At 71.4% G+C, this 230,686-nt stretch carries 194 protein-coding genes, 5 tRNA genes, 3 rRNA genes, 1 other RNA gene and 2 riboswitches (2 of these 205 only partly in view); of the genes, 69 read left to right on the top strand and 134 right to left on the bottom strand.

Translation table 11 applies throughout. The features are described from left to right. The 3 genes from N5875_RS24740 to N5875_RS24730 all read left to right on the top strand — a co-directional run. Positions 1-36 carry the end of a hypothetical protein gene (locus N5875_RS24740; RefSeq protein WP_030324811.1) on the top strand. The gene continues 321 nt to the left of window position 1, outside the view, so 36 of the gene's 357 nt are visible here — the last part of the coding sequence; its start codon lies off the left edge, out of view; its stop codon occupies positions 34-36. Between the two features lie 246 nt (positions 37-282). Then, positions 283-909: a bifunctional DNA primase/polymerase gene (locus tag N5875_RS24735; RefSeq protein ID WP_318209965.1), complete on the top strand. Its 627-nt coding sequence runs from the start codon at positions 283-285 to the stop codon at positions 907-909. Further along, positions 900-973: transfer RNA gene (locus N5875_RS24730), tRNA-Lys, on the top strand. Before N5875_RS24735 ends, N5875_RS24730 begins: the two co-directional genes overlap by 10 nt. A gap of 61 nt (positions 974-1,034) precedes the next feature. On the opposite strand, the gene N5875_RS24725 is transcribed toward N5875_RS24730, so the two are convergent. Continuing rightward, a complete protein-coding gene (locus N5875_RS24725) occupies positions 1,035-2,285 on the bottom strand; it encodes a M6 family metalloprotease domain-containing protein (RefSeq protein WP_338499256.1) in 1,251 nt (416 codons plus the stop codon). 356 nt (positions 2,286-2,641) lie between these two features. Here N5875_RS24725 and N5875_RS24720 point away from each other — a divergent pair, with 356 nt between their 5' ends. Beyond that, the gene (locus N5875_RS24720) at positions 2,642-4,588 is read left to right on the top strand and encodes an EAL domain-containing protein (RefSeq protein WP_318209966.1); all 1,947 of its coding nucleotides are present in this window, start codon (positions 2,642-2,644) and stop codon (positions 4,586-4,588) included. Between the two features lie 184 nt (positions 4,589-4,772). Here the strand turns inward: N5875_RS24720 and N5875_RS24715 are convergent, their stop codons facing one another. After that, positions 4,773-6,455: a glycosyl hydrolase family 18 protein gene (locus N5875_RS24715; protein ID WP_338496045.1), complete on the bottom strand. Its 1,683-nt coding sequence runs from the start codon at positions 6,453-6,455 to the stop codon at positions 4,773-4,775. Positions 6,456-6,751: 296 nt separating this feature from the next. Next, entirely contained in the window at positions 6,752-7,825 is a 1,074-nt protein-coding gene (locus N5875_RS24710) for an LLM class flavin-dependent oxidoreductase (RefSeq protein WP_318209968.1), read from the bottom strand. 443 nt (positions 7,826-8,268) lie between these two features. On the opposite strand from N5875_RS24710, the gene N5875_RS24705 reads away from it, so the two are divergent. Together N5875_RS24705 and N5875_RS24700 are read left to right on the top strand one after the other, a co-directional pair. Continuing rightward, on the top strand, positions 8,269-9,027 hold the full coding sequence (locus N5875_RS24705) for an IclR family transcriptional regulator C-terminal domain-containing protein (protein WP_306327246.1): 759 nt from the start codon (positions 8,269-8,271) through the stop codon (positions 9,025-9,027). 138 nt (positions 9,028-9,165) lie between these two features. After that, positions 9,166-9,239: transfer RNA gene (locus N5875_RS24700), tRNA-Lys, on the top strand. Between the two features lie 94 nt (positions 9,240-9,333). Here N5875_RS24700 and N5875_RS24695 read toward each other — a convergent pair. The 7 genes from N5875_RS24695 to N5875_RS24665 form a co-directional block, all read right to left on the bottom strand. Further along, complete coding sequence (locus N5875_RS24695) at positions 9,334-9,996, bottom strand: response regulator transcription factor (RefSeq protein ID WP_318209969.1); 663 nt, start codon at positions 9,994-9,996, stop codon at positions 9,334-9,336. Then, positions 9,927-11,231: a sensor domain-containing protein gene (locus N5875_RS24690; protein ID WP_338496038.1), complete on the bottom strand. Its 1,305-nt coding sequence runs from the start codon at positions 11,229-11,231 to the stop codon at positions 9,927-9,929. The genes N5875_RS24695 and N5875_RS24690 overlap by 70 nt, the downstream gene beginning before the upstream one ends. A gap of 80 nt (positions 11,232-11,311) precedes the next feature. Next, on the bottom strand, positions 11,312-12,868 hold the full coding sequence (locus N5875_RS24685) for a serine/threonine-protein kinase (protein WP_318209970.1): 1,557 nt from the start codon (positions 12,866-12,868) through the stop codon (positions 11,312-11,314). Positions 12,869-12,970: 102 nt separating this feature from the next. Further along, positions 12,971-14,734 carry an AMP-binding protein gene (locus N5875_RS24680; RefSeq protein ID WP_318209971.1) on the bottom strand — a complete coding sequence of 588 codons (1,764 nt, stop codon included), beginning with the start codon at positions 14,732-14,734 and terminating at the stop codon, positions 12,971-12,973. Between the two features lie 75 nt (positions 14,735-14,809). After that, positions 14,810-15,403: a lytic polysaccharide monooxygenase gene (locus N5875_RS24675; RefSeq protein ID WP_055602575.1), complete on the bottom strand. Its 594-nt coding sequence runs from the start codon at positions 15,401-15,403 to the stop codon at positions 14,810-14,812. Between the two features lie 128 nt (positions 15,404-15,531). Continuing rightward, a complete protein-coding gene (locus N5875_RS24670) occupies positions 15,532-17,289 on the bottom strand; it encodes an SPFH domain-containing protein (protein ID WP_338496035.1) in 1,758 nt (585 codons plus the stop codon). Positions 17,290-18,064: 775 nt separating this feature from the next. Continuing rightward, positions 18,065-19,540 carry a peptidoglycan-binding protein gene (locus tag N5875_RS24665; protein ID WP_338496033.1) on the bottom strand — a complete coding sequence of 492 codons (1,476 nt, stop codon included), beginning with the start codon at positions 19,538-19,540 and terminating at the stop codon, positions 18,065-18,067. 184 nt (positions 19,541-19,724) lie between these two features. On the opposite strand from N5875_RS24665, the gene N5875_RS24660 reads away from it, so the two are divergent. Continuing rightward, positions 19,725-19,798, top strand: a tRNA-Lys gene (locus tag N5875_RS24660). 71 nt (positions 19,799-19,869) lie between these two features. Here the strand turns inward: N5875_RS24660 and N5875_RS24655 are convergent. The 14 genes from N5875_RS24655 to N5875_RS24590 all read right to left on the bottom strand — a co-directional run bounded on the left by N5875_RS24655 (position 19,870) and on the right by N5875_RS24590 (position 34,309). Then, entirely contained in the window at positions 19,870-20,565 is a 696-nt protein-coding gene (locus N5875_RS24655; protein WP_338496031.1) for a glycoside hydrolase family 6 protein, read from the bottom strand. Positions 20,566-21,174: 609 nt separating this feature from the next. After that, positions 21,175-21,843, bottom strand: a complete 669-nt coding sequence (locus tag N5875_RS24650) for a class F sortase (protein ID WP_338499254.1) — start codon at positions 21,841-21,843, stop codon at positions 21,175-21,177. A gap of 2 nt (positions 21,844-21,845) precedes the next feature. After that, positions 21,846-22,484 (bottom strand): hypothetical protein, encoded by a 639-nt coding sequence (locus N5875_RS24645; protein ID WP_338496029.1) that lies wholly within the window; start codon positions 22,482-22,484, stop codon positions 21,846-21,848. Between the two features lie 86 nt (positions 22,485-22,570). Next, positions 22,571-23,350, bottom strand: a complete 780-nt coding sequence (locus N5875_RS24640; RefSeq protein WP_318209977.1) for an HAD-IIA family hydrolase — start codon at positions 23,348-23,350, stop codon at positions 22,571-22,573. Positions 23,351-23,429: 79 nt separating this feature from the next. Continuing rightward, positions 23,430-24,974 (bottom strand): alkaline phosphatase family protein, encoded by a 1,545-nt coding sequence (locus N5875_RS24635; protein WP_338496027.1) that lies wholly within the window; start codon positions 24,972-24,974, stop codon positions 23,430-23,432. A 188-nt stretch (positions 24,975-25,162) separates the two neighbouring features. Continuing rightward, positions 25,163-26,221, bottom strand: coding sequence for a 2-aminoethylphosphonate ABC transporter substrate-binding protein (locus N5875_RS24630; protein ID WP_338496026.1), 1,059 nt, complete (start codon positions 26,219-26,221; stop codon positions 25,163-25,165). Positions 26,222-26,297: 76 nt separating this feature from the next. Continuing rightward, entirely contained in the window at positions 26,298-27,095 is a 798-nt protein-coding gene (locus N5875_RS24625; RefSeq protein WP_338496025.1) for an ABC transporter permease subunit, read from the bottom strand. Next, the gene (locus tag N5875_RS24620) at positions 27,082-27,897 is read right to left on the bottom strand and encodes a 2-aminoethylphosphonate ABC transporter permease subunit (protein WP_338496023.1); all 816 of its coding nucleotides are present in this window, start codon (positions 27,895-27,897) and stop codon (positions 27,082-27,084) included. The genes N5875_RS24625 and N5875_RS24620 overlap by 14 nt, the downstream gene beginning before the upstream one ends. A gap of 73 nt (positions 27,898-27,970) precedes the next feature. Continuing rightward, complete coding sequence (locus N5875_RS24615; RefSeq protein ID WP_318209982.1) at positions 27,971-29,023, bottom strand: ABC transporter ATP-binding protein; 1,053 nt, start codon at positions 29,021-29,023, stop codon at positions 27,971-27,973. Continuing rightward, positions 29,020-29,718 carry a phosphonatase-like hydrolase gene (locus tag N5875_RS24610; RefSeq protein ID WP_338496021.1) on the bottom strand — a complete coding sequence of 233 codons (699 nt, stop codon included), beginning with the start codon at positions 29,716-29,718 and terminating at the stop codon, positions 29,020-29,022. Before N5875_RS24610 ends, N5875_RS24615 begins: the two co-directional genes overlap by 4 nt. A 5-nt stretch (positions 29,719-29,723) precedes the next feature. Further along, positions 29,724-30,860 carry a TIGR03364 family FAD-dependent oxidoreductase gene (locus N5875_RS24605; RefSeq protein WP_338496019.1) on the bottom strand — a complete coding sequence of 379 codons (1,137 nt, stop codon included), beginning with the start codon at positions 30,858-30,860 and terminating at the stop codon, positions 29,724-29,726. A 248-nt stretch (positions 30,861-31,108) separates the two neighbouring features. Then, positions 31,109-31,876, bottom strand: coding sequence for a GntR family transcriptional regulator (locus tag N5875_RS24600; protein ID WP_338496018.1), 768 nt, complete (start codon positions 31,874-31,876; stop codon positions 31,109-31,111). A gap of 50 nt (positions 31,877-31,926) precedes the next feature. Beyond that, positions 31,927-33,027: a hypothetical protein gene (locus N5875_RS24595; protein WP_338496016.1), complete on the bottom strand. Its 1,101-nt coding sequence runs from the start codon at positions 33,025-33,027 to the stop codon at positions 31,927-31,929. Between the two features lie 157 nt (positions 33,028-33,184). Beyond that, a complete protein-coding gene (locus N5875_RS24590; protein ID WP_338496015.1) occupies positions 33,185-34,309 on the bottom strand; it encodes an ROK family transcriptional regulator in 1,125 nt (374 codons plus the stop codon). 85 nt (positions 34,310-34,394) lie between these two features. On the opposite strand from N5875_RS24590, the gene N5875_RS24585 reads away from it, so the two are divergent. Both N5875_RS24585 and N5875_RS24580 read left to right on the top strand, forming a co-directional pair. Continuing rightward, positions 34,395-35,483 carry a Gfo/Idh/MocA family oxidoreductase gene (locus N5875_RS24585; RefSeq protein ID WP_338496013.1) on the top strand — a complete coding sequence of 363 codons (1,089 nt, stop codon included), beginning with the start codon at positions 34,395-34,397 and terminating at the stop codon, positions 35,481-35,483. After that, on the top strand, positions 35,480-35,953 hold the full coding sequence (locus N5875_RS24580) for a heme-degrading domain-containing protein (protein WP_318209989.1): 474 nt from the start codon (positions 35,480-35,482) through the stop codon (positions 35,951-35,953). The genes N5875_RS24585 and N5875_RS24580 overlap by 4 nt, the downstream gene beginning before the upstream one ends. Positions 35,954-36,030: 77 nt before the next feature. Here N5875_RS24580 and N5875_RS24575 read toward each other — a convergent pair whose 3' ends face one another. From N5875_RS24575 to N5875_RS24555, 5 genes are all read right to left on the bottom strand, one after another. Then, positions 36,031-37,512, bottom strand: a complete 1,482-nt coding sequence (locus tag N5875_RS24575) for a choice-of-anchor A family protein (protein ID WP_338496011.1) — start codon at positions 37,510-37,512, stop codon at positions 36,031-36,033. Positions 37,513-37,616: 104 nt separating this feature from the next. Further along, complete coding sequence (locus N5875_RS24570; RefSeq protein WP_030324860.1) at positions 37,617-38,474, bottom strand: fumarylacetoacetate hydrolase family protein; 858 nt, start codon at positions 38,472-38,474, stop codon at positions 37,617-37,619. A gap of 138 nt (positions 38,475-38,612) precedes the next feature. Beyond that, positions 38,613-39,362 carry a YidC/Oxa1 family membrane protein insertase gene (locus N5875_RS24565; RefSeq protein WP_338496007.1) on the bottom strand — a complete coding sequence of 250 codons (750 nt, stop codon included), beginning with the start codon at positions 39,360-39,362 and terminating at the stop codon, positions 38,613-38,615. 231 nt (positions 39,363-39,593) lie between these two features. After that, on the bottom strand, positions 39,594-39,890 hold the full coding sequence (locus tag N5875_RS24560) for a DUF6412 domain-containing protein (RefSeq protein WP_318209992.1): 297 nt from the start codon (positions 39,888-39,890) through the stop codon (positions 39,594-39,596). Positions 39,891-39,935: 45 nt separating this feature from the next. Next, positions 39,936-40,490: a helix-turn-helix domain-containing protein gene (locus N5875_RS24555; RefSeq protein ID WP_338496005.1), complete on the bottom strand. Its 555-nt coding sequence runs from the start codon at positions 40,488-40,490 to the stop codon at positions 39,936-39,938. Between the two features lie 104 nt (positions 40,491-40,594). Between N5875_RS24555 and N5875_RS24550 the strand changes: the two genes are divergently transcribed. Next, complete coding sequence (locus N5875_RS24550; protein ID WP_338496003.1) at positions 40,595-42,052, top strand: MFS transporter; 1,458 nt, start codon at positions 40,595-40,597, stop codon at positions 42,050-42,052. Here the strand turns inward: N5875_RS24550 and N5875_RS24545 are convergent. From N5875_RS24545 to N5875_RS24535, 3 genes are read right to left on the bottom strand one after another with little or no spacing between them, the layout of a single operon-like run. Beyond that, entirely contained in the window at positions 42,018-43,526 is a 1,509-nt protein-coding gene (locus N5875_RS24545) for a sodium:solute symporter family protein (protein ID WP_338496001.1), read from the bottom strand. The two genes, N5875_RS24550 and N5875_RS24545, sit on opposite strands and share 35 nt — an antisense overlap. Continuing rightward, on the bottom strand, positions 43,523-43,690 hold the full coding sequence (locus N5875_RS24540) for a hypothetical protein (protein WP_338496000.1): 168 nt from the start codon (positions 43,688-43,690) through the stop codon (positions 43,523-43,525). The genes N5875_RS24545 and N5875_RS24540 overlap by 4 nt, the downstream gene beginning before the upstream one ends. A 13-nt stretch (positions 43,691-43,703) precedes the next feature. Beyond that, positions 43,704-44,516, bottom strand: coding sequence for a class E sortase (locus N5875_RS24535; RefSeq protein WP_338495998.1), 813 nt, complete (start codon positions 44,514-44,516; stop codon positions 43,704-43,706). Between the two features lie 63 nt (positions 44,517-44,579). Here N5875_RS24535 and N5875_RS24530 point away from each other — a divergent pair, with 63 nt between their 5' ends. Continuing rightward, positions 44,580-45,581, top strand: a complete 1,002-nt coding sequence (locus tag N5875_RS24530) for an SEC-C domain-containing protein (RefSeq protein WP_338495996.1) — start codon at positions 44,580-44,582, stop codon at positions 45,579-45,581. Positions 45,582-45,588: 7 nt separating this feature from the next. Here the strand turns inward: N5875_RS24530 and N5875_RS24525 are convergent, their stop codons facing one another. From N5875_RS24525 to N5875_RS24515, 3 genes are all read right to left on the bottom strand, one after another. Further along, positions 45,589-46,719, bottom strand: a complete 1,131-nt coding sequence (locus N5875_RS24525) for a DUF3578 domain-containing protein (RefSeq protein WP_338495994.1) — start codon at positions 46,717-46,719, stop codon at positions 45,589-45,591. Positions 46,720-46,791: 72 nt separating this feature from the next. Beyond that, a complete protein-coding gene (locus N5875_RS24520) occupies positions 46,792-47,433 on the bottom strand; it encodes an ATP-binding protein (protein WP_338495993.1) in 642 nt (213 codons plus the stop codon). Between the two features lie 37 nt (positions 47,434-47,470). Beyond that, the gene (locus N5875_RS24515) at positions 47,471-47,737 is read right to left on the bottom strand and encodes an ATP-binding protein (RefSeq protein ID WP_338495991.1); all 267 of its coding nucleotides are present in this window, start codon (positions 47,735-47,737) and stop codon (positions 47,471-47,473) included. 434 nt (positions 47,738-48,171) lie between these two features. Here N5875_RS24515 and N5875_RS24510 point away from each other — a divergent pair, with 434 nt between their 5' ends. Together N5875_RS24510 and N5875_RS24505 are read left to right on the top strand one after the other, a co-directional pair. Beyond that, a complete protein-coding gene (locus tag N5875_RS24510; protein ID WP_338495989.1) occupies positions 48,172-49,557 on the top strand; it encodes a Tat pathway signal protein in 1,386 nt (461 codons plus the stop codon). A 60-nt stretch (positions 49,558-49,617) separates the two neighbouring features. Beyond that, on the top strand, positions 49,618-50,103 hold the full coding sequence (locus N5875_RS24505; RefSeq protein WP_338495988.1) for a TrmO family methyltransferase: 486 nt from the start codon (positions 49,618-49,620) through the stop codon (positions 50,101-50,103). A 1,086-nt stretch (positions 50,104-51,189) separates the two neighbouring features. On the opposite strand, the gene N5875_RS24500 is transcribed toward N5875_RS24505, so the two are convergent. Together N5875_RS24500 and N5875_RS24495 are read right to left on the bottom strand one after the other, a co-directional pair. Continuing rightward, entirely contained in the window at positions 51,190-51,642 is a 453-nt protein-coding gene (locus tag N5875_RS24500) for a nucleoside deaminase (protein WP_338495987.1), read from the bottom strand. Beyond that, a complete protein-coding gene (locus N5875_RS24495) occupies positions 51,639-52,451 on the bottom strand; it encodes an LLM class flavin-dependent oxidoreductase (RefSeq protein ID WP_338495986.1) in 813 nt (270 codons plus the stop codon). The genes N5875_RS24500 and N5875_RS24495 overlap by 4 nt, the downstream gene beginning before the upstream one ends. 93 nt (positions 52,452-52,544) lie before the next feature. Here N5875_RS24495 and N5875_RS24490 point away from each other — a divergent pair, with 93 nt between their 5' ends. Beyond that, the gene (locus N5875_RS24490; protein ID WP_338495985.1) at positions 52,545-52,991 is read left to right on the top strand and encodes an Lrp/AsnC family transcriptional regulator; all 447 of its coding nucleotides are present in this window, start codon (positions 52,545-52,547) and stop codon (positions 52,989-52,991) included. Between the two features lie 414 nt (positions 52,992-53,405). Here the strand turns inward: N5875_RS24490 and N5875_RS24485 are convergent, their stop codons facing one another. Then, positions 53,406-54,104, bottom strand: a complete 699-nt coding sequence (locus tag N5875_RS24485; protein WP_338499253.1) for an aspartate/glutamate racemase family protein — start codon at positions 54,102-54,104, stop codon at positions 53,406-53,408. Positions 54,105-54,403: 299 nt separating this feature from the next. Here N5875_RS24485 and N5875_RS24480 point away from each other — a divergent pair, with 299 nt between their 5' ends. Together N5875_RS24480 and N5875_RS24475 are read left to right on the top strand one after the other, a co-directional pair. Beyond that, positions 54,404-55,435, top strand: a complete 1,032-nt coding sequence (locus N5875_RS24480) for a hypothetical protein (protein WP_338495984.1) — start codon at positions 54,404-54,406, stop codon at positions 55,433-55,435. A 38-nt stretch (positions 55,436-55,473) separates the two neighbouring features. Beyond that, positions 55,474-55,773, top strand: coding sequence for a hypothetical protein (locus tag N5875_RS24475; RefSeq protein ID WP_318210007.1), 300 nt, complete (start codon positions 55,474-55,476; stop codon positions 55,771-55,773). 50 nt (positions 55,774-55,823) lie between these two features. Here N5875_RS24475 and N5875_RS24470 read toward each other — a convergent pair whose 3' ends face one another. The 4 genes from N5875_RS24470 to N5875_RS24455 all read right to left on the bottom strand — a co-directional run bounded on the left by N5875_RS24470 (position 55,824) and on the right by N5875_RS24455 (position 59,776). Next, a complete protein-coding gene (locus N5875_RS24470; protein ID WP_338495982.1) occupies positions 55,824-57,092 on the bottom strand; it encodes a DUF445 domain-containing protein in 1,269 nt (422 codons plus the stop codon). Between the two features lie 12 nt (positions 57,093-57,104). After that, on the bottom strand, positions 57,105-58,085 hold the full coding sequence (locus tag N5875_RS24465; protein ID WP_338495981.1) for an ATP-binding cassette domain-containing protein: 981 nt from the start codon (positions 58,083-58,085) through the stop codon (positions 57,105-57,107). Positions 58,086-58,092: 7 nt separating this feature from the next. Continuing rightward, entirely contained in the window at positions 58,093-58,869 is a 777-nt protein-coding gene (locus N5875_RS24460) for an ABC transporter permease (protein WP_318210010.1), read from the bottom strand. Positions 58,870-58,975: 106 nt separating this feature from the next. Then, on the bottom strand, positions 58,976-59,776 hold the full coding sequence (locus N5875_RS24455; RefSeq protein WP_318210197.1) for an ABC-2 family transporter protein: 801 nt from the start codon (positions 59,774-59,776) through the stop codon (positions 58,976-58,978). A 155-nt stretch (positions 59,777-59,931) separates the two neighbouring features. Between N5875_RS24455 and N5875_RS24450 the strand changes: the two genes are divergently transcribed. Continuing rightward, positions 59,932-62,097 (top strand): transglycosylase domain-containing protein, encoded by a 2,166-nt coding sequence (locus N5875_RS24450; RefSeq protein WP_318210011.1) that lies wholly within the window; start codon positions 59,932-59,934, stop codon positions 62,095-62,097. On the opposite strand, the gene N5875_RS24445 is transcribed toward N5875_RS24450, so the two are convergent. The 3 genes from N5875_RS24445 to N5875_RS24435 form a co-directional block, all read right to left on the bottom strand. Next, positions 62,091-62,411 (bottom strand): multidrug efflux SMR transporter, encoded by a 321-nt coding sequence (locus N5875_RS24445; protein ID WP_028811654.1) that lies wholly within the window; start codon positions 62,409-62,411, stop codon positions 62,091-62,093. The genes N5875_RS24450 and N5875_RS24445 overlap by 7 nt on opposite strands. Before the next feature lie 33 nt (positions 62,412-62,444). Then, positions 62,445-62,514: riboswitch (guanidine-III (ykkC-III) riboswitch) on the bottom strand. 59 nt (positions 62,515-62,573) lie between these two features. Continuing rightward, positions 62,574-62,912: a co-chaperone GroES gene (locus N5875_RS24440; RefSeq protein ID WP_015033852.1), complete on the bottom strand. Its 339-nt coding sequence runs from the start codon at positions 62,910-62,912 to the stop codon at positions 62,574-62,576. 61 nt (positions 62,913-62,973) lie between these two features. Further along, complete coding sequence (locus tag N5875_RS24435; protein ID WP_318210012.1) at positions 62,974-63,294, bottom strand: DUF3618 domain-containing protein; 321 nt, start codon at positions 63,292-63,294, stop codon at positions 62,974-62,976. 127 nt (positions 63,295-63,421) lie between these two features. Here N5875_RS24435 and bcp point away from each other — a divergent pair, with 127 nt between their 5' ends. From bcp to N5875_RS24415, 4 genes are all read left to right on the top strand, one after another. Next, complete coding sequence (gene bcp, locus N5875_RS24430) at positions 63,422-63,889, top strand: thioredoxin-dependent thiol peroxidase (protein WP_318210013.1); 468 nt, start codon at positions 63,422-63,424, stop codon at positions 63,887-63,889. A gap of 281 nt (positions 63,890-64,170) precedes the next feature. Beyond that, positions 64,171-64,473, top strand: a complete 303-nt coding sequence (locus tag N5875_RS24425) for a hypothetical protein (RefSeq protein ID WP_338499395.1) — start codon at positions 64,171-64,173, stop codon at positions 64,471-64,473. 2 nt (positions 64,474-64,475) lie between these two features. Next, positions 64,476-64,661: an HNH endonuclease signature motif containing protein gene (locus tag N5875_RS24420; RefSeq protein ID WP_338499252.1), complete on the top strand. Its 186-nt coding sequence runs from the start codon at positions 64,476-64,478 to the stop codon at positions 64,659-64,661. Positions 64,662-64,712: 51 nt separating this feature from the next. Beyond that, positions 64,713-64,795: transfer RNA gene (locus N5875_RS24415), tRNA-Leu, on the top strand. 59 nt (positions 64,796-64,854) lie between these two features. Here the strand turns inward: N5875_RS24415 and rdgB are convergent. The 4 genes from rdgB to N5875_RS24395 all read right to left on the bottom strand — a co-directional run bounded on the left by rdgB (position 64,855) and on the right by N5875_RS24395 (position 67,140). After that, a complete protein-coding gene (rdgB, locus tag N5875_RS24410) occupies positions 64,855-65,457 on the bottom strand; it encodes an RdgB/HAM1 family non-canonical purine NTP pyrophosphatase (protein ID WP_318210014.1) in 603 nt (200 codons plus the stop codon). A gap of 8 nt (positions 65,458-65,465) precedes the next feature. Further along, positions 65,466-65,873 carry a hypothetical protein gene (locus tag N5875_RS24405; protein WP_338495969.1) on the bottom strand — a complete coding sequence of 136 codons (408 nt, stop codon included), beginning with the start codon at positions 65,871-65,873 and terminating at the stop codon, positions 65,466-65,468. Between the two features lie 63 nt (positions 65,874-65,936). Next, a complete protein-coding gene (gene rph / locus N5875_RS24400; RefSeq protein WP_015033860.1) occupies positions 65,937-66,668 on the bottom strand; it encodes a ribonuclease PH in 732 nt (243 codons plus the stop codon). Between the two features lie 130 nt (positions 66,669-66,798). Then, the gene (locus N5875_RS24395) at positions 66,799-67,140 is read right to left on the bottom strand and encodes a PTS glucose/sucrose transporter subunit IIB (RefSeq protein ID WP_318210016.1); all 342 of its coding nucleotides are present in this window, start codon (positions 67,138-67,140) and stop codon (positions 66,799-66,801) included. Positions 67,141-67,268: 128 nt separating this feature from the next. Here N5875_RS24395 and N5875_RS24390 point away from each other — a divergent pair, with 128 nt between their 5' ends. Beyond that, on the top strand, positions 67,269-68,567 hold the full coding sequence (locus tag N5875_RS24390; protein WP_338495966.1) for a PTS transporter subunit EIIC: 1,299 nt from the start codon (positions 67,269-67,271) through the stop codon (positions 68,565-68,567). Positions 68,568-68,856: 289 nt separating this feature from the next. After that, positions 68,857-70,122 carry a PTS transporter subunit EIIC gene (locus N5875_RS24385; RefSeq protein WP_318210018.1) on the top strand — a complete coding sequence of 422 codons (1,266 nt, stop codon included), beginning with the start codon at positions 68,857-68,859 and terminating at the stop codon, positions 70,120-70,122. A gap of 81 nt (positions 70,123-70,203) precedes the next feature. Here N5875_RS24385 and N5875_RS24380 read toward each other — a convergent pair whose 3' ends face one another. Next, the gene (locus tag N5875_RS24380; RefSeq protein ID WP_318210019.1) at positions 70,204-70,956 is read right to left on the bottom strand and encodes an MBL fold metallo-hydrolase; all 753 of its coding nucleotides are present in this window, start codon (positions 70,954-70,956) and stop codon (positions 70,204-70,206) included. A 204-nt stretch (positions 70,957-71,160) separates the two neighbouring features. Between N5875_RS24380 and N5875_RS24375 the strand changes: the two genes are divergently transcribed. Next, positions 71,161-71,655 (top strand): type II toxin-antitoxin system PemK/MazF family toxin, encoded by a 495-nt coding sequence (locus N5875_RS24375; protein WP_318210020.1) that lies wholly within the window; start codon positions 71,161-71,163, stop codon positions 71,653-71,655. Positions 71,656-71,710: 55 nt separating this feature from the next. Here N5875_RS24375 and N5875_RS24370 read toward each other — a convergent pair whose 3' ends face one another. The 10 genes from N5875_RS24370 to clpS form a co-directional block, all read right to left on the bottom strand. Then, a complete protein-coding gene (locus N5875_RS24370) occupies positions 71,711-72,661 on the bottom strand; it encodes a cysteine synthase (protein WP_209495054.1) in 951 nt (316 codons plus the stop codon). 5 nt (positions 72,662-72,666) lie between these two features. Further along, positions 72,667-72,945 (bottom strand): MoaD/ThiS family protein, encoded by a 279-nt coding sequence (locus N5875_RS24365; RefSeq protein WP_318210021.1) that lies wholly within the window; start codon positions 72,943-72,945, stop codon positions 72,667-72,669. A 92-nt stretch (positions 72,946-73,037) separates the two neighbouring features. Continuing rightward, complete coding sequence (locus N5875_RS24360) at positions 73,038-73,154, bottom strand: putative leader peptide (RefSeq protein ID WP_315986240.1); 117 nt, start codon at positions 73,152-73,154, stop codon at positions 73,038-73,040. A gap of 44 nt (positions 73,155-73,198) precedes the next feature. After that, positions 73,199-73,984: an ABC transporter ATP-binding protein gene (locus tag N5875_RS24355; protein ID WP_318210022.1), complete on the bottom strand. Its 786-nt coding sequence runs from the start codon at positions 73,982-73,984 to the stop codon at positions 73,199-73,201. Between the two features lie 46 nt (positions 73,985-74,030). Beyond that, the gene (locus N5875_RS24350) at positions 74,031-75,122 is read right to left on the bottom strand and encodes an iron ABC transporter permease (RefSeq protein ID WP_338495961.1); all 1,092 of its coding nucleotides are present in this window, start codon (positions 75,120-75,122) and stop codon (positions 74,031-74,033) included. Then, positions 75,119-76,132 (bottom strand): ABC transporter substrate-binding protein, encoded by a 1,014-nt coding sequence (locus tag N5875_RS24345; protein WP_338495960.1) that lies wholly within the window; start codon positions 76,130-76,132, stop codon positions 75,119-75,121. The genes N5875_RS24350 and N5875_RS24345 overlap by 4 nt, the downstream gene beginning before the upstream one ends. Before the next feature lie 61 nt (positions 76,133-76,193). Then, positions 76,194-76,267: riboswitch (cobalamin riboswitch) on the bottom strand. A gap of 32 nt (positions 76,268-76,299) precedes the next feature. Next, complete coding sequence (locus tag N5875_RS24340; RefSeq protein WP_338495959.1) at positions 76,300-76,728, bottom strand: M67 family metallopeptidase; 429 nt, start codon at positions 76,726-76,728, stop codon at positions 76,300-76,302. Between the two features lie 123 nt (positions 76,729-76,851). Next, positions 76,852-78,279 carry an amino acid permease gene (locus N5875_RS24335; protein ID WP_338495956.1) on the bottom strand — a complete coding sequence of 476 codons (1,428 nt, stop codon included), beginning with the start codon at positions 78,277-78,279 and terminating at the stop codon, positions 76,852-76,854. 333 nt (positions 78,280-78,612) lie between these two features. Continuing rightward, positions 78,613-79,194 carry a DUF2017 domain-containing protein gene (locus tag N5875_RS24330; RefSeq protein ID WP_318210027.1) on the bottom strand — a complete coding sequence of 194 codons (582 nt, stop codon included), beginning with the start codon at positions 79,192-79,194 and terminating at the stop codon, positions 78,613-78,615. Next, positions 79,194-79,499 (bottom strand): ATP-dependent Clp protease adapter ClpS, encoded by a 306-nt coding sequence (gene clpS, locus N5875_RS24325; RefSeq protein WP_030222252.1) that lies wholly within the window; start codon positions 79,497-79,499, stop codon positions 79,194-79,196. Before clpS ends, N5875_RS24330 begins: the two co-directional genes overlap by 1 nt. 111 nt (positions 79,500-79,610) lie before the next feature. Here clpS and N5875_RS24320 point away from each other — a divergent pair, with 111 nt between their 5' ends. Both N5875_RS24320 and N5875_RS24315 read left to right on the top strand, forming a co-directional pair. Continuing rightward, complete coding sequence (locus N5875_RS24320) at positions 79,611-80,939, top strand: nicotinate phosphoribosyltransferase (RefSeq protein WP_318210028.1); 1,329 nt, start codon at positions 79,611-79,613, stop codon at positions 80,937-80,939. 138 nt (positions 80,940-81,077) lie between these two features. Then, positions 81,078-81,677, top strand: coding sequence for a nicotinamidase (locus tag N5875_RS24315; protein ID WP_338495947.1), 600 nt, complete (start codon positions 81,078-81,080; stop codon positions 81,675-81,677). A 23-nt stretch (positions 81,678-81,700) separates the two neighbouring features. Here the strand turns inward: N5875_RS24315 and N5875_RS24310 are convergent, their stop codons facing one another. Both N5875_RS24310 and N5875_RS24305 read right to left on the bottom strand, forming a co-directional pair. After that, the gene (locus tag N5875_RS24310) at positions 81,701-82,012 is read right to left on the bottom strand and encodes a hypothetical protein (protein ID WP_209495058.1); all 312 of its coding nucleotides are present in this window, start codon (positions 82,010-82,012) and stop codon (positions 81,701-81,703) included. Positions 82,013-82,145: 133 nt separating this feature from the next. After that, positions 82,146-84,608, bottom strand: coding sequence for an immune inhibitor A domain-containing protein (locus N5875_RS24305; protein ID WP_318210030.1), 2,463 nt, complete (start codon positions 84,606-84,608; stop codon positions 82,146-82,148). 333 nt (positions 84,609-84,941) lie between these two features. Here N5875_RS24305 and N5875_RS24300 point away from each other — a divergent pair, with 333 nt between their 5' ends. Then, a complete protein-coding gene (locus N5875_RS24300; RefSeq protein WP_318210031.1) occupies positions 84,942-85,220 on the top strand; it encodes a hypothetical protein in 279 nt (92 codons plus the stop codon). 60 nt (positions 85,221-85,280) lie between these two features. On the opposite strand, the gene N5875_RS24295 is transcribed toward N5875_RS24300, so the two are convergent. Further along, positions 85,281-86,078: an RDD family protein gene (locus N5875_RS24295; protein ID WP_318210032.1), complete on the bottom strand. Its 798-nt coding sequence runs from the start codon at positions 86,076-86,078 to the stop codon at positions 85,281-85,283. 79 nt (positions 86,079-86,157) lie between these two features. Next, on the bottom strand, positions 86,158-87,816 hold the full coding sequence (locus tag N5875_RS24290; protein ID WP_338495941.1) for an RDD family protein: 1,659 nt from the start codon (positions 87,814-87,816) through the stop codon (positions 86,158-86,160). Positions 87,817-88,126: 310 nt separating this feature from the next. Here N5875_RS24290 and N5875_RS24285 point away from each other — a divergent pair, with 310 nt between their 5' ends. Then, entirely contained in the window at positions 88,127-88,618 is a 492-nt protein-coding gene (locus N5875_RS24285; RefSeq protein WP_318210034.1) for an SsgA family sporulation/cell division regulator, read from the top strand. A gap of 86 nt (positions 88,619-88,704) precedes the next feature. Here the strand turns inward: N5875_RS24285 and N5875_RS24280 are convergent, their stop codons facing one another. After that, positions 88,705-90,072, bottom strand: coding sequence for an FAD-linked oxidase C-terminal domain-containing protein (locus tag N5875_RS24280; protein WP_338495938.1), 1,368 nt, complete (start codon positions 90,070-90,072; stop codon positions 88,705-88,707). A gap of 98 nt (positions 90,073-90,170) precedes the next feature. On the opposite strand from N5875_RS24280, the gene N5875_RS24275 reads away from it, so the two are divergent. Continuing rightward, positions 90,171-91,616, top strand: a complete 1,446-nt coding sequence (locus tag N5875_RS24275) for a tetratricopeptide repeat protein (protein ID WP_338495935.1) — start codon at positions 90,171-90,173, stop codon at positions 91,614-91,616. A gap of 226 nt (positions 91,617-91,842) precedes the next feature. Here N5875_RS24275 and hppD read toward each other — a convergent pair whose 3' ends face one another. Continuing rightward, on the bottom strand, positions 91,843-92,988 hold the full coding sequence (gene hppD, locus N5875_RS24270; RefSeq protein ID WP_338495934.1) for a 4-hydroxyphenylpyruvate dioxygenase: 1,146 nt from the start codon (positions 92,986-92,988) through the stop codon (positions 91,843-91,845). 121 nt (positions 92,989-93,109) lie between these two features. Here hppD and N5875_RS24265 point away from each other — a divergent pair, with 121 nt between their 5' ends. The 4 genes from N5875_RS24265 (at position 93,110) to N5875_RS24250 (ending at position 95,884) form a co-directional block, all read left to right on the top strand. After that, the gene (locus N5875_RS24265) at positions 93,110-93,577 is read left to right on the top strand and encodes an Lrp/AsnC family transcriptional regulator (RefSeq protein WP_338495931.1); all 468 of its coding nucleotides are present in this window, start codon (positions 93,110-93,112) and stop codon (positions 93,575-93,577) included. An 85-nt stretch (positions 93,578-93,662) separates the two neighbouring features. Beyond that, positions 93,663-94,244 (top strand): winged helix-turn-helix domain-containing protein, encoded by a 582-nt coding sequence (locus N5875_RS24260; RefSeq protein WP_338495928.1) that lies wholly within the window; start codon positions 93,663-93,665, stop codon positions 94,242-94,244. 19 nt (positions 94,245-94,263) lie between these two features. Further along, positions 94,264-94,473 (top strand): hypothetical protein, encoded by a 210-nt coding sequence (locus N5875_RS24255; RefSeq protein WP_338495926.1) that lies wholly within the window; start codon positions 94,264-94,266, stop codon positions 94,471-94,473. A 25-nt stretch (positions 94,474-94,498) separates the two neighbouring features. Next, positions 94,499-95,884 carry an MFS transporter gene (locus N5875_RS24250; protein WP_318210040.1) on the top strand — a complete coding sequence of 462 codons (1,386 nt, stop codon included), beginning with the start codon at positions 94,499-94,501 and terminating at the stop codon, positions 95,882-95,884. On the opposite strand, the gene N5875_RS24245 is transcribed toward N5875_RS24250, so the two are convergent. Then, entirely contained in the window at positions 95,817-96,611 is a 795-nt protein-coding gene (locus tag N5875_RS24245) for a S16 family serine protease (RefSeq protein ID WP_318210041.1), read from the bottom strand. The genes N5875_RS24250 and N5875_RS24245 overlap by 68 nt on opposite strands. 9 nt (positions 96,612-96,620) lie before the next feature. Further along, positions 96,621-97,925, bottom strand: a complete 1,305-nt coding sequence (locus tag N5875_RS24240) for an alpha/beta fold hydrolase (RefSeq protein WP_318210042.1) — start codon at positions 97,923-97,925, stop codon at positions 96,621-96,623. Positions 97,926-98,010: 85 nt separating this feature from the next. Here N5875_RS24240 and N5875_RS24235 point away from each other — a divergent pair, with 85 nt between their 5' ends. Beyond that, complete coding sequence (locus N5875_RS24235) at positions 98,011-99,033, top strand: winged helix-turn-helix domain-containing protein (protein ID WP_318210043.1); 1,023 nt, start codon at positions 98,011-98,013, stop codon at positions 99,031-99,033. 39 nt (positions 99,034-99,072) lie between these two features. On the opposite strand, the gene N5875_RS24230 is transcribed toward N5875_RS24235, so the two are convergent. From N5875_RS24230 to N5875_RS24210, 5 genes are all read right to left on the bottom strand, one after another. After that, the gene (locus N5875_RS24230) at positions 99,073-99,714 is read right to left on the bottom strand and encodes a helix-turn-helix domain-containing protein (RefSeq protein ID WP_015033894.1); all 642 of its coding nucleotides are present in this window, start codon (positions 99,712-99,714) and stop codon (positions 99,073-99,075) included. A 471-nt stretch (positions 99,715-100,185) separates the two neighbouring features. Then, positions 100,186-101,979: a DEAD/DEAH box helicase gene (locus N5875_RS24225; RefSeq protein WP_318210199.1), complete on the bottom strand. Its 1,794-nt coding sequence runs from the start codon at positions 101,977-101,979 to the stop codon at positions 100,186-100,188. Positions 101,980-102,080: 101 nt separating this feature from the next. Continuing rightward, positions 102,081-102,473, bottom strand: a complete 393-nt coding sequence (locus N5875_RS24220) for a type II toxin-antitoxin system death-on-curing family toxin (protein WP_318210044.1) — start codon at positions 102,471-102,473, stop codon at positions 102,081-102,083. Further along, positions 102,470-102,670, bottom strand: coding sequence for a ribbon-helix-helix protein, CopG family (locus N5875_RS24215; RefSeq protein WP_318210045.1), 201 nt, complete (start codon positions 102,668-102,670; stop codon positions 102,470-102,472). Before N5875_RS24215 ends, N5875_RS24220 begins: the two co-directional genes overlap by 4 nt. A gap of 46 nt (positions 102,671-102,716) precedes the next feature. After that, positions 102,717-104,198: an MFS transporter gene (locus N5875_RS24210; RefSeq protein WP_318210046.1), complete on the bottom strand. Its 1,482-nt coding sequence runs from the start codon at positions 104,196-104,198 to the stop codon at positions 102,717-102,719. 180 nt (positions 104,199-104,378) lie between these two features. Between N5875_RS24210 and N5875_RS24205 the strand changes: the two genes are divergently transcribed. The 4 genes from N5875_RS24205 to N5875_RS24190 all read left to right on the top strand — a co-directional run bounded on the left by N5875_RS24205 (position 104,379) and on the right by N5875_RS24190 (position 110,320). Beyond that, a tRNA-Cys gene (locus tag N5875_RS24205) sits at positions 104,379-104,453 on the top strand. Between the two features lie 406 nt (positions 104,454-104,859). After that, the gene (locus tag N5875_RS24200; RefSeq protein WP_338495920.1) at positions 104,860-105,780 is read left to right on the top strand and encodes a serine/threonine protein kinase; all 921 of its coding nucleotides are present in this window, start codon (positions 104,860-104,862) and stop codon (positions 105,778-105,780) included. 145 nt (positions 105,781-105,925) lie between these two features. Next, positions 105,926-108,106, top strand: a complete 2,181-nt coding sequence (locus N5875_RS24195; RefSeq protein ID WP_318210048.1) for a PQQ-binding-like beta-propeller repeat protein — start codon at positions 105,926-105,928, stop codon at positions 108,104-108,106. A 114-nt stretch (positions 108,107-108,220) separates the two neighbouring features. Next, positions 108,221-110,320 (top strand): serine/threonine-protein kinase, encoded by a 2,100-nt coding sequence (locus tag N5875_RS24190; protein WP_338495918.1) that lies wholly within the window; start codon positions 108,221-108,223, stop codon positions 110,318-110,320. Positions 110,321-110,339: 19 nt separating this feature from the next. On the opposite strand, the gene mycP is transcribed toward N5875_RS24190, so the two are convergent. The 12 genes from mycP to N5875_RS24130 form a co-directional block, all read right to left on the bottom strand. After that, the gene (mycP, locus tag N5875_RS24185) at positions 110,340-111,455 is read right to left on the bottom strand and encodes a type VII secretion-associated serine protease mycosin (protein ID WP_318210050.1); all 1,116 of its coding nucleotides are present in this window, start codon (positions 111,453-111,455) and stop codon (positions 110,340-110,342) included. Between the two features lie 152 nt (positions 111,456-111,607). Beyond that, positions 111,608-113,086 (bottom strand): hypothetical protein, encoded by a 1,479-nt coding sequence (locus N5875_RS24180; protein WP_318210051.1) that lies wholly within the window; start codon positions 113,084-113,086, stop codon positions 111,608-111,610. A 71-nt stretch (positions 113,087-113,157) separates the two neighbouring features. After that, the gene (locus N5875_RS24175; RefSeq protein ID WP_318210052.1) at positions 113,158-113,628 is read right to left on the bottom strand and encodes a hypothetical protein; all 471 of its coding nucleotides are present in this window, start codon (positions 113,626-113,628) and stop codon (positions 113,158-113,160) included. Between the two features lie 129 nt (positions 113,629-113,757). After that, complete coding sequence (locus N5875_RS24170) at positions 113,758-116,055, bottom strand: molybdopterin cofactor-binding domain-containing protein (protein ID WP_318210200.1); 2,298 nt, start codon at positions 116,053-116,055, stop codon at positions 113,758-113,760. 26 nt (positions 116,056-116,081) lie between these two features. Then, entirely contained in the window at positions 116,082-117,770 is a 1,689-nt protein-coding gene (locus N5875_RS24165) for a (2Fe-2S)-binding protein (RefSeq protein ID WP_338495915.1), read from the bottom strand. Continuing rightward, positions 117,767-118,642, bottom strand: a complete 876-nt coding sequence (locus N5875_RS24160; protein WP_030324484.1) for an FAD binding domain-containing protein — start codon at positions 118,640-118,642, stop codon at positions 117,767-117,769. The genes N5875_RS24165 and N5875_RS24160 overlap by 4 nt, the downstream gene beginning before the upstream one ends. Before the next feature lie 225 nt (positions 118,643-118,867). After that, positions 118,868-120,523: a beta-N-acetylhexosaminidase gene (locus N5875_RS24155; protein ID WP_338495913.1), complete on the bottom strand. Its 1,656-nt coding sequence runs from the start codon at positions 120,521-120,523 to the stop codon at positions 118,868-118,870. 4 nt (positions 120,524-120,527) lie between these two features. Next, entirely contained in the window at positions 120,528-121,376 is an 849-nt protein-coding gene (locus tag N5875_RS24150) for a carbohydrate ABC transporter permease (RefSeq protein WP_338495911.1), read from the bottom strand. Then, entirely contained in the window at positions 121,373-122,335 is a 963-nt protein-coding gene (locus N5875_RS24145; protein WP_338495908.1) for a sugar ABC transporter permease, read from the bottom strand. Before N5875_RS24145 ends, N5875_RS24150 begins: the two co-directional genes overlap by 4 nt. A gap of 5 nt (positions 122,336-122,340) precedes the next feature. Next, a complete protein-coding gene (locus N5875_RS24140; RefSeq protein ID WP_338495905.1) occupies positions 122,341-123,657 on the bottom strand; it encodes an extracellular solute-binding protein in 1,317 nt (438 codons plus the stop codon). Between the two features lie 213 nt (positions 123,658-123,870). Further along, a complete protein-coding gene (locus tag N5875_RS24135; RefSeq protein ID WP_318106551.1) occupies positions 123,871-124,161 on the bottom strand; it encodes a DUF3039 domain-containing protein in 291 nt (96 codons plus the stop codon). Between the two features lie 30 nt (positions 124,162-124,191). Beyond that, a complete protein-coding gene (locus N5875_RS24130; RefSeq protein WP_030324470.1) occupies positions 124,192-124,752 on the bottom strand; it encodes a YqgE/AlgH family protein in 561 nt (186 codons plus the stop codon). A gap of 314 nt (positions 124,753-125,066) precedes the next feature. On the opposite strand from N5875_RS24130, the gene murA reads away from it, so the two are divergent. After that, a complete protein-coding gene (gene murA, locus N5875_RS24125) occupies positions 125,067-126,413 on the top strand; it encodes a UDP-N-acetylglucosamine 1-carboxyvinyltransferase (RefSeq protein WP_318210058.1) in 1,347 nt (448 codons plus the stop codon). A gap of 131 nt (positions 126,414-126,544) precedes the next feature. On the opposite strand, the gene N5875_RS24120 is transcribed toward murA, so the two are convergent. The 6 genes from N5875_RS24120 to N5875_RS24095 form a co-directional block, all read right to left on the bottom strand. After that, a complete protein-coding gene (locus N5875_RS24120; protein ID WP_015033921.1) occupies positions 126,545-126,826 on the bottom strand; it encodes an HU family DNA-binding protein in 282 nt (93 codons plus the stop codon). Between the two features lie 312 nt (positions 126,827-127,138). Continuing rightward, complete coding sequence (locus tag N5875_RS24115; protein ID WP_318210059.1) at positions 127,139-128,569, bottom strand: NAD-dependent malic enzyme; 1,431 nt, start codon at positions 128,567-128,569, stop codon at positions 127,139-127,141. 401 nt (positions 128,570-128,970) lie between these two features. After that, positions 128,971-131,310 carry a UvrD-helicase domain-containing protein gene (locus N5875_RS24110; protein ID WP_338495896.1) on the bottom strand — a complete coding sequence of 780 codons (2,340 nt, stop codon included), beginning with the start codon at positions 131,308-131,310 and terminating at the stop codon, positions 128,971-128,973. 458 nt (positions 131,311-131,768) lie between these two features. Then, on the bottom strand, positions 131,769-132,920 hold the full coding sequence (locus tag N5875_RS24105) for a uroporphyrinogen-III synthase (protein WP_318210061.1): 1,152 nt from the start codon (positions 132,918-132,920) through the stop codon (positions 131,769-131,771). Between the two features lie 84 nt (positions 132,921-133,004). Beyond that, positions 133,005-134,372: a nitrate/nitrite transporter gene (locus N5875_RS24100; protein WP_318210062.1), complete on the bottom strand. Its 1,368-nt coding sequence runs from the start codon at positions 134,370-134,372 to the stop codon at positions 133,005-133,007. 263 nt (positions 134,373-134,635) lie between these two features. Then, positions 134,636-135,610 carry a LysR family transcriptional regulator gene (locus tag N5875_RS24095; RefSeq protein ID WP_318210063.1) on the bottom strand — a complete coding sequence of 325 codons (975 nt, stop codon included), beginning with the start codon at positions 135,608-135,610 and terminating at the stop codon, positions 134,636-134,638. Positions 135,611-135,717: 107 nt separating this feature from the next. Between N5875_RS24095 and N5875_RS24090 the strand changes: the two genes are divergently transcribed. Beyond that, positions 135,718-136,986 carry an MFS transporter gene (locus N5875_RS24090; RefSeq protein WP_338495894.1) on the top strand — a complete coding sequence of 423 codons (1,269 nt, stop codon included), beginning with the start codon at positions 135,718-135,720 and terminating at the stop codon, positions 136,984-136,986. Between the two features lie 81 nt (positions 136,987-137,067). On the opposite strand, the gene ssrA is transcribed toward N5875_RS24090, so the two are convergent. The 5 genes from ssrA to ftsE form a co-directional block, all read right to left on the bottom strand. Further along, positions 137,068-137,460, bottom strand: a transfer-messenger RNA (tmRNA) gene (ssrA, locus tag N5875_RS24085). Positions 137,461-137,584: 124 nt separating this feature from the next. Continuing rightward, positions 137,585-138,124 (bottom strand): SsrA-binding protein SmpB, encoded by a 540-nt coding sequence (smpB, locus tag N5875_RS24080; protein ID WP_318210065.1) that lies wholly within the window; start codon positions 138,122-138,124, stop codon positions 137,585-137,587. An 18-nt stretch (positions 138,125-138,142) separates the two neighbouring features. Beyond that, positions 138,143-139,330 (bottom strand): S41 family peptidase, encoded by a 1,188-nt coding sequence (locus tag N5875_RS24075; protein ID WP_338495893.1) that lies wholly within the window; start codon positions 139,328-139,330, stop codon positions 138,143-138,145. A 78-nt stretch (positions 139,331-139,408) separates the two neighbouring features. Then, positions 139,409-140,326, bottom strand: coding sequence for a permease-like cell division protein FtsX (gene ftsX / locus N5875_RS24070; protein WP_318210067.1), 918 nt, complete (start codon positions 140,324-140,326; stop codon positions 139,409-139,411). A gap of 23 nt (positions 140,327-140,349) precedes the next feature. Further along, positions 140,350-141,039 carry a cell division ATP-binding protein FtsE gene (ftsE, locus tag N5875_RS24065; RefSeq protein ID WP_030223113.1) on the bottom strand — a complete coding sequence of 230 codons (690 nt, stop codon included), beginning with the start codon at positions 141,037-141,039 and terminating at the stop codon, positions 140,350-140,352. A 235-nt stretch (positions 141,040-141,274) separates the two neighbouring features. Between ftsE and N5875_RS24060 the strand changes: the two genes are divergently transcribed. Further along, entirely contained in the window at positions 141,275-141,460 is a 186-nt protein-coding gene (locus N5875_RS24060; protein WP_318210068.1) for a hypothetical protein, read from the top strand. Positions 141,461-141,605: 145 nt separating this feature from the next. On the opposite strand, the gene N5875_RS24055 is transcribed toward N5875_RS24060, so the two are convergent. The 4 genes from N5875_RS24055 to N5875_RS24040 all read right to left on the bottom strand — a co-directional run bounded on the left by N5875_RS24055 (position 141,606) and on the right by N5875_RS24040 (position 146,988). Next, on the bottom strand, positions 141,606-142,352 hold the full coding sequence (locus N5875_RS24055) for a hypothetical protein (RefSeq protein WP_338495888.1): 747 nt from the start codon (positions 142,350-142,352) through the stop codon (positions 141,606-141,608). A gap of 392 nt (positions 142,353-142,744) precedes the next feature. Then, the gene (gene prfB, locus N5875_RS24050; protein WP_229314006.1) at positions 142,745-143,848 is read right to left on the bottom strand and encodes a peptide chain release factor 2; all 1,104 of its coding nucleotides are present in this window, start codon (positions 143,846-143,848) and stop codon (positions 142,745-142,747) included. Positions 143,849-143,877: 29 nt separating this feature from the next. Then, positions 143,878-145,116, bottom strand: a complete 1,239-nt coding sequence (locus tag N5875_RS24045) for a serine/threonine-protein kinase (protein ID WP_338495883.1) — start codon at positions 145,114-145,116, stop codon at positions 143,878-143,880. Positions 145,117-145,242: 126 nt separating this feature from the next. Then, positions 145,243-146,988, bottom strand: coding sequence for a serine/threonine-protein kinase (locus N5875_RS24040; RefSeq protein ID WP_338495882.1), 1,746 nt, complete (start codon positions 146,986-146,988; stop codon positions 145,243-145,245). Between the two features lie 546 nt (positions 146,989-147,534). On the opposite strand from N5875_RS24040, the gene N5875_RS24035 reads away from it, so the two are divergent. From N5875_RS24035 to N5875_RS24020, 4 genes are all read left to right on the top strand, one after another. Further along, complete coding sequence (locus tag N5875_RS24035) at positions 147,535-151,644, top strand: FtsK/SpoIIIE domain-containing protein (protein WP_338495881.1); 4,110 nt, start codon at positions 147,535-147,537, stop codon at positions 151,642-151,644. Between the two features lie 165 nt (positions 151,645-151,809). Then, entirely contained in the window at positions 151,810-153,135 is a 1,326-nt protein-coding gene (locus N5875_RS24030; RefSeq protein WP_318210073.1) for an ABC transporter substrate-binding protein, read from the top strand. 10 nt (positions 153,136-153,145) lie between these two features. Beyond that, positions 153,146-154,471, top strand: a complete 1,326-nt coding sequence (locus N5875_RS24025; RefSeq protein WP_338495878.1) for a sugar ABC transporter permease — start codon at positions 153,146-153,148, stop codon at positions 154,469-154,471. Next, a complete protein-coding gene (locus tag N5875_RS24020) occupies positions 154,468-155,388 on the top strand; it encodes a carbohydrate ABC transporter permease (RefSeq protein WP_318210075.1) in 921 nt (306 codons plus the stop codon). Before N5875_RS24025 ends, N5875_RS24020 begins: the two co-directional genes overlap by 4 nt. An 84-nt stretch (positions 155,389-155,472) precedes the next feature. Here N5875_RS24020 and N5875_RS24015 read toward each other — a convergent pair whose 3' ends face one another. Continuing rightward, positions 155,473-156,072, bottom strand: a complete 600-nt coding sequence (locus tag N5875_RS24015; RefSeq protein WP_338495875.1) for a TetR/AcrR family transcriptional regulator — start codon at positions 156,070-156,072, stop codon at positions 155,473-155,475. Between the two features lie 271 nt (positions 156,073-156,343). Between N5875_RS24015 and N5875_RS24010 the strand changes: the two genes are divergently transcribed. The 3 genes from N5875_RS24010 (at position 156,344) to N5875_RS24000 (ending at position 159,415) form a co-directional block, all read left to right on the top strand. Beyond that, entirely contained in the window at positions 156,344-157,204 is an 861-nt protein-coding gene (locus tag N5875_RS24010) for an ABC transporter permease (RefSeq protein ID WP_338499250.1), read from the top strand. A gap of 100 nt (positions 157,205-157,304) precedes the next feature. Continuing rightward, complete coding sequence (locus N5875_RS24005; protein WP_338499248.1) at positions 157,305-158,072, top strand: ABC transporter ATP-binding protein; 768 nt, start codon at positions 157,305-157,307, stop codon at positions 158,070-158,072. Positions 158,073-158,110: 38 nt separating this feature from the next. Beyond that, positions 158,111-159,415, top strand: coding sequence for a glycosyltransferase 87 family protein (locus N5875_RS24000; protein WP_318210078.1), 1,305 nt, complete (start codon positions 158,111-158,113; stop codon positions 159,413-159,415). Between the two features lie 124 nt (positions 159,416-159,539). On the opposite strand, the gene N5875_RS23995 is transcribed toward N5875_RS24000, so the two are convergent. Continuing rightward, the gene (locus N5875_RS23995) at positions 159,540-164,546 is read right to left on the bottom strand and encodes an NAD-glutamate dehydrogenase (protein ID WP_318210079.1); all 5,007 of its coding nucleotides are present in this window, start codon (positions 164,544-164,546) and stop codon (positions 159,540-159,542) included. Between the two features lie 433 nt (positions 164,547-164,979). Here N5875_RS23995 and N5875_RS23990 point away from each other — a divergent pair, with 433 nt between their 5' ends. Then, positions 164,980-165,534, top strand: a complete 555-nt coding sequence (locus tag N5875_RS23990; protein WP_055599899.1) for a DJ-1/PfpI family protein — start codon at positions 164,980-164,982, stop codon at positions 165,532-165,534. Between the two features lie 127 nt (positions 165,535-165,661). On the opposite strand, the gene N5875_RS23985 is transcribed toward N5875_RS23990, so the two are convergent. Both N5875_RS23985 and N5875_RS23980 read right to left on the bottom strand, forming a co-directional pair. Next, positions 165,662-166,333 carry an HAD family hydrolase gene (locus N5875_RS23985; RefSeq protein WP_338495872.1) on the bottom strand — a complete coding sequence of 224 codons (672 nt, stop codon included), beginning with the start codon at positions 166,331-166,333 and terminating at the stop codon, positions 165,662-165,664. A gap of 56 nt (positions 166,334-166,389) precedes the next feature. Further along, a complete protein-coding gene (locus N5875_RS23980) occupies positions 166,390-166,896 on the bottom strand; it encodes a hypothetical protein (RefSeq protein ID WP_318210081.1) in 507 nt (168 codons plus the stop codon). Between the two features lie 279 nt (positions 166,897-167,175). Here N5875_RS23980 and N5875_RS23975 point away from each other — a divergent pair, with 279 nt between their 5' ends. Continuing rightward, positions 167,176-167,637: an Rv3235 family protein gene (locus tag N5875_RS23975; RefSeq protein WP_338495870.1), complete on the top strand. Its 462-nt coding sequence runs from the start codon at positions 167,176-167,178 to the stop codon at positions 167,635-167,637. Between the two features lie 138 nt (positions 167,638-167,775). Here the strand turns inward: N5875_RS23975 and secA are convergent, their stop codons facing one another. Then, a complete protein-coding gene (gene secA, locus N5875_RS23970) occupies positions 167,776-170,589 on the bottom strand; it encodes a preprotein translocase subunit SecA (protein WP_318210083.1) in 2,814 nt (937 codons plus the stop codon). Between the two features lie 239 nt (positions 170,590-170,828). On the opposite strand from secA, the gene N5875_RS23965 reads away from it, so the two are divergent. Next, on the top strand, positions 170,829-171,416 hold the full coding sequence (locus N5875_RS23965) for a GNAT family N-acetyltransferase (RefSeq protein ID WP_338495868.1): 588 nt from the start codon (positions 170,829-170,831) through the stop codon (positions 171,414-171,416). An 84-nt stretch (positions 171,417-171,500) separates the two neighbouring features. After that, positions 171,501-172,664, top strand: a complete 1,164-nt coding sequence (locus N5875_RS23960) for a crosslink repair DNA glycosylase YcaQ family protein (RefSeq protein ID WP_338495865.1) — start codon at positions 171,501-171,503, stop codon at positions 172,662-172,664. 35 nt (positions 172,665-172,699) lie between these two features. On the opposite strand, the gene N5875_RS23955 is transcribed toward N5875_RS23960, so the two are convergent. From N5875_RS23955 to mtrA, 6 genes are all read right to left on the bottom strand, one after another. Continuing rightward, complete coding sequence (locus N5875_RS23955) at positions 172,700-173,452, bottom strand: response regulator transcription factor (RefSeq protein WP_318210086.1); 753 nt, start codon at positions 173,450-173,452, stop codon at positions 172,700-172,702. A 209-nt stretch (positions 173,453-173,661) separates the two neighbouring features. Then, complete coding sequence (gene raiA / locus N5875_RS23950; RefSeq protein WP_318210087.1) at positions 173,662-174,342, bottom strand: ribosome-associated translation inhibitor RaiA; 681 nt, start codon at positions 174,340-174,342, stop codon at positions 173,662-173,664. A 295-nt stretch (positions 174,343-174,637) separates the two neighbouring features. Beyond that, positions 174,638-175,447: a ComF family protein gene (locus N5875_RS23945; protein WP_338495862.1), complete on the bottom strand. Its 810-nt coding sequence runs from the start codon at positions 175,445-175,447 to the stop codon at positions 174,638-174,640. A 194-nt stretch (positions 175,448-175,641) separates the two neighbouring features. Next, entirely contained in the window at positions 175,642-177,408 is a 1,767-nt protein-coding gene (locus N5875_RS23940; protein ID WP_338499246.1) for an LpqB family beta-propeller domain-containing protein, read from the bottom strand. 172 nt (positions 177,409-177,580) lie between these two features. After that, positions 177,581-179,587 carry an MtrAB system histidine kinase MtrB gene (gene mtrB / locus N5875_RS23935; RefSeq protein WP_318210089.1) on the bottom strand — a complete coding sequence of 669 codons (2,007 nt, stop codon included), beginning with the start codon at positions 179,585-179,587 and terminating at the stop codon, positions 177,581-177,583. 1 nt (position 179,588) lies between these two features. Next, positions 179,589-180,266, bottom strand: coding sequence for a two-component system response regulator MtrA (gene mtrA, locus N5875_RS23930; protein WP_010356958.1), 678 nt, complete (start codon positions 180,264-180,266; stop codon positions 179,589-179,591). Positions 180,267-181,513: 1,247 nt separating this feature from the next. Between mtrA and N5875_RS23925 the strand changes: the two genes are divergently transcribed. After that, complete coding sequence (locus tag N5875_RS23925) at positions 181,514-181,987, top strand: hypothetical protein (protein ID WP_338495845.1); 474 nt, start codon at positions 181,514-181,516, stop codon at positions 181,985-181,987. 4 nt (positions 181,988-181,991) lie between these two features. On the opposite strand, the gene N5875_RS23920 is transcribed toward N5875_RS23925, so the two are convergent. Together N5875_RS23920 and N5875_RS23915 are read right to left on the bottom strand one after the other, a co-directional pair. After that, a complete protein-coding gene (locus N5875_RS23920) occupies positions 181,992-182,684 on the bottom strand; it encodes an HAD family hydrolase (RefSeq protein ID WP_338495842.1) in 693 nt (230 codons plus the stop codon). Further along, positions 182,671-182,964 (bottom strand): hypothetical protein, encoded by a 294-nt coding sequence (locus tag N5875_RS23915; protein WP_338495840.1) that lies wholly within the window; start codon positions 182,962-182,964, stop codon positions 182,671-182,673. The genes N5875_RS23920 and N5875_RS23915 overlap by 14 nt, the downstream gene beginning before the upstream one ends. Positions 182,965-183,182: 218 nt before the next feature. On the opposite strand from N5875_RS23915, the gene N5875_RS23910 reads away from it, so the two are divergent. The 5 genes from N5875_RS23910 to N5875_RS23890 are packed head-to-tail and all read left to right on the top strand — an operon-like array spanning position 183,183 to position 188,596. Continuing rightward, positions 183,183-184,397 (top strand): hypothetical protein, encoded by a 1,215-nt coding sequence (locus tag N5875_RS23910; protein WP_338495838.1) that lies wholly within the window; start codon positions 183,183-183,185, stop codon positions 184,395-184,397. A gap of 4 nt (positions 184,398-184,401) precedes the next feature. Then, on the top strand, positions 184,402-185,094 hold the full coding sequence (locus N5875_RS23905; protein ID WP_338495835.1) for a DUF4129 domain-containing protein: 693 nt from the start codon (positions 184,402-184,404) through the stop codon (positions 185,092-185,094). Continuing rightward, positions 185,091-186,293, top strand: coding sequence for a DUF4350 domain-containing protein (locus N5875_RS23900; protein ID WP_338495833.1), 1,203 nt, complete (start codon positions 185,091-185,093; stop codon positions 186,291-186,293). The genes N5875_RS23905 and N5875_RS23900 overlap by 4 nt, the downstream gene beginning before the upstream one ends. Then, on the top strand, positions 186,290-187,273 hold the full coding sequence (locus tag N5875_RS23895; protein ID WP_318210096.1) for a MoxR family ATPase: 984 nt from the start codon (positions 186,290-186,292) through the stop codon (positions 187,271-187,273). Before N5875_RS23900 ends, N5875_RS23895 begins: the two co-directional genes overlap by 4 nt. Before the next feature lie 12 nt (positions 187,274-187,285). Beyond that, on the top strand, positions 187,286-188,596 hold the full coding sequence (locus N5875_RS23890; RefSeq protein WP_338495831.1) for a DUF58 domain-containing protein: 1,311 nt from the start codon (positions 187,286-187,288) through the stop codon (positions 188,594-188,596). A gap of 70 nt (positions 188,597-188,666) precedes the next feature. Here the strand turns inward: N5875_RS23890 and N5875_RS23885 are convergent, their stop codons facing one another. From N5875_RS23885 to N5875_RS23865, 5 genes are all read right to left on the bottom strand, one after another. Next, positions 188,667-189,170 carry a hypothetical protein gene (locus tag N5875_RS23885; protein WP_318210098.1) on the bottom strand — a complete coding sequence of 168 codons (504 nt, stop codon included), beginning with the start codon at positions 189,168-189,170 and terminating at the stop codon, positions 188,667-188,669. Positions 189,171-189,365: 195 nt separating this feature from the next. Then, positions 189,366-189,482 (bottom strand): 5S ribosomal RNA (gene rrf, locus N5875_RS23880). A 73-nt stretch (positions 189,483-189,555) separates the two neighbouring features. After that, positions 189,556-192,674: ribosomal RNA gene (locus N5875_RS23875) — 23S ribosomal RNA — on the bottom strand. A 287-nt stretch (positions 192,675-192,961) separates the two neighbouring features. Then, a 16S ribosomal RNA gene (locus N5875_RS23870) occupies positions 192,962-194,487 on the bottom strand. Together the 16S, 23S and 5S rRNA genes form the textbook arrangement of a ribosomal RNA operon. A gap of 591 nt (positions 194,488-195,078) precedes the next feature. Next, positions 195,079-196,086, bottom strand: coding sequence for a stage II sporulation protein M (locus tag N5875_RS23865; protein ID WP_338495828.1), 1,008 nt, complete (start codon positions 196,084-196,086; stop codon positions 195,079-195,081). A gap of 119 nt (positions 196,087-196,205) precedes the next feature. Between N5875_RS23865 and N5875_RS23860 the strand changes: the two genes are divergently transcribed. Then, complete coding sequence (locus tag N5875_RS23860) at positions 196,206-197,168, top strand: RDD family protein (RefSeq protein ID WP_318210100.1); 963 nt, start codon at positions 196,206-196,208, stop codon at positions 197,166-197,168. Between the two features lie 3 nt (positions 197,169-197,171). On the opposite strand, the gene N5875_RS23855 is transcribed toward N5875_RS23860, so the two are convergent. The 8 genes from N5875_RS23855 to N5875_RS23820 all read right to left on the bottom strand — a co-directional run bounded on the left by N5875_RS23855 (position 197,172) and on the right by N5875_RS23820 (position 206,688). Further along, positions 197,172-197,786 carry a hypothetical protein gene (locus N5875_RS23855; RefSeq protein WP_318210101.1) on the bottom strand — a complete coding sequence of 205 codons (615 nt, stop codon included), beginning with the start codon at positions 197,784-197,786 and terminating at the stop codon, positions 197,172-197,174. A 186-nt stretch (positions 197,787-197,972) separates the two neighbouring features. After that, positions 197,973-199,427, bottom strand: coding sequence for an adenosylhomocysteinase (gene ahcY / locus N5875_RS23850; protein ID WP_318210102.1), 1,455 nt, complete (start codon positions 199,425-199,427; stop codon positions 197,973-197,975). Positions 199,428-199,754: 327 nt separating this feature from the next. Then, complete coding sequence (locus tag N5875_RS23845) at positions 199,755-200,720, bottom strand: cation diffusion facilitator family transporter (protein ID WP_318210103.1); 966 nt, start codon at positions 200,718-200,720, stop codon at positions 199,755-199,757. 66 nt (positions 200,721-200,786) lie between these two features. Next, positions 200,787-201,938 carry a mannose-6-phosphate isomerase, class I gene (gene manA, locus N5875_RS23840; RefSeq protein WP_318210104.1) on the bottom strand — a complete coding sequence of 384 codons (1,152 nt, stop codon included), beginning with the start codon at positions 201,936-201,938 and terminating at the stop codon, positions 200,787-200,789. Positions 201,939-202,135: 197 nt separating this feature from the next. Next, positions 202,136-203,284 (bottom strand): SIS domain-containing protein, encoded by a 1,149-nt coding sequence (locus tag N5875_RS23835; protein WP_318210105.1) that lies wholly within the window; start codon positions 203,282-203,284, stop codon positions 202,136-202,138. Between the two features lie 1,225 nt (positions 203,285-204,509). After that, complete coding sequence (locus N5875_RS23830; RefSeq protein WP_073915537.1) at positions 204,510-204,689, bottom strand: Trm112 family protein; 180 nt, start codon at positions 204,687-204,689, stop codon at positions 204,510-204,512. A 96-nt stretch (positions 204,690-204,785) separates the two neighbouring features. Then, positions 204,786-206,150, bottom strand: coding sequence for a phosphomannomutase/phosphoglucomutase (locus tag N5875_RS23825; RefSeq protein ID WP_318210106.1), 1,365 nt, complete (start codon positions 206,148-206,150; stop codon positions 204,786-204,788). Positions 206,151-206,253: 103 nt separating this feature from the next. Further along, entirely contained in the window at positions 206,254-206,688 is a 435-nt protein-coding gene (locus N5875_RS23820) for a DUF3499 domain-containing protein (protein WP_318210203.1), read from the bottom strand. Between the two features lie 299 nt (positions 206,689-206,987). Here N5875_RS23820 and N5875_RS23815 point away from each other — a divergent pair, with 299 nt between their 5' ends. Continuing rightward, positions 206,988-207,443, top strand: coding sequence for a metallopeptidase family protein (locus N5875_RS23815; protein ID WP_318210107.1), 456 nt, complete (start codon positions 206,988-206,990; stop codon positions 207,441-207,443). A gap of 12 nt (positions 207,444-207,455) precedes the next feature. Here the strand turns inward: N5875_RS23815 and N5875_RS23810 are convergent, their stop codons facing one another. From N5875_RS23810 to N5875_RS23800, 3 genes are all read right to left on the bottom strand, one after another. Then, positions 207,456-209,033, bottom strand: a complete 1,578-nt coding sequence (locus N5875_RS23810) for a DUF5719 family protein (RefSeq protein WP_338495819.1) — start codon at positions 209,031-209,033, stop codon at positions 207,456-207,458. Further along, positions 209,030-212,815, bottom strand: a complete 3,786-nt coding sequence (locus N5875_RS23805; protein WP_338495817.1) for a glycosyltransferase family 2 protein — start codon at positions 212,813-212,815, stop codon at positions 209,030-209,032. Before N5875_RS23805 ends, N5875_RS23810 begins: the two co-directional genes overlap by 4 nt. 364 nt (positions 212,816-213,179) lie before the next feature. After that, positions 213,180-213,443, bottom strand: coding sequence for a WhiB family transcriptional regulator (locus tag N5875_RS23800; protein WP_015033978.1), 264 nt, complete (start codon positions 213,441-213,443; stop codon positions 213,180-213,182). A gap of 703 nt (positions 213,444-214,146) precedes the next feature. Between N5875_RS23800 and N5875_RS23795 the strand changes: the two genes are divergently transcribed. From N5875_RS23795 to N5875_RS23785, 3 genes are read left to right on the top strand one after another with little or no spacing between them, the layout of a single operon-like run. Continuing rightward, entirely contained in the window at positions 214,147-214,683 is a 537-nt protein-coding gene (locus tag N5875_RS23795) for a cysteine dioxygenase family protein (protein WP_318210110.1), read from the top strand. 13 nt (positions 214,684-214,696) lie between these two features. Then, positions 214,697-215,653 carry a 2-phospho-L-lactate transferase gene (gene cofD / locus N5875_RS23790; RefSeq protein ID WP_338495784.1) on the top strand — a complete coding sequence of 319 codons (957 nt, stop codon included), beginning with the start codon at positions 214,697-214,699 and terminating at the stop codon, positions 215,651-215,653. Next, entirely contained in the window at positions 215,650-216,957 is a 1,308-nt protein-coding gene (locus tag N5875_RS23785) for a coenzyme F420-0:L-glutamate ligase (protein ID WP_338495782.1), read from the top strand. The genes cofD and N5875_RS23785 overlap by 4 nt, the downstream gene beginning before the upstream one ends. Positions 216,958-217,006: 49 nt before the next feature. Here N5875_RS23785 and N5875_RS23780 read toward each other — a convergent pair whose 3' ends face one another. The 3 genes from N5875_RS23780 to N5875_RS23770 all read right to left on the bottom strand — a co-directional run bounded on the left by N5875_RS23780 (position 217,007) and on the right by N5875_RS23770 (position 220,936). After that, positions 217,007-217,975: a DNA-3-methyladenine glycosylase 2 family protein gene (locus N5875_RS23780; protein WP_318210113.1), complete on the bottom strand. Its 969-nt coding sequence runs from the start codon at positions 217,973-217,975 to the stop codon at positions 217,007-217,009. A 175-nt stretch (positions 217,976-218,150) separates the two neighbouring features. Beyond that, a complete protein-coding gene (locus N5875_RS23775) occupies positions 218,151-219,233 on the bottom strand; it encodes an NDP-sugar synthase (RefSeq protein ID WP_318210114.1) in 1,083 nt (360 codons plus the stop codon). Positions 219,234-219,337: 104 nt separating this feature from the next. Then, positions 219,338-220,936, bottom strand: coding sequence for a peptidoglycan recognition protein (locus N5875_RS23770; RefSeq protein ID WP_338495779.1), 1,599 nt, complete (start codon positions 220,934-220,936; stop codon positions 219,338-219,340). A 137-nt stretch (positions 220,937-221,073) separates the two neighbouring features. Between N5875_RS23770 and N5875_RS23765 the strand changes: the two genes are divergently transcribed. From N5875_RS23765 to N5875_RS23750, 4 genes are all read left to right on the top strand, one after another. Beyond that, the gene (locus N5875_RS23765; protein ID WP_338495777.1) at positions 221,074-221,826 is read left to right on the top strand and encodes a TIGR03089 family protein; all 753 of its coding nucleotides are present in this window, start codon (positions 221,074-221,076) and stop codon (positions 221,824-221,826) included. A 276-nt stretch (positions 221,827-222,102) separates the two neighbouring features. Beyond that, complete coding sequence (locus N5875_RS23760) at positions 222,103-223,347, top strand: LCP family protein (RefSeq protein ID WP_338495776.1); 1,245 nt, start codon at positions 222,103-222,105, stop codon at positions 223,345-223,347. A gap of 268 nt (positions 223,348-223,615) precedes the next feature. Then, complete coding sequence (locus N5875_RS23755) at positions 223,616-225,370, top strand: LCP family protein (protein ID WP_318210118.1); 1,755 nt, start codon at positions 223,616-223,618, stop codon at positions 225,368-225,370. 50 nt (positions 225,371-225,420) lie between these two features. Continuing rightward, entirely contained in the window at positions 225,421-227,196 is a 1,776-nt protein-coding gene (locus N5875_RS23750) for an LCP family protein (protein ID WP_338495775.1), read from the top strand. Between the two features lie 76 nt (positions 227,197-227,272). On the opposite strand, the gene N5875_RS23745 is transcribed toward N5875_RS23750, so the two are convergent. Further along, positions 227,273-228,307, bottom strand: coding sequence for a glycosyltransferase family 2 protein (locus tag N5875_RS23745; protein ID WP_318210120.1), 1,035 nt, complete (start codon positions 228,305-228,307; stop codon positions 227,273-227,275). Between the two features lie 257 nt (positions 228,308-228,564). On the opposite strand from N5875_RS23745, the gene N5875_RS23740 reads away from it, so the two are divergent. After that, the gene (locus N5875_RS23740) at positions 228,565-229,950 is read left to right on the top strand and encodes an LCP family protein (protein ID WP_338495774.1); all 1,386 of its coding nucleotides are present in this window, start codon (positions 228,565-228,567) and stop codon (positions 229,948-229,950) included. Positions 229,951-229,971: 21 nt separating this feature from the next. Here the strand turns inward: N5875_RS23740 and N5875_RS23735 are convergent, their stop codons facing one another. Next, entirely contained in the window at positions 229,972-230,505 is a 534-nt protein-coding gene (locus N5875_RS23735) for an acyl-CoA thioesterase (protein WP_318210121.1), read from the bottom strand. Between the two features lie 130 nt (positions 230,506-230,635). On the opposite strand from N5875_RS23735, the gene N5875_RS23730 reads away from it, so the two are divergent. Beyond that, positions 230,636-230,686, top strand: the start of a protein-coding gene (locus N5875_RS23730) for an LCP family protein (RefSeq protein WP_338495773.1). Its footprint extends 1,224 nt past the window's final position; the window shows 51 of its 1,275 coding nt (coding positions 1-51); the start codon lies at positions 230,636-230,638; the stop codon falls past the right edge of the window.

Raw genomic sequence — 230,686 nt, 5'->3', positions numbered from 1 at the left:
CTGATCAGGACGAACGGACGCCCGGCGGAGGACTGAGCCCCGGACGGGCCCTCGGCCGGGGCTCAGTCGGCAGGGCTCCTCGGCAGGGCTCTCCGACAGAGCTCCCCGGCAGAGCTCCTCGGCCGGACTCCTCGGCCGGACTCCTCGGCGGGGCCCTCCTGGTGGCCGAAAAAGCACCCCTGGCATATGCCGGGGGTGCACGATACTCCTCACCCTCCCCCGCTGTCCGGAATTCCATGAACTCTCGGCGACCGAACTGTGACAGCCGGTAGATCTGGAGGCATGACGACGTGGACGCGCGACGAGGCCCCGCACGACATCTTCCGGTTCCTCCGGGAGGGCGACGAGGGACGGCACCAGACCGCCCGGGTGACCGCCGACGGCGCCTCCTGGCTCGCCTCCGCCACCGGGAGCCGTGAGGCCGCGCTCACCCGCTGGGAGTCCCGGCCGGCCTCCCCGGCGGCGCTGCCCTGCGGATCCGTCTTCGACGTCGTCAACGTGGACCCGGTCTTCGGCCGCCGGATGCTGGACCGGCTGTGGGAGGAGGGCCCGGGTTCGGGCCCGGTCGCGGTGCACCGGGGCCGGATGATGCTGTTCGCCGCGCCGGGTACGGCCCAGCGGCTGCCGGCCCTGCTCGAATGGGAGGAATGGAGCGACGCCGTCTCCCGGCCGCTCTGTCACGGGATCGGGGACGCCGTGACCGTGCCGCCGCTGGTGCCGTCCGGCTCCACCGGGCCCCGCTGGCTGGTGGCGCCCGACACCCGGAACCCCTGGCTGCCCGGCCCCGAGGTCATGCTCTGGGCCTGTGTGCGGGCCGTCCGGGCGGCTTCCGCCGCCGACGTGCGGGTATCGATTTTTCCTCCCGCCGATCCGGGTGCTAATGTCTACGACGTCAGCAGGCGCCGCTAGCTCAGTTGGTTAGAGCAGCTGACTCTTAATCAGCGGGTCCGGGGTTCGAGTCCCTGGCGGCGCACAGACGGAAGAAGCCCCTCGCGGAAGCGAGGGGCTTCTTCGTGTTCGAGGACGGTGCGCGCTCAGTCGACGGCGGGCGGGGTGATCCTGACCGTCCAGGCACCCGTCCCGGTGCGTTCCGTGACCTCCACCCGTACCCCCGCCCCGGGCACGGTGAGCGTCTCACCCTCCTCCAGCGGGGCGTCCGCGAGCGGCGGGTAGACGGAGCGGTCCCAGCAGGCGTCGGTGCGCGGGTGCGCGTCGACGACCTCGACGGGGCCGTCGCCGGAGGCCGTGCCGCCCCGGACCCGGTAGACGAGGACGCCCTCGGTGCAGGTCTCGGCGTTGTTCCCGGCGCTGCCCCGGGCCTCGACCGCGAGGACGCTGTCGGGGCCCGTGCGGACCACGGCGAGCCGGGTGCCGAGGCTGGCTCCGGCCGCCGGCTGGGCGTCGGTCGGCTCCAGGCTCACCATCCGGGGACCCGTCCCCTGGACGCAGGCGATCTGGGCCTGGGAGAGCCAGCCGAGCTTCCACTTGTGCCAGCCGAAGAGGTCCGGGGAGAGACCGAACTGGCTGCCCATGACGTCCCAGTCACCCACATGGGTGTCCCAGTCGCCCTTGCCGTCCGCCGGGCGGTGGTAGAGGTCGGGCAGGTCGAAGACGTGCCCGGTCTCGTGGGCCAGGACGTTCCGGTCGGGTGGATGCCGCTCGAAGACCGTGACGACCCGCTTGATCTCGGTGCCGTCGACCTCCATCGGCTTCTCGAGGTTGACGACCTTGGTCGCGTCGGAGTCCACGCCGGGCGCGTCCGGGTCGGCGACCAGGTAGACGATGTCGTACCGGGAGAAGTCGACGCTCGCGTCGGCGGCGCCGATCGCGTCCCGGAGGTAGGCGGCGCGCTGTCCGGCGTCCCAGTCACGCCGTATGTCGTACGCGCTCGACTCCTTCGGCATCGGGGTCCAGGCGGGCTGGATGTGCGGGCGCAGGCTGAAGCGCCCGTAGGAGGCGCGGGCGAAGTACTCGCTGGTGGCGGGGAAGTGGTCGGCGGCGAGTTCGGCCGGACCGGTGAGCGGCTCGGCGTCCGGGAACGACAGGAAGACCATGACCGCGTCGAGGGGGCGGTCGGGGCGCGGATACGACCTGTTCCAGGTGTCGAGGCCGAGCGAGTGATGGGCTGCGGTACGGGGCAGGGCGCAGGGGCCCGCGGAGGGAGCGCCGACGGCGGGGCCGGCGACGAGCCCGGTGGCGGCCAGGGCGGCGAACGAGGTGAGGGCCGCCGCGCCGGCGCGCAGCCGCGAGCGTTCCACTCCCCCGGGTGGCTGCTGACCCCTCACGTGGACCTCCGGATCGGGAATGCGGGACACCCCACCCACCTTGTGATGGTTTGCGACGTTTCGCACGTTTCCGCTGCCCCGGTCGGGTGAGGGCGCGCCACGGGGTCGACGCGACACGAGCGCGCTTCAGCTCACAGAAAGTCACATTCGGTCACATCGTCGTCGACCCGTGTCAGACCCGCGCAGAAACGATCGGGCGGGGTGCTTCCGTGGGCGGTCTCACAGGGGCGGGCGCTCCCCGGAGACCCCTCGGAGCTGGAAGGCTCCCCCGCACGGGCTCTATGATCGGCACACTCTTCCTTGGCCGACCGTCCCGACCACATGTGACCGGCCCGACTGCACTACGGGAGCGAGCGGTGAGCGGAACCCCCGAAGGACCGGTGCACCCAGAGCCGCCGGAGACGCGCGCGGCGGAAGTCGCACTCACGGAGCGTCACCCCCCGTACGGCACGGAGCACCGCGTCGGCTGCTCCCCCTCCGAACTCCGGGACTACCGCGCCGCGTTCCGTGTCGCCCAGCTCGCGATGGCCGTCGTCGACCAGGAGGGCGTGGTGGTCGTGGCCAACGACTCCTTCGGCACCCTCCTCGGCGCCGAGCCGGAGGCCCTCCGGGAACAGGCCGCCGCCGATCTCGTCGACCTCGCCTCCGACGGGCGCACCTGGCACGCGTACCGCGAGGTGCTGCGCGGCCGGCGCTCCCGCTTCCGCTGCACCCGCCGCCTCAAGCACGCCGACGGGCGCTCGCTGTGGGCCGAGGTCACCGTCGCCCCGGTCCCCGACAGCCGGCGCGTCCTGCTGTCGATCGCGGACATCAGCGACCGGCGCGAGCTCCAGGCACGGCTGCGGCACCTCCAGATGCACGACCCGGTGACCCGACTGCCCAACCGCGCCCTGTTCTTCGAGCGGCTCTCCGCCGCCCTGGAGGCCTCGGCGCAGGACGCGGCGGACCTCGCGAGCGCCGCGGCCATCGCGGGCACCGCGAGCGCCCCGGTCACCGCGGGCATCACGAGCCCAGGCGAAACGATCAGCTCGTCCTACGAGTCGTACGGGTATGGCAGAACAGGGCGGATCGGTCTCTGCTATCTCGATCTCGACGGCTTCAAGGCCGTCAACGACACCCTCGGCCACCGCGTCGGCGACCGGCTCCTCGCCGCCGTCGCCGCCCGCCTGACGGAGTGCGCGGACAGCGACGGCTACACCCGCAGCGGCGGCCTTCTCGTGGCGCGGCTCGGCGGGGACGAGTTCGCGATCCTGGTCGAGGACTCCACCGGCACGGAGCAACTCGCCGACCTGGCCCGCTCGGTGCTGTGCGCGCTCCAGCAGCCCTTCGACCTGGGCGGCCAGCGGCTCTCGGTCTCCGCCTCGATCGGTGTGGTCGAGCGCTCCGGGTCCGGCACGACGGCGACGGCCCTGATGCAGGACGCCGACACCACGCTGTACTGGGCGAAGGCCGACGGCAAGGCCCGCTGGACCCTCTTCGACCCGGAGCGCAACGCGCACCGGATGACCCGGCAGGCGCTCTCCTCCACCCTGCGCCCGGCCGTGGAGCGCGGGGAGTTCGCCCTGGAGTACCAGCCGCTGGTGGATCTGGTGGACGGCGCGGTGCGCGGGGTGGAGGCCCTGGTGCGCTGGAACCACCCGCAGTTCGGCGTCCTTCCGCCGAATCGGTTCGTCGGGATCGCCGAGGAGGACGGCTCCATCGTGGAGCTCGGCCGCTGGGTGCTGCGGACGGCCTGCCGGCAGGCCCGGCAGTGGCAGAAGGACCATCCGCGCGAGCGCCCGATCTTCGTCAGCGTCAACGTGGCCGTCCGTCAGGTCTGGGACTCCGACCTGGTCGCCGACGTGGCCGGGATCCTCGCGGAGACGGGTCTCGCGCCGCACCTGCTCCAGCTGGAGCTCACCGAGTCCGCCGTGATGGGCTCCGCCGGGCGCCCGCTCCAGGCGCTCCAGGCGCTGAGCGACATGGGGGTGCGGATCGCGATCGACGACTTCGGCACCGGCTACTCGAACCTGGCCTATCTGAGCCGGCTGCCGGTCTCCGTGCTCAAGCTGGACGGCTCCTTCGTCCGCGGCTTCCAGGACGAGGAGCACGCCAACCCGGCCGACGAGCTGATCGTCGAGGCGCTGGTGCAGCTGGCGCACCGGCTGGGGCTGACGGTCACCGCCGAGTGCGTCGAGACCTCGGGGCAGGCGAGCCGGCTGCGCAGGATCGGCTGCGACACGGGGCAGGGCTGGCTGTACTCGCGGGCGGTGGCGCCGGACCGCATCGCGGAGCTGATCGGCACGGAGCCCCTGCCGGTCTGAGGCCCGTACGTCGCGGGTACGGGCCCGGGGCACGGAACCGTCTCCGGCCGGAGGCATGGAACTGCCCCCGGCCGGAGGGACATTCCGGGCGGGGGCAGTGGTTCATGCGGGGTTCAGCGGGTCACGTGGGGCCAGTGGCTCACATGGGGTCAGTGGCTCGCGTGGGGCTCCGCGGGTCGGGGCCTCAGCAGGCGCCCTGGTCCTTCCAGACACCCCACTCGCCGGTGGTGCCGGGGGTCTCGTTCTGGGTCCACCACTGGGCCAGCCACTTGCGGCCGTTGTGGGAGACGACCGTGCCGCCGTTGTAGACCGTGCCGGCCACGTACGCCGGGACCGAGCCGCAGCCCGTGGGCGGGGTCGTCGGCGGGGTGGTCGGGGGCGTGGTGGGCGGGGTGGTGGGAGGCGTCGTCGGCGGGGTGGTGGTGGAGCCGAGCGCCGTGTTGATCTGCTTCAGCAGGGTCGCGTTCTCGTCCAGGCCGAGGAGCGAGTACATCATCGCGCCGGCCAGGCCGCGCTGCTTGGCGTAGTCCACCCGGGCCTGGATGGAGCGCTGGTTGAGACCGGTGAAGAACTCGCCGTCCTTGTAGAAGTACGAGGCCTTGGCCTGGTCGTCCCAGAAGGTCGTCGACGCGTTGTCGACGATGCCGCCGAGCTCCTTGTAGTGCGCGATGCCGGCCTGCTGGCTGAGCGGGCGGGCGTTGGAGCCGCCGGTCGCGGTGCCCGCGAGGCCGTTGGCCGACCCGGCCGGGACGCCCTTCCAGCCGCGGTAGTAGAACTCGTAGCCCAGGGTCAGCTTGTTGGCGGGGAAGCCGCCGGCGATGCCGTAGGCGGGCTTGCCGTCGATCCAGGAGTCGATCGCGTTGTCGATCGAGTACTTCTCGGTGCCCGGGGCGATCACGTCGGTCGGGTCGTTCGAGCCGGAGTGGAGCGGGGACTGGTGGTACGTCGGCCCGTCGCCGTCCCAGGCGCCGTGCATGTCGTACGTCATGATGTTCGCGTAGTCGAGGTACGCGCCGATCTTGTCCGTCTCGATGTACTTGATCTTGTCCTGGCCGGCCGGGAGGGCCGCGGTCAGCAGGTACTTCTTGCCGCCGTTGGCCGCGCCGTACTCGTCGAGCTGCTTGCGGAACTCGGCGAGGAGCAGCGTGAAGTTCTGCTTGTCCTCGGGGCCGTAGTGGTTGCCCAGGTGGCCGCCGGAGGAGCCGGGGTACTCCCAGTCGATGTCGATGCCGTCGAAGATGCCGGCCGCCGTGCCCGCGCCGCCGAAGCCGCCCTCGACCGGCAGGTTGCCCTTGAGGTACTGGTCGATGCAGGAGGAGACGAGCTTCTTGCGGCTCGCGTCCGTCTTCGCCGCGTCGTGGAAGTACTTGGAGTACGTCCAGCCGCCGAGCGAGATGTTGATCTTCAGGTGGGGGTACTTCGCCTTCAGTTCCTTGAACTGGTTGAAGACGCCCACGATCGGCTGGTCCCACTTGTCGGCGACGCCGTCGACGCTGTCCGCCGCGCTGAAGGACTTCTGGTAGTCGGCGTAGGAGTCGCCCGCACCGTCACCCGCGTTGGGGTTGTTGTCGTCACCGGCGGCCTTGTTGGCCATGAAGCAGGTGAGGTTGGTGGGGTGGATGTTGCCGAACGAGTAGTTGATGACGTCCAGCTGGCCCGCGATGCCCCGGGTGTCGAGGTGCTTGGGGTAGAACGCGTTGCCGTAGACGCTCCACTGGTCGTAGTACGCGATGCGCACACCGCCCGCAGCGGCAGTGGTCGTCGTGTCGGCCGCCTGGGCGGAGCCGAGGCCGACGGTCGCCGCGAGGGCGCCGGCGGCGAGGGCCGTGCTGAGGAGCGCGGCGATCAAGGGCTTACGGGGGTGCACGTGCGGCCTCCATCGGGGGGAGTGCGGGGGTGGTGCCGTACAGGAGCTGGAGCAGTGATAACCGGCGCGTGAACAGTGCGTCAATGGTCTGAACCAGATTGAGGACTAGACCAATTGGAGAGAGAAAGGCCTTGTCAGAGCCGCGCAGCACAAAACGGAACCGCCCGCCACCATCGGTGACGAGCGGTTTAAGGTTCACTTAGGGGTGGACGGGGCCGGATCCGTGCAGGAACCAACCGGCCTCGGGAACCAGGGTTTTTACCCGACCGTCCCCGGCCCGGAACAGCCCTCGCGCCCTACTCCTCCGGGAGCTCGGGGAGTTCGTACGCGTCCGCGATGAGCTCGTAGCTCCGCAGCCGCGCCTCCCCGCCGTGCGCGTTGGCCGTGATCATCAGCTCGTCCGCGCCCGTCCGCTTCCTGAGGTCGTCCAGGCCGGTACGGACCTCGTCCGGGGTGCCGTACACGATGTTCGCCAGCCAGTCGTTCACGAACTCGCGCTCGGCGGGGCTGAATCCGTACGCCTCCGCCTCCTCCGGCGTCGGGACGAGACCGGGCCGGCCGGTGCGCAGCCGGAGCATCGCGAGGGCGCCGGAGAGGACCTGGCGGTGGGCCTGCGCCGCTTCGTCGGCGGCGAGCGCGGAGACGCCGATCATCGCGTACGGCGCGTCGAGGACCTCGGAGGGCCGGAAGGACTCCCGGTAGAGGTCGAGCGCCGGGATCGTGTTCCTGGCCGAGAAGTGGTGGGCGAAGGCGAAGGGCAGCCCGAGCAGGCCGGCGAGACGCGCGCTGAAGCCGGACGAGCCGAGCAGCCAGATCGGCGGCCGGCCCTTCGGGCCCTGCACCGGGCCGGGCACGGCGTGGATCCGGGCGTACCGGTGACCGTCCGGGAAGTCGTCGTCCAGGAACCGGGTCAGCTCGGCGAGCTGCTCCGGGAAATCGTCGGCGCCCTCGTTCAGGGTGGCGGTGCGGCGCAGGGCGGCGGCGGTGGCTCCGTCGGTGCCGGGCGCGCGCCCGAGGCCGAGGTCGATCCGGCCCGGGGCGAAGGCCTCCAGGGTGCCGAACTGTTCGGCGATGACCAGCGGGGCGTGGTTGGGCAGCATGACGCCGCCCGAGCCGAGGCGGATGCGCCGGGTGTGGGCGGCGAGGTGGGCCAGGATCACCGCCGGGGACGAGGAGGCGACGCCGGGCATGGAGTGGTGCTCGGCCACCCAGTGCCGGTGGAAACCGCGCCGCTCGGCGAGCCTGCTCAGCTCGACGCTGGTGGCGAGCGCCTGGGTGGCGGTCCTGCCGCTGCCGACGGTCACCAGGTCCAGCACGGACAGCGGCACGGGCGCGGAGCCCCGCGCCTCTCCTCGAATAGCGTCGGTCACCTTCGGGACCCTCCTCGGCACACGTACGGACTCATGAGCGACCCATGGTCCGGCTGAACGACTTCATGGCTCGACCGAACGACCCATGGATCGGCTTGGACTCGGTGACAACAGGAGGGTGTCTCCGTTTATTCCGCGGGCCTCCCGACGCTTCTCGGCCACCGACAGGGCCGGAAGGTGACCGGAAGGACCGCTACCGCGTCCGTTTCCCCATAAAAAATCTCGCGTTCCCCCAGGGCCGAACGCACGCGCGAGCCCCCTCGCGCACAGCCCTGACCTGAGACTCTGTGGGGCACCCATGACCAGGGCATATGCCAGCGGGGTGCACCCCAGCCCAGGGCCCGGATGCTCCGCATCATTCTCGCCAACAGCCGCCCCGTAAACGGTGCTTGGCGGCTATCGTGGTACGAAAGCTTGCGGTCACAACCTGGTAGGGGGAAACCGTGGCGCTGAAGCCCGAGCCCACCGCGCCGTTCCACTCGGTGCAATACGCCTTGCGCGTCCTCGAGACGATTTCGCGGCACGGTGGCGGAGTGACAGACGTCCAGATCGCGCGCGAAGCCGGCCTGCCCGTAGCCCATCTCTCCTCACTGCTCCTCATGCTCCGTCGTGAGGGGTACGTCGAGCAGGTCGCCGACGGCGCGTACGTGATCGGGGACTCCCTCGTCCTCCTCGGCTCCGGCATGACCCGCCGCGAAGCCCTGGAGGCGAAGCTCCAGGAGACCCTGACCGAGCTGCGCGACTCCGTCGGCGCGGCGGTCTACATCAGCCGGTACATCGACGGCGAGGTGAAGATCACCCAGTTCGCCGACGGTCCGCGCACACCCAAGGTCAACGAGTGGGTCGACTTCCGCTCGGCCGCGCACGCCAGCGCGGTCGGCAAGTGCCTGCTCACCCAGCTCGACCAGAACGGACGGCGGGACCACCTGTCCCGGCACAAGATCGCCCGGCTGACCTCCCGGACGATCACCAGCGAGCGGATCCTCTTCTCGAAGCTGGACAGCCAGCCGCCGACCGTCCCGGTGCTCGACCTCCAGGAGTACGCGGTGGGCACGGTCTGCGCCGCCGTTCCCCTGACGGCGGGCTCCGCCGTGGGCTGCCTCGCCCTCTCCCTGCCGATCGAGCACGCCCACCGGCTGCGCTCGGCGGCGGACACGCTGAACCGGCGGGCGGCGCCGGTGGTCATGGCGCTGGCGATCTGAGAGATCCGGGAAGCCCCAGGGAGCAGGAAAGCCACTGACGGCCCCGGCATCCGGGGCATTCGGGGGTCCCGACGGCGCGGCCTCGCCGGGTGGTCATGAGCACCCCGCGGGACCGGGTAGTATTTTCTCTGTCAGCAGGCGCCGCTAGCTCAGTTGGTTAGAGCAGCTGACTCTTAATCAGCGGGTCCGGGGTTCGAGTCCCTGGCGGCGCACAGACGGAAGAAGCCCCTCGCGGAAGCGGGGGGCTTCTTCGTGTGCCCGCCCGCGCCCGCTCGCCCCCACTCACCCCCGCCCCCCGCTCCCTCCTCAGGCCCTGAGGTAGGTGAGGACGGCGAGGACCCGGCGGTGGGTGTCCTCGGCCGGCGGCAGGTCCAGCTTCGCCAGGATGTTGCCGATGTGCTTGCCGACGGCGGCCTCGGTCACGACCAGGCGGCGGGCGATCGCGCCGTTCGAACGGCCCTCGGCGACCAGGCCCAGGACCTCGCGCTCGCGCGGGGTCAGCGCCTCCAGCGGATCGCGGTGCCGGCGGATCAGCTGCCGTACGACCTCGGGGTCGACGACCGTCCCGCCGTCCGCGACCCGGGCGAGCGCGTCCAGGAACTCCTCCACCTGACCGACCCGGTCCTTGAGCAGATAGCCGACGCCGGTGCCGTCGCCCGCGTCGAGGAGATCGGCGGCGTAGCTGCGCTGCACGTACTGGCTGAGGACGAGGACCGGCAGGGCGGGGCGCTCGGCGCGGAGCGCGACCGCGGCGCGCAGCCCCTCGTCCTGGAAACCGGGCGGCATCCGGACGTCGGTCACGACGATGTCCGGGTCGTGGGCGGCGACCGCCCCGCGCAGGGCGTCGGCGTCCCCGACGGCGGCGACGACCTCGTGGCCGAACCGGGCCAGGAGCCCGATCAGTCCCTCCCTGAGGAGGACGCTGTCCTCGGCGAGGACGACGCGGAGCGTTCGCTCGGTGCGGGGCATGGGATCTCCACTCGGAGGAGGGTCGGCCCGCCCGGCGGGCTCATGATCGTCAGTGTGCCATCGAGGACGGCGATCCGGTCGGCGAGGCCGGTGAGACCGGTGCCCCCGGCCGGGTCGGCGGCGCCACGCCCGTCGTCCTCGACGTCGATCCGGAGGACACCGTCCGTGTGCCGGGCGGTGATGCGGGCCCGGGCGGCGCCACTGTGCTTGCCGATGTTGGCGAGGGCCTCGCAGCCCGCGAAGTAGCCGGCGCTCTCGACGGACTCCGGCAGCCGGGGCAGCTCGATGTCCGTGACGACGGGCACGGCGGACCGGTCGGCGGCGTCGGCGAGGGCCGGGCCGAGGCCGTAGTCGGCGAGGACCTGCGGGTGGATGCCGTGGATCAGCTCGCGCAGCTCGGTCAGGACCTGCCCGGCCTCCGCGTGCGCCTTCGCCAGCTGGCCGGCGAGCGGGCCGCCCGGCGGGGCGTCGAGGCGGGCGAGCCCGAGGGTCATCGTGAGGGCGACCAGGCGCTGCTGGGCGCCGTCGTGCAGATCGCGCTCGATCCGGCGCCGCTCGGCCTCGAAGGCGTCGACGAGCCGGGCGCGGGAGGCGATGACCTCGCCGATCGCGCCCTGCTGCGCGGATTCGCGGGGGGTGAGGAGGGCGCGGGCGAGGGCGGCGCGGGCGCCGGCGACGGCGGCGAGCGGGTAGGCGAGGGCGACGAGGAGCAGGGCGCCGAGCAGGGCGGCGGCGAAGGCCTCCGGGTAGGAGGTCACCAGGTACGCCTTGACGACCTTGGCCTCGTGGCCGTCCACGGCCAGCTGGACGGGGGCGCCGAGGAGCAGGACGGGCAGGCCGATGCCGACGGCGACGGCGAGGAGGTCGAGCGGCCACAGGACGGTGGCGAGGAGCAGGGCGTACGCGAACTCCCGCCAGGTCGCCTGCTCCCCCGCCCGGACCCGGAGCCAGGCGGCGAGGCCGGGGGCGGTGGGGGCGCGATGCGGGTCGGGGGCGGGGTCGAGGTCGACGAGGCGGAGTCGGCGGCGCTCGACGCGGCCGAGGGCGAGGCCGGAGAGCAGGAGCGGGGGCAGGCCGACGAGGAACAGCGAGAACACCCCGAGCACCAGGAAGACGGCACCGACGGCGGCCCCGAGCAGCCCACCGGTGACCAGGTACCCGACGGCCCTCCACGGCCAGGAACCGAGCGGGAACCGGGTCCGGGTGAGCGCCTGCCAGGGCGTACGGGGGTCCATGGGGGCCACGCTAGGCGGCGGGACCGGGGGCGGGCCATGGGGGCGGGGGGTGCCCCTTTCAAGGGTGGGGCCGCTCTCCCTCAGGACGCCCGCCAGACCGTCAGGTCCCCGGTCAGGAAGTTGATCCCGCTCTGCGGCATGGCGGTCGACTTCACCGTGAGGACGAAGAGCGCGATGTCACCGGAGGGGTGTTTGAGGCAGATCTCGCTGCCGGCCGCCGCCCAGTCCAGCCTGAGACTTCGCTTCGCCTCCCTGGCGAGGGCGGCGCGACACGTGTCGAGGGTGGCCCCCGGCTTGCCGGCGAGCAGATGCATCAGGCTGGCGCGGCTCTCCAGGCCGCAGCTCTCCCCACAGACGAGGCGGACGTCCCCTTTGCGGTCCCGGCGTTCGATCGGCTCCTTGAGGCTCATGGAGTTCTCCTCGTCCAGGAGCCGGAAGGGGTACGGGAGGGGTTGAGGTGCCGTGGGCGCCGTCGTGGAGGGGCGCGAGCCCCTTCCCCGTGTCCGGCTGCCGTCCTTCGACGCGGAGGACGACGCCGTCGGACCGGGAGGCGTCGTGGTCGCGGACGGCGCACGGTCGCGGATCCGGTCCGCGGCCTCCATGACCGTCCAGGTCAGGCCCGTCAGGAGGAGGGCTCCCGCCGTGACGGCGGCGGCCGTGACGAGCGCGGTACGCCGCCTCCGGGCTCGTCGCTCGTACGGCACCGTCGGCTGCGGCCGCGGGACCAGCGGCAGCGTGTGTACCGGGGTGGGGTCGGGGACCGGATCCGGCACCGTGGGCTCGGGCCCCGTGACCTCCCGCCAGACGGCCGGACCCGCGCCCGCGTCCCCGCCGAGTCGTCCCCGGCACCACTCGACGACCTCCGCCGGGGTGGCGCGCTCCGCCGGATCGGCGGCCAGGCACCGGGCGATCAGGGGACGGAGCTGCGGGGGAAGGCGGGACAGGTCGGGTGCGGAGTGCACGATGCGGTACAGCACGCCGACCGAGGGGCCGTCGCCGTACAGCGGTTCTCCCAGCGCCGCGAAGGCCGCCGTCTGCCCCAGCGCGAAGACATCCGTCGCCGCGGTGAGTTCGCCGGCGGACGCCTGCTCGGGGGCCATGTACGAGGGGGTGCCCAGGGCGGTGCCCGTCTCCGTCTGCCGGGTGATGTCGGAGGCGAGCGAGATGCCGAAGTCGATCACCCGCGGCCCGTCGGCGGCCAGCAGCACGTTCGACGGTTTCAGGTCACGGTGCACGATTCCCGCACCGTGGATGGCCTGCAGCGCCTCGGCGACGCCCGCCATCAGCCACAGCACCGCCGGCACCGGCAGCGGCCCGCGCCGGGCGACGGCCTCGGACAGGGACGGGCCGGGCACGTACAGCGTCGCCAGCCAGGGCGGTACGCCGTCCGCGTCGGCGTCGATCAGTTCGGCGGTGTACGCGCCCCGGACCCGTCGGGCCGCCTTGATCTCCCGGCGGAACCGGTGCCGGAAGGCCGGGGAGTCGGTCAGCTCCGGCCGTACGACCTTGATCGCCACCGGTCGGCCGCCCGGTGTGTGCGACAGGTAGACCCGCCCCATGCCACCCGCACCGAGCCGGGCGGCGAGGCGGTAACCCGCCACCGCGGGCGGGTCGTCCGCCTGCAGTGGCTGAAACACCTCGGTCGCGTGGTCCCTCTGCACTCATCCCCCCGGATTCCTGATCAGCGGCTGCGCCGGCCGATGGCAGCAGCGTAAGCGGGAGGGCGTCGGGGCCTGCCGTCAGGGTTCGCGATCCTGGTCGGGCGCGGGGTCGGACACCGCCGGTGCGCCGGGCGGTCGGACGTGGTGGTCCGGGGTGGGGGTGCGGTCGTGGCGCGCGTACGCCGCCCTGAGGCCGGCCGTGGCCGCGGGGGTCAGCCGTACGTACGGCGCGTCCGGCGTCGGGCGCCACCAGACCGGGTCCGCGCAGAGGAAGGACGCGCGGCGGAGGGCCACTCGGTGGATCTTGTTCGTCGCCGTGAGGGGGAGTTCGGGCATCACCCGGACGAAGCGGGGCGGCATCTTCGTCCCCAGGTCCTGCTGCGCGGCGAGGAACGTCGCGAACTCCGCCGGATCGAAGACCGCCCCCTCCCGCAGCGCCAGCGCCGCCATCACCTGGTCCCCCGCCACCGGGTCCGGTATCGCGTACACCGCGACCCCCGCGGCCCGGTCCCAGCGGGCCAGGATGTGCTCGATCATCGCCGCTGCCAGGTTCTCGCTGTCGACCCGCAGCCGGTCGTCCGTACGGCCCGCGAAGTAGAGGTAGCCGTCCGCGTCCCGGTAGAAGAGGTCGCCCGTCCAGAAGCAGCCTCCCCCAGAGCCTTCGGCCTGGGGGCGCCCCCAGCCCAGCCTCGCCGCGTCCGCCTCCGGGTTGCGCCAGTAGCCCTCGAAGGCGCTGCGGCCCCGGTTGACGAGTTCTCCGACCGCCTCGGAGGCGTTGAGGAGCCGGCCGGTGGGTGAGAAGCGGGCCGGCGGGCATACGAGACCCGTGTCCGCGTCGACCACGACCAGGTCGTCGTCCGGTGCCGCCCGGCCCACCGCGCCCGTCGGTGTGTCCGGCGTCCGCTGGATCGACGCGCCGCCCTCGGAGGAGCCGTACCCCTCCACGAGCGGCACCCCGAACCGCTTCCGGAAGCGCGCCGCGTCCACCGCCCCCGCCTCCGTGCCGAAGCCGAGGCGGAGCCGGTGGGCGTGGTCGTCGGGGGTGGGCGGGGTCGCCAGGAGGTACTGCACGGCCCTGCCGACGTAGGTGAAGTAGGTGGCTTCGAAGCCGCGTACGTCGGAGAGGAAGCGGGACGCCGAGAAGCGGGCCCGCAGCGCCACCCCCGCCCCGGCGGACAGCGCCGGCGCCCAGTCCGCGATCACCGCGTTCCCGTGGAACATCGGCATGCAGATGTAGTGGACGTCGTCCTGACCGACGGAGAAGTGGGCCGCCAGCGAGGCGCCGGCCGCCGCGAGCCGGCCCTGGCTGCAGAGCGCCGCCTTCGGCGCGCCCGTCGAACCGGAGGTGAAGGAGAGCAGGAAGCGGCTGTCGGGGCGTACGGGGCCGAGGCGCGCGTCGCCCGGCCGGGCGGACCCGTACGGCGCGAGGAGTTCCCGGTACGCGTCGGTGTCCGTGACCAGGATCCGTACGCCGGGCAGCGGGAGGCCGTCGAGGAGCGGCAGATGGGCGCGCTGGGTGACAAGGACCCGGCAGGCGGTGTGCCGGATGTCCCGGGCGAGTTCGGCGCCGCGCCGGGTGGGGTTGATCCCTGCGACGGCGGCCCCCGCGAGGGCCGCCGCGCTGAGCCAGAGCGGGTACTCCGGCGTGTTGTCGAGCAGGATGCCGAGGTGCGGCTCGCCCCCCGGCCGGGGTGGCATCAGGTCCACGAGCAGTGCGGCCCGCGCGGCGGCGCCGGCGGCGACCTGGTGGTGGGTGAGGGTGTGGTGCTCGTCCCTCAGCCCGATCCGGTGGTCGCCCCATTGGCGCCGTACGAGTTCCGCGACGGTGTCCGCACCCCTCATGGGCCGGACTGTAACTGACGTGTCGTCAGAACTGAACGGCCGGGATCCGCCGGCCGTTCAGAACGTGGCGCGCTTTCAGAACTTGACGTCCGAGCACGCGTAGAACGCGTTCGCCGTGTCCGCGATCGTCCACACCGCCAGGATCAGGTGGCGGCCCGTCTTGCCCGCCGGGATCGTCCCGGAGTGCGAGAGGGTCGCCGGCGGCTGCTGGTTGTTGTAGGGGACGGTCAGGAACGGCTGGGGGTCCAGCATGGCCCGGGTGAGCTTCTGGGTCCCGGTCCAGCCGTTCTTGGTGATGTAGTACTTGAAGTCGGTGGTGCGGTGCCGGGCCGTGAACTGCCAGCGGAAGCTGTAGCTCTGGCCCGCCGAGAGCTGCGTCGTGGGCCACGCACCGCCCCGCGGGTCGTCCAGCTGGGCGAACTGCGTGAGCCCGGCGGAACAGATCTTGCCGTCGGCGGGACCGGCGGCGGGGAAGCCCTTGAGGCCCTCGACCGACTGGGGCTCCCACTGTATGGAGCCGCAGTTGGTCACGGTGCCGTTGGCGCAGAGCTTCTGGCGGCTGATCGGCGAGTCGGTGTAGCCGTGACTGCCGGCGCTACCGGTGGCGAAGAGGGTGACGCCGGCGACGCCGAGCGCCACCGCCGCCGCCCCGACTGACTTTTTGCGCATGCTTCGCTCCAGGAGAACGTGGGGGAGTTCCGTTGGGCCGTGCGCGCACGCGTGCGGTAGTACGTCGTACCGATTTTGGTCTGGACCAAGTACCAAGGTATGGACGGACGTTGAACATGTCCATCCCTTCACGCCCCCTCTACAGGACCCGTCCGACCCGTGTAGAACGCCACCGTCAGGTCCTTGACCAGCGCCTTGCGCTCGTAGTCGTCGAGCTCCACCAGACCACGACTGGTCAGCCGGTGGACCACGTCGTCCACCGCGTCCACCACCGAGGTGAGCACGCTGTCCCGGTGCTTCGCGTCGATCGCCGCGATCCGGCGCCGGCGCATCGCCGCCGCCACGTCCGGCGCGTACTCGATCCGCGTCGGCTGCGCCGAGAACACGTCCACGCCGACCGGGGCGCACTCCGCCGACAGCATCCGCGTCAGCGCCTCGCCGACGGCCTCCGCGTCCCGGAGCGTCGGGGCGTCCTCGTGGAAGGCGTCGGCCGGAAGCTGCGACAGCACCCGGGCCATGGCCGCCTCCACCTGCTCGCGCAGGTAGTCCTCGTGCCCGTCGACGCCGAGCGCCGCCCGGACCGTGTCCCGCACCCGCCACACCACGAGCACGGTGACATCGAGCGCGGTTCCCTTGGCGTCCACCGCCGACAGCGGCTCACTGCGCCAGTGCCGGAGCCGTACGTCGACGCGGCGGCGCAGCAGGAGCGGGCTGACCCAGACCAGACCGGTACGGCGGACCGTGCCGCGGTAGTCGCCGAACAGGGACAGCACCCAGGCGTAGCCGACCCGACCCCGGCCCAGCCCGCCGAGAGCGAACAGGGCGAGGACGACGCCGAGCGCGAGGAGCGCCCACTGGCCGAGATGGATGCCGTTGTACGGGCGTTCGGGCAGCCGCAGCATCCGGGCCGCCTCCTGGGGCACGGCCCCGGCCCACCACACGACCGCCGCGCACCCGGCGAGCGCGAGGGCCCCGCCGGCCACGCCGACCCATCCGGGCAGCACCGGCCCGGGACGCTCGACGAGGGCGGGGTCGGCGGTGGGGGCGGGCCGGGAGGTCGAGGCGGACGCGGAGGCGGAGGCCTTGGCGGCGTGCGCCCTTCGTTGCGCCTTGGGCTGTGCGTTGGGCTGTGCGTTGGGCTGCTGCCCCTTGGGCTGTGCGTTCGGCGGGGACTTCGGCTTCTGCTTGGACTTGGCCCTGCTCGCGGGCTTGGTCCCCGCGGCGTCCGCCTGGGCCTGGACCTTCGACGGGACGGGGATGGCGGGACCCGTGCCCGTCCAGGACGAGGTGGGCGCGGCCATGGCGACGGTGTCGGGACCGCCGTCGTCCTCGCCGGTCACGAAGGGCACGGCGTTCGCAGGCTCGTCGCGGAAGAGGAGGTGCACCGGGATGGAGCCGGTGGTCTCGGCCCCGATCACGTTCTTCCGCCGCGCGACCCGCACGACGGCGGCGACGGGCACGGCGACGGCGCCGACACCGGCCCCGGCGATCCGCCCGAAGTCGGGCGCGACGGCACGGTCGGCGGGACGGTCGGGCGTGACGGCGCGATCGGCGGGACGGTCGGGCCTGGGCTCGGCTGCGGGCGGGGCGGTCGGCGCGGCGGAGACCGCGACGGGGACCGGCGCGGGACCACCGGACCGCACCGTGATGGTGGCCTTCAGGGGGGAGGAGGAACCGGGGCGGGCGTGCCTACCCGCCCCGGAGGGCCCGGAGGAGGCTGCCTCGGGCCGCACGGCCGGGGCGGTTCCCGGGGTGGCGGGCGCCGCCGTCGCCGTACCGGAAGCGGACCCCACCGGGCGGACCGGCAGCACGCCGGAACGGCCCGCCGGATCGCCCGACCGCGTGCCCGGGTAGGCGGGTACGACGGGTTGGACCCGGGTGACCACGGGGGCGGTTCCCGGCGCGGCCGGCGCCCCCGCCGAGGAACCGGAAGGAGACACGACCGGGGGCGTGGAACCGACCGGGGACGCCGAACCGACCGGGGGTGCGGACCCGACCGGGCGGGTCGGCAAGGTGACGGAAGGTCTCGCCGGGTCAACGGGCTCCGCGCCCGTCGCACGGTCTCCTGTGGTGGCCGACTGCCCCGGCCCCGTACCGACCGGCCCCGTCCCGTGACCCGGTGACGTGCCGACGGGGCCCGTCGGGTCGTCCCGTCTCGTTGCCGCGTCCGCCGCGCCGCCGCCTCGCGCGCCCGGCTCGGGCCATACCGGGACCCGGCCTCGCGGTGTCCCCGGCTCCCCGGCCGGGGACACCGCGGTACCCGTCGGGGCCGGAGCCGATCCACCGGGCTCTCCGCCCGACGTGACGACATCCGCGGGTACGGGCACGGACGCGGGCGCGGGCGCTCCGTCCGGGGCCGACGCGGGCGCGTCACCCCCGGTCGGCGTCGGCGCGGCGGCTGCCACCGCGGCCTCACCCGCCCCCGCGCCGCCCGCCACCGGTGCGCCCTCCCCCGGCTCGCCCGGCTCACCCGGCCCCGCCGGCCCGTCCCGCCGGGTCGGCGGGGTGCCCGGGGGCGCGCCCTGGGGAGGAGACGTGCGCGGGAGGGTGCCGTCCGTCAGGCGGCGGGCCGTGCGGGCCGCGTCACGTGAGGCCGCCGCACCGGAATCCGCGGGGTTCGGGGTCGATGCCGTCATTCGGGTCCACCTCATGCTCTCGGGGTCATCGGAACAAGCGCCGCCAGGTCTCCGGGCCCGGGTAGCCGTCGGCCGCTGCGCCGCGCCAGCCCTGTGCCCGCTGGAACGCCTCGACGTTGCGGCGGTCCGCCTCCGTCCAGCGCGGACCGGGTCCCGACAGGTAGTGCTTGCCGAAGCCCCGCTTCACCAGTTGTTTGCCCAGCTTCTCCACATATGCGTTGGATTGGCCCGGACGGAAGGAGCCACGCCCGGGAAAGCCCGTCGCATTCGCGCTCGACCCGCTCGAACCACTCGAACCGCCGATGTTCTTGCCCTTGCCGGTCACGAGGAGCTTCCACGTCGCGGGGCCGGGCAGGCCGTCCGCCTCCTTGCCCTTCCAGCCCTGCGCCAGCTGGAACGCCTGGGTCGCGCGCCGGTCCGCGTCACCCCACTTCGGGCCGGGTCCCTTGCTGTAGTACTTCTTGCCGCCGCGGTCGACGAGGAGCCGTCCGAGCTGGGTGACGTGGGCATTGTTTGCGCCCGGACCGAACATCGCGATCCCCGGGTACGGCGTCGTCGTCGGGGTCGCCCCGCCGGTGCTGCCGCTGCCGCCGCCGCTGACCACGCCCTTGTAGCGGTAGGCCACGTACCGGTTGGAGTTCTCCCAGTACGCCATCGGCGTCGCCTGCTTCCGCGTGCGCGGCTTGGTCTGCTCGTACGCGACGTAGGACGTGTGGGTGTAGTCGGTCCAGCCGCCGAAGATCGTGACATGGGAGCCGCGCGTCGGGTCGGCCGGGTTGTGGAAGAGCAGGATGTCGCCGGGCTGGAGCTCGGTGCGGTCGACGCGCTCGGCGAAGCGGTCGAGGCTGCCGGTCCACTCGTTGCTGCGGAGGTTCCAGGCCATCGAGATGTAGCCGGAGCAGTCCTGGCGGTAGCCGTCCGACCAGTACTTCTCCATGGAGTACGGGACCTGGGCGGTCACCCACAGCTTGGCACGGTTGATGATCTCGGCCCGGGTCGTCTTCCGCAGGGTGCCGGTCGAGATCTGACTGGTCGTCGGAGTCGCGTTCGGGGAGGGCTGCCCGCCGGGGCCCGGCGTTCCGTGCAGGGGTTCCCGGCCGCCCTGCGGGGTGTCGGGCCCGGGGTACACGGCCCGCACGGACCCCTCGGCCGCCCCTGCCGACTCCGCCGGCTCCGTCGCCCCCGTCACGTCCGTCGCCCCCGTCACGTCCGTCGCCCCCGTCACGTCCGTCGCCTCCGCGAGGTCCGCCGCCTCCGTGAGGTCCGCCGGGGTGAACGGGACCGACGGCGGCGGGAGCGCCGTCGCCACGGCGGCCCCGCCGCCGCCGAGGACCACGCCCGCGGCCGTCACCAGGACCAGGGCCCGGCGCGCGCCGTGCGCCGCCGGATGCCCGCCCGCGCGGACCGGCAGGCCAAGCGCGAGGTCACGCCGCTGCCGGGCGCACCCCGGGCAGCCGCAGTCGGCCGCGGGTTCGAACTCCTCGAAGACCGGCACGCTCATGCGAATCCCCTCCACACTCGTCAAGATCTTTTGACCCTTGGTTTCGGGCGTCAGTGTCTCAACTGTCTGGACAAATCGCATTTTGACGGATCGAAGGCCTGATAAGACCATCCGACAGGCCGGAGGTGACCGATATTGGTCAGGAGCACACCCGGACGTCGGGTAGAGTTCTCTCTGTCAGCAGGCGCCGCTAGCTCAGTTGGTTAGAGCAGCTGACTCTTAATCAGCGGGTCCGGGGTTCGAGTCCCTGGCGGCGCACGCAGAGTCAAGACCCCCTCACCGACGGTGAGGGGGTCTTGGTCATTCTCCGGCCGCCCTGGTGGCGTGAACTACCGGGCGTTGCGGGCCAGTTCCTGGGCGTACGGGTCGAACCACTCCCCCGCCTTCGGGCCGCCCCGGCACGTGCCGTCCGACTCGCCCGGCCGCTTGATCCAGAGGTACGCCGCCACCAGCGGGTCCCCGGTGGCGCGGGTCGGCGGCTCGCCGAGCGCGCGTCCCGGCGGATTGCACCAGCTGTCGGCCGGGTCGCCCTGCGTCCAGGGGCCGTTTTCGTTCCGGCTCGTGTCGATCACGAAGGGCTTGCCGCCCGCCGAGTGCCGGCCGCAGTCGCGGTTGGGGACGTCGTAGAGCACGAGGAGCGCCTCGCGGCCGGCGCGGGTGGCGGCCTCGGTGAGGGCCCGGGTCTCCTCCTCGGGGCGGTCGGGGCCGATCCACTCGGCCGCCGGCCGGTCGGAGATCTTCCGCAGCAGCTCGGCCTCGGGGGTGCGGCCGGCGGCGAGGTGCGCGGCGACGGCGCGGGCGGCCCTGCCGTCGGGGTTCACCCAGTAGGGGGTGGGGCTGGGGGTGGGCGGCTCGGTGCTCGGGCCGCCGGGGCCTCCGGGGCCCGGGGCGGCGGGGGCGTCACGGGCGGGCCCGGGGGGCGGGGCCGTACACGCCGCGAGGCCGGGGAGGGCGGCGAGGAGGAGCAGGGACGCGACGGCCGGTAGTGGGAACCCTGCTCGGCACGCGGTCGGACGTGCGGACATGCGGGCCCCTCGGGCACGTGCGGAGCGGTCGTGAGCATCGTGACACGACCGCCCTCTGGGCCGGGCGAGGCAGGGCCTTTACAGTGTCCGGAACCTCGACCTCCCGCGGTGGCACCGGGCTCCTCCCGCGCCCGTGAGCCGCGCGGTGGAGGACCGGCCCGGTCGGCGGCGGCCGCGGGACGCGAGCCGCCGACCGGACCCAGGTCCCGTGCGGGGCGGGTTGCCCCCGCCGCCGCCACCCTCGTGCAGGCCCGCACGCCAGGCGGGACCCTCGCCACCTCCGTATGGGCCCGCACGCCATGCGAAACCCTCGCCACCTCCGCATGGGCCCGCACGCCATGCGGGACCCTCGCCACCGCCGTGTGGGCAGTTGTCCCGCAGGGCGGGACGGGTGGGCACACGGGACGGCGCCCTCTGGCGGCGCCTCCGCCCCTGTGCCTGACCCGCACGCGTGCGGCGCGCACGGGGGTGCGGGTTCAGGCGCGGAAGCCTGGGCCCGGCAAGGGGCGCCGCCCGTTGTGCCCACCCGTTCCGCCCCTGGGGGTCCCCCCTGGACGAAGTCCTTGGGGGAGGAACAGTTGCCCACAACGAGGTGGGCGGCGGGTGCCTCTACGGGGCTTCCGATGCTGTCAGGTAGGCCGAGACCACGACGTTTGCCGTGTATGTGTTCGAGCTTCGGTCGAACGTGCCGCCGCAGGTGATCAGGCGGAGTTCCGCGCGGTGCGGGTCCCGCGCGCCGTAGACCTTGCTCGCGTCGAAGTGTTCCCGGGGGTAGACCTGGACGTCGTCCACCGTGAACTCGGCCACCGATCCGTCCGTACGGGTGATGCGGACCTTGGCTCCGGGGCGGGCCGCGCTCAGTCCGTAGAAGACCGCCGGCCGGCTCTCGGTGTCGACGTGGCCGACGAGGAGGGCCGGGCCCGCCGCGCCCGGCCGGGTGCCGGAGCCGAACCAGCCGACCGTGTGCGGCATCTCGTACGGCGGCGGGTCGATCGCCCCCGTGTTGTCCAGCCCCCGCGCCACGACGGGCGCGTTGATGCCGAGGGACGGGATCTCGACCCGCCGGGGGTCGACGGGAGCGAGCGGGTCCCTGGCCGGGGGCAGGGCGGCGCCGAGCGGGCGGCCGACCGCGGCGATGTCTCCGGTGGTCGGCGCGGAGCTGCCCCCGGGCCCCTCGGTGACCTCGCGGCCCCAGAGCCAGAGCCCGAGCAGCAGCAGCGCCCAGGCCACGCCGGTGACGAGTCGCCCGGTGCCCGCCGGGCGGGAGCCGGACGACACCGTCACTCCGAGCCGGTGCCGGAGCCCGTACCCGGACCCGTACCCGTACCGGAGCCGGCGGCCCGACGGCGGGAGCTGCGGAAGGCGACCGCCACGGCGGCGACGGCCGCCAGACCGAGGCCCAGCAGCGTGTACGGGGTGCCGAGGCCGCTCTCGCTGGTGGTCTGGGCGACGCCGGGGGCGGCCGGGGCGGCGAAGGCCGCGGTGCCGCCACCGCCCGCGCGGACCGGGGCGACCGGGCTCGCGTGGTGGGTGGGCTTGTTCGTCGGCTCGTGCGTCGGCTTCTGGCGCTCGATGCGCACCGTGCCGACGTCCGGGTGGTCGTGGCCGTCGCAGGTCACGCCGACCTTGTACGTGCCGTTCTCGAGCCGGGTCTTGATCGTGGTGTCGCCGAACAGCGGGGCGCCACCGCCGTCCCGGCCGGTGAGTTCGGCGTCGGCGACGAACGCCGGGGACTTCGCGGCACCCGTGGTGCCCTTGCAGCCCTGGACGCGGACGTCGACGTCGGCGCCGGGCGAGGCGGTGGACGGGGTGACGGTGACCTTCACCCCGTCGTGGGCGTACGCGCCACCGGCCGTGGGTGCCAGTACGAGTACGAGGGCCGCTCCCGCGGCACGGAGAGCAATGGGACCTGAACGCATCGTGACCTCCTGATACTGGCAGGGTCACCCGGATCGGGCCGGTTCGCATCCGCAGGGGCGCATCCGCGGGGCGGTTCGAGTGCGCTCTACACGCGGTCGACGATGTCCGCGATCGACTTGACGATCTTGGACGGGCGGAACGGGAAGCGGTCGATCTCCGCCTCCGACGTCAGCCCGGTCAGGACCAGGAAGGTCTGCATGCCCGCCTCCAGGCCGGCCAGGATGTCGGTGTCCATCCGGTCGCCGATCATGGCGCTCGTCTCGGAGTGGGCGCCGATGGCGTTCAGACCGGTACGCATCATGAGCGGGTTCGGCTTGCCGGCGAAGTACGGCTCCTTGCCGGTGGCCTTCGTGATGAGCGCGGCGACGGAGCCGGTGGCCGGCAGCGGGCCTTCGAGGGAGGGCCCCGTCTCGTCGGGGTTGGTGCAGATGAAGCGGGCGCCGGCGTTGATGAGCCGGACGGCCTTGGTCATCGCCTCGAAGGAGTACGTACGGGTCTCGCCGAGCACCACGTAGTCCGGGTCGTGGTCGGTGAGGACGTAGCCGATGTCGTGCAGCGCGGTGGTCAGGCCGGCCTCGCCGATGACGTAGGCGGTGCCGCCGGGGCGCTGGTCGTCGAGGAACTTGGCGGTGGCGAGCGCCGAGGTCCAGATGTTCTCGACGGGGACTTCGAGGCCCATCCGGGCGAGGCGGGCGTGCAGGTCACGAGCCGTGTAGATCGAGTTGTTGGTGAGGACCAGGAAGGGCTTCCCGGTCTCCCGCAGCTTCCTGATGAACGCGTCGGCGCCGGGGATCGGCACGCCCTCGTGGATGAGGACGCCGTCCATGTCGGTCAGCCAGGATTCGATCGGCTTGCGCTCTGCCATGGGTGCGGGACTCCTGCCGTACAGACGTGCGGTGTGCTGGGGGCGTCGGCACAGCGCTGTGGCGACGCCCCCAGCCTAATCAGGAAGCCGTGACCTTGACCCCGTCGATCACCCAGTACCAGTTGTTGGACCCGGTGTAGCGGAAGCGGAAGCTCACGCCGGCCGCCCCGGCGGGGACGGCGACCGTGAGCGACTGGGGCTGCGAGACGACGTCCGAGGTGTAGCTCTTCACCACGGTCGGGGTGCCGCCGTTGAAGACCGCCTGGACCTGCGCGGTCTGGCTGCCCTCCTGGCGGTAGAAGGTGGTGAAGTCCAGGGTGACCCGGGTCGCGCCCGAGACGCCGTACGCCGGGGTGACAAGCGTCGAGTCGTACGTACCGGAGAAGGTTTTGTCGGCCCACTCGTCGGAGTCGGCGACGGCGAAGACGCCTCGGGCGCGGACGTTCAGCTCGCGGGACTGGTCGCGCTGGGTGCGGGACCAGAACTCGTCGGTGGCGAAGGACCAGCCGCGCCACTCGGTCATGCCGCCGGTGCCCATGGCGTTGTTGATGACGGACCAGCCGCTGGGCGCGGTACGGGTGAAGCCGAGGACCCCGGCGGGGATGCCGGTCTCGTCGACGCGGCCGGTGAGCGACCCGTACAGCGCGTCGAAGGGGTCGGTGGAGCGGTCCTGGATCGGCTTGCCGTCGAGGCCCCAGGCGGGGTCCGGGGTGATGCCGAGCTGGCGGAAGACGGTGGCGGCGACGTCGACGAGCCGGGTGTCGATGGGGCGGGCGCCTGCGGCGATGCCGGGGCCTTGGGCGAGGACGAAGGTGCGGCGCTCCTCGATGGAGGAGCCGCCGTGGCCGCCGGCGTCGGCGTGGCCGTGGTCGGTGGTGACGATGACGGTCCAGCGCTCTTCGGCGTAGGTGGGGCGGGCCTTGATGGCGGCCCAGAGGCGGCCGACGTACGTGTCCTGGACGGCGATGACGTCGAGGTAGGCCTGGCTCCTGGCACCGGAGTTGTGGCCGACGATGTCGGACTGGCCGAAGTAGACGAAGAGGACGTCCGGGTTCTGGTTCCGCAGGACGGACTCGGCCTCGGAGGCGATCGTGGCGTCGTGGCCCACGTACCCGTCCGCGTCGCCGTCGAGGACGAGCTTGGCGTCGGCGCCGGTGGTGACCGTGCCCTGGGTGTCGAGCGGCTTCCAGTCGACGGCGGCGTACGTCGAGAGCTCGGGCCGGATCTGGGCCAGGCGGGCGAGGAAGCCGGGGTACTGGCCGTAGTTCCTGCCGGTGAAGGAGTTGTCCTTCACGCCGTGCTTGTCGGGCCAGACGCCGGTGGAGATCGTGGACCAGCCGGGACCGGAGGAGGTCGCGGCCATCGGGTTGGCGTACAGCAGGGACAGGCCGTAGGTGCCGTTCGCCATCATCGCCTTGAGGTGCGGCGCCTTGGCCGCGTCGATCCGGTCGTGGCGCAGGCCGTCCATGCCGACGACGAGGACCTTGTCCTTGCTGGTGCCGTTGGGGAGCGTGGGGGCGGCGGCCTGGGCGGCGGGGGCGGTGGCGAGGCCGGTGGCGGCGACGGCCGCGGTGGCACCGGCGGCGGCGAGCACGGTGCGGCGGGAGATGCCGGGGATCGGCATGTCGGAGTCCTCCGTGGATGTCCGTGGAAAGGGGTTCGGGCATGGCAACGCCCCTGATTTCTCAGGGGCGTTGGTCCGTACCCGTTATCCTTCCGCGATGTGCGGAGGCGTTCCAGAGTCGTACGGTGAACTCTTGGTGCCTATCAGCTTCGGTCAGCTGCCGGTGTCAGCTGCCGATCAGCTGCCGATCAGCTGCCGGTCGCGGACTTCCACGCGTCGACGTACGTCTTGAGGTTCTTGTCGATGTCGGCCCAGTCCGGCTCGAAGACCTCGACGCCCTCCATCTGCTTGGCGAGTTCGATGGCGTTGGCGTCGCTCGCCTTGACGTCCTTACGGGCGGGGAAGCCGCCGCCGACCGCACTGACCTCGCGCTGGGCGCCCTCGGTCAGCATGAAGTCGAGGAGCTTCTTGCCGTTCTCGGTGTGCGGGGCCTTGTCCACCAGGCCGGCCGCGTACGGCAGGGCGAAGGTGGTCGGCCTGCCCGCGCCCTTGGCCGGGAACCAGATGCCGAGGTTCGGCATGGACTTGGACTGGGCGAAGTTCATCTGCACGTCGCCGTTGGCGACGAGGAGTTCGCCCTTGTCGACCTTGGGGGCGAGCTTGGAGGTGGAGGAGGACGGGCCGACGTTGTTGGCCTGGAGCTTCTCGAGGTACTCCATGGCCGGCTCCTGGCCACCGAAGTCGTGCATCGCCTTGATGAGGACGGCGGTTCCGTCGCCCGCGACGCCCGGGGTGGAGTACTGCAGCTTGTTCTTGAACCTGCCGTCGAGCAGCTCCTCCCAGGACTTGGGGGCCGCGGGGAGCTCCTTCTTGTTGTGGATGAAGCCGAAGTAGTTGTTGACGACCGAGGTCCAGGTGCCGTCGCTCGCCTTGTCGCCGCCGCCGACCTGGTCGGCGCCCTGCGGGGTGTACTTCTGCAGCAGGCCCTTGGCGCCGGCCTGCTGGATGAAGGGCGGCAGGGTCACGATGACGTCGGCCTGGGTGTTGCTCTTCTCGCGGAGAGCGCGCTGCACCATCTCCCCGGAGCCGCCCTCGACGTACTTGACCTCGATGCCGGTCTTCTTCTCGAAGTCGGCGAAGACCTTGTCGTACCAGCCGTCCCCCGCCTCGCCCTTGAGGCCGTCGGCGCTGTAGACGGTGACGATCTTCTCGTCGGACGCTTCGGTGGAGCCACCGCAGGCGGTGAGGCCCGCGGCGAGGACGAGGGAGCCGGTGACGGCGGCGATCGGCTTGGCGTACGTACGCATAACGTCGTTTTCTCCTGAGGAACTGAGGAGCTGGGGAGCTGGGGATCTGGGGATCTGGGGATCTCTGGCGGAAGCGCTAGCGGAAGGAAGCCTTGGTACGGATGCGGGAGACGGCGAGCAGCGCCAGCAGGGTCGTGGCCATGAGGACCACGGCCAGCGCCGATCCGGTGAAGAGGGAACCGCGGTCGGTGGCGGTGAAGATGAGCACCGGGAGCGGCATCCAGTCCGGCGGGTAGAGCATCATCGTGGCGCTCAACTCGCCCATGGACAGGGCGAAGCAGAGTCCGGCGGCCGCGTTCAGGGACGGCAGCAGGAGCGGCAGCTTCACCCGGAGCAGGACGTACGAGGGACGGGCGCCGAGACTGGCCGCCGCCTGCTCGTACATGGGGTCGAGCCGCTGGATCGCGGCCGACACCGACTGGTGGGCGAACGCCGTGACGAGCACGGTGTGCGCGAGGATCACGATCCAGCGGGTGCCGTTGAGGAGCACCGGGGGCTGCGAGAACGCGACGAGGACGGCGAGGCCGACGACCACGGACGGCACGGCGACCGGCAGCATGAACAGCGCGTCGAGGACCCTCTTGCCCTTCTTGCCGAGGGCGGCCCCGGCGAGCGCGGCCCAGGTGCCGACGGTCAGCGCGATCAGGCCGGCGGTGACGGCGGTGACCAGGCTGGTGGTGAGGGCCTGGAGGGACTCGCCGCGGACGGCGGCCGCGTAGTGCTCGGTGGTCGGCCCGGAGGGGAAGGCGCCGGACCAGTTCGTGGAGAGCGAGGCGGCGACGATCACCAGGAGGGGGAGGGCGAAGAGCGGGACGAACAGGACGGCGAACGTGACCCAGGCCGTCCACCTGCCCGTACGGCTATGCACCAGCACGGCGGCTCACCCCCCGGTAGAGGACGTAGAGGCCCACGGAGAGGGCGACGTTGACGACGGCGACGACACAGGCGGCGGCGTAGTCGGATTCGAGGATCGCCTTGCTGTAGACGAGCATCGGGAGGGTCGTGACGCCCTTGGCCCCGGTGAAGAGCACGATCCCGAACTCGTTCAGGCACATGACGAGGACGAGGCTGCCTCCTGCCGCGAGCGCCGGGAGGGCCTCGGGCAGGATCACCTGCCGGACGATCCGCAGGGGCCGGGCGCCGAGCGAGGACGCGACCTCCAGCTGGGCCGTCTCCATCTGCGAGAAGGCGGCGAGCAGCGGCCGCATCACGAACGGGGTGAAGTACGTGATCTCGGCGAGGAGGACACCCCACGGGGTGGTCAGGAACTGGAAGGGGCCCGAGGGGGCCCCGGTGACGTCCGTCCAGACGCCGTTGGCCATGCCGACCGTGCCGTAGAGGAACAGCAGGGCGAGCGTGATCAGGAAGGACGGGAAGGAGAGGAAGACGTCGATGAACTTCGACACCGCCTTCCCGCCGGGGAACGGCACGAACGCGATCACGACCGCGAGCACGAAGCCGAGGACGAGACACCCGACGGTGGCGGCGACGGCGAGCCACACCGTGGTGACGAGGGCGTCGCGGAACGACGCGGAGGCGAAGACGTCACCGTACGCACCGGGGGCCAGGGACTCCTGGACGACGAGGGCGAGCGGATAGAGGAAGACGACGGCGAGCACGGCGACGGGGGGCAGGGCCCAGATCCAGGTGGGGGTCTTCCGCCCCGTTGTGGGCATGCGTTCCGCAAGGGCGGAACTGGTGGGCACAGCCCCCGGTGCCGGGTGCCGTTCCTTGACCCCGCTCCCGGCGCTACCCATCGTTCACCCCCGCTGCCAGCAGCACCGCGTCCTCGGGCGCGAAGTGCAGCGTCACCTCGGCCCCGAGCAGCGGCGTCTCCCGCAGCTCCCGTACGTCCGCCTTCACCCGGTGGCCGCCCACCTCCACGTACAGCCGGTGCGTGGACCCCCGCCACTGGACCTCGCTGATCCGGCCACGGAGGGCGTTGGGGCCCTCGCCGAGGCCGACCAGGTGCGGCCGGACGCAGAGGGTGGCGTCGGAGCCGACCGCCGCGTCGGGGGCGGGGACCTTCAGGGCGACGCCCTCGAAGGCGACCCCCTCGGCGCCGACCCGTACCGGCAGCAGGTTCGCGTTCCCGACGAACGACGCCGTGAACTCCGTACGCGGCCTGCGGTACAGGTCCTGCGGGGTGCCGCAGTCCTGGAGCCGGGCCCTGTCCATGACGGCGATCCGGTCCGCGAGCGTCAGCGCCTCGACCTGGTCGTGGGTGACGTACAGGATCGACACGTCCGGCAACTCGCGGTGGAGGCGGGCCAGTTCGGCCAGCATCCCGGAGCGCAGCTGCGCGTCGAGCGCGGAGAGCGGCTCGTCGAGGAGGAGGACCTTGGGCCGGATGGCGAGCGCGCGGGCGATGGCGACGCGCTGCTGCTGGCCGCCGGAGAGCTCCCGGGGGTACCGGTGGGCGTAGGCCGCCATGCCGGTCATCTCCAGGGCCTCGGCGACCCGGCCGGGGATCTCGCCCTTCGGGACCTTCCGGGCCTTCAGGCCGAAGGCGACGTTGGCCTCGACCCGGAGGTGCGGGAAGAGGGCGTACTGCTGGACGACCATGCCGATCCCCCGCTTGTACGGCGGGAGGCCGGTCACGTCACGGTCGCCGATGAGCACCCGCCCGGAGGCCGGCCGCACGAACCCGGCGACGGCCCGCAGCGCGGTGGTCTTGCCGGAGCCCGAGGGCCCGAGGAGGGCCATGACCTCACCGGGCTCGACGGTCAGGTCGAGCCGGTCGAGGACGGTGGTGCCGCCGTACGCGACGGACACGGCGTCGAAGCGGATGCCGCTGGTCATGCTTCCGACTCCCCGATCAGTGCGGGAAGTTCGGCGATCGAGGCCAGGACGTGCGTCGCGCCGTGCTCCTTGAGCGCCGCCTCGTCGTGCGCGCCGGTCAGGACGCCCGCGACGATCCCGGCGCCGGAGCGGACCCCGCTGAGCATGTCGTACGAGGTGTCGCCCGCGACCACGAGCCGGCGGACGTCGTCCACGGCTCCCGTACGGAGGAAGGCCGCGAGGACCATGTCCGGGTACGGGCGTCCGCGACCGCCGGCGTCGGCCGGGCAGAGGGTCAGCTCGGCCAGGTCCCGCCAGCCGAGCGCGTCGAGGATCGCGTCCTGGGTGACCCGGGCGAATCCGGTGGTGAGGACCACCGTCCGGCCCTGCGCCTTCAGCTCGGCGATCGCCTCGGCCGCGCCGGGTATCGGGGCGATCCGGCCGCCGGAGACCAGCTCTCCGTACGCCGCCTCGAAGGCGAGGTTGGCCTCCTCGGCGCGGGTCTCGTCGCCGCCGAAGAGGTGGCGGAAGACGGAGATCTTGGACTCGCCCATGGTGGCGCGGACGTAGTCGATCATCGTGGCCGGGTCTTCGCCGAGGCGCTCGGCGGCGGCGGTGAAGGCCTGCTCGACGAGGCCGCCGTCGGCGACGGTGGTGCCTGCCATGTCGAGGACGACGAGGTCGTGCTTGCGCTTGTGCGTGTCTGCGGAGGTCATGTGGTTCACCAGCCCAGTTCGTCGGCGGTCGTCTCGGCGATGGCGGGCGAGCAGGTCATGCCGCGCCCACCGGGTCCGGTCACCAGCCACACGCCGTCGCGGACCTTCTGGCGGTGGACGACCCGGCTGGTGTCGACGCACTGCGCGTACACCCCGGCCCAGCGCCGCCTGATCTTCGGCAGCGGGCGGCCGAGGAAGGACTCGACGACGCGGGTGAGGTGCTCGTAGGGGTCTTCGAGGGTGTCGAAGGCGAAGGGGTGCTCGTACTCGTGGGTGTCGCCGATGGTCAGTCCGCCGTCGAGGCGCTGCACCATGAGGAGCTGCATCCTGTGGGCGGCGGCGGTCGGGTCCTGCGGCTGCCCGGCCTGGAGGGCGTCCAGGGCCTCGGAGGCGTAGGCCGGGTAGTAGCGGAAGGAGTCGGCGTCGGCGACGGAGGTGGTGAGCGCCTCGCCGAGGGGCTCGGTCTGCATCATCTGGAGCCGGACCCGGCGGACGGGTATCTCGCCGGCGACCTCGCGGACGAGGCCGGAGAGCCAGGCGCCGGTGCACAGGACGACAGCGTCGCCGCTGTGGACCTCGCCCCGGTCGTCACGGACCGCGCTGGTTCCGTTTCCGTTGGCGCCGACGACATCCCGGACCTCGCGGTTCGGCAGGAAGGTGTACTTCCCGGTGGCGAGGAGGGCCTCGCGGAGGGCGAGCTGCGCGAGGCGCGGCTCGACGGCCGCGTCCCGCTCGCACCAGAGCGCGGCTTCGAACTCACCCCGCAGGGCCGGGTTGATCGCGCGGGCCTCGTCGGCCGCCAGCAGCTTGTAGCCGCGGGCGGCGGCGTCGGGGCGGGCCACGGCGGCCTCGGCGACGGCGAGCTCCAGCTCGTTGCGTACGGGGGTGAGCGAGCCGATGGCCCGGAAGCCCAGGCCGGGGACCCGGGCGCCGATGCCCTCCCAGAGTTCCCGGGCGCGCAGGGCGGTGTCCAGCTCCTCTCCGCCCGCCCGTCCGCTCACCCAGATCTGGCCGAAGTTGCGGAGGGACGCTCCGCGCGCCTCGGCCTCGCGCTCGATGTGTACGACCTCATGGCCGCGTTCCACTGCGTGCCAGGCGTGCATGGTTCCCACCACGCCGGCTCCTACGACGATCACCTTCATGCCGTCGACGGTCCTGGGGACGGGTGACCCGGACGGGGCCGGTGGGCGACGGGACGGTGAACGGACCGACAAGCTTGGACCAGACCCGTTATCTTCTCGTGATCTGAGTGGTGGCGGGTTGCGAGGGTTTCGGCGTTCGGCCCGCCGCTCGGCCCCTCGGTCAGCCCTGCCGCCTCACCCGGTCAGCCCTGCGACCTCACTCGGCCAGCTCTGCCACCTCACCCGGTCAGCCCTGCGACCTCACTCCGTCAGCCCTGCTGCCCCAGGTGGGCGGTGAAGCTGAACCGGTCACCCCGGTAGAGGGTGCGGACCCGCTCCAGGGGGCGGCCCGAGGTGTCCCGGGAGATGCGGTGGAGCAGCAGCATCGGCAGCGCCGGCGGGGTGCCGACGAGGAGGGCCTCGCGGGGGGTCGCGAGCACCGTCTCGATGCGCTCGTCGGCGTCGCCGAACGAGATGCCGAGGCGGTCGTGGAGGTAGGAGTAGAAGGAGGAGTCCGGGTCGAACTCGGTGTCCAGGTGCGGGACGCGCGCCTCGGAGACGTACGTGCTCTCCAGGCCGACCCGCTCGTCGTCGGCGAGGAGCACGCGCTCCATGTGCCAGACGGGCTCGCCCCGTTCGGCGCCGACCTCGGGAGCGAGCGCCTCCGGGCAGGGGAACCGGTCGAGCGAGATGAGGCTGCGGCCGGGGCGGCGACCCTGCCGGCGGACGCCTTCCGTGTAGCTCGCGAGCGAGAGGGGCTGTTCGAGCTTGGGGCCCGCGACGACCGTGCCCCGGCCCTGGCGGCGCAGCCGCCCCTCCAGGAGGAGTTCGCGCAGCGCCTGCCGCACGGTCTCGCGGGACACCTCGTACCGGACGGCGAGGTCGCGCTCGGTGGGCAGCAGCCCACCCTCCCCCAGCTCATCGACCATCAGGGAGAGTTTGGCCTTGACGGCGTAGTACTTGGGCACGCGCCCGTGCTCCGGAATGCCGGAGTTCACGGGGGCGCCCGGGGTGCTGGGGGTGTTCTGGTAGTTCACCGGGGGATGGTCGCAGACGGGGATGAACGGGAAGGTGTACGCAGCATGACTCACCGGTGCCGGGGGCGGCGGGCCGTGCGGACCAGGACGGCGCCGAGGAGGACGAGGGCGGCCGCGAGGGGGGCGAGGAGCTTGGCGTACTCCTCCGACTCCCGCCCCGTGTGGGCGAGTTCGCGATCCGAACCGGCCAGCAGGAGGTCTTCCGGGTCCTCGGTGGCGGAGCCCGGCGGGCGGGGCGTGGCCCCGGGGGGTCGCGAGGGGGCGGGCGGGTCGGACGTGCCGGATGTGTCAGGTGCGGGCTCGTCGGCTCCGGTGGAGCGGTCCGGGTCGGCAGGACTCACGGTCAGGCGGTAGTCGCCGGACTCGCCGACCCAGTCGCCGTCGGCGCCCCGGCGCTGGACGACGGCGGCGTTCACGACGACCTCGTCGGGGGCGGCCTCCGCGCGGAAGCCGAGGCGCACGGGGACGGTGAGGGTCCGGCCGGCGGGCACGACGAAGCCGTCGAAGCGGTCGGAGCCGTCGGGGCGGACGGGGCTGTCGGGGCGGACGGGGCTGTCGGGGCGGACGGGGCTGTCGGGGCGGGCGGGGCTGTCGGGGCTGGCAGGACTGGCGGGGCTGTCGGGGCCGGCCGAGCCGTCGGTGTCGCCCGAGCCGCCCGATTCGTCGGGACCGGTGAACGCGCCGACGTTCTCGGCCTGTTCGGTCGCCTCGAAGGTCACGGGCCGCCAGCGCCCGGCCCCGTCGTCGTAGAACTCGAACCGGATCTGCTCGGGCCGCAGCACCCGCCGCTCGTCGGTGAGGACGAGCACGGGATGGATGCCGGAGCAGGTGGCGTCGGTGGTGTTGGTGAGATCGAGCTTCCACTCCTGGAGGGGACCACCGGCGGGGTAGTCCACCGGACCGCCGTGGATCCGGGTGTCGACGGGGAAGACGGAACCGGAAGGGGTGCCGCAGGCGGGGGCGGGGGGATCGGGGGCGGGGATGTCGGGGGCGGCCTGCGCCGGGGCGGGGGCCGTGGTGGGGGGCGCCGAGGGGCCCGGCGCGGTCAGGGCGGGTGGCGCCAGGGCCAGGTGGGCCGTCGCGGCGGTCGCCAGCGCGGCTGCCGTGGTCAGGGCGCGGGCGGTGCGCGGTCGCAGGGGGGCGGATGCCATGGGGCCGGGCCTTTGCTGCTCGCGGGCGTACGGGTCGGCCGCGACGCTGCCATGCCGCAGGGGCGGGGGCCGGGCAGCGACACCGCGTCCGCCCCCGGACGGCCCGGCCGATCCGCCCGATCGGTCTACTTTCGTATGTACTGCTCTTCTCCTCTGCCTACTTCCCGAAGATCGGGGCGAGGATCAGCCAGGCGGCTCCTGCCGCCACGGCGTCCCGCTCCCCCGCCACGCGCACCGGGGCCGTCAGGCCGAGCCCGGCGAGGACCTCCCGCACCCCGCCCGCGAACACCTCCGGCGCGGCGAGGACCAGCCGGCCGCCGAGCAGGACCTGGTCGATGTCGAGGAGCCGTACGACGTTGGCCGCGCCCGCGCCGAGGATGCGCGCGGCCTCGGCGTCGTCGCCGCGCGCGACCGCCGCGAGGCACAGGACCTCCAGGCAGCCGCGCCCGCCGCAGCCGCACGGGGGCCCGTCGAGCTGGACGGTCTGGTGGCCGAGTTCGCCGGCGCCCGTCCTGTCCCCCCGGAGCGGCGCCCCGCCGAGGACGAGGCCGGCGCCGAGCCCCGTACCGAGGTGGACGTACGCGAAGGAGCCGGGGGCGGCGGGGCGGACGGCGAGGCCGAGGGCGGCGGCGTTGGTGTCCTTGTCGAGGACGACGGGCAGCCCGAGGCGTCCGGCCAGCTCCTCGCGGACCGGGTGACCGTCCCACTCGGGGAATCCGGTCACGCGGCCCGGGACTCCCGCACGGTGGTCGAGCGGTCCGGGCATGGCGACCCCCACACCCAGGACGGGGAAGCCGGGAACGGCGGAGGCCCGGTCGGGTCCGGCTCCGGCGGCGGATTCGGGTCCGGCTCCGGGTCCGGCGGCGGATTCGGGTCCGGGGGTGCCGGCCGACAGCTCCCGTACCTCCTCCGTCACCGCGTCCAGGACGGGCCCCGCCCCCTCGCCCAGATCCACGGCGCGGGTGCGCCGGGCGACGACCGTGCCCGCGAGGTCGGCGAGGAGGGTGGTCAGCTCGTCGCGGTCGAGGTGGACGCCGACGGCGTACCCGGCGGTGGGGACGAGCCGCAGCACCGTACGGGGTTTGCCGCCCGTCGAGGCGCGGTGGCCTGCCTCCGCGGCGAGGCCCTCGGACCGGAGCCGTGCGGTGATCTTGCTGACGGCCTGCGGGGTGAGGCCGGTCCGCTCGGCGAGTTCGAGGCGGCTGATCCCGGCCTCTCCCGCCGTGCGCAGCAGGTCGAGCACGAGCGCCGCGTTGGGGCTGCGCAGGGCCGGCACGTTCACTGCACCACTCCGATCAGGTCCGTCTCCACCTGCCCATTGTCGCTGCCGCTTGCACTTTGGCAACACCGTTGCTTAAGTGAGGAGCATGACTGGCACCCCCCGCACTCCCCTCCGCGTCGGCCTCGTCGGCTACGGCCTCGCGGGCTCCGTCTTCCACGCCCCGCTGATCGCCGCGTCCGAGGACCTCGTCCTCGCCGCCGTCACCACCGGCAACCCCGAGCGGGCCGCCGAGGCCCGCGCCGCCCACCCGGACGTACGGGTCGTCGCCACCGCCGAGGAGCTGTGGGCGGACGGGGCGGCGGACGAGCTCGACCTGGTCGTCGTCGCCTCCCCCAACAAGACGCACGTCGCGATCGCCACGGCCGCCCTGGAGGCGGGCCTTCCGGTCGTCGTCGACAAGCCGCTGGCCGGGACCGCCGCCGAGGCCCGCGCCCTCGCGGCCCTCGCCGAGGAGCGGGGCCTGCTGCTCTCCGTCTTCCAGAACCGCCGCTGGGACAACGACTTCCTGACCCTCCGCCGCCTCCTCGACGAGAAGGCGCTCGGCGAGGTCCAGCGCTTCGAGTCCCGCTTCGAGCGCTGGCGCCCGCTGCCCAAGGGCGGCTGGCGCGAGTCCGGCGCGCCGTCGGAGATCGGCGGCCTGCTCTACGACCTCGGCAGCCATGTCGTCGACCAGGCCCTCGTCCTCTTCGGCCCGGTGGTCTCCGTGTACGCCGAGTCGGACGTCCGCCGTCCTGGCGCCGAGGCCGACGACGACACCTTCCTCGCGCTCACCCATGCGAACGGCGTCCGCTCGCACCTGTACGTGAGCGCCACCACCGCCCAGCTCGGCCCCCGCTTCCGGGTGCTCGGGCAGCGCGCGGGCTTCGTGAAGTACGGCCTCGACCCGCAGGAGGCGGCCCTCCGCGAGGGCCTGCGACCGGTGCCGGGTGCGGTGTGGGGCCTGGAGCCGGAGGAGCTGTGGGGCCGGCTCGGCGCCGGTGAGTCGCCGCTGACCGGCGGCGGGATCCCGGTCGAGTCGCTGCCGGGCGACTACCCGGCGTACTACGCGGCCGTCGCCGCCGCCCTGCGCGGGGCCGGCCAGAACCCGGTGACGGCACACGAGGCCGCGGCCGCGCTCGATGTCCTGGAGGCGGCGAAGAGGTCCGCCCGCGAGGGAATCACGGTGGCGCTGTGAGCTCCCGGGAAGTGAGTGAGCTGGAGGCGCAGGAGGCCCGTCTGGTCCTCCCCCGCTTCACGTACGAGGACGCCTGGACGCTCGGCGGCCTGCTCGTCGGCATGGCGCGCGAGCGCGGGGCGCCGGTGGCGATCGACATCCGGCGCGGGCCGCAGCAGCTCTTCCACTGCGCGCTGCCGGGGTCGAGCGCGGACAACGACGCCTGGATCGACCGCAAGCGACGGGTCGTCGAGCGGTACGGCGTGAGTTCGTTCCTGGTCGGCGCCCGGTTCCGGGAGAAGGGGACGACCTTCGAGGAGTCCTCGCGCCTCGACCCCGACCGGTACGCCGCGCACGGCGGTTCGTTCCCGGTCGCGGTCGAGGGGGCGGGCGTGATCGGCTCGGTCACGGTCTCCGGACTGCCGCAGGCCGAGGATCACGCCATGGTCGTCGAGGCGTTGGAGCGACTGCTCGGCTCGTACGCCTCGTAAGACTCGTAAAACTCATACGGCTCGTACGGCTCGTACGGCTCCGGGGCGTCGGCCGGCTGGGGACGCCACCACGCCACTCAGCCCATCCGCCTCCGCCTCCGGCTGACGAGGACGAGCGCGCCGCCGCCGAGGGCGAGGCCGACGGCGGTGGCGCCCATCACGATCTTCCCGGTGCCGGCGCCGGTCTCCGAGAGTTCGCCGTTGGGGCCGTGGTGGCCGCCGCCGGAGTCTCCGTACCCGCCGTCGCTCCCGTTGTCGCCGTAGCCGCCGTCGCTGCCGCCGTTCGCCGACCCGCCGACCGTGTGATCGGTGGGGGTGGGTGTGGGCGTGGGATCGGTGGGTGTGGGCGTCGGGTCCGTGGGCGTCGGGGTCGGGTCCGTCGGCGTGGGCGTCGGATCCGTGGGAGTCGGGGTCGGGTCGGTCGGGGTCGGCGTCGGGTCCGTGGGCGTCGGCGTCGGGTCCGTCGGTGTGGGGGTGGGCGTGGTGTTCCCACAGGACGGCAGGTCGCCGTTGAACGGATAGGCGTGGATCTCCTGGCCGCCACCGCCGGTCGTCTCCGAGGCGTGCGTCAGGTTCCCGGTGGTGAAGAAGCGGCCGTTCATGCCCGGCATCGTGATCGTCGTCGTGCTGGCCTGGTTGCCGATCAGCACGCTGCCCGCGAACTGGGCCGTGCCCTCGAACTTCACGGTGGTGGCGTCGGGGAAGTTCCACAGGACCCGCTCACGCAGCCCGTCCGGCAGCTGGTTGATGTACGAGTCGACGGTGCGGGCGGCGCCGAGGACGTTGACGAGGACGGTCGCGTCGGCCGGGATCCCGTCGAAGCGGATGCCCTGCTGGCCGCCGCCGACGGACTCCAGGTCGAAGTCGACGTTGAAGACCTGGAGCTTGGACGTGCCGTCACCCGTGAAGAGAGTCTCGGTGTTGTTGTTGGAGGCGGTGCCGGTGGGGGTGCGGGAGGCGCCGTTCACGTACGCGTAGCAGTGGCTGGCGTCGGTGAGCTGGTCGCGGAGCGCGGTGTACGGGGCGGCGGCGTCGGCCTTGTGCACGGCGGGCGGGGCCACCGTGCCGGAGAGCGTGCCCCCGTACCGTACGACGCCGCTGACCTTGCCCTCCTCGGCGAGCAGCCGCTGGTCGGTGGCGACCGTCAGGTTCTTGCCGACGGTGAGGAAGTCGGTGCCGTTGTCCGGCGGGACGCGCGAGCCGACGCCCGCGACGCCGACGTTGTAGACGCTGGAGGCGCCCGCGCGCTTGTTCATGTCGAAGCCGCCCAGGACGACGACCTTGCCCTCGGCCTCGGCGGCGGCCTCGCGGACGAGCATGTCGCCGCCGACGTAGATGTTGATGTTGTTGTCGCGGTACTTGACCTCGCCGCTGCCGATGTCGGGGTACGTGCTCGGGGGACAGTTGCCCGGCAGGCAGGGGCCGAGGCCGCCCGGCAGCGGGTCGGCCCAGCCGTTGACGGCGAGCACGCCGACGAGGGCGGTGGCCGCGACCGTGGAGGCGGCGATGACGGCGAGACGGCGCCGGTCACGTCGTCGCTCGTGCGTGGTGGGTTCCATATCCGGCAATATGCAAAAAGGGTACGAAAATGGCGACGTCCCACGCGGGGCGCCGCCGTTTTCCGGCCAGAAAGGCGCGAAAGGCCCGGCTCTCCGGTGCGGGATCAGGCGCTCTTGAGCTCCTGCCGCTGCCGGCCCAGCCCGTCGACCTCCAGCTCGACGACGTCACCGGGGCGCAGGTACGGCTTGGGCTCCGGCTGCCCCATGGCGACACCGGCGGGGGTGCCGGTGTTGATGATGTCGCCCGGGTAGAGGGTCATGAACCGGCTGACGTACCGGACGACCTCGGCGACGGGGAAGATCTGGTCCGAGGTGTGGCCGTCCTGCTTGAGCTCGCCGTTCACCCAGAGGCGCAGTCCGAGCGCCTGCGGGTCCGGCACCTCGTCGGCGGTGACGAGCCAGGGACCGAGCGGGTTGAAGGTCTCGCAGTTCTTGCCCTTGTCCCAGGTGCCGCCGCGCTCGATCTGGAACTCGCGCTCGGAGACGTCATGGGCGACGGCGTACCCGGCGACGTGCGCGAGGGCCTCCTCGTCGGTCTCCAGGTAGCGGGCGGTGCGGCCGATGACGATGGCGAGCTCCACCTCCCAGTCGGTCTTCACCGAGCCGCGCGGTACGAGCACGGTGTCGTCCGGGCCGACGACGGTGTCGGCGGCTTTGAGGAAGACGACGGGCTCGGCGGGGGTGGCCTGGCCGGTCTCGGCGGCGTGCCCGTGGTAGTTCAGCCCGATGCACACGACCTTGCCGATCCGCCCGACGGGCGGGCCGACGCGCAGCCCGGTGGCGTCGAGCGCGGGCAGCACACCGGCGCCGGCGGCGGCCCGTACCCGGTCGAGGGCGGAGGCGTCGGCGAGCAGACTGCCGTCGATGTCGTCGACCAGCGCGGACAGGTCGCGAAGCGTCCCGTCCTGGTCGAGCAGGGCGGGACGCTCGGCTCCGGGCGGGCCGACACGCAGCAGCTTCATGGACTTCTCCCTGTGGTCGAGGCGGGCCCGGGAAGGGGCCCTGAGGTACCCCGGCCGATGGAGTGCGGCCATCGGAGGATTGGTCGATCCTCCAAGAGAACGGGTCAGTCTGCAAGACCCCGTTCAGCCACTGGACCCTTACGCGCGAGTAGCAAGGGGCGCGGGCCCCTCCTTCTCGCCCTGACCGGGGCGCTCCCGGAAGAGAAGGGCCCGCTCTACGGCGGTCCAGGCGGTGCTGGTGACGACGTAGAGCGCGGCGCCGAGGGGGACGACGGCCACCGTGATCAGGGTGGCGAAGGAGAGCAGCGGCATCACCTTGGTGATGGCGCCCGCGCCCGGTGTGGGCTGACCCAGGTCCAGGGGCTGCGCGGCGAGCTGCGCCTTGGTACGCCGGTACGTGTACGTGGCCACGGCGACGACGAGCGCGAACAGGACGAGGTAGACCCGCCCGGCCGGGCCGAAGGGGCCGCCGTGGGAGAGGGCGTCGGCCCAGTGGTCGCGGAGCGGGGCGGCGAGCAGGGTGTGTCCGGCCATCCGGTCGCCGGCGAACAGGTGGTACATCAGCAGGAACGCGGGCGCCTGGAGCAGGCTGGGCAGGATCCCGGCGAACGGCGAGACCTTCTCCCGCGCGTGCAGCTCCGTCACCGCCTTCCGCAGCCGCTCGGGGTTCTTGGCGTGCTTCTTGCGGAGCGCGGCCAGCTCCGGCGCGATCCGGGTGCGCGCCTTCTGCCCCCGGGCCGAGGCCCGGGACAGCGGGTGGACCGCGAGCCGTACGAGCATCGTGAAGAGGACGATCGCGGCGGCCGTGGCGCTGGTGGCGAAGAGCGGCTGGAGCAGGTCGGCGATCCGCTCGACCAGGGAGCCGAAGGCGGAAAGGATGACGGACAAGGGGAGCCCTCCGTGGGGTCTCGTCGTGCCGGGGAGATGTCGGGTCTCGGCATGACGGATCCGCGAGGGGATGCCCGGTGAGCGTGTCCGGGGTACGTCCGCGGTGCGTCCGGGGTACGTCCGGGGTGCGTGTCCGGGGTACGTCCGGGGTGCGTGTCCGGGGTGCGTCCGGGGTGCGTGTCCGGGGTGCGTCCGGGGTGCGTGTCCGGGGTGATGTGGTGCGGGGGCTCCCTACGCGGCCGTCAGGAGGGGACGGCCGGGAGCGCGGGGTCTGCGGCGCCCCGCGGCGTCGGGGTCGCGCTGGGGCAGGAAGGCGGTGCGCCGCTCGCGGTCACGGATCGCGGTGCGGACGGCGGTGGGCGGCACGGCCGGGGCCGTACGGGCTCCGAACAGGGCGCAGACGACGGTGGTGGCGGCGAGCGCGACGGCTGCGGAGACGCCACCGCCGTCGGAGAGCAGCAGATCGGCGAGGGCGAGGAGGAAGAACAGCGGCGCGAGGACGCGCAGAGCAAGGCTCCCGACCGTCATTCCGCCACCCCCCTCATCACGTGTCGCACGGTGTCGCGCGGTGTCTCACCGTGAAGACGTGCGGAACGGCTCGGGAGTTCCCGGCTGGAGAGGGACCAGCAGGCGGCGGGTGCCGAGGAGGGCACGGCTGACCGGATCGTCGGGGTCCTGGTCGAGCCCGGCGCCGGGCCGCATCTCGACGTCGGCGGGCGGCACGGGCACACGGCAGGCCGGGCACTCGCCGTACGGGCCGAGTTCGGTGCCGCAGTCGGCGTGGTGGAAGTGGCGCACCGCCACCGCTCCGGGGACCTCGGCCCGCCCCCAGGCGCCGAGCGAGCGCAGGACGGGCCAGAGGGCGAGACCGCGGTCGGTGAGCACGTACTCGTCGCGCGGGGGCGACTCCTGGTAGCGCCGCCGGTCGAGGACCCCGGCCTCGACGAGGGCCTGGAGGCGGGCGGCGAGGACGGCGCGGGGGGCGCCGAGGTGGGTGAGGAAGTCGTTGTAGCGGCGGACGCCGTAGAAGGCGTCGCGGACGACGAGCAGGGTCCAGCGCTCACCGATGACTTCGAGGGCGCGCGCGATGGAGCACTGCTGGTGGGCGTAGTCCTTGCCGAGAGCCATGGACCCATCGTACCCAATCATGGTTCATTGAATGAACCTTGCTGGTACCGTGAGTCTCCGACTACAGAGTTCGTTCACCGAACCGACCGGTGGAGGTCCCCGCCATGCCCCAGCTCGCGTCCACCGACCACACCTCCGCCCCGCCCCACGGCGCCCGCTCCCGACCCGGCCCCCGCCCCCGGGCCGCGCTCGCCGTCACCGCCGCGGCCACCGCCGTCGCGCTGATGAACTACACGGCCCCGATGCTCACCCTCCCCGACATGGCCGCCGCCTTCTCGACCCCGGCATCGGCCCAGGCCTGGCTGCTCAACGGCACCCCGCTCGGCCTCGCCGTCCTCCTCCTGGTGGCCGGCAGCCTCGCCGACGCGCACGGCCGCCGCCGGATCTTCCTCCTCGGGACCCTCGCCCTCGGCCTCACCACCGCCCTCGGCGCCTTCGCAGGCTCCACGGCCACCTTCACCGCGGCCCGGATCGCCCAGGGCGCGGCGAGCGCGGCGGTCCTCGCGGGCAGCCTGGGCCTGCTCGCCCAGGCGTACCCGGCGGGCCGCGACCGGATCAGGGCGACGGGCGTCTGGGGTGCTTCCGTCAGCGCCGGCATCGCACTGGGCCCACTGCTCGCGGGCGCCCTGAGCCTGGCGGACTGGCGGCTCGCGTACGGGGTCCTGGGCGCGGCGGCGCTGGTGATCGCGGCGGTGGGGGCACGGACGCTGAGGGCGGACGAAGCGGCACCGGAAAGGGCGGGCTCCCCCCATCGACCGCGTCCCGACATCGCGGGCGCGACGGCCCTCGGCCTGGCCCTGGCGGCCCTGCTCACCGCGCTCACCCTCGGCCGGGACGGCTGGCTGCGCCCCCAGGTGGGCCTCCTGCTGCTCGCCTCCCTCGCCCTGACGGCACTGTTCGTGCTGGTCGAGCACCGGAGCCGTACGCCCATGGTGGATCTGGCGCTGCTGCGGCGACCGGCGTTCCTGGCGTCGACGCTGGGGGCACTGTTCACGGGTCTGGCCGTGATCGGCCTGTTCAGCGTGGTGCCCGCGCTGCTCCAGGGCGGCGGGTCCGGTGCCGGGAAGTCCCCGCTCGGCGGGTCCGGTGCCGGGATGTCCCCGCTCGGCGCGGCCTGGCTGTTCGTGCTCTGGTCGGGCACGGCGTTCGTCGTGGCCCTCCAGGCGCGCCGGCTCCCGGCCCGGCTGTCGGCCCCGTACCAACTGGCCCTGGGTTTCGTCCTGTCGGCGGCGGGTGTCCTGGCCCTCCTTGGCTCCCTTGAGGGCCCGGCCGGCTCCTGGCCCCGCCTGCTCCCCGGCCTCCTGGTGGCGGGCGCGGGCAGCGGCCTGCTGAACGCCGCGCTGCCGCGCCTCGCGGTGGACTCCGTACCGCCGGAGCGGGCGGCGATGGGCTCGGGCGCCAACAACACCGCCCGCTACATCGGTTCCTCGGCGGGCGTGGCCCTGACGCTGGCGCTCGCGACCTCGGGGACCGGCCCGGACACGGCGGTCCTGGTGTCGGCGGCACTGGCCCTGACGGGCGCGGGGCTCACCCTGGCACTCGGGCGACAGCGGCGTCGGTGAACTCCTCGAGGGCGAGGACGTCCTCGTCGGCACGCCGGTCACCGCCCTCGGACGGCCCGTACAGACTGACGACCACGCTCACGAGGAGATTGACGACGAGGGCGAGCAGCCCGGCGTTGACGCCCCAGAGGGGATCGTGCCCGGAGAAGACGAGGGCGCAGACGATCCCGACCCCCACCACGAGCCCGCTCACCGCACCCACCACCGTCATCCGCCGCCACACGAGCCCCAGCAGCACCAGCGGCAGGAGCTGCGCCATCCCCTCGTACGAGATGAGGGAGAGGCGTACGAGGGTGTTGGGCGCGGTGTAGGTCATGACGAGCGCGAGCGCCCCGGCGACGACCACGACGCTCTGCGAGAGCCCCTTCTCACGGGCCCGCAGCCGAGGCACGAGACTGAGCACGCTCCTCCCCCACATGGTGCCGATGACCAGCATGAACACCGCCATCGGCACGATCGAGGAGAGCGCGGCGGCGACGCCGACGACCCCGACGGCCCAGGCGGGCAGCGCGTCCGTGATCAGCTTGAACAGCGCGAGGTTCGACTCGGCGCCGACGAGCCCGGGGACGACGAAGAGGGCGGCCGTGCCGAGCAGCATGGGGACGAAGAGAAGGACGTTGTACGCGGGCAGCCAGACGGCGTTGCGACGGAGGGTGTCGGCGTCGCGGGCGCCGAGATAGCCGGCGACGGTGGTCGGAAAAATGACAACGGTGAGCGAATTGAGAACCGTCGTGGAAGCGAACCACCCGACCCCGTACCCGCTCTCCTCGCCACCGTGCCCGGGAAGCTTCAGCCACTCGCTCTTCTCGTCGACGAGCCGCCCGAAGAACTCCCCGAACCCACCGAAGTAGTGCAGGGGCACGTACACGAACAAGAACCCCAAGGTGAGCACGACAAGGGCATCCTTGAGCACGGACACCCACGCACTCCCTCTCAACCCGCTCACCACCACAAAACCGGTGGTGACGGCGAAGGCGAGGAAGTAGGCGAGGTCGAGCCCGATGGTCCCGTACGAGATGGTCGAGACGACCACCCCCATGCCGGTGATCTGGAGCTGGATGTACGGCAGGAGGAAGACGGTCGCGAGCACGGCGACGGCGGCACCGAGCCAGGGCCGGCGGTACCGGTGGGCGGCCATGTCGCTGAGGGCGACGAGCCCGTGCTTGCGCGCGTACCCCCACAGCATCGGCCCGACCACGTAACCCACGGCGTATCCGCAGGACATGTAGGCGACGACGTAGAGCACGGGAGCGCCGTAGTTGTACCCCCACCCGGCGGCGCCGAGATAACTGAAACTGGTGTACCCCTCCCCCGCCATGAGCACCCAGATGAAGACCGGACCGAGCGAACGCCCGCCGACGGACCAGGCGTCGAGCCCACCGGTCTGCTGCCGGCGCACGGCGAGCAGCCCGAGAACGACGGTGAGCACCATGAAGACCGCGAAGACGGACACGGCGACGACGGCGGGGCTCATCCTCGGTCCCCCCTCCTGGCGAGGCCGACGGCGACGGGGGTGAGGAGAGTCGCCCCGAACAGCCAGAGAACGAACAGGGGCACCCGGTTCACGAACGGCAGCGCGACGACGAACAGCAGGTACGGAAGGAGAAGCCACGACAAGTGGGGCCGACGTCTGATCACCGGACGAGCCTAACTAGGCGACCAGCTTGGCCCAGACGACGAGCCGGTAGGCACTGCTGAACTCGGGGGTGCAGGTGGTGAGGGTGAGATAGGCGCCGGGGACGTCGTACCCGTACGAGGGCTTGACGATCGACCGTGGCACGGCCCGGATGACCCCGACGTCACGGGGAGCGGTCTGCCGCAGGACCTGATCGACCCGGTAGACGTACGTCCGCTCGCGCGTCCGCACGGAGATCTCGTCCCCCTTCGCGAGCCGGTTGATGTACCGGAAGGGCTCGCCATGGGTGTTGCGATGCCCGGCGAGGGCGAAGTTCCCGGTGCGCCCGGGGGAGGCGGTGCCGGGGTAGTGCCCGACGTACCCCTTGTCGAGGACGGACCGCTTGGAGACGCCGTGGGCGACGGGGACGGTGAGCCCGAGGCGGGGGATACGGAGGACGGCGAAGGCGGCGGAGTCGGCGGGACGGGTCGCGGGGTCGGGGGGAGGGGAAGGAACCACAGGCGGAACGGAGGGACTGCCGACGTCGCCATCGGCACCGACACTGGCGGAGGTAGGGACGGAGGTGGGGACGGGGACGGAGACGGGTACGGGTACGGGTACGGGGGAAGGAGAAATATCCCACTCCCGCTCAAGAACACGCACCTGCTGAAGGGCCTCGGCGCGGGCCTGCTGGTTGGTCCACCACAGCTGATGCACCACGAGCAGCAGAACGACAACGCCACAGGTGACGACGGTCTCGGCGGCGATCCACAACGCGCGGGCACCCGTACGGCGCCGCCCTCGCGTCTGGACGACGACCGGCACCCGCTGCCCCACCCTGACCTGCACGCGGGGCACGATAAGCGCTGAGGCGCCAACTCTCCAGGCCCGTACAGCAGTACGGTGGAGAGCATGCGCCCCGACACGCCTGCCGCCCACACCACCGAAGCCGAGCGCCTGCTGCGCACGGCAGCGCAGTACCCGGGAGACCGGGAACCCCTGCACCTCCAGGCCGCGGCACACCTGGAACTGGCGGGCGACCGCCAGGCAGCGACGGCCCTCTACGACACGCTGCTGTCCGGGGAGCCGGCGAACCCGCTCCTGATCAGGGCGCTGAAGGCGGCGAACCTGTGGGAGTACGGCCATGAGGCGGAGGCCCGAGCGATCATCGAGGGCGTCCGGAGGGCACGGCCCACGGACGCGGCCCCCTGGGAGATCACGGCGCAGACGCTGGAGGCCCACGACGAGCTGGAGGCGGCGGAGAAGACGCTGACGGAAGCGGCGGCGCTGCTGGTCACGACGGAGGAACTCCCCCACTCCACCCAGTCCCTCCTGGCGACGCGCCACCGGGTGCGCAGGATGCTGGCCCTGCCGCACGACGACTGGGACGACCAGGCGGACCGCCTGCACACGGCGGCCGTCCCGCTGGACGAACTCCACGACCCGAAGCGCCTCTGGTCCCTCGGCTCCTCGGACCCGGCGGAACTCCAAGCGGAGATCACCCGCCTCCGCTCGGAACTGGGCACCTACCGCACGGCGCTCTCCCGCCCGTTCCCGGTGGCGGTCCTGCACTGGCCGGAACCGGAGCTGGACGAGCTGCTGGCGGCGTACCCGGAACTGGAAGCGGAGTACCCCACGTACCGCGCCCACCTGACAGACATCGAGGCCTCCCTCAGAGAACTCGCCCAGGCAGGCACCCCGAACCTGGGCATCGTCCGCGCGACGGTCCCCTCCTACGAAGCCTTCGCAGCCTCAGAATCCACCCACCCGTCAAACGCGGACCTGCTCCCCCAGTACGCAACGACGTTGGCGGCCCGGGGCCGGGCGACGGCGTGGCCGCCGGCGCGGTCTTCGGCGTGCTGGTGCGGCTCGGGGACTGCGTACGGGGAGTGTCACGGGGGCGCTACGACCTGAATCGGCCCTAGTTCGTCGTCATCCCCCAGCCTCGCGCCCTGGGGGAACCGTGCCACCCATCATCGGCCCGCCAGACCGAGGCGATTCCCTGCTCTTCCAGGTACGGGGCGTAGACGCCGATCTCATCCGAGAAGAGGCCCACGAGGTAGGGCTCCGGCTCCTCTCGATAGAGAAAGTGTCGGTACTCGTAGAGCTGCCCGATCGCTTCGCGCACCGCTACCGTCGGGTTTCCGTTGCGGACGACCTTCGCCTCGACAAGCCACTCGCTCCCCTGCCCCTCCGAGGGCTGCTGGTGTCGGAGAACCAGGTCCTTGGGATGCTGTGCCCGCGTGATGGGCGTGTATCCACGGCCTGCGACGTACAGGCCGAAGTCCTTGACGAGATCCTCGTGGCTTCGCTGCTTGACCTGCTGACGAGCCCTGATCTGCGCCGTGTACTCGCCGCTGTCTTTCGGATGAAACTCAGCTAGCGGATCGAAATCGGCGGCTGAATCGCTGACCTTTCGCACGTGACCGCTGAGGTCGTATGCCAGCTCAAGAGCGTCAGAGTCGTTGCTCATCCACCAGACCTGATCGAACTCTTCTGCCCGACGTAGGGATTGGATGCCCAGGAGAAGATCTTCCATCAGCGTGACATCACTGGGCAAAACGGCGGTGTCGTACACCTTGGCAATCACGCTAGCCGCCTCGTACGCCCTCGGCCGCGCCGCCTTATCCCTGAGCTTCGGTTCGTCCGCCCAATCGAGATTCTCCTTGCGCCTCACGGCCCGCCGGAGTCGCGCCGCGTGATGACGAAGGTGTTCCTCACGTGCAACGCCTCGCCCCAACCGGTCTTCCAGCCAGGTAATCCCCTGCTGCAAGGTCAGCGCCACATTCTTCAGATCGGCGCTGAAGATGTAGGCGAGGTACAGGCCCTTCTTGGGATCTCGCATCCCTTGCTCGTCGAAGACGCCGATCCATGGAGTCGCCGCCGGCGTCGTCTGCCCCCCATGTCCCTCAGCCCTGAATCCCGGCGGAAGAGCGAGGTCAGTACGGCCCGCGACGGCTCGCAGCACCTGCTGTCCCTTTACCTCACGCCTTGAACCAGCCGTGCGGTCGTAAGTGCTCGCGACCTCGCTGAGCAAGTCTCGTATCCCCATGCGGAGAATCTAGATCAGAACATCTCACCGCAGGCACGGAAGTGCGCAACCTCGTCACGTCCCCCGTGGCCCTCACAGCCCGGCGTCAAAGCGCACTCGGGCCACGTCCAGAACATCGTCGACGTCGTATCCGTGGGCGTCCATCCAGTGCATGAGGTCCACGATCACATCGATCGCAGCATCCTTGGCCACAGCAGTGGCTAGCCGACTCCCCGTGGCCGCTCGGGGAGAAGCGACGGCACCGCAGAGGGAAATCATGCCTTCGGCCCTCGTGACAGCCATGCTGCTGATGTGGCCCTGGGGAGAGGTGAGGTCCGTCGCGATCTCACACCAAGCCACCTTATGGTCATCCCCGAGCATGACGCCCCAGCGATCCGCGATCCCGCTCACCAGCGCCAGACCTCTGCCGGATTCCGCGTCGTCCACGCCTGTGATCAGTGTTGGCAGCGCGCGGCACTCCGGATCTCGCACCTCGATCCGCAGATAGGTGCCATTCATCGACAGACGCAACGATGTCGGGGTGCCTGCCCCCACATGGCGGATCACGTTCGTGACCAGTTCGCTGACACAGAGCCGGGCTGCCTCAACCTGCCGCGACAGTCCCCAGAGCTTCAAGTGGAGTCGCATAATGCGGCGGAGTGCGGCAACCTCGCGCGCTTCCGCCAGGAAGGGAAGCTCCCACGGCCTGCGCTTCATGCACCCGTCTTCGTTCACACCAGCCTCCGAGCGCCCACCCAGGGCCTCCCGTCCCTCACGCGGACACTTCCTTCAGCTCGGCCCAGACCTGTTTGCCCCATCGGTACAGCTCGGTGCCCCATTCCTCCGTGAGCGTGTCGACCAGGATCAGACCCCTCCCTCGGAGTTCGTCGCCACTCAAGGCCGCGTCCAGGATCGGGAGGGTCCTGGAGCGGTCGACTACCCCCAGGCGAACCCTGTTCGCGGAAGGCCGGGAGACGATCACTCTGATCGACGGGAGTCGGCTGTGGTCGACCGCGTTGGAGACCAGCTCAGTGATCACGAGCGAGGCGTCCTCGGTCAGAGAGTTCAGGCCCCAGAGGGTCAGCGCGGTTCGAACCAGTCGGCGAGCGACTCCGGCGCTCCGCGCCTCGCGCGGGAGGGTTTGGGAGTAGGCGGGGTGACCTGTGGGGCGAGACCTGGCAGTCGCAGCGTCAATCAATGCGACTGGGGGAGGTACGGGCCTCTCGCCCGCCCACGTGACCTGCTGGGGACGTGAAGGGAGACGAGTCGGTGTCGCAGATGACGAGCCGACGGGCTCTCGACCCTCCTCGTCACCCACGTGGCTGAAAGTCACCAGTTGCCCTCCCGTCGTTGTCGGTTGGTGGTTTCGTGTCCTCTCAGCGAACCGTGATTCGCGATGGGCAGGTATCCCCGTTCGGGCCCCGATGCCGTCAAACCCGTCAAAGATTGTTCTCTGGTGAACAGGGGCGCAGCATGGCGCGCAGGAACGACGAATTGGCCGCAGTGATCGCGGAGGCAGGCTGGTCACAGCCCGTGGTAGCTGCCGCAGTCGTACGGGTCGCGGCAGAGGCCGGCGTCGACGAACTCCTCACCGTCACGCGCTCACACATCGCCATGTGGGTCGCCGGGACCCAACCCCGAGGGCGGGCAGCCGACATCCTGCGTGAAACTCTGTCGCGGCGGTTGGGGCGTCCCCTCACGCTCGCGGACATCGGTCTCGCAGGAGCCTCGGATACGGTCGCCGTGTCCGAGTGGGACACCGACACGCTGACGACTCTGGTCGACCTGGGGAGAAACAGCATGGACCGCGAACGCCGCCGACTCCTCACCGGCGCCGCCGTCTACTCCGTCGGCGGATTGATTCTGCCCCGAGATCCTTGGTGGGACGAAGCCCCTCAGCGGGCGCGCTCCCGCGCGGTCGACCCGAACCGGAGAGTCGGAGAGACCGAAGTGCGGGCCGTGCGCGAGATGACCGAGTTCTTCGCCCGCCGCGATCAACGACACGGGGGCGTCGACGGTCGAACTGCCCTCTACCAGTACATCGTCGATGACGTCGCCCGGTACGTCAGCGGAGTCTTCAGCAGCGAGAACTCCCGTCGGTCGCTGTACTCGGCGGCAGCCGAAGCGGTGTACGTCGCCGGCTGGATGAGCTTCGACGCCTCCCAGCACGAGTCCGCGCGACGCTACTTCACCCTCGCGCTCAAGCTCGCCGCCGAGGCCGACGACGCTCCCCTTGCCGGGCACATCCTGCGGGCGATGGCCCATCAGGCCATAGACCTGGGACACGTCAGGGAGGCCTTGACCCTCGCCACCGCCTCCGTCGAACGCAAGAGGTACACCCACGCCACTCCGCGCGAGCGAGCCCTGATCGGCGTCGTACGCGCACGGGCGCTGGCCGTGGACGGCCAGAAGAGCAACGCCATCGCCGCGATCCATGGAGCCGAGGCCGACCTCGACCAGGCCGTAGCAGGCGACGACGAACCTCAGCGAGTCTGGTTCTTCCAGGAAGCGTCCCTCGCCCATGAAACCGCCCGCACGCTGTGGGCCTTGGGTGACCTCGACGGCGCCCTGCGCCACTTCCGAGCCAGCGTTCGACTCCGTAGGGCGGACTCCTTCAGTCGAACCCACGCTGTCACGCTCGGTTACATGGGCTCTGTCCAGGCCGGACAGGGGAATATCGATGCGGCGTGCCAGACGTGGTCACGGGCCCTGGACGCCATGGACGGCGTTCAGTCCGGCAGGGCACGGGAATCGGCCGTCACCATGCGGACGATCCTGTCCCCGTTCCGCAATCGCGGAATCCCCGCCGCCGCCGAGGTGGACGAGCGAGCCCGGGTAGCACTCCGACGAGTAACCTGATCGACGTCGGAGCCGCCGGACGCCACAACTGGCGTTGCCTATAAGGAAGAAGGGCTAACTGTGCCTGCACAGTTCATCGAGGTGCCGGTCATCGCCGACGTCGTCGGGGGCCATTCTGGACGGCTCGACGACTTCAAGGGTGGCGTGGAATCGGTCATCCGCCTGCGGCCGGAGTTCCCCGTGGAGACCTTGCAGGGCATCGAGCAGTTCTCCCACCTTCAGGTCACGTGGTTCTTCAACCTGGGCTCCCCGGAGGATGTCGCGCTCCATGCGCGCAGCCCCCGCGACAACCCCGCGTGGCCGGCGACCGGCACCTTCGTGCATCACAACCACCGGCGTCCAGCCCGGCTCGCTACGTCGTTTCCGAGACTGCTCAAGGTCGACGGGCGCGACCTGCACGTCGTGGATCTCGATGCCGACGACGGCACTCAGGTCGTCGATCTTGTCGCGGTGTTCCAGGAAATGCTCCCTCATGGGCCCGTGACTCAGCCGACGTGGCCGGGCGAGATGCTCGCGGACTACTGGCGAGACGCCTCCGAACGCTGAGGCGACCGGCCCTCAGGGTGGGCCGGGTGTGTGGGGCTCGGGTGGGACCGCCCTCTTTCCGAGAGTCGCTCCTTCCGGTGGTGCGTCAAGGGCGCTCCTTCGTCGCGTCGCTGCGCGATGGCCTTCGGCCACCCTTGACCCACCACCTCCAGGAGCGAAAACACTCTCGGAGGGCGGTCCAGGGGGCGGGGTCACCGCCGGGCTTCGGGCAGGGGCCGCTCGCCGCGTGCGTGTGCCGGCCGGTGGGTGGGGGCTTGGTTCGCGGCCGAGGGGGATGGGCTTCCGTCGGCCGGTTGGGGGTGCGCGGTTGTTGGATGGGGCGGCGGGGCGACGCTTGGCGTCGGAAGGTCGGTCGGGGTGGGGCTTCAGGCCCCGCTGGTCACTCCTGGTGGGTGGGGGCGTGAGTAACTCTGCATTTCTCCGAGTAACAGCCCCCGAATTAACCCCCATTGGGGGCGAATCACCCTAATCGGGCGACGAAAGTGCAAGAAACTCACGCCGACCGCTCCCACCACCCACGAACACGGACCAGCGGGGCCTGAATCCCAGCCAACCGCCGGCCGCAACCCGCTGAGCCAAGCCGGGCCGCCCCATTCAACTGCCGCGCACCCCCAACCCACCGGACTTCACCCACCGGCCCGAGCAACGAACCAAGCCCCCACCCACCCAGGCACACAGCCAACACACGCCCCGCCGATGCCCGGCCTCGCACCCCACCCACAAGCCCCACGCCGCCCACGACGCGCAACCACCCCCCAGCAGTCCGCGTAGGCCCCGGCCCTCGGCCGCCCTCCGAGTGTGAAAAGGCGGCCTCCGCCGCCGGGTCAAGGGTGGCCGAAGGCCATCGCGCAGCGACGCGACGAAGGAGCGCCCTTGACGCGGTGGTGGAGGCCGCCACACTCGGAAAGAGGGCGGCCGCACCCGAGGCAGAACTGCTGACCAGCCCCGCTGGGCTGCCCCTTCGCGCGCACCCGTCTCGCCTACGCTTCCAAGGGATCGTGACGACGCCCCTGGACGAAGACACGCTCCCCGCTTTGGAGAAGGCCAGGCCCCAGCAGGTGGCACGCGCATGAGGGGGCCTGCGGGTCAAGTGCCGGTCGAGGGGCTTGGACCGTAGTAGGCGTTGATGGGGGCGCGTGCCTCGTCGAGCAGGGCCGGGCCGTCCTGTGGCACCGACGGCCAGTCACCCGACTCCGGGTTGAGTTCGACGAGTTGCTCGGTGGAGAGCGCGTACACGACCCGGCCGATGCCGGAGCGGACGATGCCGCCGCCGCACATGCCGCACGGCTGGCAGCTCGTGTACATGGTGGTGCGTGCGGCTGTGTCCGTATCCAGCTCACGGGCCGCCCACCGGGCCAGCTTCAACTCCGGATGGGCCGTGATGTCGTCGTCCCGCCGGACCGTGTTGTGCGCCTCGGCGAGGATCGTCCCATCCGGCCCGGCCAGCAGCGAGCCATACGGCGCGTCGCCCAGCTCCACCGCGCGCGCAGCGATACCGATGGCCTGCCGCAGCAGCACCTCGTCAGCAGGGGTGATCACGACGCCATCCTCCACCGCTCGGCAACCTCAGTGAGTGCCCGCCACGCGGCCTCGGGCCGATGGGTCTGAGCAGGGTCCCCGTCATAGGGATCGAGCACCACCGTCTGGGCACCGAGTCCGCGAAGCTCCGCCAGATCACCCACGATCTGCTGCACGTCGCCGACGCCGGCCGGCCGTTCGGCATCTTCGACCGGAGCGTCGGTCAGCCGCAGCGCGATCCGTGGCGCGAAGCCCGGCAACGCGTTGTCCTCGAGAACCGACCGCATCCGCGTCAGCGGAAGCCTCAGCGGATGCCAGGCATCGCCGAACCTGACCGTCCGCCGGATCGCCGCCGCACTGTGCCCGCCGATCCACACCGCAGGCGCGGCTTGGTCCTCCGCCCTCCACACCTGACGCATCACCCCCAGGTACTCGTCGGTCAGCCGGCCCCGCGCGCCGAACGGCACCCCGAGCGCGTCGAACTCCTGCCTCGCCCACCCGACCCCTACTCCGAGCACGAACCGCCCACCGCTGAGCCGTTGCAGGCTGCTTGCCATCCGTGCCGCCAGCAGCGGATGACGGTACGGCAGCACCAACACGGTCGTGCCCAGCCGCAGCTCCCCATCGCTGATCCCGGCCAGCCAGGACAGTGTGGTGAACGGGTCGTAGAACGGCTCCGGATACCGCTCCGCCACATCCGGGGTGACAGCTACATGGTCTGACACCATCAGCAGGTCGAACCCGAGGCCGGCCACGACCCGCGCCCACTCACGCAGCACGCCGGGGTCGGTCCCCGGCCCGAAGTTCGGTACGTTGACACCAAGTTGCATGCCCCGAGGCTATTGCGGCGATCATGCCGCGGGGAACCACAACTTCCCGGTGGTTTCAGCTGACTGGAGCGAATCTCCCGGTAATATCGCGTCATGGCCGTGAACCTCGACGACATCGACTGGGCGATCATCGAGCAACTGCAGCAGGAGGCCCGCATCTCCCTCAGCGAGCTGGGGCGCCGCGTCAGCCTCAGCCCGTCGGCCGCCACCGAGCGGGTGCGAAATCTGGAGTCGCTGGGCGTCATCACCGGCTACCACGCCAACGTGGACCTGGCCAAGGTCGGTTACCCGGTGCTCGCAGTCGTCCGCCTGAAGTACCCCGGCAACCGCCACCAGCCACTGCACCACCTCCTCGCCGAACGCCGCGAAATCCTGGAGTGCCTGCGCACCACCGGCGACGACTGCTACACCCTGAAGGTGGCCGCGACCTCCATGGAGCACCTGGAGACACTCATGGACGAGCTGGCCGGCTTCGGCAGCACGACCACGAGCGTCGTCTACAGCCGAACACTGCCCCACCGCGGACCCAAGCGGCCCTGACCAACAGCCGACCGCCGCCACATGACCGCTGGTCGGAAGTGGCGCGCCAGGCCGACTTCTCCGAACAGCGCCTCACCACTCACTCACTCACTCACTCACTCAGACAGACCAGCGGGGCCCCACCGGCCCCCACCACTAGCCAAGCCCCCACCCACCGGCCGGCACACGCCGCCCCACCCCGGCCGCTGCCCGGGGGGATTGCGTAGGCCCCGGCCCTCGGCCGCCCTCCGAATGTGAAAAGGCGGCCTCCGCCGCCGGGTCAAGGGTGGGCGCAGCCCATCGCGCAGCGACGCGACCGAAGGGAGCGCCCTTGACGCGGTGGTGGAGGGCGCCACACTCGGAAAGAGGGCGGCCGCACCCGAGGCCCACCCGAAACGCGCACCCCCGGACGCCTGTTGCGGGGCGCGTCGGCTGTCAGTGGGATGCGGATAGCGCTGCGCGTACTGCCGCTGCAGCGTGGAGTCTTGCCGTGGGGAAGACCGGTACAGGGCTGTCCTCGGAATCGATGAGCAGCTCGATCTCCGTGCAGCCCAAGATGATGCCTTCCGCGCCGTCGGCGACCAAGTCCGCGATGATCTTCTGGTAGGCGTCGCGTGACTCTTCCCGCACGATGCCCAGGCAGAGCTCCTCGTAGATCACGCGGTGAACGAACGCGCGCCCGTCGGCGTCCGGGATGCGTACATCGAGTCCGCCGACTTCGAGTCGGCCTCGATAGAACTCCTGCTCCATGGTGAACGCGGTGCCCAGCAGGCCGACTCGGCTCACGCCCGACGCCCGTACGGCCTCTGCGGTGACGTCGGCCAGGTGCAGCAACGGGATGGAAACCGCCGCCTCGACCTGGTCGGCGACCTTGTGCATGGTGTTGGTACAGATCAGCACCATGTCTGCGCCTGCTGCCTCAAGAGCCCGAGCAGCCGCAGCAAGGATCTCGCCGGCCTCCGTCCAGCGCCCCTGGACCTGCAGCTGCTCGATCTCCGCGAAGTCCACCGAGTAGAGCACGCACCGTGCCGAGTGGAGTCCACCGAGGTGGTCACGCGTGAACTCGTTCAACAACCGGTAGTACTCCGCTGTCGACTCCCAACTCATCCCACCGATCAGCCCGATCGCCTTCATCGCCACGCCCCTCACATCGACTCCGAGCGGCCTCGTGCTCGCCACCGGATGCTTCTGTATAAGGAATTGAGCATGACAGACCGCAACACATAAGCCCCGCTTGGAGTCAGTGGAGCCTCCGCGCCCGGTGACCGTTCGCCGCGAGCCGCGGGCCGCTGAAGCACGCACCTGAAGGTCACCCACACGAGCGGTGTTGACTCACCGTGCCGATCCAGACACGTTGAGTGCGGTACGTTCGCGCAAAACGGCCCCCGCCGGCGGTTCGCAGCCATCGGCGGGGGCCTGAACCACTAGTGGAAATGGCGTCCACCGTGATCTACCGGCACTTTAACTCGCCCTCCCGTGCTTTCAGTCAGTTCTCGCACGAGATCATTCGGCATCCTCGGCTCAATTCCGACGCCGTTCGGATCCTGACCTGGCAGCTCTCCCTCCCCCTCGACGCTCGCGAGTCGCTCTCCGGGACCGCCAAACGTGCCCGGATCGGGGGATGCGCGTTCACCCGCGCCAAGCGGCAGCTCAAGGACGAGGGGTTCGTGCACGAGCGGCGCGTCCAGGGGCCTGAGGGGCTCTGGACGACCCAACAGCTTGTCTCCAGCGTCCCGTTGACCTTCGACCAGGCCGTCAAGCTTCTTGCGCAGACACCCGTCCCTACCTGCACCAGCCTCGTAAACCCGCAGGTCGCACCGAGTCCCCTGAAACCGGCCGCCGGTCAGCCGACCACCCCGTCGACCGACGGTCATCCAGATAAAGACCTTCCGGAAGACACCTCCAACCTTCCGGCCGGGACCGCACGGACGGTCGGGACGGCCGGGACGGCCGGGACGCTCGAAGCAGCCCAAGCGGTCGACGTCGTCGTCGAAGAGACTGCGCCTGCACCCGTGGCTGTCGATGGGGCGCCTACCAGCCCCCACCTCGACGAAGCCCGCGCCCTCGTCGGCGCGCTGCCCCTCCTCTCCCCCGCCCTCCGCCACATCCCGCCCGGCATGCGCGACGAGCTCGCCCGTCTTGCCGCGCGCTGGCTCGATGCCGAGCACACCTCCGCCGACATCCACGAGCACGTCCTCCGTGGCCTGCCCGGCGCCGGGACGCCCGTACACCGGCCCGGCGGGCTCGTCCGGTACCTGCTGCGCGACGTGCCGCCCCGCGTCCTGCCGACACAGCCCGTATCCGTATCCGTATCCGTATCCGTATCCGGTGATCGGCTCTCCGTCCGGCTCCAAGGGACACGGGAGTGTTCCGGCGACCACATCCAGCCCATGCTGTTCCGGCCCCTCGCCGACGAGGTCCTCTGTCAGGAGTGCGCCGGGCGTTCGCCGGACCGCACCTCGTAGGCTCGGAGGACGAACCCGTCGAACCGAAAGGCCCCGTCATGCCCCGCATCCCCGCCCCCGCCATAGCCGCCGCCGGACTCGTCGGTGGTTACGCCGTCGCTCGGTGGACCAAGAAGCGGCCCCTCGGTGGGGTCGTGCTCGCCGGGGCCGGGGCCGTCGCCGCCCGGGAGTGGCAGCAGGTCGGTGGGGCCAAGGTGGCCGCCGGGCTCGGCGCCGCCTACGTCGCCGCCTTCGCCGGATCCCACCCGCTCGCCAAGAAGATCGGCGCCTGGCCCGCCGTGTTCTCCGTCGCCGGGGGCATGGCCGCCGCCTCCTGGGCCGTCACCCGCGGGAAGTAGGAGCCCCGCCCCTCAGCCCCCGCAGCCCCCGCACCTCAGCCCCCCGCCCCTCAGCCTCCCACCCCATGGCTGATCGTGTAGATCAGCAGGCCCGCCAGTGCTCCCACCACCGTGCCGTTGATGCGGATGAACTGGAGGTCGCGGCCGATGTTCGCCTCGATCTTCTTCGAGGTCTGCGTGGCGTCCCAGCCCGCCACCGTGTCCGTGATCAGGGACGTGATCTCGTAGCGGTACGTCGTCACCACGTACGCCGCCGCGTCCTCCGCCCAGCCCTCCACCTTCGACTGGAGGCGGGCGTCCGTCGACAGGCGGTTGCCCAGGGAGATCAGGGACGCGCGGGCGCGGAGGCGGAGTTGGCTGCGGTCGTCCTCCGCCGCCGCGATGATCAGGGAGCGGACCGAGGCCCAGGCCGAGGCGATGATGTCCTGGACCTCCGGGCGGGCCAACAGGTCCGACTTCAGGCGTTCGACGCGGGCCCGGGTGTCCGTGTCCGCCTGGAGGTCGGCCGCGAAGTCGGTGAGGAAGCGGTCGATCGCCCCGCGCGCCGGGTGCGCCGGCATGTCCCGCATCTCCGTCACGAAGCGGAGGAGCTCCTTGTAGACCCGCTCCCCGATGCGCTTGTCCACGAAGCGAGGGGTCCAGCCCGGCGCCCCGCCCTGCACCGCGTCCATCACCGAGTCCCCGTGGGTGACCAGCCAGTCGTGGGCCCGGGTGCACACCAGGTCGACCGCCCGGTGGTGGGCGCCGTCGGAGACGATCTTCTCCAGCGTCTTGCCCAGGCCCGGCGCGATCTCCGCCGCCTCCGCCCGCCGGGTGATCGCCTCGCCCACGACCGCCTGCACGTCCGAGTCGCGCAGGACGGTCAGCGCGCCCCGCAGCGCCGTCGACGCCTCCGCCGTCACCCGGTCCGCGTGCGCCGGGTCCGCCAGCCACTCGCCGAGGCGGCGCCCGATGCCCAGGGCCGCCAGCCTGCCCCGCACGACATCCGGGGAGAGGAAGTTCTCGCCCACGAAATGGCCCAGCGACGCGCCCAGCTGGTCCTTCTTCGTCGGGATGATCGCCGTGTGCGGGATCGGCAGGCCCAGCGGCCGCCGGAACAGCGCCGTCACCGCGAACCAGTCCGCCAGTGCGCCGACCATGCCGGCCTCCGCCGCCGCCGCGACATAGCCGGCCCAGGCCCCCCAGCCCGCGTTCTCCGCCCAGGTCGCCAGGGCGTAGATCACGGCCACGACGAGCAGCAGCGACGTCGCCAGCGACTTCATGCGGCGGACGCCTCTGCTCTTCTCCTCGTCCGCCGCCGTGTACGAAAAACTCACCATTGGCCTGACCTCCTACATCAGGGACTCCCGGCGCTCGTCCCGAGTTCCCCCGTACATCTTCGCGATCACCGTCTCGATGTCCGGCTCCCGCACCGACAGGTCGAGCAGGGGATACTTCGCCGCCACCGCCGCCACCAGCGGTGCCGCCGACGTCGTCGCCGGGAAGGCGAGCCACTGGCGGGGGCCCTCGGACCGCACGAAGCGGGCTCCCTGCACGTCCGCGATCGGCGGCAGTTCCCGCTCCAGGTCCACCACCAGGAGCCGCTCGCTCTCGCCCACCGCGTGCAGGCCCGCCAGCTCGCCGTCGTACATCAGCCGCCCGTGGTCGATCACCATCACCCGCGAGCACAGCTGCTCGATGTCCGTGAGGTCGTGGGTGGTCAGCAGGACCGTCGTGCCCTGGGTGGTGTTGAGGTGGCTCAGGAACTCCCTCACCCTCGCCTTCGACACCACGTCGAGGCCGATCGTCGGCTCGTCGAGGTACAGCACCTCCGGGTCGTGGAGGAGCGCCGCCGCGATGTCCCCGCGCATCCGCTGCCCCAGCGACAGCTGCCGTACGGGGACCTCCAGCAGCTCCGCCAGCTCCAGGAGTTCCACGCACCGGTCCAGGTTCTCCCGGAAGCGGGCGTCGGGGATGCGGTACATCCGGTGCATCAGCCGGTACGAGTCCCTCAGCGGCAGGTCCCACCAGAGCGTCGTCCGCTGGCCGAAGACCACCCCGATCCGTTGCGCGAGACGGGTGCGTTCGCGCGCCGGATCGATGCCCGCGACCCGCAGCCGGCCGCCGCTGGGGGTGAGGATGCCCGTCAGCATCTTGATCGTCGTCGACTTCCCCGCGCCGTTCGGGCCGATGTAGCCGACCATCTCCCCGCGCTCGACGGCGAAGCTGATGCCGTCGACCGCCCTGACCTCCTTCCTCTCGCGGCGGAGGAGGCCGGCTTTGCGGCGGACCGTGAAGACCTTCTCCAGGTTCTCCAGTTCGATGAACGACACTGTGCCCTCAGCTTCCTGTCGATCGGTACGCGCGGATCCCGGCCCGCCACGCCAGCCCCGCCACCCCGCAGCACACCGCCGCCACCAGCGGCGACGCGAACGCCGCCCACTCCGGCACCCCCGCCGGAGCCGGCCGGTCCAGCACGTACAGCGCCGGCAGCCAGTTCACGAACGCGAGCGGTACGACGTACACCACACCCCGCACCAGGTCCTTCGCGAAGATCGTCGGCGGGTACTGGAGGAGGGTGTTCCCGCCGTACGTGAAGGAGTTCGTCACCTCCGCCGCGTCCTGCATCCAGAACAGCACCGAGGCCCCCAGCACCATCACGGCGCCGAAGATCACCGCCCCGGACACCACCGTCACCGGCAGCAGCACCAGCTTCACCGGCGTCCACGCCACGTCCAGCAGGCACAGGCTCCACACCAGGACCAGCAGCCCCTGCGTCACCCGGCCGAACCTCCGCAGCGCGAACTTGTCCCCCGCCACCTGCGCGAGCAGCGGCGCCGGCCGCATCAGGAACGTGTCGAGCGAGCCGTCCCTGACCCGCGACCCCATCCGCTGGAGCGAGCCCATCGTCAGGTCCGCGATCCCGAACGCCGTGCCCGCCGTCCCGTACAGGAGGGCCACCTCCGCGAACGCGAAACCGCCGAGACCCTCCACCTGACCAAACATCAGGAGGATGACGACGAAGTCGAAGAAGGTGACGCAGAAGTTGGTGACGACCGTGAGCGCGAAGGAGGCGCGGTACGTCATCGTCGAGCGGATCCACATGCCCGCGACCATGCGGTACGTCCGCCAGGAGTCGGCAAGGAGGCCGGGAGCGGGAGCGGGAGCAGGACCCAGCCCGTCACCGCGTCCACCTCCCGACCCCACGCGCGTGCGTGTCGCCTCATCCACCCTGCACCACCACCTTCCGCGTCGCCGCCGCCTGCACCGCCCGGCCCGCGCCGAGCAGCACCAGCGCCCAGCCGCCCTGGAAGGCGTACGCCCCGGCGAGCTCCCAGCCCTCGTACGTCCCCAGGTACACATCGGCCGGCACCTGGAGCAGCGACGCCCACGGCAGCACCCGGGCGACCTCGCCGAGCGCGCCCGGGAAGACGTTCAGCGGGAGCAGCATCCCCGAGAAGAACAGGCCGCCCAGCCAGGCCACCTGCACCACGCCCTGACCGTCCATCAGCCAGAACGCGCTCATCGCCACCAGGTACCAGATCGCGAATCCGACCGTCGAGCCCAGCGCCACGGCCACCATGAAGGCGAGCCACGACCCCGGCCCGGCCGGCAGCGTGAAGCGGAAGGCGAGCCAGCCGGCCGCCATCGGGGCGATCCCGCGGCCGAGCAACTGGTAGGCGGATCTGCCCAGGTTGGCCGAGAACCACCAGATCTGGAGGTCGGCGGGGCGGTAGAGGTCGACCGCGATGTCGCCGGTCCTGATCCGCTCGATCAGCTCGTCCTCGAAGCCTCCGCCCATCATCCCGCAGACCGTGATCAGCGCCTGCCCGATCCACACGTACGCGAGGGCGTCGTCCATCGAGTAGCCGCCGAGCTGCGGGCGCTCGTCCCAGAGGGCGATGTACGTGTACGACAGGATGAAGCCGAAGACGGTGTTGGTGAACACCCCCGCCGCCGTCGCCACCCGGTAGGTGGCATGGCGCCGGAAGCCGCCCGCGGCCACCGTCGCGTACAGCCGCAGCATGCCGCTCCTTCCGTACGCCCAGTCCGTAAAGCACGGAAAAACACCGAAGCGCACGACCCTAGCGAGGTGAGCCCGCGACCCGCGACCGGATTTCCCGTCACCTTCGGGTCGCATTCAGGAGTTTCGTCGGGTTGGGGGCAATATGAGGTGCCATGCCCCCTTCCTCCGGTACGAGCGACTCCGACGCCCCCCGGCCGGCCCGCCCCACGGGCTGGGAGCCGAGGGACCCCACCCTCTCCCCTCCCCCACCACGCAAGGCGAAGCGGCGTCCCCGCCGCCTCCTGCGCACCCTCTTCGGGCTCCTGCTCCTCGGCACCCTGCTGCTCGCCGGTGCCTTCGCCGCCGGCTACCTCCTGGTGGAGATCCCGCCCGCCAACGCCGCCGCCCTCGCCCAGTCCAACGTCTACCTCTACCGGGACGGCAGCACCCTCGCCCGCGACGGCGAGGTCAACCGCGAGAACGTACGGCTCGACCGCGTCCCCCTCACCGTCCGGCGGGCCGTCCTCGCCGCCGAGGACCGCGACTTCCACGCCTCGCGCGCCGTCGACCCCAAGGCGATGGTCCGCGCCGCCTGGAACACCGTCACCGGCAAGGGCCGCCAGTCCGGTTCCACCATCACCCAGCAGTACGTCAAGAACTACTACCTGGGCCAGGAGCAGACCCTCACCCGCAAGGCGAAGGAGTTCTTCATCGCGATCAAGCTCGGCCGCGAGAAGAGCAAGGAGGACATCCTCCAGGGCTACCTGAACACCAGCTACTTCGGACGCAACGCGTACGGCCTCCAGGCCGCCGCCCGCGCCTACTACGGCAAGGACGTCGAGGACCTCGACACCGCCGAGGGCGCGTACCTCGCCTCCGTCCTCAAGGCCCCCAGCGCCTACGACGTCACCACCCACCCCGAGAACCGCGCCAAGGCCGTCGCCCGCTGGAACTACGTCCTCGACGGCATGGTCACCGAAGGCTGGCTCACCCGCGCCGACCGTGCCGCCGCCCGCTTCCCCACCCCCCAGACCGCCCGCCCCGCGACCGGCCTCTCCGGCCAGCGCGGCTACCTCGTGCAGGCCGTCGAGGAGTACCTGACCGGGCACGGGATCGTCGACGAGAAGACCCTCGCCGGCGGCGGCTTCCGCATCACCACCACCCTCGAACCCGCCAAGCAGGACGCGCTCGTCCAGGCCGTCGAGGAGCGGGTCATGTCCCGGCTCGACCCGGCGAGCTCCCCCACCGACCGGTACGTACGGGTCGGCGCGGCGGCCGTCGACCCGGCGAACGGCAAGGTCCTCGCCCTGTACGGCGGCGTCGACTACACCCAGCAGTACGTCAACAACGCCACCCGCCGCGACTACCAGGTCGGCTCCACCTTCAAGCCCTTCGTCTTCACCGCGGCGGTCCAGAGCGGCGCCCAGACGCAGCAGGGCGAGCCGATCACCCCGTACACCGTGTACGACGGAAGCAACCGGCGCCCGGTCGAGGGCTGGAACGGCACCCCGTACGACCCCGCCAACGAGGACGACGAGAGTTACGGCGAGATCGCCGTCGGCGCCGCGACCGACCTGTCGGTCAACGCCGTGTACGCCCAGATGGCCGTCGACGTCGGCCCCGGGCACGTACGACGCACCGCCGTCGCCCTCGGCCTGCCCGGCTCCACCCCCGACCTCACCGCCTCCCCCTCCATCGCACTCGGCCCCGCCACGGCGAGCGTCCTGGACATGGCGACGGCGTACGCGACCCTCGCCGCGCACGGCAGGCACGGTACGTACTCCCTCGTCGAGGGCCTCAGCAGGGACGGCCAGGAGATGGCCGTGCCGACCCGCCCTGCCCGGCAGGCGGTGAGCCGCGAGGCCGCCGACACGACGACGTCGATCCTGCGGAGCGTCGTCGAGACGGGCACGGGAACGGCCGCGCAGGCCGCCGGGCGGCCCGCCGCCGGCAAGACGGGCACGGCGGAGGACGACAAGGCCGCCTGGTTCGCCGGCTACACCCCGGAACTCGCCACGGTCGTCGCCCTGATGGGCCAGGACCCGGAGACGGGCCGGCAGGAACCGCTGTACGGCGCCCTCGGACTGCCCCGGATCAACGGAGGCGGGGCGCCCGCCGAGATCTGGGCCCAGTTCACCCGCGAGGCACTGGCGGGAACGGCACCGCGGGACTTCGACCTCCAGCTGATGCCGGGGGCGGAGGAACTGCCGCCGGTCCCGCCGGTGCCGGATGCCCCCGATGCCTCTGACGTTCCCGAGGAATCGTACGAACTGGGCGAGGCGGGCCCGGGAGCGGCGTCACGCAGCCCCCGGCCCCCTCGCGGTGCACCAGGTCAGTGACCCGAGGTCGCCTTGAGTCCCACCACGGCGACCAGCAGCAGACAGACGAAGAAGATCCGGGCGGCGGTCGCCGGCTCGCCCAGCACCACCATGCCGAGCACCGCCGCACCGGCCGCGCCGATGCCCACCCACACGCCGTACGCCGTACCGATCGGCAGCGTCTTGGCGGCGTGCGAGAGCAGCAGCATGGAGGCGACGATCCCGGCGCCGGTGAACACGCTCGGCCAGAGCCGCGTGAAGCCGTCGGTGTACTTCATCCCGATCGACCAGCCGACTTCCAGCAGACCCGCGACGACAAGAAGAACCCAGGCCATGACGACAACACCTCCGCGAGACGGAACAACAGGGGTGCGTCGTCTTGTCGGAATCCCGGTACGGCGCGTCTCGTCGGGTGTCTCCAGGCTAGCAAGGAACGGCGGAGGGCCCTGGTGACCATGGTCACCAGGGCCCTCCGCCGAAACCACTCCCACGGACTCCTACAGATACAGCCCGGTCGAGTCCGTCGTCCCCTGGAACCGGTCCGCGGCCACCGCGTGCAGATCGCGCTCCCGCATCAGGACGTACGCGACACCCCGCACCTCGACCTCGGCGCGGTCCTCGGGGTCGTACAGCACCCGGTCGCCGATCTCGACGGTCCGGACGTTCTGACCGACCGCGACCACCTCGGCCCAGGCCAGGCGCCGGCCGACGGCTGCGGTCGCCGGAATCAGGATGCCGCCGCCGGAGCGCCGCTCCCCCTCCGGGGAGTCGGTGCGGACCAGGACGCGGTCGTGGAGCATCCGGATGGGCAGCTTGTCGTGCGTGTTCTCGCTCACGGGGTGAACCTACCTGCCCGGGTACGGCACCCGGGGCGGGGAGGGGTCATCCCTGGAAAGGTCATCGCTTGCTCTTGCGGGAGGACGCGGCGAGCAGCCCGATGACCGCCACGGCGACGAGGGCCGCCGGCACCACGCGCTCCAGGCGGGGGGCGCCGTCCTCATGGGTGAAACGTGCCTTCACGTCCGAGACGACCCGGTTGACGGCGACGAAGGCGCGTCCGGCGGTCTGGTCGACCGTCGAGGCGACCTTGGCCTTCGCGTCCCCGATGATCGTCTTGGGGTGCACCCGAATGCCGATCTCGTCGAGAGTGACGGCGAGCTGCTCGCGCCGGCGGACGATGTCCGCCTCGATCTGCGCAGGGGTCCTGGCCTCCGACACCGCGCTGCCTCCGTAGTCGTGATCCGGTCGTTGACGGCCAGTCTGTCAGTTCCGCCGCCTTCGGGTCGTATCAGACCCCCCATTAGGCTCTGTACGCGTACGCGAACCATCCCGAGGAGAGCCAGCCATGAGCGAGCGACTGCAGCCCGGCGACACCGCCCCCGCCTTCACCCTGCCCGACGCGGACGGCAACGAGGTCTCCCTCGCAGATCACAAGGGCCGCAAGGTCATCGTCTACTTCTACCCGGCGGCGCTGACCCCCGGCTGCACGAAGCAGGCGTGCGACTTCACGGACAACCTGGACGTGCTGGCGACGGCGGGCTACGACGTCATCGGCGTCTCGCCGGACAAGCCGGAGAAGCTGGCGAAGTTCCGCGAGAAGGAGAACCTGAAGGTCACGCTGGTCGGCGACCCGTCGAAGGAGACCCTGGAGGCGTACGGCGCCTTCGGCGAGAAGAAGCTGTACGGCAAGGTGGTGACGGGCGTGATCCGCTCGACGGTCGTCGTGGACGAGGACGGCAACGTGGAACACGCCTTCTACAACGTGAAGGCGACGGGCCACGTGGCCAAGATCATCAGGGACCTGGGCATCTGAGCCCTGACCTTCGCCCGGGAACGGCCCGCACCGCTGACCGAAGCGGTGCGGGCCGTTCCGCGTTCCGGACGCGATATTCGTACGCGTTATGACGTGACCGTCCGATATTCGGCTCGTTAGTCCGTACGAGGCCGCGAACGGGTGGCCGGATCGGAGGGACGAGCGCGTACACGCAGGAGCGGCTCACCGCCGTTGTGGCGGAGGCGAGTGGGTGGGCGGATCTGATGCGCCGCCTCGGCGTCAACGAGAGCGGGGGCCGACGCCGCACACTGCAGTCGAAGGTGGCCGAGTACGGCATCGACACCAGCCATTTCAAGCAACGAAGCCCCTGGCGCAAGTACACAGACAGCGCCATTGCCGAGGCGGTTGCCGCCTCTACGACACTCCGCGAGGTCGCGCAGAAGCTCGGCGTGCCCCCGGCCACCGGAACGCTCTCGCACATCAGCAGACGGGTCGCAGCAGCCGGAATCGATGTGACCCAGTTCCCCGGCCTGAACCGCTCGCGCACACGGTATTCCGGGTCCGCCCCGAAGGATCGTCGCGCGAAAACCGCGACCGGCTCCACCGCGCGCTCACCGAGGTAGGTATCCCGTACCGCTGCGTTGAGTGCGGCAACGAAGGTTCGTGGAGAGGTGGATCCATCACACTGCAGATCGACCACATCAACGGAAACTGGTTCGACAATCGCCGGGAGAACCTCCGCTATCTGTGCCCCAACTGCCACTCGAAGACCGCAACGTGGTGCCGAGGCAGCGGCCGCCAGTCGACGTAACAACATCCGTACTCACGCCAGGCGCCTGCCCGCTACCATGGCAGGCGACCAGCGGCCTTGGCGGAACGGCAGACGCCTCGCGTTTAGGTCGCGATGGGAGCAATCCCGTGAGGGTTCGAATCCCTCAGGCCGCACACACCGTGAAATCGAAGGCCTCACCCAAAGTTTCTGGGTGAGGCCTTCGCCGTAACCTTCAGCCCAGCAGTTCCCTCACCACCGGTACCAGGGCGCGGAACGCCTTGCCTCGGTGGCTGATGGCGTTCTTTTCCGCCGGGGTCAGTTCCGCGCAGGTGACCTCGTGGCCGTTCGGCTGGAGGATCGGGTCGTAGCCGAAGCCGTTCGTGCCTGTGGGGGCGTGGCGGAGGGTGCCTGGCATCGTGCCTTCCACGACGCGTTCCGTGCCGTCGGGCAGGGCCAGGGCCGCCGCGCAGGCGAAGTGGGCGCCTCGGTGTTCGTCGGCGATGTCCGAGAGCTGGGCCAGGAGGAGGTTCAGGTTCGCGCGGTCGTCGCCGTGCGTGCCCGACCAGCGGGCCGAGAAGATGCCCGGCGCGCCGTTGAGGACGTCGACGCAGAGGCCGGAGTCGTCGGCGACGGCCGGCAGGCCGGTGGCCTGGGCCAGGGCGTGGGCTTTGAGGAGGGCGTTCTCGGCGAAGGTGACGCCGGTTTCCTTGACGTCGGGGATCTCCGGGTACGCGTCCGCGCCGACGAGTTCCAGGTCGAGACCTGCGTCGGCGAGGATCGCGTGGAGTTCGGTGATCTTGCCCGCGTTGCGGGTGGCGAGGATCAGACGGGTCATGCCGTCGATTATCCCGGCGTGCAGACCTTGCCGATCTCGGTGGCCGCGTCGGTGATGGGGGTGATGTCCGGGGTGGTGTCGCCGTTCTTGACGGCGGTGCGGACGGTGTCGACGCCCTTGGTGAGGTCGTCGACCGCCTTGGAGAGGTCGGCGTTGTCCGTGGCGTTCTTGAGGTTGCCCAGTTCCGTGGAGATGGAGTTGAGGGATTCCTCGATCTGGGTGGCGTCGTTCGAGGCGTTGGAGACCGCCTGCTGGAGGTTGTTCACCGAGGTGGCTATCGCGTCGGCGGTCTTGACGCAGTCCATTGCTTTGTCGAGGGCTCCGCAGCCGCTCAGGACGGTGGTGAGTGCGGCGGCCGTGGCCACGGCGAGTGCGAGACGGCGCTTCAAGGCGGGTCCTCCCCCAGGTGCGTACATATGAACGACGGACGGGCGCACGGAGCTTATCCGTAGGCCCGCCCGTCAGGACGCAGTGCGGGGTCAGAGGGTTCCTTCGAGGGCCTTGCGCTGGATCTCGGCGAGTTCGGCGCAGCCGCCGGACGCGAGGTCGAGGAGGGCGTTGAGCTCCTTGCGGTCGAAGGGCTCGGCCTCGGCGGTGCCCTGGACCTCGACGAAGCGGCCGTCGCCGGTGCAGACGACGTTCATGTCGGTGTCGGCGCGGACGTCCTCCTCGTAGCAGAGGTCGAGGAGGGGGACGCCGTCGACGATGCCGACGGAGACGGCGCCGACGGTGCCGGTGAGGGGCTTGCGGCCGGCCTTGACGAGCTTCTTGGTCTGGGCCCAGGCGACGGCGTCGGCGAGGGCGACGTACGCGCCGGTGATGGCGGCGGTGCGGGTGCCGCCGTCGGCCTGGAGGACGTCGCAGTCGAGGACGATGGTGTTCTCGCCGAGCGCCTTGTAGTCGATGACGGCGCGCAGGGAGCGGCCGATGAGGCGGGAGATCTCGTGGGTGCGGCCGCCGATCTTGCCGCGGACGGATTCGCGGTCGCCGCGGGTGTTGGTGGCGCGCGGGAGCATGGAGTACTCGCCGGTGACCCAGCCTTCGCCGCTGCCCTTGCGCCAGCGCGGGACGCCTTCGGTGACGGAGGCGGTGCAGAAGACCTTGGTGTCGCCGAAGGAGATGAGGACGGAGCCCTCGGCGTGCTTGCTCCACCCGCGTTCGATGGTGACGGGGCGGAGCTGTTCGGGGGTACGGCCGTCGATACGAGACATGGGACGAGCCTAGCGGGATACGGGGAGGGGCCCGTTCCCGTCGCGGTGGGGCGTCCGCGGCCCTGCGGCGCCGTACATGACGAAGGGCCCGTTCCCCTGCCGGAACGGGCCCTTCGGCTGATGCGGCTGCTTACATCATGTCTTCGATGTCGGCGGCGATCGGGTCGGCGTCGGTGCCGATGACGACCTGGATCGCGGTGCCCATCTTGACGACGCCGTGGGCGCCGGCGGCCTTGAGGGCGGCCTCGTCGACCTTGGACGGGTCCACGACCTCGGTGCGCAGGCGGGTGATGCAGCCTTCGACCTCTTCGATGTTCTCGATGCCGCCGAGCCCGGCGACGATCTTCTCAGCCTTGCTGGCCATGTGTTTCTCCCTGTCCGTTCCGTTCGCCCGTACGCGAATCTCGGCGCACCTGCGGTCCGCTTTGTCACGGTAACCCACGGTTGGCCCAACTTCGCGAGCGAGTGCCATCGTTCTACCGAATGATGACGATCACCGGCGGCCTGTCCTCAGCGGGCTCCGGGGAGCCTATCGCAACTGGTCTACACCAGTGTGCAACGAGATGCGGACCCGGCTTGTTCCGGGCAGGGAGGACGCCGATGAGTACGGACAGCGCCGCGGCGCGGCCGCAGAAGTCCCTATGGGGCGGACTCTTCCAGGGGCTGCAGAAGATGGGGCGCAGTCTTCAGCTCCCCATCGCCGTGCTGCCGGCCGCCGGCATCATCAATCGGCTCGGGCAGCCGGACGTCTTCGGCGCGGAAGGTCTCGGCTGGGACAACGTCGCCAAGGTGATGGCGGGCGCGGGCGGGGCCCTCCTCGACGGCAACCTCGGTCTTCCGCTGCTGTTCTGCATCGGTGTCGCGATCGGCATGGCGAAGAAGTCGGACGGCTCGACCGCGCTCGCGGCGGTCGTCGGCTTCCTCGTCTACTTCAACGTGCTGCGCCAGTTTCCGAAGGACTGCCCGGCGGGGACGAAGGACATCAGCGGTGGCTGCCTCGCCGTCGACGACTCCTTCGCCGGTTACACGTACCAGAATCCCGGTGTCTTCGGCGGCATCGTGATGGGTCTGCTCACCGCGTACCTGTGGCAGCGGTACCACCGGACGAAGCTGGTCGACTGGCTGGGCTTCTTCAACGGCCGCCGTCTGGTCCCGATCATCATGACGTTCGTGGCGATCGCGTTCGCCGCGCTGTGCCTGTGGGTCTGGCCGCCGATCGGTGAGGGTCTGGAGAACTTCAGCGACTGGCTGGTGGGACTCGGTTCGTGGGGTTCGGGCATCTTCGGTCTGGCGAACCGGGCGCTGCTCGTCATCGGCCTGCACCAGTTCCTGAACGTGCCGATCTGGTTCCAGTTCGGCACGTACGAGAAGCCGGACGGTACGACGGTCCATGGCGACATCCCCATGTTCCTCGCGGGCGACCCGAACGCCGGCCAGTTCCTGACGGGCTTCTTCCCGATCATGATGTTCGCGCTTCCGGCGGCCGCGCTGGCGATCACCCACTGCGCCAGGCCGCACCGGCGCAAGGAGGTCGGCGGCATGATGCTGTCGGTCGCGCTGACCTCGTTCGTCACCGGCATCACCGAGCCGATCGAGTACTCGTTCCTCTTCATCGCGCCGCTGCTGTACGCGATCCACGCGGTGCTCACGGGTGTGTCGATGGCGGTGACCTGGGCGCTCGGGGTGAAGGACGGCTTCAGCTTCTCGGCCGGTCTGATCGACTACGTGATCAACTGGAACCTGGCGACGAAGCCGTGGCTGATCATTCCGATCGGTCTCGCCTTCGCGGTCGTGTACTACGCGATCTTCCGGTTCGCGATCACCAAGTTCAACCTCCCGACGCCCGGCCGCGAACCGGAGGAGGTCGAGGAGGAGATGGAGCGGGACAACATCAAGTGACCCCGCCGGCACCCTCCGAGGCCTGACCGATCCGGGGCTTTCGTCCCCTTCATAAGGCCCGCGAAAGGCCCCTGGACCTGACGGTCCGGGGGCCTTATGTCGTGCATTTCCAGCTATGGCTGAGCACACAAAATTCGCAGGTTCCTTATCTAAGTCTCACGTGCTACAACTGGTCTACACCACTCATTGGTGTAGACCACGCGGTCCAGACCACCGCGTTCCACGAGACGTCGCCGTCCCCCCCTTTCCACTGTCCTCTGGCGGCGCCTTGCCTTACTGGAGGAAGTTGATGAGTACGGCCACCGCCCAGGCCGCCGCTCCCGCGAAGAAGCGCGGATCCGGCCTGTTCCAGGGCCTGCAGAAGGTCGGTCGCAGCCTGCAGCTGCCGATCGCCGTGCTGCCGGCCGCGGGTATCTTGCTCCGTCTCGGCCAGCCCGACGTGTTCGGCGACAAGGGTCTCGGCTGGGACAAGGTCGCCTCCGTCTTCGCCACCGCCGGCGGCGCGGTCTTCGACAACCTGCCCCTGCTCTTCTGCATCGGTGTCGCCATCGGCTTCGCCAAGAAGGCGGACGGCTCCACCGCCCTGGCCGCGCTCGTCGGCTTCCTGGTCTACAGCAACGTGCTGAAGGCCTTCCCCATCGCCGACGCCGTGGTCAACACGACCGCCAACAAGGGTGTCGACGTCGCCGCGAAGTTCAACAACCCCGGTGTCCTCGGCGGCATCCTGATGGGTCTCATAGCGGCCGTCCTGTGGCAGAAGTTCCACCGGACCAAGCTCGTCGACTGGCTCGGCTTCTTCAACGGCCGCCGTCTCGTCCCGATCATCATGGCCTTCGTCGGCACCCTCGTCGGTGTCGTCTTCGGCCTGGTCTGGGAGCCCATCGGCGAGGGCATCTCCAGCTTCGGCGAGTGGATGACCGGCCTCGGCGCCGGTGGCGCCGGCCTCTTCGGCCTCATCAACCGCGCGCTGATCCCCGTCGGCATGCACCAGTTCGTGAACACCGTCTCCTGGTTCCAGATCGGTGACTTCACCAACGCCGCCGGCGAGGTCGTCCACGGTGACCTCAACCGCTTCTTCGCCGGTGACCCGAGCGCCGGAATCTTCATGTCGGGCTTCTTCCCGATCATGATGTTCGGCCTCCCGGCCGCCGCCATCGCCATCGCCCACGCCGCTCGCCCCGAGCGCCGCAAGGCCGTGATGGGCATGATGGTCTCCCTCGCGCTGACCTCCTTCGTCACCGGCATCACGGAGCCGATCGAGTTCACCTTCATGTTCATCGCGCCGGTCCTGTACGCGATCCACGCCGTCCTGACCGCCGTGTCCATGGCCGTCACCTGGGCCTTCGGTGTCCACGCGGGCTTCACCTTCTCGGCCGGCGGTATCGACTACCTGCTGAACTGGAACCTCGCGACCAAGCCGTGGCTGATCATCCCGATCGGTCTCGTCTTCGCGGCGATCTACTACGTGGTCTTCCGCTTCGCGATCACCAAGTTCAACCTCCCGACGCCGGGCCGCGAGCCCGACGAGGAGATCGAGGACCTCACCAAGGCGTGAGCCTCACCCGTACGAAGGGAAGGCCCCGGAACCGTCCAGGTTCCGGGGCCTTCCCCGTACTCATACGCGTACGAGTACGGCTCAGATCTCGTAGACCGCGCCCGGCCTCGCCAGCTCCGACGGCCCGGAGTACACCGCGCGCGCGTCCGCCAGGTTCTGCTCGCCGTCCGTCCACGGCGGGATGTGGGTGAGGACCAGCCGGCCCACCGACGAGCGGGTCGCCTCGGCGCCCGCCTCGCGGCCGTTGAGGTGGAGGGCCGGGATGTCCTCCTTGCCGTGGGTGAAGGAGGCCTCGCAGAGGAAGAGGTCCGTGCCCTCGGCGAGCTTGTGCAGCGACTCGCAGACCCCGGTGTCCCCGGAGTACGTCAGCGAGCGGCCGTCGTGCTCGACCCGGATGCCGTACGCCTCGACCGGGTGGCACACCTTCTCCGTACGGACGGAGAACGGGCCGATCTCGAAGGCGCCCGACTTCAGGGTGCGGAAGTCGAAGACCTCGCTCATCGAGGTGGGCGACGGGGTGTCCGCGTACGCCGTGGTCAGGCGCTGCTCGGCGCCCTCCGGGGCGTAGACGGGGATCGCGTCGCAGCGTCCGCCCTCGTGCCGGTAGTAGCGGGCGACGAAGTACCCGCACATGTCGATGCAGTGGTCCGCGTGCAGATGGCTGAGGAAGATCGCGTCGAGGTCGTACAGACCGATGTGTCGCTGCAGCTCGCCCAGGGCGCCGTTGCCCATGTCGAGGAGCAGCCGGAAGCCGTCGGCCTCGACGAGGTAGCTCGAACAGGCCGAATCCGCGGACGGGAACGACCCGGAGCAGCCGACGACGGTGAGCTTCATGGAGCGTGAACCTCCGTGGACGGATACGGAAAGCGCGCTGGGGAAGGGGGGAGGCTGTGCGGTCTGTCGAGCGTAAGGCGCTGCCGGGCCTGTCGCTCCTTTGCGGTGGCCTGTTGTGGGCGAACTCACGGGCTCTGTCACCGGTTCGGATGGATGGCGGGCCGCGTCGGCGACGTGAGCCGTGCGCCGGTACCGTCTTGAGGTATGGACACGTCGTGGTGGCCCGCGCTGGTCGCGGTCGTGGTGATCGCGCTGGTGGTGGCGCTCGCCGACGGGTGGAGGCGGTCGTCGCGCCCGCAGCGGGGACGGCGGCCCTCGCCCTCGGGACGGACCCGGCCGCCGACCCGGCCGCCCGGTCGGCCCGCGGGGCCGCGGCAGGCTCCGTCGCGGTTGCCGCGGGCCGCGGAGATCTGGTGGGCGGACGTGCCCTTCGAGGACGGGCCCGGGTCCAAGGACCGGCCCTGTCTGGTGCTGTCGGTACGGGGGGACTGCGCGCTCGTCGCGAAGATCACCAGCAAGTACCACGACGAGCGGCCGGGTGTGATCGCGCTGCCGCCGGGCGCGGTGGGTGACGCGCAGGGGCGGCCGAGCTTTCTGGAGACGGATGAGCTCCGCGAGGTGCCGGTGGTTGATTTCCGGCGGAAAGCGGGGATGGCGGACCCGGTCGTCTGGGACCGGGTCCGCCATCTGGCGCGGTAGCCCTACCGGCTTTCGGTGCGGGCCCGCGTGGTGCGGGTTCAGGCAACGGGGGGCGCTATGCCCAGAGCTGGCCCTGGACTGCTGCGATTGCTTCTTCCGTCGTGGCCGCTGTGTAGAGGCCCGTCGAGAGGTACTTCCAGCCTCCGTCGGCGACGACGAAGGCGATGTCCGCGCTCTCGCCCGCCTTCACCGCCTTGTTGCCGACTCCGATGGCCGCGTGCAGGGCCGCGCCCGTGGAGACGCCCGCGAAGATGCCCTCCTGCTGGAGGAGTTCGCGGGTGCGGGTGACCGCGTCGGCGGAGCCGACGGAGAAGCGGGTGGTGAGGACGGAGGCGTCGTACAGCTCCGGTACGAAGCCCTCGTCGAGGTTCCGGAGGCCGTAGACGAGGTCGTCGTACCGCGGCTCGGCGGCGACGATCTTGACGTCGGGCTTCTGCTCGCGCAGGTAGCGGCCGACGCCCATGAGGGTGCCGGTGGTGCCGAGGCCCGCCACGAAGTGGGTGATGGAGGGCAGGTCGGCGAGGATCTCGGGGCCGGTGGTGGCGTAGTGGGCGCCCGCGTTGTGCGGGTTGCCGTACTGGTAGAGCATCACCCAGGTCGGGTTCTCGGCCGCGATCTCCTTGGCGACGCGTACCGCCGTGTTGGATCCGCCCGCCGCGGGGGACGAGATGATCTCGGCGCCCCACATGGAGAGCAGCTGGCGGCGCTCTTCGCTGGTGTTCTCGGGCATGACGCAGACGATGCGGTAGCCCTTGAGCTTGGCGGCCATGGCGAGGGAGATGCCGGTGTTGCCGCTGGTCGGCTCCAGGATGGTGCAGCCGGGGGTGAGGCGGCCGTCCTTCTCCGCCTGCTCGATCATGTGGAGCGCGGGGCGGTCCTTGACCGAGCCGGTCGGGTTGCGGTCCTCCAGTTTCGCCCAGATGCGGACGTCGTCCGAGGGCGAGAGCCGGGGGAGGCGGACGAGCGGCGTGTTGCCGACCGCCGCCAGCGAGGAGTCGTAGCGCATGTGGATCAGACCATGCCACCGGCGACGGCCGGCAGGATCGTGACGTTGTCGCCGTCGGTGAGCTTGGTGTCGATGCCGTCGAGGAAGCGGACGTCCTCGTCGTTGAGGTAGACGTTGACGAAGCGGCGGAGCTTGCCCTCGTCGACGATGCGGGCCTCGATCCCGGTGTGGCGGGACTCCAGGTCGGCGAAGAGCTCGGCAAGGGTGCCGCCGCTGCCCTCGACGGCCTTCTGGCCGTCGGTGTAGGTGCGGAGGATGGTCGGGATGCGGACCTCGATGGCCATGGCGTGGGCTCCTGTCGGAAGTGGCGTGATGGGCGCGCTGCTGGGGCCCCCGCGCGGAGGGGGGTCGTACGTAAGTGCGCTCGGCCGGTCGCTCAGAGCGCAGCGCGGGACGAACAGATCGCGCTGGCGAGGCGGCACAGGTCGACGTGCAGGCGCGCGACGAGCAGGACTGTGCCCGGAGTCTCTTCGCTCACGTCGTGGGAAACCATGGGCTCATCGTATCGATTCCCGGTCCGGGTTTCGGAATGTGATCTCACATGGTGGATGATTCCTGACCGACTGCCGGACGGTGCTGGAAGAGGACGGTGGGGCTCCCCGTCCTCGGATGCGGGATGACCTCGGCATCCACCCCGTAGACGGCCTCCAGGAGGGCGGGGGTGAGGACCTCGGCGGGTGTGCCGCCGGTGACGAGCCTTCCGCGCTCCAGGACGTAGATCCGGTCGCAGTACGCCCCCGCGAGGTTGAGGTCGTGCAGCGCGAGCAGGTTGGTGGTGCCCAGGGTGCGGACGAGCGCGAGGACGTCGAGCTGGTGGCGGATGTCCAGGTGGTTGGTGGGTTCGTCGAGGACGAGGAGGGCCGGGTCCTGGACGAGGGCGCGGGCGACCAGGGCGCGTTGGCGTTCGCCGCCGGAGAGGGTGGGGTACGGGCGGTCGGCGAGGTCCGCGAGGCCGACGCGGGCGAGGGCGGCCTCGACGCGCTCCCGGTCGGCGCCGGTGTCGCCCTCCCAGAACCGTTTGTGCGGGGAGCGGCCGAGGGCGACGAGTTCGCCGACGGTGAGTTCGAATGCGAGGGTGCTGTCCTGGGGGACGGTGGCGACACGGCGGGCGCGGGCCTTGGGGCCGAGGGCGTGGAGGTCGTCGCCGTCGAGGAGGGCGCGGCCCGCCGTGGGGGTGAGGGTGCCGTAGACGCAGCGCAGGAGGGTGGTCTTGCCGCTGCCGTTGGGGCCGATGAGGCCGACGGTCTCGCCGGGGCGGACGGTGAGATCGACGGAGCGGAGCCGGTTCTCGTACGAGAGGCCGCGCAGGCGCAGTTCGGTCACAGCGGTGCTCCTTCCGGGCGGGTCGCAGGGGGCTCCTTCCGGCGGGTCACAGCGGGGCTCCTTCCGGGCGGCGGCGCATCAGCCAGAGGAAGAACGGGCCGCCGGTGAGGGCGGTGAGGATGCCGACGGGGATGTCCTGGGGTGCGGCGAGGGTCCGGGCAGCGAGGTCGGCGAGGACCAGGGCGAGTGCTCCGCCGAGCGCGGCGACGGGGAGGAGCCGGCGGTGCGGGGCGCCGACGGCGAGCCGGGCGGCGTGCGGGGCCATCAGGCCGACGAAGCCGACGGCTCCGCTCGCGGCGACCATGACGGCGGTGACGAGGGAGGCGAGGACGAAGACGGCGGCGCGGAAGCGGGCGGTGTCCAGGCCGAGGACGGTGGCGCCCTCCTCGCCGACGAGGAGCAGGTCGAGGGGGCGGGCGAGGGTGAGGAGGGCGGCGACGCCGACGGCGAGGGCGACGGCGGGCAGGGCGAGGGTGTCCCAGCGGGCGCTGCCGAGGCCGCCGAGGGACCAGTACATGGCCTCCTGGAACTGCTCGGGGCGTCCGGCGACGACGAGGAGCAGGGTGGCGAGGGCGGACAGGATGTAGGAGACGGCGACTCCGGCGAGGACGAGCCGGGTGCTGGTCAGGGTCCCTCCGCGGCGCGCGAGCCCGTAGACGAGGACGAGGGAGAGCAGGGCGCCCGCGAAGGCGCCGGCGGGCAGGGCGAGCGTGGTGGTCACGCCTCCGACGAGGCCCACTCCCCCGCCGGCGACCAGGACGAGGACGGCTCCGGCGGAGGCGCCGGAGGAGATCCCGAGGAGGAAGGGGTCGGCGAGCCGGTTGCGGACGAGGGCCTGGAGGACGGCTCCGACGACGGCGAGTCCGGCGCCGACGACCGCGCCGAGCAGGACCCGGGGCAGCCGTACGTCGAGGACGATCGTCCGGTACGGGGAGGGGTCGGCGGCGCGTCCGGTGAGGGCGTCGAGGACCTGGCCGGGCGGGACGCGGACGGAGCCGAGGGCGAGCGCGGCGAGGGCCGCGGCGGCGAGGGCGAGGACGAGCCCGGCGACGACCAGGGCGTACCGGAGGCGCGCGGGGGCCAGGGCCGGGGCCCGGACGGGGGTCCGTGGCCCGGCCTCGCGGAGGGCCGTGCTCATCGGGCCGGGTGGAGCTGGGTCGGGTGGAGCTGGGTCGCCAGTTTGTCGACGGCCGCGGGGACGCGGACGCCGAGGACGGTGTCGGAGAGCGGCATCACGGCGAACCGGCGGTTCTTGATCGCGGGGACGTCCTTGAGGGCGGGGTCGTCGAGGAGCCGCTTCTTCTTCTGTTCGACGGTGGTGGAGCCGTAGTCGTAGATGACGACGACCTCGGGCTTGCGGGCGACGACCTGTTCCCAGGTGGCGTCGCCGAAGGCCTTGTCGAGGTCGGCGAAGACGTTCCGGCCGCCGGCCCGGGTGATGAGGTCGTTGCCGATGCCCTTGCCGCCCGCGGTGAAGGCGGTCTTGTCGCCGCTGTCGTAGACGAAGACGGAGACGGGCGCGGTGTCCTTGAGGCGCTTCTCGGTGGCGGCGACAGCGGCCCGCGCCTCCCGGACCCACGTCTCGGCCCGGTCGGGGACGCCGAACGTCCTGCCGATCTCGTCGACTTCGCGGTAGAGGTCGTCGACGGAGGGCGAACCGGAGGGGCAGTACTCGGTGTTGAGCCGGGTGTCGATGCCCGCGCGCTTCAGGTCGTCGCGGCTGCGGCCGTCCTTGCTCGCGAAGGCGGAGGAGTAGCCGCCGTACACGAAGTCGGGGTCGGCGGCGAGCAGGGCCTCCTTGGAGGGGTACTCCTTCGCGAGGACGGGGACGGAGTCGTACGCCTTCTTGTAGGCGGGGAGGATCGCGTCGTCGAGGTAGGCGGTGCCGATGAGCGACTTCTCCAGGCCGAGGGCGAGCATGACCTCGGTGACGTGCTGGTTCATGGTGACCGCGCGCTTCGGCGGGGCCTTGAAGGTCGTCTTCACACCGCAGTTGGAGACGGTGTACGGGAATCCCGGGGCGGCCTCGGCGGCGGGCGTCCGTGCCGCGGGGGCCGCGCAGGCGGCGAGCAGCGGGAGCAGGACGGCGGCGGACAGCAGGGGCGTCAGGGGCAGAGGGGTGCGACGGGTGCGACGGGTCCAGGACATGACGGAACGTGCCTCCTCCGGGGATTTCCACGTCCCCGATCGGTGGTGGCAGGCGGCAGGTCAGTTCCTGGCTTCCGTCTCCCCGGGGAGGCGGTCACAGTGGCGGGACCGTGCCGGATTCGCACCGGCTTCCTGGGTCCTGCCGCCCGTAGGTCCGGGCCAGTGTCTCAGGCCTCGTACTCCTCGACGACCTTGACCTCTTCCTCGGTCACGACGCCCTCGACGATGGTGAAGGAGCGGAACTGGAAGGGGCCGGCGCCGTCGCTGTCGGCGGTGGAGACGAGGACGTAGTGGGCCTGGGGCTCGTTGGCGTACGAGATGTCCGTGCGGGACGGGTAGGCCTCGGTCGCGGTGTGCGAGTGGTAGACGATGACGGGTTCCTCGTCCCGGTCGTCCATCTCGCGGTAGAGCTTGAGCAGGTCCGCGGAGTCGAACTCGTAGAAGGTGGGCGAGCGGGCGGCGTTGAGCATCGGGATGAACCGCTCGGGGCGGCCGGTGCCGGCCGGGCCCGCGACCACGCCGCAGGCCTCGTCGGGGTGGTCCTTGCGGGAGTGGTCCACGATCTGGTCGTACAGGGCCCGGGTGATGGTCAGCATGCCGACAGGATAAGCCGACGGGCCGTTCCGTACCGGGGAGTGGTACGAAACGGCCCGCATGCCGAGACGATCGAGGTCAGGGCCGTTTGGGGACGGCCCGGGGCGACCGCTCGTGGGGTCCGGTCAGTGCCGCTTGGCGAAGGCGGCGCCCTCGGGGTTGCGGGACTTCAGGACCAGGTAGGAGACGCCGAGGATGAGACCCCAGACCGGGGCGGCGTACAGCGAGACCCGGGCACCCTCGTCGATGCCCATCATGACGATGACCATGCCGATGAAGAGGAGCGCGAACCAGCTGGTGTACGGGGCTCCGGGGGCCTTGAAGGTGGACTCGGGGAGCTCGCCGCGGTTGGCCTTGGCCCGGTAGCGGATCTGGCAGACCAGGATCATGACCCAGGCCCACATGCCGGAGATGGTGGCGAAGGAGACGACGTACTCGAAGGCCTTGCCCGGGGCGACGTAGTTGATCCAGACGCCGACCAGCATGAGCGAGGCGGAGAAGGTCAGGCCGAGCAGCGGGGTGCCGCTCTTGGTGAGCTTCGTGAAGACCTTCGGGCCCTGGCCGTTGAGCGCGAGGTCGCGCAGCATGCGGCCGGTGGAGTACATGCCCGAGTTGCAGGAGGAGAGGGCGGCGGTCAGCACCACGAAGTTGACGATGGCGGCGCCGACGCCGAGGCCCATCTTCTCGAAGGCGGCGACGAACGGGGAGACGCCCGGCTGGAACTCGGTCCACGGGACGACCGACAGGATCATGATCAGCGCGCCGACGTAGAAGACGGCGATGCGCCACGGCACGGTGTTGATGGCCTTGGGCAGGACGGTCTTCGGGTCCTTGGACTCGCCGGCGGTGACGCCGACCAGCTCGACGGCGAGGAACGCGAACATGACGATCTGCAGGGTCATCAGCGTGCTGCCGATGCCGGTCGGGAAGAAGCCGCCCTGGTCCCACAGGTGGGTCACGGAGGCGGTGTCGCCGGCGTCGGAGAAGCCGATGGTGAGGATGCCGGCGCAGATCAGGATCATGCCGATGATCGCGGTGACCTTGACCATGGAGAACCAGAACTCCAGCTCACCGAAGAGCTTCACGGAGATCAGGTTGGCACCGTAGAGGATGACGGTGAAGACCAGCGCGGAGATCCACTGCGGGATGTCCCACCAGTACGTCATATAGGTGGCCGCGGCGGTGACTTCGGTGATGCCGGTGACGACCCAGAAGAGCCAGTACGTCCAGCCGGTCACGAAGCCCCAGAACGGGCCGACGAACTCGCGTGCGTACTCCGCGAAGGAGCCGGACACGGGGCGGTACATGAGGAGCTCGCCGAGGGCGCGCATGATGAAGAAGATGACCAGGCCCGCGATGGCGTACGCGAGGATCAGGCTGGGCCCCGCCTTGGCGATGGCCTTGCCGGCGCCGAGGAAGAGGCCGGTGCCGATGGCACCGCCGATCGCGATCATCTGGATCTGCCGGGCGCCGAGGCCACGCTGGTAGCCCTCGCCGCCGTCCACGGCCCCGTCGGTGCCGTCGTGCTGCTTGTCGACCTGCACAGAGGTCATGGTGGTGCGCCTTTCTCCATGCTGATCCGCGCGACTGCGAGTGCGTCTGCCGCGGATCAGATCCTGATCCCCCCGGATGTGGATGGAGTGCTACCGGCGGTCCGCCGGCCAAAGCGCCCTCGGGGACAGGGGTGGCGTCCCCGAGCGGTCGTGAAGATTTATCACGGGGTGGGACGTGATCGAGGGAGTTGCGTGTGGCGCACGCCACAGAAAACGGCGGATGAAAGGGATCCAAGACGCCAAAGCGGACGCTCTGATAACGCATTCGTTATCCGGATTTGAGCGTCCGCTGAGCGAACACCCCGCGAAGAAGGGGTGCACACGGGGGTGCGGTTACGGCATCAGGGTCTCGACGAGGGACTCCTGCAGCGCCCCCAGCCAGAGGTACGCCATCACCATCGGCTTGCGCGGGTCGGAGTCCGGCAGCCGGTACAGCTGCTCGCCCTCCTCGTCGGTGATCTCCAGGCGGGTGCCGATGGTCAGCCGGAGGTCGTTGAGCGCGCCGAGCCAGGCGCGGGACTCGTCCAGGGTCAGCTTCAGGACGGCGCCGCCCTCACCCGCCGTGTCGGCGGAGAGCGCGTCGAGGGCGCGGACGACGACGAGGGCGTCGTCGCGCTTGCGGGCCCGCAGGTCGTTCTCGGTGAAGCGGCGGAAGTCGGAGGCGGCCGCACGCAGCTCCTCGCTGTCGTCCCCGTACGCGTCGGGGAAGAGGCGCTTGAGCGCGGGGTCGGACGGCGGCTTGCTGGGGCCCTCGGCGAAGAGCGCGGCCAGCGGGTCGGCGTCCTTGGCGGGCTCGTCACCCGGCCCGATCAGCTCCATGAGCTGGACGGCGAGGGAGCGGAGGATGGAGATCTCGACGTCGTCGAGGGCGACGGCCGCGCCACCGCCGGGCAGGGTCTCGAAGCGCCCGGCCATCAGCCGCGGTCCTGGGTGAGGGTCGCCCAGAGGCCGTAGCCGTGCATCGCCTGCACGTCGCGCTCCATCTCCTCGCGGGTGCCGCTGGAGACCACCGCGCGGCCCTTGTGGTGCACGTCGAGCATCAGCTTGTGCGCCTTGTCCTTGGAGTAGCCGAAGTACGCCTGGAAGACGTAGGTCACGTAGCTCATCAGGTTGACCGGATCGTTGTGCACGAGGGTCACCCAGGGCACGTCCGGTTCGACGACCGCGGAGACCTCCTCGGCCGATTCCGTACGTTCGATCTCAATAGGCGCGACGCTCACTCACCCCATGCTGCCACCCCGGAGGGCCCGTCGCACAAACGGGTCACCCGCTCGTCACCCACTCGACCCACTATTCGTCACTCTGACGATTTCTGCGCTAGCATCGCTGACATGAACGCTGCGGACCTTGGGCTGCCGGTGGACGTGCCGTCGACCGCGCTCTTCACCGATCAGTACGAGCTGACCATGCTCCAGGCAGCCCTCCGGGGCGGCACCGCCGACCGACGCTCGGTCTTCGAGGTCTTCACCCGGCGACTGCCCGAGGGCCGGCGCTACGGCGTCCTCGCGGGCGTCGGCCGGGTCCTGGACGCCGTCGAGAACTTCCGTTTCGACCCCGCCGTCCTGGGCTTCCTGCGCGAGCAGGGCATCGTCGACGAGCCGACCCTGGAATGGCTCGCCCGCTACCGCTTCACCGGCGACATCTGGGGCTACCCCGAGGGCGAGGTGTACTTCCCCGGCTCGCCCGTCCTGCGCGTCGAGGGCTCCTTCGCCGAGTGCGTGCTCCTGGAGACGGTGATCCTCTCCATCCTCAACCACGATTCGGCCATCGCGGCCGCCGCCTCCCGCATGTCGGCCGCGGCCGGCGGACGCCGCCTCATCGAGATGGGTGCCCGGCGCACCCACGAGCTGGCGGCCGTCGCCGCCTCCCGCGCCGCGTACGTCGGCGGCTTCGAGGCCACCTCGGACCTCGCGGCCGGCTTCCGCTACGGCATCCCGACCGTCGGCACCTCCGCCCACGCCTTCACGCTCCTCCACGACAGCGAGCGGGACGCCTTCCAGGCGCAGGTCGAGACCCTCGGCCGCGGTACGACCCTGCTCGTCGACACCTACGACGTGACCGAGGCCGTCCGTACCGCCGTCGAGGTGGCGGGCCCCGAGCTCGGGGCCGTCCGGATCGACTCCGGCGACCTGCTGCTCGTCGCCCACCGGGTCCGGCAGCAGCTCGACGAGCTGGGTGCGCGGGACACGAAGATCGTCGTCACCTCGGACCTCGACGAGTACGCCATCGCCTCCCTCGCGGCGGCGCCGGTCGACGCGTACGGGGTGGGCACCCAGCTGGTCACCGGCAGCGGCCACCCGACCTGCTCCATGGTCTACAAGCTGGTCGCCCGCGCCTCCTCGGCCGACCTCAAGGCGCCCCTCACCCCGGTCGCCAAGAAGTCCCTCGGCGGCAAGGCCTCGGTCGGCGGGCGCAAGTGGGCGGCGCGCCGGCCCGACGCGTACGGCGTAGCCGAGGCGGAGGTGGTGGGCACCGGCCCGGTCCCGCCGGAGCTCGCCGACCACCAGCTCCTGGTCGAGCTGGTCAAGGGCGGCGACGTGGTGGCCAGGGAGCCCCTGGAGGCCGCGCGGTCCCGGCACATCGCGGCCCGCGCCGGGCTGCCGATGTCGGCGATCCAGCTCTCCCGGGGCGAGCCGGTGCTGCCGACGGAGTACATGTAGGGGGTGTCGGTCGGGCCCGGCCCGACCGACAAGAGACCCCCTGGAGCCCTACGGAGACCGGACCCGCCCCCTCCCGGTGGGCGGGCCGAGTCTCTAGGCTCGGTCCCACCCCTCCCCGACGCGCTAAGGACACCCGCCATGCACCGCGCATTGATCGTTGTGGACGTTCAGAACGACTTCTGCGAGGGCGGCAGCCTCGCGGTGACCGGCGGCGCGGACGTCGCCGCCGCCATCACCGACCTGGTCGGCCAGACGGCGGGCACCTCCTACCGGCATGTGGTCGCCACCCGCGACCACCATGTCGACCCGGGGGCGCACTTCGCGCAGGCCGGTGCGGAGCCGGACTACGTCACCTCCTGGCCGGTGCACTGCGTGGCCGGCACGGAGGGGGTCGGCTTCCACCCGAACTTCGCGCCGGCCGTCGCCAGCGGGGCGATCGACGCCGTCTTCGACAAGGGCGCGTACGACGCGGCCTACAGCGGCTTCGAGGGGCACGACGAGAACGGGCGGACGCTCGCGGAGTGGCTCCGCGAGCGGGAGGTCACCGAGGTCGACGTGGTGGGCATCGCCACCGACCACTGTGTGCGGGCTACGGCCCTGGACGCGGCCCGTGAGGGCTTCCGCACCCATGTGCTGCTCGACCTGACGGCCGGCGTCGCGAAGGAGACGACGGACCGGGCCCTGGAGGAGCTGCGGACGGCGGGCGTGGAGCTGACCGGCAAGCCGGTGGTCCCGTAGGACGCTCGCCGCGGCGCCGTTCGCTACGCCGCCGGTTCCCTGGGGAGGGACCGTACGGGGTGCCAGAGCTCCTGGGCGGCGCCGGGCGCGGATCTCCACAGCAGGCCGTCGGGGTGGTGGAGGACGGCCGTGATCTCGTCCGGCGTGGGCGGTTCGGTGTTGCCCCGGAGGTAGACCGCCCGCAGGCCGAGGTTCCGCAGCCGGGTGAGGGCGCGGGCGCGGTTCGCGGCATGCACCAGGAAGCGGACACTGGCGCCGTCGCGGGCCGGGCTGGGCAGCCCTATCGCGACGACCACACTGCCTCCCGGCAACTTGCAGAACCCTCCGTTGGGCATGCGGAACCACTCCCCCGTGGATCGACTGTCAATAAGAACATCGGTCTGAAGCGTCAGACGCACCTAAACACGATCGGCCGTCGCCCGCTAGAGGGGCGACGGCCGATCATGCTTTGACCTGCAGTTTTACCGATTACTTCGTGGACGGACCCACGCGAACCGTGATCGTGTCGCCGTTCTTCGGCTCCTTCACGACCTGGATCTTGGTGTTGGTGTCAGTTACCTGGACACCGGCGCGCTCCGTCTCCTTGAGCCAGTACGTGCCCTTGCGGTCGTCGAAGACCGGGTTGCCCGGCAGCGACGGGACGAACGCCGCGACGTCGGCCTTGTGGAGCAGCAGGCTGTCGGTCCGGTAGGTGCCGAAGGTGGAGTCGTAGGCCTGGACGCGGTTGCGCATCAGGCTGCCGTCCTTGAACTTCAGCGGGGTCGGGTGGGCGTCGACCGGAAGGATCAGACCCTGGCCCGGGTGGACCGCGGTGTTGTTGTCCTTCTGGGAGAGGTCCCACTTCCAGATGAGCAGACCGTTCTGGTACGGGTAGTGCTCGACCCAGCTCGCCTTGTCACCGGTGAACCCGAAGTTGTACGGGCCGACCTTGAGGGTGGCGTCGTACGAGACGTACTGGCGGTTCTCCGCGATGTAGTACTGCTCGTACTCCTTCGTGAAGCCCTTGCCGACCCGCGAGAAGCCCTTGGCCGCCCAGCCGTTGTCACCGTTCTCGGCGCCGTCCGCGAAGACGGTGGCACCGTCGGCGGTCAGCGTGATGGCGTCGGCCGTGAAGCCCTTGCCGCCGGCGCCGCCGTCCGTCTGGTAGCGGAAGCGGAGGTCGAACTTCTTGCCCGCGTAGGCGTCGAGGCCGTAGACGAGCTCCTTGTGCGTGCCCGAGACGTCGGTCAGCGCCGGGGCGCCGCTGGCGTCGCGCGGGAGCGGCTTGCCGTCGGCGGTGCCGTCCAGGGCCGTCCAGTTGGCGCCGCCGTCGGTCGACACCTCGGTGTAGAGGTAGTCGTAGTCGAGCTCGATGTCGTACCAGCCCTTGAGCTTCAGGGAGGCGGACGTCTTGCCCGTCAGGTCGACGGAGCGGGTCAGGGTGTTCTTGAGGTCGTCACCCATGTTGCTCCACCACTGCGTGCCACCCTCGGCGGGCGCGACGACATCGGTGGTGACGGCCTTCTTCGGCAGCTCGACGACGAGCGCCTGGGGGTTCTCGGTGTTGTACGCGGCCACGCCCAGCTTGTGGGTGGAGTTCCACTTGCGGGCCTCGTCGGCGACCTTGGTGTAGTTCAGCCAGCCGAGCTGCAGCTTGTCCCAGGCGTTCATGTCGCCGGGCAGGTCGCCGATGGCGTCCTTGCCGCGGCCGAGCCAGGAGCCGGAGGACATGAGCGACCAGAAGCCGGTCGAGTTCTCGGCACCCCGGGCGCCGGAGGTGTCGTACAGGTCCGGCAGACCGAGGTCGTGACCGTACTCGTGCGCGAAGACGCCGAGGCCGCCGTTCTCCGGCTGCATCGTGTAGTCGCCGACCCAGATGCCGGAGTCGCCGATCTGCGTGCCGCCGGCCTTGTTGTTCGCCGGGCCGGTCTTGCCCGCGTTGGTGCCGTACGCGTACCAGCGGTGGGCCCACAGGGCGTCGCCGGCCTGGGCGCCGCCGCCCGCGGACTCGTCCTCGCCCGCGTGGACGATCTGGAAGTGGTCGATGTACCCGTCGGACTCGTTGAAGTTGCCGTCGCCGTCGAAGTCGTACCGGTCCCAGAGGTCGTACTGGGCCATGTCGGCCTTGATCTGGGCGTCGGTGCGGCCCTTGGCCTTCTGGTCGGCCACGAAGGCGGTGACGCCGTCGCGGACCGCGTCCCAGACGTTGGAGCAGTTGCTGTTGCCGCAGTAGTTCGAGCCGTAGCGGGCCTCGTTGTACTCGACCTTGACCCAGTCGGAGACGCCGCCGTCGACCGAGTAACGGCCGGACGAGGTCTTCTCGTAGTAGGTCTTCAGCGACTGCTTGGGCTGCCCCGCGGCGTCCTTGCCGGTGCCGAAGTACAGGTCCTGGAAGTGCTTCTGGTTGTAATCCGCCTGCCACGCCGTGGAGTTGTCGTGCTCACGGTCCGGCTCGGCTATCTGGTTGTGCAGCGGACCGGGCGTGCCGCCGAACTTCGGCTTCAGCTCGGTCGTCTCGTCGTCCGCGCGGTCGACGAGGGTGGTGTTGTCCACCTTGTCGCCGAACTCGACGAGGATCGTGAAGATCTTGTCGGTCTTCTCACGGCCGAGCTCGACGTACTTCTTGTCGTCGAGCTTGACGACCTGGGAGCCGTTTCGGCGCTCCACCTTCGACTCGCCGCTCAGCACCTGCTCCAGGGCAGCCTTGCGCTGCTGCTCCTGCTGCTCGCTGAAGGGGCCGTCGAGGTCGTGGTCGACCGCCGTCTTGTCGACCCCGTGGCCGTGTCCGTGTCCGTCGCCGGCGCCGGGCGCCGGGTCGTGACGGACGTCGGCCGGGTTCACGCTGCCGTGATTGTCGGCCCATGCGGTGGTGAAGGTCGAGGCGGTAGCGGCGGTGGCCGCGAGCGCCACAACAACTGCGGACGTTCTGATCGCCCGTCGTCTGTTGGTCACTTGGTATGTCCTCCCCGGCGCCCGCGCTTCGGACCGAAGGTGGGGTGTCCGTCCGGCGGGTCGCGCGTCACAAGTGACGACATTCGACCGGAGGGAGACAAGAAAAGACAGATCTTGACTTGGACATACCAACTGCACTATGTGGGAGGTGAATTCCGATTATCGGACGATCAACGGGCACCTTACGGGGAAAAATCACACGACCCACGGCTCCGTGCGCCCCCCGTGCACCCCGTGCCCCCGCATCGTGGGTGAGGTCACGCTTACTTCGCTTCCTCCCGGGCATCCACGGTCTTAGAGTCGAACCGTTGTCCTGAGAGGGCGGTACGTGTCATGCAGCGTCCGAACGCCGCGCAACTCACCTACGGTTCGGCCACCGTCGTCCTCGCGACCGTCGCCCTGCTGCTGCTCTCCGGTACGACGAGCACGCTCGGGATCACGGTGATCAGCCTCGCCGGCCTGCTGCTCGGACTGCTCGTGGCGGTGACGATGCCGCTGCGGACGGCGGGCGTCAAGACCACCGCACCGACTCCGGCACCCGTCGCACACGAAGAAGTCCGGGTACCGACCGCGCGTGTGGGCGCGGGAGTCGATACCCGGACCGGTTCGTGACACTTCCTGCTTCGGCCACTTCGGCCACTTCGGCTACTGCGGCTACTTCGGCTACTTCGGCTACTGCGGGACGGAGACCACCACCGTCTTCGCCGCCTTGTCGTGCAGACCCTGCTTGTAGGGCTTGTCGACCAGGATCAGGATCAGCAGGAGCAGCGGCCACAGGCAGGCGCAGCAGATCAGGGCGGGCAGCCACAGGACGATCGCGCGCAGCAGCGACTGGCTCATCGGGGGCGTCGAACCGTCGTTGAGCATCGCGACCCGCAGCTTCATCCACTTCTTGCCGAGGGTCTGGCCGTTCTTGGCCACCATCACCGTGTCGTACGCGACGTACGCGACGATCGTGATCAGCTGGAAGACCAGCTGGCTACCGCCGTTGAGGCTGTTGACCGTGTCGCCGAAGTCGTTGCCGTCCTCGCTCGCCCGCGAGTAGATCTTGAACGGGATGCCGATGACCGCCAGGGGGATCGCGATGATCAGCCAGTCGATGATCCGGGCGATGATGCGCTTGCCGGACTCGGCGAGCGGCGGCATCCCGGAGAGCGGATCGGTCCCTCCGTACCCGGCGCCGTAGCCGCCGTACGGGGGCGGAGGCGGCGCGTTGTCGTACGGGGAGCCGCCCGGGGGACCGTACGGCGAACCGCCCGTGGGTCCGTACGGACTCCCGGGCGGCGGGCCTCCGGGCGGCGGGCCCCCGGGCGGCGGGCCCCCCGGCGGAGGCCCTTCCGGGGGCGGTCCGGAGGGCGGCGGTCCGGACGGGGGCGGCTGGCCCGCGGAGGGCGGCGGAGGCTCCTGCGGCCTCTTGAGGAACGGGTCCTCCTCGGGCGGCTGGCCGGGCGGCGGCTGGTCGGTGCTCATGGGGGCAGTGCATCCCGGGCCGGGCGGCCCCGCAAGGAATCACCGCCCGTTCGGGGGACCCCCGGCCGCGGCCCGCGGATCAGCGCGCCACGAAGGTCCGGGCGGCCTTGTCGTGCCAGCACTGCCGCCAGGGACGGTCGAAGAGGCACCACAGGACGTTGAGGACGCCGATGGCCAGGAGTCCCAGGACGCTGTAGACGAGCCAGCGGCGCAGGGCCGCCCCGAACCGCGGCGGCTGGTGCGCCTCGATGTCCCGCACCTCGATCCCGCACAGCTTCTTGCCGAGCGTGCGGCCCCACTTGGCGGTGGGCAGCGCCTCGTACAGGACGCCGATGACGAAGAACGCCGCCAGCGCGATGCCGAACTGCACGGAGGTCGTGCCGTCGACCAGCCACACCTGGACGGTGACGCCGGACTGCTTGGCCGCCTCGATCTTGCCGTTGATGTGGTCGAGGGCCGCGGTCACGAACGGGAAGGCGGCGACACCGACGAGCGCGCCCAGGACGAGGGAGTCGATCAGCCGGGCGATCAGCCTCCGGCCGAGCCCGGCGGGGCGCGCCGAGGCCTGCGCGCGGGCCGCCTGGACGAACAGGTCGTCGACGGGCGGCTTCCAGGGGACGACGGGCTGCTGCGGGTCCTGAGACTGGGGCTGCTGCGGCTGGGGGTGTTGTGCCTGGGGCTGCTGTCCTCGGGGCTGTTGTGCCTGGGGCTGTTGTGCCTGGGGTCGCGGCTGGGACTGGGCCTGCTGGGCCCAGGAGGGGGTCGCGGGCGCCTGGTGTACGGGAGCGGGGGCGGGCGCGGGGGCCGGGGCGGCCGTCGCCGCGGGCTCGGGGGCCGGCTGGGGAGCCGGCTGGGGCCTGGGTGCCCGCGGAGTCGGCTGGGGCTTCTGAGGGGCCGCGGCGGGCGCGGGGGCGGGAGCGGGGGTGGGGATCGGCGTGACCGGCATCCCGCCGAGGCGCGCGGCTCCCCCGGTGGCCCGGGGGTCCGTCGCCGGGGCCACGGAGCGCGCCTCGCTCTCGGGCTCGGGTTCACCCGCACCGGCGACGGGCCAGTCCGCCGGGGTGCGCGGGTCGGGGGTCCGGGGCGCGCCCCAGGAGACCTTCTGGTCGCGGTCGCCGCCGAAACCGGTCTGGCGGGAGGTGTCCGCCTGCCAGGCGGACGCGGGTTCCGCGGGGGCCGGCTCCTCGTCGAAGAAGACGGGCCCGGTCTCCTCCACGGTGGGTACGGGGGCGAGGGCGGGCGTCCGGTCCGGCGCGGGGAGCGCTGCGGGCGTCCGGTCCGGCGCGGGGAGCTGCGCGGGCGCCTGGGCCTGTGCCGGTACGGAGGCGGCGGGGCGCACGGGCTCGAGCCCGGGAACGGGCTGCGGCTGGTACGGCTGCCCGTGGAGCTGGTGCGGCTCGTGGGGGTGCTGCGGCTCGTGGGACTGCTGGAGCTGCTGCGGCTCGTGGGGCTGCTGCGGCTGGTGCCGCGCGGGCTGATGCGGCTGGACCGGTTCCGGTTCGGGCCGGGCCGGCTGCGCGGCGGCCGGTGCGGGTGCCGGTCCGGAGGCCAGGATCGGCCCGGCCGGGATCGCCGAGGCCGGCGGGCCCGGCGGAACCTCACCGTCCGCGGGCGCGGGCCTGCTCGTACCGGGCACCCAGGCGCCCCCGTTCCAGTACCGGATGTACCCGGGAATGGACGGGTCCGGGTAGTACCCCGCCTGCGGTACCTCTCCGCCGCCTCCAGGAGGAGTAGCCACTGCCCCGACTCCGTTCAGTCACAACGCCCTTGATCCGCGCGGCCGCGTGCCGGGCGTGCCGCGCCCAAGGAGGACAGTAACGAAGAACGCCCCCGAGGGAACAAAGAGCCTGGGAGAAAGCCCGCCTTCGGGGGGACACGTACCGGAATCGATCACTCCCGGTGATGTTCGGGCCGGTACATACGCCCTGCTCCGCGGCCCGGAAAAACTTCCCGAAAAAACTTCCCGAAGTCGCGTAATGAGCCGTGGGTACCCCGCTCTCTCCTGCTGAAGGCCCGACCGGGGCCGGTCCGCGAGAGGGAGTACGACCATGCAGAACACCGACAACACCACCGTCGAGCGCGAGCTGGAGCTGAAGCTGGTGCTCTCCCCCGAGCGCACCATCCCCGTCCCCGCCCGGCTCGCCTACCGCACCGACGACCCGTACGCCGTCCACATCACGTTCCACATCGGCACCGACCACCCGGTCAACTGGACGTTCGCGCGCGAACTCCTGGTCGAAGGCGTGTTCCGGGCCTGCGGTCACGGCGACGTGCGGATCTGGCCCACGAAGGTCGACGGCCGCAGCGTCGTCCTGATGGCGCTCTCCTCCCCCGACGGCGACGCCCTGCTCGAAGCCCCCTCGGCGCAGGTGTCCGCCTGGCTGGAGCGGACCCTGCGCGCGGTGCCGCCGGGCACCGAGTCCGACCGGCTCGGCATCGACGACGGCCTTGCCGAACTCCTGGCGACCACCGTGATCGCCGACGAGCTGTGGCTGCGCGACCCGTGGCCGTCGGACGAGTCGCAGGACGGCGAGCAGTGAGCCCCGTACCCGTGCGAATCCAGGGGTCCCAGGCGTCAGCCCAGGGGTCCCGGGCGTCCCAGGCGTCAGCCCAGGAGTCCCAGGCGTCAGAAGAGCTTTCCGGGGTTGAGCAGCCCCAGCGGGTCGAAGGTGGCCTTGATCCCGCGCTGGAGCTCCAGCCCTACCGGCCCCAACTCCCGTGCCAGCCACTCCTTCTTGAGGACGCCCACGCCGTGCTCGCCGGTGATCGTGCCGCCGAGCGCGAGCCCGAGCGCCATGATCTCGTCGAAGGACTCCCGCGCGCGCCGCGACTCGTCCTCGTCGGTGTGGTCGAAGCAGACGACGGGATGGGTGTTGCCGTCGCCGGCGTGCGCGCAGACGCCGATGGTGAGGTCGTACTTCTCCGCGACCGCCGCCGTGCCGGCGAGCATCTCGGCGAGCCGCGTCCGCGGCACGCACACGTCGTCGATCATCGTCGCCGACTTGATCGTCTCCAGGGCGGTGAGGGAGAGCCGGCGCGCCTGGAGGAGGAGTTCGGACTCGGCGGCGTCCGCGGCCGGGACGACCTCGGTGGCGCCCGCCGCCACGCACAGCTCCGCCACGGCGGCCAGATCGGCGGCCGGGTCGGGGGTGTCGAAGGCACACAGGAGCAGCGCCTCGGTGGTGTCGGGCAGCCCCATGCGCGCCATCTTGTTGACGGCCTGGACGGTGGTGCGGTCCATGAGTTCGAGCAGCGACGGAGTGTGGCCGCGCTCCATGATCGTGCAGACGGCCGCGCAGGCGGCGGCCGCGGAGGGGAACTCGGCGGCCAGCGCGAGCTGCGCCGGGGGCTGCGGCCGGAGCGAGAGCACGGCCCGGACGACGATGCCGAGACTGCCCTCCGAGCCGACGAAGAGCCTGGTCAGGTCATAGCCGGCGACGCCCTTGGCGGTGCGGCGGCCGGTGCTCAGGAGCCGGCCGTCGGCGAGGACGACGTCGAGGCCGAGGACGTACTCGGCCGTCACCCCGTACTTCACACAGCACAGACCGCCGGAGGCCGTACCGATGTTTCCGCCGATGGTGCACGTCTCCCAGCTGGACGGGTCCGGCGGGTAGTAGAGGCCGTGCTCGGCGACCGCCCGTGACAGCACCGCGTTGACGACACCCGGTTCGACGACGGCGATCCGGTCGACCGGGTTGATCTCCAGGATGCGGTCCATCTTGACCAGGGAGAGCACGATGCAGCCCTCGGAGGCGTTGGCGCCGCCGGAGAGGCCCGTGCGGGCTCCCTGGGGGACCACGGGAACGCGGAGTTCCGTCGCGGTGCGCATGACGTGCTGCACCTGCTCGACGGTGCGCGGGAGCACGACGACCGCGGGGGCACCGGCCTCGCAGAAGCTCGCCATGTCGTTCGCGTAGGAAGCGGTCACGTCCGGATCGGTGAGCAGCGCCTCGGCGGGGAGCCCGGCGCGCAGCCGCGTCAGAAGATCGTCCATGCCTCCAGCGTGGCACCCGGGGCCATCGGTGTGAACCTGCCGGGGCGAGCGCTTCGTGTGCTCTTCGTACAGGTGCGGGCGGGCGCACAGTGAGCGCCATGAAGACGCAGAACGTGTCGAGGACGGTCCTGGCGGCCGGGGTGGGCGCGGTGCTCGCGGCGACGGCACTTCTTTACGTCCCGGAGTTCCTCGACCAGGAGCCGCGGCGCCGCCCGCCGGGTCCTGCGGAGCGAGCGACGACCGCGGCCCACGCGGGCGCGCAGGCGGCGCTCCCGGACCTGGCCGCGCTGATCACCGACAGGGAGAAGTGGCTGCGCGCCCACCCGGACGACGACGGGTCCTGGGCGGAGCTCGGCGCGGCGTACACGGAGCGGGGCGTGCGCCTCGGAGACGTACGGGACTACCCGCGTGCCGAGAAGGCGCTGCGGCGCTCGCTCGCCGAACGGCCCGCCGCGCGCGGCAACACGGCCGCCCAGCTGGGTCTGGGGGCGCTCGCGGGGGCGCGCGGCGACTGGAAGTCGGCGAAGGAGTGGGGCGAGAAGGTCCGGAAGGCGGATCCGAAGCGCTGGCCCGCGTACCCGGTCCTGATGGACGCGTACAACGGTCTCGGGGACTACCAGGCGGCCCGGAAGGCGATGGAGGCCCTGGAGGGGCTCCACGCGGGCGCGGTGGTGCGGGCCAGGGCCTCGCAGACCTACCGCGACCGGGGCTGGCGCGAGGACGCGGACGCCGCGGCGCTCGACGCGGTGGCGCTGGCGGAGACGGCCCCGGACAAGGCGGCCGCGCTGGCGCGGCTCGGGGACCTGGCATGGGAGCGGGGCGAACCGGACGAGGCCCTCGCGCGGTTCGGGGCGGCGCTGACGCAGGTACGGGACCACGGACCCTCGCTCGCGGGCCGGGCGCGCGCCCTGACGGCGCTGGGCCGCACGGACGAGGCGCTGCGGGACTGGCGGGCGGCGCTGGCCCGGCTGCCGCTGCCCGAGTACGTCCTGGAGGCGGGCGAACTGTCCGGGTCGCTGGGCCTGGACGGGGACGCGCGGGCGCTGTACGAGCGGCTGCGGACGGGTACCTGGGCGGGCGGGGAGGTGGCCCTGGCACTGCTCGACGCGGACCACGGCGACCCGGCGGCGGCGGTCACCCGGATGCGGGCGGAGTGGGCGCGCGGCCACCGCTCGGTGCGGGTGGCGGACGCGCTGGGGTGGGCGCTGTACCGGTCGGGTGAGCCCAAGGAGGCCATGGAGTACGCGAAAAGGGCCACGGAGGAGGGGCTGCGGAGCGCCCTCTTCTCGTACCACCGGGGCGAGATCGAACGGGTCCTGGAGGAACACGGCCCGGCCCGCCGCCATCTGGCGGAGGCGCTGCGGATCAACCCGCACTTCTCGCCGCTGCTGGCGCCGAGGGCGGCGGAGTCGCTGGCGGCCCTGGGAGAGCCGTCGGCCGAACTCCCGAAGGAGCTCCGCACGGAGCCGGAGCGGGAACGGGAGCGGCGGGACGAACAGAACGCCCCGGCGAAGCCGACACCGTCGAAGTCGCCACGCGAATAACGCGCCGCCCGCCACGGGACGAGCCCCGGCCCACCCCCCGCGTGGGCCGGAACCCGCCGGAGGGTGGGACTCCTCCCCACCGCGCGGGCTCACCGCGCGGGACCGAGCACGGGGCCAGGAGCCCCGGACACGGGCCAGGCACCCCCGCCCACCCGCCGTGTGGGCAATCGTCCTTCCCCCAGACTTCGTCCGGGGGGGGGGAACGATTGCCCACAACGGGCGGCGGCTACAGGTTGCCGCGCTTCTCCTGCTCGCGCTCGATCGCCTCGAACAGCGCCTTGAAGTTGCCCTTGCCGAAGCCCATCGACCCGTGCCGCTCGATCATCTCGAAGAAGACCGTCGGCCGGTCCTGGACCGGCTTCGTGAAGATCTGCAGCAGGTAGCCGTCCTCGTCGCGGTCGACGAGGATCTTCAGCTCGCGCAGGGTCTCCACGGGCACACGCGTCTCGCCGGCCCACTCGCCGAGCGTGTCGTAGTACGAGTCGGGGGTGTCGAGGAAGGAGACACCGGCGGCCCGCATCGCGCGCACGGTCGCGACGATGTCGTTCGTGGCCAGCGCGATGTGCTGGACGCCCGCGCCGCCGTAGAACTCCAGGTACTCGTCGATCTGCGACTTCTTCTTCGCGATCGCCGGCTCGTTGATCGGGAACTTCACCTTCAGGCTGCCGTCCGCGACGACCTTCGACATCAGCGCCGAGTACTCGGTCGCGATGTCGTCGCCCACGAACTCCTTCATGTTCGTGAAGCCCATGACCTTGTTGTAGAAGCCGACCCAGTCGTTCATCTTGCCGAGCTCGACGTTGCCGACGCAGTGGTCGATGGCCTGGAAGGTGCGCTTGGCCGGCGGCTCGACGATCGGGTTGGCGGCGACGAAGCCCGGCAGGTAGGGGCCGTCGTAGCCGGAGCGCTCGACGAGGGTGTGGCGGGTCTTGCCGTACGTGGCGATGGCGGCGAGGACGACGGTGCCGTGCTCGTCCTTGAGCTCGTACGGCTCGGTGAGGCCGGTGGCGCCGTGCTCGACGGCGTAGGCGTACGCGGCGCGGGCGTCCGGCACCTCGATGGCCAGGTCGACGACGCCGTCGCCGTGCTCGGCGACGTGGTCGGCGAGGAAGCGGCCCCGGTCGGTGGCGACCTTGATGACGGAGGTGAACACGAACCGGGCGGCGCCGTTGGTGAGGACGTAGCTGGCGGTTTCGCGCGTGCCGTTCTCCGGCCCGGAGTAGGCGACGAGCTTCATGCCGAAGGCCGTGGAGTAGTAGTGCGCGGCCTGCTTGGCGTTGCCGACGGCGAAGACGACCGCGTCCATTCCCTTCACGGGGAAGGGATCGGCCTGCCGCGCGGTGGAGGGGGTGTGATCGATGGTCTCAGTCATGGCAGCAATGTCCCGCCGTTCTGCAAGGTGCGCAAGAGTTCGCTGATCTGCTGGTCATGTTGCACAGCGACCAGCGAGTATGGCCGTGCGACTTGTACATCCTGACCATGGGGAGACCACTGTGGCGATCGATCATTTGGACGGCCGGCTGATCACGCTTCTCGCGCGCGAGCCGCGCATCGGGGTCCTGGAGGCCTCGCGGCGGCTCGGGGTGGCGCGGGGCACGGTGCAGGCGCGGCTCGACCGGCTCCAGGCGAGCGGGGTGATCAGGGGCTTCGGACCGCAGGTGGACCCGGCGGCGCTGGGCTATCCGGTGACGGCGTTCGCGACGCTGGAGATCAAGCAGGGGCAGGGAGCGGACGTACGGGAGCACCTGGCGACGGTGCCGGAGGTCCTCGAACTGCACACGACGACGGGCCACGGCGACATGCTCTGCCGCCTCGTCGCCCGCTCCAACGCCGACCTCCAGCGGGTGATCGACAGGGTGGTGGCGTTCGAGGGGATCATGCGGGCGTCGACGGCGATCGTGATGGAGAACCCGGTGCCGCTGCGGATCATCCCGCTGGTGGAGCAGGCGGCACGCGAGTGACGGAGCCGACTGAAGGAGACAGTTGCAAAGGACTGGTTGCAAAAAGACTATTGCAACCAGTCCTTTGCAACTCTACGCTGTGAACATGTCCGAGCCAGAGGAACACCTGAGCCGCCAGCTGGACCCGCGCTCCCTGCGCGGACTCGCCCACCCCCTCCGCATCCGGCTGCTGCGCGCCCTGCGCCGGCACGGCCCCGCCACTGCCTCCCAACTGGCCGAGCAGCTGGGCGAGTCCAGCGGCGCGACCAGCTACCACCTGCGCCAGCTCGCGGCCCACGGCTTCGTCGAGGACGACCCGACACGGGGCAAAGGGCGCGAGCGGTGGTGGAAGGCCGGCCAGCAGGGCACGAGGGTCGACGCATCGCTCTACGAGAACCCGGACCCGGAGGTCCGCGGCGCCCTCGACGTCTACGTCCACGAGATCGCGACCATCCACACGCAGGAGCTGAGCACCTTCCTCGGCACCCGGCACGACTGGGACCAGACGTGGCTCGGCATCTCCGACATGAGCGACTTCACCCTGCGCCTGCCCCCCGAGAAGCTCCGCGAGCTCGACGAGAAGATGCACGCCCTCATCGAGTCGTACCGGGACATCGAGGAGGCCGACGCGCCGGACGCCGAGCGCGTACGGATCCATCTGCACGCTTTCCCGCAGCGCGAGAACTGACGGAAGGAACCACGGAGTCATGCACGCCGACATTCACCTCCGGATGCACGCGCTGACCGCCGCGGAGCTCCACCGCGAGGCCGCCGCCCGGCGCCGCCGCCCCGCGCGCGCCCCCGCCCCCGCCCCCGCATCCGCCCCCGCCCTTCGCGTCCGGCTCGGCTGGCGGCTCGTCGAGCTGGGTCTGCGCCTGGTCACACCGGACCGTCGCCCGGCCACCCTGACCGCATGACCACGCACGGGGGAGACGAGGCCGGATGACCACGCCGGGGGGAGACGAGGCGGGCACGACGAAGCGGGACCGGGTCCCCCTCGCGACCGTCCTCACCGCCAACGCCGTATCCATCACAGGGAATTCACTCACGCTCATCGGCGTCCCGTGGTTCGCCCTCGACACCACGGGAAGCCCCGGCAAGGCCGGCATCGTCGCCTTCTGCGCGGCCCTGCCCGTCCTCGTCTCCGCGATCGTCGGCGGCCCGGTCGTCGACCGGATCGGCCGCCGCCGGGTCAGCATCGCCTCCGACCTGGTCTGCGCGCTCGCGCTCACCGCGATCCCGCTGCTCAACAGCGCCGGACTCCTGCGGTTCTGGATGCTGTGCGCGCTGATGGCCGTCACCGGCCTCTTCCACGCGCCCGGGGAGATGGCCCGGCACGTCCTGGTCCCCGATCTCGCCCGGCGCGCCGGGACCCCACTCCCCCGGGCGGCCAGCCTGTACGACGCCGTGGCGCGCGGCGCCTGGATGACGGGCGCCGCGATCGCCGGACTCCTCGTGGCGTTCATGGGCGCCGACACGGTCCTGGTCCTCGACGCGGCGACCTTCGGCCTCTCCGCGCTGCTCGTCACCGCGGGCCTGCGCGGGGTGCCCTCGGCGGAGCCGGTGCGGGACGGCCCCCGGCTCTCCCCGGCCCGCTACCGGGCCGATCTGCGCGAGGGGTACGCCTTCCTGTTCCGCGCGCGGCTGCTGCTCGGCATCACGGTCATGGTGATGGTCACCAACGGCCTGAGCCAGAGCTGGAGTTCGGTGCTCCTTCCGGTCCACGCGCGCCAGGAGCTGGGCGGTCCGGCCACCCAGGGCCTGCTCGTGTCGGTCTTCGGCGGCTGCGCCCTGGCCGGCGCCCTGGTCTACGGGGCGGTCGGGCAGCGCTTCCCGCGCCGGGCCGTCTTCACGGCTGGCTTCCTGCTCGGCGGCGCCCCGCCGTACGTGGTGGCCGCGCTCACCGACACCACCGCGCCCCTGCTCGTGACGCTCGCGGCGGCCGGATTCGGCCTCGGCGTCGTCAACCCGATCCTGACCACGGTGATGTACGAGCAGGTCCCCGACGCCCTGCGCAGCCGGGTCATGGGCGCGAGCACCGCGGGGGTGCTGCTGACGACCCCGCTGGGCGGCCTGACGGCGGGCTTCCTCGTCGAGCGCGCCGGTCTGACGGCGACGCTGCTGGGAATCGGCGGGCTCTACCTTCTCGCCACGCTCTCGCCGCTGGTCTTCCCGGCCTGGCGGGCCATGGACTCCCCGCCGCCGGAGCGCCCGCCCGAGCGCCCGCCCGAGGACGGCACGTCTTCCGGTGGCAAACCGGTCAGCAGACCGGAACCTTCGACTCCTGCCCCTGCTCCAGGGCCTTCAGAGACGCCACCGCGTCGCTGAGCGCGGTGACGGGGACGAGCCGCAGCCCCTTCGGCAGCTCGGCCTCGGCGTCCGAGCACTCGGCCTTCGGCACGAGGAAGACGGTGGCCCCGTCACGCGCGGCGGCCTGGGTCTTCAGCGAGACCCCGCCGACGGCGCCGACCGAGCCGTCCGCGCCGATCGTCCCCGTACCGGCGATGATCCGGCCGCCGGTGAGGTCACCGCCGGCACCGTCGCCGTCGAGCTTCTCGACGATGCCGAGGGAGAAGAGCAGCCCGGCGCTGGGGCCGCCGATGTCGGCGAGGTGCAGGGTCACCTTCACCTTCTCGGGGTCCTTGTCGAGGTAGTCGAGGGCGGCGAGCGTGGCCGCGTCCTGCGACTGCTTCATCTGACCGAGGTTGTGCTTCTCGACCTCGGCGTCGGACTTCCCCGGGGGATAGACGGAGTCGCGCGGCAGGACGGCCCGGTCCGTACGGAACCAGGCGTCGGCCACGTCCCCGAGGTCCACGTCCGTGGACGGCCCGGTCGCGACGATCGTCGTCATCCGCAGCTGACCCTCGGAGGGCCGGACCGGGGCTCCGGTGATCGTGATGACCTCCTGCCCCTTGTCCTTGCCGAGCACGTCGGCGGTCGTACCGGGCTGCGCGATGGCATAGGGCAACGGCGCGAGCCCGACGACGGCGAAGAGCGCGACGAGGGGCAGCGCGCAGACCGCGAGCGCCTTGGGACGGGAGAGACTGGAGAGCACGCCCCCAATCTACTGGGACGACCACCCCCACCGGGCCGGGGGCGCGGACCTGCGCACGGCCCTGGGCACGGCTCCGGGCACGGCCCTGGGCACGGCTCCAGGCACGGCCCTGGGCGCGGCTCCAGGCACGGCTCTGGGCACGGCTCCGGGCACGGGCAGGTGGCGGGCCCCGGGCGCGGGCAGGTGGCGGGCGAAGAAGGACCGGACGAGCTTCCGGACGGCGGGCACCGATACCCGGGGGTCGACGGTGCCGACCATCTCGGCGCGCCCGGCGGCGGTCGTCAGACCGGCGGCCCGGAGCTGGGGCACCAGGGCCGCGTAGTCGGTGAAGACCCAGTGGCCGCTGTCGGCGAGCTGCCGGCGGGCGACGGGTCCGCCGTGGGAGAGCAGCGCCGACCAGGAGCGGTCGAGGCGCGCGTCGCGGAAGCCGTCGGTGCCGGCGAGGAGCAGCGGCCGGTCCGTCCCCTCCCGGGCGAGGGGGAGGAGTGCGCCGTCCATCCGGTCCAGGTACCCCTCCAGGTTCACGGCGGCGGCCACTCTCGGGTCCTCGTGGAGCGCCTGGGCGACGGCGGTGCCGCCGGCGGAGTGCCCGTAGAGCCCGACCCGGTCGAGGCCGAGCGCGTCGAGGACGAAGCGGAGGTCGGCGACCCGGGTGTCGATCATGGTGCGGAAGGTCACGGCGTCGAGGTCGGGGCGGAGGACGGTGGTCCGGATCCGGTCGCGTTCCGGCCGTTCGTCGGGGAACTCCACCTCGGACGCGTCGCCGGGGTGGTCGACGGTGACGACGGTCCAGCCGTACGAGGCGAGATCGATCGCGAGGGAGCTGCCCAGGGCGCGGGAGTCCCCGCCGCCGGGGCTGTACAGCAACACCGGACGCCGGCCGGGCAGCGGCGGGGCGCCGCCGGTCCGGGCGTGGGTGAGGGTGGCCGCCCAGTCGACCCCGGTGGCCGGCAGGTGCGGGCGGACCAGCGGGGCGAGGACGGTGAACACCTCGGCGGCATCGCGGGTGAGCTGTGGGAGACGCGGAAGACCCCGGCCGGAGGCGATCGGCCGGAACACGGTGACCATCAGCTCCCGTACACCGATGGCGGGCACCCACGGGTCGTTGCGGGTGGGGTCGACGAGATGCCGGACGGTGGCGCCGACGGCGTGGGGGCCGGTGGGCGCGGGCAGCCGGAGGACGAGGCTCCCCGGGGTGGCGGCGGAGGCGGCCGCGGGAGGGCCGAGCAGCAGGGCGGCGGCCGCGGCGAGGGCCCCCTTGGCGACGGTACGGCGGGCGGGAGAGTGGTCGACGAGCAGGTGATCAGGTGTCATGGGCGTCATCCTGGGAGTGGTGGGGACGCCGGCGCGAAGGTTGAGGCCCTGCCCGAAAGGCTGGCGGCGAACGGGGGTCGGTGCGGTGCTCCACATCCATTTCACGGCGGACGACACGACCCGGGTACGGTTCGCGCCCCGCCCCTCCCCCGTGCCCGAACTGCACGCGGCCCTGCTGATGCTGGGCGCCCCGCACGAGGGGCTGCTCTTCGGCCGCTGGCGGGGCAGGCTGCTGCGGGCCCTGCCGGGCGCGGCCGAACCGCTCGCGGAGCTGGTGCCGGGCGGGGCGGCCCCGCGCTTCCTCGACGTCCTCGGCGGGACGCGGGAGGAGGGCTTCGCGCTGATCCGTTCGGCGCGGCCGGAGTTCGTACGGTCCGAGCTGGCACGGGTGTACGCGGGACAGGGCCGCGTCCCGACCTGGATCCGGGCCCTGCACGACGGGGACGCCGAGTCCTGGGGCATGCTCGACCGGGCCCAGCGGGCGGCGTACGAGACGGTCCTCGCGCCGGTGTGGCCGCTGGTCCAGGACCTGCACCGGGCGGAGTTCACCCGCTATGCGCTGACGGTGGCCGAGCAGGGCCTGGCCGCCGCCCTGGCGGCGGTCGCCCCGGGCTCACGGCTACGGGACGGCGTCTGGGCGTGGCCGACGGCCCCTGAGATCGGTGAGGCCCGTGAGGCCCATGAGGTCCGCCTCGACGGCCGGGGCCTGGTCCTGCTGCCGACCTTCCACTGGAGGGGCGGCCCGCTGATCCAGGACCTGCCGGACCGCCCGGTGGTCCTCACGTACCCGGCGGGCGGAGGCCTTCCGCCCGCCCCGGACACCCGGGACGGGGACCTGGCGGCGGCCCTGGGCCGCACGAGGACCGAAGTCCTCCGGGCCATGACGGAACCCCGCACGACCACGGAGCTGGCCCGCCGCACGGGCGTCAGCAACGCGACGGCCTCGGCCCATGCGACGGCCCTGCGGGCGGCGGGCCTGATCACGACGACCCGCACGGGCCGCTCGGTCCACCACGAACAGACCCCTCTGGGCGCCCTGGTCGTGGGCGTACGCACACCCCACGACAGCGCCGCACCTCCGGCGCACCGTCCGGGCACCGAGGCCTAGGCCCGGGACGGCAGAGCCCCACCCCGGTCGCCGCGCGCTCTAGCGCAACGCGTCGGCGACCTCGCGTGCCGCGTCCACCACTCTCGGCCCGACCCGCTCCGGCACCGCGTCCGCGAGCATCACGACTCCGACGCTGCCCTCCACGCCCGTCACGCCGACGAGCGGCGCGGCCGCACCGCTCGCGCCCGCCTCCAGCTCGCCGTGGGTGAGTGTGAAGCCCGGTTCGATCAGGCCGCCCTGGCGGGCGGCGAGGATGGCGCGGCCGGCCGCGCCCCGGTCGAGCGGGTGACGGAAGCCGGCCCGGTAGGCGACGTGGTAGTCGGTCCAGGTCGGTTCGACGACCGCGACCGCGAGTGCCTCCGCGCCGTCGACCAGCGTCAGATGGGCCGTCGCCCCGATGTCCTCGGCGAGCGAGCGCAGCGCGGGCAGCGCGGCCTCCCGCACGAGGGGGTGGACCTGGCGGCCGAGCCGGAGCACGCCGAGGCCGACGCGGGCGCGCCCGCCGAGGTCACGGCGGACGAGGGCGTGCTGCTCGAGGGTGGCGAGCAGACGGTAGACGACGGTCCGGTTGACACCGAGTTTGTTGGACAACTCGGTGACGGTCAGGCCGTGGTCGGTGTCGGCGAGCAGTTTGAGGACTCTGAGTCCCCGGTCGAGCGTCTGGGAGGTCTCCGCGGTCACGACGCCCTCTCCTTCGGAGTGAGTGGCGGCGGGCTCTCACGGGGTTGCGTCACCGGTCCCGTCGGCGACGCACGTCAGAGGCCGCCGGCAGGAAGGGGTACACCGGCTGCGCTCCGCGGCGGCGCTGCCACGGGGCGATTGCTTTTGAGCCGGGACAGTAGCGACCCGCTCCGCTCAGCGGAAGACCTCGTCCAGAATCCGGGCGTCGACGAGCGAATAGAGACGGTTCGGGACCTTCGTCGGTCGTACGCGGGACTTTGGCGGACAAGATCGGCTTTGTCGTGCACGTAGCGTGGAAGGGCCCGGAGGCCGACCGTGGGGGCCGGTCTCCGGCGCCGGTCCCGACGCGGTTCCTTCACCGGTTCCGCCGCCGCGGGACGAGTGAGGCCCGTACGAACGCCGTCGTACGGGCCTCAGCTGTTCCTCCGACGGGTCACCGCATCCGGGTGGCCCACCGCGCAGGGGCGGGAGTCACCGCATCCGGGTGGCCCACTCCTGCACCTTCTTGATCCGTTCCCGGATCTGGCCGGCGGTGGCCTCCGCGCTCGGCGGTCCGCCGCAGACCCGGCGGAGCTCCGTGTGGATCACACCGTGGGGCTTGCCGGTCTGGTGGACGTACGCGCCGACCATCGTGTTGAGCTGCTTGCGCAGCTCCAGGAGCTCCTTGTGGGAAACGACAGGGCGCCGCTCGGCGGGCAGTTCGAGCAGGTCCGCCTCCTCGTCCGGCTTCTTGCGGCTGTGCGCGATCTGCCGGGCCTGGCGCTTCTGGAGGAGCAGCTGGACCTGGTCGGGTTCGAGGAGGCCCGGGATGCCGAGGTAGTCCTGCTCCTCGGCGCTGCCGGGGTGGGCCTGCATGCCGAACTCGGCGCTGTTGTAGAGGACGCGGTCGAAGACGGCGTCGGACTCCAGCGCCTCGAAGGGCAGCATGTCCTGCTCGCCGGTGTCCTCGTCCTGCTGCCGCTCCGCCTCGGCGAGTTCCTTCTCGGACTCGGCGTACGGGTCCTCCTCGCCCTGCTTCTTGGGCTTGTCGAGGACGTGGTCGCGCTCGACCTCCATCTCGTTGGCGAAGCCGAGGAGGCTGGGGATCGTGGGAAGGAACACGGAGGCGGTCTCGCCGCGCCTGCGTGAACGCACGAAACGGCCGACGGCCTGCGCGAAGAAGAGGGGGGTCGAGATCGTCGTCGCGTACACGCCGACGGAGAGGCGGGGCACGTCGACGCCCTCGGACACCATACGGACGGCGACCATCCAGCGGTCGTTGCTCTCGCTGAACTCGTCGATGCGGTTCGAGGCGCCGGTGTCGTCGGAAAGGACGACGGTGGCCTTGGTGCCGGTGATCTCGCGGATCAGCTTGGCGTACGAGCGGGCCGAGTCCTGGTCACTGGCGATCACCAGGCCGCCCGCGTCGGGGATGGACTTGCGGACCTCGGTGAGTCGCTGGTCGGCGGCCCGGAGCACGTTCGGCATCCAGTCGCCCTTCGCGTCGAGCGCGGTGCGCCAGGCCTGCGAGACGGCGTCCTTCGTCATCGGCTCGCCGAGACGGGCGGCGATCTCGTCGCCGGCCTTGGTGCGCCAGCGCATGTTGCCGCTGTAGGAGAGGAAGATGACGGGCCGGACGACGCCGTCGCCGAGGGCGTTGCCGTAGCCGTAGGTGTAGTCGGCGGAGGACCGCCGGATGCCGTCGTTCCCCTCCTCGTACGTGACGAAGGGGATGGGGTTGGTGTCGGAACGGAACGGGGTGCCGGTCAGCGCGAGGCGCCGCGTGGCGGGCTCGAACGCCTCCAGGCAGGCCTCGCCCCAGGACTTGGAGTCTCCGGCGTGGTGGATCTCGTCGAGGATGACGAGGGTCTTGCGCTGCTCGCAGCGGTTGCGGTGGAGCATGGGCCGGACGCCGACACCCGCGTAGGTGATCGCGACGCCGTCGTACTCCTTGCTGAGCGGCCCGGCGCTGTAGTCGGGGTCCAGCTTGATCCCTATCCGCGCGGCGGCGGCGGCCCACTGCTTCTTGAGGTGCTCGGTGGGTGCGACGACGGTGATCTGCTGCACGACGTGGTGGTGCAGCAGCCATGAGGCGAGGGTCAGGGCGAAGGTGGTCTTGCCGGCGCCGGGTGTGGCGACGGCGAGGAAGTCTCGGGGCTGCTCCTGGAGGTATCTCTCCATGGCGCCCTGCTGCCAGGCACGCAGCTTGCCGGCGGTACCCCAAGGGGCCCGTCCCGGGAAGGCGGGAGAAAGGTGATGGGAGGAGGTGGTGGTAGTAGTCACGATCTCCGGGTTCGACGCTCGTCCAGATATGACAACCGGGCCACCTTACCGGCGGCCCGGCCGGAACGTCGTACGAAACGGGGCGGGTGGGGGCTGGTTGCGATTCAGCTCACGTCGGCGGCGATCAGCTCGCGCAGCCCGTGGGAGATCACCTTCACCTCGTCGGTCTCACCGGTCGCCACGGAGATGACCAGGCGCTCCGCCGCGTCGATGTCGGGGCGGAGTTGGACGCCGTTCATGGCGAGGAAGGTGACGCAGGACAGCCAGGCCGTGCGCTTGTTGCCGTCGAGAAAGGGATGGTTGATCGCGAGCGACTGGAGCAGTGCGGCTGCCTTGTCGAGGAGGTCGGGGTACGCCTCCTCGCCGAACATCGCGGCGGACGGCCGGTGCACCGCCGATTCGAGCAGTCCCGCGTCTCGTACGACGACGGCCTGGTCGTCCACCGCGTGTTCGGCGACAGCCAGGACGTCCTCGGCGGAGAGATAGACACAGGTCACTTGAGCCGCTCCATCAGCTCGTGCCACTTGGCCGCCTGTTCCATGGCGGTCTTCCGCACGATCGCCTGCTGGGCGGTCCGGGCGAGGTAGTCGTCGACGGCCTGGAGCAGTATCGCGTGCATGCTCGTGCCCTCCTGCTCGGCGCGCAGCTTGAGTGCCTCGGTCTGGTCGTCGCGAAGACGCACGTTCATTGCCATACCAAAACGGTACCACTCGATGGGGTCAAAGTGGTACCAGGCAACGTCAGGCCCGGGCCGGCGCCGCGTGCAGCCGCGTAGCGACCCACGCCCCCACCGCCGCCACCCCCGCCATCGGCAGGAAGACCGCCGCGAAGGCCCCCGGGTGGGAGCCCGTGGACGCGGACGAGGTGACGGCGTGGCCGACCGCGCCGCCGCCGAGCGCGGCGAAGGCCGCGCCGCCCGCGGCGAGGAGCAGGACGTTGGAGAGGCCGTCGGAGATCTGGAGGGCGGCCGAGTTCGCACCGACCTCCTCGGGCGCCGACAGCTTCATGAGCAGCACGCTCGTCGAGGCGATCACGGCCCCCATGCCGAGGCAGCCGAGACCCCAGGCCGCCGCGAGCACCCACACCGGCACGGCCGTGATGAGCACGCTGGGCGCCGCCGCGATGGCGATCGCGACCAGGATCATGCCGAGGACGACGAGCCGCTCCCGGTACGGCTCCGTCCACGGCCGGGCCTGGATCCAGGAGCCGAGCGCCCAGGTGAGGCCGCCCGCGGCGAGGGAGAAGCCGGCGAGGGTGGGGCTGAGGCCCCGCTGGGTGACCAGCATCAGCGGCACGAAGGACTCGGCCGCGATGAACGCGCCCGCGGCGATGCCGCGGAGCAGGACGACGGACGGCAGGCCGCGGGCCGCCCGGTAGGTGCCGTGCGGAAGGAGCCCCCGGACCGCGGGCACGAGGAACGCGGCTCCCACCGCGGCCGGCAGCAGGGAGAGCCAGCGCAGCTCCTGGCCGGCGTACTGGAGGAGCGCCGCGCCCGCCGAGATGCCGAGCGCGAGCCGGATCCGGCGCCGGTCCCAGGGCGCGACGGGCGCGGTCGGGTCGGCGGGCCCCGAGGCGGTACGGCGTATCGCGGGGAGGGCGAGGGCCAGCGGGAAGACGACGAGGACGGGGATGCCGACGAAGACCCAGCGCCAGCCGAGGTGCTCGGTGATCGTTCCGGCGGCGAGCGGTCCGACGACGGAGGGGACGACCCAGCTCGCGGCGAACGCGGCCATGATCGCGGGTCTGAGGTGCTCGGCGTAGGCCCGGCCGACGACCACGTAGAGGGCGACGATGACGAGCCCTCCGCCGAGGCCCTGGACGGCCCGCCCGAGGATGAACAGCCACATGCTGCCGGCGGTCCCGGAGAGCAGCAGTCCGGCGGCGAAGGAGCTGATGCCGGCGGTGAGCGGCGCGAGCGGCCCGAGCCGGTCGGACCACTGGCCGGCCAGGACCATGGCGAAGAGGCTGGTGGTGAAGTAGGCGGAGAAGGCGAAGGCGTAGAGGGGGATGCCGTTCAGCTCGCGGGCGGCCACGGGCATGGCGGTGCCGACGGCGGTCGCCTCGAAGGCGATGAGCAGGACGACGGAGACCATGCCGATGCTGAGCGCCCGGTGGGCCGGATCGAGGACGGACCCCTTGGCGAGGGCGGTGTCGGCGATGCGGGCGGCGTCGGCGGGTATGTCCGTGTCCGCCTCGGCGTCGCGGGGTTCGAGGGCGCTCATTCCCCCAGAGTAAGAGGTGAAGCAGCAAATGACCCCTGTCAGGAGTCCCGGACGGACTCAGCCCTTGGACGTACGACTGTGAACGCGGTGTGGCAGCGCCATTGCACTCGTATGGCACGACCCCGAAACCCCTTGAGCCCCTCCCGACCCCCGCCTACGGTCGTACTCGTCGCACAACACGACCGTGTGCCCGAGTGGTTGAGGGGCTCGCCTGCAAAGCGAGTTACGTCGGTTCGATTCCGATCACGGTCTCCAATGAACTCTTCCAGATCGGCGGCCTCCGGGTCGAGGGCCTGGGGCACGATCGCTCGCGGCCCTGATCACCCCCGCGACGGTGGTACTCCTGTCGCAGCCGGCCCCGGCGACGACGACGGAGACGGCGGAGACAGCGACGACGACGGAGCCGACGGAGACGGCGGAGACGGCGGAGGACTGAGCGACCGGCCACCGCGGAGCGCGGCGGCCGCTGTGACCACCGTGGCTGCGGCCACAGTGCCGGAGCCCGGACTCCCCGGGGCCGACTCACCGCGTGGCCCGCCCCCGCCGCCCCTCCCGCGCACGCCCCTCCCGCGCACGCCCCTCCCCCTCTTGCCTCACCCCGCCTCGATAGGCTCGTCCCGCCCCGTCACCACGGGCGCACGGACGACGGGGGGCGGGAACGGTGGAACAGCCGCGCACACAGCGCGAATCCGCGCGGCAGGAATCGGCTCGGCAGGAATCCGCGCGGCGGATCGGCCCGTACCGGCTGATCACCCGCCTCGATCCGCCCCGGACGGCCCTGCCCTGCCGCCGGTTCGTGGCCCGCACCGAGGACGGCGAGCAGACCGTGCTGCTCAGCACCCCGCTGCCCGACGCCGATCCCGCCCGGTTCGCCGCGGAGGCCGACGCCGCCCGCTTCCTCCTCGGCCCCTGGATCGCGCCGGTGACGGCCGTCGCCGGGCCGGGGGAAGCCCCCTGGTACGCCAGCCCGTACGTTCCGGCCCTCCCGCTGCCCGTGGCGCTCGCCGTCCACGGCGGCCCGCTGCCCGAGGCCACCGTCCGGGCCGTCGGCGCCACCCTCGCCGAGGCGCTGGCAGCCGCGCACGGCCAGGGCCTCACCCACGCCGGGCTGTCCCCGGCCGCCGTCCTGCTCACCGCGGACGGCCCCCGGCTGACCTGCTTCGGCGCCGTACGGGCCGCCTCGGCCGACGGCGAGCCGCGCACCGGACTGCCCGGCCTCGACCCGGGGGCCCTCGCCCCCGAACAGGCCGCGGGAGGCCGCCCGCGCCCGCCGGGCGACGTCTTCGCGCTCGGCGCGGTCCTCGCGTACGCCGCCACCGGGCACACCGTGCCCGAGCGGGACGAACTCCCGGCCGCCCTGCGCCCGGCGATCGCCTCCTGCCTGGCCCGCGACCCGGCCGACCGGCCCACGGTGGCCGCCCTGATGACCGCCCTCGCCCCGCCGACGACGCACGGGACGGTCCTGAACTCGGCCGGTTCGCTCCTGGCGCCGGGCTGGCTGCCGGGCCGGGTGGTGGCGGCGCTGGCCCGCCAGTCCTCGGAACTCCTCGCGGCCGAACTCCCGGAACCGGCAAGGACCTGAAAGCCCCGAACGCCCCGCGCCCCGCGCCCCGCGCCCCACGCCCCACGCCCCAGGCCTCCCGACTCCCCCTCCCCGCCCTCCCCGAACGCCCCACACCTCCCGAGTCCCCCTTCCCGCCCTCCCCCGGACCTGACGGACCTCATCCATGCTGTCGCCCCTGACCCACGACGACCCGGCCGCGGTCGCCACGTACCGGCTCATCGCCCGCCTCGGTTCCGGCGGCATGGGCACGGTCTATCTGGCGCGCACCCCCGGCGGTCGTACCGTCGCCCTGAAGACCGTGCACGCGCGGCTCGCCACCGACCCCGCATTCCGGGCCCGATTCCGGCTGGAGACGGACGCGGCACGGATCATCGGCGCGCGCCACGGCGCGGCCGTCGTCGACGCCGACCCACTGGCCGAGACGCCGTGGCTGGCCACCGAGTACGTCCTCGGGCCGCCGCTCGACGACGCGGTCGCACTCGGCGGCCCGCTCCCCGAGCCGACGGTCCGCGCCCTCGGCGCGGCGCTCGCCGGGGCGCTGGCGCAGCTGCACTCCTCGGACGTGGTCCACCGCGACCTGAAGCCCTCGAACGTCCTCGTCACGGCGTACGGCCCGAAGATCATCGACTTCGGCATCGCGCGAGCGGCCGGCGACGACCATCTGACGCGCACGGGGGCGGCGGCCGGCACACCCGCGTTCATGTCGCCGGAGCAGGCGAGCGGGCAGGAACACCCGCCCGCGGGAGACGTGTTCGCGCTCGCGGGCGTCCTCGTCTTCGCCGCGACCGGCCACGGCCCCTTCGGCACGGGCTCCGCCGCCGACCTCCTGTACCGCGTCCGCTACGCCGACCCCGACCTCACCGGCGTCCCGGAAGCACTGCTCCCCCTCCTGACGGCCTGCCTGTCGAAGGACCCGGCGGCCCGCCCCACGACCACCACCCTGATCGACCAACTCCACGACGGCCACGGCGAGTTCGCCGACCACCTGCCGCCGCTGCTCCTCACCGACATCGCCCGCCGAGCCACGGACGTCTGGCTCCACGCCCCCCACCGCCTGCCGGCCCCGACGGGGTCGACGGCGGCGGAGACCGTCCCCAGTACACCGATCTCCCGCCGACGGCTGTTCTCGACGGGCGGCGCGGCGCTGCTCGGGGTGGCGGGAGCGGGGGGCGGGCTGTGGGCGTGGCTGGGGTCGCGGGACACCGACACGCCCTCCACCGGCGCCCCCGCTCCCGCCGGCCCCACCGCGATCCCCGCCACGACGGCCTCGGACGGTGCGCCCGCGCCTCTCTGGCGGAAAGAGTCCCTCGACCGCGAGGAGAGCACGACGCAGCTGGTCGCCGGGGACGTCGTCGGGTTCGCCGAGACCGTCTCCTTCCGCGCCCTCGACCCGCGGAACGGCGCCGAGCTGTGGACCGAGTCGATGGTGATGGAGCCCCAACAGGTCACCACGGACGGCACGTACTTCTACACGTCCGACGGCCCCAACGACGGTCCGGGCATCCTGCGCATCCGGACGCTCGCACCCCGCACCGGTGAGGAGGCCGCCCGGACGATCGAGCTCAAGGGCTTCGAAGGTTCGCAGTTCGGCACGAAGCTCCTCACCGCCTCCGGCGGACGGCTCTTCGCCGACTCACGGCTCGGCAGGCAGTCGGACACCCTGGAGGAGCGGGAGAGCGGCTGGCACCTGATCGCCGTCGATCTCCGCACGGGGAAGGAGGCATGGCGCCACCCCTACGAGTGGGACGGCGTCCGCCCCTGGCTGTCCCGGGTCGTCGGTGACCGGCTGGTCCTCGGCAAGAACAGCGGCGACCTGGAGTCCTTCGTCGTTCAGGCCAGGGACGTGCGCACCGGAAGGAAACTGTGGCAGCGGTCCCTTCCCATGAAGGAGTCCCAGAACTTCAGGCCCGGCCAGCTCGCGACCGACGACCGGCACCTCTACCTCGGCGGCGACCGCCTGCGGGCGCTGCGCCTCACCGACGGCGGCACTGCCTGGGAGTACGGCGAGGGCTCCTTCCACGGGATGCCGGCCGTCGCCGACGGCCTCGTCCACGTGAACGAATCCGGCCGCGGACTCGTGGTCGTCGGCGCCGACAAGGGCGACAAGCGCTGGGAGGAAGCCGCCTCGGGCCGCAGCCTGACCCCGGAGCTCTTCATGGTCCCGGTGGTCGGGACGAAGTACGTGTACGCGCCCGTCCGGGGCGGTCTGAGCGCGATCGACCGGACGACCCACAGGTCGGCCTGGGTGTTCTCGACGGATGCCAGCCGGTACGTCGTCGACAAGGCGCGCACCCGGATCTTCGGGGCCGGGGCGTCGTCCGTCGTAGCCATCCCGTTCGCCTGATCCACCTGCCACCGTCCCCCCTCCGCCTGATCCACCTGATCCACCTGTCACCGTCCGCCCTTCGCCTGATCCACGTATCACCGTCCCGCCCTTCCCACCGACCTGGAAGCTCACGTGACCACTCAGCCCCTCGCCACCGGCGACCCGCTCCGGCTCGGCCCGTACCGACTCCTCGGCGTCCTCGGCGAGGGCGGCATGGGCAAGGTGTACGTCGGCCGGGACGGCGACGGAACGCCCGCCGCCGTCAAGGTCCTCCGCCCCGAACTCGCCCACGACCAGCACCTGGCCCAGCGCTTCGTCCGCGAGGCCGACATGGCGCGGGCCGTCACCAGCAAAGGCGTGGCCCGGGTCCTCGGGGCGCAGACCGAGGGCGGACGGCCGTGGATCGCCGCGGAGTTCCTCGCCGGGCCGACGCTCGGCGAGGCGGTCCGGGCGTACGGGCCGATGGACGGGCCGACAGTCCGGGCCCTGGCCGCCCAGCTCGCCCGCACCCTGCACGACATCCACGCGGCCGGTCTGATCCACCGCGACCTCAAGCCGGCGAACATCGTGCTCACCTCCACCGGCCCGCGGATCATCGACTTCGGCATCGCCCGCCCCGAGCACGGCCTCACGCTGACGACGACGGGCCAGATCCCGGTCACTCCGGGATACGGGGCTCCCGAGCAGGTCCTCGGACAGCGGGTCGGACCGCCCTCGGACGTCTTCTCGCTCGGCGCGGTCCTCGCGTACGCGGCGAGCGGGCGGCGCGCCTTCGACGGCGCGCACGTGCCGGCCGTCCAGTACGAGGTCGTGCACGGGACTCCCGATCTGAGCCTGGTCCCGCCGGAGCTGCAGGAGCTGATCGGGCCGTGCCTGGCGAAGGACCCGGCGTACCGCCCGCAGCCTCCGCAGGTCGCGGAGGCCTTCGCCCCGCCGAAGGGCGCCGACCGCGCCTGGCGCAAGGGCCCGCTCGCGGAGGACATCAAGCGGCGCGAGACGGCCACGAAGCGCCTCTCGGCACCCGCGGAGACCGCCGTACCCTCCGCACCGTCCCGGCGTCGTTTCCTCACCGCGGCGGCGGTGGGCGTGGCCGTGCTGGGCGCGGGCGGCGGGGCAGGGGCCTGGTGGCTGGGCCGGGACGGAGCGAAGTCCCCGACCGCCGACGTGCCCCCGGCCGTGGCGACTCCCGAGGCCGCTTTCATCTCGGTCATCGACAGCACGCCGAACGAGGCCCCGAAGGCGCTGTGGGGCCCTCTCGACGTCGCCGCCCCCGAGGGCAGGACGCTTCTTCCCGTGAGGGACGTGGTGCTGATGCAGGCGAAGACGGGCGGGCTGCTCGCCCTCTCCGTCACGGACGGAAAGGAGCGCTGGCGGGCCGAGGAGATCGACGCGGCCGCCGGTTACGTCTCCGTCGCCGACCGCCTCGTCGTAGGCGCCGACCGCGCCGGCGTCCTGCACGCCTTCGTCGCCTCCACCGGCGCCCCCGTCTGGCAGACGGGCAGCGACGTCGGCGACGTCCTCGCCGCCGACGACACCCACGTCTACCTGGTGACGAAGGACAACAAGCTGCGCGCCGTCGACGCCTGGACGCTCGCCACCACCTGGACCCGCCCCATGACGTCCCCCCGGTCCGCCGCCGGTCCCGCAAAGGCAGCCGCCGGCGGGAAGCGGCTCGTGGTCCACGGCAGGGACGGACACGTCGCCGTCCTCGACACCGCCACCAGCGAGACCGTCTGGGAGGTCGACGACCAGGGCACCCACGGCCAGGCCCCCTCGATCAGCGGCAACACCGTGTACGTCGGCGGCCTCAATCTGATGGCCAGGCGCCTCGATACCGGCAACTTCCTCTGGGAGGAGGAGACGCGCGGTGTCCCCGGACGGGAAGTGGGCTGGGGCAATCCGACCGCCGACGGCGAATCCGTCGTCGCGGTCAACGGGTACAGGGCCGGCCTCTACCGTGCCGTGCCCGAAAGCCAGTACGCGCGCGCGGATTGGACGCAGATCATGGACCACCCGGGCAGCACCATCACCGCACCCGCGGTGGAAGGGGCGACTGTCTGGCTCCCGGAGGCGGACGACAGCTCCGTCACGGTGGTCAACAAGACCACCGGCGACCGCCTGTTCACCATGAAGATGCAGCGCACGGGCCCCTACCAGCTCGTGAGTGACGCCCATCGCGTCTTCGTCGCCCGCGGCGGAAGGATCGCGGCCATGCCGGTCTTCGGCACGTGAGCCCACGACCAGGCCGGACTCAGCTCCGACGCGAACGCAGCACGGGCACGGCGATCGCGGCACCGACCAGCACGACCGCGCCGATCCCGAGGCCGATCCAGAGGCCGGTGTTGCCGCCCTCGTCGGCCGCGGCCTGCGGGGCGGGAGCAGGAGCGACGGTGGTCTCCACCGGACCGGGGTCGGTCGAGGTCGGGGTTCCGGGGCCGGACGGCGTGGCGGTCGCGGGCTCGGCCTCGGCAAGGTCCTCGATGGGCCGGACATCAGCCGGACCCGGGTCGCCGGGCGTCTTCAGCATTCGGAGCGGACGGATGGCCCCGTACCCGATGAAGTCGCTGCGCTTGTCGCCCCCGACAGGACCGGCGATGGTGTTGAGCATGACCTTCAGGACCTGGTTGTTGGTCCAGTCGGGGTGCTTCGACCAGACCAGCGCGGCGGCGGCGGAGGCGAGGGCGGTGGCGTCACTGGTACCGGAGGACTTGCAGACGCCCGTGCCACCGCCGCAGGCGTGCACCATGTCCTTACCAGGGGCCACGATGTCGACCTGCCGCCCGTGCTGGGACGTCGGGATACGGGTGAGCTTCTGATCGACCGCACCCACGCCGACGACGCCGGGAGTAGCCCCCGGGTACTCCACGGCGTTGCCCTTGTCGCCGGTGTTGCCGACGGAGGCGAAGACGAGAGCCCCCTTGTCGAGGGCGTACTTCACCGCGTCGGTGAGGGCCGGTGAACCCTTCCTGTTTCCCAGGGAGACATTGATGACCTTGGCGCCTGCATCAGCCGCATACGTGATCGCCTGGGGAACAGTCCGGTTGAAGTCCTCGCTGGCCTGGTCCATGCTCACGTCGCCCCCCTCCAGCCCGGGAACACGCAGCGGAAGGATCTTGACTCCGGGAGCCAACCCGAAGGCCCCGTTGCCACCATCACGTTCGCCGGTGCCCGCGATGAGACCGGCCATGCCCGTGCCGTGCCCGGAGTAGTCGGTGAACTGGTTTCCGGACTCCGCGGGCGACGCAAAGTCCTTGCCCTCCAGGACTCGCCCCCGAAGGTCCGGGTTGGCCTTCTCCACACCGGAGTCGATCACTGCGACCGTGACGCCCTCGCCCGTGCTGAGCTGCCAGATCTTCTCAGCTCCCATGGTGTCGAGGTGCCACTGCCGGTCTCGGACACCCGCTGCCTGGGCAGGGACGGAAGCGATGCCCACCAGCAGCATCCCCAAGGCGGCCGAGGCGGCGACTCGGGCACGGCTCCGACGAATACTGCTGGTACGCATCTGCTTCCTCGCGCTGATCAGTCGATGACGGGCGGCGCCACGCGGCGCCCCTGCTGCCAGGTCTCCTCGTCCTCGACCAGGTAGTCGGGACGCTCTCCGTTCGTCTCCTCGCGGTCGCCGGGCTGCGTGGAGCCTCCGCGCACGAGGCCGGAGCCACCGGGCGTGAAGGGACGCGCACCGCCGCCGGTGGCACTGGCGCGCTGCGCCTTGCCGCCGACGATGCCGCCGGTCTCTCCGGCAAGGCGACGTCCGCCGGCAATGCCTTGCTGTCCGCCCATGCCGCCGCCCATCGGGCCGCTCATACCTCCGCCGCCCATGGGACCGCGGCCCATGCCCGTGCTGTTGCGGCCCGGCTCGGTGCCGATGACCGTGCTGCGCGGGAGCCCGGTCTGGGGACGCCCCTGCGTGTTGGGCACGGCCTTGCCGCCGCTGATGCCCTCGCGGGGACCGCCCAGCGGGCCGGGGCCCGTCGGAAGGCCGCGCGGGCCGGTGTTGTTCATCGGGTTGCGCGTGCCGCCGGTGACGGGACCGGTGGGAGGCGGCACCCCCGGGCCACTCTTCGAGGGGAGCCGGGGCAGGCCGGTCGTGGGCACGAACGGAGGCGCGGCACCGTCCGGCTTGGTGAGCGGCGGCGGGGTGCCCGGGGTCTGCGTCGTGGGACCGGGCGGCGTGGTCGGCGGCGTCTTGGTGTCGACGCTGTCGATGCCGAGGTCCACGGGCACGTCGGGTCGGACGTCGGGGACATCGGGACGGACGACGTGCGTCGGCCCGGTCTTGTCCTGGGACGGCAGCACGATCTGCGTGTCGGGCGTGGTCCGGGTGTCCGGCTGCGAGGGGGAGGTACGCGTGCCCGAAGTCGTGTCCGTACCAGTGGAGCGCTCGCCCTGCGGACTGGAGCCGATGTAGGAGTCGTCTCCGCTCCGAAGGCCACGGTCGCTCGGCACGAACGCCCCCGGCGGCGGCGGAAACGTCGGCGGGACGTTGTTGCCCATGTGGAAGGCCGACCACTGGTACGCGTTCGAGAGGCGGTCCATCTCCCTGGCCGCCGCCTCCTTGTTCGCCGCTTCCTTGGCCTCGATGGCCGCGAGCTCCTCGCTCTCGGCCATCGAGGAGCGAGCCTGGCCGGCGATGTACCGCGAGTCGGGATCGTTGCGGTACTTCAGCGCCGCTTCGAGGTTCTCCTTGGCGGACGCGTGGGACGTGTACCGGGGCATGGCGCTCTGAGCCGAGGCGATGGCCACGGAGTTCTCCTGCATCCAGAGGGCCCCCTTCTCGCTGTAGTCAGCGAGCGCCTTCGTCGAGTTGGCCACGTTGGTGGCCCACTCGACGAACGCCTTCTCCGCCTCACCCTCCCAGTCCATGCGCTGCATGCTGGTGCTCAGTTCGGTGGCGACCTTCTCCAGCTGCACCGCAACCGACTTGAGCCGCTGCGCCGCATCACCGACGTAGAAGCTGCTGGCCTCGTCGAGCCACGCCAACATCTGCTGATGGGTCATGCCACGGAAGTTGGTTCCGCCGCTCATCCCTCGCCTCTTCCCCGTGTCCCCGAAATTCCGTCCGCGTCCGCCTACTGCAAGGACGCGTCGCCCTTGGCCGTCTGGTCGCCGGCGCTCTCCGGCGCTCCGCGGCCCGCTTCCCTGTCCGCCTTCTCCTTGGCCTCGAAGGTCCGCTGGTGGATGTTGATCATCTTGCGCTTGACGTCGTCATCCATCTCCTCGAAGCCGTTCTTCGAGGCGACGACCGCGATCCCCAGACCTTCCAGACAGTCGTTGAGCAGGCCGGAGAGTTCCACCAGGCGCGAGAGGGTTCCGTCGTACGCCGCGTAGGCACCCTGGGCCTCGCCCCAGGCCGAGCCGCCGCCGCCGAACTGGGTGCGGGTCACCGGGTCGGCCTTCAGCTGCCCGGGTCCGGCGGTCGAGCCCTGGAGCTGCTCGATGAGCCCCTCGACCTGCTTCCTGAAGGTCTCCATGGAGTCGGCGCTGTACTTGACAGCCTGCGCCCGCATCCCGGACGCCATTCCGCCCATATAGGCTTCCATGCCCGCTGTCCTCCCCCGTATGAACAACTGAACTACCGTGCTGCGTCAATCCGAGTCTAGAAGTCCACTGTAGCCAGGAAGGACGACACCGCGCACCTCCGGGTTGCACAAGCAACGGACATCACAGGGTTACGAATTGGGCACGGCCACCGCTGCCTGGGGGCGGATCGGGAGGCGGTTGACCGGGCGGCCCGTCGCCGCGCGTACCGCTGAGGCCACTGCGGCGGGTGAGGTGACGACAGGGATCGCGCTCGCCGCCTTCGCGCCGAACGGCGCGACGACGTCCCGTTCTTCGACGAGTTTCACGATGCGAATGTCCGGGGCGTCCAGGGATGTCGGGAGTGCGTAGCCCGTGAAGTCGGGGTGGCGGACCAGGCCCCGGGCGGTGCGGAGGTTCTCCGTGAGGGCCGCGCCGACGCCCTGGGTGACGCCCGCCTCGATGCGGGTGGCGAGCTGGGCCGGGTTGAGGACGCGGCCGACGTCCTGGGCGACGGCCATCTCCACGACGCGTACGGCGCCGAGTTCGATGTCCACGTCGACCACCGCGCGGATCGCGCAGAACGCCAGGCCTACGAACGCGTCGCCCTGGCCTGAGTCGTCGAGGGGCTCCGTCGGGTGCGGGCGGCACTGGGCCGTGGCCCAGAGTTCCTTGCCGTCCATCGCCTCCGTGACGGTCGTCGACAGGACCCCGTCGTACGAGGTGATCTTGCCGTCGGTGATCTGGAGGAGCTCCGTCGACATGCCGAACTGGTGGGCCAGCGGCTGGAGAAGCTGCGTACGGACCATCTTCGCGGCCCGCTCCACCGCCCCGCCCGAGACCCAGGTGTGGCGGCCGTGAGCCGCAGGTCCCGCCGGCGGCTGGTCGGTGTCCACCGGAGCCACGTGGACCTCGTCGATGCCGAGGGTGTCCTGCACGATCTGGCGGGCGAGCGTCGAGAAGCCCGAACCGGTGTCCACCGCCGAGCAGATGACCGTCGCCACCCCGTCCTGGACCCGCACGGTCGCCGTCGAGACCTCGTCGGTGCCCTCCGCGCCCAGCATGTGCACCATGCCCAGCGCGTAGCCCACGCCCCGTCGCACCGCGCCCGGTTCGCCCGCGCCCTCGGGGCCGCCGGGCAGCAGCCACTCACCCTCGGGAGTGTCCTTGGGCAGGGCAGGGAGCGGGAAGTCGCGTACGGCGGCCAGGAGTTCGGCCACGGGCGCCGGGCACGTCACCGTCTGGCCCGTCGGCAGGATGTCGCCCGTCGACATCACGTTCCGCATGCGCAACTCCGCCGGGTCCACGCCCAGTTTCGCCGCCAGCTTGTCCATCTGCGCCTCGTACGCCGCGCACACCTGCATCGCGCCCTCGCCCCGCACATGGCCGGACGGCGGGTTGTTCGTACGGACCGCCCAGCCCTCGACGAAGGCGTGCGGGACGACGTACGGGCCGCAGGCGAAGGCCACGGCCGCCGCGAGCGACTCCGACGAGGAGTCGGCGTACGCGCCCGCGTCGAGCAGGATCTGCGCCTCCACCTTCACCAGCCGTCCCTCCGCGTCCGCGTGGTGCCGGTAGCGCAGCAGGGTGGGGTGCCGGTGGGCGTGCCCGAGGAAGGACTCCTCGCGCGTGGCGGTGAGCTTGACCGGGCAGCCGGTACGCAGCGCGAGCAGGCCCAGCGGGATCTGGAAGCCCGGGTCCTCGCGGTCGCCCGTGGCGCCCGGGACACCCGTCACCACCAGCTTGACCTGCTCCGGCGGAAGGCCGAAGCAGGCGGCGGCCAGGTCGCGGTCGGTGTGCGGGTCGGTCGACGCGGTGTAGAGCTCCACCCCGCCGTCGGGGCGCGGTACGGCCAGGCCCGCCTCGGCACCGATCGGCGCCGGGTCCTGGCGCCCGATCCGGTACAGACCCTCGACGACGATCTCGCCCGTCGCGTCCGGGTCTCCGAAGCGCAGCGGGATGTGCCGGATCAGGTTCCCGTCGGGGTGCAGCGCCTCGGCCGCGAACGCCTTCTCCGGGTCCGTCACCGGGTCGAGCACCTCGTACTCGACGGCGATCGCGGCGGCCGCGAGCCGGGCCGTGTCGGGGTGGTCGGCGGCGACGGCGGCGATCGCCTCGCCGTGGTGCCGGACCAGGTCGGCGGCGAACACCGGCCGGTCGGCGACCCGTCGGCCGTACGTCGCCGCGCCCGGCACGTCCGCGGCCGTCACCACGGCCCGTACGCCCGCCATGGCGGTCGCCGCGCTGGTGTCGACGGAGACGATGCGCGCGTGGGGGTGCGGGGAGCGCAGGATGGCGGCCCAGAGCAGTCCCTCGGCCCACAGGTCGGAGGCGTACGGGAAGGTGCCCTCGGTCTTCGCCCGCGCCTCGGCCTGCGGAAGCGAGGTGCCGAGGCCGTGCGCGGCCGGCTCCTGACCCAGGGTCCCGGGGGTGGTGTCCAGGACCGGGATCGTGGGAACGGCGGTGATCGCGTCGCTCACGCCATGCCTCCGTCGTGCGGGTGGGGAATCTGGTGCGGGACCCGGGGCTCGTCGGCGGCCTCGGACGCGGTGGCCGCGGCGCTCGCCTCGCGCTCGGACACGACGTCCCGTACGGCTTCGAGGACGCCCCGGTAGCCGGAACAGCGGCACAGGTTGCCCGCGAGCGCCTGGCGGGTCTCCAGCTCGCTGGGGGCGTGGTTGCCCTCCAGGAGGTCATGCACGGTCATGCACATGCCTGGGATGCAGAAGCCGCACTGGACGGTGCCGCACTTCGCCATCGCCCGCTGCACGTCCGAGGGCTCCCCGTCGACCGCGAGGCCCTCGACCGTCCGCACCTCGCTCCCGGCGGCGGTCGCCGCCGGGACCAGGCAGGAGGCGACGAGCCGGCCGTCGACCTGCACGTTGCACGCGCCGCACTCGCCCTGCGAGCAGCCGTCCTTCGCCCCGGCGAGGCCGAGGCGCTCCCGCAGGACGTAGAGCAGCGACTCGCCGATCCAGGAGCCGGTGACGGGCCGGTCGGCGCCGTTGACCCGGAGGGTGTACGAGGTGTGGGGATGCTCGTCGCTGTCGGTGGAGGCGTAGGCGCTCGCGCTCGGCGCGGGATCAGCGGGATCAGCGGCACCGGCAGCATCGGCTGCGGCGTCGGCGGACCCCTCCGCCGGAGCGTGCTCGCTCTCGGGCCGGGGCTCGCGCTCGGGCTCCGGCTCCGGCGTCGGGTCGGACGCGTCGGCCGCACCCGACTCACCGCCCGCCTCCTGAGCCTCCGTCCCGGCCGGCGCGGCCGGCGCAGCCGTCTCCGCCGTCTCGGACGGCTCCAAGGGCCCCTGTGGCTCCGTCGGCTCGGTCTCCGGGCTCGCGCCCGGCTCCTCCGCAGCCTCCGCGACGGCCTCGACCTCCGCGGCCTCCGCAACCGGCTCCTCCGGAACCGCCCACGGCGCCGGTGCTCCGCCCGGCAGGGTCGCGGGCGCCTCCGCGTACGGCCTGATGGCCGAGGCCGCGAAGTCGCTCGGCTCCCCGGCCGCGTCGGGCGCCGCCTCCTCCGTGAAGCGCCACTCGGCGGTCGCGTGCGGGTCCTGCTCGACGTGCTTGACGTACTCGGTGTGCTCGGTGTGCTCGGTGTGCTCGGTGTGCTCGACGTACTCGGTGTGCCCAGCGGTCTGCCCGGCGGTGTGGCCCGCGCTGAGACCCGCGCTGAGACCGGCGGTGTGGCCGGAAGGACGCCCCGGCACCCGCCCGGCCGCAGGCCCGGCGTACCCGCCCTGACCCGCCTGCTCGGCGTACTCGCCCGCCCCCTGCTGGAACTGCTCCGCCTGCTGGAAGGCGGCGCCCTGCTCGTACGAGCCGCCCTGCTCATACGGGCCGCCCTGCTCGTACGAGCCGCCCTGCTCGTACGGCCCGCCCTGCTCGGCGTACTCCGTGCCGTCGAAGTACTGCGTCTGCTCCGCCTGCGTCGGTACGTGGACCGTCCAGGCGCCCGTCGCCGACGGGTCCGTCGTCGCCGGGTCGAGCGGCTGCAGCGGGGTGATCATCGGCGGTACGTAGCCGTGACCGGGCGCCTCCAGGGGGACCCCGTCCAGCATGAAGTCCGGCGGCAGCTGGACGAAGGCGGTGGCGTCGCCGTCGTACCCCTCGCTCTGCGGGATCGGCTCCCAGCCGCCCGTCCCGCCCTCGTGCGCGTCGCTCATGACAGTGCCCTCCCCAGTGCCCGTCGGGCGAGTGCGGCGACGGTGCGCCGCAGGTGCAGTACGGCCGGGGGCAACACTTCGTCGCCCGGCGGGTCCGGGATGCAGGCGGCGGCGACGTACTCGCCGAACGCCGCGAGCGCCTCGGGGGCGAGCCCCCGGTCGTTGTCCCAGTCGACCAGCGAGGCGATCCAGCGCTCGGCCTCCAGCGGGCGCAGCGGCATCGGCGCGACGGCGCCGACCGCGCAGCGCACCCCGCGCCGGGCCGGGTCGAGGACGACGGCGACGGAGGCGGTGGCGCGGGCCGGGCCGGTGCGGCCGGTGGCCTTGACGAAGACCTGGGGGGCGTGGAGCAGGGGGACGCGGACGAAGGCGACGAGCTCGCCGGGGGCCAGCAGGTCGCGGCCGGCGAGCAGGTGGGAGACGGGGATCTCGCGGCTGCCGAGCGGCCCGAGGACGACGAGGTCGGCCTCCAGGGCGGCGAGGACGGGAAGCGAGTCGCCGGTGGGCGCGGCGGTGACGACGTTGCCGCCGAGGGTGCCCGCGTTGCGGATCTGGGGTGGTCCGGCGGCGCGTGAGGCGGCGGCGAGGGCGGGGATGAGGGCGGCGAAGTCGGGGCGGCCCATGCGCGCGTGGGTGAGGCCGGCGCCGAGGAGGGCGTGGCCGTCCTGGTACTGCCAGCCGCGGATCTCGTTGATGCGGCTCAGACCGACGAGTCCGGCGGGGCGGAGCTGCCCTTTGTTGACGGCGGCCATCAGGTCGGTGCCACCGGCGACGGGGACGGCGGCCGGCATGGCCGTGAGCGCCGCCACGGCCTCGTCGAGCGAGGCGGGCAGCGTCACGGACTGCGCCGTCTGTGGTGCGTGCGTGGTCAACCCGCTGCCCCTTCCCGGTGTCCCGGTGGTCCCCGAATGTGCCCGGCGGTCGCGCCTGCGTGTGGGCGTACCGTACGTGCTCACAGGCCGGACGTGGCAACTCTGGCACATCTTCCGAGCGGTCCGGCGCGAGGGCCCGCGAAGGACTGTTCCGTCCGGGACGCCCCGTCGAGTGACGGTAACTTCCGTTTCGCCGCTCTTGGGTGAAGGGGGATGTCGGGTCCCTCACACGATCGGGGGCGTGCCCTCCAGGGGGCGGCCGACCACCCCCGGGCGCTGCTGCCGGGGATGGGGTCCGGCGGGCGGGCGGTAGTCCACGCCGAGGGCGTCCAGGCGCGCGTAGTGGGTGTGCATCCGGCGTGCGAAGGCCGGGTAGTCGCGCGCCTCCGGCGCGGGCAGCGCGGACCAGGCGACCTCGGCGAAGGCGGCGAGGCGCGGGAAGACCTGGTAGTCGACTCGGGACCGGTTCTCCATCACCTCGGTCCAGACGTTGGCCTGGGTTCCCAGGATGTGGGCGGCGGCCTCCGGCGAGAGGCCCGGCGGGACGGGCTCGAAGCGGTAGACGTCCTCCAGGGTGCGGACGTAGCCGATGGGCATCGGTTCGTCCTCGCCCGGCGCCTGACGGTGGTCCAGGTACACCTGCTGCTCGGGGCACATGACGACGTCGTGGCCGGCCTCGGCGGCGGCGATCCCGCCCCCGTATCCCCGCCAGGAGGACACGGCCGCGCCGTCGGCGAGGCCGCCCTCCAGGATCTCGTCCCAGCCGATGAGCCGCCGTCCGCGGGCGGTGAGCCAGCGGTCGAAGTGGCGGATGAACCAGGACTGGAGCTCGTCCTCGTCGGCGAGCCCGAGTTCCTTGATGCGGGCCTGGGCGGCCGGGGAGGCCTTCCACTGGTCCTTGGGGCACTCGTCGCCGCCCACATGGACGAAGGTCGAGGGGAAGAGGTCGAGGACCTCCTCGAAGACGCCCTCGTAGAAGCGCAGGACGGTCTCGGTGGGGGCGAGGACGTTGGGGTTGACGCCCCACGTGTCCCAGACGGTGAGGGCGGCGGTGTCGACGACGTCGGTGTTGCCGAGCTCGGGGTACGCGGCGATGGCTGCCTGCGAGTGGCCGGGGAGGTCGATCTCGGGGACGACGGTGATGTGCCGGTCGGCGGCGTACGCGACGATCTCGCGGATGTCGTCCTGGGTGTAGAAGCCGCCGTGCGGGGTGTCGTCCCAGAGGGGCGAGGCCCGGTGGCCCCACTTGCTGCGGGCCCGCCAGGAGCCGACCTCGGTGAGCCGGGGGTGGCGCTTGATCTCGATGCGCCAGCCCTGGTCGTCGGTGAGGTGGAAGTGGAAGACGTTGAGCTTGTGGGCGGCGAGGAGGTCGAGGTGGCGCAGGACGTCGTCCTTGGGCATGAAGTGCCGGGAGACGTCGAGCATGAGGCCGCGCCAGCCGAAGCGGGGCCGGTCCTCGACGGTGACGTACGGGAGGTCCCGGCCGCCGCCGCTCACGGGCGCCCTGCGGTACGCCTCCGGGCCGAGGAGCTGACGGAGGGTCTGGGCGCCCCAGAACACCCCGGCGGGGCCGCCGCCCTCGATGACGACGGCGGCGTCGGGGTCCTCCGTGCTGAGGCGGTAGCCCTCGGGGCCGTGCTCCCGCTCCACGGCCTCGCTGACGCGCAGCCGGATGGCGTGCGGGCCGGCGCCGTCGGCCAACGGCAGGCCGGTGGCGGCGCCGAGGACGGAGCGGAGCCAGCGGGCGGTGGAGCCGGTGCCGGGTCCGGCGTCGAGGGTGGTCCGCTCGTCGAGCGAGAAGCAGCCCGGGGAGTCTCCGCGTACCTCCTGGAGGAGCGGTGCCGGGATCAGGTCCGTGCCGGGGTACGGGTCAGTGGTCATCACGTCAGTCCTTCACCGCTCCGCCGAGGCCCGAGACCAGGCGGCGCTGTACGAGTACGAAGAAGACGAGCACCGGGACGGTCATCACGGTCGAGCCGGCCATGATGCCTCCCCAGTCGTTCTCGTCGGGCTTGAAGAAGACGAGCAGGGCCATGGGGAGGGTCGACTGGGAGGTGTCGCTGATGATGAACGACTTCGCGAAGAGGAAGTCGTTCCAGGTCGAGATGAACGAGAAGACGCTCGTCGCGACGAGGCCGGGGAAGACCAGCGGGAAGAGGATCTGCCACAGGAACCGGGTGCGGCTCGCCCCGTCGATCTGGGCCTGCTCCTCCAGTGCCTCCGGCACCGCCTTGACGAAGCCCCGCAGCATCCAGATCGCGAAGGGCAGCGAGAAGGCGATGTGCGGCAGGATCAGCGAGCCGAGGGTGTTGAGCTGGCCGGCGTCCCGCATGAGGAAGAACAGCGGGATGGTGAGGGCCTCGACCGGCACCATCTGGGCGACCAGGAACATGATGAGCAGGGTCGTCCGGAACCTGAAGCGGAAGCGGGTGACGGCCGTCGCCGCGAGGAAGGCGATGAGCGCGGAGGCGAGGACGACCGTGCCCGCCACGATCAGCGAGTTCAGGAAGTAGCGGCCGAACTCCTGCTGTTCGAAGACGCGCCGGAACGAGTCGAGGGACGGGGAGAGCGTCCACGGCCGCGGTGCGGTGGACTGGATCTCACCGGCCGGTTTGAAGGCCGAGAGGACCATCCAGTACAGCGGGAAGGCGACGGCGGCGGCGACGAGCAGGGTGACGGCCTCGGCGGCGAGGCGTCCGGGTCGCGCGGGCCGCCTGATGCGGAATGTGGTCACAGCTCTTCTCCCTGGCGTCGCAGCAGGCGCAGGTAGACCAGCGTCACGGCCAGCAGGATCAGCAGCATGACGACGCCGATCGCCGAGCCCAGGCTGTACTGGGACGAGGCGAAGGCCTTCTGGTAGGCGTACACGTTGAGGACGAGGTTCTGGCCGGCGATGCCGCCGCCGTTGGTCATCACGTAGATCTGGGTGAAGACCTTGAAGTCCCAGATGATCGACTGGATCGTGACGACGACCAGGATGGGCCGGAGCATGGGCGCCATGACCGAGCGCCAGATCCGCCACTGCGAGGCGCCGTCGAGGGCGGCGGCCTCCAGGACCTCGGACGGGATGGCCTTGATGCCCGCGTAGACGGTGACCATCACGAACGGGAAGGAGCACCAGACGACTTCGAGGAGGACGAGGGCGAAGGCGCTGTACCGCCCGTACGTCCAGGAGAAGTCGCCGAGCCCGAGCAGCTTGTTGACGGGGCCGAAGTCGGGGTCGAAGAGGAAGACCCAGACCGTGGAGCCGGTGATCGCGGGCGTGGCCCAGGCGCCGAGCGCGGCCATCATCAGGACGAACCGCGGCAGGGCACGCACGCGCGTGAGGAGTACGGCGAGGGCGCAGCCGGCGGCGAGCGTGGTGACGACGCAGGCGGCGGCGAAGAGGACGGTGGCGAGGAGGACCTGCCAGAACTGGGGGTCGGCGAAGAGGGTCGTGTAGTTGCCGAAGCCCTTGAAGGAGGTGGGTTCGCCGCCGCTGACCTGGGCCTGGGTGTACTCCAGGAAGGAGATCAGGCCGAGCTGGTAGACGGGGTAGACGAGGAGTCCGCCGAGGACGGCGAGGGCGGGCAGCAGGTACAGCCAGGGGGTCCAGGGGCGGTGGCCCCTGGGGCCGCCGCGGCGGGCCGGCCGGGCGGCCGGGGGCGCGGTCGCGCCGGGCCGCTTCCCGGTGACGGTGAGCTGGGTCGTCATGCGGCTCAGCCCGCCGGCGCGAAGGCCGCGTCCATCTTCTTCGCGGCGTCGTCGGCCGCCGCCTTGACGTCCTTACGGCCGCTGACGACCTCCTGGAACATCGTGGGCAGCACGAGCGAGGCGTCGATCCGGCCCCAGCCGGGGGACGCCGGGACGAACTTGGTGCCGGCGCCGAGGGTGTCGATGAAGGGCTTCACGAAGGGCTTTCGCTGGGCGGCGGCGGTCCGGACGTCGGTGTACGTGGGGAGGAAGCCCATCGCGTCGAAGAGCTTGCCCTGGGTCTCCTTGCCGGTGAGGGACTTGAGGAGGTCGACGGCGAGGCTGCGGTGCGAGGTGCTCTTGAGGACGCCGATGTTGTTGCCGCCGGCGAAGGCCGGGGCGATGGAGCCGGGGGTGGTGCCGGGCAGCGGGACGACGGCGTACTTGCCCTTCACGGTGCCGGCCTCGACGGCGGCGTGGCTGAAGTCGCCGCCGATGGCCATGGCGGCCTTGCCGGAGGCGAAGGCGGTGACGGTGGCGTTGCCGCCCATCTGGGCGCACTTGGCCGCGGGGCAGTTGTCGTCGCCGAAGAGCGAGGTGTAGGTGCTGATGCCCTTGAGGGCGGCCTCGCTGTTGACGGCGGCCTTGTACGTGGCGCCGTTCGCGGTGGCGAGTTCGCCGCCGGCCGCCCAGACGAAGGGCATGGCGCCGTAGGTGTAGGCGCCGCCGACGGCGATGCCGTACAGCTCGGGTTCGGCCTTGCGGATCTTCTTGGCGGTGGCGACGAGTTCGGCCTGGCTCTTGGGGGCGGTGAGGCCGAGTTCCTCGAACACGTCGGTGCGGTAGTAGAGGGCGCGGACGCCGACGAACAGCGGGGCGCCGTAGACCTTTCCGCCGACGGTGACGGACTGCCTGGCTGTGGGGTCGGTGTCCTTGGCCTCGTCCCAGGCGCCGAACTCGGTGCTGATGTCGGCGAGTCCGCCGTCCTTGACGTATCCGGCGGTGTCGGTGTTGCCGTACTCGATGAGGTCGGGGGCGGACTTGGGGTCGTTGAAGGCGGCCTTGACGCGCTGGGCGCGGGTCTCCACGGGTATGTACTCGACCTCGACCTTCGCGCCCTGGTGCTGCTTCTCGAAGGCGGCGACGGCCTGCGCGACGACCTGTTCCTTGGGTTTGTTGCCGACCTCCTGGAAGAGCCAGACCCGCAGGGTGCCGGTCTTCTCGTCCGTCGTGGCCTTGCCGTCGGACGTCTGGGGCGCGCAGGCGGTGACGGTGAGGCCGGCCAGCAGGAGTGCGGCGGCCGGGGCGGTGACACGGGCGGTGACGCCGGCAGGAAGTTTCATTGCGGTTCCCCTCCAAGTGCGTGCGTTGCAACATGTGCAACGATCGTTTCGCGCTGCACAACACGCGTGAGGTTAGGCGCGCCTCCACCGACCGGACAAGAGGTCTCGACCACCTGAAAACGCGAAACGGCCCCCGTCACCCGTACCGAAGTACGTGTGACGGGGGCCGTCCCCGACGTTCCGAGAGGTCAGGACACCGCGGTCAGGACACCGCTACTTCTTGTCCTTGCCGCCCTTGTCCTTGTCGCCACCGCCGGCGCCCATGGACTCGTAGATCTCCTTGCACATCGGACAGACCGGGTACTTCTTGGGGTCGCGCCCCGGCACCCAGACCTTTCCGCACAGCGCCACGACGGGCGTACCGTCGAGGGCGCTCGCCATGATCTTGTCCTTCTGGACGTAATGGGCGTAGCGCTCGTGGTCGCCGTCACCGTGGGACACCTGCGGCGTCGGCTCGACGAGGGTTCCCGTACCTGCCCCGCGCTCGGGCTCGAGAGTGCTCATAACCGCCAAGGGTACTGAAAGCCGGGGCCCTCAGTTGAGGGAGGGATCGTCCGGGTACGTCGCGATCATCGCGAGCTCGCCGCGCTGCCGCCGGAGCACCTGCCGCCAGAGGGTCTCGGGCTGCGGCGAGGAGACGTCGCCGGGCTCCGACTCGACCACGTACCAGGCTCCGTCGCCCAGCTCGGTCTCCAGCTGGCCGGGGCCCCAGCCCGCGTACCCGGCGAAGATCCGCAGCGAGCCGAGGGCCGGTCCGAGCAGCTCGGGCGGGGTCTCCAGGTCGACCAGACCGATCGCCCCGTACACCCGCCGCCAGCCGAGCGGCCCCTCGTCGCCGGGGATCACGGCGACGCCGAGGGCGGCGTCGAGGGAGACGGGGCCGCCCTGGAAGACGACACCCGGTTCGCCGGCGAGACCGGCCCAGGGGGCGAGGATGTCGCCGACGGTCACCGGCGTCGGCCGGTTGAGGACCACGCCGAGCGAGCCCTCGTCGTCGTGGTCGAGCAACAGCACCACCGCGCGGTCGAAATTCGGGTCCGCGAGGGCGGGGGTGGCGACGAGCAGCCGTCCTGTGAGCGAGGACACCTCGGTCATGCGACACATGATCTCGCATCTTCGGCGTTCGCGGGGGGTCTCGGAGGGTACGGAGGGACGCGATGTCCGGAACTCGCCGACCGTCGCAGTTCAGAGGGGAGGGGGCGGGCCCGTACCGGCGCTTGGGCGACACAAGCGGACGGTGACGCTCCGCAAGATCACGGGAACAGAGGGTGTTGTGCCGAATTCATTACATCTGACAGGCCCCCCGGCGCACCCAAGAGAGGTCTCATGGCCCCTTACCCTTTTCACTGGCCACCCGACCGACCTCCCCCTAGCTGCGCGGGGGGGACCCCCACCGGAACGCGAGATTCATGACCGGCACAGACAGCCATGATGTACTGCTCGTCCATGGCGGAACCCCGCTGGAGGGCGAGATCCGCGTCCGCGGCGCGAAGAACCTCGTGCCCAAGGCGATGGTCGCCGCCCTGCTCGGCAGCGGCCCGAGCCGCCTGCGCAACGTTCCCGACATCCGTGACGTCCGCGTCGTCCGCGGACTGCTCCAGCTGCACGGCGTGACGGTCCGTCCGGGTGAGGAGCCCGGCGAGCTCGTCCTCGACCCGACGCACGTCGAGTCCGCGAACGTCGCTGACATCGATGCCCACGCCGGCTCGTCGCGCATCCCGATCCTCTTCTGCGGCCCGCTGCTGCACCGCCTCGGCCACGCCTTCATCCCGGGCCTGGGCGGCTGCGACATCGGCGGCCGGCCCATCGACTTCCACTTCGACGTGCTGCGCCAGTTCGGCGCCACCATCGAGAAGCGGGCGGACGGGCAGTACCTGGAGGCCCCGCAGCGTCTTCGCGGTTGCAAGATCCGGCTGCCGTACCCCTCGGTCGGTTCGACCGAGCAGGTGCTGCTGACGGCGGTGCTCGCCGAGGGCGTCACCGAGCTGTCGAACGCCGCCGTGGAGCCCGAGATCGAGGACCTCATCTGCGTGCTGCAGAAGATGGGCGCGATCATCTCCATGGACACCGACCGGACCATCCGGATCACCGGTGTCGACCGCCTCGACGGCTACACCCACCGGGCGCTCCCGGACCGCCTGGAGGCGGCCTCCTGGGCGTCCGCGGCGCTGGCGACCGAGGGCAACATCTACGTGCGCGGCGCCCAGCAGCGCTCGATGATGACCTTCCTCAACACCTACCGGAAGGTGGGTGGCGCCTTCGAGATCGACGACGAGGGCATCCGCTTCTGGCACCCGGGCGGCTCGCTCAACGCGATCCACCTGGAGACGGACGTGCACCCCGGCTTCCAGACGGACTGGCAGCAGCCGCTGGTGGTGGCCCTGACGCAGGCCTCCGGCCTCTCCATCGTCCACGAGACGGTGTACGAGTCCCGGCTCGGCTTCACCTCCGCGCTCAACCAGATGGGCGCACACATCCAGCTGTACCGCGAGTGCCTCGGCGGCTCCGACTGCCGCTTCGGCCAGCGGAACTTCCTGCACTCGGCGGTCGTGTCCGGCCCGACGAAGCTCCAGGGCGCCGATCTGGTCATCCCCGACCTGCGCGGCGGCTTCTCGTACCTGATCGCGGCGCTCGCGGCGCAGGGCACCTCCCGGGTGCACGGCATCGAGCTGATCAACCGCGGCTACGAGAACTTCATGGAGAAGCTCGTCGAGCTCGGCGCCAAGGTCGAGCTCCCCGGCAGCGCGCTGGTGTGACGCCCGTGACGGCGTAGCCCGTGTGCGGGCCCTGAGGGGCCCGCACACGGGCGAACGAAAGGGCGGCCACCCCCTGACAGGGTGGCCGCCCTTTCTGTGCCTCCAGGCTGCCTTACGCGGCCTTGTCGGCCTTACTTGCCCTTGGCGGCTTCCTTGAGCTTCGAGCCCGCGGAGACCTTCACGCTGTAGCCGGCCGGGATGTCGATCGGGTCGCCGGTCTGCGGGTTACGAGCGGTGCGAGCGGCACGGTGGGTGCGCTCGAAGGTCAGGAAGCCGGGGATGGTGACCTTCTCGTCGCCCTTGGCGACGACCTCACCGACGGTCTCGGCGAGAGCGGCCAGCACGGCGTCGGCGTCCTTGCGGGTCACCTCGGCGCGGTCGGCCAGGGCGGCCACCAGCTCACTGCGGTTCATGTTGTTACTCCCGTGTTCTTCTTGCCTGTGAGGCGTGCCACGCGGCGGAAGCCGCGTGATTGGGTACAGCGAAGCCGATGCTGCCAGGGCCTTCGGACAGTCCCCGGACCCGGGTCTAATGACAGACCCTCGCGCCCAAACACGCATCCTGCCCCCACCAGCGGCGGGAACGCCAATCCGGCACCCCCTGGGGTCACACGAAAAGCGCCAGCGCCCCGTGGTGGTGACGTTCTGTCGACTCCGCGAAAACCATGCGGAGCCGAAAAGCCACCCTAAAGGCGGGTTTACGGCTCCGCGAATCGCGACGCGCCGTCAGCGGCCGGTCGCCGCCGGGCCGCCGGCCGCCGCCTTCGCCGCGTTGCGCACGGCTCCGGCGACCGCGCCCGCGACCTTGTCGTTGAAGACCGACGGGATGATGTAGTTCGGGTTCAGCTCGTCCTCGGTGACGACGTCGGCGAGGGCGGTGGCCGCCGCCAGCATCATCTCCGTGTTGACGGTACGGGACTGGGCGTCGAGGAGACCGCGGAAGACACCCGGGAAGACCAGCACGTTGTTGATCTGGTTCGGGAAGTCCGAGCGGCCGGTGGCGACGACGGCGGCCGTCAGGCGCGCGGCGGCCGGGTCGACCTCCGGGTCGGGGTTCGCGAGTGCGAAGACGATCGCGCCCTCCGCCATCGCGGCGACGTCGTCCGCGCCCAGCAGGTTCGGGGCCGAGACGCCGATGAAGACGTCCGCGCCGACCACGGCCTGCTTGAGGGTGCCGGTGACGCCCTCGGGGTTGGTGTTGTCGGCGATCCAGCGCAGCGGCGAGTCGGCCGGGGCGTCCACGAGGTCCTCGCGGCCCGCGTGCACGACGCCCTGGATGTCGGCGACGACGGCGTGCTTCACGCCCGCCGCGATCAGCAGCTTGAGGATGGCCGTACCGGCCGCGCCGGCACCGGACATGACGACCCGTACGTCGCCGATGCCCTTGTTGACCACGCGGAGCGCGTTGGTCAGGGCGGCGAGGACGACGATGGCCGTGCCGTGCTGGTCGTCGTGGAAGACGGGGATGTCGAGGGCCTCGCGCAGCCGGGCCTCGATCTCGAAGCAGCGCGGCGCGGAGATGTCCTCCAGGTTGATGCCCGCGAAGCCGGGGGCGATCGCCTTGACGATCGCCACGATCTCGTCGGTGTCCTGCGTGTCGAGGCAGAGCGGCCAGGCGTCGATGTCGGCGAAGCGCTTGAACAGGGCGGCCTTGCCCTCCATGACCGGCATGGCGGCCATCGGGCCGATGTTGCCGAGGCCGAGGACGGCGGAGCCGTCGGTGACGACCGCGACGGTGTTGCGCTTGATGGTGAGGCGGCGGGCGTCCTCGGGGTTCTCGGCGATCGCCATGCACACCCGGGCGACACCCGGGGTGTAGATCATGGAGAGGTCGTCACGGTTGCGGATGGGGTGCTTGGACGCCATCTCGATCTTGCCGCCGAGGTGCATCAGGAACGTACGGTCCGAGACCTTGCCGAGGACGACGCCCTCGATGGTGCGCAGCTGCTCGACGATCTCGTCGGCGTGCGCGGTGGAGGTCGCGGCGATGGTGACGTCGATACGGAGCTTCTCGTGGCCGGAGGCGGTCACGTCGAGGCCGGTGACGGATCCGCCGTGGGACTCCACCGCCGTGGTGAGCTGGGAGACCGCGGTTCCGCTCGCGGGAACCTCCAGCCGGACCGTCATCGAGTACGAGACGCTGGGCGCCGTTGCCATGGCCGAGTTCCTCTGCTTTCCCTGAGCTTCGTTGCTACGCCGCCCCGGCTGGTTGCCCGGCGGCGCCCTCCGATGGTCGCACCTACCTGTCGGTAGCAGGTAATGCGGTCATTTTGTTTTCGGAAAGTAGTTTCCACCATACGAGAGATGCCGGAGAAGCAGAAGAGGCCCCCGTCACCTGAGGTGACCTGGGGCCTCAACTTCGTATGTACGTCTAAGTGGCACCGACCCGCCATGCTCGCCTCGCGGCAAGTGGTCCCTCTGAGGGACGAAGGTTGGGCCCGGGGGCTTGGATCGAGCCGGTGCCACGACAAGGCTAACAAACCACCCTGGTCGGTGATTCCAGCGCCACAGGTTGACCTGAAATCGGCGTCTCCCGCTCCCCGGGGCCCTCCTCGGGATCAGTCCCTCAGCAGATCCGGGACCCCCGCCTCGTCCGGCATGTCGGCCGCCGCCGCGACCACCGTGAGCTGCTGCGTCGCCCGGGTGAGGGCCACGTAGAGGACCCGCAGACCGGCCGGGGACTCGTCCGCGATCTCCGCGGGCGAGACGACGACCGTGGCGTCGTACTCCAGGCCCTTCGCCTCCAGGGAGCCGAGCGCCACGACCCGGTCGCCCAGCTCGGCCAGCCAGCGGGCCGCCTCCTGACGCCGGTTCATGGCGACGACGACACCGACGGTGCCCTCGACCCGCTCCAGGAGCAGCCGTGCCTCGGACCGAACAGTTTCGGCCAGGTCGGGCTTCCCCGCCGTCTCCCGTACCGGTACGAAACGGGGCTCGACGCCCGTCGAGCGGACCGCGCGCGGCGACTCCTTGCCCGGCATGGCGAGGGCGAGCACCTTGGCCGCGAGCTCGGCGATCTCGGCCGGGTTCCGGTAGTTCACGGTCAGCTCGAAACGGCGCCGCGGCCGGGACCCGAGGGCCTCGTCGCGGGCCGCCGCCGCCTCGTCCGGGTCCGACCAGGACGACTGCGCCGGGTCGCCGACGACCGTCCAGGTGGCGTGCCGGCCGCGCCGCCCGACCATCCGCCACTGCATGGGCGTGAGGTCCTGCGCCTCGTCGACGATCACGTGCGCGTACTCGGTGCGCTCCGCGGCGAGCCGCTCGGCCCGCTCGCGCTGGGTCTCCTCCCGTACGGGCATGAGCTCTTCCAGGCCCGTGAGCTGGTCGAGCGGGTCGTACTCGCGCTTCTTCCGGGGCCGGGCGGGGGCCCCGACCAGGGTGTGCAACTCGTCGAGGAGCGCCACGTCGTGAACGGACAGCTCCGTGCGGCGCAGCGAACGGGCGAGCCGCCGGACCTCGCCCGGGTTGAGGATGCGGCGGGCCCAGCGGCCCAGCCGGCGCTCGTCGGCCATCGCCTCGAGGACCCGGCGGGGGGTGAGTTCGGGCCACCAGGCGTCGAGGAACCCGAGGAACGAGTCCTCCGTCGACACGTCCTCGTCGAAGGAGGAGCGCAGTTCGGCGGCGAGCTCGGGGTCGCTGTGCCGGCCGACCGCGCCCGACTTGGCGTACAGCGCGTCCAGGAGCAGACGGCGGGCGCGCGGGCGCAGCAGGTTGACGGGGGTGGTGCCGCCGAGGACGTTGTGCCGGATGCGCCGCAGTTCGTCGGCCTCCAGCTCGAGACGGCGGCCGAAGGCGACGACGCGGAGCCGCGTCGGAGTGCCGGCGGGAGTTGAGGCCTCCTCCTCCCCCAGTTCGAGCTGGACCTTCGGCGCGGGGGTCTCCAGGGCGCCACGGGCGGCCTTGCGGAGCACGTGGAGCATCCGCGAGGAGCCCTTGATCCGGGCGACGGCCGGATCGTCGTAGGCGGTGGCCTCGGCGCCGTCGACGAGACTGCCGACGGCCCTGATCGCGACCTGCCCCTCCTCGCCCAGGGAGGGCAGGACGCCCTCGGTGTACGAGACGAGGAGCGGGGTCGGCGAGACGATCAGGATGCCGCCCGCGTACCGCCGCCGGTCCTGGTAGAGCAGGTACGCGGCCCGGTGCAGGGCCACGGCCGTCTTCCCCGTCCCGGGCCCGCCCTCGACGTACGTGACGGAGGCGGCGGGCGCGCGGATGACGAGGTCCTGCTCCGCCTGGATGGAGGAGACGATGTCCCGCATCGTGTGGCTGCGGGCCTGGCCGAGGGCGGCCATCAGGGCGCCGTCGCCGATGACGGGCAGCTCGCGGCCGTCCAGGGTGGCCCGGAGCTCGGGACGCATCAGGTCGTCCTCGACGCCGAGGACCTGGCGGCCCTTGGAACGGATGACCCTGCGCCGTACGACCCGGCCCGGCTCGACCGGCGTGGACCGGTAGAAGGGCGCGGCGGCTGGTGCGCGCCAGTCGATGACCAGCGGCGCGTAGTCGGAGTCGAGGACGCCGATCCGGCCGATGTGGAGGGTCTCGCCGATCTCGGCGGTGTTGTCGGGCCGTACGGCGTCCTCGGCGGGCTCGACGGAGGTGTAGGCCCCGTCGGGCCCCTTCTTCCCGTCCTTCCCCTCCAGCAGATCGATCCGGCCGAAGAGGAAGTCCTCGAACTCGTTGTTGAGCCGGTTGAGGTGGATGCCGGCCCGGAAGACCTGGGCGTCGCGCTCGGCGAGGGCGCCGGGCGTGCCGACCTGGCCCCGCTGGGCGGCGTCGTTCATCAGGAACTCCGCCTCGTGGATCTTCTCCTCCAGTCGGCGGTAGACGTGATCCAGATGTTCCTGCTCGACACCGATCTCACGGTCTCTGACCGTGTCCACGGCTTCCTGCGCGGCCACCTAAGGCCCCCTTCTGACGTGCACTGGGCAGCCGTCGAGCGTACGCCACCGGAAGGCACCGTGTCAGGCGAGCTCCCCGTCCGACCCCCAACAACCACCAGCCACCCCCACGCGCCGTCGCGGCCCACCCGAACGCAGCCCACCCCCGCACCCCCACGTTGTGGGCCTGCGCCCAGGCCGGAGCCCACCCGCCCGCCCTCGTTGTGGGCATTCGTTCCTCCCCCAAGGACTTCGTCCAGGGGACCCCCAGGGGCGGAACGGGTGGGCACAACGGACGGCGCCCCTTGCCGGGCCTAGGCTTCCGCGCCTGAACCCGCACCGGGTGCGCGCTGCGCTGGTGGTGCGGGCCCAGGCACAAAGGGCGGAGGCGCCGCCAGAGGGCGCCGTCCCGTGTGCCCACCCGTCCCGCCCCGCGGGACGATTGCCCACACGGCGGTGGGTGCGGGCGGCGGCGCGGCCTAGTCGTCGTATTTCGCGTCCGCCGCCGCGTCCAGCGCCAACCGGTACCCCCGCTTCACCACCGTCTGGATCAGCTTCGGCGTGCCCAGGGCCGCCCGCAGGCGCGCCATCGCCGTCTCCACCGCGTGCTCGTCCCGCCCCGCGCCCGGCAGCGCGCGCAGCAGGTCGGCGCGCGAGACCACCCAGCCGGGGCGGCGGGCGAGGAGCCCGAGGAGGGCCATGCCGGCCGGCGGGACGGGCCGCAGGAGGCCGTCGACGAGGACGGCGTGCCCGCGGACCTCCACCTGGTGGCCCGCCACGGGCAGGACCCGTGAGCGGGCCGGCAGCTCCTTGCAGAGGAGCTGGACGAGTGGTCCGAGCCGGAACCGCTCCGGCTGGTACGTGTCGATGCCCTCGGCCTGGAGCGGAAGCGCCGTCACGGGCCCCACGCACACCGCGAGGACGTCGTGCCTCAGCGCGGCGACGAGCTCGGCCCGTACGCCCTTCTCCTCGGCCCGCGACAGCAGCGACACCGCGGCGGGCGCGCTGGTGAAGGTGACCGCGTCCAGGCCCCCGGACAGGACGCCGTCGAGGAGCCGGTCGAGCGGCCCGCTGTCCTCCGGCGGCATCCAGCGGTAGACGGGGACGCCGACGACCTCCGCGCCCCCGGCTGTGAGCGACTCCACGAAGCCGGGCAGCGGCTCCCCGTGCAGCTGGATCGCGATCCGGCGGCCCGCGACGCCCTCGCCGAGGAGCCGGTCGAGGACCTCGGCCATGGACTCCGATCCGGGCGACCAGGACTCGGTGAGTCCGGCGGCCCGTACGGCTCCCTTGACCTTGGGTCCCCGGGCGAGGAGCTCGACGTCCCGCAGGACGGCGAGGAGCTCCTCCCCGCAGCCCCAGCCCTCGGCCGCCTCGACCCAGCCCCGGAAGCCGATCGCCGTCGTGGCGATGACGACGTCCGGGGCGTGACCGATGAGTTCCTTGGTGGCGGCCAGGAGTTCGGTGTCGTCCGCCAGGGGCACGATCCGCAGGGCGGGGCCGTGGACGACGGCCGCGCCGCGCCGGCGCAGCAGCGCGATGAGTTCGTCCGCGCGTCGCGCCGCGGTGACGCCGACCGTGAAGCCGGCGAGGGGCCCGGCGGCGGGGCCGTGTTCTTGCTGCTCGTCCATGGGGTCAGAGCCTGACGGGGACGCGTGACGGTCTCGGTTCGCCCGTATTTCCTGGTCGTTACGGTCCGCGCCGGGCACCTGACATCACACCTTCGCGTAGCCGGGCCGGGTCTCCGGCTCGGTGACGTCCCCGGCGTGCTCCGGGACCGTGGAGGGGACCGTGGCCGGAGCTCGAAGGTATACCGCCCAGGTGACGACCATGCAGGCCGCGTAGAAGGCCAGGAAGGCGACGAAGGCGGCCGTGCCGGTGCCGGAGGTCTGGAAGGACTGCCGGAACGCGAGGTTGATGCCGAGGCCGCCGAGCGCCCCGACCGCGCCGATGAGGCCCATCGCGGCCCCGGAGAGGCGCCGCCCGTAGGCCTCGGCGGCCTCTCCGGCGAGGCCCTTGCGGTGCCCCTGGGCGAGGAAGATCGCCGGGATCATCTTGTACGTGGAGCCGTTGCCGAGGCCGCTGAGGACGAAGAGGCCGATGAAGCCGACGAGGAACACGGTGAGGGACTCGATCACGGAGGCGTAGATGACCACACCGGTCGCGGCGGCCATCGCGGCGAAGGTCCCCAGGGTGATGCGGGCGCCGCCGTGCCGGTCGGCGAGGGAGCCGCCGACGGGCCGGATGAGGGAGCCGAGCAGCGGGCCGATGAAGGTGAGCGAGGCGGCCTGGAGCGGGGTGCGGCCGAACTGGGTCTGGAGCACGAGGCCGAACGCGAAGCTGTAGCCGATGAAGGAGCCGAAGGTGCCGATGTACAGGAAGGCCATGATCCAGGTGTGGCGGGCCCGGACGGCCTCCTTCGCGGCCCCGGTGTCGTTCTTCACGGGGGCGAGGTTGTCCATGAAGAGCGCGGCGCAGACGGCGGCGATGATGATCAGCGGCAGGTAGACGCCGAGCACGATCCTCGGGTGCATGGCGCCCGCCGTGCCGATGACGAGCAGGCCGACGAGCTGGACGACGGGGACGCCGATGTTGCCGCCGCCCGCGTTGAGCCCGAGCGCCCAGCCCTTCTTCCGGAGCGGGAAGAAGGCGTTGATGTTGGTCATGGAGGAGGCGAAGTTGCCGCCGCCGACGCCGGTGAGCGCCGCCACCAGGACGAAGGTCGTGTACGAGGTCCCGGGCTCCATCACCGCGAAGGCGAAGCCGGTGGGCAGCAGGAGCAGCAGGGCGCTGAAGACCGTCCAGTTACGGCCGCCGAAGCGGGCGACGGCGAAGGTGTACGGGATGCGGATCAGCGCGCCGACGAAGGTCGCGGTCGCGATCAGGAAGAACTTGCCGGCCGGGTCGACGCCGTACTGCGGCCCCATGAAGAGCACCATGACCGACCACAGGCTCCAGATGGAGAAGCCGATGTGCTCGGAGATGACGGAGTAGAGCAGGTTCCGTCGTGCGATCCGCTCCCCCGTCTCGCGCCAGAAGGTCTCGTCCTCCGGCTCCCACCGTTCGATCCACCGGCCGCCCATGTCGTACCTCCGCGGGTGTCGGGTCCTGGGGCGTCCACAGCCCCGGTCCACCTGTCCCCGACGCTAGGGAGGCCGCGTTTCGGCCCGGTGCCGCGAGGTGACGTCAGCGGAACCTTGCTCTCACCCGGAGCGCGAGGCCCCTGTGAGCGCCCCCTTTTTTAAGGCTCGGTTCCCCTCCGGGGCGCTGGAGCCGGGCTCACAGCGCCGGGTCCTACCGGTGGACGTGACCGGGTCCCGATGCGTGCCGCCCCGGGCAGCCGCCCTCAGGCGCCCGGCAGCCCCGGCTCCCCCTCCGGCAGCCAGGACCCGGCCGGACGGTGGTGCCAGCCCTCCCTGGCGCCGATCTCGGCGGCCGCGGTCCGCAGCGCGTCCAGAGCGGGATGGCGCAGCCCCTTGCGCCACACGAGGCTCACGGGTGACAGGGGTACGGGGTCGACGAGCGGCCGCAGCACAGAACCCGGCATGGGCGGGAAGTCGACGACGGCGAGCACCGGGTTGCGGTGCTTGGCCATGATGCGGCGGAACTCCTCCTTGCCGACGGCGAGCGGCGCGGGTGGCGCGATCTCGATGCCGCGCCCGGCGAAGAGCCGGGCGGCGAGGTCGGTCCACTCGGGTGTCCGGTCGTTCCCCGCGCCCGCGTAGATCCGTTCCCCGGCGAGAGCGGCGAGCGGCACCTCGGGCAGGGCGGCGAGCGGGTGGTCGTCGGGGAGGAGCACGGCCATCCGCTCGTACCGCACGAACTGGGAGTCGAGCCGCGCCCGCAGCCCGGCGTCGAGGCCGCCGTACCGGCCGAAGGAGGTGTCGAGCCGTCCGGCGAGCATCTCCCGTACGGCGCCGGTGAGTCCGCTCTCGTAGCGGGCCATCAGCTCGTGGTCCGGGGCGAGTTCACGGGCCCGGCGCAGGACCTCCTCGGGGGCGAGGCCGGGGCTGTTGAGGTCGACGAGGAGGGGCCGGGGCGCGGCCCGGAAAGCCTCGGTCAGCTCGTCGTGGGCGGCCAACACCCGGAGCGCGTACGGCAGGAGGCGCTCACCGTCGGGCGTGAGGGACACCTGCCGGGTGGTCCGTACGAAGAGCTCGACGCCCAGCTCGCGCTCCAGGCGCCGGATGTCACGGCTGAGGGCCTGCTGGGCGACGTAGAGGCGGGCTGCGGCGCGAGTGAAGTGAAGCTCCTCGGCGACGGCGGTGAAGGCGCGCAGGAGACGGGGGTCGATGTCGCGCGGCGCGACGGCCGCCGGCATGGGGGAAGGTACTGAGAAGCGCACCGCCGCATTTAACAACACAGCTGCGTGAATGGCCACCGAACAGGTGTTGGACCCACCCGCCCCCCTCCGGCGAGCCTTGATCCATGCCGCAACCGGACCTCACCCTCACCCCGGCGGGCCCCACCCTCGCCCCCCGCTACCGCGACCGGCACACCGCCGTCCCCAGCAGCCCCGCCCACACCCCGCACACCCCCCGCAACCCCTACCTCCGCCTCTTCACGCTCCCCGGCACCCGCGCCTTCACCGTCGGCAATCTGATCGCCCGGCTCCCCATGGGCATGTTCGGCGTCAGCGCCGTGATCATGATCGCGGCGGCCTACGACTCGTACGCCCTCGCGGGCGGTGTGACCGCGACCGGCATGGCCGCCGGCGCCCTCACCGCCCCCTGGATCGCCCGGCTCGTCGACCGGTACGGCCAGGCGCGGATCGCGGTCCCCGCCACCGCGTACGCGGTCCTCGGCCATCTGGTCCTGCTGCTCTGCGTCCATGAGAAGGCCCCCGTCTGGGCCCTGTTCGCCACCACCGCGCTCACCGCCACCTCCCCCAACACGGGCGGCATGTCCCGGGCCCGCTGGGCCCATCTCCTCAAGGGCGACCGGGACGCCCTGCACACCGCGAACGCCTTCGAGCAGGCCACCGACGAGCTCTGCTTCATGCTCGGCCCGGTCGTCGCCGCGCTGCTCTGCTCGACGCTCTTCCCCGAGGCCGGCACCCTCGTCGGCGCCGCCCTGTTCCTCACCGGCGTCCTGATCTTCGCCGCCCAGCGCTCCACCGAGCCGCCGGTCTCCCCCCGTACCGCCACGGGCTCCCCGCTGCGGGTCCCCGGCATGGCCCCGCTCCTCGCGGTCTTCCTCGCCACCGGCGCGGTCTTCGGCTCCATGGAGGTGGTGACCGTGGCGTACGTGGACGGCCCCGTCGCCGGTCCGGTGCTGGCCCTCCAGGCCGCGGGCTCGTTCGCGGCCGGCCTCCTCTACGGCCGCGCCCACCGCACGGTCCGGCTCCGCACCTGCCTGGCCGCGATGGCCGTCCTCATGACGATGCCGCTGCTGGCCGCCTCGACCGGCTCGCTGCTCGCCCTCGCCGGCGGGCTGCTGCTCGCGGGCATGGCGACGGCTCCGACGATGGTGACGGGCATGGGCCTGGTGCAACGCCTGACGCCGGCGTCCCAGCTCAACGAGGGCATGACGCTGGCCGTGACCGCCCTCCTCGGCGGCATCGCGGCCGGCTCCGCCACCGGCGGCTGGGCCGCCGACCACGCCCCCTTCGCCTCCTTCGGCTTCCTGGTCCCGGCCACAGCGGCGGCCCTGGCCCTCGCCCTCTGCGCGGCGACCAGGGTGGGCGCCCGGGCATGACGAAGGCCCGGCAGTCTGATGACTGCCGGGCCTTCGCCCACATGGGATGAGGTGTCCGAGGGGCCAGGCCTCCCGGACGCTCGGTGGAGATGGCGGGAATCGAACCCGCGTCCAACGGTACGGAAACAGGGCTTCTCCGTGCGCAGTCCGCTACGAGTTTCTCAGCCCCGGAGATCACACGGACAAGTCTCCGACGGGCTCAGTCACTGTTTGATTTCCTTCTCACCCCCGTGACCGGGGTGAGAAGTTTAGATCCCTAAATGACGCCAGGATCCGGGTCGGGACCACCCCCGGGCTGACGCTCCTCACAGAGGCTTCTTGTCGTTACCTAAAATTAGGCAGCGAGGGCGAAGCGGGAGTTATCGCTCTTGGAGTTGGCGATTATTGGTTGCGACATATGGTTAACGAGATCATTGCCGCTTCCTCGACACGCTTCCCCTGCATCGGTATCCGCTGTCGAAACCGATCATCCCCATGTTGATTTTTCAAAGTGCGCACCCCCTGCGGGGCAGGCACGGCCCATCGTACGTGACCGACGGGCGCTGTCGCCAGCGTATTACCCGCGACCGCGCCGCCCTGCCGGGCAGCGCCGTGGTGGCTAGGCGGCCTGGGCCGCCCGCTGCTTGCGCTTGGCCGCCGCGATGGCCCGGTTCGTCTCGCGGGTGTCCTGCTTCTCGCGCAGGGTCTGACGCTTGTCGAACTCCTTCTTGCCCTTGGCGAGCGCGATCTCGACCTTGACCCGGCCGTTCAGGAAGTACAGCGCGAGGGGCACGATCGTGTGACCCGTCTCCTGCGACTTCGACTCCAGCTTGTCGATCTCCTCGCGGTGCAGCAGCAGCTTGCGCTTCCGCTTCGCCGAGTGGTTGGTCCAGCTGCCCTGCATGTACTCGGGCACATGGATGTTGTGGAGCCACGCCTCATGGTTGTCGATCTGCACGAAGCCGTCGACCAGCGAGGCGCGGCCCATCCGCAGCGACTTCACCTCGGTGCCCATGAGCACCACACCGCACTCGTACGTGTCGACGATGTGGTAGTCGTGGCGCGCCTTCTTGTTCTGCGCGATGATCTTGCGCTCGGGCGCCTTGTCCTGGTTCTTCTTCGCAGGCTTGCCCTGCACGTTCACGAGTCCCTTTGCCATAGTGCGCTCATTTTCGCACTACGAGCCCCCTCCGAGGCCACTCAATACCGTCTTCGCCCGTTCTTCCGCCCGTTCCCCGGCGGTCAGGTCGGGGGTGATGCCCCGGCCGTCCACGGCGTGCCCGGCCGGGGTGCGGTAGTGGCCGACGGTCAGCTCGGCGACGGAGCCGTCCGGCAGGGTGCTCGGCATCTGGACCGAACCCTTGCCGAAGGTGCGCGAGCCGACCGTGACGGCCCGGCCCCGGTCCTGGAGGGCGCCGGTGAGCAGCTCGGCCGCGCTCATCGTGCCGCCGTCGATCAGTGCGACCAGGGGCCTGCCGGTGTCGCCGCCGCCCTCCGCGTACACGGCGCGCTGTTCGCCCTCCACGTCGTACGTGGCGACCAGACCGCCGTCGAGGAAGGCGGAGGCCGCCGTGGCGGCCTCCGCGACCAGGCCGCCGGCGTTGCCCCGCAGGTCCAGGAGGACTCCGGAGCCGGCGGGGGCGGCCCGTACCGCGTCCCGCACGCGCGTGCCCGCGCCCTTGGTGAAGGCGGCGACGCGGATCAGCAGGGTCCCGTCGTCGAGACGGCGGACGGAGACCGGGTCCGTGGCGAGCCGGGCCCGGTGCAGGGTCTCGGTCCAGGCGGCGCGGCCGCGCTCGACCCGGAGGGCCACGGTGGAGCCGAGTACGCCGTCGCCGCGCAGGAGGGCGACGACCTCGGAGACCGAGAGGCCGTCGACCGGGCGGCCGTCGACGGAGACGAGCCGGTCGTCGGCCCGGAGTCCGGCCCGTGCGGCGGGGCCGCCGCTCTGCACCCGGGTCACCCGGACCCTGCCGTCGGCGGCCCGGCCGGCGGAGAGCCCCACGCCGGTGTAGGTGCCGTCGAGGGCCTGCTCGAACTCGGCGTACTCCCGCTTGTCGTACACCGCGCCCCAGCGGTCTCCACTGCGGCTGACGAACTCCTCGGCCGCCTGCTTGCCCGACTTGCCGTCCGCCATCGCGTCGGCGGCGGCCCGGTTCAGGGCGGCGCTGTCGACCGTCGCGGAGTCACGTGCCCCCTCCCCCGTGCGCAGGGTCGCCTCCGCGCGCCCGGCGGCGGGCTCCTGCCGGGGCAGCGAGCCGGTGGCGGCGGCGGTGGCCAGGACCCCGGCGAAGACCAACGTCAGAACGGCCCCACGGAACACTCCGCGGGGCCGGATACAGAGATGGTCGGTGCCGGCCGGCATGGCGCCCACTCTAGGACAAGGCAATGGCGCCGCACGGGCTTTGCCCCTACGACGCCACTCACCCTCAGTGGTCTCTTCTCACACCTTCAGGTACTTGCGCAGCGCGATGAAAGCGGCCACGGCGGGCATCAGCAGCCCGATCGCGATCACCAGCGGCAGCTTGGCGAGGACGGCGTCCCAGCCGATGAAGTTGACCAGCTGCATCTTGTCCGCGAGCGCGATGCCGTGGTCGATGAGGAAGTACCGGCCGACGAGCAGCAGCACACAGGCGACCGCGCCACCCAGGAGTCCGGCGAAGGCGGCCTCCATGATGAACGGCATCTGGATGTAGAAGCTGGACGCGCCGACGAGCCGCATGATCCCGGTCTCGCGGCGGCGGCTGAAGGCCGAGACGCGGACCGTGTTGACGATCAGCATCAATGCGATGACCAGCATCAGCCCCATGACGCCGAGGGCGGCGATGTTCATGCCGTTCATCAGGTCGAAGAGGTTCTGCAGGATGTTCCGCTGGTCCTGCACCGACTCGACGCCGTCACGGCCGGCGAAGGCGGTGGCGACCACCTTGTACTTCTCCGGGTCCTTGAGCTTGACCCGGAACGACTCCTGCATCTGGTCCGGCGTCACGACGGAGGCGATGGCGGTGTCGCCGTACTGCTCCTTGTAGTGCTTGAACGCCTCATCGGCCGTCTCGTGCATGACGGTCTCGACGATGTCCATCTTCTTCAGATCGGCCTCGATCTGTTCCTTCTGCTGCGCCGTGACCGCACCCTTGGCGCACTTGGCCGCCGCGGCCGCGTCGGCCTTGTTGCAGAGGAAGATCGAGACGTTGACCTTGTCGTACCAGTAGTCCTTCATCGTGCTGACCTGCTCGCGCATGAGCAGCGCGCCGCCGAACAGGGCGAGCGAGAGGGCCACGGAGACGATGACGGCGAACGTCATCGTGAGATTGCGCCGGAGACCGACGCCGATCTCGGAGAGCACGAACTGAGCGCGCATGGTGTGTTGAGTCCCCTACCTGCTCAGTGCTGGTAACCGTAGACGCCGCGGGCCTGGTCGCGGACGAGACGGCCCTTCTCCAGCTCGATGACGCGCTTGCGCATCTGGTCGACGATGTTCTGGTCGTGGGTCGCCATGACGACGGTGGTCCCTGTCCTGTTGATGCGGTCGAGCAGCTTCATGATGCCGACCGAGGTCTGCGGGTCGAGGTTGCCGGTGGGCTCGTCGGCGATCAGCAGCATCGGGCGGTTGACGAAGGCCCGCGCGATGGCGACGCGCTGCTGCTCACCACCGGAGAGCTCGCCCGGCATCCGGTCCTCCTTGCCGCCGAGTCCGACCAGGTCGAGCACCTGCGGCACGGCCTTGCGGATCTCGCCGCGCGGCTTGCCGATGACCTCCTGGGCGAAGGCCACGTTCTCGGCGACGGTCTTGTTGGGAAGGAGGCGGAAGTCCTGGAAGACGGTGCCGAGCTGACGCCGCATGTGCGGCACCTTCCAGTTGGAGAGCCGGGCCAGGTCCTTGCCGAGGACGTGCACCTGGCCTTGGCTGGCGCGCTCCTCACGAAGGAGCAGCCGCAGGAAAGTCGACTTTCCGGAGCCGGACGAACCGACGAGGAAGACGAACTCCCCCTTCTCGATCTCCAGGGATACATCCCGGAGCGCGGGGCGGTTCTGCTTCGGATAGGACTTGGAGACGTTGTCGAATCGGATCACGGATGCACCACGGTCGGCCGGGAGTAGGTGTGCGTGACCTTACGCGACCGGGGAAGACCCGCGCAGTCGCGGTTCCGGCTTGCGGCGTTTATCCTTTTCGCCCTCGCGGACGGAACGGTCGCGTTCCGGTGGGGCGCGCCGAAACGCCGTCGAGCTGGCAGAGTGGTAGGGGGAACGTCCGGACCCCTCCGGACGTTGTCCTGGTGTGAAACCCAGTGCGGGAGGAGGAGAGCGCATGACCTACGACCGACTGGTGTGCGCCAACTGCGCGGCCCCGGTCGCCGAGGGCCGCTGCCCCGTCTGCCGCGCGAACCGGGAGCGACTGACCCCACAAGGCGGTCTCTCGCCCGCGATGCTGTTGACGCTGGCGATCGCCCTGCTGGCTGCGATCGCCCTGCTCGCGGCGGTCCAAACGGTCTAGCGGACCGCACAGCGTCCACACGAGCCGGAACCATGAGGAAGGGCCGGGGAGCTTCTCCCCGGCCCTTCCTCATGCTCTGTACGTCATACCCGGTACGTCATACCCGGTACGTCATACGCCGTACGGATCCACGCGCGCGTCCGGATCAGACGGCGGCGCGGCCCCCGCCGACGAGACGCGGCAGCATACGGAAGCCGATGCCACCGGCGATCATGGTCGCGGCGCCGATGATCAGGAACGAGGTCTCGGCCGCACCGGTCTCGGCGAGCTCCTCCTTCGCCTGACCCTGCTGCACGGGCTGCGAGCCGGCGTTGTTGGTGTCGGTGTTGCTGTTGCCGCTGTCCACGCACTCGGCGCCGTCGAGGTCGACGGTGCAGGTGCCGGCGTCACCGTTGTCGGTGTTGTCGTCACCGGGGGTGGTCGGCGCCTCGGTCTGGCCGGGCCCGTCCGTGTCATCCGGCTCCGGCGCGGTCGTCGGGTTCGTCGTGGGGTCCGTGGTCGGGTCCGTCGTCGGGTCCGTGGTCGGATCCGTCGTGGGGTCCGTCGTCGGGTCCGTGGTCGGGTCCGTCGTCGGGTCCGTGGTCGGATCCGTCGTGGGGTCCGTCGTCGGGTCCGTGGTCGGGTCCGTCGTGGGGTCCGTGGTCGGATCCGTCGTGGGGTCCGTCGTCGGGTCCGTGGTCGGATCCGTCGTCGGGTCCGTCGTCGGGTCCGTGGTCGGATCCGTCGTCGGGTCCGGGCAACCGGCAGTCCCCGGAATACACGTGGGCGTCGGGTCCGGCTCGCCGAAGGCGCCCACGGCCTGCGCCGCACCCGCCGCCGTCAGCGACGCACCGGCCGCGATCACCGCACCGGCGGCGACACGCGCGATACGGATTCGCATCTGCTTGGTCATCTGGCTGCTACCCCCAGTAGCTCATCTCGTCATGGGGCAGCGCTCGGGGCACGCGACAGAGGCGGCTCACTACTGGGCCCGCCCCCGTTCGCACGCGCCCCAGAAATGCGCATGCCAGTACGCCACCCTTCCGAGTTTCCGATGAAGCGTCAAGGTCGTTGCGCGTGCGATGCCCGAAAGATCACGACGTGTCCCACATACAACGATGCAACTGTGACGTAAACCCAGAACTCCGGGCCCCGCACCAGTAGTTCCCTTGTCGACAAAGCTCCCCGACGGCCCCGTTTCCGCTTGCGCCAGCGAATCCGCTGACCGGCCGGAGGCCACCGCCCAGAACGACGACGGGCCCCGCACCATGACGGTGCGGGGCCCGAACGTGCCGTGTTCCGGGGTTACTTCTCCTGCTGCTTGCGCCAGCGGATGCCCGCCTCCAGGAAGCCGTCGATCTCGCCGTCCAGGACGGACTGCGGGTTGCCGACCTCGAACTCCGTACGGAGGTCCTTGACCATCTGGTACGGGTGCAGGACGTACGAGCGCATCTGGTTGCCCCAGGAGCTGCCGCTGTCCTTCAGGGCGTCCATCCTGGCCCGCTCCTCCTGGCGCTGACGCTCGAGGAGCTTGGCCTGGAGGACGTTCATGGCGCTCGCCTTGTTCTGGATCTGCGAGCGCTCGTTCTGGCAGGAGACGACGATGCCGGTCGGCAGGTGCGTGATGCGCACGGCCGAGTCGGTCGTGTTGACGCCCTGGCCGCCGGGGCCCGACGCGCGGTAGACGTCGACGCGCAGCTCGGACTCGTCGATCTCGACGTGGTCGGAGGACTCGACGACCGGCAGGATCTCGACACCGGCGAAGGAGGTCTGGCGACGACCCTGGTTGTCGAAGGGCGAGATGCGGACCAGGCGGTGGGTGCCCTGCTCGACGGAGAGCGTGCCGTAGGCGTACGGCGCCTTCACCACGAAGGTGGTCGACTTGATGCCGGCCTCTTCCGCGTACGAGGTCTCGTAGATCTCGGTCGAGTAGCCGTGTCGCTCCGCCCAGCGCAGGTACATGCGCTGGAGCCGCTCGGCGAAGTCGGAGGCGTCGACGCCACCGGCCTCGGCGCGGATGTTGACCAGGGCCTCGCGCTCGTCGTACTCGCCGGAGAGGAGGGTGCGGACCTCCATCTCGTCGAGGGCCTTGCGGACGGAGGTGAGCTCCGTCTCGGCCTCGGCGAGGGTGTCCGGGTCGTCCATCTCCTCGGCGAGCTCGAAGAGCACCGCGAGGTCGTCGATGCGCCCGCGCAGGGTCTCGGCCTTGCGGACCTCGGCCTGCAGGTGCGAAAGCTTGCTCGTGATCTTCTGCGCCGCCTCCGGGTCGTCCCACAGGGACGGGGCCGCGGCCTGCTCTTCGAGCACGGCGATGTCGGCCCTCAGCTTCTCGAGGTCCAGGACGGCCTCGATCGACCCCATGGTCGAGGAGAGGGACTTCAGCTCTTCGGATACATCGACGACTGCCACGCGTCCAGCGTAACGGCTCGCCGCCGCTGCTACGGCAGTGAGGACTGCTTGGAGTCCTGCGGCGGGGTGTCCGCGTCCCCGGAGACCGCCAGGTAGCCGCCCGCGCCGAGGGCGCCCGCGACCACCACCGCCGCGATGGTGAGGGTGATCCGGCGCTTGCGGACCGCCTCGGCCTTGTGGCGGGCCGAGCCGGGTCTGCGGGCCCCGGCGGAGCGCGGGGCGCGGGCCGTGCCCAGGGGGCCGCCGGAGAGCTCGTCGGGGGCCGGGACCCGCATGGAGGTGTGGGTGTCGCGGTTGGAGTCGGCGGAGGCGCCGGGGACGAGCGGCACGGCGGCCCGGCGCGGGCCGGGCTCGCCCGCGCCCGTACCGGTCGCGTACGTGTCCTCCTCGTACGGCTCCGGCGCCGGCTCCGCGTCCGGCTCGTCCACGTCGAGCGGCGGGATGCCCTTGAGCAGCGGCAGGACGTCCTTGAGGCGGGTGGCGAGCTCGGAGGCACGCAGCCGGGAGGCCGGGGCCTTGGCCAGGCACTGCACGAGCAGCTGCCACAGCTCCTCGGGGATGCCGGGCAGCGGGACGACGGTCTCGGTGACGTGGCGGCGCAGCACGGCGCCGGGGTGGCCGCCGCCGAAGGGGGTGAAGCCGGCGAGCAGCTCGTACAGGACGGTCGCGAGGGCGTAGATGTCGACGGCGGCCCGGGGCGGGAGGCCCTCGACGATCTCGGGGGCGAGGTAGTCGGGGGTGCCGATGATCCGGGTGGCCTTGGTGCGGCCGGGCGTGTCGATCAGCTTGGCGACGCCGAAGTCGGTGAGGAGGGCCGGGTGCGCGCCGCCGGGTCCGAGCGGCCCCTCCATGTCGAGCAGGATGTTCTCCGGCTTGACGTCCCGGTGGACGATCCCGGCGGCGTGCGCGGCCGCGAGGGCGTCGGCGACGTCGGCGACGATCGCGACGGCCGCCTCGGGGGCGAGCCTGCGTTCCCGGTCGAGCCGGGTGCGCAGGTCGGTGCCGCGTACGAGGTCCATGACGAGGGCCAGGTCGTTGCCGTCGACGACGAGGTCGCGGACCTTGACCACGCGGGGGTGGTCGAGGCCGAGCAGGGCGGTCCGCTCCTGGACGAAGCGGCCGACGAGCTCCTGGTCGGAGGCCAGGTCCTCGCGCAGCAGTTTGACGGCGACGGGACCCTCGGGCCCCTCGCCGAGCCACACCGTTCCTGCACTGCCCCGCCCCAGGATCTGGTGGGTGGTGTAGCGGCTGCCGATGTTCCGTGCCAAGACTGCTCCCTCAGCGGCTGCGGTTCGCGTGCAAAGTTACGCGTCCGCAGCCGCCGGACGTCACTTCCGAGGGGAAATCACCCCTCGGAAGTCGATAAATCGGCAGTATTACGTGGTCCTACGGTGTCACTGCCCTGTCGTACCGCCGGTAGCACCGGTGGAGTCGGTGGCCTCGCCGATCGTGGAGATCCAGTCGGTCACCGTCGAGATGCCGTCGCCGATGGCCTCCCAGTAGCTCTTGCCCTCGGCGATCCAGTCCTGGAGCGGGGTCAGCTCCCAGACGAGCCAGCCCGCGACCACGAACAGCACGATCATGACCAGGCAGCCCTTGAGGCAGCCGAGGCCGGGGATCCGCACCGGGTTGGCGCTGCGCTGACGCGGCGGACGCGGCTCGCGCGGCGCCGGGGCCTGGGGCGGCGGCTGCGGCGGGGTGTACTGCTGCTGGGGCTGCGCGTACTGCTGCGGGGCGGGCGGCGGCGCGTACTGCTGCGGCTGGTGCTGCTGCTGGTGCTGCGGCGGGTACGGCTGCTGCGGCCGCTGCTGTGCGGGACGCTGCTGCTGGTACGGCTGCGGCGGCTGCTGCCCGTACTGGCCTTGCTGGCCCTGACCCTGCTGACCCTGCTGCCCGTACTGGCCGGGCTGCTGCTGCGGGGGCTGCTGCCGCTGCGGGCGGCGGCGCAGCGGGTCCTGGCTCGGGTCCAGGTACTGCACCTGCGTCTGCTCGTTGCGGTCGCGGACCTGCCGCAGCTGGTTCTGCCAGGGGTGCGGGTCCTCCGCCGGAGGGTTCTGCGGTACGGGGGGCATGACGGCCGTCGGATCGGCGGCGCCCGCCGTGCCGCTGGTCTGCATGACGCTGGTCGCGCCGGCGGGGTCGTACCGGGGCGGCGTCCCGGCGCCACTGGGCAGCACCTGGGTGGGGTCGGCGGCCCCCGTCTCGGGGGTCTCCGGGACCGGCGCGGGCGCCGGGTCCGGGGCGAGGAGCGCGCCGACGCCTTCGGCCGCCTCGATCTGGGCGGGCGTGGAGTGCACGCCGATGCCGGCGGCGACCGCGCGCAGACCGCGCGCGAGGTTCACCGCGCTCGGCCGCCGGTCCGGGTCCTTGCTGAGGCAGCGCTCTATGACCGTCCACAGGGGTCCGGGCACGGTCGAGGGCCGGCGGGGCTCCTCGCTGAGGTGCCGGTGGAGGACCTCGAGGGCGGTGCCGCCCGCGAACGGGGGCCGGCCGGTGACCAGCTCGTACAGCAGGATGCCGGCGCCGTAGATGTCGACGGCGGAGGTCTGCGGGCGGCCCTCGGCGGACTCCGGCGCCACGTACGCGGGCGTGCCGACGAATTCGTGGGTGCGGGTCAGGCCCGGGGAGTCCGCGAGGCGCGCGATGCCGAAGTCGGTGAGCATCGGGTGCATCTGGCCGCCCTGCTCGGCGAGCAGGACGTTGGCCGGCTTCAGGTCGCGGTGGACGACGCCGTCGGCGTGGCTGGCGGCGAGCGCGTCGGCGATCTGGGCGGTCAGGAGGGCGGCGGCGACCGGGGTGAGCGGGCCGCTGTCCCGGATGTACCGGTGCAGGTCGGGGCCCTCGACGAGGTCCATGACGAGCGCGAGGACATCGCCCTCGACGACCAGGTCGCGGGTGCGCACGATGTTGGGGTGGGTGAGCCGGAGCAGCACGGACCGCTCGCGCAGGAAGCGCATCACGATGTCCGCGTCGTTGGCCAGCTCCTCCTTGAGGACCTTGATCGCGACGGTCTCGCCGGGCTGGCCGGGCACGGCCGCCTCGGCGCCCGCCGTCTCCCGCTGGCGGGCTCGCCAGACGGTGCCCGTGGCGCCGCGGCCGAGCGGCTCCTCGAGCAGGTACTTGCTGCCGATAGGCCGCACGTCACGCGCTCCCTGCTGATCGTGGTCCTGGGGTGATCCGGTGGTGTTCCCGGGGTCCCTGTCCTCTGTTGTGACCCGTCCGGGTGTCCGACCCACTTTAGTGCCGCCGAACGGGGTAAAGGCCGGTCGTCCACAGGCCGATTCCGATTCCGGTGGCCCGCCGACGGTCTGCCGGGGCGGGCCGGTGCCGTACCGGTGCCGACGCCGACCCGTGCCTTCGCCGGGCCGGGCCCGGACGGGTCCGGGCAGGTCCGGTCTGTCCGAAAGAAGACGCTTCCGGAGGCAGGACGGTTGCCGGGCATGTTCCGAAGGCATGCCCAACCAGGCACTTTTGCGTCCACAGCCGACCATTCAAGATCACTTCCGGCCGACCCGGGGGCGGGCTGTCGGTGGCAGGTGCGAGGATGCCTCCAGCACGTCGCATCGGTGGGGTCGGGAGCCCCCGCGCCGTGCCGACCTGTACCGGGCGACGCGTCCGTGCCGGGTGGGGGGAGTCACAGGGCGGTTCCCCTGCCGGGCATCACGCAGAAGGGACCGCTGACGGCGATGCAGATCCGGCTGACCGTCCTCGCGCCGTACGCCGGCCATGGCGCCGGACGTACCTGCGAGGTGCTCGTCACGGCCCCCGCCGGGACGGCGCTGGCCGCCGTGGCCTCGAATCTCGCCGCCGCCGTCACCGGCCCCGACACCTCCGCCTCGGGCACCACCGTGCTCTACGCGGGCGCGGAGCGGCTCGACGGCCGCCGCTGTGTGCTCGGCGAACCCCCGCTCGTCGACGGCGCGGTCCTCTCCCTCCAGGTCCCCGGCCCCGACGACCGCGTCGACGAGACCGCCGCGGCCCGGCTGCACGTGGTGGCGGGCCCGGACGCGGGCGGAGTGCACCTGCTGCACGGCGGAGCGATCAGAATCGGCCGTTCCGTGGACGCCGACGTACCGCTCGACGACCCGGACGTCTCCCGCGCGCACTGCACGGTCACCGTCGGCGAGGACGGCCGGGTCACGGTCGCCGACCGGGGCTCGACGAACGGCACGACCCTCGACGGCGCACCGGTCGGCGACCGCCCGGTCGCCTTCCGGCCGGGCGCGCTGCTGCGCCTCGGCGAGTCCGCCCTCCGCCTGACCGGCCCCGGCGACGACCTCGGCGGTACGGAGACGCGGGCGACCGCCCCGGACGGCGAGGGCCACCTGCGGGTCGCGCCCGCCGACGGCACGCCCCTCACGGACCGGACCGACCGGCCAGGCCACGCGGGCGTGCCCGGCACGGCTCCCGGCGCTCCCGGCGCTCCCGGCGCTCCCGCGGACGACACCACCCACGGCGGGCGCGGCATCCCGTTCGGCGGGGCGCCCGGCAGCGCGTACGAGGACCCGTACGGCCCCGGCCGCGACCGGGGCCCGGACCCGTCCGGCCACGCGCGCGCGGGCGACCGCCCCGGCGACGAGGGCCACGACGGACCCGACGGCGGCGGCGAGGCCCACAGCAGGACCCGCCCGCCCCGCGGCGACGCGTCCCCGGCGCAGGCCGGTTCCCCGCGCGCGGGTGGCGGCGGCAAGCGGGGCCTCGGGGCCTGGGCCCGGCGCCTGGCCGGCGGACGCGAGGACCTCCCGGCGCCCGTCGCCGGTTCCCGTACGGCCCCGGACACCCACGCGGGCACCCTGCCCGGCGCGGCCGCCCGTGGCGGCTCCGGCGCGCCCGCCCCGATGGCCGACACCTGGCCCGACCCGGCCACCGTCCTGCTCACCGCCCTGGGTCCCGGCCCCCGGCTCTGGGAGCGCGGCCAGGACCACCCCGAGTCCCTGGTGGTCCGGCTCGGCACCACGGACCGCGCCGACCTCTCCGGCGTCCCGGTCACCGTGGGACTGCGGGAGGCCGGTTCGCTGGGCCTCGCCGGCCCCGCCGACCGGCTCGCCGGTCTCGCCCGCTCGGTCGTCGCCCAGCTCGCCGCCCTGCACTCCCCCTCCGACCTGGAGATCGTGCTCATCAGCGCCGACCGGAACCACTCCCTGGAGGAGCGGCGCCGGTCCTGGGGCTGGCTCGGCTGGCTCCCGCACGTCCGGCCGGCCCACGGCCAGGACTGCCGGCTGCTCCTGGCGTACGACCGCGAGCAGGCCCAGGCCCGTACGGCGGAGCTGACCCGGCGGCTCGACGACGGCCCCCTCGGCCCCGGCTGGCCCAGCGCCGACCGCGCCTCGGTCGCCGAGGCGGCGGCCCGGCACGAGGGACCGACGACGGTCGTGGTCGTCGACGGTGACCCCGGTTCGGCGGCCCTGCGCGAGACGGTGGCGCGGCTGGCCGGCGCCGGAGCGGCGGCCGGCATCCATCTGCTGTGCCTCGCCGAGGCTCCCTCGGCCTCCCCGGTCTCCCCGGTGGCCGCCACCTACGAGACGGCGTGCGCCGCGTCCCTGGCGTTCCGCGAGTGCGGGGCCGCCGCGCTCCTCAGCGGCGACGTGGCGACGGCGCTGCGACTGCTCAGGACCTCGGGCGGACGGGTCGCCGGCCACGGCACGGTCGGTGTGGTCGACGCGGTCTCCGTCGCCTGGGCCGAGCGGTTCGGCCGCGCCCTCGCCCCCTTGCGTACGGACACGACGGCGGCGCCCGGCGCGCGTGCCGCCGCGCTGCCCCCGTCGGCCCGCCTCCTCGACGAGCTCGGCCTCGCCCGTGCCACCCCCGCCTCCCTGATGGCCCGCTGGGCCTCCGCCGCGGACGGCACGGCCGTCCTGGGCGCGGGGCCGCGCGGCCCGCTGGCCGTGGACCTCACCCGCGAGGGCCCGCACCTCCTGATCGAAGGCCCCGCGGGAAGCGGGCGGACGGAGCTGCTCCGTTCCATCGCCGCCTCGCTCGCGGCCGGCGGCCGCCCCGACCGGCTCGGGCTGCTCCTGGTGGACGGGGCGGGCGGCGACCGCGGTGAAGGACTCGCGGCCTGTACGGAGCTGCCGCACGTCACCGAGCACCTGGTCGCCTCGGACCCGGTGCGGATGCGGGAGTTCGCGCAGGCCCTGGGAGCGGAGCTGAAGCGCCGGGCGGAGCTGCTGGGTGACGGCCACTTCGCCGACCGCCGGGGGACGCGCACGGCATCCGCGGCGACCGCCGCCGACCGGCTGATCGGCCAGCGCGCCCCGAGTGCGGCGGAGTCGGTGCCCCAGGGCGCCCGCGCGACCGTCCGCCTCCAGGACTCCGGCGACCTCACGGGCCGCCCGAGCGGCCGCACCCTGCGCACGGGCGACGGCACGATCGGCGCCCTCCCGAGCACGCGAAGCGGCCGCACGGACGGCCCGTACCCCACGTCGGACGACCTCGGCGGCCGGCCCAGTGGCCGGATCACCTACACGGGCGACGTCGACAGCCGGCCGAGCGGCCGGAGCGCGTACCCGGGCGACGTCGACAGCCGGACGAGCACGCGGAACGCGTACCCCAGAGACGTCGACAGCCGGCCCAGCGGGCGGAGCCCGTACCCCGGAGACGTCGACAGCCGGCCCAGCGGGCGGAGCCCGTACCCCGGAGACCACCCTCGTCCGTACCCCGGAGCCGATGACCTCGGCGGCCGGCCGAGCGGCCGGCTCACGTACCCCGGGTCCGAGGGCCCGGCCGGGCGCCCCAGCAGCCGCACCCTGCGCACGGGCGACGACGACCTCACCGACCACCCGAGCGGCCGCGTGGCCCGCGCGGGCGCGGAGGACCTCGGCGGCCACGGCAGCGGGCGCGTGCCCCGCCCCGGCGACGGTTCGCTCGACGAGCGGCCCAGTGCCCGGACGAGGGCCGGTGCCGATGCCTTCCTGACCGATACCCCCAGCGGGCGGCTGCCGCGCCGGGACGGCGACGACCGCACCGGCGGACGCACCCTCCGCACCGGCGACGGCGACCTCACGGACCGCCCGAGCGGACGGGTGTCCCGCACCGGGGCGGAGGACATCGTCGGCCACGGCAGCGGGCGCGTGTCCCGTCCCGGGGACGGCGACCTCGGCGGGTACCCCAGCGGCCGCGTCCCCCGGCCCGGCGACGGCGACCACGCCGACCGCACCGGCGGGCGCCTGTCCCGGCCCGCCGCCGCCGAGGATGTGTCCGGGCGGATTCCGCGGCCCACCGGCGGCGAGCAGGGGTCCGTGCGAGCCGTGGGCGGCTCCGCCCAGCTCCCCCGCCTCATCGTTCTCGTCGACGACTTCGACGCCCTGGTGGCACCCGCGCTCGGCGCCTCCGGGCGGCCCGCCGCCGGGTCCGTCGTGCGGGCCCTGGAGGCCGTCGCGCGAAACGGCGAGCGGCTCGGCGTGCACCTCGTCGCGACCTCCGCGCGCCCCGACCGGACCGCCGACACGGAACTGGCCCACGGGGCCCGACTGCGGATCGTGCTCGACGCGCCCCCACTGACCGCGGGACCGGACGTACCGGCGGCCGGGCGCGGGCGCCTCGGCCATCCGGACGGCCGGGTGACCCCCTTCCAGGCGGGACGCGTCACCGGCCGGATCCCCCGGACCGCGACGCTCCGCCCCACCGTCGTGCCGCTGGAGTGGGAGCGGATGGGCGATCCGCCGACCCGCCGTCCGGTCCGCGAGCTGGGCAACGGACCGACGGATCTGGCCCTCCTCGCGAGCGCCCTCGACCGCGCCGCCCGCTCGGTCGAGGCCACGCCCGTACCCCCGCTGACCCCCGCGACCCACAGCTGACACCACGTCACGAGGGCATCACGATCGCCCTCTTGACGCGGAAGGCGGTATTGCGGGGCCCCGTCACCGGGCGTAGACCTGTCGGCACGGGACAGCGAAGCGCACGGGAGAGACGGGGCAGCGATGCGTACAACTCTTCGTCCACGCAGCAGGACCGCGGTGACCATGACGGCGTTCACGGCCATCACCGCACTCACCCTCGCGGCGTGCGGTGGCGGCGGGGCCGACAAGGGTCAAGGGGAATCCGGGCCCAGCGGCGGCGCCCTTCCCCTCAAGGGCGAGAAGATCGAGGTCGCCGCCGTCTGGACGGGCCCCGAGCAGGAGAACTTCACCAAGGTCCTGAAGGAGTTCGAGAAGCGCACGGGCGCGACCGTCACCTTCGTGCCCGCCCAGGACCCGATCGTGAACTTCCTCGGCACGAAGATCGCGGGCGGTTCGCCGCCGGACGTCGCGATGCTGCCGCAGGTCGGCGCGATCCAGCAGGCCGCCGCGCAGAAGTGGCTGAAGCCCGTCGGCCCGGAGGCCGAGGCCCAGCTGGCCGCCAACTACTCGCGCGGCTGGCAGGAGCTCGGCGCGGTCGGCGGTACCCAGTACGGCGTCTACTTCAAGGCCGCCAACAAGTCCCTGGTCTGGTACAACTCCGCCGTCTTCGAGAGCGCCGGCGCGACCGAGCCGAAGACCTGGAAGGAGTTCCTCACCACGGCCGAGACGATCTCGGCCTACGGCGTCACCCCCGTCTCGGTCGGCGGCGCGGACGGCTGGACCCTCACCGACTGGTTCGAGAACATCTACCTCTCCCAGGCGGGCCCGGCCAAGTACGACCAGCTGGCGAAGCACACGATCAAGTGGACCGACCCGTCCGTCACGGCGGCCCTGACCACGCTCGGCGAACTCTTCGGCAAGCCGGCGCTGCTCGCGGGCGGCACGAGCGGCGCGCTGCAGACGGAGTACCCGGTGTCGGTCACCCAGACCTTCACGGGCGGTGACACGCCCAAGGGGGCGATGGTCTTCGAGGGCGACTTCGCGGCCGTCAACATCGCCCAGACGAAGGCGAAGATCGGCACGGACGCGAAGGTCTTCCCGTTCCCCACCGTCGGCACGGGCACCACGCCCGTGGTGACGGCCGGCGACGCGGCCGTGGCCCTCAAGGACACCAAGGGCGCACAGGCGCTGCTCGCCTTCCTCGCCTCACCGGACGCGGCGAAGATCTGGGCGGCCGAGGGCGGCTTCGTCTCCCCCAACAAGAACCTGGACCCGGCGGCGTACCCGAACGACGTCCAGCGTGAGATCGCCAAGGCGCTGATCGGCGCCGGTGACGACTTCCGGTTCGACATGTCGGACCAGATGCCGCAGTCCTTCGGCGGAACGCCGGGCAAGGGCGAGTGGAAGGCGCTCCAGGACTTCCTGAAGAACCCGAAGGACATCGCGGGGACTCAGGCGCGTCTGGAGAAGGACGCGGCGAAGGCGTACAAGGCCGCGGCGAAGAGCTGAGGCCCCCGGCATGCCGAGGACAAACCACAACGGCGTCAGGAGCGGCAACAGGAGCAGGACGGTCGCGGCGGGGTTCCTGCTCCCCGCCCTGCTGCTGCTCGGCGCGCTCGTCGTCTACCCCATCGGGTACTCCGTCCAGCGCTCGTTCTTCGACAGCTCCGGCTCGTCCTTCGTCGGCCTGGACAACTACCTCGCCCTGGTCACCGACGAGTCGCTCCGCACCGCCGCCCGCAACAACGTCATCTGGCTGGTCGTCGCCCCGGTGGTCGCGACCGCCCTCGGCCTGATCTTCGCGGTGCTCACCGAGCGCGTCCGCTGGGGGACGGCGTTCAAGCTGGTCGTCTTCATGCCGATGGCGATCTCGATGCTGGCCGCCGGGATCATCTTCCGGCTGGTCTACGAGCAGGACCCGGACCGCGGGGTCGCCAACGCCGTGTGGGTCGGCGTCCACGACACCTTCGCCGAGTCGTCCGGCTTCCCGCGGGCCCGGCCGCTGCCCGCGCATCCGCTGGAGGCGGCCGGCGGCGGCGCGTTCGTCACGAAGGAGCCGGTGCGCGCCGGGGAGCCCGTACGGCTTCCGCTGATCGGGGTGACGCCCGGTCAGATGCCGGAGGAGGCCCGCCCGGCGCGGACCCCGGTCGCGGCGCCGGAGACGGCGGACACCGTCACGGGCACCGCCTGGCTGGACTTCACCCGGGGCGGCGGCGGGCGGCAGAACGCCGTCGACCCGGCCGAACTGGGCCTCGCGGGGCTGCGGATCGAGGCCGTACGGGACGGAAAGGTGGTCGCCCGGGCGACGGCGGCGGCCGACGGCACCTTCACGCTGCCCGCCGACCGCGCCGACGGAGCCGTGCTGCGGCTGCCCGCGAGCAACTTCCGGGAGCAGTACAACGGCGTGGAGTGGCTCGGTCCCCGGCTCGTCACCCCGGCGGTCATCGGCGCGTACGTGTGGATGTGGGCCGGGTTCGCGATGGTGCTCATCGGCGCCGGGCTCGCCGCCGTCCCGCGCGAGCTGCTGGAGGCGGCGCGGGTGGACGGGGCGAACGAGTGGCAGGTGTTCCGCCGGATCACGGTGCCGCTGCTCGCCCCGGTCCTCGCGGTCGTCCTCGTCACCCTGATGATCAATGTGCTCAAGGTCTTCGACCTGGTCTTCGTCATCGCGCCGGGCTCCGCCCAGGACGACGCGAACGTGCTCGCGCTCCAGCTGTACCGCTCGTCGTTCGGTACGGACGCCGATCTCGGGGTCGGCTCGGCCATCGCCGTCCTGCTGCTGCTCCTGGTGGTCCCGGTGATGGTCCTCAACATCCGCCGCATGCGCCGGGAGGCCCGCCGATGAGTTCCTCCGCCACCCGCACGCGCGCGCGTACCGGCGTCTCCGCACCGCTCGCGGGTTCCCCCGCGCCCCGGACGTTCGCGGCGCGGGCCGCCGCCCGTGCCGCCGGGGGCGTGGTCCGGGTGTTCCTCGTCCTGGCCGGTCTGTTCTGGCTGCTGCCGACGATCGGGCTGCTGCTCTCCTCGCTCCGCTCGCCCTCCGACATCGCGGCGAGCGGCTGGTGGCAGGTGTTCACGGCGCCGGCCCAGCTGACCACCGAGAACTACAGCCGTCTCCTCGCCAACGACACGATCACCGACTCGCTGCTCTCCACGGTCCTGATCACCGTCCCGTCCACGCTCCTCGTCCTCCTCCTCGGCTCGTTCGCCGGGTACGCGTTCGCGTGGCTGGAGTTCCCGGGAAGGGACTGGTGGTTCCTCGGGGTGGTCGCCCTGCTCGTGGTCCCGGTGCAGGTGGCGCTCGTCCCGGTGTCGAAGCTCTTCGGCGCGGTCGGCCTCTTCGAGACGACGCTCGGGGTGGTCCTCTTCCACACGGCCTTCGGCCTGCCGTTCGCGATCTTCCTGCTGCGGAACTTCTTCGCGGAGATCCCGCGCGAGCTCCTGGAGGCGGCGCGGCTCGACGGGGCCGGCGAGGTGCGGCTTTTCACCCGGGTGGTGCTGCCCCTCGGCGGTCCCGCGATCGCCTCGCTGGGGATCTTCCAGTTCCTGTGGGTGTGGAACGACATGCTGATCGCGCTGATCTTCGCGGACTCGCAGTCGCCGCCGATCACGGTGGCGCTCCAGCAGCAGGTACGGCAGTTCGGCAACAACGTCGACGTGCTGGCGCCGGGGGCGTTCGTGTCGATGGTGGTGCCGCTGGTGGTCTTCTTCGCGTTCCAGCGGCAGTTCGCCACGGGGGTGATGGCGGGCGCGGTGAAGTAGCCGGTCGTACGTCGGCGGGGGCTGGATGCGTCACCGCGTGCCCCCGTCGGCAAGACACGGCCCAGGCCTTGAGCGCCGCCACCGCTAGGCCTTGAGCGCCGCCACCGCCGACCGCGCCAGATCGTCCACGTACCCCGGAGGCAGCGGCGTACGGACCACGACGAGGCGCCAGTAGAGGGGCCCGACGACCAGGTCGAGGGCGCGGCCCGGGTCGGTCCCCTCGGGGAGTTCGCCGCGCGCGACCGCCTCGCGGACGACCTGGGTCACGACGCCGCGCTGGCCGTCGAGCAGGGCGGCCGTGACGGCCTCGGCGATCTCGGGCTGCCGGGCCGCCTCTACGAGCAGGTCCGGGATGACCCGCGAGGCGACGGGGTGGCGCAGCGCGTGCGAGGCCACCTGGAGGAGCGCCCGTACGTCCCCGTGCAGCGAGCCGGTGGCGGGCGCCGGCAGGCCCTCGGTGGCGAAGGCCCCGACGAGGTCGAGGACGAGGGCGAGCTTGGACTTCCAGCGCCGGTAGACGGCGGTCTTGCCGACTCCCGCGCGGCGCGCGATGCCCTCGATGGACATCCGGGCGAAGCCGACGGCCGCGAGCTCCTCGAAGACGGCGGCGCGGATGGCCTCGGTCACGTCCTCGCGGAGTACGGCCGCTCCGGCGGGGGCGCGGCGGGGGGTCGGATCGGTCATGAACGGCATCCTAACCAACGGCGACGCCCCGAGGGCGTCACGACGATACGGTTGCGTTCCGACGTACGACCGTCCTAGTCTCCCCGTAGCGACGATACGGACCCGTTCCATCGCCGAGGATGCCCGCACCCTTCGTCGAAAGCGCCCACCCGTGACCACCCAGACGCTCCCCCCGCCCACGCGCAAAGCCCCTCAGCCCCCTCAGCCCTCTCAGCCCTCTCAGCCCCCTCCGGCCCCTCCGGCCCCTCCGTACGAGGCCTCCTCCGAGGACCTGCGCGCGCTCGCCCGGCGCCACGGCCTCACCGTCAGCGGCGCCCGCCCCTCACTGCCCGCCTACGCCCGGCAGATCTGGTCCCGCCGCGACTTCATCACCGCCTTCGCGAGCGCCCGCCTGACCGCCCAGTACAGCCAGGCGCGCCTCGGCCAGATCTGGCAGGTGATGACCCCGCTGCTCAACGCGGCCGTCTACTACCTGATCTTCGGCGTCCTCATGGACGCCAAGGAGGGCGTCGCCGACTACGTGCCCTTCCTGATCACCGGCATCTTCGTATGGACGTTCACCTCGAACACGATCCTGGCCGGCACCCGGGCGATCAGCGGCAACCTGGGCCTCGTCCGCGCCCTGCACTTCCCCCGCGCGAGCCTGCCGATCTCACTGTCGCTCCAGCAGCTCCAGCAGCTGCTGCTCTCGCTCGCCGTACTGGTCGTGATCCTCTTCGGGCTCGGCGAGTTCCCCACCTGGAGCTGGTTGCTCGCCGTCCCCGCACTGCTCTGCCAGGCCCTGTTCAACACGGGCGTGGCGCTCGTCCTCGCCCGGCTCGCGGCCCGCACCCCGGACATCTCCCAGCTGATGCCGTTCGTGCTCCGCACCTGGATGTACGCCTCGGGCGCGATGTGGTCGATCCAGAACCTGGCGAGCAGTGGCCGTTTCCCCGACGGCGTGGTCCTCGCCCTCCAGTGCAACCCGGCGGCGGTCTACATCGACCTGATGCGCTTCGCGCTCATCGAGAGCTACACCTCGGCCCAGCTGCCGCCGCACGTCTGGGCACTCGCCGCCGGCTGGGCCCTGCTGGCCTTCGGGGGCGGTTTCATCTGGTTCTGGAAGGCGGAGGAGACGTACGGCCGTGGCTGACCCGAAAAGCACCCCCACCCCCACCCCCACCCCCACCCCCACCCTCACCCTCACCCCGACCCCCACCTCCACCCCGACCCCGACCCCGACCCCGACCGTCGTGGTCGACGGAGTCCACATCACGTACACGGTCCACGGCGGCGGCACCGGCGGCCGAGGCGCCGCGACGGCCGCGCTCAGCCGCATGCTCCGGCGCGGCGAGAAGCGGCCGACCGGCCGCCGGGTCCACGCAGTGAAGGGCGTCAGCTTCGTCGCACGCCGGGGCGAGGCAATTGGCCTGATCGGTTCGAACGGATCTGGGAAATCCACCCTCCTGAAGGCCATCGCGGGCCTCCAGCCCGTCGAGCGGGGCCAGGTGTACACCGACGGACAGCCCTCGCTCCTCGGCGTCAACGCGGCCCTGATGAACGACCTCACCGGCGAACGGAACGTGATCCTGGGCGGTCTCGCCATGGGTATGAGCCGCACGGAGGTCCGCGAGCGCTACGACGAGATCGTGGACTTCTCCGGCATCAACGAGAAGGACGACGCGATCTCCCGCCCCATGGGGACGTACTCCTCCGGCATGGGGGCGCGGCTGCGCTTCTCCATCGCCGCCGCGAAGAGCCATGACGTCCTGCTCATCGACGAGGCCCTGTCGACCGGCGACGCGCGTTTCCGCCGCCGGAGCCAGCGGCGGATCGACGAGTTGCGGGCGGAGGCGGGGACGGTCTTCCTGGTCAGCCACTCGAACTCCACGATCACGGAGACCTGCGAGCGGGCCCTGTGGCTGGAGGCGGGCACGTTGCGGATGGACGGCCCGGCGAAGGAGGTGGTCGCGGCGTACGAGGAGTTCACCGCGACAGCAGCCCGAACAGGGGCCAAATAAAGGGGCAAATAAGACATTAAGGACTACAGTGCGGAGGGATGACGAACGATCACTCCCAGTCGCCACCAGGAACCCTCGCCGAGCCCCCCCACCTCACCGGCTCCCCCTTCGACTCGGACACCTTCACCTCCGCCACCTTCGTCACGGTCGGCCGCGGCCCCTACCTCGCCGTCGCCTCCGTCTGGCTGATCACCCGCGTCGGCATGGTGCTGCTGCTCCTCCGCGACACCCTCGGCATCGGCGGCGTCGGCCGCGAGGTGGACCTCTACCGGTACTGGTACGAGCAGTTCGCGCAGGGCACCTTCCCGCCCGGCGACGTCACCTGGCAGTACCCGCCCGGCGCGGGGCTCGTGATCATGTCCCCGGGCGTCCTCCCCTGGCTGACGTACGTCCAGGCGTTCGTCGCGCTCACCCTCCTGGCCGACGCGGTCGTCACCGCCGCACTCGCCCGCGCCGACAGCGCCCGGCTCACCCACGGCACCTGGATCTGGGTCTGCGGACTGCCGCTGCTCCTGCACCTGCCGCTCGCCCGGTACGACGTCCAGACCACCGCCCTCGCCGTCCTCGCGCTGCTCGCGCTCGGCGCCCGCTCCACCGCGGCCCACCAGCTCGGCGGGGCCCTCGCGGGCATCGGCGCGATGGTCAAGGTCTGGCCGGCGCTCGCCCTGATCGGCACGCCCCGGGGCCGTACCACCCGCGAGGCCTGGACCGCCGCGGCGGTCGCGGCCCTCGCGCTCCTCGCCACCCTCGCGCTGTTCTTCTCCGGCTCCCTCGGCTTCCTGCGCCAGCAGGGCAGCCGCGGCATCCAGATCGAGTCGCTCGGCGGCACGGCCCTCGGACTGGCCGGGGCCGGCGGCATCTGGCCGGGCAGGGTCGAGATCCGCTACGGGGCCTTCGAGTACGTCGGCCCGTACGTCTCCAGCCTCGGCCACCTCGCCCTGCTGCTCACCGTCATCGCCTTCGGCTGGCTGCTCCTGTGGCGCGTACGAGCCCACCGCTGGACCGCCGCCACCCCGCTCGACGCGGCCCTCACCGCCGTTCTGCTGTTCACCGTCACCAGCCGGGTGATCAGTCCCCAGTACATGATCTGGCTGCTCGGCCTCGCCGCCGTCTGTCTGACCTCGCGTGCCACCGTGATGCGCCCGGTGGCACTGCTGCTGCTCCCGGCGGCCGCCCTGAGCTCCCTCGCGTACCCCGTCCTGTACGACCAGGTCGTCGCCGGCACCACCCAGGGGCTGACCGTCATGGTCCTCCGCAACGGCCTGCTGCTCGCGGCGACCCTGCTCGCCGCCCGCCGCCTGTGGACGTCGACGGTGACGGGACCGCCCGAGGAAACCGCGTAGCAGGGACACGAGAAGGGCCCCACCGGACGACCGGTGGGGCCCTTCTCACGCTACGACGAGCGACTTCGCGAACGGCTACGTCGATCGACTGCACGAGCGCTACGACAAGCGACCGCGCGAGCGACTAGCTGTGCGTACGCAGCAGCGTGCGCATCGTCCGCATCGCCACCGACAGGTTCGCCAGGTCGAAGGTGTCCGAGCCCTGGATCTCCTCCAGGGTCGTCCGCGCGCGGCCCAGGATCGCCGCGTTCTTCTCCTCCCAGTCCTTGAACCGCTGCTCCGGGCTCGACGTGCCGTTCCCGGCCGCCAGGACGTCCGCGGTCAGCGCCGAGTGCGCCGCGAACAGGTCCTCACGGATCGACGCACGGGCCATCGACTGCCACCGGTCATCGCGCGGCAGCTCGATGATCCGGTCCATCAGGTCGGTGATCCGCAGCCGGTCGGCCAGGTCGTAGTAGACCTCGGCCACCGCCAGCGGGTCCTTGTCCATCCGGTCCGCGATCCCCACGATGTCGAGGATCGGGAAGGCGGAGGAGAAGCCGGCCACCCGCAGCGCGAGCTCCTCCGGCACACCGACCTCGGTCAGCTCCTCCACGATCGACTGGTACCACTCCAGGTCAGCGCCACGCAGCAGGTTCGGCAGCTGCGCCCAGACCTGCTCGACGCGCTCGGCGAAGAACTCGATGGTCTCGGTGAGCTGGAGCGGCTGCGGCCGGTTGTTGAGCAGCCAGCGCGTGCCGCGCTCGACGAGCCGGCGGGAGTGCAGCCGCATCCGGGTCTGGACGTCGGCCGGCACCTGGTTGTCGAGGGCCTCGACGGCGTCCCAGACCTGGCCGAGGCGGAAGACGAACCGGGCCGCGGTCTGCGCCCGGACGATCTCCTCGATCGACGCGCCGGTCTCCTCGCGGAGGCGGTGCAGGAAGGTCGAGCCGCCTCCGTTGACGGTGTCGTTGACCAGGACGGTGGTGATGATCTCGCGACGCAGCGGGTGGTTGTCGACGGCCTCGGTGAACTTCTCGCGGAGCAGCGTCGGGAAGTACGCGTGGAGCAGCCCGCTCAGGTACGGGTCGTCCGGCAGCCCCGTACCGATGAGCTCGTCGGCCACCGTGATCTTGGTGTACGCGAGGAGGACGGCGAGCTCCGGCTGGCTCAGCCCGCGGCCGTTGTTGAGCAGTTCGCGGATCTGCCGGTCGTTGGGCAGGAACTCCAGGGACCGGTCGAGAGCCCCGTCGCGGCCCAGGCGGCGCATGAAGCGCTGGTGGGCGTGGAGCAGGGACGGCGACTGGGCGACGGCGTTGGCGAGGGCCGTGTTCTGCGCGTAGTTGTTGCGCAGGACGAGCGTGCCGACCTCGTCGGTCATCTCCGCGAGGATCTTGTTGCGCTGCTTGACGGTCATGTCGCCCTCGGCGACGAGCCCGTTGAGCAGGATCTTGATGTTGACCTCGTGGTCGGAGGTGTCGACGCCGGCGCTGTTGTCGATGGCGTCGGTGTTGACCTTGCCGCCCTGGCCCTCGGGACCGCCGGTGCGGGCGAACTCGATGCGGCCCAGCTGGGTCGCGCCGAGGTTGCCGCCCTCGCCGATGACCTGGGCGCGGACGTCCTGGCCGTCGACGCGGATGGCGTCGTTGGCCTTGTCGCCGACGTCGGCGTTCGACTCGGCCGAGGACTTGACGTACGTACCGATGCCGCCGTTCCACAGCAGGTCGACGGGGGCGTGGAGCACGGCCTTCATCAGCTCGGCCGGGGTCATCTTGGTGATCCCGTCCTCGATGCCGAGGGCGGCCCTGACCTGTGCGTTGACCGGGATCGACTTGGCGCTGCGGGGGTGGATGCCACCACCCGCGGAGAGCAGCGACAGGTCGTAGTCGGCCCAGGACGAGCGGGGCAGCTCGAAGAGCCGGCGGCGCTCGGCGTACGAGACGGCCGCGTCCGGGTTCGGGTCGATGAAGATGTGCCGGTGGTCGAACGCGGCGACGAGCCTGATGTGCTCGCTCAGCAGCATGCCGTTGCCGAAGACGTCGCCGGACATGTCGCCGACGCCGACGACCGTGAAGTCCTGGGTCTGGGTGTCGTGGCCCAGCTCGCGGAAGTGCCGCTTGACGGACTCCCAGGCGCCGCGGGCGGTGATGCCCATGCCCTTGTGGTCGTAACCGGCGGAGCCGCCGGAGGCGAACGCGTCGCCGAGCCAGAAGCCGTACGACTCGGCGACCCCGTTGGCGATGTCGGAGAAGGTCGCGGTGCCCTTGTCGGCGGCGACCACCAGGTAGGTGTCGTCCTCGTCGTGGCGGACCACGTCGACCGGCGGCACGACCTCGCCCGCGACCAGGTTGTCGGTGATGTCGAGCAGCGCCGAGATGAAGGTCTTGTACGAGGCGATGCCCTCGGCCAGCCAGGCGTCACGGTCCACGGACGGGTCCGGGAGCTGCTTGGCGACGAAGCCGCCCTTGGCGCCGACGGGCACGATGACGGTGTTCTTCACCATCTGCGCCTTGACCAGGCCGAGGATCTCCGTACGGAAGTCCTCGCGGCGGTCGGACCAGCGCAGACCGCCTCGGGCGACCTTGCCGAAGCGCAGGTGGACGCCCTCGACGCGCGGGGAGTACACCCAGATCTCGAAGGCCGGGCGGGGCGCCGGAAGGTCCGGGATGGCCTGCGGGTCGAACTTCATCGACACGTACGAGTGCGGCGTACCGTCCGCCGTCAGCTGGCCCCTGTCATTGCTTCCCTCGCTGGCGCTCTGGAAGAAGTTGGTCCGCAGGGTGGCCTTGATGACGGTCAGGAAGGACCGCAGGATCCGGTCCTCGTCCAGGCTCGCGACCTGGTCGAGGGCGGCGTCCAGCTCCTCCAGGAGCGCGTCGATCAGCTCGGTGCCGGCGCGCTGGCGCTCCGGGGCCATCCGGGCCTCGAAGAGGTTGACGAGCAGCCGGGTGGTGTGGACGTTGTTGCGGAGGGTGTCCTCCATGTAGTCCTGGCTGAACGTCGAACCGGCCTGGCGCAGGTACTTCGCGTAGGCGCGCAGCACCATCGCCTCGCGCCAGTTGAGCCCGGCGGAGAGGACCAGCGAGTTGAAGTTGTCGTTCTCGGCCTCGCCGGTCCAGGTGGCGGCGAAGGCCTCCTGGAAGCGCTCGCGGGCGTCGTCGCCGAGGTAGTCGCCGCCGTTGCCGGTCGCGGCGGGCATCCGCAGACCGAAGTCGTAGACCCAGCCGGGCGTACGGTCGGCGCAGCGCAGCTCGTACGGCCGCTCGTCGGTCACCTCGACGCCGAGCCGGTTGAGCACCGGGAGCACGGCGGAGAGGGAGATCGGGTCGCCCGTCTTGTAGATCTTGAAGCGGCGCTCGCCGGGGCCCGCGCCGACCGGCTCGTAGAGCGAGAGCGCGAAGTCCTTGCCGCCGCCGGTCCGGGCGAGGGCCTCCAGGTGGACCAGGTCGGCGACGGCCGCGCGCGGCGAGTGGTCGGCCTTGTAGCCCTCGGGGAAGGCGTTGCCGTAACGGCGGTGCAGCTCCGCGGCGTGCTCCTCGCCCAACTCGGCGTTGAGCGCCTCGGCGAAGCCGTCGGACCAGGAGCGGGCGGCCTCGACGAGCCGGGCCTCGATGCGGTCGACATCGGCGTCGGTGAGCTTCGCCAGCTCGGTGCCGGGCTGGACGCGGACGACGAAGTGCAGCCGGGACAGGATCGACTCGGTGTTCCAGGCGGTGAAGTCGACGCTGGTGCCGTCGAGCTCCTCCTTCAGGATGTCGATGATCCGCAGCCGGACGCGGGTGGTGTAGCGGTCGCGCGGCAGGTAGACGAGGGCCGAGTAGTAGCGGCCGTACTCGTCCTGGCGCAGGTACAGGCGCAGCCGGCGCCGCTCCTGCAGGTACAGGACGCTGGTGACGACGGACTGGAGCTGGTCGGCCGGGGTCTGGAAGAGCTCGTCGCGCGGGTACGTCTCCAGGATCTGGAGCAGGTCGCGGCCGTCGTGGCTGTTCGGCGAGAAGCCCGCGCCCTCCAGGACCTCCTGGACCTTGCGCTTGACGACGGGAACACGGCGCACGGACTCGGTGTAGGCGGCCGAGGAGAAGAGGCCGAGGAAGCGGCGCTCGCCGATGACGTTGCCGTCGGCGTCGAACTTCTTCACACCGACGTAGTCGAGGTACGAGGGGCGGTGCACGGTCGAGCGGCTGTTGGCCTTCGTCAGGATCAGCAGCTTGTGCTCGCGCGCCTTGGCGCGGACGTCCTCGGGCAGCCGGCTGAAGGACGGCGAGACGGGGTGGGCGTGGTGGCCCTCGTCGTCGCCCGCGTGCTTCGGGTCGGAGCGCAGGATGCCGAGGCCCGTGCCGGGCACGGCGGACAGGGCGTCACCGTTGACCAGCTCGTACTCGCGGTAGCCGAGGAAGGTGAAGTGGTCGTCGGCCAGCCAGCGCAGCAGCTCGCGGGCCTCCTCCACCTCGGTCGGACGCAGGTCGGAGGCGGTGGGCTCGGCCGGGAGGCCCTCGGCGATCCGCAGGGCGGCGTCGCGCATCTTCTCCCAGTCCTCGACCGTCTCACGGACGTCGGACAGGACACGCAGCAGATCGGTGGTGATCTGCTTGAGGTCGGCGCGGTCGGTCTCCCGGTCGATCTCGACGTGGATCCAGGACTCGGTGAGCGCGTCGTGCGGCAGCTCGCCGTGGATCTGCGCCGACAGGACCTCGATGAGCCTGCCCGTGACGTCGCGGCGGACGAGGACCTGCGGGTGGATCACGACATGGATGCCGCGGCCCTGGCGCGAGAGCTCGTTGGTGACCGAGTCCACCAGGAACGGCATGTCGTCGGTGACGACCTCGACGACGGAGTGGCTGCTCGTCCAGCCGTTCTCCTCGACCGTCGGCGTGTGGACGCGCACGTTCGCCGTGCCCTGCGGGCGGTTCTCCGCGAGGCGGTAGTGAGAGAGCGCCGCGCCGAACACGTCGACCGGGTCCCGGTCGCCGAGGTCCTCCGGCGCGGTGTGCAGGTAGTAGCGCTGGAGGTACTCGAGCACGGTGTCCCGGTCCGGGCGCTCCCCGGCACCCTCCGGGCCCGTCGGAAGTCGCCCCCCGACCGGGCTGTGCTCAGCTACCCGAGCGGCCCTTTCGAGCAGCTCGGCCTTGGCTTCGTCCAGCTTGGTCTGCATGTCCTCTGACTCCTGTCGCGCGCCGTTGCGTGACGTCGGTGGAAGAAAGGACACAACGACGCCTCGACGCGGTGATTCCGGTCGAAGACGACGCTATGCCCGAATGAGAGATGCCCGGGTCGTTATCGGCCACAGAGAGCGGCGCGCCCGGACGGAGAGGATCGGCGAACGCACGGTCGGCCCGGCCGCTGTCGCGGACCGGGCGGCAGCCGGGGGCTTCACTGCCCCCTCGGCGTATCGCGCTGATCACGGGAAAAGCCTATCGCCCCGGACCCCCGAACCGTCATGAGCCGTATGTGTACAAAAGAGGGGGTGGAAGTTTGACGTTATGGACAGAGACACATGTCCTCTTGGCAAAGCGCCCCGTCGCGGGCAGCGTGTACGTGACCGAGGCAGCGTGTACGTGACCGACCATCTGTGATCTGGGAGAGCCATGGCGAAGATCCTGATCGTGACCGGGGACGCGGCGGAGTCGCTGGAGGTGATGTATCCCTACCAGCGGCTACTGGAAGAGGGCTACGAGGTCGACATCGCCGCCCCGGCCCGCAAGCAGCTCCGCTTCGTCGTCCACGACTTCGAGCCGGGCTTCGACACGTACACCGAGAAGCCCGGCTACACCTGGCCCGCCGACCTGGCCTTCTCGGAGGTCGACCCGGGCGCGTACGTGGCGGTGGTGATCCCGGGCGGCCGGGCGCCGGAGTACCTCCGCAACGACCCGGAGCTCCGCAAGATCCTCAAGGCCTTCTTCGACGCGGACAAGCCGGTGGCCCAGATCTGCCACGGCCCGCTCCTGACGGCGGCGGTCGGCGGCCTGGAGGGCCGCCGGGTCACCGCGTACCCGGCCCTGGAACTGGACATGCAGGCGGCCGGCGCGACCTTCCAGGACAGCGCGGCGGTGGTGGACGGCCTCCTGGTCTCCTCAAGGGCCTGGCCCGACCACCCCACCTGGATGCGCGAATTCCTGAAGGTCCTCCGAGCCAAGTCCTGAAGCGGGAGGGCTCGCCAGGTGGTTGTGGGCATCTGTTCCGCAAGGGCGGAACGGGTGGGCACAACCACCCCCCGGGCCGCATCCGGCCCCCGAGGACCCACGCCCCACCGGACGCAGCCGCGAACGGCTACACCAGCTCCTCCGCGACGGCCACCGCCTCCTCCAGGGTGTCGACCACCGGCACCCCGACCCGCGAGAGCGACGCCCGACTGTGCGACCCCCCGGTGTACAGCACCGCCCGAGCCCCCACATGCTGCGCCGCGATCGCGTCATCGGCGGCGTCACCGATGACGACGACCCGCTCGGGAAGCACCCCTTCCAGCGCGGCCAGGTGCCGCACCATGTGCCCGGACTTCCCGTCCGTGGACGCGTCGACCCGCCCGTCCATCCGCACGAACCGCTCCGCGATCCCGTGCCGCTGCACCAGCGGGATCAACTCCGCGTGCGGCGCGAGCGACAGCAGCGACTGCGTGAACCCGGACTCCTGCCGCGCCGCGAGCAGCTCCGCGGCCCCGATGGTCAGCCCACACCCCTCGGCCCGCTGCCAGTAGTGCCGATGGAAGGCACCGTCCATGACGGACCACTCGGCGTCGGTGGGCAACCGCCCCATGAGCCGCTCGTAGAACTTGGGCACGGGCACCGTGTAGAGCTCCCGGTACCGCTCAAGAGTGATCGGTTCGAGCCCCAGCTCGGCGAATGCCGCGTTGGTCGCCCCGATGACCGCACTGATGTCGTCGAGCAGTGTGCCGTTCCAGTCCCAGACCAGATGCTTGCCGCGCAAGCCGTCGTGCTTCCCCATGGGGAGACGGTACCGGGCCCCACCGACAGGCGGCCAAGACCCGGGACCTGAGGGCGTCAGCCCAGCAGCCCGGGAATCTCCTGCACCCCGAACCAGAGCAGCTCGTGGTCCTCGGCCCCGTCGACGACGAACTGCGCGTCGTCGTCCCCCTGGTCCGCCGCGCCCAGCGCGTCCGCCGCCGCCGTCACGTCCGCCTCCGCGTCGTCCGCGTCCGCGTGCACGGCCGCCGCCTTGGCGAGCCGGACGGGCCCGGCGATCCGGACCTCGCCGATGGAGCTCACGGTGAGCGCCCCGTTCGGGTCCGTGGCGGCGTCCTTGTCGGCGACGTCGACGGCGACGACGATCCGGCGCCGGGGCGCCTCGGGGTCGCCGGCGAGCAGGCGCAGGGAGGCGGTCGCGGCCCGGTTGAGCGCCGCGTACTCCAGCTCCTCGATGTCGTCGGAGACGTACCACTCGCGCAGGGCGGGAGTGACGGCGTAGGCGGTCAGCGGGCCGGGTCCCAGCTCGCCCGCCTGGTGCGCCTGTGCGAGACCGGGGAGGGTCAGGGGGACGTACACGCGCATGGCTGGCCGCTTTCGTAGACGGAGAGGCCCTCAGGATACGTGCGGAGTCCCCCTTCGGGGTGGCCGGCCGGAGGAGGCGTACGTCCACTCCGGGAGGCCCTCCTCAGGACCCCCGGGAGCCGATTTTCTTCCACGTCACCCGGATAGGTGATTCCGTTTTCGACCCGTCGAGCGGCGGCGGACTCCTTGCGGCCCCTCCGAGCCCACCCGTACAAGATCCTCAACGGAAAGTTACTGACTGGTATCACTCGGTGACGCGACGACAGGGGCAGGCCCATCATGACGACCACCACCCTCACCCCGACCGGCACCCCGCGCCCCCGCAGGGCCCCCGGCGGCCCCGCGGGCACCCGCCCCCGCGGCCCGGCGGGCACCCACCCCCGCACGAGCCGCCCCCGCGCCCTGCCCCCGCACACCGTCTTCGCCGAACGCCTCCTCGCCGTCCTCAGCGGCGAACGCCCGGTCCACTGGATGCTCGGCCACACCGTCGGCGAGGCGTACGAGCAGCTCGTCCGGATCGCCCCCGAGACGCCCCTGCGCTCACTCGGCCCCCGCCCCGTCCTGCGCCGCTGCTCGGTCCAGGTGGACGACGACCGGACCGCGGTGGAGGCCTTCGCGACGATCGCCACCGGCGCCCGCGTACGGGCCATGGCGTTCCGCCTCGAACGGGGCGAGGACCAGCGCTGGCGCTGCGCGGCGGTGGAACTCGACGGTCTGGGCACGGCCCCCCACCCCGCATGACGAAGGGGCCGGCCGCCCACCGGGCAACCGACCCCTCCAGAAGAACTCACCGCATCGGCGGCACCGTCTCACCGACGCCGCGTCAACGACACCGCGTCCGCGACACCGCGTCCGCGACACCGTCTCGGCGACGCGACGTCACTTCTTGCGACGACGCCCGCCGCCACCCGCGTTCTTCTGCGCCTTGCGGCGCTCCGCCCGCGTCATCCCGTCACCGGCGTCGATGTCGTCCGAGGCGAAGTCGCCCTCGACGACACCTCCGTCACCGTCCACCGTCGGCGCGGAGAAGTGCAGCCGGTCCGGCCGCTGCGGGGCGTCGAGCCCCTTGGCGCGGATCTCCGGCCGCCCGGCGCCGGCCGGCACGGCGTCCTGCTTGTCGAGCGACGGACCGGTCGCCTGCACCGGGACCTCCTCGACCTGCTGCTCGACCTGGACCTCCAGGTTGAACAGGTAGCCGACGGACTCCTCCTTGATGCCCTCCATCATGGCGGTGAACATGTCGAAGCCCTCGCGCTGGTACTCGACCAGCGGGTCCTTCTGCGCCATGGCGCGCAGGCCGATGCCCTCCTGGAGGTAGTCCATCTCGTAGAGGTGCTCGCGCCACTTGCGGTCCAGGACGGACAGGACCACGCGGCGCTCCAGCTCACGCATGATCTCCGAGCCGAGCTGCTTCTCCCGCGACTCGTACTGCTCGTGGATGTCGTCCTTGATGGACTCGGCGATGAACTCGGCGGTGATGCCCGCCCGGTCCCCCGCCGCGTCCTCCAGCTCCTCCACGGTGACCTTCACCGGGTAGAGCTGCTTGAAGGCGTTCCACAGACGGTCGAGGTCCCACTCCTCCGCGAAGCCCTCGGCGGTCTCCTGGCGGATGTAGTCGTCGATCGTGTCGTCCATGAAGTGCTGGATCTGCTCGTGCAGGTCCTCGCCCTCCAGGACGCGGCGGCGCTCGCCGTAGATGACCTGACGCTGCCGGTTGAGGACGTCGTCGTACTTCAGGACGTTCTTACGCGTCTCGAAGTTCTGGGTCTCGACCTGCGACTGGGCGGAGGCGATCGCCCGGGTCACCATCTTGTTCTCGATCGGCACGTCGTCCGGCACGTTGGCCATGGCCATCACGCGCTCGACCATCTGCGCCTTGAACAGACGCATCAGATCGTCGCCGAGCGACAGGTAGAAGCGGGACTCGCCGGGGTCGCCCTGACGGCCGGAACGACCGCGCAGCTGGTTGTCGATACGACGGGACTCGTGGCGCTCGGTACCGAGCACGTACAGCCCGCCGAGGTCCTTGACCTCCTCGAACTCCGCCTTCACGGCCTTCGCGGCGCGCTCCAGGGCGGCGGGGAGGGCAGCGGCCCACTCCTCGACGTGGTCGACCGGGTCGAGACCCGCCTGGCGCAGCTCGGCCTCGGCGAGGTCGTCCGGGTTGCCGCCGAGCTTGATGTCCGTACCGCGACCGGCCATGTTCGTGGCGACGGTGACGGCGCCGCGGCGGCCGGCCTGGGCGACGATGCTGGCCTCGCGGTCGTGGTGCTTGGCGTTGAGGACCTCGTGCTGCACACCGCGCTTGGAGAGCTGCTGCGAGAGGTACTCGGACTTCTCGACGGAGGTCGTGCCGACGAGGATCGGCTGACCCTTCTCGTGCTTCTCCGCGATGTCGTCGACGACGGCGGCGAACTTGGCGACCTCGGTCCGGTAGATCAGGTCGGACTGGTCCTTGCGGATCATCGGCCTGTTCGTCGGGATCGGGACGACGCCCAGCTTGTAGATCTGGTGGAACTCGGCGGCCTCGGTCATGGCCGTACCGGTCATGCCGGAGAGCTTGTCGTACAGGAGGAAGAAGTTCTGCAGGGTGATCGTGGCGAGGGTCTGGTTCTCGTCCTTGATCGCCACCCCTTCCTTCGCCTCGATCGCCTGGTGCATGCCCTCGTTGTAGCGGCGGCCGGCGAGGATACGGCCGGTGTGCTCGTCGACGATCATGACTTCGCCGTCCATGACGACGTAGTCCTTGTCCTTCTTGAACAGTTCCTTCGCCTTGATGGCGTTGTTCAAGTAGCCCACGAGCGGGGTGTTCACCGACTCGTAGAGGTTGTCGATGCCGAGCCAGTCCTCGACCTTGGCGACACCGGCCTCGTGGATGGCGACGGTGCGCTTCTTCTCGTCGACCTCGTAGTCGCCGGTCTCCTCGATGCCCTTGAGCTGGTTGCCGGGCTCGCCCTTGGAGAGGCGGGTGACGAGCTTGGCGAAGTCGCCGTACCACTTCGTCGCCTGGTCGGCCGGGCCGGAGATGATCAGCGGCGTACGGGCCTCGTCGACGAGGATGGAGTCGACCTCGTCGACACAGGCGAAGTTGTGGCCGCGCTGGACGAGCTCGTCCTTGGACCACGCCATGTTGTCGCGGAGGTAGTCGAAGCCGAACTCGTTGTTCGTGCCGTACGTGATGTCGCAGTTGTACTGCTCACGGCGCTGGGCCGGCGTCATGTTGGCGAGGATGCAGCCGATGGTCAGACCCAGGAAGCGGTGCACCCGGCCCATGAGCTCGGAGTCACGCTCGGCCAGGTAGTCGTTGACCGTGATCAGGTGCACGCCCTTGCCGGAGAGCGCGTTGAGGTACGCCGGGAGGGTACCGACGAGGGTCTTGCCCTCACCGGTCTTCATCTCGGCGACATAGCCGAGGTGGAGCGCGGCACCACCCATCAGCTGGACGTCGTAGTGGCGCTGACCGAGGACACGCTTGGCGGCCTCACGCACCGTCGCGAAGGCTTCGGGCATCAGGTCGTCGAGGCTCTCACCGTCGGCGTACCGCTGCTTGTACTCATCGGTGAGCGCCCGCAACTCGGCGTCGGAGAGGTTGACGAAGTCCTCTTCGATGGAGTTGACCTGGTCCGCGATGCGGTGCAGTTTGCGCAGGATCTTTCCTTCGCCTGCACGCATGAGCTTGTTGAAGACGGACACTGAGGCTGGTCTCCTTGCCGGTCGGGCCTGGCACTGGGTCTTGTCATGGACGCGAGCGCGGGCACGGCAGGTGGTCCCCACCGCAACGGCCATCGTAAGCGAGACCGCCCTCGCGAAGGGAGGCCCACAGTGCCGGAGCCGTACGTCCGCCCGCAAAGAGAACGCACGAGGTGGGCGGAAGGTGCCGCCCCACCCGAAAAGTGTTCGCTTCCGGTCCGGCCGCTCACCAGAATCCAGACATGGAGCCGATCACCCTCACCACCGACCGACTGCGGCTGCGGAACTTCGTCCCCGCGGACCTCGACACGGTGTACGCAATCTGCCAGGACCCGGACATCCGGCGCTGGACCGTCGTCCCCGACCCGTACACCCGGCAGGACGCCGACTTCTTCCTGAACCGGCTGGTGCCCGACGGCTGGCGCGAGGACTCGGACTACACCTTCGCCGTCGAGCCGGTGGCCGGCGGCCCGCTGCTCGCGGCGAGCTCGCTGACCAGCCGCGGCTCCGGGGTCTGGGAGGTCGGCTTCTGGACGCGCCAGGAGCATCGGGGCCAGGGCTACATGGCGGAGACCGTCCGGGCCCTGGCCCACTGGGCGTTCACGGGGCTTGGCTGCACCCGTCTCCTCTGGCGCGCGGAGCTCGGCAACACCGGGTCCCGCGCGGTGGCCGAGCGTGTCGGCTTCACCGTGGAGGGCGTCCAGCGCGCCGGCCTCGTCAACAAGGGCACGCTGCGCGACTGCTGGGTCGGCTCCCTGCTCCCCTCGGACTTCGGCCTGCCGAGCCCGCTTCCGTACCTCCCGGCCCGCGACCAGCCCGCCCAAGCCTGAACTCCAGGCCTGAACTCCACGCCTGAGCTCCAGGCCCTGAACCCCCAGCCGTGACTGTCAGAGCCGAGCCCTAGGGTGCGTTCCATGACGACTGTGCCGCGCCCCGCCGCCGAACTGTCCGCCGACGATGCCCGCCGGATCGCGCTGCGAGCCCAGGGCTTCCTGGGCGCGCCCGACCGCAGGTCCGGGGTCCGCGGGGTGCTGCGCGCCCTCGGTCAGGTCCAGCTCGACACGATCTCCGTACTGGCCCGCTCACACGAGCTCATCCCGTACGCGCGCCTGGGCGCCGTGGGCCGCAAGACGGTCGAGGGCGCCTACTGGACCGGCTCTCACGCCTTCGAGTACTGGTCGCACGCCGCCTGCGTGCTGCCCGTCGAGGAGTGGCCGCACTTCGCGTTCCGCCGCCGCGCCTACCGCGACCGCCCGCACTGGCACCACGACCTGTCGGCCGGGGCGTACGACAAGGTGATCGACCAGCTGCGGACCGAGGGCCCGCAGACCGCGACGGAGCTGGGCGGCGCGAAGAACAAGGGCGAGTGGTGGGACTGGTCGGACGCCAAGATCGCCGTCGAGCGGGCGCTGATGTACGGCGAGGTGGTCGTGGTCGAGCGGCGCGGCTGGAAGCGGGTGTACGACCTGGCGGAGCGGGCGATCCCGCAGACTCTGCTCCACGACGACCTGGACGACACCGAGTGCGTGCGGCGGCTCGTCCGGCAGGCGGGCGAGGCGCTGGGCGTGGGCACGCGCGCGGACATCGCCGACTACCACCGGCTCAAGGGGGAGCAGTTCGACGCGGTGGTCGAGGCGGCGGGCCTCGTGCCGGTCACGGTGGCGGGCTGGGGGAAGCCGGCGTGGGCGGACCCGGCGGCGCTGGCCTCGGAGCCGCGCGGCCGGCACCGTACGACCCTGCTGTCGCCGTTCGACTCGCTGATCTGGGAGCGGGCCCGCACGGAGCGGATCTTCGGCTTCACGCACCGCCTGGAGGCGTACGTGCCGAAGCAGAAGCGGATCCACGGCTACTTCGCGATGCCGGTCCTCGCCGGTGGCCGTCTGGTCGGCCGGGTGGACCCCGCACGGGACGGCGGGACGCTCGTCGCCCGCCAGGTGACGCTCGACGGCCCGAAGGCCGTGCCGGCGGTGGCGCGGGCGCTGCGCGAGGCGGCCGAATGGGTCGGCTGCGACGCGGTGCGGGTGGAGCGGGTGGACGCCCCGGGGCTGACCAAGGACCTGGTGGCGGCTCTGGCGTAGCGCCGGGCCTCAGCGGCCTGGCGTAGCGCCGGGTCTCAGCGGATCTCCAGGATCTTCTCCCGCATCGCGTAGACCACGGCCTCCATCCGGGAGTGCAGCTGCAGCTTCTCCAGGATGTTCCGGACGTGGTTCTTCACCGTGTTCTCCGAGATGAACAACTCCTTGGCGATGTCCCGGTTGTTCATCCCGGTCGCGACGAGCTTGAGGACCTCCAGCTCGCGGTCGGTCAGCCGGGGCGCGGGCACGAGCCTGCGCTCGTCGGTGCGCTGGATCATCGACTTGAACTCGGTGAGGAGCTTCGACGCCATCGAGGGGCTGATCTGCGACTGTCCGTCGGCGACCGCGCGGATCGCCGTCGCGACCTCGTCGGTGGAGATCTCCTTGAGGAGGTAACCGGTGGCCCCGGCCTTGATCGCGTCGTAGAGGTCGGCCTCCTCGTCGCTGATCGTCAGCATGATGATCTTCGCGCTGGGGGCCACCTCCTTGATGGAGGTGCACGCCTCGATGCCGCCGCGCCGGGGCATCCGTACGTCCATCAGGACGATGTCCGGCAGCAGATCGGCCGCCTTGTCGACGGCCTCCGCCCCGTCACCGGCCTCGCCGACGACCTGGATGTCCTCCTCCTGCGCGAGGACGATCTCGAGTCCGCGGCGGAAGAGGGCATGGTCGTCCACGACGAGGACCCGGATCGGTTCCCTGCGGAATGCGCCGCTGTCCGAATCCGATCCCTCCGGAACCGCACTACCGTGCTCGCGCCCGCTGAGCACCGGCCCGAAGCTGTCCGCCATCGTTCCTCCCCCTGAAGGCCGTGGCCTGAATTCGTTTCCGGTCCTCCAACCGCTACTCAGGGAGCACCGGTTGGCGTGCACGCCATGCTTTCATGCTCCGGCGGCAACGGGGTGAACCGCGGGGCGCACGGTGGTGCCCCTGGGAGCGGGAAGAGCACTCCAGGGGCACCGTGAGGGGCAATTGAGGTGTGGGGGGCGCGGGACGGCGGTCAGCCGCCGAGCGCACCACCGGCGCCGCCACCCTCGGCGAGCGGGTCGCTCTCCACGTGGATGACGCCGTAGTCATAGGCGTGTCGGCGGTAGACGACACTCGGCTGCTTCGTGTCGGAGTCGACGAAGAGGTAGAAGTCGTGTCCGACCAGCTCCATCTCGTAGAGAGCCTGGTCGAGCGTCATCGGTGCGGCCCGGTGGGTCTTCTCGCGGACCACCAGCGGGCCTTCGCCCTGGACTTCGATCGAGCCCATCATCGTGGTGGGCACCTTGTCGGTCTCGTCGGCGACGAGCTGGCCGTCTCCGTTGAGCTTGGCGGCGCCGGGCACCACGTCCCCGACCTCCGCCGCCGAAAGCCTGCCGTTCCCACGGCGGGTGTACCGCTTGTCGTGCTGCTTGCGCAGTCGTGCCTCGAGCTTGTCGCTGGCGAGGTCGAGCGCCGCGTACGGGTCCGCCGCCGCGGCTTCCGCCCGGATCACCGGGCCTCGGGAGTGGAGGGTGATCTCCACGCGGTCGGACCTGTCGGCCTGCCGCGGGTTGTGTTCCTTGGACACCTCGACGTCGAGGCTGATCACCTTGCCGTCGAGCTTCTGGATCTTCTCCAGCTTCAGCTTCTCGGCCACGTGCTTGCGGAACCGCTCGGGCACCTCGGTCTTGCGGCCCTTGACGACGATGTCCACGCAGAACTCCGTTCCCGGATCGCCCTGATCGGCTCTCTCGGCCGCCGGGCATCTCCCTTTGCACCAGACTCCGGTGGTTACCGGAGCTCGGACTTGGCGACTTTCACCTCCTCCTCCCCAGTCGACAAGATCCCCACCCCATCGACAAGAGGTTAATTCGCCCTGAACTCCTGTCCTGTAGGCGCAACCATGTATTCGGCGAGGCGATGGCGTTCGCCATTCCTCACAACCGAACATAGCCCCTTCGGACGGGTGTCGGCACCCGCTACCGCGACATACCTCCGTACGGGTGCTTTCACCTCTCACCACCTGCAACGATCCAAGTTCCTGGCGAGTTCCGGTTTAATTCGAACGAGGCGGGAGAGGATGCGATCACAGCCGCTTCCCGCTGTTCGAATCCGCGCTGCGCCGAACCACCCGGTAAGCCGTGCGGTATTCCAGGAATGAACGGAACGTGTACGCCTCCGAGGACGCGCGCCGCCTCCGCCAGTGAGGCGCCCGTGGTCATCAGATCGTCGACGAGGACCACCTTTCCCGCCCGGAGCAGCCGCCCGCCGCCGGGCACGACCTCCAGCGCGCCGGAGAGGTTCGCGAGCCGCCCGCGCGCACCGAGACCCGCCTGGTCCGCCACGTACCGCCGCTGCCGCAGCACCGGCACGACCCGCGCCGGCCGGCCCGAGCCCCGCAGCCGGGCCGCCGCGGCCAGCGCGATCCGCCGCGTCGGATCGTGGCCACGCGCCCGTACGGAGCGCCGCGAGGAGGGCACCGGTACAAGGAGCAGCGGCCGCGCCCCGGGGCCCTCGACGCCCCCGGCAGCGGCCTCCACGGCGGCGGCAAGGGCGCCGCCCAGAGGCCGGGCGAGGGTGAGCGCCCCGCGTTCCTTGTGGGCGATGAGCAGTTCGCGTACGGCACCGGCGTACGGCGCGACGGCATGCACGACGGGCAGCCCGGCCGGCTCGGGCGACGGCCGCACCCTGCGCGGCCCCTCCCCCGCCCCGGTCAACGCGGCCTCGCACGACGGGCACAGCTCGATGCGCGGCCTGCCGCAGCCTCCGCAGGCGACCGGCAGCACCAGCCCGGCGATCTCGCGCCACCACCCCCGCATGGCTCCACTGTGCGCCTTCCCGAGCGCCTCGGCCACCCCTGTGGAAAACCCCCGCTGGCGCCCCCGGAGTACGTCAGGTACCCGCTGCGCACCCACCACGAAGGGCCCGCCCGGTCACCGCGGCGGAAGCGCGCGTACACCGCCACGAAGGCGCGCGCGTACACCGGGCCGAGGCCTCACGCGGGTCTCCGTCGCTACCCCGGATAGACGGGCGAGGTCCCGGTCTTGACCACGGGCTGCCAGTTCGTGCCCGGCGCGAGCCGCACGATGCCGTCGTTGCCGGAGTCGGCGACCAGCGGCACGGAGCCCATGTGCGGCGCGGCCACCGAGGTCACCCCGTTCAGGCCGGGAAGCACCGAGGTCGCCGAGGTCGAGCCGTCCGTCTGGAGGTAGCGGATCTGCTGGACGCCGCCGGCCTCCTTGCCGACGACGACGAGCCGGCTCGGCCCGGCCCAGGAGACGGCCGTGACCGACTCCATCCGGGGCGCGGCGGGCTGGAGGTCGCGCACGGAGACGACCGCCTCGTCGCCCGACGTCTGCCGCTGGACCCGGCCGATCTGCAGGGTCGTGTCCCCGCCCCGGGTGACCACGAGCGCGATCCGGACCCCGTCGGCGGAGACCCGCAGGGACTCGATCCGCACGTCGTCCGCCAGCCACGGCGTATGCACCTTGACGGGGTCGCCGGTGCCGTCGGGCACCATCCACAGCTGGGGGGCGGCGGGGTCGCGGTCGGCGATCCACAGGTTGCCCCGGCCGTCCCAGCTGGGCGCGGACAGCCGGTCGGTGGGCTTGACGGCCTTGCTGCGCAGGATCGCCGGCGCCGCCTCCTCCTCGGTGGTGATGGAGGAGACGAACAGCTCGCGACCCGTCTCCCCGACCCCGGCCGCGCGGGTCTCGCCCCGGTCGACGGCGACCGACTTGAGCCGCGTGGTGCCCTTGCCGAGCGGGCCGGGCACCTCGGCGGGCTCGCCGGCCTCCTTGCCCCCGACGACGAGCATCTTCAGCTTGTGGTCCTCGTCGACGAAGTACGGGTTCTCGTCCCGGCCCGTGTTCCGCACGGGCGCGAACTCGTCGGCCGCCTGCCCCTGGCCGAGACGGCACAGCGCCTGGCCCTTCGAACCCTGGAGCTCCACCTGCTCGGCGTTGACGGAGGTCAGGTCGCGCAGCGTGAACAGCATCTGCGCCGCCATCCGCCGGCACCGTTCGCCGCCCACCAGGTCCGCCTTGGCGTTCAGCGGCACCTTGAGCGTGGACTGGTCGTCGGGGGTGAGCGTGGTGACGCCCTTCCGCAGCTCCGCACCGGAGGGGAAGCTGGAGTCGACGGCCGGCTTCAGCCAGTTCGTGGGTCCTTCGAGGAGCGCCCTGACCGTCTGCGTCACCGGGTCCATCCGGGTGACGGGGTCCTGGCGCTGCCGGATGTAGACAGGGTCGGCGACGACCCAGTTCTCCCCGGAGGCGAAGTAGTACTTGTTGACCGACCGGTAGTTGCGCAGGAAATCGGCCTCGCCGAGCACCAGGCCCGGCGGCAGGCTGTCGATGCGCCACTCCTTGCCCTTGCCGTTGGCCGAGGGCTGCTGCACGACGTGGATCGACTGGAGGTACGCGGCGGGGCTGATCGGCTCGTACGCGTGCCGGGCGTCCACGCGCGCGATCTTGCGGCCGGAGATCGGGTAGGCGCGGCCCCGGTCGTCGGGGTCGGCGTTGCGGTCGGCCAGGTCGCGGTTGGGCGCGGTGGTGAGCACGGTGATGCTCTGCTCCGGCTTCCAGGTCCGCTCGGCCTGGTCCGTCAGGTACTTGCGGGCGGTGGCGAAGCCGGGGTCGTCACTGGTCATGGCTTCGAGGAAGCCGTCGACGATCTCGTTCGGGTCGGCGTTCTCCCGGGGCGCCACGGCGTAGACCCGCACCTGCGAGTCGCCCTGGTTGGCCCCCTTGACCGGCTGGACGTCGCCGCTGTCGGGCATGGTCGCGCAGCCGGTCACCAGGAGCCCGCCGCACGCGGCGAGCACCACCGCGCGCGTGCCCCGGACCCGCCCGGGCCGAAGCCCCGGATCGGCGTGCCCCACACGGAAGCCTGGGAAGCCCCCCATCACGTGCCCCCTTCGGAAGCCCCGCCCCGCGTACCCCTTGGAGGAGTCAGCGCCCACGTGTCCCGTCCTCCCGCTCCGCGTCGGCCGTGGCCGAAACCGCCCCACCGCCGTCGTTCTCCGCCGACGCACGCGCCACGACCCTGGCACCGCTGCCGGGCAGGGCCGTCGGGTCGACGGTCGCCCGCGACGGCGCGGGCAGCCTCGGCGGTACGGGCAGCTGCTGCCGGTCGCCGACGGGCTGCGCCGGCACCGCCGCCAGGCGGGCGTTGTCCTGGGCCCGGCCGGCGGCCGCCTGCTCGCGGTTGCGCCGCGAGTCCTCGGGCTCCAGGGGTATCGGGGAGCCCCGCAGCGGCTCGTCCGCGGTCCGCGGCAGCGTGAGCCGGAACTGCGAACCTCCGCCGGGCTCTCCCCAGGCCTGGAGCCAGCCGCCGTGCAGCCGGGCGTCCTCCACCGCGATCGACAGGCCGAGGCCGGTGCCGCCGGTGGTCCGCGCGCGGGCGGGGTCGGCGCGCCAGAAGCGGTTGAAGACCCGGGTCGCCTCGCCCGGCTTGAGTCCGACGCCGTAGTCGCGCACGGCGACGGCGACGGCCCCGCCGGCGGCCGCCAGCTTCACCACCACGTCACGGCCCTCGCCGTGCTCGACGGCGTTGACGACGAGGTTGCGCAGCACCCGCTCGACCCGGCGGGCGTCCGCCTCGGCCACCACGGGCTGCTTGTCGCCGACGACCACGATCCGGGTGCCCTTGCGTTCGGCGAGGGGTTCGGCGCCGCCGATGACCCGGCGCACGACCTGCCGCAGGTCTATCGGCTCGGCCTCCAGGGCCGCCGCTCCCGCGTCGAAGCGGCTGATCTCCAGAAGGTCGGAGAGCAGCGACTCGAAGCGGTCCAGCTGATCGCCGAGGAGTTCCGCGGAGCGGGCGGTGATGGGGTCGAAGTCGACCCGGGCCTCATGGATGACGTCGGCGGCCATCCGGACCGTGGTGAGCGGGGTACGCAGCTCGTGCGAGACGTCCGAGACGAACCGGCGCTGCATCCGCGACAGCTCCTCCAGCTGCTGGATCTTGAGCTGGAGGTTCTGGGCCATCTTGTTGAAGGCCTCGCCGAGCCGGGCGATGTCGTCCTCGCCGGTGACCTTCATCCGTTCCTGGAGGCGGCCGGCCGAGAGCCGCTCGGCGATCCCGGCGGCCATCCGTACCGGTGTGACGACCTGGCGCACCATGAGCCAGGCGATGGCGCCGAGCAGCACCATGACGAACAGCCCGGCGGTCGCGAGGGTGCCCTTGACCAGGGTGAGTGAGTCCTCCTCCTGGGTCAGCGGGAAGAGGTAGTACAGCTCGTACTGGGTGCCCTCGGCGTCGTTCAGTCGCTTGCCGATCACCAGACCGGCCTCGGACTGTTTGCCGCTGGTGTAGTGGATGCGGGTGAACTTCTGCAAGGTGTCCGTGCCCTGCGCCACCTGGTGCCGTAGTTCGGCGGGGATGCTCGTGGTCGGGTCGACCTCGCCGGACGCACGGGCGCCGCGGCTCGCGGCATCACCGGTGTCGAGGGAGAGCGCGACCACGTTGAAGGCGCTCTGACCACCACTGGCGAGCTGCTCGACCAGCGTGGAACGCCAGTTCACGGAGGCACCGGCCCGCGCCCCGTCCTGCTGACCGGGTGCCGAGGCCGTCGTCGCCGCCCGGTCCTGGGCGGCGGAGAACCCGCCGGCGGCCTGACTCTGGGCGGCCCTCTCCTTGGCGTCGAGCAGGCCGTTGCGGACCTGGCCGATCACGACCAGGCCGAGGAGCAGCACGACACCGAGCGACATCAGCAGGGTGCCGGCGACGATCCGCAGCTGGATGTTGCGCCGCCACAGCCGCACAGCGGGCAGCAACGGCCGGCGCACCCAGCGCGCGAAGAGCCGGAGGACCGGCCCACCGGGGGTCCCGTCCCGGAACAGCCGTCCACCGCGCGGCGGACGGCCGGAACGCGAGCCCCCCCGCCCCGGTCCGGCAGCCCGCCCCGTACGGACTCCCGGGTCCCCGGGCCTCGGAGCAGCACTGCCTGTACTCATGTCAGCTCGGCCCCGCCTTGTAACCGACGCCACGGACGGTCACCACGATCTCCGGCCGCTCGGGGTCCTTCTCGACCTTCGAGCGCAGCCGCTGTACGTGCACGTTCACCAGCCGGGTGTCGGCCGCGTGCCGGTAGCCCCAGACCTGCTCCAGGAGCACCTCACGCGTGAACACCTGCCACGGCTTGCGCGCCAGCGCGACGAGCAGGTCGAACTCCAGCGGCGTCAGGGCGATGGACTGCCCGTCCCGCTTCACGGAGTGCCCTGCCACGTCGATGACCAGGTCACCGATGGTGAGCTGCTCGGGCGCCGGCTCCTCGGACCTCCGCAGCCGCGCCCGAATACGGGCCACGAGCTCCTTCGGCTTGAACGGCTTGACGATGTAGTCGTCGGCCCCGGACTCCAGACCCACGACCACGTCGACCGTGTCGCTCTTCGCGGTGAGCATGACGATCGGCACACCCGACTCGGCCCTGATCAGGCGGCACACCTCGATGCCGTCCCTCCCGGGCAGCATCAGGTCGAGCAGCACCAGGTCAGGCTTGGCCTCCCGGAATGCGGCAAGCGCCTTGTCACCGTCCGCGACGAACGACGGCTCGAACCCTTCACCCCGCAGCACGATGCCGAGCATCTCGGCCAGTGCGGTGTCGTCGTCGACGACAAGAACGCGTCCCTTCATATCGACATCATCCCATTTCCGTATCAGTCTCATGGCCGCTGGTGAGATACCTCACTGACCTGCGGTGACGTCCAAGATCGGCCGCTGATGACCGTCCGTGTCCGTGGGTGTCGATGTCAGTCATGGATGTCACCCCCGTGTCCCCCGGTGGTCGCGCAGAACCGTACCCTGTGCGGCCCCATACGGCCCATGGGACGGGTCGCCCGATCCCCGGGCGGGATGAGCTGGTCGGCGCTCTCCGCTTGTCACGTTGTCGCCCCCGGTTGCCCTCACACAGCCCGGAACCTACTCAGTCGCGAGCCCAGTCGAAGGGCATCGGTGCGCCCTGCGGAACCACCCAAGGGTGCGGATAGCGCGCCCGACAGCCTGTGCACCGCGCGATGAACGGACCGATTTCCGGGTTCGTCAGAACGCTGTAGTGGCTGGAGGGCTGAGCCAGAAGCATGTGCCCGTTCGCTGTCGCCTCCAGGCCGGGCCACTCTGGCGAGCACTCGCAAGGTCGCTCCACGGCAAACAGCTCACCGTCAGAAGTCTCGGTCGTTCGCTTGAAGAGCCTGGCGAAGTTCCCGCGTACCGACACAGCCGGCCTCCGTTTCACCTAGCCCGGATCCCGGGTGGGCAGAGGCTACCCGAGGCCATGGAGCGGCTTGGGGCTGGAGCCGCCGTGGTTGCTGCACTCCGCTGCGGTGCGGTGCCGAAGAGCTGCCGGAAGACGACTGAACGACATGCGCATCAGCCACAGCGAGACGGGTTCCGACGCGGAGCGACCACACCGGCCGTGGCCACATCGCGGCAGCAGCTGCTCCCCACCCGCCCAGTTCCGGTGGTGTGTTCGCCTCACGCACCCGTCATCCGTGACGGCGGGGGTACGGCGCCCAGCCCCACTCGGTGCTGACAGACGGCCGACCCTGAGCAGGAAGCGACCCCTCCCTCGCCGCTGGCCGTCTTTTGGCACCCCATCTCGGCCGCAGTCGGCAGCGCTCCCGGCTACGCATGCCATGTGACGGTTGCCGTGCCTGTAGGCGCACATCCCCTACCCATCAACCCGAGCTGTAGGCGTGCGGCCGGCGGCCGGGCCGGAGCGGGGCGCAGACAGGAGCGGCGGCCCGGACGACGGGCCGCACGCGCCGCGCGTGCGCGGCGGGTGCCTTGATGAGGTAGAGAAATCTGTAACAACAGGCTGGACCCTCACCGTCGACTCAAAAGCCGTTGCCCTGATCCGAGTCGACCCGGTAGTCAGTCTCTCGATGACGATCTTTTACTGTGCTTCGTGTGGTGCTCGGCTGACGACAGAGCTGCAGCAGATAGCTGAGGTGCCCAAGCGTCCCTTCTATGACGGCTTGCCGGTCGACGGGGTTCGGCGTGCGTCGGCGACCATGCCGCGCGGCTTCTATGCGGTTGACCCCGACCCGACCGGTGCACCGTTCGTGGCAAGCGACGACCAGGACAGCTTTGTCCCGGCGTATCCGGGTGGACCGTCGATCAGCGACGAGGGCGTCGAGATGGTCTCTGGAGGGCCTCGCAACACCCTGCTGCTCCACCCTGAGGACATGCCGCGCCTGGTTCCGCTGAGCACAGGAGAGGTGGGCTGCTGCGGCAATCCTGGCGACAAGGGACCGAATCGGGGGTGCAGATGCGGTGCCACGATCGGCACTGAGATGTCCGAGTGCTACACCCCGTACGAACTCCACCTCGTTCCGGGCGCGGTAGTCGAGGGATAGGCCGTCACGTGGTGGTAAACGCGTCGGCGATGGCCTGCATGTCCTCGGTGATGACGTCGGCCTGCGCCTCGGCGAACTGGTCCGCCTTGTGAGGCTTGTTGGCGTAGCCGATCACCGTTGCGCCTGCTGCGTGGGCCGCCTGGATGTCAGTGAGCGAGTCGCCGATCAGGGTGCAGCTCGTGACGTCGACGTGCATTTGCTCGGCTGCCGTGATGAGCGGGAACGGGTTCGGTTTCATCAGGTGCGGCTGCTCGGAGGGTCGACCCACGATCTTCGTGACGTACTCCTCCAGGCCGTGAAGTTCAAGGAAGACCCGTACGCACTCGGTGGAGTTGTTGCTCACCACCGCTACGCCTCGACCGGCCACACGTGCTGCCTGGAGTGCTTCGGCTGCTCCTGGCGTCGGCTTGCCTGCCACCGCGACGGCTCGGACCTCGGCGGCCGTGAGGGCCTGCTCGATCTGCCGGCCCAGTTCGGTATCGGCTTCGTGCGCGATGCGCAGGACCTCGATGGGGTCGTCCGTCTGGGAGGCTTTTGCGCCCGCGGCTTCATCCTGAGCGGAGAGGAGGGCGGTCAGCTCCTGCGCGACCTCGGGCGCCGGCAGTCCCGCGAACACGTCGCACACGGGTCCGTCGAAGTCGAAGAGGACGACGCGGGCGTTCGCCAGGGTCTCGGTGAGGGGGTCAGCGTGCGTCAAGATCGAAGTCCCTTCCGATGGTCTCCCAGACGCTGTCGAACCACATCCGGGCCTGCTGGACCTGCTGGGCTCCACCCGAGGACTCGCCATCGTTGATCGAGTGGTGGAGGAGGACCGTGTCCTTGCCCACGAGGTCGTAGATCTCGATCGTCTCGCCCTGGGCGACGACCTTGTTGGGGCGGATCGGGTAGTACCCGAAGAACGTGTCCTCGTTGTTGAGCGCTCCCCCAGCCCGGACCGCGATCCCGTCGACCGCGCCCCGCTCGGCCCGCCGCCGCACGGTTCGCGCGTGATGATCGGGTATCCGCACCGTGTGCCGTCTGCCGCTCGCACAATGAAGGTCCGGACAAAGGTACGAAGGTCACGGCCGCTCCGGCCCACGGGCGGGTCCCGCGTGGCACGATGGCACCCGGCCCGCCGCCGTGTCAGGTGTCGGCGGCCGTGACCGAGCCGGTTCGCCGATCCGGCACCGCGACCATTCCTCCGAGGTGGACGACCGTGAACGACACTCCGGGCTGGACCTCGCCCGGATCCGCCCCCTCCGACGACCAGAACGGCTCCGGGGTCCCCCGGCCCGCCGATCCGGCCGACGCGAACGGCTCCGCCCCTCAGTGGTCCAAGGACCAGCCGCCCGCCGGCCAGTGGTCCCCGCCGACCGGCCCACCCCCGCCCCCGGCACCCGGCCAGGGCTGGGGAACTCCTCCCCCGAACGCCCACTGGGGCCGCCCGCCGGCCGCGAAGCCCGGAGTGATCCCGCTGCGCCCGCTGGGCATGGGCGAGATCCTCGACGGCGCGGTGAAGACCCTCCGCACCTACTGGCGCACCGTGCTGGCCATCACGGTCACGGTCGCGGTGATCTCCCAGATCGCCAACATCCTGGCCCAGCAGTACCTCGCCCCCGACGTTCCGGCGGCGAACCCGGACGCCACCCCCGCCGAGGCACTCGAGCAGTCCCTCGACGCGGCCCAGTCGTCCCTGATCGGCCTGGGCCCCGCCCTGCTCGTGACGCTGATGGCATCCCTGGTCAGCGCCGCCCTGCTGACCGTCGTCATCAGCCGCGCCGTCCTCGGCCGCCCGGTCTCGCTCGGCGCCGCCTGGCAGGAGGCCCGACCGCGCCTCCTGCAGCTCATCGGCCTGACCCTGCTGCTCGCCGCGATGAGCTCCGCCATCGTCATGGTCGGCCTGCTCCCCGGTCTCCTGATCGGCGGGGCCGCAGGCGTGGCCCTGACCCTCCTCGGTGGACTCGGCGCCCTGGTGACGGCCGTCTGGCTGATGATCCGCTTCAGTCTCGCCTCCCCCGCCCTGATGCTGGAGCGCGGCGGCGTGATCAAGTCGCTGAAGCGCTCGGCGAAGCTGGTTCAGGGCGCGTGGTGGCGCATCTTCGGGATCACGCTCCTCACCCAGCTGCTGATCTTCATCTTCTCCATGATCATCGCGATCCCGTTCACCATCATCGGCATCGCGGTCGACGGCGACGGCTTCTCCGACATGCTCTCCGGCACGTCCACCAGCTTCGGCTGGCCGTTCCTGATCATCACGGGCATCGGCGGCGTGATCACCAGCGCGATCACCTACCCGATCTCGGCCGGGGTGACCGTCCTCCTCTACGTGGACCAGCGCATCCGCCGCGAAGCCCTGGACCTCGAACTGGCACGGGCCGCGGGCCTCCCCGGCTACGGCCCCACTCCGGGCAACCAGACCGTCGGAGGCTGATGCCGTGACGGTCACGGGGGGAACGACCACGGCACTGGCGCGGCTCGGCGCCGACGACGACATCCCGGTGGACATCTCCCGCGTCCCCGCCCAGGAGGCGGCGGAGCGGGAGCTGTCCAAGCCGATGTACCACGAGAACGACCCGAACCTCCTCCAGCGCGGCCTCGACCGCTTCTGGGAGTGGGTCGGCGACCTCTTCGAGGCCGCGTCGGGTGCCGCCCCCGGCGGCGTGATCGGCCTCGTCGTGGTCGTCCTGCTCGTGATCGCCGCGGTCGCCGCCCTCTGGTGGCGCCTCGGCACCCCCCACCGCGCACCGGGCACCACCGGCGACTCCCTCTTCGCGGACGGCCCCCGCACCGCCCGCGACCACCGGGCAGCCGCCGCCCGCCACGCCTCCGCCGGCCGCTGGAACCAGGCCGTCCAGGAACGCACGCGGGCCATCGTCCGCTCCCTCGAGGAACGCGCCCTGCTCGATCCCCGCCCCGGCCGCACCGCGGACGAGGCCGCCGCCGAAGCGAGCCGCTCCCTGCCCTCCCACGCGGACGACCTGCGCCTCGCCGTCCGCGTCTTCGACGACGTCACATACGGCGGCCGCGCCGCCGACGGGCCGGCGTACCGCCGCATCGAGGAGCTGGACACGGCCCTGGAGCACACCCGTCCCGTCCTCGACACCGCCTCCACGGGGACACCCGCATGAGCCGCCCGGCCACCAGCACGACGTCCACCGCCCTCTCCGCCCGCCGGCTCTGGGCCCGAGCCCGCGGCGCGGCCCTCGTCCTCGCCCTGATCGTCATCGGTGGCCTCGCCCTCGCGACGCTGCGGTCCTCCGATGCCCATGGCTCCCTCGACCCCCGTTCCGCCGACCCGAACGGCAGCCGGGCCGTCGCCGAACTCCTCACGTCCCATGGCATCGAGCTCACCCTCGCCACCACCCTCGACGAGGCCACAACGGCGACCGACCCCGACGCGACGCTCCTGGTCACCACCCCCGACCTGCTGACGCGGTCTCAGCAGTCCACGCTCCGCCGGGCCATGACGGACTCCACCGGCCGCACGGTCCTCGTCGGCGCGGGGCAGCCCTCCCTCGACACCCTCGTCCCAGGAGTCACCAGCTCCACCAGCGCCCCCGTGGAGAACCGCGCCCCCTCCTGCACCCTGGCGGAGGCCACCCGCGCCGGCAGCGTCGACCTCGGCGGCGAGCGCTACGTCACCACCCCCGGCACCACCGCGGACTCCTGCTACCTCTCCGAAGGCCTGCCAACGCTGCTCCGCCTCCCCGGGCCGGACACCACCGACACCGTCCTGCTCGGCTCGCCCGACATCCTCTACAACAAGCGTCTCGACCAGCAGGGCAACGCCTCGCTCGCCCTGCAACTCCTCGGCTCCCGGCCCCATGTCGTCTGGTACCTCCCCTCCCTGACCGATGCCTCCGCCGCCGCCGACGCACCCGACGACAGCACCACGGGCAACTTCCTCTCCCTCATCCCCTCCGGCTGGCTGTGGGGCACACTCCAGCTCGCGATCGCGGCCCTGCTCGCCGCCATCTGGCGCGGCCGCCGCCTCGGCCCCCTGGTGACCGAACGCCTCCCCGTCGCCCTCCGCGCCTCCGAGGCCACCGAGGGCCGCGCCCGCCTCTACCGCAAGGCGAACGCCCGCGACCGCGCCGCCTCGGTGCTGCGCACCGCGACCCGCACCCGGATCGCCCCGCTGCTCGGCGTCCCCGTCCAGGACGCCCACTCCGCCGATCGTCTCCTCCCCGCACTCTCCGCCCGGCTCCCCGAGACCACTGCGGACCCCCGACACCTCCTCTTCGGCCCGGCTCCCGCCGACGACGCCGCTCTCATCCGCCTGGCGGACCAACTCGACGCCCTCGAAAGAGAGGTACGCACCTCATGAGCGCCCCGACCCCCGAGACCGCCACGAACTCGGACCGCGCCCGCGCCTCCCTGGAGGCCCTGCGCACCGAGATCGGAAAGGCCGTGGTCGGCCAGGACCCCGCCGTCACCGGTCTCGTCGTCGCCCTGCTCTGCCGCGGACACGTCCTCCTCGAAGGCGTGCCCGGCGTCGCGAAGACCCTGCTGGTCCGCTCGCTCGCCGCCGCCCTCGAACTCGACACCAAGCGCGTCCAGTTCACCCCCGACCTCATGCCGAGCGACGTGACCGGCTCCCTGGTCTACGACACCCGGACCTCCGAGTTCTCCTTCCAGCCCGGCCCGGTCTTCACGAACCTCCTGCTCGCCGACGAGATCAACCGCACGCCCCCGAAGACCCAGGCCTCCCTCCTGGAGGCGATGGAAGAGCGCCAGGTCACGGTCGACGGCACCCCGCGCCCCCTGCCCGAACCCTTCCTGGTGGCCGCGACCCAGAACCCCGTCGAGTACGAGGGCACCTATCCCCTCCCCGAGGCCCAACTGGACCGCTTCCTCCTGAAGCTGACGGTCCCACTGCCCTCCCGCGCGGACGAGATCCAGGTCCTCACCCGTCACGCCGAGGGCTTCGACCCCCGCGACCTCAAGGCCGCCGGCGTCCGCCCCGTCGCGGGTCCCGCCGCGCTCGAAGCCGCCCGGGCCGCCGTCGCGAAGGTCTCGACCTCCGCCGAGATCGCCGGCTATGTCGTCGATATCTGTCGTGCCACGCGTGAATCCCCCTCACTCACGCTCGGGGTCTCCCCCCGAGGCGCCACCGCCCTGCTCTCCACCGCCCGCGCCTGGGCCTGGCTCACCGGCCGGGACTACGTCACCCCCGACGATGTGAAGGCCCTCGCTCTCCCCACCCTGCGTCATCGCATCCACCTGCGGCCCGAGGCCGAGATGGAGGGAGTCACCCCCGACTCCGTCATCAACTCGATCCTCGCCCACGTCCCCGTCCCCCGCTGAGAACGGCGCCCCATGGCCCTCACCGGACGAACAGCGCTGATCGCCGCCCTCGGATCGCTCCCCGTCGGCATCTTCGCCCCCAGCTGGGCGGGGATGCTCGCGGTGAACGCGCCTCTCTCCCTCGCAATTCTGTGCGACTACGCCCTGGCGGCGCCAGTACGAACGCTCCAATTCACCCGAAGTGGTGATACATCCGTTCGACTCGGTGACGCGGCCACCCTCCAGCTCACCGTCACCAACCGGTCCCGCCGCCGCCTCCGCGCCCAGCTCCGCGACGCCTGGCCGCCCAGCAGCTGTCTCCCCGGCACCGAACAGGCCTCCTCGCGCCACCGCTTGACGGTCCCCGCAGGCGAACGCCGCCGCCTCACCACAAGCCTGCGCCCGACCCGCCGCGGCGACCGCCGGGCCGAGCGCGTCACGGTCCGCTCGTACGGCCCCCTGGGCCTTGCGGCCCGTCAGGGAAACCACGAGGTCCCCTGGACCGTCCGCGTCCTGCCCCCGTTCACCAGCCGCAAGCACCTGCCGTCCCGCCTGGCCCGACTCCGTGAACTCGACGGCCGTACGAGCGTGCTGACGCGCGGTGAGGGCACGGAGTTCGACAGCCTCCGCGAGTACGTCCCCGGCGACGACACCCGCTCGATCGACTGGCGTGCCACCGCCCGCCAGACCACGGTCGCGGTCCGCACCTGGCGCCCCGAACGCGACCGCCACATCCTGATCGTCCTCGACACCGGCCGCACATCGGCCGGCCGTGTCGGCGACGTCCCCCGTCTGGACGCCTCCATGGACGCGGCCCTCCTCCTCACCGCGCTCGCGTCCCGCGCCGGTGACCGCGTGGACCTCCTGGCCTACGACCGGCAACTCCGCGCCCAGGTCCAGGGCCGCTCCGCCGGCGACGTCCTGCCCGCCGTGGTCAACGCCCTCGCCCCGCTCGAACCCGAGCTGGTGGAGACCGACGCCCGCGGCCTGGCCGCAACGGCCCTCGCGCGCGCTCCCCGCCGCTCACTGATCGTCCTCCTGACGAGCCTCGACTCCGCTCCGATCGAGGAGGGCCTCCTCCCGGTGCTGCCGCAGCTCGCCCAGCGCCACACGGTCCTGCTCGCCGCGGTCTCCGACCCTCACATCGCCCGCATGGCGACGACCCGCGGCACGATCGAGGGCGTCTACGAGGCCGCGGCGGCTGCCCAGACCCAGTCCCAGCGTTCCCGCACCGCGGACCAGCTCCGCCGCCACGGCGTCACGGTCGTCGACGCCTCCCCCGACACCCTCGCGCCCGCCCTGGCGGACGCCTACCTCGCCCTGAAAGCAGCCGGCCGCCTCTAGAGCCGCACGCACCGATGGCCGGCACGGCGAGCAACGCCGACCGGCCATCGATCACGCATGGCGCCCCGACTCAACGGAACACGACGGAGGCCTCCCCAGCCGCGGCACTGAAGGATCCCGGGCACAGGAACGAGCCCGATACCTTGGTGGCCGTGAAGGGGGTGTTCACATACTTCCTGGTGGCCCCGTCCCGCTTCCAGACGATGTTCGTCACCTTGTAGCGACAGGAGACGAACGACTGATTTCCAGTGAGGTCGATGACGTCGGTCGTCGCCGTACCTGCGACGTCATCGAAGGTGAAGGCCGGATTGTTGTTGAGCGAGGCGGTGATGCCCCCGCCGCAGGTCAGATTCCCGCCAGGCTTGTTGATCGTGGCCCGGTCGACGGTGAGCGCGCTCGGCGGAGTCGCACTGGCATCGGCGCCGGTCCAACTGCAGGTGTTCCCAGAGACGACCATCACGCCGTCGACCTCCGCGCCGGCCGCCGCGCCGCTCGCATGGGCCGACGTGGGAACACCGATGCCGACCGCCATCACCAGCGCGGCCAAGCCAGTCAGGGTGGGGGTGTACTTCATGTCGCTCTCCTTGCCACAGCTTGTGGGTGGGGGGAACCCAAGCCGCTCGGCAGAGCCGCCTGGATTCGGAGTGCGCCACGGAGCGTGTCACAACCATCGCGAGATGTCATGGCCACATCAATCATTGGCTGAAAGTAGCCCAACGCAAAAATGCCTCAACCCCCGGACAGAGTCCGGGGGTTGAGGCTAAAAATTGTTCGGCGGCGTCCTACTCTCCCACAGGGTCCCCCCTGCAGTACCATCGGCGCTGAAAGGCTTAGCTTCCGGGTTCGGAATGTAACCGGGCGTTTCCCTAACGCTATGACCACCGAAACTCTATGAAGTTAACCAACCGGATGACAACACGGTCGTTACTTCAGAACTAACACAGTGGACGCGAGCAACTGAGGACAAGCCCTCGGCCTATTAGTACCGGTCAGCTCCACCCATTACTGGGCTTCCACATCCGGCCTATCAACCCAGTCGTCTACTGGGAGCCTTACCCTCTCAAGGAGGTGGGAATACTCATCTCGAAGCAGGCTTCCCGCTTAGATGCTTTCAGCGGTTATCCCTCCCGAACGTAGCCAACCAGCCATGCCCTTGGCAGGACAACTGGCACACCAGAGGTTCGTCCGTCCCGGTCCTCTCGTACTAGGGACAGCCCTTCTCAATATTCCTACGCGCACAGCGGATAGGGACCGAACTGTCTCACGACGTTCTAAACCCAGCTCGCGTACCGCTTTAATGGGCGAACAGCCCAACCCTTGGGACCGACTCCAGCCCCAGGATGCGACGAGCCGACATCGAGGTGCCAAACCATCCCGTCGATATGGACTCTTGGGGAAGATCAGCCTGTTATCCCCGGGGTACCTTTTATCCGTTGAGCGACGGCGCTTCCACAAGCCACCGCCGGATCACTAGTCCCGACTTTCGTCCCTGCTCGACCCGTCGGTCTCACAGTCAAGCTCCCTTGTGCACTTACACTCAACACCTGATTGCCAACCAGGCTGAGGGAACCTTTGGGCGCCTCCGTTACCCTTTGGGAGGCAACCGCCCCAGTTAAACTACCCATCAGACACTGTCCCTGATCCGGATCACGGACCGAGGTTAGACATCCAGCACGACCAGAGTGGTATTTCAACGGCGACTCCACCATGACTGGCGTCACGGCTTCAAAGTCTCCCACCTATCCTACACAAGCCGAACCGAACACCAATATCAAACTGTAGTAAAGGTCCCGGGGTCTTTCCGTCCTGCTGCGCGAAACGAGCATCTTTACTCGTAGTGCAATTTCACCGGGCCTATGGTTGAGACAGTCGAGAAGTCGTTACGCCATTCGTGCAGGTCGGAACTTACCCGACAAGGAATTTCGCTACCTTAGGATGGTTATAGTTACCACCGCCGTTTACTGGCGCTTAAGTTCTCAGCTTCGCCACACCGAAATGTGACTAACCGGTCCCCTTAACGTTCCAGCACCGGGCAGGCGTCAGTCCGTATACATCGCCTTACGGCTTCGCACGGACCTGTGTTTTTAGTAAACAGTCGCTTCTCGCTGGTCTCTGCGGCCACCCCCAGCTCACGGAGTAAATCCGATCACCAGACGTGGCCCCCCTTCTCCCGAAGTTACGGGGGCATTTTGCCGAGTTCCTTAACCATAGTTCACCCGAACGCCTCGGTATTCTCTACCTGACCACCTGAGTCGGTTTAGGGTACGGGCCGCCATGAAACTCGCTAGAGGCTTTTCTCGACAGCATAGGATCATCCACTTCACCACAATCGGCTCGGCATCAGGTCTCAGGCTATGTGCTGTCCGGATTTACCTGGACAACGCCCTACACCCTTACCCCGGGACTACCACCGCCCGGGCTGGACTACCTTCCTGCGTCACCCCATCGCTTACCTACTACCACCTTGGGTCAGCGGCTCCACCACTTTCCTTTCCCCGAAGGGTCCGGAACGGCTTCACGGCCTTAGCATTAATGGGCTCGATATTGGGCGTTTCAAAGCGGGTACCGGAATATCAACCGGTTGTCCATCGACTACGCCTGTCGGCCTCGCCTTAGGTCCCGACTTACCCTGGGCAGATCAGCTTGACCCAGGAACCCTTAGTCAATCGGCGCACACGTTTCTCACGTGTGTATCGCTACTCATGCCTGCATTCTCACTCGTGAACCGTCCACAACTCGCTTCCGCGGCTGCTTCACCCGGCACACGACGCTCCCCTACCCATCACAGCGGGCGTTGGCCCTATTGCTGCAATGACACGACTTCGGCGGTACGCTTGAGCCCCGCTACATTGTCGGCGCGGAATCACTTGACCAGTGAGCTATTACGCACTCTTTCAAGGGTGGCTGCTTCTAAGCCAACCTCCTGGTTGTCTCTGCGACTCCACATCCTTTCCCACTTAGCGTACGCTTAGGGGCCTTAGTCGATGCTCTGGGCTGTTTCCCTCTCGACCATGGAGCTTATCCCCCACAGTCTCACTGCCGTGCTCTCACTTACCGGCATTCGGAGTTTGGCTAAGGTCAGTAACCCGGTAGGGCCCATCGCCTATCCAGTGCTCTACCTCCGGCAAGAAACACACGACGCTGCACCTAAATGCATTTCGGGGAGAACCAGCTATCACGGAGTTTGATTGGCCTTTCACCCCTAACCACAGGTCATCCCCCAGGTTTTCAACCCTGGTGGGTTCGGTCCTCCACGAAGTCTTACCTCCGCTTCAACCTGCCCATGGCTAGATCACTCCGCTTCGGGTCTTGAGCGCGCTACTGAATCGCCCTATTCGGACTCGCTTTCGCTACGGCTTCCCCACACGGGTTAACCTCGCAACGCACCGCAAACTCGCAGGCTCATTCTTCAAAAGGCACGCAGTCACGAGATACAGCAAGCTGTATCCGACGCTCCCACGGCTTGTAGGCACACGGTTTCAGGTACTATTTCACTCCGCTCCCGCGGTACTTTTCACCATTCCCTCACGGTACTATCCGCTATCGGTCACCAGGGAATATTTAGGCTTAGCGGGTGGTCCCGCCAGATTCACACGGGATTTCTCGGGCCCCGTGCTACTTGGGTGTCTCTCAAACGAGCCGTCAATGTTTCAGCTACGGGGGTCTTACCCTCTACGCCGGACCTTTCGCATGTCCTTCGCCTACATCAACGGTTTCTGACTCGTCTCACAGCCGGCAGACTGTGAAAGAGAGATCCCACAACCCCGCATGCGCAACCCCTGCCGGGTATCACACGCATACGGTTTGGCCTCATCCGGTTTCGCTCGCCACTACTCCCGGAATCACGGTTGTTTTCTCTTCCTGAGGGTACTGAGATGTTTCACTTCCCCTCGTTCCCTCCACATGCCCTATGTGTTCAGGCATGGGTGACAGCCCATGACGACTGCCGGGTTTCCCCATTCGGAAACCCCCGGATCAAAGCCTGGTTGACGGCTCCCCGGGGACTATCGTGGCCTCCCACGTCCTTCATCGGTTCCTGGTGCCAAGGCATCCACCGTGCGCCCTTAAAAACTTGGCCACAGATGCTCGCGTCCACTGTGTAGTTCTCAAGCAACGACCAGCCACCCATCACCCTGACTCCGAAGAATCAAGTTCACTGGGGCCGGCATCGCGAAGATACAAACCTTACGGCCGTACCCTCAGACACCCAACAACGTGCCAAGCACAGTCCGTTCCTCGATCCCGTTTTCCACGCCGAAGCAGTACTAACGGTTTCTCGGAGAGAGACTGTGCCAACTAATCAACGTTCCACCCATGAGCTGACCGTGCAGAACGTTTGTCTGCAATCGGTACTGTGCTCCTTAGAAAGGAGGTGATCCAGCCGCACCTTCCGGTACGGCTACCTTGTTACGACTTCGTCCCAATCGCCAGTCCCACCTTCGACAGCTCCCTCCCACAAGGGGTTGGGCCACCGGCTTCGGGTGTTACCGACTTTCGTGACGTGACGGGCGGTGTGTACAAGGCCCGGGAACGTATTCACCGCAGCAATGCTGATCTGCGATTACTAGCAACTCCGACTTCATGGGGTCGAGTTGCAGACCCCAATCCGAACTGAGACCGGCTTTTTGAGATTCGCTCCGCCTCACGGCATCGCAGCTCTTTGTACCGGCCATTGTAGCACGTGTGCAGCCCAAGACATAAGGGGCATGATGACTTGACGTCGTCCCCACCTTCCTCCGAGTTGACCCCGGCGGTCTCCTGTGAGTCCCCATCACCCCGAAGGGCATGCTGGCAACACAGGACAAGGGTTGCGCTCGTTGCGGGACTTAACCCAACATCTCACGACACGAGCTGACGACAGCCATGCACCACCTGTATACCGACCACAAGGGGGGCACTATCTCTAATGCTTTCCGGTATATGTCAAGCCTTGGTAAGGTTCTTCGCGTTGCGTCGAATTAAGCCACATGCTCCGCTGCTTGTGCGGGCCCCCGTCAATTCCTTTGAGTTTTAGCCTTGCGGCCGTACTCCCCAGGCGGGGAACTTAATGCGTTAGCTGCGGCACCGACGACGTGGAATGTCGCCAACACCTAGTTCCCAACGTTTACGGCGTGGACTACCAGGGTATCTAATCCTGTTCGCTCCCCACGCTTTCGCTCCTCAGCGTCAGTAATGGCCCAGAGATCCGCCTTCGCCACCGGTGTTCCTCCTGATATCTGCGCATTTCACCGCTACACCAGGAATTCCGATCTCCCCTACCACACTCTAGCCTGCCCGTATCGGATGCAGACCCGGGGTTAAGCCCCGGGCTTTCACACCCGACGTGACAAGCCGCCTACGAGCTCTTTACGCCCAATAATTCCGGACAACGCTTGCGCCCTACGTATTACCGCGGCTGCTGGCACGTAGTTAGCCGGCGCTTCTTCTGCAGGTACCGTCACTTTCGCTTCTTCCCTGCTGAAAGAGGTTTACAACCCGAAGGCCGTCATCCCTCACGCGGCGTCGCTGCATCAGGCTTTCGCCCATTGTGCAATATTCCCCACTGCTGCCTCCCGTAGGAGTCTGGGCCGTGTCTCAGTCCCAGTGTGGCCGGTCGCCCTCTCAGGCCGGCTACCCGTCGTCGCCTTGGTAGGCCATTACCCCACCAACAAGCTGATAGGCCGCGGGCTCATCCTTCACCGCCGGAGCTTTCAACCAGCTCCCATGCGGAAGCCGGTGTTATCCGGTATTAGACCCCGTTTCCAGGGCTTGTCCCAGAGTGAAGGGCAGATTGCCCACGTGTTACTCACCCGTTCGCCACTAATCCACCCCGAAGGGCTTCATCGTTCGACTTGCATGTGTTAAGCACGCCGCCAGCGTTCGTCCTGAGCCAGGATCAAACTCTCCGTGAATGTTTACCGGATATCCGGTTGCACACTCGCGTTGAGCGGGACAGTCAGGCCGGAATAAGGCCGACTGTCCACAGCGTCCTCGCTGTGTATGTTGCCTACCCGCCACAAGGGCCGGCAGGACTTTCAAAGGAACCTCGCCATCCGAAGATGGACGGGGTATCAACTAATCTGGCGTTGATTTTTGGCACGCTGTTGAGTTCTCAAGGAACGGACGCTTCCTTTGTACTCACCCTCTCGGGCTTTCCTCCGGGCTTCCCTTCGATCTTGCGTTTCCGACTCTATCAGATCTTTCCGATCCGATTTCCTCGGTGCTTTCCGGTCCCTTTTGCTTTCGCGCTGGGGGCCTTTCGGCGGTTCCGACTTTATCAGAATCATTTGGGCCGACCTAATCGGCGGCTTTCTTGATTCGAATAAGAATCGGAGTGACTCCGTGGAATCGAATTCCCGACCGGAGTGAGTGAGACTCTACTTGATCGCTGCCGAACTGTCCAGTTCTAGGCAACCGTTTAAATCTACCTCCCCACGGCCGCCATGTCAATGGCTTTTGTGGGCACCGGGAGACACTAGCAGGTCAGCGGGGTCGTACGCACATCAGGCGGCGGTGGGGAGCTGGGCGCTGCGGTCGGGCTCCTCGAGGTCGCCCTGATCGCCTGCGCGGGCGGCGCGGCCGCCGAGGACGTAGACGTAGGCGAGGAAGACCAGCTCAGCGACGATGCCGATGGTGATGCGGGCCCAGGTCGGCAGGCCGGACGGGGTGACGAAGCCTTCGATCAGGCCGGAGACGAAGAGGACCAGAGCCAGGCCGAGGGCCATGCCGACCGCGGCACGGCCGCGTTCCGCGAGGGCTGTGCGGCGGGTGGTGGGGCCGGGGTCGATGACCGTCCAGCCGAGGCGGAGGCCCGTGCCGGCGGCGACGAAGACGGCGGTCAGTTCGAGCAGGCCGTGGGGAAGGATCAGGCCCAGGAAGACGTCGAGGCGGCCCGCGGAGGACATCAGGCCGATGCCGACGCCGACGTTCAGCATGTTCACGAAGAGGATCCAGAGCACCGGGATGCCCAGGAAGGCGCCCAGGACCAGGCACATGGCGGCGGCCTGGGCGTTGTTCGTCCAGACCTGGGCGGCGAAGGACGCTGCCGGGTTGCTGGAGTAGTACGCCTCGTACTGGCCGCCGGGGCGGGTCATCTCGCGGAGATCGGCGGGGGCGCCGATCGCGGCCTGGACCTCGGGGTGCGTACCGATCCACCAGCCGATCAGGGCGGCGAGCAGGGTGGAGAGGACGGCGGTGGGGACCCACCAGTGGCGGGAGCGGTAGACGGCCGCGGGGAAGCCGGCCGTGAGGAAACGGGCCGCGTCGCGCCACGAGGAGCGGCGGGTACCGGTGACGGTGGCGCGGGCGCGGGCCACGAGCTGGGTGAGCCGGGCCGTGAGCATGGGGTCCGGGGCGCTCGACTGCACGATCGAGAGATGGGTGGCCGTGCGCTGGTACAGGGACACGAGTTCGTCGGCTTCGGCCCCGGTGAGCTTGCCGCCCCGGCGCAGGAGGTGGTCGAGGCGTTCCCACTCGGCGCGGTGGGCGGTGACGTAGACGTCGAGGTCCATGATCGGCTGCTGCTCCAGGCATCGGCTGCGGACGGTTCCGTACTGCTGCGGCGCGCTGCGGGTCAGCTTGGCAGACTGGCGTTCGGAGGGGTCGGGAAGGTCGGAGAAGGGTGGGTGCCGTGAGTGACGTGGTGACCGGGGATGCCGTCGTACTGGGGTTGCAGCCGGCGCGGCTCCCGAGCCGGGCGTTGGCGGTGCTCATCGACCTGGTGGTGGTCTGGACCGCGTATCTGCTGGTCACGCTCGGGCTCGCGGTCGCCACCGCGTCGCTCGACGAGGCGGCGGTGATGGCGGTGTCCATCGCCTCCTTCCTGCTGATCCTGGTGGGGGCGCCGATCGCGGTGGAGACGCTGTCCCACGGGCGGTCGCTGGGGAAGCTGGCCTGTGGGCTTCGTGTGGTGCGCGACGACGGGGGGCCGATCCGGTTCCGGCACGCGCTCGTGCGGGGGGCGATGGGGGTCGTGGAGATCCTGATGACGTTCGGGGTCGTCGCCTGTGTCGCGTCGCTCGTGTCGGAGCGGGGGCGACGGCTCGGGGATGTCTTCGCGGGGACGCTTGTCGTGCGGGAGCGGATACCTGCGGCGCGGGTGCTCGCCGTGCCTCCGCCGCCGCCGTGGCTGGTGGGGCGTTTCGCCGGGCTGGATCTTTCGGCGGTGCCCGAGTCCCTGTGGCTGGAGATACGTCAGTACCTCACGCGGGCGCGTGAGCTGGACCCGGTGGTGGGGCGGCAGCTCGCGGAGCGGCTGGCCGACGAGCTGGTGGCGCGGACCGGGACGCCTCCGCCGCCGGGAGTGCCGGCCGACGCGTATCTGGCGGGGGTGGTGGCCGAGCGGCAGGCGCGGGAGGCTCGGCGGGCCTTCGGCTCCGCGGGAGTCACCGGGATGCGTGGGGTGGCCGGGATGCCGGGGGCGGGTGGCGTGGTCGGGGCGAGTGGGGCTGTGGGGGTGCCGGCGCCGGGCGTAGTTCCTCCCGTCGCGCCTTCGCCGGTGGCACCTCCGGCTGTTGCGCCGGGTGGTGCCTCCCCCGTTTCCGACGGTCGGGAGGCCGCGGCGCCCGCCACCGGGTTCACTCCGCCCGCCTGATCGTCAGGGGAAGACCGACGGCGGGGTCTCCAGGGCTTCGAGTTCGATGCCGGGGGCGGCGAGGACCACGTCGCCGGCGATGTGGACGGTGTGCCGCTCGCCCGTGTCCAGGGCGCTGACCTGGTACTCGTCCACCATCAGAGGGCCGTTGTCAGTGGCGTGCGCTTCACTTTTCAGCAGGGCCCAGGACTGGTCGACCGTGAGGGGGGCGAGCACCGGGTCCGTGAAGGCGACGAGCCTGACACGGGTCTCGGGGGAATCGGGGGTGAGACGCAGCAGTCGCGTGAGCGCGACGAGGAACGCCGGGGAGGTGCCGGTGAAGGCATGGGCGCGCACATTGCCTTCGGTGGCGTGGGTTCCGGTGGGGTCCGTACGGACCCAGGTGACGCCGTCGAGGGCCGCACCGCGGACCTGCCAGCCGGCGGCGTGGAGTTCGAGGCGGATGGGGCGGCCGAGTTCGTCGACGGCCAGGTCGACGGAGCCCTGATGGTCGCCCGAGGGGGTGGTGACCTGTGAGACGTAGCGCCAGCCGGAGGGGCCGGGCGCGCAGTGGAAGTGCTCGTCACCGAGGGGGGTGTGATCGTGCGGGTCATGGAGCGAATAACGGCCGCGGGGCATGGGGCGGGTCCTCGGGACGGGGGCTTCGGGGCGTGAGCTGGGGCCTGTCCGGCCCTGATCTCCGCCGGACGGGCCCTGGGACGGGGCAGGCCCCCCGGCACGGGGGTGCGGGGGGCCTGCCTGATTCCTCTACGGGTGTCCGGGACGGCGCCGCGTCAGCGCGCGGGCGCGACGCCGCCCGTGGCATCAGTAGCGGTAGTGGTCCGGCTTGAACGGGCCCTCGACCTCGACGCCGATGTAGGCGGCCTGCTCGGGACGGAGGGTCGTCAGCTTGACGCCGAGGGCGTCCAGGTGAAGACGGGCGACCTTCTCGTCGAGGTGCTTGGGCAGCACGTACACGTCGGTCGGGTACTCCTGCGGCTTCGTGTAGAGCTCGATCTGGGCCAGGGTCTGGTCCGCGAACGAGTTCGACATGACGAAGGAGGGGTGACCGGTCGCGTTGCCCAGGTTGAGCAGGCGGCCCTCGGACAGCACGATGAGGACCTTGCCGTCGGGGTACGTCCAGGTGTGGACCTGCGGCTTGACCTCGTCCTTGACGATGCCCGGGGTCTTGGCGAGGCCGGCCATGTCGATCTCGTTGTCGAAGTGGCCGATGTTGCCGACGATGGCCTGGTGCTTCATCTTGGCCATGTCCGCGGCCATGATGATGTCCTTGTTGCCGGTCGTGGTGATGAAGATGTCGGCCTTCTCCACGACCTCGTCCAGGGTCGTGACCTGGTAGCCGTCCATCGCCGCCTGGAGCGCGCAGATCGGGTCGATCTCGGTGACGATCACGCGGGCGCCCTGGCCGCGCAGCGACTCGGCGCAGCCCTTGCCGACGTCGCCGTAGCCGCAGACGACCACGGTCTTGCCGCCGATGAGGACGTCGGTGGCGCGGTTGATGCCGTCGATGAGGGAGTGGCGGCAGCCGTACTTGTTGTCGAACTTCGACTTCGTCACGGCGTCGTTCACGTTGATCGCCGGGAAGAGGAGGGAGCCGGCCTGGTGCATCTCGTACAGGCGGTGGACGCCGGTGGTGGTCTCCTCGGTGACGCCGCGGATCTCGGACGCCAGCTGGGTCCACTTCTGCGGGTTCTCGCCGAGGGTGCGGTTGAGGAGACGGAGGATGTAGCCGTACTCCTCGCTGTCCGCGGTGGCCGGGTCCGGGGCGGAGCCGGCCTTCTCGAACTCGACGCCCTTGTGGACGAGGAGGGTGGCGTCACCGCCGTCGTCGAGGATCATGTTCGGGCCGCCGGTGGGCGAGTTCGGCCAGGTGAGGGCCTGCTCGGTGCACCACCAGTACTCCTCGAGGGTCTCGCCCTTCCAGGCGAAGACCGGGACGCCCTGCGGGTTCTCCGGGGTGCCGTTCGGGCCGACGGCGATGGCCGCGGCGGCGTGGTCCTGGGTGGAGAAGATGTTGCAGGAGGCCCAGCGGACCTCGGCGCCGAGGGCGACCAGGGTCTCGATGAGGACGGCGGTCTGCACGGTCATGTGCAGCGAGCCGGTGACGCGGGCGCCCGCGAGGGGCTGCTGCTCGGCGTACTCACGGCGGATGGACATCAGGCCGGGCATCTCGTGCTCGGCGAGGGTGATCTCCTTGCGGCCGAAGGCGGCCAGGGAGAGGTCGGCGACCTTGAAGTCCTGGTGGGCGGCAGTCGTCATGACTGAGCTGCTCCTCGTGTGTTGGCGTGCGAGGGTCGGTTGGGGCGCCGGGCACCACGGAGGTTCCCTGGACACACGAATGCCCGGGGGTTTCCACGGTGCCGTCGTCGGAGGCCCTCTCTCCCTCGGCCGGTCCGCGAGGACCGCCCGACCGCCATCAGCAGCGACGTCTGGCTGGTCACGAATCTACACCGGACGGTGCGGTCGGCCACAGTCCGCATCGGGCGGCGGGGCGCGGTCGAAAGCCGGTTCGGACACACGCGACCCCCGGGACCGTGGGGTCTCGGGGGTCGCGTGGGGAAGGCGAGGGGTAGGGCGAGAGGCGGGTCAGTGGTCCGCGTCGTCCGGGGTCTTGGACGGGTTGGTGCCGGTCGCGGCGGCCGCCTCGTTGTAGACGTCCGGCTCCAGGTAGATGACCCGGGCGATCGGGACGGCGGCGCGGATGCGCGCCTCCGCGGCGTTGATGGCGTTCGCGACGTCGGCGGCCGAGTCGTCGTGCTCGACGGCGATCTTGGCGGCGACGAGGAGCTCCTCCGGGCCGAGGTGGAGCGTCCGCATGTGGATGAGTCGGGTGACGGTCTCGCCGTCGACGACCGCGTCCTCGATCTTCTTGACGTCCTCGATGCCGGCGGACTCGCCGAGCAGCAGCGACTTGGTCTCGGCGGCCAGCACGATCGCGATGGCGATGAGCAGGATGCCGATGCAGAGGGTGCCGATGCCGTCCCAGATGCCGTCGCCGGTCAGCAGGGCGAGGCCGACGCCGCCGAGCGCGAGGACGAGCCCGACGAGGGCGCCGAGGTCCTCCAGGAGGACGACGGGCAGCTCGGGAGCCTTGGCCCGGCGGACGAACTCCTTCCAGGAGAGGCCGCCGCGGATGGCGTTCGACTCCTTGATGGCGGTCCGGAAGGAGAACGTCTCCGCGATGATCGCGAAGACGAGGACGCCGACCGGCCAGTACCAGGCCTCGATCTCGTGCGGGTCCTTGATCTTCTCGTAGCCCTCGTAGATGGCGAACATGCCACCGACGGAGAAGAGCACGATGGAGACGAGGAAGGCGTAGATGTACCGCTCGCGGCCGTAGCCGAAGGGGTGCTGCGGGGTCGCCTCGCGCTGCGCCTTCTTGCCGCCGAGCAGCAGCAGGCCCTGGTTGCCGGAGTCGGCGAGCGAGTGGACGCTCTCCGCGAGCATCGACGACGAACCACTGAAGAGGAACGCCACGAACTTGGCTACGGCGATCGCCAGGTTGGCGGCGAGTGCCGCCACGATCGCCTTGGTTCCGCCTGACGCGCTCATGGGTGTACGTGGTCCCTTCGTCGATGCACCGGCTCTGTCGCCGCGGTTCGGCCGGTCATTGTTGCATCAGGCCACGACGGTGGCGCGAAAGACCGTCCCCGTACCGGAGAGTTCGGCCTTCTCGCCCGCGGGCACGAAGACGGATTCGCCGGCGGCGAGGGTCACTTCGCCCGCCTTCGGGCGGCCCGCGACGGCGAGCAGGATCTGCGGGGCGGGGCTCGTCAGGTCGGTCGGGGCGGCGCCGTCTGGCCGTACGAAACGGGAGAGGCGGAACTCGTCGATCGGGGTGTCGTAGACCTCCTCCCCGGACGGGGAGGCCTCGGGGCGCAGGACGGTGGGGTCGGCTGGCTCGAAGCGGACCACGCGCAGGAGTTCGGGGACGTCGATGTGCTTGGGGGTGAGTCCGCAGCGCAGCACGTTGTCGGAGTTGGCCATGATCTCGACGCCGAGGCCCGAGAGGTACGCGTGCGGGACGCCAGCGCCCAGGTAGAGGGCCTCGCCGGGCTGGAGCGTGACCGGGTTGAGGAGCATCGCGGCGAGGACGCCGGGGTCGCTCGGGTAGTGGTGGGCGAGGCTCGCGTACGGGGCGTGCTCGCCGCCGAGCCGGTCCGCGGCGGCGGCCGCCTCCGCCACGGTGTGCGCCATCTCCTCCGGGTCGGCGGTCAGCAGCGCCGTCAGGACCTCGCGGAGCGCGGCCTCCTCGGGGTGGGCGTGCAGGAGGTCGACGTACGGCTTGAGCGAGTCGACACCGAGCGCGGCGAGCAGGTCCGCGGCCTCGGCCGGCGCGCGGAAACCGCACAGCCCCTCGAAGGGGGTGAGCGCGCAGATCAGCTCGGGCTTGTGGTTGGCGTCCTTGTACGTGCGGTGCGGGGCGTCGATCGGGATGCCCGCGGCTTCCTCGGCCGCGTGACCCGCCTGTGCCTGGGCGAGGTCGGGGTGGGCCTGGAGGGAGAGCGGGGCACCGGCGGCGAGCACCTTCAGCAGGAACGGCAGGCGCGGGCCGAACTTGTCGACGGAAGGCTTCCCCAGTTCGCCTACGGGGTCGGCGTCGATCAGCGCGTTCAGCGAGCCGCGCTCGGTGCGGGAGGGGGCGCCGGGGTGGGCGCCCATCCACATCTCGGCCTGCGGTTCGCCGGTCGGGGCGACTCCGAGCAGCTCCGGGATGGCCGTCGTGGATCCCCAGGCGTAGGGGCGAACGGTGTTGACGAGGCGGTCCATGGTGCCTGCCAGCTCCTCGGGGTGGTGACGGACGGTGAGGTCAGGGGTGTCGGGAGACAGATGACAGGGGGCGGGTGACGGGTGGGTTACGGGGTGGTGGACGTGGGTGTGGGGGTGGATGTTGTGGGGGTTGGGGGTGGTGGGGCGGGTGGGGGTGGGTGTCGGGGTGGGGGTGGAGCGGGTGGGGGGTGGGCTTTTCAGAGGGCCGTGCGGCCCGGAGTCGCCAGGGAGAGGTAGACCGCCGCGAAGTCGGTCACCGCGAGCAGTTCTGCCAGGGTCTCCAGGTCATCGCCTTCCTCCGGTTCCAGCTCGCTGATCGCCGTCTCGTGGCTCAGCGCCAGTTCGCGGGCCGCGTGTGCGGCGGTCAGACCGTCCGACGGACGGTCCCTCAACAGGACCACCCGGGCGCGGAGCGCCTGCGGCTCCTCCACCCGGTCACGGAAGAAGTCCTCCGGGTCCGCGCCCGCCGCGTAGTCACCCGCGAGGAGTACGCCATGGGCCGGGAGGGCCTCGGGGAGTTCCGCCGCAAGCGCCGGCAGACCCGCGAGCTCCGCCAGGACCGCGGCGAACCTGCGGCCCACCGGGCCCGCGGCCGCGCCCTCCGTCCAGATCAGCGGCAGCGTGTCCGCGAGCTCGGCGGCGAGCGTCTTCGCCGGGTTGCTGTACGTGGCGATGGCCGGTCCGCAGCGCTCCGCCATACGGTCCAGCCGGTCGGCGACCTTCTCCAGGGCCTCGGGCGGGGCCTCCAGGAGACCCACCCGGTCCAGCAGCATGAGCAGCGGGGTGAACAGGGCCCACAGCGTGCCGGGGCTCGCCGCGATGTTCTCGGCGTACTCGTTCGGCGCCTCGTTGGGGGCGATGGCCATCGGCACGAACAGACCGCGTGAGCCGCTGACCGTCTCCGTCAGCGGCGAGGCCTTGGGCGCCACGGCGACGACGGTGATCCCGCGGCGGTACGCCTGCTCCGCGAGGAGCGCCAGGCCCGGTTCGGAGCCGTCCGTCGTCGGCAGCAGCAGGAGGTCCACGGAGCCCGCCCAGCCGGGCAGCGCCCAGCGCAGGGCGCCCGCGGCGGGGGCGACGCCGGTCGGCTGGAGGCGTACGACGGGAGCCGAGGCTCCTGCGAGGGCGCCGATCAGGTCGGCGACGGCCGCGGCGGCGGTGCCTGGGCCGGCGACGAGTACGGCGCGGGGGCGGCCCTCGGGGTGGAGGTCCGCGATGCCGGCCTCGGAGGCGTGCCGGGCCGCCGTCCGTACCCGGGCGCCGGCTTCGGCGGCGCCTCGGAGGAGGCCGCGGCGGTCTGCCAGGGCGAGGTCGTCCGGGGCGTCGAGGAGGGTCTCGTCGAGCATGGGGCGGGTGCCTCCGGTCGCGTCGTCGTCGCGGGCCCCTGCGGGGGGCTTGGGGGGTGGGTCTTGGTGCGGGGCCCTTGGTGCGGGCGGCTTAGGTGCGGGCGGCTTAGGTGGGTGCCTGGTGGTGCGTGCACCTTCTATGGTGCGGGGCTTGTGGTGCGGGCGCGGTGCGGGTGCGGGGTGCTTGTGGTGCGCCCGGCCTTTTGCCGGGCTTGTCGGTTCCCACCCGCACCACCCGTGCAGGTGGGATGGCAGAGGTGCGGGCTTCCCCGTGGGGGGGGTGCTCGCCGTTGGCGGCGGACCCTCCGGGGGGACAGGAGAGGCGGGTCCGTCGGGAAGCGCCAGGTCGAGGCAGGGTGGGGCCGGGCGCGCGGGGCTGCGGGAGCGGGTAGGTCGGTCGGGCGTGGGGGATGCCGTGCTGGTGGCGAGCACCCCGTGCCGGGTGGCACGAGCTGGATTCCGCGCCATGCGGCGCGAACCTGAGGCCGACGCGGCCCGGTCCCCGGCCCTGCGGACCAAGCCTGTGCCGGATGGCAAGTCTCCCGACTCCCTCGCGACACGAGACGGCCTTGCCGTACGGGCCGGGCCCCTGCCCGTACACCCGTGCACCAGGGCAGTGGCCGGACGACACGCGCCCGAGACCCTTGGCCGTACAGGCCGAGCCTCTGCCCGTAAGCCGCAGAGTCTGCCGGGCGGCACGAACCTGAGCCCACGCCACTCGACACGCGCCCGAGGCCCTCGCCGTACAGGCCGAGCCTCTGCCCGTGCGACGCAGGGGAGCCTGCCGGGCGGCACACGCCTGAACCCACGCCACACGACACGCGCCCGCGACCCTCGCCGTACAGGCCGAGCCTCTGCCCGTGCGACGCAGGGGAGCCTGCCGGGCGGCACACGCCTGAACCCACGCCACACGACACGCGCCCGCGACCCTCGCCGTACAGGCCGAGCCTCTGCCCGTGCGCCGCAGGGCCTGCCGGGCGGCACAAGCCTGACGTCCCACGCCATGCGACGTGGTCCCAGGCCCTGCCGTACGGGCCTGGCCTCTGACTGTGCGCCGTGCGTCGCAGAACCTGCGCCCATGCCGTACGGCCCGGCCCCTGGCTTGCCCGGTTTTCGTGCGGTGCTTGGTCTGGGGCGGGGATCCGGGCGCCCTGTGGTGCGAGATCACCCATCGGGTCGCTCCTACTGGCGTCGCCGTGAGGTAGCTCCGTGCCGCTGTCCCCGGTTACGGGCGGCGGGCCTCGTCCGTCAGGAGGACCGGGATGTTGTCGCGGACCGGGTAGGCGAGGCCGCAGTCGGGGCTCGTGCAGATGAGTTCGGGGGTTTCGTCCGCCGTGCGGTCGTTCAGTGGAGCGTGGCACGCGGGGCAGGCCAGGATCTCCAGGAGGCCGGCTTCGAGCGGCATGGGGTGTCCCTTCGAACAAGCGGTTTCGGGCCAGGTCAGCCTACCGCCGGGGGACGGGGGGTGCCCCGTTCCCCGGCGGTGGGTGGCGCGTGGAGGTCAGGCCGTGGCGCGGACCAGGGCCAGGACCTCGTCGCGGATCCTCGCCATCGTCGCCTCGTCGCGGGCCTCGACGTTGAGGCGCAGCAGCGGCTCGGTGTTGGAGGCGCGGAGGTTGAACCACCAGTCCGCCGCCGTCACCGTCAGGCCGTCCAGGTCGTCGAGGGTGACGTCCCCGGTCTCGTACGCCGCCTTGACCTTGGCCGCGCTCGCCCGCTGGTCCGCCACCGTCGAGTTGATCTCGCCCGAGGACGCGTAGCGGTCGTACGCCGCCACCAGGGGCGACAGCGCGCCTTCCTGGCCGCCCAGGGCCGCCAGGACGTGGAGGGCGGCCAGCATGCCCGTGTCCGCGTTCCAGAAGTCCTTGAAGTAGTAGTGCGCCGAGTGCTCGCCGCCGAAGATCGCGCCGCTCTTCGCCATCTCCTCCTTGATGAAGGAGTGGCCGACCCGCGTACGGACCGGCTCGCCGCCCTGCTCGCGGACGACCTCCGGCACCGACCACGAGGTGATCAGGTTGTGGATGATCGTTCCGCCGGGGTGCTTCGCGAGTTCGCGGGCCGCCACCAGGGCCGTGATCGCCGACGGCGAGACCGGCTCGCCGCGCTCGTCCACGACGAAGCAGCGGTCGGCGTCGCCGTCGAAGGCCAGTCCGAGGTCGGCGCCCTCGGCCAGGACGCGGGCCTGGAGGTCGACGATGTTCTTCGGGTCCAGCGGGTTCGCCTCGTGGTTCGGGAACGTGCCGTCCAGCTCGAAGTACATCGGGACGACGTCCAGCGGCAGGCCCTCGAAGACCGTGGGGACCGTGTGGCCGCCCATGCCGTTGCCGGCGTCCACCACGACCTTGAGGGGGCGGATCGCCGTCAGGTCCACCAGGGACTTCAGGTACTGCGCGTAGTCCTTGAGGGTGTCGCGGTGGGTGATCGTGCCCTCGGTCTCCGCCGCTTCCGGCGCGCCGGTCTCCGACCAGCCCTCGGCCAGCTCCCGGATCTCCGCCAGGCCCGTGTCCTGGCCCACCGGGGCGGCGCCCGCGCGGCACATCTTGATGCCGTTGTACTGGGCCGGGTTGTGCGAGGCGGTGAACATGGCTCCGGGCAGGTCGAAGCTGCCGGAGGCGAAGTACAGCTGATCGGTGGAGCAGAGTCCGATCAGGGTGACGTCGGCGCCGAGTCGGGCCGCGCCACGGGCGAAGGCGTCCGCGAGGCCGGGCGACGAGGGGCGCATGTCGTGGCCGACGACGATCGCGTCCGCGTCCGTCACCCGTACGAAGGCGGCACCGAAGAGCTCGGCGAGCGACTCGTCCCACTGGTCGGGTACCACTCCGCGGACGTCGTACGCCTTCACGATCTGCGACAGATCGGCAGTCACGGATCCACCCTCCTGAGTTCTCGGCACGCGTGTGCGGCGCGTGTACGGAACGCCAAAACTACCCGGAGCGGGGAGGGGGTACGCGGACGGTGGCCGGTTGCGCTCAGTTGTCCGGGGAACGCAGCACTCTCAGATGCCCTCGGCGCCCGACCTCCATGGGGTCGCCGCCGCGGCCTCCGCCGCCCTTGCCGCCGGCCTCGGCCGCGCGTTCCTGGGGGCGGGCCGCCTCCCGTACCGCGTTGGCCAGGGCTTCGAGGTCGTCGCCGCTGGGGCGGGCGGGGGCGGAACCGTCGGTCAGCCGCACGACCTCCCACCCCCGTGGGGCGGTCAGGCGCTCGCTGTGCTGGGCGCACAGGTCGTAGCAGTGGGGCTCGGCGTAGGTGGCGAGCGGGCCGAGGACCGCAGTCGAGTCGGCATAGACGTACGTCAGTGTCGCGACGGCAGGGCGGCCGCACGCAGTGCGCGAACAGCGACGTACAGGGCTCACGACGTTGGACGGTACCGCACTCTTGAGCGGGCCGCGACGACTCTCCCTCAGGTCACTCCACCGTGTCGCGCTGTGACCTCCGCCACCCCCCTTCGAGTGGCGGCCGCTCCGACCTGCGCGGGAGGGGGCACAAGGGGGTGGCGCCGGGAGTCGATCCGGACACTCGGGGGTATGGATCCGGTCAACCACGGCCAGATGGCCGATCCCGAGCAGCCCTCGAATCGGGCGGACGGTTGGCCGGAACGTTCAGGTTCGGACAGGGGGTGGAGTGGTGGACCCGGAGCGCCAGGGGAGGTGGCGAGGATGCGCCACGGTGCGCGGGCGCCGATGAGGGTTACGCTGCGTCAGTGATGGACAGTCCTGTGCCGCCGAGCCCTCCGCACCACTCCACGGAGCCCCCGGCGGAGCCCCGGGTTCGCCGCCGCGACCGGCACGGCCGCGGGATGCGGGGACCGGTCGCCCCGCCCCAGGTGCCGCTCTCCACGAGCCGGGCCGACACCTTCCGCGATCTCGTCCTCGACTCGGTGGAGCGCCTGGAGCGGCGCTGGCCGCAGCTCGCCGACGTCGAGTTCCTCATCATGGAGGTGCCGCCGACGGTGCCGGGCGAGACGGTGCCCCTGGGCGGCTCGTCGCCCGCCGGGAAGGACGATCCCGCCCGGGTGATCGTCTACCGGCGGCCGATCGAGATCCGCTCCAAGAACCGGGACGAGCGGGCGCTCCTCGTCCACGAGGTCGTCGTGGAGCAGGTCGCCGAGCTGCTCGGGCTCTCCCCCGAGTCCGTCGATCCCCGGTACGGGCAGGACTGACCCGCATCGCTGCTAGTCCAGGACGCCCAGGTCCTGGCGGGCCGACGGGACCTCGACCGTGCCCCGGTCGTCGACGAAGGTCTGGACCGTGAACATCGGGGTGTCGTCCAGCGGCACCGCCAGCGTCCTGGCCGCGTAGACCTTGCCGCCCGAGACCGGTTCGACGGTCAGCGCGTAGGAGCCCTTGAGGCCCTGGGGGACCAGGTCGGTCAGGGCCGTCGTGGTGCCGCCCTTGACCGTCACCGTCCTCGACACGGGCGTCCCCCCGCCGGAACCCGCCGAGGCGGTGACCTTGACCTGTGCGTCCGCGCCGACGGCGGTCAGGGCGAGCGTCGTCCCCTTGGCCCGGTTGTCGGCGATCGTCGCGCGGGCTGAGATCGCCCCGGTCGCCGGTACGAAGGCGACCTCGGTGTCCTCGCCCTTGCCGCGGACCACCCGCAGGGCGGCCACGACCGGGGTGGACTTCTTCGGGTCGCTCGGGCTGAGCATCAGCGAGCCCACCTCGCCCCGGGTGAGGTCCGGCAGCTCGACGGAGGCCGTCATCCCCGACTTCACGTGCAGGGAGCCGGCGCCCGCCGGGACGATCGTGCCGCTCCGGGTGACCAGCTGGACCTTCAGGTCGGCGTCGTCCTCGCCCGGGACGAACGCCACCAGGCGTACGGAGGTGGCGTCGGCCGGGATGCCGGGGAGCACGGCGGTGCTCGCCGGGTCCGCCGAGGCGGCGATCCAGTCGCTGCCGAGCTTCTCGTCGGCGGAGCCGATGGCCGCGCCGACCCGTCCGCTGCGGGTGGTGACGTGGACGGTGACGGACTGCTGCGCGGCCTCGCTGGTGAGGGTGGAGAGCAGGACGGGGACCGTGGAGCGGGCGGGTACCGGGATGCCCTCGGTGAACTGGGACTTGAGGACGCCCTCGGGGCCGTACAGCTCGATGTCGGCGACGGCGGCCGTGTCGTCCGGGTTGGTGAGGTGGACGTAGTCCTGGCGTTCCTTGGCGGTGGAGGCCGCGGGGAACCAGAAGTCGGTGTCGGGGGCGCCGCAGCTCAGGCCGAGGAGGCCGCGGGCGCCGCCGGCCGGGACGACGGTTGTCTGCTGGACGGTCCAGCCGGGGGCGAGGGTGCCGGTCGCCGCGCCGGTGAGGGCGGGTGCGGCGGGGCCGTTCGCCTCGGCGGTGACGGGCTTGCCGGGGGCGGTGACGGTGGCCGGGGCCTTCGCCTTCTTGCCGCCCTTGGTGGCGCCGCCGGAGGTCGTCGCGCTCGTCGCGGGCCGCAGCCGGGCGGTGGCGGCGGCAGGCTTGTCGGCCGTGCCGGAGCCGCCCGTGCCCGCCGTGCCGCCGGTGCTGCCCGTGCCGCTCGTGCTGCCCTTCGCCGGGGCCGTACCGCCGCTGAGCGGGGTGTACGAGGTGTAGAGGGTCTCGGCCACCTCGGAGGTGCTGGGCACCGGGCAGGCCAGGCCGGCCCGCTCGACCGGCAGTCGGGTGGGCGCCTTGACCTGGGGGGCGGCGGTGCCGTCCGGGGTGGTGAGGGACGCGAAGCCGGTGACGGCGGCGAGCGCCGTGGCGCCCGCGATCAGGGAGAGGGTCGTGCGCTTCACTGGTTGCTGCTCCCGTCGGGACGCTGCTCGGTCTCGTGGCCCTGGGGGTGCCCGTAGCCGTAGTTGTACGAGTCGTACTGCTGCGGGTCGTACTGCTGCGGCTGCTGTTCGTACTGCTGCCCGCCGTACTGCGCCTGCTGCGGGTCGTACTGCTGCTGGTCGTAGCCCTGGTCGGGGTACGGCTGCTGCTGGTCGTACTGCTGCGGCTGCTGCTCGTAGCCCTGCTGGGGGTACGCGTACGGCTGCTGCTGGTACGGGTCGGCCGCGTACTCCTGGTAGTAGCCGCCCTGCTCGGCGTACGCCTGGGGCTGGGGCTGCTCCTGGTGGTCGCCCTGCGGCTGTTCCTGGGCCTGGGCGTAGGCGGGGTCGTAGCCGCCGTCCCATCCCTGGGGCTCCTGGGACTGCTGCCCCGGGATCGCGGTGGTCTCCGGTGCCGGGTTCTGGCCGGTCTCTGCGGTTCCGGCGGCCTCGGCCTCGGCCTCCGCCTCCGCCGCGGCGCGCAGTCGGCGGGCCCGACGGCCGTCGCCCTCCAACGCCTGGGCCGGGATCGCGAGCTCCTCCTCGGGCAGGTCGTCGTCGATCTCGCGGCGCCGGCCGGGCAGGGCGAGGACGAGGAGGACGACGGCGAGGCCGACCTGGGCCCAGATCCACGCGGTGTGGGTGAGCGGCTGGTCGTACGTGAGGTCGAGGCGGCCGGCCTGGGCGGGGAGTTCGAAGCCCTGGGCCCAGCCGTCGACGGTGGTGCGGGTCAGCTCCTTGCCGTCGAGGGTGGCGGTCCAGCCCTCGTCGGCGCGGTCGGCGAGGCGCAGGACGCGGCCGGTGGGGCCGGCCGGGATCTCGGTGTGCGCCTCGACGGGGCCTGCGGCGACGGCGACCGGGGCCGATTCCTTCGCGGCGTCGGCGGGCTTCGCCGTGGACTCGTCGGTCGACTCGCCCGTCGTCCCGTCCGTGGCCTTCGCGGCCGGCGGGACGATCATGAGGCGGGCGATCTCGCGGTCCACGCGCCAGAGCGCGCTGCCGTCGAGCTGGCTGAGGCGGCTGAGTCCGGGGGTGGAGTCGAGGACGCGGCTCATCTGGCGGGGTGCCCCGTCCCGTACCAGGACGTAACGGATCGCGTAGCCGCTGAGCTGCTGGGTCTGGTCGGCGCCGGAGCCGGCGACCAGGTGGGCGACGACGTCGTCCAGGCGGGGGTCGTCCTCGGCGCCCGCGGTGAGTTCGCCGTCGCCGAGGCGGGCGCCGGAGCCGCGGACCAGGGTGTACGTGACCTCGCCGGGCGAGGTGCCGCCGAGGACGAGGGTGCGGGGCTGGTCGCGGGTGCCGGACTCCTCGGCGACGAAGGCCGGGACCTGGACCGGGTCGCGTCGGGTCAGCGGGCCGTCGGCGCCGGCGATCATCCAGCCGGCGGCGGCGACGGCGGGGCCGAGGGCGCAGGCGAGGGCGATGAGGGCGGCGACGGGCTGGCGCCAGCCGAAGCCGTGGGCGGCGACGCGGGTGCGGCCGCCCTCGGCACCGATCATGCCGGCGGCGATGAGGGCGGCGCCGTAGACGAGGGTGGCGGGTCCGGCCCAGCCGGTGCCGCCCGCGCCGTTGGACAGGGCGGCGAAGAGGAGTCCGGCGAGGCCGGCGGCCCAGGCGGCGCGGACGGCGAGCTGCCGCTCCTCGCGCAGCAGTCCGGCCAGGCCGGCGAGGACGAGGCCGGCGAACAGGAGGCCGCCGGTGGTGCCGGGCCCGCCGGGGCTGGTGCCGAGCAGGTCGAGCGCGGTGGCCGTGCCGGTACGGATGTCGAGGCCGGCCTCGCGCAGGAACGCGGCCGGGTCGGTGAGCAGGGTCAGCGACCAGGGCGCGAGGACGAGGAGCGGGGTGCCGACGGCGGCGAGGAAGCGCAGCCCGTACGCGGTGATGTCGGAGCGGCGTACGACGAGCACGCCGAGGCCGAGGAGGACGGCGAGCGGCCAGACCACCGGCGTGAACGCGGTCGCGAAGGTCAGCAGGAAGGTGTACACCCAGGTGGCGCGCCAGCTGCCCCGGTCAGGCCGGTTGAAGCCGTGGGCGGCGACGGCGGCGCGGGCCATCAGCGGCAGCAGGATCGCGAGGACCGCGGTGCCGAGCCGGCCGGTGGCGAGGGCCCCGGTGGCGGCGGGCAGGAACGCGTACGCGATGGCGCCCCACGCGCGCAGGAGGCGGGACTCGACGATGCCGCGGGCGGCGAAGTACGCGGTGAAGCCGGCGAGCGGGACCGAGCAGACGAGCAGCAGGGTCAGCGCGGTGGAGGTGGAGCCGAGGAACAGCGCGGAGAGCGCGGCCAGGACGGCGAGGTAGGGCGGGGCGGTCTGGGTGCCGCCGGTGCCGAGGGGGTGCCAGCCGTCGGCGTACCGCGACCAGAGTTCGGAGACGGTGTCGGGCGCAGGCAGCAGGGCGCCGCCGGCCAGCGAGCCGCCGGCGAAGAGGTTGCGGGAGGCGACCAGGGAGATGAGGAGCAGGAGGGCGAAGAGGACCGGGCCCGGCTTGCGGGCGATCTTCTTGAGCCGGGAGAACTGCTCGACCTCCAGGTAGTCGGCGTCGTCGCCGCCGGGTCCGGACTCGACGACGCCGTGGCGGGAGCCGCCGGAATCGGCCTCGGAGCCGCCGAAGTTGGCGGTGAACTGTTCGACGGCGGCGCGGACGGTGGCGCCGGGCGGCGGGAACAGCGGGCGGAGTTCGCCCGCCGGGACGACGGGGTTCTTGCGGCGCTTGCGGGCGGCGAGGATCTTCTCGGGGCGCAGCAGGGTGGCGAGGAGGCCCATGACCTCGTCGACGGCCTGTCCGGGGACCTTGCCGACGAGGTAGGCGAGGGTGCGGAGCAGGGTGCTGACGACGAGCCGGGCGAGGACGTACGGGAGGGCGGCGCCGCGGCTGTTGGCGAGGAGGGTGTAGACGGCGCCGGCCTTGTCGACGCGGTGCGGGTTGGCGGCGGTGCGTCCGGCGCAGTCGACGGTGCGGCGCTCGCGGGCGGAGGCCTCGGCGTGCCGGAGGACGGCGTCGGGGGCGATGAGGACGCGGTGGCCGGCGGAGTGGGCGCGCCAGCACAGGTCGACGTCGTCGCGCATGAGGGGCAGGCGCCGGTCGAAGCCGCCGAGCTCCTCGAAGACGTCGCGGCGGACGAGCATGCCGGCGGTGGAGACGGAGAGGACGGAGCGGACCTGGTCGTGCTGGCCCTGGTCCTGCTCACGGCGGTCGAGTCCGGTCCAGCGGCGGCCGCTGCGGGCGATGGAGACGCCGGTCTCCAGGAGCTGCTTCCTGTCGTACCAGCCGCGGAGTTTGGGGCCGAGGACGGCGGCGTCCGTGTCGGAGTCGGCGACGCGGAGGAGTTCGGCGAGGGCGCCGGGCTCGGGGGCGCAGTCGTCGTGGAGCAGCCAGAGCCACTGGACCGGTTCGCCGTGCGGGAGTTCGGGGAGGTCGTAGGCCTCGTCGTTCCAGGTCCGGCTGACCGGGTCCCAGCCGCTGGGGCGCTTCAGATAGGGGAGGTCCTCGGGTCCGAGCAGGGGCGCGGTGCGGGCGGCCTCTTCGACGGCGGCACCGAAGCCGGTGCGGCGGGCGAGGTGGAGGACGCGGTCGGTGCCGATGGCGTCGGCGAGGAGCTGCGCCGAGTCGTCGGCGCTGCCGGTGTCGGCGGCGACCACGTTCTGCACGGGGCGTTCCTGGGCGAGCAGCCCGGCGAGGGCGTCCGGCAGCCAGCGGGCGCCGTCGTGGGTGACGAGCACGGCGGTGACGACGTGTCGCGGAAACTCAGGAGTTGAGGACATCGAGCTACGGGCCCTCCGGCCGGGGTCGCCCGCGGGGGGCGTGGGAAGCGTCTCGGACGGAGGCCCACACTAACGGCTGCACGCGGAGCGGTCCGCCGCCCTGTGGACAGAGCGGGAGGAACGGGTATGCGGTCCGCGGGCGGCGGGGTACGCCGTCCGCGGACGGCCGGGACGGCGCGGTTTCGCACCGGGTTCGCCCTGGGCTCGCACGGGGTTCGCCCTGGGCTCGCACCGGGTTCGCTCCGGGCTCGCACCGGGTTCGCTCCGGGAGACGCGGAACGGCCCGCCTCCTGTGGGTGAACCCCAGGTGGCGGACCGTTCGTCGTGGTGTGGCGTGCGCGGGGCCCGGCGGGCTTCGCGCGGTTCAGACCGCGGCCTTCTTCAGGCGGCGTCGCTCGCGCTCGGAGAGGCCGCCCCAGATGCCGAACCGCTCGTCGTTCTGCAGGGCGTATTCGAGGCATTCGGAGCGGACCTCGCACGCGAGGCAGACCTTCTTGGCCTCTCGGGTCGAGCCGCCCTTCTCGGGGAAGAAGGACTCGGGATCGGTCTGGGCGCACAGCGCGCGCTCCTGCCAGCCGAGTTCTTCGTCCGCGTCCTCGACCAGCAGTTCCTGGAACAACTCGGTCATGTGCGCCCCTCGTCTGTTCTGTGCGTCCCCGTGGTGTTGCCGTTGCGAACCCGGCCGAACGACACGAGTGAAATTACAAGTTCGTGCTCTGCGCGAGTCAAGCCGAGATCTGCTATTGGGCCTCGTATTCACTCTGCGGAACCAAGCCTATGCGGAAAGTGTTCAAATCACCAAAAACCGAGACACATGCCACCGGCCTGGGTGTGCACCGTGCTCGGCCTCCACGAGGGAGGACGTCCGAGACTTGGATCTTGTTGCGATCCAGCCATGGAAGCGATCCGGATCACAGTCCGATCACGGACCGGCCGGAGTCCACGTGGTGACCGAGCGTGGTCGATCACGCGGGCGCCGCCATGTTTACGGGCACGGTTGAAGCGCCATCTCTCCTGGTCCGCGGCTGAACAAACCTTTCTCCGCGCACTGTAACCGGATGAGGTGAAACATTACCCCCAAATCGGGCATTGGGTTGACAGTCGGGTGCTGTTCCGGCCACCTTTGGTGGCATGCCAGCGACCGCAGCGCTCTCCGCGACCCACAGCCGTGGGTTCCGCAGCGCTGTCCAGGCGCGCTGTTGCTGTTGCTGTCCCAGCTGTTGATGCCGTAGAGCTCCAGCTTCTTCTCCCAGCGTCACCCTGCGTCACTCGCGTCACCTCTTCTCCGTGACCCCCACCGCTTCTGTTTCTGCTGAGGAACCTCCCCACCCATGAACATGGACAGCGACCTTCAGATCGCCGGCGACATCCTCGAGGTCCCGCACCTCCTCCAGCCCGAACGCGCCCACCCCGAGACGGTGGCCGAGTTCGCCGGCCTCGCGCGCTCCATCGCCGACGACCGCGCCCAGTGGGCCCCGTACGTCGAGTACGACGCCACGACCCGCTGGTACCACCGGCTGCGCACCGGCCCCGGCTACGAGGTGTGGCTGCTCTCCTGGGTGCCCGGTCAGGGCAGCGGGCTCCACGACCACGGGGTCTCCTCCGGCGTACTGACCGTCTTGGAGGGCGAGCTGACGGAGCGTACGGAACACGCGGCGGGCCGGAACGCGCGGACGCTCACGCCGGGCGCGCAGCGGGTGTTCGCGCCGGGGTACGTCCACGAGGTCGTCAACGACTCCCTCGAACCGGCCGTCAGTCTGCACGTCTACTTCCCCGGTCTCACCGAGATGCCCATGCACGAGTCCCTCCAGGCACAGTGCGCCCCCGTCTCCCCTGCCCCGCCCGCCCCTGAGGTCGTCGTCGCCTGAGAGACTGCTGTGCATGCGCATTGTGGTTCTGGCCGGCGGCATCGGTGGTGCCCGTTTCCTTCGCGGCCTCAAGCAGGCCGCGCCGGACGCGGAGATCACGGTCATCGGCAACACCGGTGACGACATCCATCTCTTCGGGCTGAAGGTCTGCCCCGACCTGGACACCGTGATGTACACCCTCGGCGGTGGCATCAACGAGGAACAGGGCTGGGGACGTACGGACGAGTCCTTCACCGTCAAGGAGGAACTCGCGGCGTACGGCGTCGGACCCGAGTGGTTCGGCCTCGGCGACCGGGACTTCGCGACCCACATCGTCCGTACGCAGATGCTCGGCGCCGGCTACCCGCTGAGCGCCGTCACGGAGGCGCTCTGCGCCCGCTGGCAGCCGGGCGTACGCCTCATCCCCATGTCCGACGACCGCGTCGAGACGCATGTGGCGATCGAGGTCGACGGCGAGCAACGCGCGGTGCACTTCCAGGAGTACTGGGTGAAGCTGCGCGCCTCCGTGGACGCGAAGGCGATCGTGCCGGTCGGCGCGGAGGCCGCGAAGCCCGCGCCGGGGGTCCTGGAGGCCATCGCCGAGGCGGACGTCATCCTCTTCCCGCCGTCCAACCCCGTGGTGAGCGTCGGCACGATCCTGGCCGTGCCCGGGATCCGTGAGGCGATCGTCGCGGCCGGGGCGCCCGTCGTGGGCCTCTCCCCCATCGTCGGTGACGCGCCCGTGCGCGGCATGGCCGACAAGGTGCTCGCGGCGGTCGGCGTGGAGTCGACGGCGGCCGCGGTCGCCCGGAACTACGGCTCCGAACTCGTGGACGGCTGGCTCGTCGACACCGTCGACGCGGGCTCCGTCGCGGACGTCGAGGCGGCGGGCATCCGCTGCCGGGCGGTACCGCTGATGATGACCGACGTCGAGGCGACGGCCGCGATGGCGCGGGAGGCCCTGGCGCTGGCCGAGGAGGTACGCGGGTGACCGCCGTACCTCCCGGGTACCGGGTCTGGGCGCTGCCCGGACTGCCCGAGGTGGCGGCCGGGGACGATCTGGCCAAGCTGATCGCCTCCGTCTCGCCCGGACTCGTCGACGGGGACGTCCTCCTCGTCACCTCCAAGATCGTGAGCAAGGCCGAGGGGCGGGTGATCGCCGCCGACGACCGCGAGGAGGCCATCGACGCCGAGACGGTACGGGTGGTGGCGCGGCGCGGCACCCTGCGGATCGTCGAGAACCGGCAGGGGCTCGTGATGGCCGCCGCCGGGGTCGACGCGTCCAACACCCCTGCCGGGACCGTGCTGTTGCTGCCCGAGGACCCCGACGCCTCGGCCCGGCGCATCCGTTCGGGGCTGCGGGAGGCGCTGGGCGTCGATGTGGGCGTCGTCGTCACGGACACCTTCGGGCGTCCCTGGCGCGGCGGGCTCACCGATGTGGCGATCGGTGCGGCCGGGGTGCGGGTCCTCGACGATCTGCGCGGCGGGACCGACGCGTTCGGCAATCCGCTGAGTGCGACCGTGGTCGCCACGGCGGACGAACTCGCCGCCGCGGGCGACCTGGTGAAGGGCAAGTCCGCGGGTCTGCCGGTCGCCGTCGTGCGCGGCCTTCCGCACGTGGTGGGCGGGGACGAGGAGCCGGGGGCGCGGGCGCTGGTGCGCGACGCCGCCGCCGACATGTTCCGGCTGGGCACGTCCGAGGCCGTACGGGAGGCGGTGACGCTGCGGCGGACCGTACGGGAGTTCACCGACGACCCGGTGGACCCGGGGGCGGTACGGCGCGCGGTCGCGGCGGCCCTGACGGCGCCGGCCCCGCACCACACCACGCCGTGGCGGTTCGTGCTCCTGGAGTCGGCGGCGTCGCGGCTACGGCTGCTCGACGCGATGCGGGACGCGTGGGTCGAGGACCTGCGGCGGGACGGCCGGTCCGAGGAGTCCATCGCGAAGCGGGTGCGGCGCGGGGACGTCCTGCGCAACGCCCCGTACCTGGCGGTGCCCTGCCTCGTCATGGACGGCTCCCACCACTACGGCGACCCCCGCCGGGACACGGCCGAACGCGAGATGTTCGTGGTGGCGGCGGGCGCGGGCGTCCAGAACTTCCTGGTGGCGCTGGCCGGTGAGCGGCTCGGCTCGGCGTGGGTGTCCTCGACGATGTTCTGCCGGGACGTCGTACGGGAGGTCCTCGACCTGCCGGCCGACTGGGACCCGCTGGGCGCGGTGGCCGTCGGACATCCGGCGGGGGCGCCGAGGGAACGGGCGGCGCGGACGGCTGCGGAGTTCGTGGCGGTGCGGTAGGGGCGGTAGGTGTGTGGGGTGGGGTCTGTGGGCTGGGGGTGTTCTTTTTCTAGAGCGCCGTGATGTTGCCCGGTGTCATGCGGGGGGCCCTGCGGGGTGGGACCCGGCCGCTGAGGAGGATCAGGCGGGCCGCTCGGTGGCGTTGGCCCGCGTAGGGGGCCAGGAGCTCCAGCATCGCCTCGTCGTCGGTCGTACGGTCGCCCGCCAGGGCCCAGCCGACGATGCCGGGGAGATGGAGGTCGCCCGTGGTGACCTCGTCCGGGGCGCCGTTGCTGCGCTGGATCGTCTCCGCGCTCGTCCACGGGCCGATGCCCGGGATCAGTTCCAGGCGCTCGCGGGCCGCCGGCGGGTCCATGAGCGCGGCCTCCTCCAGGCGGGCCGCCACCCTGGCCGCGCGGACGATCGTCGCCGAGCGCTTGCCGTCGACGTTCGCGAGGTGCCACTCCCACGACGGGATCTGCGTCCACGTCCGCGCGTCCGGCATCACGTGCATGCCTTCGGGGGCCGGGCCCGGCGCGGGCTCGCCGAACTTCCGTACGAGCTGCCGCCAGGCCCCGTACGCCTCCGTCGTCGTGACCTTCTGCTCCAGGATCGTCGGGATCAGCGACTCCAGGACCAGGCCCGTGCGGGTCAGCCGGAGGCCGGGGCGGCGGCGGTGGGTCGCCAGGACCAGTTTGTGCCGGGGGACGAAGGCGGCGGGGTCGTCCTCGGCGCCCAGCAGCGCGGGGGCGTTGTGCAGGAGCCAGGCCGCGCCCGCGCCCCAGGCCTCGGCCGCGCCCGCTCCGTCCCGGACCGACAGCCGGATCGTGCCGGGGCCGTCGGGCGTGCGGCTCGCCCGCCAGATCGAGCCGTCGGGGGTCACGCGGAAGGTGGGGTCGGCGGGGCCGCGGCGGAGGGGGCCGAGGGTGAGGCCGAGGTCGAGGCCCGGCAGCGCGGTGGTGGCGGCCGGTGCGGGGGTTTCGCCGCCGCGGATCGTGGTGCGGGTGGTGGGGGGTGTGGGTCTGAAGCGGCCGGCCATGGTTACGAGCGTAGCCGGGCGGTACGCCTGCCAGCCCCGTGTGGGCAATCGTCCCTCCCCCAGACTTCGTCCGGGGGGAGGAACGAATGCCCACAACGGGTGGGCACCGGCCCGGTGGTGCGGATGCCCGCAACCGGGTGGGTGGGGGCCGCCGCGGCGGCGTCAGACGCGGTTGTTATTGGTCCGAGGAGAAGCGGATCGTGGCTGCTGGGAGGGTGGCGTTGCACCAGATTCTTATGCCGTCGCGGAGTTCGTTGTCGGGGCCCACCTGCGCGCCGTCGCCGATGACCGCGCCCGTCAGGACCGTGCGGGCGCCGATGCGGGCGCCCGCGCCGATCAGGGAGTCGGTGATCACCGCGCCCGGTTCGACGACCGCGCCGGCCAGCAGCGTGGAGCCCGTTATGCGGGCGCCCTCGCCGACCACCGCGTCCGCGCCGACGACCGTGCCGCCGGTCAGCTTGGCGTCCGGGGCGACGCGCGCCGACGGGAGGACCAGCCGGTCGCCGCAGCGGCCCGGGACCGCCGGGGAGGGCGCGCGGCCCAGGACCAGGTCGGCGGAGCCGCGGACGAAGGCCTGCGGGGTACCGAGGTCCAGCCAGTACGTGGAGTCGACCATGCCCTGGAGGTGGGCGCCGGAGGAGAGGAGTTCCGGGAAGGTCTCGCGTTCGACCGAGACCGGGCGGCCGGCGGGGATCTTGTCGATGACCGAGCGGCGGAAGACGTACGCGCCCGCGTTGATCTGGTCCGTGACGATCTCTTCGGGGGTCTGGGGCTTCTCCAGGAAGGCCGTCACCCGGCCCGTCCCGTCCGTGGGGACCAGGCCGAAGGCGCGAGGGTCCTCCACCCGCGTGAGGTGCAGCGAGACGTCCGCGCCGGAGGAGGAGTGGGTGGCGACCAGGGCCTGGATGTCGAGGCCCGTGAGGATGTCCCCGTTGAAGATCAGGACCGGGTCGTCGGGGCCCGAGTGCAGCCGCGAGGCCACGTTGCGTATCGCGCCGCCGGTGCCGAGGGGCTCCTCCTCGGTGACGTATTCGATGCTCAGGCCGAGCGCCGAGCCGTCACCGAAGTGCGGCTCGAAGACCTCGGCGAGGTAGGAGGTGGCGAGCACGATGTGCTCGACGCCGGCGGCGCGGGCGCGGGCCAGCTGGTGCGTCAGGAAGGGGACGCCTGCCGCCGGGACCATGGGCTTGGGCGTGTTGACCGTGAGAGGTCGCAGCCGTGTTCCCTTGCCACCGACCAGGAGGATCGCTTCTGTCACCTTGTCGTCTCTGCTTCCTGTTCGGGGCTGGTCAGCTCGCCCGTCTCGGTCGTCCGTGCGATATGACCGGTCAGTTTAGGCAGATGGTTGCCCCGATGACCCCATCAGCGCCTTCCCTGGTACTTCGCCGAGCTCACGCGGGCCGTTCCGAGCTTGCCGTAGAGCCGTACTCCGGGGCACTCCGTGGCGAATCCGTCGCGGTGTCCCGCGATGGCGTTGAACTTCACCTTCTTGCCCTTCTTGTACAGGTTTCCGCCACCCGAGACGAGGTACGACGTCCCCTTCGGGTTCACCCCGTGCAGCCCGAGCTTCCAGGCCGTCAGACGGGCGACGGCGGTCACCGCGGCGGTCGGCGGGGCGCTCTTGCTGAACGTGCCGAGAACGGCGATGCCCATGCTGTTGGTGTTGAAACCGAGGGTGTGCGCGCCGAGGACCGGCTTGGACACTCCCCCGGCCCGGCCTTCGTAGATGTTTCCGCACTTGTCGACGGCGAAGTTGTAGCCGAAGTCTCGCCATCCACTGCTCTGGACGTGGTAGCGGTAGATACTGCGCAGAACGGAGGGGGCCTGGGCGCAGGTGTAGTTGTTGCCGGTGGCGCTGTGGTGCACGAAGGCGGCCTTGATGCTCTTGGTGTAGACGAAGCCCTTCTCGCGGATGCGCTCGTCGGCGCCCCAGCCCTTGCGGGTGATGATCTTGGGGCGGGGGCCGATGTACGGCTTCGCGGCGGCCATCTGTTCGGGGGCCTGGGCCTCGCCGGGAGCCAGGACCTCGTCCGGGGCCTGCGCCTCGTCGGCGGCCTGCGCCTCGTCCGGGGCGGCCTCGGGTGCCGGCGGGGCCATCGCCTCCTGAGTCCTCGGCACGTACGGGAGCGTGATCTCCGTCGCCTCCTTCGACAGGGCCGGGATCCAGGCCGCGCCGTACGGGGCGAGCTGGGCGTTCACGCCGCTCACCGCCGCCTCCGCGGCGTTCAGGCCGGCCAGGGCGAGCGAGGCCGCCGTCGTACGGGCCCACGCGGCCGCCGTCACCGCGGCTGTCGTGGCCTGCGTGGCCGTGGTCGCCGCCGTGGCCGTCGTGGCCGCGGTGGTCGCGGTGGCCGTCGTGGCCGCGGTGGTCGCGGTGGTCGTCGCCGGCGGGTCCTGACCCGGGGCATCTCCCGGGTCGACCAGTTCCAGTCGCAGGCCCTCGGGGAGCGGCTCGTCCCCCCGTACGCGGATCTCCACGCCGTCCGAGTCGCCCACCCACAGCGGGGCCGTGGAGCCCTTGAGCGCCCGCCCGTGGCCCTCCGCGGTGTCCGGGTCGGCGCCGTGCTCCTCGTTGTGGGTCTCGACGTCCTGCCACTCCGACCAGACGCCGCCGCCGGTGGCGCGGGTGCGGACCTGGACGACGCCGTGCAGGGCGGCCGCCGGGTCGTCCCACACGACGCCGACGAGCGAGAAGGGCCTGACGTCGCGTCGGGTGAGCCCCTGCACGCCGGCGTCGTCCGCCCCGCCGCCCAGCGCCCGGTCGCTGCCGCCACCCAGTGGCTCCAGCGGCAGCGACTGGGTGGCGCCGGGGAGTTCGGGCGCGGGTGGCTGTGCGGAGGCCGACGGTGGCAGCCCGAGCGCCGAGGGCACCGCGGCCGCCGCGGGTGCGGCGAGAGAGACCGGCAGGGCGAGGACCGTCGCGCAGGTCACGGCGATCGAGGAGGCGAGTGAGGCACGCATGGGCCGATCGTGCGTATCCCGGGGTCGTTCCGCGCGTCGGGAACCCGCCGGGAAACCGACGCCCCGTCGGGCCGACCGGTGGACGGCGTCACCGGTACGGCGGACCCGCGCGCGGCGGCGCGCGTACGCTGTCCGGCGTGAACGCCAGCGACCGCACCCCCGCCGACCTGCTGCGATCCGCCCTCGCCGCGGACCCCGCCCGCCCCTTGGTCACCTTCTACGACGACGCCACCGGTGAGCGGGTGGAATTGTCCGTCGCCACCTTCGCCAATTGGGTGGCCAAGACGGCGAACCTGCTCCAGGGCGAACTGTCCGCCGCGCCCGGCGACCGGCTCGCGCTGCTGCTGCCCGCGCACTGGCAGACGGCCGTCTGGCTGCTCGCCTGCTCGTCCGTCGGGGTGACCGTGGAGGTGGGCGGCGACCCGGCCGACGCGGACCTGGTGGTCGCGGGACCGGACACCCTCGAGGCGGGGCTCGCCTGTTCCGGGGAGCGGATCGCGCTCTCCCTCGCCCCGCTGGGCCGCCGCTTCCCGGCCGCGCCCGCCGGGTACGCCGACTACGCGGTGGAGGTGCCGAGCCAGGGCGACCGGTTCGCCCCGTTCGTACCGGTCGATCCGGGCGCTCCCGCGCTCGTCGTCGACGGTACGGAACGCGGCGGCGCGCGGCTCGTCGAGCAGGCCCGCGCGGACGCGGAGGCCCTCGGCCTCACCCCCGGGGCCCGGTTGCTCTCCGGGCTCGGCTACGAGGACTGGAAGGGCCTCTCGACGGGCCTGTACGCCCCTCTCGCGGCGGGCGGCTCCGTGGTCCTCTGCCGGAACCTGGACCAGCTGTCGCCCGAGTCCCTCGCCAAGCGCGTGGAGAGCGAGCGGGTGACGGTCACCGAGGTCTGACCCGCGAGCACCGAGCGCACCTCCCTCCCGATCCGCAGGCGCCCGCCCGCCTCGACCGAGCGCCCTGTCGGACTCGTCCGGCATCGGCCGCCGCCCCGGAAAGCGCTCGTTCGGCCTAGCACCGCGCCGAGTTCACAGGCCCTCCCGCCCCCGCCGGTACATGATCGGCGGGGGGAGTCGACTCCTTCCGCACAACCATGCGTGGGGTTCGGCCGTCTCCTTCTACGACCGGCGGCCGCCCGGCGCGCCGCCGACGCCAGAAGGACGGACTCAGACGTGACGGACCGTGCGGGTACGCCCGCCGAACCGGATCCCCCGGCAGCGGAGGGCACGGCGACGGAGGGCACGGCAGCGGAAGGCACGGCTCCCGACGCTCCGGAGCAGCCGCGACGCCGACGCCACTGGCTGCGGTGGACGGCGCTCGGCGTCTCCCTCGTGGTGCTGGCCGCGGCCGGGGTCGGCTGGTGGTTCTACCGCAAGCTCGACGGCAACATCACCACGGACACCACGGCCGCCGCCGAGCTCCGGGCGTACGAGAAGGAGCGGCCGCCGGCCAACGTGTCGGCCGCGCGGAACATCCTGCTCATCGGCTCGGACACCCGGGCCGGGGAGGGGAACCGCAAGTACGGCAAGGACGAGGGCACCCAGCGCTCGGACACGACGATCCTGCTGCACCTGTCGGCGGGGAAGAAGAGCGCGACGGCCGTCTCGCTGCCCCGCGACCTGATGGTGACGATCCCGAGCTGCCGCAAGCCGGACGGGACGCGGACCCGTGAGCAGTTCGCGCAGTTCAACTGGGCCTTCGAGTTCGGCGGTACGGCGTGCACGATCCGTACCGTCGAGAAGCTGACCGGGATCCGGGTGGACCACCACATGGTGATCGACTTCCGGGGCTTCAAGAAGATGGTGGACGCCGTCGACGGCGTGGAGGTCTGCCTCAAGGAGCCGGTGAACGACCCGGCCGCGAAGCTGAAGCTGCCCGCGGGGCGCCAGACGCTCCACGGGGAGCAGGCCCTCGGCTTCGTACGGGCCCGGAAGTCCATCGGCAACGGCAGCGACACCGAGCGCATGGACCGCCAGCAGCAGTTCCTCGGCGCCCTGGTCAGCAAGGTGCAGAGCGACGGGGTGCTGCTGAACCCGACCAAGCTCTATCCGGTCCTGGACGCGGCCACCAAGGCGATCACGACCGACCAGGGGCTGGACTCGCTGCGGGACCTGTACGACCTGGCGCGTTCGATGCGGGCGATCCCGACGGAGAAGGTGCAGTTCCTCACGGTCCCCCGGCGCCCCTACACGTACAACGCGAACCGGGACGAACTGGTGCAGCCGGCGGCGAGTCAGCTCTTCACGCAACTGCGGGAGGACCGGGCCGTCGTGGTGACCCCGGGCGACGAGAAGAAGGACGGCGCGGAAACGGGCGGGGACGGGGCGGACGGGAAGCCCGACGACCAGGACACCCCGACCCCCTCCGTGACACCGACCTTCACGGGGCGCAACGCCGCGGAAGGGGTGTGCGCCTGAAACAGCCGCCGGAGGGGGCCGCGGGGGCGGTGAGTAAAGGGCACACCAAGGGGAGGGCCGGGAGGGATGAGGTTTGAGCAAATTGCCCGGTTGTAAGCGGCGTGGAATTTGTCACGCGCGTCGCCCCACGCTGAACTGGGCGGATAGTGTGACGCGATCCGGTGCGCCCCGACCGCGTGGTCGCACCCACCAAGGATCGAACGACCGAGAGAGCGGCGCCCACTGGGGGAGGCGCCTCGCGTGGCACCGACGGAGGACTCGAGTAACCGTGGACGCGCACAGCCGTGGACGGGCGGACGAGATCGACCCCGCCGACCAGTGGGTGCTCAACCCGCAGACGGGCAACTACGAACTGCGACTGGACCACTCCGCTGGGCAGTCGCAGCCGCGGACACCGTCCGGAGCCCGTAGAGCCACCGTTCCCGCTCCCGCGTCGCGTGACACCTCCGCCGACGCGTCCGTCGGCACCCCCGTCGAGGCACCCGTGCCCGGCCAGCGCCGCCGCCGGGTCTCCGAGCCGGACGGCGGCCGGGGCAGGGAGGCGCCCGCGAGCCGCCGCAAGCGCAAGCAGGGCGCGTCCCGCAAGAAGAAGGTCCTGCTGTGGACCGGCGGCACGATGGCGCTCGTCCTCGTCGGCGGCGCGACCGGCGCGTACCTGCTCTACAACAAGCTCGACGGGAACATCGACGTCGTCGACCCCGTGGGCACCCAGAGCGCGGGCTTCCGCAAGGGCGAGGCCTTCAACATCCTGATCATCGGCACCGACAAGCGGACCGGCGCGGGCAATTCGGGCTACGGCGACAACAACAGCCCCGGCCACGCGGACACCACGATCCTCTTCCACGTCTCCAAGGACCGGACGAACGCCACGGCGCTCTCCATCCCGCGCGACCTGATGACGACGATCCCCGAGTGCCAGACGCGGCAGCCCGACGGCCAGATCCTCACGATCCCCGGCCAGCAGCAGGCCCGCTTCAACGTGAGCCTCGGCCAGGACGGCCGTGACCCCGGCTGCACCATGCGAACGGTCAAGGAGCTGACCGGGCTGACCGTCGACCACTTCATGATGGTCGACTTCAACGCCGTCAAGGAGCTGACCTCGGCCGTCGGCGGCGTGAAGGTCTGCGTCGAGAAGGCCGTCGACGACCCCAAGTCGCACCTGAAGCTGCCGGCCGGCGAGTCGGTCATCGAGGGCGAGAAGGCGCTCGCCTTCGTCCGCACCCGCTCCAGCTTCGGCAACAAGAGCGACCTGGACCGGATCAAGATCCAGCAGCAGTTCCTCGGCTCGATGATCCGGCAGATGAAGTCGAACGAGACGCTCACCAGCCCGACGAAGCTGTACGACCTCGCCGAGGCGGCGACGGACGCGCTCACCGTCGACAAGGGCATAGGGTCCCTCTCCAAGCTCCAGGACCTGGCCGGGGAGCTCTCGGGGATCGACACGAAGAACATCGCGTTCGCGACCCTCCCGGTCATCGACAACCCCGCCGAGCCCAAGCCGATCACCGTGGTGCCGCACCCGACGCAGGCACCGCAGCTCTTCGCCGCGATGCAGGCCGACACCTCGCTCACCGAGGTGAAGAAGAAGCAGCAGGACGCCAAGAACGCCCAGGCGCAGGCCCAGGCGAAGCTCCTCCAGGGTGCGCGCGCCGAGGCCGTGGACGTACGCGTCGACGTCTACAACGGCAGCGGCATCCAGGGTGCGGCCCAGTCGACCATCGTCTGGCTGCAGAACGAGGAAGGCGTGACCCGCTCCACCAACAAGAGCAACGCCCCTGAGAAGGCGGCGAAGACGACGCTCACCTATGCACCGAACCAGGCCGATCAGGCCCGCAAGCTCGCGGACATGATGGGTCTGGCCGCCACGGCTCTCAAGCCGGGCACGCAGGACGCCGGGGTACGCGAGCCCATGACGCTCGTTCTCGGTGCCGACTTCAAGGGCGCGGGGGTGCCCATCAACGGTCCGGTGAAGGCGCCGGACGTCGAGAAGGTACAAGCTGACAAGCAGGTGTGCGCCAAGTAGTCCGGAAACACCGGGACTTGGCGCGCGCCTGACTGACGAGGGGACCTGGGGTGGGACAGAACAGCGTGCGTGGGGAGGGAACGCGTGGCCGCGTTCCGCGCGCCCGTGAACTGGGCTGGGACGACGAGCTGTACGACGCCGGTGCGGCCACCGGCGCTGCGCAGGCCGACGCTCCCGAGGAGACGGACGCAGGGGCCGCCTCCGGGACGACGACCCGCGCCGAGCGCCGCCGCGGCGCCGGAAACGGCAGCGGGAACGGCGCCGACGGACGGGCGGGTCACCGTCGCGGCGGCTCGCGGCGGCGTGCCAAGAAGGCCGGGAAGCACAAGGTGCTGCGCTGGGTCGCGATCACGCTCGCGGTGCTGATACTCGGCACGGCCGGCGCCGGATACCTGTACTACGAGCACCTCAACGGCAACATCCGCAGCGGTGACCGCGCCGGCGGCAGCAGCGGCGTGAAGAAGGCCGCGCCGAACGCGCTCGGCGACACCCCGCTCAACATCCTCCTCATCGGCTCCGACAGCCGCGAGGACGAGAAGAACATCGCCCTGGGCGGCGGCCGGAACGACAAGGACCGCAAGCCGCTCGCCGACGTGCAGATGCTGCTGCACGTCTCGGCGGACCGCGAGAACGCCTCGCTCATCTCCATCCCGCGCGACACCGTCGTCAAGATCCCCGAGTGCAAGGGCGACGACGGCACGCCCTACCCCGCCACCACGAACCGGCCCATCAACGAGTCGCTCCAGCGCGGCGGTCCCGGCTGCACGCTCACCACCTGGGAGAGCCTCACCGGGGTCTACATCGACCACTGGCTGATGGTCGACTTCGCCGGTGTCGTGGCCATGGCGGACGAGGTCGGCGGTGTGCCCGTCTGCGTGAAGACCGGTGTGCACGACAAGTCCACCGCCCGGGTGAAGGGCGGCTCCGGCCTGAAGCTGCCGAAGGGCACCACCGAGGTCAAGGGCGAGCAGGCGCTCCAGTGGCTGCGCACCCGGCACGCCTTCGGCAGCGACCAGAACCGCGCCAAGGCCCAGCACATGTACATGAACGGGATGATGAAGAAGCTCCAGGCCCAGAACGCCTGGACCGACACCGGCCGGCTGATGGGCCTGGCCGAGACCGCCACGAAGTCCCTCGAGGTCTCGCAGGACCTCGACACGGTGAAGAAGCTCTTCGATCTGTCGATGCAGCTCAAGAACGTGAAGATCGACCGTCTGACGACGGCGACGGTCCCGACCGACCCGTACGCGCCGAACCCCGACGCGTGGCTCCAGCTTCGGCCGTCCGCCGCCGACAAGATGTGGGCGATGCTCCGCGACGACGTCGCCTTCGACAAGAACGGTGACAAGTCCGGCGCCAAGGCGAAGCCGAAGGCCACCGCCTCCCCCAAGCCGAAGACGACGGCCGAGGCTCCCGGTTCCTTCCCCGTGACCGTCGTCAACGGCACCGACGGCGGCGGCGAGGCGGCAGTCGAGGGCCGGGCCGGCGACATGGCCGAGGCCCTCCGGGGCAAGGGCTTCGCGCAGGCCGACTCCACCCAGGAGAGCGGGGGCCGCAAGGACACCGTCGTCGCCTACCCGAAGGCGGACGCCGACCAGGGCAAGGCGAACGCGCTCTCCGTGGCGAAGGCGCTCGGGCTCCCCGACTCGGCCGTACGGTCCGATCCCGAGGCCAAGGGCATCACCCTGGTCGTCGGCGCGGACTGGCGCGAGGGCACCACGTACAAGAAGCCGACGGCCGTCGAGGGCGACCTGCCCGAGGGCGCCGACGACAAGGAGACCTGCATGAGCATCTACTCGGTCTACAAGTGGGACGGGAAGAGCTGACCCCCTCCCCCGCGTCGTGACAGAACGGCGGCCGGGTCCCTTTCGGGGCCCGGCCGCCGTTCTCGTACGGGAGTCGTCAGACCGTCTCGGACTCGCCGGCCAGGACCGCCGGGCGGCGGCTCGCGATGACCTTCTTCGCCAGCGAGCGGGGGCTCGTCAGGAAGCCGTACCCCCACGACATGTGCATCGTCGCGAGTGCCACCGGGATCTGGAGGCGGGCCTTCAGCGAGAGGCCCTTGCCCGCGGGGAGCGAGCCGGCCGTGATCGCCGCGAGGTAGCCGGCCGGGATCACGAAGCCCAGCGGAGTGAGGACGGCGCCCACGACCAGGCCCGCGGCGATGGCGCACACGGCGGTCGGCGGGGCCAGGTAGCGGAGGTTGATCGAGCCCTGGTGGTAGCGGGCCACGACGTGGCGCCAGCGGCCGTAGTCCTTGTACTGCTTGGCCAGCGCGCGGACGCTGGGCCGCGGGCGGTACTGGACGCGCAGCTCGGGCGAGAACCAGATCAGGCCGCCGGCCTCGCGGATGCGGAAGTTCAGCTCCCAGTCCTGGGCGCGGATGAACTCCACGTTGTAGCCGCCCTGCTGTTCGAGCGCCTCGCGCCGGAACACACCCAGGTAGACGGTCTCGGCGGGGCCCGCCTCGCCGCCCGTGTGGAAGGCGGCGTTGCCGACGCCGATCTTCGAGGTCATCGCGGCGGCGACCGCGTCCTCCCAGGCGTTCTCCCCCTCGGCGTGCATGACACCGCCGACGTTCTGCGCGCCGGTCTCCTCCAGGAGCCGGACGGCCGTGGCGATGTAGTTCGGGGAGAGCATGCCGTGACCGTCCACCCGCACCACGATCGGGTGACGCGAGGCCTTGATCGCCGCGTTGAGCGCGGCGGGCGTACGGCCCGTGGGGTTCGGGACGGTCGTGACGCGGGCACGGGGATCGGACGCGGTCTCGGCGACGAGTTCGGCGGCGATCTCGTCGGTGCGGTCCGTGGACGGCCCGAGCGCGATCACCACCTCCATCTCGCCGTCGTACTCCTGCTCCAGGATGTGACGAACCGAGGTGCGCAGATACCGCTCCTCGTTGAGGACCGGCATGATCACGGAGACGGGGGGCAGCATGGTTCCTCGGGGGTTCGGGGGTCGCCCCCCGGAAGACAGCGGTTTTGCCCGCCACGTTACCGCGAACGGGGGACAGCGGGCGTGCCGCCCGGGTGGTGCTGCCTTGCGCTGATCGTATGGGCCTACCGTGCTCACGGTTCCCTTTGTCACACCCGCGGAGGTGTCCGTCCGTGCCCACACCGCCCCGCACGCCCCGTCCCCGGCCCGCCGCCCGTTCCGCGCCGGTCCGCCGGCGGCGGAGGCGCCCCCGGTGGGGGATGCGGATGGCGACGGCGCTGTCCGTGACGGTGCTCGCGGCGGGTGGGATCGGGCATGCGCTGGTGACCGGCCTCGACACCGGGATCACCCGGGTCGACCCCTTCAAGGACATGAAGAACCGGCCGCAGGCCGGGCACGGGATGAACGTCCTCGTCGTCGGCACCGACGGCCGGGACCGGATCACCCCCGAGGAGAAGGCGAAGTACCGGCTGGGCGGGGCGCCCTGTCACTGCACCGACACGGTGATGCTCGTCCACATCTCGCAGGACCGGGAGCGGGCGAGCGTGGTGAGCCTGCCCCGTGACTCGTACGCCGAGATGCCCGAGCACACCGATGTCACCACGGGCAGGAAGCACCAGGCGCATCCGGTGAAGCTGAACGCGGCGTACGCGGAGGGCGGGCCCTCGCTGACCGTACGGACCGTCGAGTCGATGACCGGCGTCAAGATCGACCACTATCTGGAGGTCGACTTCACCAGCTTCATGCGGACGGTGGACGCGGTCGGCGGGGTGCAGATCTGTACGACCCGGGCGGTCAAGGACTCCTACACCGGGCTCGACCTGCCGGCCGGCACCCACGAGCTGGACGGCGGGCAGGCGCTGCAGTACGTCCGCTCCCGGCACATCGACGGGGCCGCGGACATCGGGCGGATGCAGCGGCAGCAGCGGTTCCTGGCGGCGCTGGTCGAACGGATCACGAGTGGCGGGGTGCTGTTCAACCCGGTGCGGTTCCGTGAGGTCGCCACGACGATGCTGAGCTCCGTCCGGGCCGACGAGGACTTCGGTACGGATCAGCTGCTCGCCCTGTCCAAGGCGATGCGGGGCTTCACGCCTTCGTCGTCGGAGTTCGTGTCCGTGCCGATCGGGGACATGAGCTTTCCCGTGAAGGGGATCGGGTCGACGGTGAAGTGGGACGCGGCGAAGGCGCAGAAGCTGTTCCAGGCGCTGCGGGAGGACCGGCCGCTGGCCGCGTCGAAGCCGGGCTCCCCGTCCTCGGCGAAGGCGCCGAGGGCCGTGGTCGTGGACGTGGCACCGCGGACCGTGCGGGTGCAGGTCTACAACGGGACCCGGACGGACGGGCTCGGCCGGAAGGTCGACGACGCGCTGCGCGGGACCGGCTTCGACACCACCCGGACGCCGATGACCGGGACCGGGAAGGAGCGGGCGCGGACGCTGGTGGAGTACGACCCGCGCTGGGACCGCTCGGCGAAGACGCTGGTGGCGGCGCTGCCGGGGGCGGAGCTGAAGCCCGTGGCGGGGCGGGGCGGGACGCTGCGGGTGACGGTGGGGGCGGACTACAAGGGCGTGACGGCGGTACGGGCGGAGGAGGCGGGGAGGGCGGGGCCGTTCGAGGCGGTTACCGGGGACCGGGTGGTGTGTCCGTAGGGCCCCCGGCCGGTTCCGGGCTCAGTCCTCGTAGCCTTCTGCTGCGCGGCGTTCGCGGAGTTCCTTGATCGCTTGGCGGCGGGCCAGGCGGTGGGTGCGGCGGATCTGGGCTTCCTGGTTGCGGCGCTTGTCCTGTTCCGTTTCCGGGAGGACCTGGGGGACCGGGCGCGGCTTGCCGTCCGCGTCGACCGCGGCGAAGACCAGGTACGCGGAGCCGACCTGGGTCGCGGGCGTGGACTCGTTCCAGCGCTCCGCCAGGACCCGTACGCCGACCTCCATCGACGACCGGCCGGTCCAGTTCACCTGGGCCTTCACATGCACCAGGTCACCGACCCGTACCGGCTCCAGGAAGACCATCTCGTCCATCGAGGCGGTGACCGCCGGTCCGCCCGAGTGCCGGCCCGCGACGGCGCCGGCCGCGTCGTCCACCAGCTTCATGATCACGCCGCCGTGCACCGTACCGAGGAGGTTGGTGTCGTGGCTGGTCATGATGTGGCTGAGGGTGGTGCGGGAGGCGGAGGTGGGCTTGCCCGGGATATCGCCCTGATCTGTCATGCCCTCCACCATATGCCGGGTCCCTCGGCCGTCGCCGTTCGGTCCGCTTTGCATCAGCTTGGCAACAGCCCCGGTCCGTTCTTCCACCCGGCCTGTCGCCCGTCATGGCATGCCCGGCACACTGGTCCGCATGAATGACTGGCCCGAAGACGGCGGCTACGGCCGTGGCAACGCGAACTCC

The organism is Streptomyces sp. SJL17-4, from assembly GCF_036826855.1.
Lineage (GTDB): Bacteria > Actinomycetota > Actinomycetes > Streptomycetales > Streptomycetaceae > Streptomyces.
Note: the sequence above shows the minus strand (reverse complement) of the source record. Positions and strands in the feature narration are given on the sequence as shown.

Coding starts and splice junctions, on each gene's coding strand:
- N5875_RS24735 (WP_318209965.1), top strand. CDS start 283: ATGACGACGTGGACGCGCGACGAGGCCCCGCACGACATCTTCCGGTTC.
- N5875_RS24695 (WP_318209969.1), bottom strand. CDS start 9,996: ATGCCCCGCACCGAGCGAACGCTCCGCGTCGTCCTCGCCGAGGACAGC.
- N5875_RS24690 (WP_338496038.1), bottom strand. CDS start 11,231: ATGGACCCCCGTACGCCCTGGCAGGCGCTCACCCGGACCCGGTTCCCG.
- N5875_RS24680 (WP_318209971.1), bottom strand. CDS start 14,734: ATGAGGGGTGCGGACACCGTCGCGGAACTCGTACGGCGCCAATGGGGC.
- N5875_RS24675 (WP_055602575.1), bottom strand. CDS start 15,403: ATGCGCAAAAAGTCAGTCGGGGCGGCGGCGGTGGCGCTCGGCGTCGCC.
- N5875_RS24665 (WP_338496033.1), bottom strand. CDS start 19,540: ATGAGCGTGCCGGTCTTCGAGGAGTTCGAACCCGCGGCCGACTGCGGC.
- N5875_RS24655 (WP_338496031.1), bottom strand. CDS start 20,565: ATGTCCGCACGTCCGACCGCGTGCCGAGCAGGGTTCCCACTACCGGCC.
- N5875_RS24645 (WP_338496029.1), bottom strand. CDS start 22,484: ATGCGTTCAGGTCCCATTGCTCTCCGTGCCGCGGGAGCGGCCCTCGTA.
- N5875_RS24640 (WP_318209977.1), bottom strand. CDS start 23,350: ATGGCAGAGCGCAAGCCGATCGAATCCTGGCTGACCGACATGGACGGC.
- N5875_RS24635 (WP_338496027.1), bottom strand. CDS start 24,974: ATGCCGATCCCCGGCATCTCCCGCCGCACCGTGCTCGCCGCCGCCGGT.
- N5875_RS24630 (WP_338496026.1), bottom strand. CDS start 26,221: ATGCGTACGTACGCCAAGCCGATCGCCGCCGTCACCGGCTCCCTCGTC.
- N5875_RS24620 (WP_338496023.1), bottom strand. CDS start 27,897: ATGCCCACAACGGGGCGGAAGACCCCCACCTGGATCTGGGCCCTGCCC.
- N5875_RS24615 (WP_318209982.1), bottom strand. CDS start 29,023: ATGACCAGCGGCATCCGCTTCGACGCCGTGTCCGTCGCGTACGGCGGC.
- N5875_RS24610 (WP_338496021.1), bottom strand. CDS start 29,718: ATGACCTCCGCAGACACGCACAAGCGCAAGCACGACCTCGTCGTCCTC.
- N5875_RS24605 (WP_338496019.1), bottom strand. CDS start 30,860: ATGAAGGTGATCGTCGTAGGAGCCGGCGTGGTGGGAACCATGCACGCC.
- N5875_RS24595 (WP_338496016.1), bottom strand. CDS start 33,027: ATGGCATCCGCCCCCCTGCGACCGCGCACCGCCCGCGCCCTGACCACG.
- N5875_RS24585 (WP_338496013.1), top strand. CDS start 34,395: ATGACTGGCACCCCCCGCACTCCCCTCCGCGTCGGCCTCGTCGGCTAC.
- N5875_RS24575 (WP_338496011.1), bottom strand. CDS start 37,512: ATGGAACCCACCACGCACGAGCGACGACGTGACCGGCGCCGTCTCGCC.
- N5875_RS24570 (WP_030324860.1), bottom strand. CDS start 38,474: ATGAAGCTGCTGCGTGTCGGCCCGCCCGGAGCCGAGCGTCCCGCCCTG.
- N5875_RS24560 (WP_318209992.1), bottom strand. CDS start 39,890: ATGACGGTCGGGAGCCTTGCTCTGCGCGTCCTCGCGCCGCTGTTCTTC.
- N5875_RS24555 (WP_338496005.1), bottom strand. CDS start 40,490: ATGGCTCTCGGCAAGGACTACGCCCACCAGCAGTGCTCCATCGCGCGC.
- N5875_RS24550 (WP_338496003.1), top strand. CDS start 40,595: ATGCCCCAGCTCGCGTCCACCGACCACACCTCCGCCCCGCCCCACGGC.
- N5875_RS24545 (WP_338496001.1), bottom strand. CDS start 43,526: ATGAGCCCCGCCGTCGTCGCCGTGTCCGTCTTCGCGGTCTTCATGGTG.
- N5875_RS24530 (WP_338495996.1), top strand. CDS start 44,580: ATGCGCCCCGACACGCCTGCCGCCCACACCACCGAAGCCGAGCGCCTG.
- N5875_RS24525 (WP_338495994.1), bottom strand. CDS start 46,719: ATGGGGATACGAGACTTGCTCAGCGAGGTCGCGAGCACTTACGACCGC.
- N5875_RS24510 (WP_338495989.1), top strand. CDS start 48,172: ATGGCGCGCAGGAACGACGAATTGGCCGCAGTGATCGCGGAGGCAGGC.
- N5875_RS24495 (WP_338495986.1), bottom strand. CDS start 52,451: ATGCAACTTGGTGTCAACGTACCGAACTTCGGGCCGGGGACCGACCCC.
- N5875_RS24490 (WP_338495985.1), top strand. CDS start 52,545: ATGGCCGTGAACCTCGACGACATCGACTGGGCGATCATCGAGCAACTG.
- N5875_RS24485 (WP_338499253.1), bottom strand. CDS start 54,104: ATGAAGGCGATCGGGCTGATCGGTGGGATGAGTTGGGAGTCGACAGCG.
- N5875_RS24480 (WP_338495984.1), top strand. CDS start 54,404: ATGGCGTCCACCGTGATCTACCGGCACTTTAACTCGCCCTCCCGTGCT.
- N5875_RS24475 (WP_318210007.1), top strand. CDS start 55,474: ATGCCCCGCATCCCCGCCCCCGCCATAGCCGCCGCCGGACTCGTCGGT.
- N5875_RS24470 (WP_338495982.1), bottom strand. CDS start 57,092: ATGGTGAGTTTTTCGTACACGGCGGCGGACGAGGAGAAGAGCAGAGGC.
- N5875_RS24460 (WP_318210010.1), bottom strand. CDS start 58,869: ATGGTCGCGGGCATGTGGATCCGCTCGACGATGACGTACCGCGCCTCC.
- N5875_RS24450 (WP_318210011.1), top strand. CDS start 59,932: ATGCCCCCTTCCTCCGGTACGAGCGACTCCGACGCCCCCCGGCCGGCC.
- N5875_RS24445 (WP_028811654.1), bottom strand. CDS start 62,411: ATGGCCTGGGTTCTTCTTGTCGTCGCGGGTCTGCTGGAAGTCGGCTGG.
- bcp (WP_318210013.1), top strand. CDS start 63,422: ATGAGCGAGCGACTGCAGCCCGGCGACACCGCCCCCGCCTTCACCCTG.
- rdgB (WP_318210014.1), bottom strand. CDS start 65,457: ATGACCCGTCTGATCCTCGCCACCCGCAACGCGGGCAAGATCACCGAA.
- N5875_RS24405 (WP_338495969.1), bottom strand. CDS start 65,873: ATGTACGCACCTGGGGGAGGACCCGCCTTGAAGCGCCGTCTCGCACTC.
- rph (WP_015033860.1), bottom strand. CDS start 66,668: ATGTCTCGTATCGACGGCCGTACCCCCGAACAGCTCCGCCCCGTCACC.
- N5875_RS24395 (WP_318210016.1), bottom strand. CDS start 67,140: ATGGCACTCGCTCGCGAAGTTGGGCCAACCGTGGGTTACCGTGACAAA.
- N5875_RS24390 (WP_338495966.1), top strand. CDS start 67,269: ATGAGTACGGACAGCGCCGCGGCGCGGCCGCAGAAGTCCCTATGGGGC.
- N5875_RS24385 (WP_318210018.1), top strand. CDS start 68,857: ATGAGTACGGCCACCGCCCAGGCCGCCGCTCCCGCGAAGAAGCGCGGA.
- N5875_RS24380 (WP_318210019.1), bottom strand. CDS start 70,956: ATGAAGCTCACCGTCGTCGGCTGCTCCGGGTCGTTCCCGTCCGCGGAT.
- N5875_RS24375 (WP_318210020.1), top strand. CDS start 71,161: ATGGACACGTCGTGGTGGCCCGCGCTGGTCGCGGTCGTGGTGATCGCG.
- N5875_RS24370 (WP_209495054.1), bottom strand. CDS start 72,661: ATGCGCTACGACTCCTCGCTGGCGGCGGTCGGCAACACGCCGCTCGTC.
- N5875_RS24365 (WP_318210021.1), bottom strand. CDS start 72,945: ATGGCCATCGAGGTCCGCATCCCGACCATCCTCCGCACCTACACCGAC.
- N5875_RS24360 (WP_315986240.1), bottom strand. CDS start 73,154: ATGGTTTCCCACGACGTGAGCGAAGAGACTCCGGGCACAGTCCTGCTC.
- N5875_RS24350 (WP_338495961.1), bottom strand. CDS start 75,122: ATGAGCACGGCCCTCCGCGAGGCCGGGCCACGGACCCCCGTCCGGGCC.
- N5875_RS24345 (WP_338495960.1), bottom strand. CDS start 76,132: ATGTCCTGGACCCGTCGCACCCGTCGCACCCCTCTGCCCCTGACGCCC.
- N5875_RS24340 (WP_338495959.1), bottom strand. CDS start 76,728: ATGCTGACCATCACCCGGGCCCTGTACGACCAGATCGTGGACCACTCC.
- N5875_RS24335 (WP_338495956.1), bottom strand. CDS start 78,279: ATGACCTCTGTGCAGGTCGACAAGCAGCACGACGGCACCGACGGGGCC.
- N5875_RS24330 (WP_318210027.1), bottom strand. CDS start 79,194: ATGGCCGGGCGCTTCGAGACCCTGCCCGGCGGTGGCGCGGCCGTCGCC.
- N5875_RS24320 (WP_318210028.1), top strand. CDS start 79,611: ATGAACGCTGCGGACCTTGGGCTGCCGGTGGACGTGCCGTCGACCGCG.
- N5875_RS24315 (WP_338495947.1), top strand. CDS start 81,078: ATGCACCGCGCATTGATCGTTGTGGACGTTCAGAACGACTTCTGCGAG.
- N5875_RS24310 (WP_209495058.1), bottom strand. CDS start 82,012: ATGCCCAACGGAGGGTTCTGCAAGTTGCCGGGAGGCAGTGTGGTCGTC.
- N5875_RS24300 (WP_318210031.1), top strand. CDS start 84,942: ATGCAGCGTCCGAACGCCGCGCAACTCACCTACGGTTCGGCCACCGTC.
- N5875_RS24295 (WP_318210032.1), bottom strand. CDS start 86,078: ATGAGCACCGACCAGCCGCCGCCCGGCCAGCCGCCCGAGGAGGACCCG.
- N5875_RS24285 (WP_318210034.1), top strand. CDS start 88,127: ATGCAGAACACCGACAACACCACCGTCGAGCGCGAGCTGGAGCTGAAG.
- N5875_RS24280 (WP_338495938.1), bottom strand. CDS start 90,072: ATGGACGATCTTCTGACGCGGCTGCGCGCCGGGCTCCCCGCCGAGGCG.
- N5875_RS24275 (WP_338495935.1), top strand. CDS start 90,171: ATGAAGACGCAGAACGTGTCGAGGACGGTCCTGGCGGCCGGGGTGGGC.
- hppD (WP_338495934.1), bottom strand. CDS start 92,988: ATGACTGAGACCATCGATCACACCCCCTCCACCGCGCGGCAGGCCGAT.
- N5875_RS24260 (WP_338495928.1), top strand. CDS start 93,663: ATGTCCGAGCCAGAGGAACACCTGAGCCGCCAGCTGGACCCGCGCTCC.
- N5875_RS24255 (WP_338495926.1), top strand. CDS start 94,264: ATGCACGCCGACATTCACCTCCGGATGCACGCGCTGACCGCCGCGGAG.
- N5875_RS24250 (WP_318210040.1), top strand. CDS start 94,499: ATGACCACGCCGGGGGGAGACGAGGCGGGCACGACGAAGCGGGACCGG.
- N5875_RS24240 (WP_318210042.1), bottom strand. CDS start 97,925: ATGACACCTGATCACCTGCTCGTCGACCACTCTCCCGCCCGCCGTACC.
- N5875_RS24215 (WP_318210045.1), bottom strand. CDS start 102,670: ATGGCAATGAACGTGCGTCTTCGCGACGACCAGACCGAGGCACTCAAG.
- N5875_RS24210 (WP_318210046.1), bottom strand. CDS start 104,198: ATGAGCGCCCTCGAACCCCGCGACGCCGAGGCGGACACGGACATACCC.
- N5875_RS24195 (WP_318210048.1), top strand. CDS start 105,926: ATGCTGTCGCCCCTGACCCACGACGACCCGGCCGCGGTCGCCACGTAC.
- mycP (WP_318210050.1), bottom strand. CDS start 111,455: ATGGGAGCTGAGAAGATCTGGCAGCTCAGCACGGGCGAGGGCGTCACG.
- N5875_RS24180 (WP_318210051.1), bottom strand. CDS start 113,086: ATGACCCATCAGCAGATGTTGGCGTGGCTCGACGAGGCCAGCAGCTTC.
- N5875_RS24175 (WP_318210052.1), bottom strand. CDS start 113,628: ATGGAAGCCTATATGGGCGGAATGGCGTCCGGGATGCGGGCGCAGGCT.
- N5875_RS24165 (WP_338495915.1), bottom strand. CDS start 117,770: ATGAGCGACGCGCACGAGGGCGGGACGGGCGGCTGGGAGCCGATCCCG.
- N5875_RS24155 (WP_338495913.1), bottom strand. CDS start 120,523: ATGACCACTGACCCGTACCCCGGCACGGACCTGATCCCGGCACCGCTC.
- N5875_RS24145 (WP_338495908.1), bottom strand. CDS start 122,335: ATGACGACCCAGCTCACCGTCACCGGGAAGCGGCCCGGCGCGACCGCG.
- N5875_RS24140 (WP_338495905.1), bottom strand. CDS start 123,657: ATGAAACTTCCTGCCGGCGTCACCGCCCGTGTCACCGCCCCGGCCGCC.
- N5875_RS24135 (WP_318106551.1), bottom strand. CDS start 124,161: ATGAGCACTCTCGAGCCCGAGCGCGGGGCAGGTACGGGAACCCTCGTC.
- N5875_RS24130 (WP_030324470.1), bottom strand. CDS start 124,752: ATGACCGAGGTGTCCTCGCTCACAGGACGGCTGCTCGTCGCCACCCCC.
- murA (WP_318210058.1), top strand. CDS start 125,067: ATGACCGGCACAGACAGCCATGATGTACTGCTCGTCCATGGCGGAACC.
- N5875_RS24120 (WP_015033921.1), bottom strand. CDS start 126,826: ATGAACCGCAGTGAGCTGGTGGCCGCCCTGGCCGACCGCGCCGAGGTG.
- N5875_RS24115 (WP_318210059.1), bottom strand. CDS start 128,569: ATGGCAACGGCGCCCAGCGTCTCGTACTCGATGACGGTCCGGCTGGAG.
- N5875_RS24105 (WP_318210061.1), bottom strand. CDS start 132,920: ATGGACGAGCAGCAAGAACACGGCCCCGCCGCCGGGCCCCTCGCCGGC.
- N5875_RS24100 (WP_318210062.1), bottom strand. CDS start 134,372: ATGGGCGGCCGGTGGATCGAACGGTGGGAGCCGGAGGACGAGACCTTC.
- N5875_RS24095 (WP_318210063.1), bottom strand. CDS start 135,610: ATGCCGGCGGCCGTCGCGCCGCGCGACATCGACCCCCGTCTCCTGCGC.
- N5875_RS24090 (WP_338495894.1), top strand. CDS start 135,718: ATGCCGCAACCGGACCTCACCCTCACCCCGGCGGGCCCCACCCTCGCC.
- smpB (WP_318210065.1), bottom strand. CDS start 138,124: ATGGCAAAGGGACTCGTGAACGTGCAGGGCAAGCCTGCGAAGAAGAAC.
- N5875_RS24075 (WP_338495893.1), bottom strand. CDS start 139,330: ATGCCGGCCGGCACCGACCATCTCTGTATCCGGCCCCGCGGAGTGTTC.
- ftsX (WP_318210067.1), bottom strand. CDS start 140,326: ATGCGCGCTCAGTTCGTGCTCTCCGAGATCGGCGTCGGTCTCCGGCGC.
- N5875_RS24060 (WP_318210068.1), top strand. CDS start 141,275: ATGACCTACGACCGACTGGTGTGCGCCAACTGCGCGGCCCCGGTCGCC.
- N5875_RS24055 (WP_338495888.1), bottom strand. CDS start 142,352: ATGACCAAGCAGATGCGAATCCGTATCGCGCGTGTCGCCGCCGGTGCG.
- N5875_RS24035 (WP_338495881.1), top strand. CDS start 147,535: ATGCAGATCCGGCTGACCGTCCTCGCGCCGTACGCCGGCCATGGCGCC.
- N5875_RS24030 (WP_318210073.1), top strand. CDS start 151,810: ATGACGGCGTTCACGGCCATCACCGCACTCACCCTCGCGGCGTGCGGT.
- N5875_RS24025 (WP_338495878.1), top strand. CDS start 153,146: ATGCCGAGGACAAACCACAACGGCGTCAGGAGCGGCAACAGGAGCAGG.
- N5875_RS24020 (WP_318210075.1), top strand. CDS start 154,468: ATGAGTTCCTCCGCCACCCGCACGCGCGCGCGTACCGGCGTCTCCGCA.
- N5875_RS24015 (WP_338495875.1), bottom strand. CDS start 156,072: ATGACCGATCCGACCCCCCGCCGCGCCCCCGCCGGAGCGGCCGTACTC.
- N5875_RS24000 (WP_318210078.1), top strand. CDS start 158,111: ATGACGAACGATCACTCCCAGTCGCCACCAGGAACCCTCGCCGAGCCC.
- N5875_RS23995 (WP_318210079.1), bottom strand. CDS start 164,546: ATGCAGACCAAGCTGGACGAAGCCAAGGCCGAGCTGCTCGAAAGGGCC.
- N5875_RS23990 (WP_055599899.1), top strand. CDS start 164,980: ATGGCGAAGATCCTGATCGTGACCGGGGACGCGGCGGAGTCGCTGGAG.
- N5875_RS23985 (WP_338495872.1), bottom strand. CDS start 166,333: ATGGGGAAGCACGACGGCTTGCGCGGCAAGCATCTGGTCTGGGACTGG.
- N5875_RS23980 (WP_318210081.1), bottom strand. CDS start 166,896: ATGCGCGTGTACGTCCCCCTGACCCTCCCCGGTCTCGCACAGGCGCAC.
- N5875_RS23975 (WP_338495870.1), top strand. CDS start 167,176: ATGACGACCACCACCCTCACCCCGACCGGCACCCCGCGCCCCCGCAGG.
- N5875_RS23965 (WP_338495868.1), top strand. CDS start 170,829: ATGGAGCCGATCACCCTCACCACCGACCGACTGCGGCTGCGGAACTTC.
- N5875_RS23960 (WP_338495865.1), top strand. CDS start 171,501: ATGACGACTGTGCCGCGCCCCGCCGCCGAACTGTCCGCCGACGATGCC.
- N5875_RS23955 (WP_318210086.1), bottom strand. CDS start 173,452: ATGGCGGACAGCTTCGGGCCGGTGCTCAGCGGGCGCGAGCACGGTAGT.
- N5875_RS23945 (WP_338495862.1), bottom strand. CDS start 175,447: ATGCGGGGGTGGTGGCGCGAGATCGCCGGGCTGGTGCTGCCGGTCGCC.
- N5875_RS23940 (WP_338499246.1), bottom strand. CDS start 177,408: ATGCCCGACAGCGGCGACGTCCAGCCGGTCAAGGGGGCCAACCAGGGC.
- mtrB (WP_318210089.1), bottom strand. CDS start 179,587: ATGAGTACAGGCAGTGCTGCTCCGAGGCCCGGGGACCCGGGAGTCCGT.
- mtrA (WP_010356958.1), bottom strand. CDS start 180,266: ATGAAGGGACGCGTTCTTGTCGTCGACGACGACACCGCACTGGCCGAG.
- N5875_RS23925 (WP_338495845.1), top strand. CDS start 181,514: ATGACGATCTTTTACTGTGCTTCGTGTGGTGCTCGGCTGACGACAGAG.
- N5875_RS23900 (WP_338495833.1), top strand. CDS start 185,091: ATGAGCCGCCCGGCCACCAGCACGACGTCCACCGCCCTCTCCGCCCGC.
- N5875_RS23895 (WP_318210096.1), top strand. CDS start 186,290: ATGAGCGCCCCGACCCCCGAGACCGCCACGAACTCGGACCGCGCCCGC.
- N5875_RS23890 (WP_338495831.1), top strand. CDS start 187,286: ATGGCCCTCACCGGACGAACAGCGCTGATCGCCGCCCTCGGATCGCTC.
- N5875_RS23885 (WP_318210098.1), bottom strand. CDS start 189,170: ATGAAGTACACCCCCACCCTGACTGGCTTGGCCGCGCTGGTGATGGCG.
- N5875_RS23865 (WP_338495828.1), bottom strand. CDS start 196,086: ATGGACCTCGACGTCTACGTCACCGCCCACCGCGCCGAGTGGGAACGC.
- N5875_RS23855 (WP_318210101.1), bottom strand. CDS start 197,786: ATGCCCCGCGGCCGTTATTCGCTCCATGACCCGCACGATCACACCCCC.
- ahcY (WP_318210102.1), bottom strand. CDS start 199,427: ATGACGACTGCCGCCCACCAGGACTTCAAGGTCGCCGACCTCTCCCTG.
- N5875_RS23845 (WP_318210103.1), bottom strand. CDS start 200,720: ATGAGCGCGTCAGGCGGAACCAAGGCGATCGTGGCGGCACTCGCCGCC.
- manA (WP_318210104.1), bottom strand. CDS start 201,938: ATGGACCGCCTCGTCAACACCGTTCGCCCCTACGCCTGGGGATCCACG.
- N5875_RS23835 (WP_318210105.1), bottom strand. CDS start 203,284: ATGCTCGACGAGACCCTCCTCGACGCCCCGGACGACCTCGCCCTGGCA.
- N5875_RS23830 (WP_073915537.1), bottom strand. CDS start 204,689: ATGCCGCTCGAAGCCGGCCTCCTGGAGATCCTGGCCTGCCCCGCGTGC.
- N5875_RS23815 (WP_318210107.1), top strand. CDS start 206,988: ATGGACAGTCCTGTGCCGCCGAGCCCTCCGCACCACTCCACGGAGCCC.
- N5875_RS23805 (WP_338495817.1), bottom strand. CDS start 212,815: ATGTCCTCAACTCCTGAGTTTCCGCGACACGTCGTCACCGCCGTGCTC.
- N5875_RS23800 (WP_015033978.1), bottom strand. CDS start 213,443: ATGACCGAGTTGTTCCAGGAACTGCTGGTCGAGGACGCGGACGAAGAA.
- N5875_RS23795 (WP_318210110.1), top strand. CDS start 214,147: ATGAACATGGACAGCGACCTTCAGATCGCCGGCGACATCCTCGAGGTC.
- cofD (WP_338495784.1), top strand. CDS start 214,697: ATGCGCATTGTGGTTCTGGCCGGCGGCATCGGTGGTGCCCGTTTCCTT.
- N5875_RS23780 (WP_318210113.1), bottom strand. CDS start 217,975: ATGGCCGGCCGCTTCAGACCCACACCCCCCACCACCCGCACCACGATC.
- N5875_RS23770 (WP_338495779.1), bottom strand. CDS start 220,936: ATGCGTGCCTCACTCGCCTCCTCGATCGCCGTGACCTGCGCGACGGTC.
- N5875_RS23745 (WP_318210120.1), bottom strand. CDS start 228,307: ATGCTGCCCCCCGTCTCCGTGATCATGCCGGTCCTCAACGAGGAGCGG.
- N5875_RS23740 (WP_338495774.1), top strand. CDS start 228,565: ATGCGGATGGCGACGGCGCTGTCCGTGACGGTGCTCGCGGCGGGTGGG.
- N5875_RS23735 (WP_318210121.1), bottom strand. CDS start 230,505: ATGACAGATCAGGGCGATATCCCGGGCAAGCCCACCTCCGCCTCCCGC.